Source organism: Thalassobacillus sp. C254 (assembly GCF_001310615.1).
Genome location: NZ_BAXQ01000002.1, coordinates 1 through 230,686, shown reverse-complemented (window position 1 = coordinate 230,686; position 230,686 = coordinate 1). Strand labels below are relative to the sequence as shown.

At 42.1% G+C, this 230,686-nt stretch carries 174 protein-coding genes, 1 tRNA gene and 81 pseudogenes; 47 read left to right on the top strand and 209 right to left on the bottom strand.

Annotated features, from left to right (window positions below):
- Nucleotides 1–532: 532 nt before the first annotated feature.
- The 19 genes and pseudogenes from dprA to smc form a co-directional block, all read right to left on the bottom strand.
- A pseudogene (gene dprA, locus JCM19033_RS03680) lies at nucleotides 533–1,109 on the bottom strand (DNA-processing protein DprA).
- A 450-nt stretch (nucleotides 1,110–1,559) separates the two neighbouring features.
- A pseudogene (gene sucD, locus JCM19033_RS03675) lies at nucleotides 1,560–2,470 on the bottom strand (succinate--CoA ligase subunit alpha).
- A gap of 19 nt (nucleotides 2,471–2,489) precedes the next feature.
- Nucleotides 2,490–3,649 (bottom strand): annotated as a pseudogene (gene sucC / locus JCM19033_RS03670) (ADP-forming succinate--CoA ligase subunit beta).
- Nucleotides 3,650–4,149: 500 nt separating this feature from the next.
- The gene (locus tag JCM19033_RS23105; RefSeq protein ID WP_157049723.1) at nucleotides 4,150–4,326 is read right to left on the bottom strand and encodes a hypothetical protein; all 177 of its coding nucleotides are present in this window, start codon (nucleotides 4,324–4,326) and stop codon (nucleotides 4,150–4,152) included.
- A 52-nt stretch (nucleotides 4,327–4,378) separates the two neighbouring features.
- Nucleotides 4,379–4,651 carry an EscU/YscU/HrcU family type III secretion system export apparatus switch protein gene (locus JCM19033_RS03665; RefSeq protein ID WP_054635301.1) on the bottom strand — a complete coding sequence of 91 codons (273 nt, stop codon included), beginning with the start codon at nucleotides 4,649–4,651 and terminating at the stop codon, nucleotides 4,379–4,381.
- Entirely contained in the window at nucleotides 4,605–6,386 is a 1,782-nt protein-coding gene (locus tag JCM19033_RS03660) for a hypothetical protein (protein WP_054635300.1), read from the bottom strand. The genes JCM19033_RS03665 and JCM19033_RS03660 overlap by 47 nt, the downstream gene beginning before the upstream one ends.
- Nucleotides 6,387–6,404: 18 nt before the next feature.
- On the bottom strand, nucleotides 6,405–7,184 hold the full coding sequence (locus JCM19033_RS03655; RefSeq protein WP_054635299.1) for a ribonuclease HII: 780 nt from the start codon (nucleotides 7,182–7,184) through the stop codon (nucleotides 6,405–6,407).
- Between the two features lie 94 nt (nucleotides 7,185–7,278).
- Nucleotides 7,279–8,154: a ribosome biogenesis GTPase YlqF gene (ylqF, locus tag JCM19033_RS03650; RefSeq protein ID WP_054635298.1), complete on the bottom strand. Its 876-nt coding sequence runs from the start codon at nucleotides 8,152–8,154 to the stop codon at nucleotides 7,279–7,281.
- A gap of 29 nt (nucleotides 8,155–8,183) precedes the next feature.
- Complete coding sequence (gene lepB, locus JCM19033_RS03645; protein WP_157049722.1) at nucleotides 8,184–8,738, bottom strand: signal peptidase I; 555 nt, start codon at nucleotides 8,736–8,738, stop codon at nucleotides 8,184–8,186.
- 140 nt (nucleotides 8,739–8,878) lie between these two features.
- On the bottom strand, nucleotides 8,879–9,223 hold the full coding sequence (rplS, locus tag JCM19033_RS03640; protein WP_054635296.1) for a 50S ribosomal protein L19: 345 nt from the start codon (nucleotides 9,221–9,223) through the stop codon (nucleotides 8,879–8,881).
- 112 nt (nucleotides 9,224–9,335) lie between these two features.
- Nucleotides 9,336–10,076 carry a tRNA (guanosine(37)-N1)-methyltransferase TrmD gene (gene trmD, locus JCM19033_RS03635; protein WP_054635295.1) on the bottom strand — a complete coding sequence of 247 codons (741 nt, stop codon included), beginning with the start codon at nucleotides 10,074–10,076 and terminating at the stop codon, nucleotides 9,336–9,338.
- On the bottom strand, nucleotides 10,073–10,600 hold the full coding sequence (gene rimM, locus JCM19033_RS03630) for a ribosome maturation factor RimM (RefSeq protein WP_054635294.1): 528 nt from the start codon (nucleotides 10,598–10,600) through the stop codon (nucleotides 10,073–10,075). Before rimM ends, trmD begins: the two co-directional genes overlap by 4 nt.
- On the bottom strand, nucleotides 10,581–11,003 hold the full coding sequence (locus JCM19033_RS03625; RefSeq protein ID WP_054635293.1) for a YlqD family protein: 423 nt from the start codon (nucleotides 11,001–11,003) through the stop codon (nucleotides 10,581–10,583). The genes rimM and JCM19033_RS03625 overlap by 20 nt, the downstream gene beginning before the upstream one ends.
- 167 nt (nucleotides 11,004–11,170) lie before the next feature.
- Nucleotides 11,171–11,401: a KH domain-containing protein gene (locus JCM19033_RS03620; protein ID WP_054635292.1), complete on the bottom strand. Its 231-nt coding sequence runs from the start codon at nucleotides 11,399–11,401 to the stop codon at nucleotides 11,171–11,173.
- Nucleotides 11,402–11,433: 32 nt separating this feature from the next.
- Nucleotides 11,434–11,706 (bottom strand): 30S ribosomal protein S16, encoded by a 273-nt coding sequence (rpsP, locus tag JCM19033_RS03615; protein WP_054635291.1) that lies wholly within the window; start codon nucleotides 11,704–11,706, stop codon nucleotides 11,434–11,436.
- A gap of 80 nt (nucleotides 11,707–11,786) precedes the next feature.
- Nucleotides 11,787–13,134: pseudogene (ffh, locus tag JCM19033_RS03610) on the bottom strand (signal recognition particle protein).
- Nucleotides 13,134–13,480, bottom strand: a pseudogene (locus tag JCM19033_RS03605) (putative DNA-binding protein). The pseudogenes ffh and JCM19033_RS03605 overlap by 1 nt, the downstream one beginning before the upstream one ends.
- A 258-nt stretch (nucleotides 13,481–13,738) precedes the next feature.
- Nucleotides 13,739–14,738 (bottom strand): annotated as a pseudogene (gene ftsY / locus JCM19033_RS03600) (signal recognition particle-docking protein FtsY).
- A gap of 87 nt (nucleotides 14,739–14,825) precedes the next feature.
- Nucleotides 14,826–18,401: pseudogene (gene smc / locus JCM19033_RS03595) on the bottom strand (chromosome segregation protein SMC).
- 268 nt (nucleotides 18,402–18,669) lie between these two features.
- On the opposite strand from smc, the gene JCM19033_RS03590 reads away from it, so the two are divergent.
- Nucleotides 18,670–18,894 carry a DUF1128 domain-containing protein gene (locus tag JCM19033_RS03590; protein ID WP_054635290.1) on the top strand — a complete coding sequence of 75 codons (225 nt, stop codon included), beginning with the start codon at nucleotides 18,670–18,672 and terminating at the stop codon, nucleotides 18,892–18,894.
- A 112-nt stretch (nucleotides 18,895–19,006) separates the two neighbouring features.
- Here the strand turns inward: JCM19033_RS03590 and rnc are convergent.
- From rnc to JCM19033_RS03530, 14 genes and pseudogenes are all read right to left on the bottom strand, one after another.
- A pseudogene (gene rnc / locus JCM19033_RS03585) lies at nucleotides 19,007–19,779 on the bottom strand (ribonuclease III).
- Nucleotides 19,780–19,907: 128 nt separating this feature from the next.
- A pseudogene (gene acpP, locus JCM19033_RS03580) lies at nucleotides 19,908–20,146 on the bottom strand (acyl carrier protein).
- Nucleotides 20,147–20,277: 131 nt separating this feature from the next.
- Nucleotides 20,278–21,021 (bottom strand): 3-oxoacyl-[acyl-carrier-protein] reductase, encoded by a 744-nt coding sequence (gene fabG / locus JCM19033_RS03575; RefSeq protein ID WP_054635289.1) that lies wholly within the window; start codon nucleotides 21,019–21,021, stop codon nucleotides 20,278–20,280.
- A gap of 3 nt (nucleotides 21,022–21,024) precedes the next feature.
- Entirely contained in the window at nucleotides 21,025–21,969 is a 945-nt protein-coding gene (gene fabD, locus JCM19033_RS03570; RefSeq protein ID WP_054635288.1) for an ACP S-malonyltransferase, read from the bottom strand.
- Nucleotides 21,969–22,973 carry a phosphate acyltransferase PlsX gene (gene plsX / locus JCM19033_RS03565; RefSeq protein ID WP_054635287.1) on the bottom strand — a complete coding sequence of 335 codons (1,005 nt, stop codon included), beginning with the start codon at nucleotides 22,971–22,973 and terminating at the stop codon, nucleotides 21,969–21,971. The genes fabD and plsX overlap by 1 nt, the downstream gene beginning before the upstream one ends.
- Nucleotides 22,974–23,558 carry a transcription factor FapR gene (gene fapR, locus JCM19033_RS03560; RefSeq protein ID WP_054635286.1) on the bottom strand — a complete coding sequence of 195 codons (585 nt, stop codon included), beginning with the start codon at nucleotides 23,556–23,558 and terminating at the stop codon, nucleotides 22,974–22,976.
- A gap of 80 nt (nucleotides 23,559–23,638) precedes the next feature.
- A pseudogene (gene recG, locus JCM19033_RS03555) lies at nucleotides 23,639–25,682 on the bottom strand (ATP-dependent DNA helicase RecG).
- On the bottom strand, nucleotides 25,679–26,566 hold the full coding sequence (gene sdaAA, locus JCM19033_RS03550; RefSeq protein WP_054635285.1) for an L-serine ammonia-lyase, iron-sulfur-dependent, subunit alpha: 888 nt from the start codon (nucleotides 26,564–26,566) through the stop codon (nucleotides 25,679–25,681). Before sdaAA ends, recG begins: the two are co-directional and overlap by 4 nt.
- A 13-nt stretch (nucleotides 26,567–26,579) precedes the next feature.
- The gene (gene sdaAB / locus JCM19033_RS03545) at nucleotides 26,580–27,242 is read right to left on the bottom strand and encodes an L-serine ammonia-lyase, iron-sulfur-dependent subunit beta (RefSeq protein WP_054635417.1); all 663 of its coding nucleotides are present in this window, start codon (nucleotides 27,240–27,242) and stop codon (nucleotides 26,580–26,582) included.
- A gap of 126 nt (nucleotides 27,243–27,368) precedes the next feature.
- Nucleotides 27,369–27,884 carry a DegV family protein gene (locus JCM19033_RS27065; protein ID WP_306301208.1) on the bottom strand — a complete coding sequence of 172 codons (516 nt, stop codon included), beginning with the start codon at nucleotides 27,882–27,884 and terminating at the stop codon, nucleotides 27,369–27,371.
- A 2-nt stretch (nucleotides 27,885–27,886) separates the two neighbouring features.
- Nucleotides 27,887–28,072 (bottom strand): DegV family protein, encoded by a 186-nt coding sequence (locus JCM19033_RS27060; RefSeq protein WP_306301218.1) that lies wholly within the window; start codon nucleotides 28,070–28,072, stop codon nucleotides 27,887–27,889.
- Complete coding sequence (locus JCM19033_RS27055; protein WP_306301207.1) at nucleotides 27,997–28,230, bottom strand: DegV family protein; 234 nt, start codon at nucleotides 28,228–28,230, stop codon at nucleotides 27,997–27,999. The genes JCM19033_RS27060 and JCM19033_RS27055 overlap by 76 nt, the downstream gene beginning before the upstream one ends.
- A gap of 34 nt (nucleotides 28,231–28,264) precedes the next feature.
- Nucleotides 28,265–29,963: pseudogene (locus tag JCM19033_RS03535) on the bottom strand (DAK2 domain-containing protein).
- A gap of 25 nt (nucleotides 29,964–29,988) precedes the next feature.
- Complete coding sequence (locus tag JCM19033_RS03530) at nucleotides 29,989–30,351, bottom strand: Asp23/Gls24 family envelope stress response protein (protein ID WP_054635284.1); 363 nt, start codon at nucleotides 30,349–30,351, stop codon at nucleotides 29,989–29,991.
- A 224-nt stretch (nucleotides 30,352–30,575) separates the two neighbouring features.
- Between JCM19033_RS03530 and rpmB the strand changes: the two genes are divergently transcribed.
- Entirely contained in the window at nucleotides 30,576–30,764 is a 189-nt protein-coding gene (rpmB, locus tag JCM19033_RS03525; RefSeq protein WP_054635283.1) for a 50S ribosomal protein L28, read from the top strand.
- A gap of 167 nt (nucleotides 30,765–30,931) precedes the next feature.
- Here the strand turns inward: rpmB and spoVM are convergent, their stop codons facing one another.
- From spoVM to JCM19033_RS03445, 15 genes and pseudogenes are all read right to left on the bottom strand, one after another.
- Nucleotides 30,932–31,012: a stage V sporulation protein SpoVM gene (gene spoVM, locus JCM19033_RS03520; RefSeq protein WP_054635282.1), complete on the bottom strand. Its 81-nt coding sequence runs from the start codon at nucleotides 31,010–31,012 to the stop codon at nucleotides 30,932–30,934.
- Between the two features lie 354 nt (nucleotides 31,013–31,366).
- Complete coding sequence (gene rpe, locus JCM19033_RS03510) at nucleotides 31,367–32,011, bottom strand: ribulose-phosphate 3-epimerase (protein ID WP_054635280.1); 645 nt, start codon at nucleotides 32,009–32,011, stop codon at nucleotides 31,367–31,369.
- Nucleotides 32,012–32,014: 3 nt separating this feature from the next.
- Nucleotides 32,015–32,894 (bottom strand): annotated as a pseudogene (rsgA, locus tag JCM19033_RS03505) (ribosome small subunit-dependent GTPase A).
- A 13-nt stretch (nucleotides 32,895–32,907) separates the two neighbouring features.
- The gene (gene pknB / locus JCM19033_RS03500; protein WP_054635279.1) at nucleotides 32,908–34,971 is read right to left on the bottom strand and encodes a Stk1 family PASTA domain-containing Ser/Thr kinase; all 2,064 of its coding nucleotides are present in this window, start codon (nucleotides 34,969–34,971) and stop codon (nucleotides 32,908–32,910) included.
- Between the two features lie 2 nt (nucleotides 34,972–34,973).
- A complete protein-coding gene (locus JCM19033_RS03495) occupies nucleotides 34,974–35,726 on the bottom strand; it encodes a Stp1/IreP family PP2C-type Ser/Thr phosphatase (protein ID WP_054635278.1) in 753 nt (250 codons plus the stop codon).
- 6 nt (nucleotides 35,727–35,732) lie between these two features.
- Nucleotides 35,733–36,818: a 23S rRNA (adenine(2503)-C(2))-methyltransferase RlmN gene (gene rlmN, locus JCM19033_RS03490; RefSeq protein ID WP_054635416.1), complete on the bottom strand. Its 1,086-nt coding sequence runs from the start codon at nucleotides 36,816–36,818 to the stop codon at nucleotides 35,733–35,735.
- A 16-nt stretch (nucleotides 36,819–36,834) separates the two neighbouring features.
- Nucleotides 36,835–38,190 (bottom strand): annotated as a pseudogene (gene rsmB, locus JCM19033_RS03485) (16S rRNA (cytosine(967)-C(5))-methyltransferase RsmB).
- Nucleotides 38,177–39,127 (bottom strand): methionyl-tRNA formyltransferase, encoded by a 951-nt coding sequence (gene fmt / locus JCM19033_RS03480; protein WP_054635277.1) that lies wholly within the window; start codon nucleotides 39,125–39,127, stop codon nucleotides 38,177–38,179. Before fmt ends, rsmB begins: the two are co-directional and overlap by 14 nt.
- A gap of 166 nt (nucleotides 39,128–39,293) precedes the next feature.
- Nucleotides 39,294–41,704 (bottom strand): annotated as a pseudogene (gene priA / locus JCM19033_RS03475) (primosomal protein N').
- Nucleotides 41,701–42,917, bottom strand: a pseudogene (gene coaBC / locus JCM19033_RS03470) (bifunctional phosphopantothenoylcysteine decarboxylase/phosphopantothenate--cysteine ligase CoaBC). Before coaBC ends, priA begins: the two co-directional pseudogenes overlap by 4 nt.
- Before the next feature lie 85 nt (nucleotides 42,918–43,002).
- A complete protein-coding gene (gene rpoZ, locus JCM19033_RS03465) occupies nucleotides 43,003–43,203 on the bottom strand; it encodes a DNA-directed RNA polymerase subunit omega (protein ID WP_054635276.1) in 201 nt (66 codons plus the stop codon).
- A 4-nt stretch (nucleotides 43,204–43,207) separates the two neighbouring features.
- Nucleotides 43,208–43,822, bottom strand: a complete 615-nt coding sequence (gene gmk / locus JCM19033_RS03460; RefSeq protein WP_054635275.1) for a guanylate kinase — start codon at nucleotides 43,820–43,822, stop codon at nucleotides 43,208–43,210.
- Between the two features lie 32 nt (nucleotides 43,823–43,854).
- Nucleotides 43,855–44,112, bottom strand: coding sequence for an extracellular matrix/biofilm regulator RemA (remA, locus tag JCM19033_RS03455; protein WP_054635274.1), 258 nt, complete (start codon nucleotides 44,110–44,112; stop codon nucleotides 43,855–43,857).
- An 88-nt stretch (nucleotides 44,113–44,200) separates the two neighbouring features.
- The gene (locus JCM19033_RS03450; RefSeq protein ID WP_269757946.1) at nucleotides 44,201–45,091 is read right to left on the bottom strand and encodes a YicC/YloC family endoribonuclease; all 891 of its coding nucleotides are present in this window, start codon (nucleotides 45,089–45,091) and stop codon (nucleotides 44,201–44,203) included.
- Nucleotides 45,092–45,218: 127 nt separating this feature from the next.
- Nucleotides 45,219–47,915, bottom strand: coding sequence for a cation-translocating P-type ATPase (locus JCM19033_RS03445; RefSeq protein ID WP_054635273.1), 2,697 nt, complete (start codon nucleotides 47,913–47,915; stop codon nucleotides 45,219–45,221).
- A gap of 97 nt (nucleotides 47,916–48,012) precedes the next feature.
- Between JCM19033_RS03445 and JCM19033_RS03440 the strand changes: the two are divergent.
- Nucleotides 48,013–49,725, top strand: a pseudogene (locus JCM19033_RS03440) (NFACT family protein).
- 318 nt (nucleotides 49,726–50,043) lie between these two features.
- On the opposite strand, the gene JCM19033_RS03435 reads toward JCM19033_RS03440, so the two are convergent.
- The 46 genes and pseudogenes from JCM19033_RS03435 to JCM19033_RS03220 all read right to left on the bottom strand — a co-directional run bounded on the left by JCM19033_RS03435 (nucleotide 50,044) and on the right by JCM19033_RS03220 (nucleotide 96,348).
- Nucleotides 50,044–50,697, bottom strand: coding sequence for a class I SAM-dependent methyltransferase (locus JCM19033_RS03435; RefSeq protein WP_269757963.1), 654 nt, complete (start codon nucleotides 50,695–50,697; stop codon nucleotides 50,044–50,046).
- 298 nt (nucleotides 50,698–50,995) lie between these two features.
- Complete coding sequence (gene pyrE / locus JCM19033_RS03430; RefSeq protein ID WP_054635271.1) at nucleotides 50,996–51,628, bottom strand: orotate phosphoribosyltransferase; 633 nt, start codon at nucleotides 51,626–51,628, stop codon at nucleotides 50,996–50,998.
- Nucleotides 51,625–52,338 (bottom strand): orotidine-5'-phosphate decarboxylase, encoded by a 714-nt coding sequence (pyrF, locus tag JCM19033_RS03425; RefSeq protein ID WP_054635270.1) that lies wholly within the window; start codon nucleotides 52,336–52,338, stop codon nucleotides 51,625–51,627. The genes pyrE and pyrF overlap by 4 nt, the downstream gene beginning before the upstream one ends.
- Nucleotides 52,338–53,249 carry a dihydroorotate dehydrogenase gene (locus JCM19033_RS03420; RefSeq protein WP_054635269.1) on the bottom strand — a complete coding sequence of 304 codons (912 nt, stop codon included), beginning with the start codon at nucleotides 53,247–53,249 and terminating at the stop codon, nucleotides 52,338–52,340. The genes pyrF and JCM19033_RS03420 overlap by 1 nt, the downstream gene beginning before the upstream one ends.
- Nucleotides 53,246–54,025, bottom strand: a complete 780-nt coding sequence (locus tag JCM19033_RS03415; protein ID WP_054635268.1) for a dihydroorotate dehydrogenase electron transfer subunit — start codon at nucleotides 54,023–54,025, stop codon at nucleotides 53,246–53,248. The genes JCM19033_RS03420 and JCM19033_RS03415 overlap by 4 nt, the downstream gene beginning before the upstream one ends.
- Nucleotides 54,022–57,243: pseudogene (gene carB, locus JCM19033_RS03410) on the bottom strand (carbamoyl-phosphate synthase large subunit). Before carB ends, JCM19033_RS03415 begins: the two are co-directional and overlap by 4 nt.
- Nucleotides 57,244–57,288: 45 nt before the next feature.
- Nucleotides 57,289–58,385, bottom strand: a pseudogene (locus tag JCM19033_RS03405) (carbamoyl phosphate synthase small subunit).
- Nucleotides 58,382–59,664: pseudogene (locus JCM19033_RS03400) on the bottom strand (dihydroorotase). Before JCM19033_RS03400 ends, JCM19033_RS03405 begins: the two co-directional pseudogenes overlap by 4 nt.
- Nucleotides 59,661–60,583: pseudogene (locus tag JCM19033_RS03395) on the bottom strand (aspartate carbamoyltransferase catalytic subunit). The pseudogenes JCM19033_RS03400 and JCM19033_RS03395 overlap by 4 nt, the downstream one beginning before the upstream one ends.
- Nucleotides 60,584–60,816: 233 nt before the next feature.
- Complete coding sequence (locus JCM19033_RS03390; RefSeq protein WP_054635267.1) at nucleotides 60,817–62,151, bottom strand: solute carrier family 23 protein; 1,335 nt, start codon at nucleotides 62,149–62,151, stop codon at nucleotides 60,817–60,819.
- A 197-nt stretch (nucleotides 62,152–62,348) separates the two neighbouring features.
- Nucleotides 62,349–62,900 carry a bifunctional pyr operon transcriptional regulator/uracil phosphoribosyltransferase PyrR gene (gene pyrR, locus JCM19033_RS03385; protein ID WP_054635266.1) on the bottom strand — a complete coding sequence of 184 codons (552 nt, stop codon included), beginning with the start codon at nucleotides 62,898–62,900 and terminating at the stop codon, nucleotides 62,349–62,351.
- A 239-nt stretch (nucleotides 62,901–63,139) separates the two neighbouring features.
- The gene (locus JCM19033_RS03380) at nucleotides 63,140–64,054 is read right to left on the bottom strand and encodes an RluA family pseudouridine synthase (RefSeq protein WP_054635414.1); all 915 of its coding nucleotides are present in this window, start codon (nucleotides 64,052–64,054) and stop codon (nucleotides 63,140–63,142) included.
- Between the two features lie 3 nt (nucleotides 64,055–64,057).
- A complete protein-coding gene (gene lspA / locus JCM19033_RS03375) occupies nucleotides 64,058–64,531 on the bottom strand; it encodes a signal peptidase II (protein ID WP_054635265.1) in 474 nt (157 codons plus the stop codon).
- A 199-nt stretch (nucleotides 64,532–64,730) separates the two neighbouring features.
- Nucleotides 64,731–64,952 carry a hypothetical protein gene (locus JCM19033_RS03370; RefSeq protein ID WP_054635264.1) on the bottom strand — a complete coding sequence of 74 codons (222 nt, stop codon included), beginning with the start codon at nucleotides 64,950–64,952 and terminating at the stop codon, nucleotides 64,731–64,733.
- Nucleotides 64,953–65,147: 195 nt separating this feature from the next.
- Nucleotides 65,148–67,919: pseudogene (ileS, locus tag JCM19033_RS03365) on the bottom strand (isoleucine--tRNA ligase).
- A gap of 487 nt (nucleotides 67,920–68,406) precedes the next feature.
- Nucleotides 68,407–68,910, bottom strand: coding sequence for a DivIVA domain-containing protein (locus JCM19033_RS03360; RefSeq protein ID WP_054635263.1), 504 nt, complete (start codon nucleotides 68,908–68,910; stop codon nucleotides 68,407–68,409).
- A gap of 75 nt (nucleotides 68,911–68,985) precedes the next feature.
- Nucleotides 68,986–69,765: pseudogene (locus tag JCM19033_RS03355) on the bottom strand (RNA-binding protein).
- Nucleotides 69,766–69,776: 11 nt separating this feature from the next.
- Nucleotides 69,777–70,031: a YggT family protein gene (locus JCM19033_RS03350; protein ID WP_054635262.1), complete on the bottom strand. Its 255-nt coding sequence runs from the start codon at nucleotides 70,029–70,031 to the stop codon at nucleotides 69,777–69,779.
- A 32-nt stretch (nucleotides 70,032–70,063) separates the two neighbouring features.
- A complete protein-coding gene (locus JCM19033_RS03345; RefSeq protein WP_054635261.1) occupies nucleotides 70,064–70,489 on the bottom strand; it encodes a cell division protein SepF in 426 nt (141 codons plus the stop codon).
- A 27-nt stretch (nucleotides 70,490–70,516) separates the two neighbouring features.
- Nucleotides 70,517–71,196 (bottom strand): annotated as a pseudogene (locus JCM19033_RS03340) (YggS family pyridoxal phosphate-dependent enzyme).
- Between the two features lie 38 nt (nucleotides 71,197–71,234).
- Nucleotides 71,235–72,034: pseudogene (gene pgeF, locus JCM19033_RS03335) on the bottom strand (peptidoglycan editing factor PgeF).
- Between the two features lie 138 nt (nucleotides 72,035–72,172).
- Complete coding sequence (locus JCM19033_RS03330) at nucleotides 72,173–72,418, bottom strand: YlmC/YmxH family sporulation protein (protein WP_054635259.1); 246 nt, start codon at nucleotides 72,416–72,418, stop codon at nucleotides 72,173–72,175.
- Nucleotides 72,419–72,606: 188 nt separating this feature from the next.
- On the bottom strand, nucleotides 72,607–73,407 hold the full coding sequence (sigG, locus tag JCM19033_RS03325; protein WP_100399413.1) for an RNA polymerase sporulation sigma factor SigG: 801 nt from the start codon (nucleotides 73,405–73,407) through the stop codon (nucleotides 72,607–72,609).
- Nucleotides 73,408–73,639: 232 nt separating this feature from the next.
- Nucleotides 73,640–74,352, bottom strand: a pseudogene (sigE, locus tag JCM19033_RS03320) (RNA polymerase sporulation sigma factor SigE).
- A gap of 24 nt (nucleotides 74,353–74,376) precedes the next feature.
- Nucleotides 74,377–75,029: pseudogene (locus JCM19033_RS03315) on the bottom strand (sigma-E processing peptidase SpoIIGA).
- On the bottom strand, nucleotides 74,986–75,264 hold the full coding sequence (locus JCM19033_RS27915) for a sigma-E processing peptidase SpoIIGA (protein ID WP_374701193.1): 279 nt from the start codon (nucleotides 75,262–75,264) through the stop codon (nucleotides 74,986–74,988). Before JCM19033_RS27915 ends, JCM19033_RS03315 begins: the two are co-directional and overlap by 44 nt.
- Before the next feature lie 456 nt (nucleotides 75,265–75,720).
- A pseudogene (ftsZ, locus tag JCM19033_RS27810) lies at nucleotides 75,721–76,897 on the bottom strand (cell division protein FtsZ).
- Nucleotides 76,898–76,951: 54 nt separating this feature from the next.
- A pseudogene (gene ftsA / locus JCM19033_RS03305) lies at nucleotides 76,952–78,241 on the bottom strand (cell division protein FtsA).
- Nucleotides 78,242–78,795: 554 nt separating this feature from the next.
- Entirely contained in the window at nucleotides 78,796–79,503 is a 708-nt protein-coding gene (locus JCM19033_RS03295; protein WP_054635255.1) for a cell division protein FtsQ/DivIB, read from the bottom strand.
- Between the two features lie 261 nt (nucleotides 79,504–79,764).
- Nucleotides 79,765–80,665, bottom strand: a pseudogene (gene murB / locus JCM19033_RS03290) (UDP-N-acetylmuramate dehydrogenase).
- Between the two features lie 43 nt (nucleotides 80,666–80,708).
- Nucleotides 80,709–81,813 (bottom strand): annotated as a pseudogene (gene murG, locus JCM19033_RS03285) (undecaprenyldiphospho-muramoylpentapeptide beta-N-acetylglucosaminyltransferase).
- Nucleotides 81,814–81,847: 34 nt separating this feature from the next.
- A pseudogene (spoVE, locus tag JCM19033_RS03280) lies at nucleotides 81,848–82,927 on the bottom strand (stage V sporulation protein E).
- A 125-nt stretch (nucleotides 82,928–83,052) separates the two neighbouring features.
- Nucleotides 83,053–84,404: pseudogene (murD, locus tag JCM19033_RS03275) on the bottom strand (UDP-N-acetylmuramoyl-L-alanine--D-glutamate ligase).
- Nucleotides 84,401–85,377: pseudogene (gene mraY, locus JCM19033_RS03270) on the bottom strand (phospho-N-acetylmuramoyl-pentapeptide-transferase). The pseudogenes murD and mraY overlap by 4 nt, the downstream one beginning before the upstream one ends.
- 38 nt (nucleotides 85,378–85,415) lie before the next feature.
- Entirely contained in the window at nucleotides 85,416–86,885 is a 1,470-nt protein-coding gene (locus JCM19033_RS03265; RefSeq protein WP_054635413.1) for a UDP-N-acetylmuramoyl-L-alanyl-D-glutamate--2,6-diaminopimelate ligase, read from the bottom strand.
- A 114-nt stretch (nucleotides 86,886–86,999) separates the two neighbouring features.
- Nucleotides 87,000–88,929: pseudogene (locus JCM19033_RS03260) on the bottom strand (stage V sporulation protein D).
- 102 nt (nucleotides 88,930–89,031) lie between these two features.
- Nucleotides 89,032–89,343 carry a PASTA domain-containing protein gene (locus JCM19033_RS24965; protein WP_269757944.1) on the bottom strand — a complete coding sequence of 104 codons (312 nt, stop codon included), beginning with the start codon at nucleotides 89,341–89,343 and terminating at the stop codon, nucleotides 89,032–89,034.
- Nucleotides 89,337–90,728 carry a penicillin-binding transpeptidase domain-containing protein gene (locus JCM19033_RS24960; protein ID WP_269757943.1) on the bottom strand — a complete coding sequence of 464 codons (1,392 nt, stop codon included), beginning with the start codon at nucleotides 90,726–90,728 and terminating at the stop codon, nucleotides 89,337–89,339. The genes JCM19033_RS24965 and JCM19033_RS24960 overlap by 7 nt, the downstream gene beginning before the upstream one ends.
- Entirely contained in the window at nucleotides 90,725–91,246 is a 522-nt protein-coding gene (locus JCM19033_RS24955; protein WP_269757942.1) for a hypothetical protein, read from the bottom strand. Before JCM19033_RS24955 ends, JCM19033_RS24960 begins: the two co-directional genes overlap by 4 nt.
- Before the next feature lie 120 nt (nucleotides 91,247–91,366).
- The gene (gene ftsL, locus JCM19033_RS03250) at nucleotides 91,367–91,723 is read right to left on the bottom strand and encodes a cell division protein FtsL (protein ID WP_054635254.1); all 357 of its coding nucleotides are present in this window, start codon (nucleotides 91,721–91,723) and stop codon (nucleotides 91,367–91,369) included.
- Nucleotides 91,716–92,675 (bottom strand): 16S rRNA (cytosine(1402)-N(4))-methyltransferase RsmH, encoded by a 960-nt coding sequence (gene rsmH, locus JCM19033_RS03245; protein WP_054635253.1) that lies wholly within the window; start codon nucleotides 92,673–92,675, stop codon nucleotides 91,716–91,718. The genes ftsL and rsmH overlap by 8 nt, the downstream gene beginning before the upstream one ends.
- Nucleotides 92,676–92,699: 24 nt before the next feature.
- Nucleotides 92,700–93,130 (bottom strand): annotated as a pseudogene (gene mraZ, locus JCM19033_RS03240) (division/cell wall cluster transcriptional repressor MraZ).
- 154 nt (nucleotides 93,131–93,284) lie between these two features.
- A complete protein-coding gene (bshC, locus tag JCM19033_RS03235) occupies nucleotides 93,285–94,907 on the bottom strand; it encodes a bacillithiol biosynthesis cysteine-adding enzyme BshC (protein ID WP_198153398.1) in 1,623 nt (540 codons plus the stop codon).
- 45 nt (nucleotides 94,908–94,952) lie between these two features.
- Nucleotides 94,953–95,384: a DUF3397 domain-containing protein gene (locus tag JCM19033_RS03230; protein WP_083465249.1), complete on the bottom strand. Its 432-nt coding sequence runs from the start codon at nucleotides 95,382–95,384 to the stop codon at nucleotides 94,953–94,955.
- On the bottom strand, nucleotides 95,369–95,893 hold the full coding sequence (locus tag JCM19033_RS03225; RefSeq protein WP_054635251.1) for a ketopantoate reductase C-terminal domain-containing protein: 525 nt from the start codon (nucleotides 95,891–95,893) through the stop codon (nucleotides 95,369–95,371). Before JCM19033_RS03225 ends, JCM19033_RS03230 begins: the two co-directional genes overlap by 16 nt.
- Nucleotides 95,894–95,913: 20 nt before the next feature.
- Nucleotides 95,914–96,348: a ketopantoate reductase family protein gene (locus tag JCM19033_RS03220; protein ID WP_198153397.1), complete on the bottom strand. Its 435-nt coding sequence runs from the start codon at nucleotides 96,346–96,348 to the stop codon at nucleotides 95,914–95,916.
- Between the two features lie 139 nt (nucleotides 96,349–96,487).
- Here JCM19033_RS03220 and JCM19033_RS03215 point away from each other — a divergent pair, with 139 nt between their 5' ends.
- Entirely contained in the window at nucleotides 96,488–97,000 is a 513-nt protein-coding gene (locus tag JCM19033_RS03215) for an N-acetyltransferase (RefSeq protein WP_054635249.1), read from the top strand.
- A gap of 656 nt (nucleotides 97,001–97,656) precedes the next feature.
- Here the strand turns inward: JCM19033_RS03215 and JCM19033_RS03205 are convergent.
- From JCM19033_RS03205 to JCM19033_RS03190, 4 genes and pseudogenes are all read right to left on the bottom strand, one after another.
- Nucleotides 97,657–97,877 (bottom strand): annotated as a pseudogene (locus tag JCM19033_RS03205) (RsfA family transcriptional regulator); the annotation flags it as partial.
- 132 nt (nucleotides 97,878–98,009) lie between these two features.
- Nucleotides 98,010–98,768, bottom strand: coding sequence for an enoyl-CoA hydratase/isomerase family protein (locus JCM19033_RS03200; protein ID WP_054635246.1), 759 nt, complete (start codon nucleotides 98,766–98,768; stop codon nucleotides 98,010–98,012).
- 193 nt (nucleotides 98,769–98,961) lie between these two features.
- Nucleotides 98,962–99,135: a 50S ribosomal protein L32 gene (rpmF, locus tag JCM19033_RS03195; RefSeq protein ID WP_054635245.1), complete on the bottom strand. Its 174-nt coding sequence runs from the start codon at nucleotides 99,133–99,135 to the stop codon at nucleotides 98,962–98,964.
- Nucleotides 99,136–99,196: 61 nt separating this feature from the next.
- Nucleotides 99,197–99,730, bottom strand: a complete 534-nt coding sequence (locus JCM19033_RS03190; RefSeq protein ID WP_054635244.1) for a DUF177 domain-containing protein — start codon at nucleotides 99,728–99,730, stop codon at nucleotides 99,197–99,199.
- Nucleotides 99,731–99,951: 221 nt separating this feature from the next.
- On the opposite strand from JCM19033_RS03190, the gene JCM19033_RS03185 reads away from it, so the two are divergent.
- On the top strand, nucleotides 99,952–101,199 hold the full coding sequence (locus JCM19033_RS03185) for a nucleotidyltransferase (protein WP_054635243.1): 1,248 nt from the start codon (nucleotides 99,952–99,954) through the stop codon (nucleotides 101,197–101,199).
- A gap of 227 nt (nucleotides 101,200–101,426) precedes the next feature.
- On the opposite strand, the gene JCM19033_RS24950 is transcribed toward JCM19033_RS03185, so the two are convergent.
- The 4 genes and pseudogenes from JCM19033_RS24950 to JCM19033_RS03175 all read right to left on the bottom strand — a co-directional run bounded on the left by JCM19033_RS24950 (nucleotide 101,427) and on the right by JCM19033_RS03175 (nucleotide 103,274).
- Complete coding sequence (locus tag JCM19033_RS24950; RefSeq protein ID WP_269757941.1) at nucleotides 101,427–101,870, bottom strand: S16 family serine protease; 444 nt, start codon at nucleotides 101,868–101,870, stop codon at nucleotides 101,427–101,429.
- Entirely contained in the window at nucleotides 101,825–102,265 is a 441-nt protein-coding gene (locus JCM19033_RS24945; RefSeq protein WP_269757940.1) for a PDZ domain-containing protein, read from the bottom strand. Before JCM19033_RS24945 ends, JCM19033_RS24950 begins: the two co-directional genes overlap by 46 nt.
- Complete coding sequence (locus JCM19033_RS24940) at nucleotides 102,250–102,486, bottom strand: hypothetical protein (protein ID WP_269757939.1); 237 nt, start codon at nucleotides 102,484–102,486, stop codon at nucleotides 102,250–102,252. The genes JCM19033_RS24945 and JCM19033_RS24940 overlap by 16 nt, the downstream gene beginning before the upstream one ends.
- Nucleotides 102,476–103,274 (bottom strand): annotated as a pseudogene (locus JCM19033_RS03175) (patatin-like phospholipase family protein). The gene JCM19033_RS24940 and the pseudogene JCM19033_RS03175 overlap by 11 nt, the downstream one beginning before the upstream one ends.
- Before the next feature lie 143 nt (nucleotides 103,275–103,417).
- Here JCM19033_RS03175 and ylbJ point away from each other — a divergent pair.
- Nucleotides 103,418–104,637: pseudogene (ylbJ, locus tag JCM19033_RS03170) on the top strand (sporulation integral membrane protein YlbJ).
- A 33-nt stretch (nucleotides 104,638–104,670) separates the two neighbouring features.
- Here ylbJ and coaD read toward each other — a convergent pair.
- On the bottom strand, nucleotides 104,671–105,162 hold the full coding sequence (coaD, locus tag JCM19033_RS03165) for a pantetheine-phosphate adenylyltransferase (RefSeq protein ID WP_054635242.1): 492 nt from the start codon (nucleotides 105,160–105,162) through the stop codon (nucleotides 104,671–104,673).
- A 10-nt stretch (nucleotides 105,163–105,172) separates the two neighbouring features.
- A pseudogene (rsmD, locus tag JCM19033_RS03160) lies at nucleotides 105,173–105,750 on the bottom strand (16S rRNA (guanine(966)-N(2))-methyltransferase RsmD).
- Nucleotides 105,751–106,158: 408 nt separating this feature from the next.
- On the opposite strand from rsmD, the pseudogene JCM19033_RS27910 reads away from it, so the two are divergent.
- Nucleotides 106,159–106,546: pseudogene (locus JCM19033_RS27910) on the top strand (methylthioribose kinase).
- A gap of 135 nt (nucleotides 106,547–106,681) precedes the next feature.
- On the opposite strand, the gene JCM19033_RS03150 reads toward JCM19033_RS27910, so the two are convergent.
- Complete coding sequence (locus JCM19033_RS03150; RefSeq protein WP_054635241.1) at nucleotides 106,682–106,957, bottom strand: YlbG family protein; 276 nt, start codon at nucleotides 106,955–106,957, stop codon at nucleotides 106,682–106,684.
- Nucleotides 106,958–107,127: 170 nt separating this feature from the next.
- On the opposite strand from JCM19033_RS03150, the gene JCM19033_RS03145 reads away from it, so the two are divergent.
- Entirely contained in the window at nucleotides 107,128–107,448 is a 321-nt protein-coding gene (locus tag JCM19033_RS03145) for a hypothetical protein (RefSeq protein ID WP_054635240.1), read from the top strand.
- A gap of 47 nt (nucleotides 107,449–107,495) precedes the next feature.
- Here JCM19033_RS03145 and JCM19033_RS03140 read toward each other — a convergent pair whose 3' ends face one another.
- Both JCM19033_RS03140 and JCM19033_RS03135 read right to left on the bottom strand, forming a co-directional pair.
- On the bottom strand, nucleotides 107,496–107,762 hold the full coding sequence (locus JCM19033_RS03140) for a hypothetical protein (RefSeq protein ID WP_054635239.1): 267 nt from the start codon (nucleotides 107,760–107,762) through the stop codon (nucleotides 107,496–107,498).
- A gap of 319 nt (nucleotides 107,763–108,081) precedes the next feature.
- Nucleotides 108,082–108,864, bottom strand: a complete 783-nt coding sequence (locus JCM19033_RS03135; RefSeq protein WP_054635238.1) for an SDR family oxidoreductase — start codon at nucleotides 108,862–108,864, stop codon at nucleotides 108,082–108,084.
- A 462-nt stretch (nucleotides 108,865–109,326) separates the two neighbouring features.
- On the opposite strand from JCM19033_RS03135, the gene proB reads away from it, so the two are divergent.
- The 4 genes and pseudogenes from proB (at nucleotide 109,327) to JCM19033_RS03115 (ending at nucleotide 113,622) form a co-directional block, all read left to right on the top strand.
- The gene (gene proB / locus JCM19033_RS03130; RefSeq protein ID WP_054635237.1) at nucleotides 109,327–110,430 is read left to right on the top strand and encodes a glutamate 5-kinase; all 1,104 of its coding nucleotides are present in this window, start codon (nucleotides 109,327–109,329) and stop codon (nucleotides 110,428–110,430) included.
- 21 nt (nucleotides 110,431–110,451) lie between these two features.
- Nucleotides 110,452–111,719, top strand: a pseudogene (locus JCM19033_RS03125) (glutamate-5-semialdehyde dehydrogenase).
- Nucleotides 111,709–112,547: pseudogene (proC, locus tag JCM19033_RS03120) on the top strand (pyrroline-5-carboxylate reductase). The pseudogenes JCM19033_RS03125 and proC overlap by 11 nt, the downstream one beginning before the upstream one ends.
- Nucleotides 112,548–112,779: 232 nt before the next feature.
- A complete protein-coding gene (locus JCM19033_RS03115; RefSeq protein WP_054635412.1) occupies nucleotides 112,780–113,622 on the top strand; it encodes an ion transporter in 843 nt (280 codons plus the stop codon).
- A gap of 46 nt (nucleotides 113,623–113,668) precedes the next feature.
- Here the strand turns inward: JCM19033_RS03115 and JCM19033_RS03110 are convergent.
- From JCM19033_RS03110 to bioB, 4 genes and pseudogenes are all read right to left on the bottom strand, one after another.
- A pseudogene (locus JCM19033_RS03110) lies at nucleotides 113,669–115,035 on the bottom strand (aspartate kinase).
- Nucleotides 115,036–115,504: 469 nt separating this feature from the next.
- Nucleotides 115,505–115,843, bottom strand: a complete 339-nt coding sequence (locus tag JCM19033_RS03105; RefSeq protein ID WP_054635236.1) for a hypothetical protein — start codon at nucleotides 115,841–115,843, stop codon at nucleotides 115,505–115,507.
- Between the two features lie 254 nt (nucleotides 115,844–116,097).
- Entirely contained in the window at nucleotides 116,098–116,886 is a 789-nt protein-coding gene (locus tag JCM19033_RS03100) for a PRC-barrel domain-containing protein (RefSeq protein ID WP_054635235.1), read from the bottom strand.
- A gap of 77 nt (nucleotides 116,887–116,963) precedes the next feature.
- Nucleotides 116,964–117,979: pseudogene (bioB, locus tag JCM19033_RS03095) on the bottom strand (biotin synthase BioB).
- Nucleotides 117,980–118,200: 221 nt separating this feature from the next.
- On the opposite strand from bioB, the gene JCM19033_RS03090 reads away from it, so the two are divergent.
- The 3 genes and pseudogenes from JCM19033_RS03090 (at nucleotide 118,201) to cbpB (ending at nucleotide 120,225) form a co-directional block, all read left to right on the top strand.
- Entirely contained in the window at nucleotides 118,201–118,506 is a 306-nt protein-coding gene (locus JCM19033_RS03090; protein WP_054635234.1) for a MerR family transcriptional regulator, read from the top strand.
- A gap of 97 nt (nucleotides 118,507–118,603) precedes the next feature.
- A pseudogene (locus tag JCM19033_RS24935) lies at nucleotides 118,604–119,403 on the top strand (divergent polysaccharide deacetylase family protein).
- Between the two features lie 387 nt (nucleotides 119,404–119,790).
- Nucleotides 119,791–120,225, top strand: a complete 435-nt coding sequence (gene cbpB / locus JCM19033_RS03075; RefSeq protein ID WP_054635411.1) for a cyclic-di-AMP-binding protein CbpB — start codon at nucleotides 119,791–119,793, stop codon at nucleotides 120,223–120,225.
- A gap of 231 nt (nucleotides 120,226–120,456) precedes the next feature.
- Here the strand turns inward: cbpB and JCM19033_RS03070 are convergent, their stop codons facing one another.
- Nucleotides 120,457–120,849 carry a hypothetical protein gene (locus JCM19033_RS03070; protein WP_054635231.1) on the bottom strand — a complete coding sequence of 131 codons (393 nt, stop codon included), beginning with the start codon at nucleotides 120,847–120,849 and terminating at the stop codon, nucleotides 120,457–120,459.
- A gap of 82 nt (nucleotides 120,850–120,931) precedes the next feature.
- Between JCM19033_RS03070 and JCM19033_RS27905 the strand changes: the two genes are divergently transcribed.
- From JCM19033_RS27905 to JCM19033_RS03060, 3 genes are read left to right on the top strand one after another with little or no spacing between them, the layout of a single operon-like run.
- Complete coding sequence (locus tag JCM19033_RS27905; protein ID WP_083465246.1) at nucleotides 120,932–121,111, top strand: DUF4236 domain-containing protein; 180 nt, start codon at nucleotides 120,932–120,934, stop codon at nucleotides 121,109–121,111.
- On the top strand, nucleotides 121,086–122,189 hold the full coding sequence (locus tag JCM19033_RS03065; RefSeq protein WP_054635230.1) for a hypothetical protein: 1,104 nt from the start codon (nucleotides 121,086–121,088) through the stop codon (nucleotides 122,187–122,189). The genes JCM19033_RS27905 and JCM19033_RS03065 overlap by 26 nt, the downstream gene beginning before the upstream one ends.
- Nucleotides 122,173–122,787 (top strand): CPBP family intramembrane glutamic endopeptidase, encoded by a 615-nt coding sequence (locus tag JCM19033_RS03060; RefSeq protein ID WP_054635229.1) that lies wholly within the window; start codon nucleotides 122,173–122,175, stop codon nucleotides 122,785–122,787. The genes JCM19033_RS03065 and JCM19033_RS03060 overlap by 17 nt, the downstream gene beginning before the upstream one ends.
- Before the next feature lie 244 nt (nucleotides 122,788–123,031).
- Here the strand turns inward: JCM19033_RS03060 and JCM19033_RS03055 are convergent, their stop codons facing one another.
- Complete coding sequence (locus tag JCM19033_RS03055) at nucleotides 123,032–123,475, bottom strand: YlbF family regulator (protein ID WP_157049717.1); 444 nt, start codon at nucleotides 123,473–123,475, stop codon at nucleotides 123,032–123,034.
- A gap of 191 nt (nucleotides 123,476–123,666) precedes the next feature.
- Here JCM19033_RS03055 and JCM19033_RS03050 point away from each other — a divergent pair, with 191 nt between their 5' ends.
- On the top strand, nucleotides 123,667–124,431 hold the full coding sequence (locus JCM19033_RS03050; protein WP_054635228.1) for a RimK family alpha-L-glutamate ligase: 765 nt from the start codon (nucleotides 123,667–123,669) through the stop codon (nucleotides 124,429–124,431).
- Nucleotides 124,432–124,481: 50 nt separating this feature from the next.
- Here the strand turns inward: JCM19033_RS03050 and JCM19033_RS03045 are convergent, their stop codons facing one another.
- The 3 genes from JCM19033_RS03045 to ylbD are packed head-to-tail and all read right to left on the bottom strand — an operon-like array spanning nucleotide 124,482 to nucleotide 125,592.
- Nucleotides 124,482–124,904 carry a hypothetical protein gene (locus JCM19033_RS03045; RefSeq protein ID WP_054635227.1) on the bottom strand — a complete coding sequence of 141 codons (423 nt, stop codon included), beginning with the start codon at nucleotides 124,902–124,904 and terminating at the stop codon, nucleotides 124,482–124,484.
- Nucleotides 124,905–124,959: 55 nt separating this feature from the next.
- A complete protein-coding gene (locus JCM19033_RS03040) occupies nucleotides 124,960–125,187 on the bottom strand; it encodes a YlbE-like family protein (RefSeq protein WP_054635226.1) in 228 nt (75 codons plus the stop codon).
- A gap of 15 nt (nucleotides 125,188–125,202) precedes the next feature.
- On the bottom strand, nucleotides 125,203–125,592 hold the full coding sequence (gene ylbD / locus JCM19033_RS03035) for a spore coat protein YlbD (protein ID WP_054635225.1): 390 nt from the start codon (nucleotides 125,590–125,592) through the stop codon (nucleotides 125,203–125,205).
- Between the two features lie 161 nt (nucleotides 125,593–125,753).
- Here ylbD and JCM19033_RS03030 point away from each other — a divergent pair, with 161 nt between their 5' ends.
- Nucleotides 125,754–126,254: a PaaI family thioesterase gene (locus JCM19033_RS03030; RefSeq protein ID WP_054635224.1), complete on the top strand. Its 501-nt coding sequence runs from the start codon at nucleotides 125,754–125,756 to the stop codon at nucleotides 126,252–126,254.
- Nucleotides 126,255–126,303: 49 nt separating this feature from the next.
- On the opposite strand, the gene JCM19033_RS03025 is transcribed toward JCM19033_RS03030, so the two are convergent.
- The gene (locus JCM19033_RS03025) at nucleotides 126,304–127,629 is read right to left on the bottom strand and encodes a CAP domain-containing protein (RefSeq protein WP_054635223.1); all 1,326 of its coding nucleotides are present in this window, start codon (nucleotides 127,627–127,629) and stop codon (nucleotides 126,304–126,306) included.
- A 168-nt stretch (nucleotides 127,630–127,797) separates the two neighbouring features.
- Nucleotides 127,798–128,226 carry a CBS domain-containing protein gene (locus JCM19033_RS03020; protein WP_054635222.1) on the bottom strand — a complete coding sequence of 143 codons (429 nt, stop codon included), beginning with the start codon at nucleotides 128,224–128,226 and terminating at the stop codon, nucleotides 127,798–127,800.
- A gap of 206 nt (nucleotides 128,227–128,432) precedes the next feature.
- Between JCM19033_RS03020 and JCM19033_RS03015 the strand changes: the two genes are divergently transcribed.
- The gene (locus tag JCM19033_RS03015; RefSeq protein WP_054635221.1) at nucleotides 128,433–128,786 is read left to right on the top strand and encodes a YugN family protein; all 354 of its coding nucleotides are present in this window, start codon (nucleotides 128,433–128,435) and stop codon (nucleotides 128,784–128,786) included.
- Between the two features lie 243 nt (nucleotides 128,787–129,029).
- A complete protein-coding gene (gene ytvI, locus JCM19033_RS03010) occupies nucleotides 129,030–130,013 on the top strand; it encodes a sporulation integral membrane protein YtvI (protein WP_374701190.1) in 984 nt (327 codons plus the stop codon).
- Nucleotides 130,014–130,416: 403 nt separating this feature from the next.
- Here the strand turns inward: ytvI and JCM19033_RS03005 are convergent, their stop codons facing one another.
- From JCM19033_RS03005 to cyoE, 6 genes and pseudogenes are all read right to left on the bottom strand, one after another.
- Nucleotides 130,417–130,977 (bottom strand): DUF420 domain-containing protein, encoded by a 561-nt coding sequence (locus tag JCM19033_RS03005; protein ID WP_054635219.1) that lies wholly within the window; start codon nucleotides 130,975–130,977, stop codon nucleotides 130,417–130,419.
- Nucleotides 130,978–131,412: 435 nt separating this feature from the next.
- Nucleotides 131,413–131,652, bottom strand: coding sequence for a cytochrome C oxidase subunit IV family protein (locus JCM19033_RS03000; protein WP_269757938.1), 240 nt, complete (start codon nucleotides 131,650–131,652; stop codon nucleotides 131,413–131,415).
- A gap of 110 nt (nucleotides 131,653–131,762) precedes the next feature.
- A complete protein-coding gene (locus JCM19033_RS02995) occupies nucleotides 131,763–132,380 on the bottom strand; it encodes a cytochrome (ubi)quinol oxidase subunit III (protein WP_054635218.1) in 618 nt (205 codons plus the stop codon).
- A 1-nt stretch (nucleotide 132,381) separates the two neighbouring features.
- Nucleotides 132,382–134,255, bottom strand: a pseudogene (gene ctaD / locus JCM19033_RS02990) (cytochrome c oxidase subunit I).
- 26 nt (nucleotides 134,256–134,281) lie between these two features.
- Nucleotides 134,282–135,310 carry a cytochrome c oxidase subunit II gene (coxB, locus tag JCM19033_RS02985; RefSeq protein ID WP_054635217.1) on the bottom strand — a complete coding sequence of 343 codons (1,029 nt, stop codon included), beginning with the start codon at nucleotides 135,308–135,310 and terminating at the stop codon, nucleotides 134,282–134,284.
- A 67-nt stretch (nucleotides 135,311–135,377) separates the two neighbouring features.
- Nucleotides 135,378–136,277, bottom strand: a complete 900-nt coding sequence (cyoE, locus tag JCM19033_RS02980) for a heme o synthase (protein ID WP_054635409.1) — start codon at nucleotides 136,275–136,277, stop codon at nucleotides 135,378–135,380.
- 463 nt (nucleotides 136,278–136,740) lie between these two features.
- Here cyoE and JCM19033_RS02975 point away from each other — a divergent pair.
- Nucleotides 136,741–137,600, top strand: a pseudogene (locus tag JCM19033_RS02975) (heme A synthase).
- 91 nt (nucleotides 137,601–137,691) lie between these two features.
- Here the strand turns inward: JCM19033_RS02975 and eis are convergent.
- From eis to glsA, 5 genes and pseudogenes are all read right to left on the bottom strand, one after another.
- Nucleotides 137,692–138,327 carry an enhanced intracellular survival protein Eis gene (eis, locus tag JCM19033_RS02970; protein ID WP_269757961.1) on the bottom strand — a complete coding sequence of 212 codons (636 nt, stop codon included), beginning with the start codon at nucleotides 138,325–138,327 and terminating at the stop codon, nucleotides 137,692–137,694.
- Nucleotides 138,328–138,401: 74 nt separating this feature from the next.
- A complete protein-coding gene (locus JCM19033_RS02965) occupies nucleotides 138,402–138,854 on the bottom strand; it encodes a GNAT family N-acetyltransferase (protein ID WP_054635215.1) in 453 nt (150 codons plus the stop codon).
- Nucleotides 138,855–138,931: 77 nt separating this feature from the next.
- A pseudogene (gene pyc, locus JCM19033_RS02960) lies at nucleotides 138,932–142,376 on the bottom strand (pyruvate carboxylase).
- A gap of 247 nt (nucleotides 142,377–142,623) precedes the next feature.
- Complete coding sequence (locus JCM19033_RS02955; RefSeq protein ID WP_374701192.1) at nucleotides 142,624–142,890, bottom strand: YlaN family protein; 267 nt, start codon at nucleotides 142,888–142,890, stop codon at nucleotides 142,624–142,626.
- A gap of 199 nt (nucleotides 142,891–143,089) precedes the next feature.
- Nucleotides 143,090–144,025: a glutaminase A gene (gene glsA / locus JCM19033_RS02950; protein WP_198153396.1), complete on the bottom strand. Its 936-nt coding sequence runs from the start codon at nucleotides 144,023–144,025 to the stop codon at nucleotides 143,090–143,092.
- Nucleotides 144,026–144,161: 136 nt separating this feature from the next.
- Here glsA and JCM19033_RS02945 point away from each other — a divergent pair.
- Nucleotides 144,162–144,664: pseudogene (locus JCM19033_RS02945) on the top strand (peptidyl-prolyl cis-trans isomerase).
- Between the two features lie 49 nt (nucleotides 144,665–144,713).
- Here the strand turns inward: JCM19033_RS02945 and JCM19033_RS02940 are convergent.
- Together JCM19033_RS02940 and JCM19033_RS02935 are read right to left on the bottom strand one after the other, a co-directional pair.
- Nucleotides 144,714–146,029: pseudogene (locus JCM19033_RS02940) on the bottom strand (PhoH family protein).
- A gap of 193 nt (nucleotides 146,030–146,222) precedes the next feature.
- Entirely contained in the window at nucleotides 146,223–146,717 is a 495-nt protein-coding gene (locus JCM19033_RS02935) for a pyridoxamine 5'-phosphate oxidase family protein (protein WP_054635213.1), read from the bottom strand.
- A 285-nt stretch (nucleotides 146,718–147,002) separates the two neighbouring features.
- Between JCM19033_RS02935 and JCM19033_RS02930 the strand changes: the two genes are divergently transcribed.
- Entirely contained in the window at nucleotides 147,003–147,206 is a 204-nt protein-coding gene (locus tag JCM19033_RS02930; protein WP_054635212.1) for a YlaI family protein, read from the top strand.
- A gap of 60 nt (nucleotides 147,207–147,266) precedes the next feature.
- Here JCM19033_RS02930 and JCM19033_RS02925 read toward each other — a convergent pair whose 3' ends face one another.
- The 27 genes and pseudogenes from JCM19033_RS02925 to typA form a co-directional block, all read right to left on the bottom strand.
- Complete coding sequence (locus JCM19033_RS02925) at nucleotides 147,267–148,298, bottom strand: phosphotriesterase (protein WP_054635211.1); 1,032 nt, start codon at nucleotides 148,296–148,298, stop codon at nucleotides 147,267–147,269.
- Entirely contained in the window at nucleotides 148,295–149,326 is a 1,032-nt protein-coding gene (locus JCM19033_RS27040; protein ID WP_306301202.1) for an AMP-binding protein, read from the bottom strand. Before JCM19033_RS27040 ends, JCM19033_RS02925 begins: the two co-directional genes overlap by 4 nt.
- Complete coding sequence (locus JCM19033_RS27035; protein WP_306301201.1) at nucleotides 149,283–149,981, bottom strand: AMP-binding protein; 699 nt, start codon at nucleotides 149,979–149,981, stop codon at nucleotides 149,283–149,285. The genes JCM19033_RS27040 and JCM19033_RS27035 overlap by 44 nt, the downstream gene beginning before the upstream one ends.
- 47 nt (nucleotides 149,982–150,028) lie before the next feature.
- Nucleotides 150,029–151,240: an ABC transporter substrate-binding protein gene (locus tag JCM19033_RS02915; RefSeq protein WP_054635210.1), complete on the bottom strand. Its 1,212-nt coding sequence runs from the start codon at nucleotides 151,238–151,240 to the stop codon at nucleotides 150,029–150,031.
- Between the two features lie 30 nt (nucleotides 151,241–151,270).
- A complete protein-coding gene (locus JCM19033_RS02910) occupies nucleotides 151,271–151,978 on the bottom strand; it encodes an ABC transporter ATP-binding protein (RefSeq protein ID WP_054635209.1) in 708 nt (235 codons plus the stop codon).
- A pseudogene (locus JCM19033_RS02905) lies at nucleotides 151,962–152,733 on the bottom strand (ABC transporter ATP-binding protein). Before JCM19033_RS02905 ends, JCM19033_RS02910 begins: the two are co-directional and overlap by 17 nt.
- The gene (locus tag JCM19033_RS02900) at nucleotides 152,730–153,731 is read right to left on the bottom strand and encodes a branched-chain amino acid ABC transporter permease (RefSeq protein ID WP_054635208.1); all 1,002 of its coding nucleotides are present in this window, start codon (nucleotides 153,729–153,731) and stop codon (nucleotides 152,730–152,732) included. The pseudogene JCM19033_RS02905 and the gene JCM19033_RS02900 overlap by 4 nt, the downstream one beginning before the upstream one ends.
- A pseudogene (locus tag JCM19033_RS02895) lies at nucleotides 153,728–154,593 on the bottom strand (branched-chain amino acid ABC transporter permease). Before JCM19033_RS02895 ends, JCM19033_RS02900 begins: the two are co-directional and overlap by 4 nt.
- A gap of 60 nt (nucleotides 154,594–154,653) precedes the next feature.
- Nucleotides 154,654–155,637, bottom strand: coding sequence for a quinone oxidoreductase (locus JCM19033_RS02890; protein WP_054635207.1), 984 nt, complete (start codon nucleotides 155,635–155,637; stop codon nucleotides 154,654–154,656).
- 29 nt (nucleotides 155,638–155,666) lie between these two features.
- Nucleotides 155,667–156,443 (bottom strand): enoyl-CoA hydratase/isomerase family protein, encoded by a 777-nt coding sequence (locus JCM19033_RS02885; protein ID WP_054635206.1) that lies wholly within the window; start codon nucleotides 156,441–156,443, stop codon nucleotides 155,667–155,669.
- 74 nt (nucleotides 156,444–156,517) lie between these two features.
- Nucleotides 156,518–157,290 (bottom strand): annotated as a pseudogene (locus JCM19033_RS02880) (SDR family NAD(P)-dependent oxidoreductase).
- A gap of 14 nt (nucleotides 157,291–157,304) precedes the next feature.
- Nucleotides 157,305–159,051, bottom strand: a pseudogene (locus tag JCM19033_RS02875) (acyl-CoA dehydrogenase family protein).
- Nucleotides 159,052–159,099: 48 nt separating this feature from the next.
- Nucleotides 159,100–159,798 (bottom strand): annotated as a pseudogene (locus tag JCM19033_RS21875) (2-phosphosulfolactate phosphatase); the annotation flags it as partial.
- Nucleotides 159,799–160,014, bottom strand: a complete 216-nt coding sequence (locus JCM19033_RS21870; RefSeq protein ID WP_083465241.1) for a hypothetical protein — start codon at nucleotides 160,012–160,014, stop codon at nucleotides 159,799–159,801.
- Nucleotides 159,975–160,757, bottom strand: coding sequence for a phosphotransferase family protein (locus tag JCM19033_RS02870; protein WP_083465240.1), 783 nt, complete (start codon nucleotides 160,755–160,757; stop codon nucleotides 159,975–159,977). The genes JCM19033_RS21870 and JCM19033_RS02870 overlap by 40 nt, the downstream gene beginning before the upstream one ends.
- 130 nt (nucleotides 160,758–160,887) lie before the next feature.
- On the bottom strand, nucleotides 160,888–161,304 hold the full coding sequence (locus tag JCM19033_RS02865; RefSeq protein WP_054635205.1) for a thioesterase family protein: 417 nt from the start codon (nucleotides 161,302–161,304) through the stop codon (nucleotides 160,888–160,890).
- A 26-nt stretch (nucleotides 161,305–161,330) separates the two neighbouring features.
- Nucleotides 161,331–162,109: pseudogene (locus JCM19033_RS02860) on the bottom strand (enoyl-CoA hydratase).
- Nucleotides 162,110–162,994: a 3-hydroxyacyl-CoA dehydrogenase family protein gene (locus tag JCM19033_RS02855; protein ID WP_054635204.1), complete on the bottom strand. Its 885-nt coding sequence runs from the start codon at nucleotides 162,992–162,994 to the stop codon at nucleotides 162,110–162,112.
- Nucleotides 162,995–163,062: 68 nt separating this feature from the next.
- Nucleotides 163,063–163,626 (bottom strand): TetR/AcrR family transcriptional regulator, encoded by a 564-nt coding sequence (locus JCM19033_RS02850; protein ID WP_054635203.1) that lies wholly within the window; start codon nucleotides 163,624–163,626, stop codon nucleotides 163,063–163,065.
- Nucleotides 163,627–163,682: 56 nt separating this feature from the next.
- A pseudogene (locus tag JCM19033_RS02845) lies at nucleotides 163,683–165,316 on the bottom strand (long-chain fatty acid--CoA ligase).
- Between the two features lie 63 nt (nucleotides 165,317–165,379).
- Nucleotides 165,380–166,158 (bottom strand): annotated as a pseudogene (locus JCM19033_RS02840) (SDR family oxidoreductase).
- Nucleotides 166,159–166,210: 52 nt separating this feature from the next.
- A pseudogene (locus JCM19033_RS02835) lies at nucleotides 166,211–167,444 on the bottom strand (acyl-CoA dehydrogenase).
- A 298-nt stretch (nucleotides 167,445–167,742) separates the two neighbouring features.
- A complete protein-coding gene (locus tag JCM19033_RS02830) occupies nucleotides 167,743–168,594 on the bottom strand; it encodes an alpha/beta fold hydrolase (protein WP_054635202.1) in 852 nt (283 codons plus the stop codon).
- 75 nt (nucleotides 168,595–168,669) lie between these two features.
- Nucleotides 168,670–168,795, bottom strand: a complete 126-nt coding sequence (locus JCM19033_RS24930; RefSeq protein ID WP_269757937.1) for a hypothetical protein — start codon at nucleotides 168,793–168,795, stop codon at nucleotides 168,670–168,672.
- A gap of 68 nt (nucleotides 168,796–168,863) precedes the next feature.
- Nucleotides 168,864–169,184: a hypothetical protein gene (locus JCM19033_RS02825; RefSeq protein WP_054635201.1), complete on the bottom strand. Its 321-nt coding sequence runs from the start codon at nucleotides 169,182–169,184 to the stop codon at nucleotides 168,864–168,866.
- Between the two features lie 346 nt (nucleotides 169,185–169,530).
- Nucleotides 169,531–169,884, bottom strand: a complete 354-nt coding sequence (locus JCM19033_RS02820; RefSeq protein WP_054635200.1) for a YlaH-like family protein — start codon at nucleotides 169,882–169,884, stop codon at nucleotides 169,531–169,533.
- Between the two features lie 43 nt (nucleotides 169,885–169,927).
- A complete protein-coding gene (gene typA / locus JCM19033_RS02815; RefSeq protein WP_054635199.1) occupies nucleotides 169,928–171,775 on the bottom strand; it encodes a translational GTPase TypA in 1,848 nt (615 codons plus the stop codon).
- 353 nt (nucleotides 171,776–172,128) lie between these two features.
- Between typA and JCM19033_RS02810 the strand changes: the two genes are divergently transcribed.
- Nucleotides 172,129–172,341, top strand: a complete 213-nt coding sequence (locus JCM19033_RS02810) for a DUF5325 family protein (RefSeq protein ID WP_054635198.1) — start codon at nucleotides 172,129–172,131, stop codon at nucleotides 172,339–172,341.
- Between the two features lie 24 nt (nucleotides 172,342–172,365).
- On the opposite strand, the pseudogene JCM19033_RS02805 reads toward JCM19033_RS02810, so the two are convergent.
- Together JCM19033_RS02805 and JCM19033_RS02800 are read right to left on the bottom strand one after the other, a co-directional pair.
- Nucleotides 172,366–173,151: pseudogene (locus JCM19033_RS02805) on the bottom strand (inositol monophosphatase).
- A 163-nt stretch (nucleotides 173,152–173,314) separates the two neighbouring features.
- Nucleotides 173,315–173,503: a hypothetical protein gene (locus tag JCM19033_RS02800; protein WP_054635197.1), complete on the bottom strand. Its 189-nt coding sequence runs from the start codon at nucleotides 173,501–173,503 to the stop codon at nucleotides 173,315–173,317.
- 272 nt (nucleotides 173,504–173,775) lie between these two features.
- Between JCM19033_RS02800 and JCM19033_RS02795 the strand changes: the two are divergent.
- Nucleotides 173,776–174,419, top strand: a pseudogene (locus tag JCM19033_RS02795) (YktB family protein).
- A gap of 42 nt (nucleotides 174,420–174,461) precedes the next feature.
- Here JCM19033_RS02795 and JCM19033_RS02790 read toward each other — a convergent pair.
- Nucleotides 174,462–174,740 (bottom strand): UPF0223 family protein, encoded by a 279-nt coding sequence (locus JCM19033_RS02790; protein ID WP_054635196.1) that lies wholly within the window; start codon nucleotides 174,738–174,740, stop codon nucleotides 174,462–174,464.
- A 15-nt stretch (nucleotides 174,741–174,755) separates the two neighbouring features.
- Nucleotides 174,756–175,718, bottom strand: a complete 963-nt coding sequence (locus tag JCM19033_RS02785) for a nitronate monooxygenase family protein (RefSeq protein WP_054635195.1) — start codon at nucleotides 175,716–175,718, stop codon at nucleotides 174,756–174,758.
- A gap of 176 nt (nucleotides 175,719–175,894) precedes the next feature.
- On the opposite strand from JCM19033_RS02785, the pseudogene JCM19033_RS27900 reads away from it, so the two are divergent.
- Nucleotides 175,895–176,942: pseudogene (locus JCM19033_RS27900) on the top strand (aminotransferase class I/II-fold pyridoxal phosphate-dependent enzyme); the annotation flags it as partial.
- A gap of 147 nt (nucleotides 176,943–177,089) precedes the next feature.
- Nucleotides 177,090–177,365 (top strand): annotated as a pseudogene (locus JCM19033_RS27895) (arginine decarboxylase); the annotation flags it as partial.
- A 44-nt stretch (nucleotides 177,366–177,409) separates the two neighbouring features.
- Here the strand turns inward: JCM19033_RS27895 and JCM19033_RS21865 are convergent.
- The 4 genes and pseudogenes from JCM19033_RS21865 to JCM19033_RS02765 form a co-directional block, all read right to left on the bottom strand.
- Complete coding sequence (locus JCM19033_RS21865) at nucleotides 177,410–177,538, bottom strand: GapA-binding peptide SR1P (protein WP_083465239.1); 129 nt, start codon at nucleotides 177,536–177,538, stop codon at nucleotides 177,410–177,412.
- A gap of 334 nt (nucleotides 177,539–177,872) precedes the next feature.
- Nucleotides 177,873–178,166 (bottom strand): DUF3055 domain-containing protein, encoded by a 294-nt coding sequence (locus JCM19033_RS02775; protein ID WP_054635194.1) that lies wholly within the window; start codon nucleotides 178,164–178,166, stop codon nucleotides 177,873–177,875.
- A gap of 71 nt (nucleotides 178,167–178,237) precedes the next feature.
- A complete protein-coding gene (locus JCM19033_RS02770; protein WP_157049715.1) occupies nucleotides 178,238–178,768 on the bottom strand; it encodes a hypothetical protein in 531 nt (176 codons plus the stop codon).
- A 327-nt stretch (nucleotides 178,769–179,095) separates the two neighbouring features.
- Nucleotides 179,096–179,871, bottom strand: a pseudogene (locus JCM19033_RS02765) (polysaccharide deacetylase family protein).
- 480 nt (nucleotides 179,872–180,351) lie between these two features.
- Between JCM19033_RS02765 and JCM19033_RS02760 the strand changes: the two are divergent.
- Nucleotides 180,352–181,844 (top strand): annotated as a pseudogene (locus JCM19033_RS02760) (BCCT family transporter); the annotation flags it as partial.
- On the opposite strand, the pseudogene JCM19033_RS27890 reads toward JCM19033_RS02760, so the two are convergent.
- Nucleotides 181,749–182,442: pseudogene (locus JCM19033_RS27890) on the bottom strand (transposase); the annotation flags it as partial. The pseudogenes JCM19033_RS02760 and JCM19033_RS27890 sit on opposite strands and share 96 nt — an antisense overlap.
- Before the next feature lie 506 nt (nucleotides 182,443–182,948).
- On the opposite strand from JCM19033_RS27890, the gene JCM19033_RS02755 reads away from it, so the two are divergent.
- Nucleotides 182,949–183,338, top strand: a complete 390-nt coding sequence (locus JCM19033_RS02755; protein WP_054635192.1) for a thioredoxin family protein — start codon at nucleotides 182,949–182,951, stop codon at nucleotides 183,336–183,338.
- 196 nt (nucleotides 183,339–183,534) lie between these two features.
- Here the strand turns inward: JCM19033_RS02755 and lpdA are convergent, their stop codons facing one another.
- The 5 genes and pseudogenes from lpdA to JCM19033_RS02730 all read right to left on the bottom strand — a co-directional run bounded on the left by lpdA (nucleotide 183,535) and on the right by JCM19033_RS02730 (nucleotide 189,999).
- Complete coding sequence (lpdA, locus tag JCM19033_RS02750; RefSeq protein ID WP_054635191.1) at nucleotides 183,535–184,947, bottom strand: dihydrolipoyl dehydrogenase; 1,413 nt, start codon at nucleotides 184,945–184,947, stop codon at nucleotides 183,535–183,537.
- A gap of 3 nt (nucleotides 184,948–184,950) precedes the next feature.
- A pseudogene (locus JCM19033_RS02745) lies at nucleotides 184,951–186,257 on the bottom strand (dihydrolipoamide acetyltransferase family protein).
- A 197-nt stretch (nucleotides 186,258–186,454) separates the two neighbouring features.
- Complete coding sequence (locus JCM19033_RS02740) at nucleotides 186,455–187,432, bottom strand: alpha-ketoacid dehydrogenase subunit beta (RefSeq protein ID WP_054635190.1); 978 nt, start codon at nucleotides 187,430–187,432, stop codon at nucleotides 186,455–186,457.
- 3 nt (nucleotides 187,433–187,435) lie between these two features.
- The gene (gene pdhA, locus JCM19033_RS02735) at nucleotides 187,436–188,518 is read right to left on the bottom strand and encodes a pyruvate dehydrogenase (acetyl-transferring) E1 component subunit alpha (RefSeq protein ID WP_054635189.1); all 1,083 of its coding nucleotides are present in this window, start codon (nucleotides 188,516–188,518) and stop codon (nucleotides 187,436–187,438) included.
- A 722-nt stretch (nucleotides 188,519–189,240) separates the two neighbouring features.
- Entirely contained in the window at nucleotides 189,241–189,999 is a 759-nt protein-coding gene (locus JCM19033_RS02730) for a YkyA family protein (protein WP_083465238.1), read from the bottom strand.
- Nucleotides 190,000–190,319: 320 nt separating this feature from the next.
- On the opposite strand from JCM19033_RS02730, the pseudogene JCM19033_RS27885 reads away from it, so the two are divergent.
- Both JCM19033_RS27885 and def read left to right on the top strand, forming a co-directional pair.
- A pseudogene (locus tag JCM19033_RS27885) lies at nucleotides 190,320–190,412 on the top strand (YjcZ family sporulation protein); the annotation flags it as partial.
- A gap of 159 nt (nucleotides 190,413–190,571) precedes the next feature.
- Nucleotides 190,572–191,117 carry a peptide deformylase gene (gene def / locus JCM19033_RS02725; protein ID WP_054635188.1) on the top strand — a complete coding sequence of 182 codons (546 nt, stop codon included), beginning with the start codon at nucleotides 190,572–190,574 and terminating at the stop codon, nucleotides 191,115–191,117.
- Nucleotides 191,118–191,160: 43 nt separating this feature from the next.
- On the opposite strand, the gene JCM19033_RS02720 is transcribed toward def, so the two are convergent.
- Nucleotides 191,161–191,952, bottom strand: coding sequence for a Cof-type HAD-IIB family hydrolase (locus tag JCM19033_RS02720; RefSeq protein ID WP_083465236.1), 792 nt, complete (start codon nucleotides 191,950–191,952; stop codon nucleotides 191,161–191,163).
- Nucleotides 191,953–192,426: 474 nt separating this feature from the next.
- On the opposite strand from JCM19033_RS02720, the gene JCM19033_RS02710 reads away from it, so the two are divergent.
- Complete coding sequence (locus JCM19033_RS02710) at nucleotides 192,427–192,636, top strand: DNA-dependent RNA polymerase subunit epsilon (protein WP_054635186.1); 210 nt, start codon at nucleotides 192,427–192,429, stop codon at nucleotides 192,634–192,636.
- A gap of 4 nt (nucleotides 192,637–192,640) precedes the next feature.
- Nucleotides 192,641–194,307 (top strand): annotated as a pseudogene (gene rnjA, locus JCM19033_RS02705) (ribonuclease J1).
- Between the two features lie 151 nt (nucleotides 194,308–194,458).
- Here rnjA and JCM19033_RS02700 read toward each other — a convergent pair.
- The 5 genes and pseudogenes from JCM19033_RS02700 to JCM19033_RS02685 all read right to left on the bottom strand — a co-directional run bounded on the left by JCM19033_RS02700 (nucleotide 194,459) and on the right by JCM19033_RS02685 (nucleotide 197,239).
- Nucleotides 194,459–195,132, bottom strand: a pseudogene (locus tag JCM19033_RS02700) (TrkA family potassium uptake protein).
- Nucleotides 195,133–195,227: 95 nt separating this feature from the next.
- A complete protein-coding gene (locus JCM19033_RS02695) occupies nucleotides 195,228–195,728 on the bottom strand; it encodes an N-acetylmuramoyl-L-alanine amidase (protein ID WP_054635185.1) in 501 nt (166 codons plus the stop codon).
- A gap of 11 nt (nucleotides 195,729–195,739) precedes the next feature.
- Nucleotides 195,740–195,916 (bottom strand): hypothetical protein, encoded by a 177-nt coding sequence (locus tag JCM19033_RS23095; RefSeq protein ID WP_157049712.1) that lies wholly within the window; start codon nucleotides 195,914–195,916, stop codon nucleotides 195,740–195,742.
- Nucleotides 195,917–196,161: 245 nt separating this feature from the next.
- Nucleotides 196,162–196,615, bottom strand: a pseudogene (locus tag JCM19033_RS02690) (TlpA disulfide reductase family protein).
- An 80-nt stretch (nucleotides 196,616–196,695) separates the two neighbouring features.
- Nucleotides 196,696–197,239 (bottom strand): annotated as a pseudogene (locus JCM19033_RS02685) (peroxiredoxin).
- Between the two features lie 477 nt (nucleotides 197,240–197,716).
- Between JCM19033_RS02685 and JCM19033_RS02680 the strand changes: the two are divergent.
- On the top strand, nucleotides 197,717–198,550 hold the full coding sequence (locus JCM19033_RS02680; protein ID WP_054635184.1) for a mechanosensitive ion channel family protein: 834 nt from the start codon (nucleotides 197,717–197,719) through the stop codon (nucleotides 198,548–198,550).
- Between the two features lie 241 nt (nucleotides 198,551–198,791).
- On the opposite strand, the gene JCM19033_RS02675 is transcribed toward JCM19033_RS02680, so the two are convergent.
- The 4 genes and pseudogenes from JCM19033_RS02675 to dapD form a co-directional block, all read right to left on the bottom strand.
- The gene (locus JCM19033_RS02675; protein ID WP_054635183.1) at nucleotides 198,792–199,040 is read right to left on the bottom strand and encodes a YkuS family protein; all 249 of its coding nucleotides are present in this window, start codon (nucleotides 199,038–199,040) and stop codon (nucleotides 198,792–198,794) included.
- A 179-nt stretch (nucleotides 199,041–199,219) separates the two neighbouring features.
- Nucleotides 199,220–200,307 (bottom strand): annotated as a pseudogene (locus JCM19033_RS02670) (N-acetyldiaminopimelate deacetylase).
- Nucleotides 200,304–201,518 carry an aspartate aminotransferase family protein gene (locus JCM19033_RS02665; protein ID WP_269757934.1) on the bottom strand — a complete coding sequence of 405 codons (1,215 nt, stop codon included), beginning with the start codon at nucleotides 201,516–201,518 and terminating at the stop codon, nucleotides 200,304–200,306. The pseudogene JCM19033_RS02670 and the gene JCM19033_RS02665 overlap by 4 nt, the downstream one beginning before the upstream one ends.
- Nucleotides 201,519–201,592: 74 nt before the next feature.
- Nucleotides 201,593–202,310 (bottom strand): annotated as a pseudogene (gene dapD, locus JCM19033_RS02660) (2,3,4,5-tetrahydropyridine-2,6-dicarboxylate N-acetyltransferase).
- Between the two features lie 240 nt (nucleotides 202,311–202,550).
- Between dapD and rraA the strand changes: the two are divergent.
- Nucleotides 202,551–203,026: pseudogene (rraA, locus tag JCM19033_RS02655) on the top strand (ribonuclease E activity regulator RraA).
- Between the two features lie 56 nt (nucleotides 203,027–203,082).
- Here rraA and JCM19033_RS24050 read toward each other — a convergent pair.
- Both JCM19033_RS24050 and JCM19033_RS24045 read right to left on the bottom strand, forming a co-directional pair.
- Nucleotides 203,083–203,445, bottom strand: a complete 363-nt coding sequence (locus JCM19033_RS24050) for a peptide-methionine (S)-S-oxide reductase (protein WP_054635182.1) — start codon at nucleotides 203,443–203,445, stop codon at nucleotides 203,083–203,085.
- A 23-nt stretch (nucleotides 203,446–203,468) separates the two neighbouring features.
- Nucleotides 203,469–203,630: a peptide-methionine (S)-S-oxide reductase gene (locus JCM19033_RS24045; RefSeq protein ID WP_198153395.1), complete on the bottom strand. Its 162-nt coding sequence runs from the start codon at nucleotides 203,628–203,630 to the stop codon at nucleotides 203,469–203,471.
- Between the two features lie 392 nt (nucleotides 203,631–204,022).
- Here JCM19033_RS24045 and JCM19033_RS02640 point away from each other — a divergent pair, with 392 nt between their 5' ends.
- Nucleotides 204,023–204,490: a hypothetical protein gene (locus JCM19033_RS02640; RefSeq protein WP_054635180.1), complete on the top strand. Its 468-nt coding sequence runs from the start codon at nucleotides 204,023–204,025 to the stop codon at nucleotides 204,488–204,490.
- 318 nt (nucleotides 204,491–204,808) lie between these two features.
- On the opposite strand, the gene JCM19033_RS02635 is transcribed toward JCM19033_RS02640, so the two are convergent.
- The 3 genes from JCM19033_RS02635 to JCM19033_RS27880 all read right to left on the bottom strand — a co-directional run bounded on the left by JCM19033_RS02635 (nucleotide 204,809) and on the right by JCM19033_RS27880 (nucleotide 206,600).
- Nucleotides 204,809–205,654 carry a family 1 encapsulin nanocompartment shell protein gene (locus JCM19033_RS02635; RefSeq protein ID WP_054635179.1) on the bottom strand — a complete coding sequence of 282 codons (846 nt, stop codon included), beginning with the start codon at nucleotides 205,652–205,654 and terminating at the stop codon, nucleotides 204,809–204,811.
- A gap of 13 nt (nucleotides 205,655–205,667) precedes the next feature.
- Complete coding sequence (locus tag JCM19033_RS02630; protein ID WP_269757960.1) at nucleotides 205,668–206,216, bottom strand: IMEF encapsulin system ferritin-like cargo protein; 549 nt, start codon at nucleotides 206,214–206,216, stop codon at nucleotides 205,668–205,670.
- A gap of 135 nt (nucleotides 206,217–206,351) precedes the next feature.
- Entirely contained in the window at nucleotides 206,352–206,600 is a 249-nt protein-coding gene (locus JCM19033_RS27880) for a 2Fe-2S iron-sulfur cluster-binding protein (RefSeq protein WP_083465234.1), read from the bottom strand.
- A gap of 584 nt (nucleotides 206,601–207,184) precedes the next feature.
- On the opposite strand from JCM19033_RS27880, the gene JCM19033_RS02625 reads away from it, so the two are divergent.
- Nucleotides 207,185–207,913 (top strand): hypothetical protein, encoded by a 729-nt coding sequence (locus tag JCM19033_RS02625; protein ID WP_054635178.1) that lies wholly within the window; start codon nucleotides 207,185–207,187, stop codon nucleotides 207,911–207,913.
- A gap of 292 nt (nucleotides 207,914–208,205) precedes the next feature.
- On the opposite strand, the pseudogene aceA reads toward JCM19033_RS02625, so the two are convergent.
- Nucleotides 208,206–209,491 (bottom strand): annotated as a pseudogene (gene aceA, locus JCM19033_RS02620) (isocitrate lyase).
- A gap of 394 nt (nucleotides 209,492–209,885) precedes the next feature.
- A complete protein-coding gene (locus JCM19033_RS02615; RefSeq protein ID WP_054635405.1) occupies nucleotides 209,886–211,106 on the bottom strand; it encodes an MFS transporter in 1,221 nt (406 codons plus the stop codon).
- A gap of 115 nt (nucleotides 211,107–211,221) precedes the next feature.
- Here JCM19033_RS02615 and JCM19033_RS02610 point away from each other — a divergent pair, with 115 nt between their 5' ends.
- The 3 genes from JCM19033_RS02610 to JCM19033_RS23090 all read left to right on the top strand — a co-directional run bounded on the left by JCM19033_RS02610 (nucleotide 211,222) and on the right by JCM19033_RS23090 (nucleotide 212,434).
- Entirely contained in the window at nucleotides 211,222–211,545 is a 324-nt protein-coding gene (locus JCM19033_RS02610) for a LysR family transcriptional regulator (protein ID WP_054635177.1), read from the top strand.
- A complete protein-coding gene (locus tag JCM19033_RS02605; protein ID WP_054635176.1) occupies nucleotides 211,505–212,101 on the top strand; it encodes a LysR family transcriptional regulator substrate-binding protein in 597 nt (198 codons plus the stop codon). The genes JCM19033_RS02610 and JCM19033_RS02605 overlap by 41 nt, the downstream gene beginning before the upstream one ends.
- 129 nt (nucleotides 212,102–212,230) lie before the next feature.
- Nucleotides 212,231–212,434, top strand: coding sequence for a hypothetical protein (locus JCM19033_RS23090; protein WP_157049711.1), 204 nt, complete (start codon nucleotides 212,231–212,233; stop codon nucleotides 212,432–212,434).
- Between the two features lie 15 nt (nucleotides 212,435–212,449).
- Here the strand turns inward: JCM19033_RS23090 and hmpA are convergent, their stop codons facing one another.
- Both hmpA and JCM19033_RS02595 read right to left on the bottom strand, forming a co-directional pair.
- Nucleotides 212,450–213,697: an NO-inducible flavohemoprotein gene (gene hmpA, locus JCM19033_RS02600; RefSeq protein ID WP_054635175.1), complete on the bottom strand. Its 1,248-nt coding sequence runs from the start codon at nucleotides 213,695–213,697 to the stop codon at nucleotides 212,450–212,452.
- Nucleotides 213,698–213,830: 133 nt separating this feature from the next.
- On the bottom strand, nucleotides 213,831–214,205 hold the full coding sequence (locus JCM19033_RS02595) for a hypothetical protein (protein ID WP_054635404.1): 375 nt from the start codon (nucleotides 214,203–214,205) through the stop codon (nucleotides 213,831–213,833).
- Nucleotides 214,206–214,403: 198 nt separating this feature from the next.
- On the opposite strand from JCM19033_RS02595, the gene JCM19033_RS02590 reads away from it, so the two are divergent.
- Nucleotides 214,404–215,195 carry a hypothetical protein gene (locus JCM19033_RS02590; RefSeq protein WP_054635174.1) on the top strand — a complete coding sequence of 264 codons (792 nt, stop codon included), beginning with the start codon at nucleotides 214,404–214,406 and terminating at the stop codon, nucleotides 215,193–215,195.
- A gap of 151 nt (nucleotides 215,196–215,346) precedes the next feature.
- On the opposite strand, the gene JCM19033_RS02585 is transcribed toward JCM19033_RS02590, so the two are convergent.
- Nucleotides 215,347–215,547: a hypothetical protein gene (locus JCM19033_RS02585; RefSeq protein ID WP_054635173.1), complete on the bottom strand. Its 201-nt coding sequence runs from the start codon at nucleotides 215,545–215,547 to the stop codon at nucleotides 215,347–215,349.
- Between the two features lie 302 nt (nucleotides 215,548–215,849).
- Nucleotides 215,850–216,209, bottom strand: coding sequence for an STAS/SEC14 domain-containing protein (locus tag JCM19033_RS02580; protein WP_054635172.1), 360 nt, complete (start codon nucleotides 216,207–216,209; stop codon nucleotides 215,850–215,852).
- 171 nt (nucleotides 216,210–216,380) lie between these two features.
- On the opposite strand from JCM19033_RS02580, the gene JCM19033_RS02575 reads away from it, so the two are divergent.
- Entirely contained in the window at nucleotides 216,381–217,382 is a 1,002-nt protein-coding gene (locus JCM19033_RS02575; RefSeq protein WP_054635171.1) for a DoxX family membrane protein, read from the top strand.
- A gap of 178 nt (nucleotides 217,383–217,560) precedes the next feature.
- On the opposite strand, the pseudogene JCM19033_RS23085 reads toward JCM19033_RS02575, so the two are convergent.
- The 7 genes and pseudogenes from JCM19033_RS23085 to JCM19033_RS02545 all read right to left on the bottom strand — a co-directional run.
- A pseudogene (locus tag JCM19033_RS23085) lies at nucleotides 217,561–218,063 on the bottom strand (MEDS domain-containing protein).
- A gap of 299 nt (nucleotides 218,064–218,362) precedes the next feature.
- Nucleotides 218,363–219,109, bottom strand: coding sequence for a type I methionyl aminopeptidase (map, locus tag JCM19033_RS02565; RefSeq protein WP_054635169.1), 747 nt, complete (start codon nucleotides 219,107–219,109; stop codon nucleotides 218,363–218,365).
- Between the two features lie 83 nt (nucleotides 219,110–219,192).
- Nucleotides 219,193–220,314, bottom strand: a complete 1,122-nt coding sequence (locus tag JCM19033_RS02560) for a cysteine desulfurase family protein (RefSeq protein WP_054635168.1) — start codon at nucleotides 220,312–220,314, stop codon at nucleotides 219,193–219,195.
- A gap of 200 nt (nucleotides 220,315–220,514) precedes the next feature.
- Nucleotides 220,515–220,736, bottom strand: coding sequence for a spore coat protein (locus JCM19033_RS21830; protein ID WP_083465228.1), 222 nt, complete (start codon nucleotides 220,734–220,736; stop codon nucleotides 220,515–220,517).
- A gap of 91 nt (nucleotides 220,737–220,827) precedes the next feature.
- A complete protein-coding gene (locus tag JCM19033_RS02555; protein ID WP_232725490.1) occupies nucleotides 220,828–221,058 on the bottom strand; it encodes a hypothetical protein in 231 nt (76 codons plus the stop codon).
- A gap of 58 nt (nucleotides 221,059–221,116) precedes the next feature.
- A complete protein-coding gene (locus tag JCM19033_RS02550) occupies nucleotides 221,117–221,974 on the bottom strand; it encodes an SDR family NAD(P)-dependent oxidoreductase (protein ID WP_054635167.1) in 858 nt (285 codons plus the stop codon).
- Nucleotides 221,975–222,051: 77 nt separating this feature from the next.
- A pseudogene (locus JCM19033_RS02545) lies at nucleotides 222,052–222,333 on the bottom strand (HPr family phosphocarrier protein); the annotation flags it as partial.
- Between the two features lie 349 nt (nucleotides 222,334–222,682).
- Here JCM19033_RS02545 and JCM19033_RS02540 point away from each other — a divergent pair.
- Nucleotides 222,683–223,604, top strand: a pseudogene (locus JCM19033_RS02540) (LD-carboxypeptidase).
- 14 nt (nucleotides 223,605–223,618) lie between these two features.
- Here the strand turns inward: JCM19033_RS02540 and JCM19033_RS02535 are convergent.
- The 5 genes and pseudogenes from JCM19033_RS02535 to JCM19033_RS02520 form a co-directional block, all read right to left on the bottom strand.
- Nucleotides 223,619–224,044: a manganese efflux pump gene (locus JCM19033_RS02535; protein WP_054635165.1), complete on the bottom strand. Its 426-nt coding sequence runs from the start codon at nucleotides 224,042–224,044 to the stop codon at nucleotides 223,619–223,621.
- On the bottom strand, nucleotides 224,041–224,184 hold the full coding sequence (locus tag JCM19033_RS23080; protein WP_157049710.1) for a hypothetical protein: 144 nt from the start codon (nucleotides 224,182–224,184) through the stop codon (nucleotides 224,041–224,043). The genes JCM19033_RS02535 and JCM19033_RS23080 overlap by 4 nt, the downstream gene beginning before the upstream one ends.
- Before the next feature lie 66 nt (nucleotides 224,185–224,250).
- Nucleotides 224,251–224,556, bottom strand: a complete 306-nt coding sequence (locus JCM19033_RS27875; protein WP_054635164.1) for a mechanosensitive ion channel domain-containing protein — start codon at nucleotides 224,554–224,556, stop codon at nucleotides 224,251–224,253.
- A gap of 135 nt (nucleotides 224,557–224,691) precedes the next feature.
- Nucleotides 224,692–224,796: pseudogene (locus tag JCM19033_RS27870) on the bottom strand (mechanosensitive ion channel domain-containing protein); the annotation flags it as partial.
- 913 nt (nucleotides 224,797–225,709) lie between these two features.
- Nucleotides 225,710–226,857 (bottom strand): annotated as a pseudogene (locus JCM19033_RS02520) (amidohydrolase family protein).
- Nucleotides 226,858–227,005: 148 nt separating this feature from the next.
- Here JCM19033_RS02520 and JCM19033_RS02515 point away from each other — a divergent pair.
- Nucleotides 227,006–227,081: transfer RNA gene (locus JCM19033_RS02515), tRNA-Val, on the top strand.
- A 487-nt stretch (nucleotides 227,082–227,568) separates the two neighbouring features.
- Nucleotides 227,569–227,700: a hypothetical protein gene (locus JCM19033_RS24915; protein WP_269757932.1), complete on the top strand. Its 132-nt coding sequence runs from the start codon at nucleotides 227,569–227,571 to the stop codon at nucleotides 227,698–227,700.
- Between the two features lie 136 nt (nucleotides 227,701–227,836).
- On the opposite strand, the gene JCM19033_RS24910 is transcribed toward JCM19033_RS24915, so the two are convergent.
- The 4 genes from JCM19033_RS24910 to JCM19033_RS02495 form a co-directional block, all read right to left on the bottom strand.
- Nucleotides 227,837–227,956, bottom strand: coding sequence for a phage holin family protein (locus JCM19033_RS24910; RefSeq protein ID WP_269757958.1), 120 nt, complete (start codon nucleotides 227,954–227,956; stop codon nucleotides 227,837–227,839).
- 140 nt (nucleotides 227,957–228,096) lie between these two features.
- Nucleotides 228,097–229,146 (bottom strand): N-acetylmuramoyl-L-alanine amidase, encoded by a 1,050-nt coding sequence (locus JCM19033_RS02505; RefSeq protein WP_054635162.1) that lies wholly within the window; start codon nucleotides 229,144–229,146, stop codon nucleotides 228,097–228,099.
- A 12-nt stretch (nucleotides 229,147–229,158) separates the two neighbouring features.
- Complete coding sequence (locus tag JCM19033_RS02500; RefSeq protein ID WP_054635161.1) at nucleotides 229,159–229,401, bottom strand: hypothetical protein; 243 nt, start codon at nucleotides 229,399–229,401, stop codon at nucleotides 229,159–229,161.
- A gap of 639 nt (nucleotides 229,402–230,040) precedes the next feature.
- Nucleotides 230,041–230,502, bottom strand: a complete 462-nt coding sequence (locus JCM19033_RS02495) for an HNH endonuclease (protein WP_054635160.1) — start codon at nucleotides 230,500–230,502, stop codon at nucleotides 230,041–230,043.
- Between the last annotated feature and the right edge of the window lie 184 nt (nucleotides 230,503–230,686).

Genomic DNA, 230,686 nt, shown 5'->3' with positions numbered 1-230,686 from the left:
CCCCTTTGGAGTTATAAATCTTCATTAGTATCAATCACCGCATTTGTCTTTGTCAAATTCTTATTTCATGTGTTCTGTTTATCCGATACTTATAATAAAATCTGAGTGCCACTATACTGGTCCCTGTCAGCCAGGCGCAAAGAGTGATAAATCACAATCATTTTTTCACAGTTTATGGTTTATGTCTACCCAAAAATTTCTTAAAGCATATTTTTCATTCCTTTCATTGCCAATTTTATTCCTTACTATTCTATTTTTTTCCTTTTAATTTGCTCTTTTTTCTTTTTATAAAAAGTGTTATTACACCTTTTTGATGGTTTTCGTTAATAGACGCTCGCTTCCACAAGTGCGACATCCATTCATATTTCACTCTTTCTCATTCAAGGTGTCCTCTTTGCCTCAGCAGTCCTTCAACTTACTCAGGAAAATCTTGCGGAACCTTTGGCTCATACTATTCCCGAAGGCGTCTCGCCCCTTTTATCCAGCATTATAAGGTTTTAGAAACATCAATATTCACTTTTTACCAGAGCTCTTACAAAAGATCATCCGGATGCAGTATCGGCCGAGCCCCGTCTTGAATTAATCTATTTGTGCCTGCGGACACATTGGAGTCGATTGGTCCTGGCAGGGCGTAAACATCCCTGCCTTGCTCAAGGGCCTGAGATGCAGTGATTAAGGAGCCGCTTTTGGCCCTGCTTCAATAACAAAAACAGCGTCAGACAATGCACTAATTATTCGGTTTCTCATTGGGAACTGCCATTTGGTGGAAGAGTATGAGGTGGATATTCGCTTACAAGTAAATGGGATTGGGAGATGATTCGGGAGAGGGCAAGATTTTCACGAGGATACATATAATTAAATCCACTTCCACAGACAGCAATCGTATACCCATGATGAGACATAGCAAGTTGGTGGGCTCTTGTATCCACACCTTTGGCAAGACCGGAAATGATAACAGTTCGTCTCTTAATAATCGGAGGGAGGAGCATTTGCATAGCCTGCAGACCGTATAAAGTAGGCTGTCTTGTCCCGACAACCGCTAAGAAAGAGGATTTCTTTAAAATATCTGTCTGTCCTTTGATGTAAAGCACCCAGGGAGGATCATGCATATGAAATAAACGCCGGGGATACATGGAATCAAAAGGTGTCATAATCATAATATTTCGATCCAAATAATACTGAACTGTTCTTTTTCCTTTTTCTTTTTGAAGGAAATGAATTAAGGAAGAAGCTTTTTTAAGTGGGATTGCCAATTCTTTTGACAAAGAAGCGGGGGATAAGACGAAAGGAAGAGAAAATGAGGGGTCAATTGTATAAATTTTTTTAAGTGTATTCCACCCTGCTCCTGTGGCTTCATGCAAAAGAAGCAGCCGGTTTTTGCGGTCTGTCATATTCAGCCTCCCTTATTGAGATTATACGAGTCAAGAAGTTTCATAGATTGAAAATAACAGGATTTTGTTTACATAATGTAATTATGGTTAATATGCATGATTTGAGGATTAATCTAAGGAGATAAAGGAAGAGAAAAGCCCCTTATAGAAAGGAGGCTTTTCTTGGTGTTATTCTGCTTTATGTGTAAGACACTTTTCATAAATATTGTTTTCTTTAAGTGAAGAAATAAGTGTCTCGCCGATTTCAGAAGGAGTTGGAGAAACGCTGACTCCGCAATTTTCCAATGTTGAGATCTTTTCGTCTGCGGTCCCTTTGCCGCCAGAGATGATCGCGCCGGCATGACCCATCCGCTTCCCTGGAGGTGCTGTACGGCCGCCGATAAATCCTACGACAGGCTTATTCATATTTTCCTTGATCCATTCTGCCGCTTCTTCTTCAGCGGTACCGCCAATTTCACCAATCATGATGACAGCATACGTATCTTCGTCATCATTAAAAGCTTTTAGTACATCTATAAAATCCGTTCCGTTTACGGGGTCACCGCCGATACCTACAGCTGTAGACTGGCCGATCCCATTTGTGGAAAGCTGGTGTACAGCTTCATACGTAAGGGTTCCGGAACGAGATACAACGCCCACATGTCCTTTTTTATGGATATATCCAGGCATGATACCGATTTTACATTCTTCCGGAGTGATAACACCTGGGCAGTTCGGGCCGACTAGACGAGTCTTTTTCCCTTCCATGAATCGTTTTACCTTAATCATGTCAATAACAGGGATACCTTCTGTAATGCAGATAGCAAGATCAAGTTCTGCATCTACTGCTTCCATAATTGCATCCGCTGCAAACGCTGGAGGTACATAAATAACAGTTGCGTTTGCCCCGGTTTTTTCACAGCTTCTTCCACTGTATCAAATACCGGAATTCCTTCTATTTCAGTGCCGCCTTTTCCAGGTGTAACACCACCAACAATCTGTGTACCATATTCTACGGCCTGCTGAGTGTGAAACAAACCAGTAGAACCAGTAATACCTTGTACGATGACCTTTGTATCTTTATTAATAAAGATGCTCATTGCTCTCAGTCCCGCCTTTCTATTTCACTAGAGATACGATTTTTTGTGCTCCGTCTGACATTGAATCTGCTGCTGTGATGTTAAGCCCAGACTCTTCAAGGATTTTCTTACCGCGATCTACATTTGTACCTTCAAGGCGCACGACGAGAGGGATCTCAAGGCCTACTTGTTTCGTTGCCTCAACTACACCTTCAGCAATGACGTCACATTTCATGATTCCGCCAAAAATATTTACGTAGATGCCTTTTACCTGTTCATCAGACAGGATGATTTTGAAAGCTTCTGTTACCTTTTCTGCTGTAGCACCGCCTCCAACATCAAGGAAGTTGGCCGGTTCGCCGCTAAAGTGCTTAATGATATCCATTGTTGCCATCGCAAGCCCTGCACCATTTACCATGCAGCCGATATTTCCATCAAGTGCAATATAGCTTAGGTCAAATTTAGAAGCTTCGATTTCTTTTGGATCCTCTTCATCAAGGTCGCGGAATTCTGTAATATCCTTTTGACGGTATAAGGCGTTGGAATCGAAATTCAATTTTGCATCAAGAGCCATAACGCTCCCGTCACCAGTTGTAACCAAAGGATTAATTTCTGCAATAGAGCAGTCCTTCTCACTAAAGACCTTATAAAGACCCATCATGAACTTAACAGCCTGCCCTACTAGTTTCTTAGGAATATTAATATTAAACGCCAGACGCGCGCCTGATAGCCTTGAAGGCCTACCGCAGGATCAATGTACTCTTTAAAGATTTTTTCAGGAGTAGCTTCAGCCACTTCCTCGATTTCCGTACCGCCTTCTTCCGAAGCCATCATAACGACACGGTCAGTTTCCCGGTCTACAACAAGACCTACATAGTATTCTTTTTGGATGTCGCATCCTTCTTCGATAAGTAAGCGTTTAACTTCTTTACCTTCCGGGCCTGTCTGGTGGGTGACTAAGGTTTTGCCAAGAATTTCATCGGCATATGTACGCACCTCATCAAGGTTCTTTGCCACCTTAACGCCGCCTGCTTTCCCGCGGCCACCCGCGTGAATTTGTGCTTTTACTACATTTACTTCTGAACCAAGCTCTTTTGCAGCCTCTACTGCTTCATCAACAGAGAAAGCAACTTTTCCATTCGGCACGGCTACGCCGTACTTTCTGAGGAGTTCTTTTCCTTGATACTCATGGATATTCATGTTCTCTCCATCCTCCTAACGATTCAGTACGAATTCATCGAACTGCTTGTCCTCATCCAAGGATCGGGTGGAACAATTGGCGGTGAGTCAGCCAATGTTTCTCACACATCTTTAATCGTATTAAAAAACTCAGGATTTTTCAACAATTCGTCACAAATTTATGAATATAATTTGTAAACGCTGACATATCTAGTGCCAAAAATGGGAAAAATATATAAATTTACCATTTTTTATGACCGATTTCTAAATCCAGCTGTACAAAATCAATTACACTTTAAACAACTGCAATACTCGTAGACTCTCTCAGAAAAACTCAAGGCGAAATAAGCTCCAGCTGAGATGTCCTTCATTGAGCTCTCTGCCCAAGAGGAAGCTGAAGCTTTTCCTGCGAATAGAAGATGCCATCAAGCAAAATGAAAGGCCTTGAATGAATGCTGTCCTTATTCCTTAAGGGGAAACCATGATCTCTGCTGAAAGGACCTCCTTTAGGAGACGCCCCTTTATTTTTCTTTCTTTTGTTCCTTTTCTTTGCTGCACTTCATGGTTTCTTTCATGTCTTTTGCTTTTGCATCCATTTCCTGTACTGAAGGAAAAACTCCAAATTCCTGGGCAAATTCTTCACTGAAACTTTTTACACATTGTTCTGCGCCTTCTACATCGAGCTTATTTTTTGTCATCGGGGCCACCTCTTTCACTTTTTACGTGTAGTATGACCCTTACCGTTTCTTCTTATTTCATTGCTTTATCCACCCTGTACAAAAAAGCGAACACCTCAGCAACGACTTCATACAAATCATCCGGAATGGTTTCATTCATGTTAAGATTGGAAAGAAGCTCTACCAATGAAGGATCTTCCTGAATAGGAATGTGATGCTCTTTTGCCTTAGCAATAATTTCTGCTGCCTCCATTCCTTTTCCTTTCGCCTTTACCACCGGTGCCCGGTCCTTTGAGTCATCATAGCTTAAAGCGACGGCGTTCTTGATTGAGTATAAATCTTTCATATCCGAATATCCATCCTTCCAATATGAACCGGATTTCCTGTGTATAGGAAGAGACCGTATGTAAAAGAGAATGGCCATCTTTCCATTGCAGTGAGGAAAGGATATAGTCGTTTTCTTCTAATTTCTGTTTCAAATAAGGCTGCAGCCCTTTCAGCACAGTTGCAGGAGGCCGATTTTCACTATACAACGTTATGGAAATGACACGATTTTGAATTTGTACATCTGCCAGTGTTTCTTTTAACATTTCAAGTTCAAGAAAAATAAGCAGGCGACAATGGTCTTCGTTCAACGATCCATCTGCTCTTCGCTGTCCTTCCCACTGAATAGTAATGTCCGAATTATGCTTGTCGATAAACAAGGGAAGCTGTATAGCCCCGTTTAAAAAAGGATGCTGGCTTTCTAGTGCAAGGAGCTGCTGGCCGGTTATTCTCTGAAGAAGAAGCTCTGCTCTCTCTTTCAAAGGAGAAGCAAGAAGAGGAGAATAGTGTAAGAGAAGCGCTTTTATATTTTCATTTCTTTTGCTACCCGTTATAAACGAGCTTTGAAGCATGTTTTCGTGCTGCATACCTAACGAGTAAAGGAGACTCTTCACATGGTTTGGAAGCAGGGGAGAAGCTGTGTTGCTGCTTATAAGCGAAAGCAGTGCCTGTCTTTCATCCTTTGTCAGCTCCCCTTGCTCATAAAGAGTAACTAACGTGTAAAAAGGCCTGGCCTCAGGCTGGTTGTTTGCAAAGGAGTGAAAAAGCTGTAATAGCGCTTTCATTCCCTTTGAATGAATCCCTTTTTCTTGAAGTAAAGCTGATTCCATAAGCAGAGGAAAAAGCTGCTGGGGTTGCATTTTTTCAAGCACGGGTAATGGCAGTGATGTTATTTTCCGGGCCATCTCATCAACAGGTTGACGAGATAATCTTTTAAAAAATTGAGCTTGGGCCTCGTAAAAATACTGAAGGTTTTTGTGGGCACCCTGGGGCACAAGGTTCAGCCTTTCTAACAGTTGAAGGGCTCCTGCTTTCTCTTTGCTTCCCTCTTTGACAGCGAGTGTCAGCAAAGAAAGAAGCGGTTCTTTTTCTTTATAAGCTGTCTCTGATACCTGCATGGATGCCTGCAGTCTTTGAAGATGTGCTACAAAATCAGCTGCTGACTTTGTGAGGTTTCCTTTCTCTCTGAGAGCTTCTCCTGTTCGTATCAGCTCCTGAATTTGTGAGGATACAGACGAGCCCTCTTTTAAAGCGCTGATCGCTGAAAACACTTCTTGTGTAAAAGGAAGACGTCGTTCCATCATCTCCCTTACAATCTCTCCCCCTTTTTCATGCAAAGCCCCTGAGCTCTGAAGAAGGTCTCCCCCTTTTGCCAATTGTTCTTCTTGAAAGGGGAGGTTGTTCTTCAAAAAATAATTCAGGAGCCACTGGTTTCCCCTGGTTTGCCGCATACCAAGTTCTATAAGGAGCTTAGACCTTTGCTCGCTGTGTGAGTAGTCAATAGAAGGATGAAGCAGACGCAGCCTGGGAATGCCTTCACTGGGCACTACTTTAAAAAAATAGCTCTCACCTGCCACTAAAGAAGCTTCTAACTTAGCGGTCACAGTGGTATGTCCAATACGTAAAGCAGCCAGATGATTTGGGAACAACTTTAAGACCTGCCCTTTAACCACCTGGCCGGCTGCCAGCCTTAGGGAGTGGGAGCCTTTTTGAGCAGTCGCGGTGGGGAGGAAGGACTTGAAATGGATAGGAGACATTACAATCACCTCTTCCTTTTATTCATCCTTTGCAAACGACGGAACAGGAGAAAAGCTTTTTCGGTGGTAACGAGTGATCCCATATGTACGCATTGCCTCGATATGCTCTCTTGTCCCGTATCCAGCATTCCTGCTAAATCCGTACTGTGGATATTCTTGGTGTATGTCTTGCATCAGGCGGTCTCGTGTCACTTTTGCTATTACCGAAGCAGCCGCAATAGACAGGCTGTTGGCATCACCTTTTACAATGGAGGTTTGCGGTACAGGTAATGGAAGATTCATAGCATCAATTAATAAATGATCAGCTTTTATGGAAAGCTTCTGTACTGCCTCGACCATAGCAATTTTAGTTGCCTGGTATATATTTACTTTATCAATCTTATCAGCAGGAATATGAACCACACCAACGGCTTCTGCTTGATCCATAATCTTTTCATAATAGTATTCCCGCTTAGCTTCTGAAAGGATTTTTGAATCTGTTAATCCTAGGAGTTTCTCTTCCTGATGTCCTAGAATGACCGCAGCCGCTGTCACCGGTCCTGCCAGCGGTCCTCTTCCCACTTCATCGATCCCTGCAACAGCCTGGTACCCCTCTTTTATCAGCTTTTCTTCATATTTATTCATTCGCTCGTATTCTTCCAGCATTTGCTGTTCCTTTTTGCGCTTTTGCTCATACCTTTTTACTACTTGCTGAACCCCTTTTCTTTCATCCTCGGCAAGCTGATCCAGGAATTCAGCAGACGGAGCTCTCTCCTGAAATAATTCCTCCTTGATTTGAGCTATAGATAATCGTTTCATTGCTATACCTACTTTCCTAACCACATTTCACATCAGTCTATATTTCTTGTATCGGTCAGTATTTTCCTTATGTAAAGAACGAAAAAGAGTACAGTTAACTTTCTGTACCCTTTTCCTTCCATTCTTCTGGCGTTTCTAATGTGAAGGAACCTAATTTTCCTCCCCGCAGATCGCGAAGAACAATTTCAGCTGCTTTATCATAGTCAATAAATCCCCCGCTCATGAGGCAGCCTCGCTTCTTTCCAATTTCTTCAAAAAGCTCCACTCCATCTTCAGGGAGAGGCTCTTCTAATTGGTATCTTTCTTTTAACCTTTCAGGATACCTTGATTTGAAGGTATTTAAAGCAAATAAAGCAATATCCTGAAAATCAAGCAATTCATCCTTAATTGCCCCAGTGGCAGCCAATCGGTATCCAATCTGCTGGTCTTCAAATTTAGGCCATAAAATACCGGGGGTGTCCAGCAGCTCCATTTCTTTACCCACTTTCAGCCACTGCTGTGCTTTTGTCACACCTGGTCTGTCTCCAGTTTTCGCTGTCTTTTTTCCATGAAGGCGGTTGATTAACGTTGATTTCCCCACATTAGGAATGCCAACAATCATGGCCCGTATGGGGCGTGGACGGATCCCCTTCTTTCTCATCTTATCAAAGATAGGGGATGTGATCTCTTTTGACTTTTGTATCATTTCTTTTATGCCGGCATCCGTGTGGGCATTTATTGCCATCGCAGCTGCTCCGTCGTTTTTAAACCAATTGATCCACTCTTTTGTCAGTTTTTCATCTGCCAGATCGCTTTTCGTTAAGATGACAAGTCTTTTTTTCTCCCCTATCACGTCATCTAGCATTGGATTTCTGGAGGAAAGAGGGATTCGGGCATCTGTAAGCTCAACCACCATATCTACTCTTTTGAGCTGTTCCGTTACTTCTCGTCTTGCTTTGGCCATGTGGCCGGGAAACCATTGGATTGTCATGCTATCACCTGCTCTTTTCATTCTAGTTCTTAGGGGACAAAGCCTAGCCGTGAGACAGGCCAAAACGTAAAGCTTGCCTTCCCTATAATATCATCAATGGAAACCAGGCCAAAAGCTCTTGAATCCAGGCTGTGGTTCCGGTTATCTCCAAGGACAAATACATAGCCTTCAGGGACAGTTACCTCCCCAGTCACCCCTTCAAGAGTAAAATCAGGAGTCAGCGTGTGTTCTTTGATCTCGTCAAGGTGCTCTCTCAAGAAAGGTTCTTCGATTTTTTTCTCATTTAAATATAATTCGTTATGGGCATAGTTTAATTTGTCCCCTGGGGTGGCGATTATCCTTTTTATGTAATCTTTTTCAGGAGTGGCATGGAAAACGACAACATCAAAAGTAGATGGTTCAGAAAACCAGTAGCCGGCTTTGTTAACAACTACTCTGTCTTCATGGGAAAGAGCGGGCATCATTGACTGGCCTTCTACTACGATGGGCACGACTAACAACCCTCTTGTCACCGCTACAATAATAACCGCAAAAGTCATAAGCAGCAGTCCTTCTCTGATTTCTACTTCATGTCTTTTCATCATTTCTCTTTCTCCTCGCCCCTCAATTCCTAACATCTCTGATTAAGAAAGCACTTACTCACCTATGAGTATGTATCTTTATTTTACCTTATCCTGCAAGTACAAAAAGGAGCTTGGTTGCCAAGCTCCTTTTACACCTAATCCTATCTGAGTTCTTTAATTCTAGCTGCTTTACCTTGCAGACTGCGAAGGTAGTACAATCTAGCTTGACGTACTTTTCCGCGGCGTTTCAACTCGACCTTGTCGATACGCGGAGAATGTACTGGGAACGTTCTTTCAATTCCTACACCGTAGGATACTTTTCGTACAGTAAACGTTTCACTGATTCCGCCTCCGCGGCGCTTGATTACTACGCCTTCGAATACCTGGATACGTTCACGAGTTCCCTCGACAACTTTCACGTGTACACGTACTGTGTCACCGGCGCGAAATGCAGGAAGGTCAGTTTTTAACTGTTCTTGAGTAATTTCACGAATAAGCTGTTCCATCTTAATTTCCCCTCCTTCTCTCGAATGCTCTTGCGGTACTGCTTCCGCAGCGGAACATCGTATTCACGGGCTTTCGCCACAAAGAGTATCATACCATATGACGTAAGTGATATCAACTGTCTCTGCTGTTTTTTATTTCATCAAGCCACTTTTTCTCTTCTGCATGTAATCTTTCAATATCCAGAAGATCAGGTCTCCGCTCATAGGTTCGTTTGAGTGCTTCCTTTCTCCGCCATTCTTCAATGCGCTTATGATGCCCAGAGAGGAGAACGTCGGGTACCTTCATGCCTCGGAAGTCTGCAGGCCTCGTATAATGAGGATGCTCTAAATATCCTGTGGAAAAGGAGTCCGTAACCGCAGAGTCTTTGTTGCCAAGTACTTCCGGAAGCAGCCTGGTCACACTGTCGGCAATAACCATTGAACCAAGCTCGCCTCCCGTAAGAACAAAGTCACCAATAGAAATTTCATCCGTAACCAGCTGCTCCCGAATACGTTCATCATATCCTTCATAGTGACCGCAAATAAAGATAAGATGCTTTTCTTCTGCGAGTTCTTCAGCTGTCTCCTGGGTAAAGCGCCTTCCCTGAGGGCAGAGAAGTATCACTCTTGGTTTTGCATGGATTGCTGCCGATGCATCTTCGACAGCATCAAACAGAGGCTGGGGAGTGAGCACCATGCCGGCTCCGCCGCCATACGGGTAGTCATCTACTTTCTGATGCTTGTTTTCAGAATAAGAGCGAAAGTCTGTCACCTGGTATTCTACCGCCTTTTTATCCTGTGCCTGCTTCAAAATGGAGGTGTTTAAAACTCCATGAAACATCTCTGGAAAAAGAGTTAAAAAATCCATTCTCATTCTGGCAGCAGCCCTTCCATAAGACGGACAGTAATTTTCTCTTTTTCTATGTCTACATCAGTCACTACTTCCTCTATATAGGGAATGAGAATGTCCTTTCCTTTTCCTTTCTGTTTCACGACCCAGACATCATTGGCACCAGGAGAGAGAATTTCCTTAACCGTTCCAAGAATCTCCCCTTCGTCAGTGACAACTTCGCAGCCGATAATGTCATGATGGTAGTATTCATTTTCTTCAAGAGCACCAAGCTGGTCCTCTGCCACTTTCAGTTCCCCGCCCTTTAAAGGTTCTACTTCATTTAACGAATGATATCCTTCAAACTGCAAAAGGTGAAACTGCTTATGGAGACGATGTGTTTTTACCGTTAAAGGGATCACTTCTTCTTGACCCGGATAGGAAAAGTAAAGCAAAGCTCCTTCCTGAAACCTTTCCTCTTCAAAGTCGGTTACAGAAATGACTCTTACTTCCCCTTTCACTCCATGAGTATTAACAATCTTACCTACATTAAACCAGTTCGTTGTCATCTTCTGACCTTCCCTTTCTGATCTCATGTACTTTCCCGTTTTTAATGATGATTTCATCCTCTTGCATGATGTTTTCCCAATCGTCCCCTTCTTCAACAAGACAAAGGGTGTCCACTGTCCCGTCTGGCATTTCAGTTTCGAGGGGGATTTGTTCAAGCTGGGACTTCTGAAAGTCAGCTGCCCTGATCTTTTCTAAACGCTTATGGATTTCCTTTTCAAAGCGTTCTTTTGTTTTGATTCTCCTGGAATCCTGCACAGCCTTCAGCTGTTTTTGCATCTGAAAACGGAGTTGTTCGATTTCTCTTTCATATCGTTCAACTTGTCTATTTAATTCAGAGAGTAAATACTGCTTTCTCTCAGGAGTTAATATTTGCTTTATTTGGGCTTTCTTTATAATTCTCATAACCCACCTCTTATTTGCTGGCATATACAAAAGAAATATTCCGGCAATGAATAACGCTGGGAGGTTCCCTTAGTTGTAACTGGATAACACTTGCCTTCTATCCCCATTTTACATTCTTTTATAGGGTAAAAAAAGGGAGAGGAAGCCTCCTCACCCTTTTTGTTCTCTTATTCAACAATGTCAAGCCGAACACGTTTATTATGATGGGAACCGGCTGCATAAAGCACGGTACGGATCGCATTGGCTATTTTCCCTTGCTTTCCGATCACTTTTCCCATATCTTCCTCGTGGACCGATAGTGTGAGGACGAGGGTGTTATCTTGCTCCTTTTCCTGAACACGTACCGCATCAGGATGATCCACGAGGGCACGGGCCATGTTTTCAACAAGCTGTTTCATGAACCGATCCCTCGCTTATCCGCCATCCAGCGTTATTTTTGATTCTTTGCGTTGTGTAGCTTTTCCATGATTCCTTCTCTTGAGAAAAGGTTGCGCACAGTGTCAGATGGCTTAGCGCCTTCTAGCATCCAGTTTACAGCTTTGTCTTCGTTAAGATTTACCACTGCTGGATCTTCAAGAGGATTGTAAGTTCCAATTTCCTCGATAAATCTACCATCACGTGGAGCACGTGAATCTGCTACAACCACACGGTAGAAAGGTTTCTTTTTACTTCCCATACGTTTAAGACGAATTTTAACTGCCATTTATGGTCACCTCCAAATTTATTTCACAATAGCACATTATAATAGGTTATTGACTCGCTGTAAAGGCTTTTTCCTTTTCACTACATAAAAGGGAAATTAAAGCCGCCTTTACCCTTTTTCTTTCCTTTTTGCATCGAAGACATTTGTTTCATCATTTTCTTCATATCTTCAAATTGCTTTAAGAGACGGTTGACATCCTGGATGGTTGTACCGCTCCCTTTTGCAATCCTCCGTTTTCGGCTTGCATTCATGAGAGACGGATTCTGCTTCTCATCCTTAGTCATAGAGCGGACAATGGCTTCGACACGGCCAATTTGACTTTCATCGACCTGGGCATTTTTCAGCCCTTTCATTTTGTTCATCCCCGGCATCATGTTTAACAGCTCATCGAGCGGCCCCATGCTGCGAACTTGCTCTAATTGTTCCAAAAAGTCATCGAAGGTAAGATCTGCATTTCTCATTTTCTTTTCTAGTTCTTTTGCTCTTTCTTCATCCACGTTGGTCTGGGCTTTTTCAATGAGGACAGCACATCTCCCATTCCGAGGATGCGCGAAGCCATCCGTTCCGGGTGAAAGGGCTCAAGCTGGTCAATCTTTTCACCCATACCCGCAAATTTAATCGGTGTATCGGTGACAGCTTTAACAGATAAAGCAGCACCGCCCCGGGTGTCACCATCAAGCTTGGTAAGAATGACTCCAGTAAGCCCGAGCTGTTCATTAAAGCTTTCCGCAACATTGACCGCATCTTGTCCGGTCATTGCATCCACAACCAATAGAATTTCATCGGGATTTACTTTTTCTTTGATCTGTAAAAGTTCATCCATGAGATCTTCATCAACATGAAGGCGTCCTGCCGTATCAATCAGAACATAATCATTATGCTCTTCTTTTGCCTTGTCAACAGCCTGTGAAGCAATATCAACAGGGCTCACCTGGTCTCCTAAGGAAAATACAGGCATATTCAGCTGTCCGCCAAGAGTTTCAAGCTGTTTAATAGCAGCAGGACGGTAAATGTCGCTGCGGCCATTAACGGCTGCCTGTTATGCTTTTTCCGGAGGTGGTTGGCAAGCTTTGCTGTGCTCGTTGTCTTACCGGCCCCTTGCAGGCCAACCATCATCACTACCGTCGGAGGCTTCTGAGCATGGGCAATTTTGCTTTGCTCTCCTCCCATAAGCTCCTGAAGTTCCTCATTAACTACCTTGATTACCTGCTGGCCCGGCGTAAGACTTTTCATTACTTCCTGACCGACCGCTCTTTCTTTCACCCGATTGATAAACTGCTTTACGACTTTAAAGTTCACATCGGCTTCTAAAAGAGCCAGGCGCACTTCCCGCATCATTTCTTTCACATCTGCTTCAGATACTTTTCCACGTCCCTTAATACGATCGAGGGTACCTTGCAGACGTTCAGCCAGTCCTTCAAATGCCATCAGTTCATCCCCTCCTCTTCAATTTTTTCAAGAGAAGCAATAATCGTTCCGATCTCTTCAGATAAACAGCCACCCGCTACCAATAGAGCTTTCAACTGCTTATACTTACTTGTTCGTTCTTTATATTTTGAGTAAAGGGTTAATTTCTGCTCGTACTCTTCAAGCATTGCCTCCGTTCGTTTGATATTATCATAAACAGCCTGCCTGCTCACATCAAACTCCTCGGCAATCTCACCAAGAGAGTAATCATCCAAAAATATAATTCCATATATTTCTGTTGCTTACTTGTTAACAAGGGTTGATAAAAGTCAAATAAAGCATTCATTCGAACAGTTTTCTCTAACAACTTGTCCACCCCTTGTGTTAAGTGAAATTCCTTTACAAAGGGCATATTACAGGAATAAAAGACTGTTGTCAAGAAAAAATCTTAACGGCCTTTTCCTATTGTTTTTTATAACGAAACGGCACGAGTGATTGCTCACTACTCTAACCAAACAGGCTGCACCTGCCGCCAGACTTTGCCTCTTAAGAATTGACGTTTCCTGCGCGATCAGACCGCCTTCTCTGTGGGTTATCCTCCATCATTTTTATGAAAAACTCTTCCTTAATCCTCTTCCGTTTCTTCAGATGTCTCTTCTACGAGTCTTTAAAGAGTCCATATACGAACTGCTCTGAATCAAACGGCTGAAGGTCATCCATTTTCTCGCCAAGCCCTACATACTTTACAGGAATGTCCAGTTCATTGCGAATCGCAAGAACAATACCCCCTTTAGCAGTCCCGTCGAGTTTCGTTAATATAATACCTGACACATCCGTTGCCTGCCAAAGGTCTTGGCCTGACTCATCGCATTTTGTCCCGTTGTTGCATCAAGCACCAAGAGCACTTCATGGGGAGCATCGGGGATTTCACGGGAAATGACTTTCTTTACTTTTTCAAGCTCTTTCATAAGATTGACTTTGTTTTGCAGGCGGCCAGCCGTATCACAAAGAAGCACGTCCACGTTTTTTGATTTTGCAGACTGAACGGCATCATACATCACAGCAGCCGGATCTGAACCTGCCTGCTGCTTGACCACATCCACGCCTACACGTTCTCCCCAGACCTCAAGCTGCTCAATCGCTCCTGCCCGGAACGTATCCCCTGCTGCCATCATGACTGACTTTCCTTCTTCCTTGAACATATGAGCCATTTTTCCAATGGTCGTCGTTTTTCCTACCCCATTAACCCCGACAAACAAGATGACTGTCATATCATTTTCCTGCATATTGAGAGCAGAGTCTTCACCAGTTTTATCAAGTTTCTCTGCAAGCTTTTCACTAATAACCGGTGCTAAACCGCTTGTATCTTTGATATTTCGAAGACGCACCTCATCTTTGAGCTCGTCAATCAATTCAAGTACAGTTTCCACACCAACATCTGCACCAATCAGCAACTCTTCAAGCTCTTCAAAGAAATCTTCATCAACAGTTCGATAGCGTGCAAATAGTTCATTCATTTTACCTAGAAAGGATTCTCTCGTTTTGCTCATGCCATCCTTGAACTTTTCTGTCACAGTGTCTGATTGGTTTGTAAATTTATCCTTTAGCTTCTTGAAAAAACTCATACGTTTAAACCCGCCTAAAGCGGGCTTTTTCCCTCCTTTTTTTAGCTAATTATCTGATTTTGTTTGGTTTGTTTTTATTAAGAGGAATCAGCTGTGTACTGGCTCGATCAGCTGGTCAGCCTGCTCCAGTTTCACAGATACCATCTTGGAAACACCTGATTCTTCCATGGTAATTCCATAAAGTACATCAGCTTCTTCCATGGTAGCTTTCCGGTGGGTAACAACAATAAACTGAGTTCCCTCACTGAATGTTTTAAGATACTGAGAAAACCTTGCCACGTTTGCCTCGTCAAGGGCTGCTTCTACTTCGTCAAGCACACAAAAAGGCACAGGCTTCACTTTAAGAATCGAAAAGAGAAGGGCAATCGCTGTCAGCGCCTTCTCCCCACCTGACAGCAGTGTCAGGTGCTGGAGCTTCTTTCCCGGAGGTCTGGCGATGATATCTATCCCAGTCTCTAACAAATCCTCTGGCTGTGTAAGCACAAGGTCTGCTTCGCCTCCGCCAAACAATTCACAAAAGGTTTCCTTAAAATTTTTCTGGATCGCCTGAAATGTCTCCTGGAATCTCCTTCTCATCTCCTCGTCCATTTCTTGGATCACACTGCTCAGCGTATCCTTGGCTGACATTAAGTCCTCACGCTGCTCAGTCAAGAATTCAAATCGTTCACTGATTCGTTCGAACTCTTCAATCGCACCAAGGTTTACGTTTCCCAGCTCCTCAATTCCAAGCTTAATTAAATTCACTTGTTCCCTGGCTTTCTCCATTGAAAGTTTCAGTTCATAATCACGGCTTGCTTTCTCGAAGCTGATTTCATATTCTTGCTGCAGCCGGGTAAGACGATGATCAAGCTGAACATCCAAACGATTCATCTCTACTTGCTTTTCATGTCTCACCCCAGAAAGGCGCTTTACCTCACGCTGGTTGACCCGCAAAGATTCCTCCAGTTCCTGAACTTTTTCGTAACTCTCTTTTCTCTCGGCCTGAAGTGCGGAAACATGATTCGTTATCTCTTTTTTTCGCATTTTAGTCTCATCAATATCCTGATTAATATCACCGGAGCCGCTGCTCATGGCTTGAAGCCTTTCATTAATAAAAGCCAGCTCTTCTTGTACCTTTTTTACGGAGGTGTTTGTTTCTTCTTCTTCCTCCCTCAGTTCTTTTATCTTCTGCTTTTGGTAAGTAATCTTTTCCCTATGAGAAGCCAGATTAACTTTCAGCTCTGTCAATCGTTCTTTTAAAAGATCCGCAGACGATTCTTTTTCTTTTTGCTTATGTTCTTTTTTCAGCAATATCTTTTTCGAGACGTGACAAAAGATCAGCTACCTCTATTTCTTTAGTTTGCAAAGTACCTTCTCGTGTTTCAAGAGTTCTTTTTTCCTCTTTAACTGACTTCGACTCCCGATCATAAAGAGACAGTCTAGAATCAAATCGGTGAGCTTCTCCCTCTATTCTAGCTCTTTTGTCTCTTGCCTCCTGAAGAATCGTTCGTTTTTCTTCCATTTCCTTTTGAGTATTAATCAGCTTTTCGTTTTTCTCTTTAAGTTTTTTCTTTATTTCCTTGACAGTCTGCTCAGCCTTTTCCGTTTTTTTCTCCATATCAGAAAGCTTGGAGCGGAGCTCTTCTAATTCTCGCTGCCTTCCTAGCAGCCTGGCGCTGTTCTTGTTCACGCTTCCGCCTGTCATAGAACCTCCAGGATTGACTATATCTCCATCAAGAGTGACGATTCGGACACGGTAGCCGGTTTTCTTAGCCATTTGGTTGGCATCCTCAAGTGTTTCAGCAATCACAACCTGGCCAAGTAGCGACTGAATTACCTTTTTATATTCTGAATTTGTGTCGATCAAATCGCTCCTATGCCAATAAAACCTGCATGCTGTGAAACTTTCCCCAATAGTTCACTGGATAAATATCTCCCTTGGATAGCAGAAAGGGGAAGAAATGTAGCCCGGCCTTGACGAGAGGACTTCAGAAACTCGATCGCTTGTCTGGCATGGCTCTCTTCTTTCACTACGATATGCTGAAGAGACGCTCCCAGCGCAATCTCGACAGCCGTTTCATATGGTTTAGGAACTTGAATGAGTTCGGCGACGGCTCCTTCAATTCCTGAAAGTTTCCTTCCACGCTCTTTTAACACAGATTTTACCCCTTGGTAAAAGCCGGAAAAATCTGTTTCCATTTCCTCAAGGACTTTTTTTCTCGACCTTGTCTCCTGAATATAGCGGTAGGCCTTAAACAATTGTCCTTCTTTTTCCTCAGCTTTTTCTTCAAGTATGGCCTGTTCCTCAGTCAGTTCCCGAAACGTTTCCGTTAACGATTGTACCACTTTTAGTGCCTTTTCTTCTTCAAGCTGCGCTTCTACCTTTACCTTGTTAAAGGAATCTCTTTCTTGCAAAAAGTCTTCGTTTTCTTTGCTCAAGCGAGTTAATCTGCTTTTCAGAAGTTCTTTTTTGTTCAGCTACATAGCGTTTTTCATTACGTAAAGCAGCTTGTTCATTGAGGAGCTCTATATACTCTGCTTTTGACTCTTCAAGTTCTTTTTCTATATCTCGCTCATTGAGCTGAAGCTGTGTTTCTGTTTCCTTCAGGTCAGCGGAAATTTTCTGCGTGGATCTCTGCCTTTTTTCAAGCTCTGTTTCCTCTTCCACGATTCGAGTCCGTAATGTTTCTGCTTTCTCTTGCTGTGACTGAACCGTTCCTCTAATTCTTTTTTCTATCCGTTATGTTTTTTCCTTTTTCTTTTTAAAAGCTCTCTTCTTCCTTCTTCTTTTTCTAAGGCTTTGCTTACTGTTAATAGTTCTTCCTGCAGATGAGAAAGTTTTCCATCAAGCAACTGAATGGTTTCACGAGCCGACTTAACTTTTAATTCTCTATTAGCAGCAAGAGATGCAGCCTTCTCTTCTTTATCTTCTAATTTGGAAGCTTCCTGTTTAGCCTGCTCCCACTCTCTATGAAGCTCTTTAATTTCTTCTACCGTTAACGCTACTTCAACTTTCTCGAGCTCTTCTTTTTTTGCAAGATAATCCTTGGCGATGGAAGCCTGAATTTCCATAGGCTCTCTTTGATATTCAAGCTCATGAAGAATATCTTCTACTCTATTTAAATTTTCTTCCGTTTCAGTCAGTTTCTTTTTAGCCTTTGTTTTTCTTTGTTTGTATTTTAATACTCCAGCTGCCTCTTCAAAGATTGAACGCCTTTCTTCAGGTTTACTTGAAAGAACTTCTTCTACTTTTCCTTGTCCTATAATAGAAAATGCCTCTTTCCCAAGTCCTGAATCCATAAACAAAGTAGTAATATCCTTTAGGCGGCATGGCTGGTTATTAATAAGATACTCACTGTCCCCAGATCTGAAGAGGCGCCGGGTAATGCTCACCTCACTGTAGTCTACATCTAAAAACTCGTCTTCATTATTTAAAACCAGAGTTACTTCCGCCATGTTTAAAGGCTTTCTCGTATCACTCCCGGCAAATATGATATCTTCCATTTTTGAACCACGAAGAGACCGGGCAGACTGTTCACCCAGCACCCAGCGGATTCCATCTGAAATGTTGCTTTTTCCACTTCCATTTGGTCCTACTACTGCAGTAACCCCTGAAACAAATTCAATATTCATTTTTTCTGCAAAGGATTTAAATCCACTTACTTCTAACCGTTTGAGGAACATGAAATTTCCTCCTTTTTCTTTGTCTTAGCAATATTCATTGGTGTATTACATGGTGTCTGTTTCTTTGACAACCTATATATTTTACCATATCGACGCTATTTTCAGAAGAAATGGCAAGAATCTAGAATGTTTTGCGTAATTCCTATGCAGCAATTACAATTAAAGACATGCCGGTTCATAATAAGCATAGCAGATAAGGTACGTAAACAAGCAGGAGTGGGCCGATTACACTGACCCTCCACAAATCCTAAAAAGAAAGGGTGTTTTTATGAATTTAGAAACGAAAAATAAAGAAAACCTTGCTTTCATGATTAATGAAATCAGCAATAAACTCCAAGTGGTAAACACTGGAGCTTTTCAGCCTGAAAGCTTTGACATTAAGCAGTATAACGACATTAAAGACCTGTACGAAATGGTAACTGCCAAGGATAACATTAGTGTAAGTGAAATGGATGCCATAGTTTCCGAGCTTGGAAATTTAAAAAAGAACTAGGTTGCCCTTATCCTTTCAACTGAATGTCTCCATTTTGTATGCTGAAACCAGACATAGGTACTAAACAAAAGAAGGGTGTCCCCAAAATTAGACGTTGGGGACACCCTCCTTCTTACCTCTCGTTTTCTTCAGCCAGTTTCATTATGGCTTGCTGAGCAGCATGCTGCTCTGCTTCTTTCTTAGAGCGCCCTTGCCCTTTGCCAAGAACTCCTTCATTTAAATAAACCTGAGAAACAAATTCCCTGCTGTGTGCCGGTCCTTTCTCTTCAACAATTTCATAATGAAGTGTCCCCAGGCTGTCTCGCTGGACATGCTCTTGAAGCTGGCTTTTAAAATCCATCATATGAGAAAATGCACCTGATTAATCTTAGGGTAGACTGTTTTGCTTAGAAAAGTGTACACCTTATCCATGCCGCTGTCTAAATAAAGAGCGCCGATAAAAGCTTCAAATACATCTGCCAGCAAGGCAGGCCTTCTGCGGCCCCCTGTCATTTCTTCCCCCTTGCCGAGGAGTACCAAATCACCAAATTGCAAGCCTTCTGCCAAATTTGCCAATGAGGCTTCACAAACAATCGCTGCTCGCAGCTTGGTCATCTCCCCCTCACTCATCGTTGGAAACCCTTTAAATAGATGCTGAGAGACCGCTAATTCCAACACCGCGTCACCAAGAAACTCCAGCCGTTCATTATCATTCACTGAGCGGATCCGATGCTCATTTACATAGGAGGAATGTGTAAACGCTTGTATTAAAAGTTTTTCATCTTGAAAAGAGAGGTCTAATTGTTGAAGCATATCTGTAAACTTAGCTTTATGGGCAGGTGATAAAGTAAGCTTTTTCTTGCCTTTTCTCTGTGGGCGCCTTTGCTGATGATTTGACTTTGACATCCTTTTACCTCCACACCATCATCATGTCTTCTTTCACTAAGCTGGCCTTTACGTTACTTAAAGGAACCAAAATAAAATGTAAAGGAAGTCCCATAGAGGGTCCATGGGACTATCCTTTTTCAATTATCCTATTGCTGATTTTCTATGTAGTTTACGACATCAGCAACTGTGGAAATTTTTTCAGCTTCTTCGTCGGAAATTTCAAGATCAAATTCATCTTCCAATTCCATAACAAGCTCCACTACATCAAGGAGTCTGCTCCTAGATCATCTTTAAAGGTAGCTTCAAGCGTTACCTCGGATTCTTCCACTCCAAGACGATCAACCACAATACCGCGGACACGGTCAAGTGTTTCATTTTGAGCCATCTGTTTTCACCTCCTTTAAAGCGTCAGCTTCCATCCCGTCCTGTTTGACAAGGATCAAGAAGGAAAAGAGCTTTACCTCATGCAATTATAGGATATACTTCCTTAAAAAGCTAGGATGATTTGGGTTCCCCTTACGGCATAACCATCCCGCCATCAACATGAATGGTTTGCCCTGTAAGATAATCTGCATCTGAAGAAGATAAAAAGCGAACGACGGCTGCAACTTCTTCAGGCTTACCAAGCTTACCAAGAGGAATTTGGTTTAGCAAATCGTTCTTCACCTCTTCGCCAAGCTCTTCAGTCATTTCCGTTTCAATAAAACCAGGGGCGACGGCGTTCACTTGAATATTGCGGCTGGCAAATTCCCTTGCCAGTGTTTTAGTCAAACCGATCACCCCGGCTTTCGCCGCTACGTAGTTAGCCTGTCCTGCGTTGCCAAGGACACCTACAACAGAAGAAATATTAATGATTTTTCCTGCACGCTGCTTCATCATTTGTCTCGCCACCGCTTTGGAGCATTGGAAAACACCTTTTAAGTTTGTATCCATTACTGCATCCCAGTCATCTTCTTTCAAACGCATGACGAGATTGTCCCTTGTGATTCCTGCATTGTTAACCAGGATGTCCAAACGCCCAAATTGATCAACGGTTTCTTTAATCATTGCTTTGACATCTTGTTCACTGGATACGTCTGCTTGAATGGCAAATGAGCGTACTCCATATTCTTCACATTCTTTCACGACAGCCTCTGCTTTTTCCTTACTGCCGGCATAGTTCACACCGACATTGATTCCGTTTTTGGCCAATTCTAACGCAATTGCCCGGCCAATCCCTCTTGATGCCCCAGTAATAAGAGCAGATCTTTCTTCAGCCATTCTTTATTCCTCCTTCAGCTTTTTTAACGTTTTTTCCAGGGATTCCAAATCATTGACTGCATGCACCTCAAGCCCACGGCGCTGAATTCTGCGGACAAGTCCTGACAATACATTACCAGAACCTATTTCGATGAATGTAGTCACATCACGTTCTATTAAATTTTTTATGGTGTCTTCCCAAAGCACAGGAGAAGTCACCTGATCCACGAGGAGATCCCGAAGAGTCTCCCCGTTTGTTTCGGGCAGAGCCGTTACATTCGTCATTACAGGGACGCCGGCATCCTGAAAAGAAATGTCACTCAGCACATCTCGAAGCTTGTCCTTGGCAGGCTCCATCAGTGTGGAATGGAAAGGTCCGCTTACTTCCAAAGGAATCGCTCGTTTCGCACCAGCCTCCTTCGCAAGATCAGATGCCGTCTCAACTCCTTTTCTCGAGCCTGAGATCACGATTTGACCTGGAGCATTTAAGTTGGCAAGCTCTGCAGTTTCGCCTTCTGCAGAAGCTTCTGCACAAACCCTTTCAAGTTCCGGCCGCTCTAGGCCCATTATGGCAGCCATTGCCCCTACACCGTCGGGAACAGCTTCCTCCATAAATAATCCTCTTTGTCTAACTGCATAAACTGCATCATCAAATGACAATACTCCTGCAGCCACAAGCGCTGAATATTCCCCAAGGCTGTGACCCGCTACAAAATCCGGAGACAGGTCCTTTTCCTTCACTGTTTCTAACAGTGCTGCACTTGCAGTAAGAAGGGCAGGCTGGGCATGCTCTGTTTTCTTCAGGACTTCTTTAGGACCGTTAAACATATATCCTGATAGGGAATACTCCAGCCTCTCGTCAGCTTTTTTAATAACAGAGCTTGCTTTTTCATGCTGTTCAAACACATTTTGAGCCATTCCTACTTCCTGTGAGCCCTGACCTGGAAAAATAAATGCAATCTTAGACATTATTCATTCACCCTCACTGAATTTGTGTCTTTAATTTCCTTTTGGATAACGCTTGCCACGTCTTCTTCAACCATTTGTTTTGCCTGACGGATCGCATGAAATATTGCAGTATGGTCAGAAGATCCATGGGCTTTTATGACAGGAGCTTTCAAACCAAATAACCCGGCCCCTCCGTACTGTGAATAACTCAGCTGTTCTTTGACATTCTTTAAACCAGGTTTTAAAACTCCTGCCGCCATTTTATTTTTTAAGGAGGAAGTAAGCTCTTTTTTCAGCAAGGAAAACAAGGCTCCCGCAGTTCCTTCTATCGTTTTCAAAACCAGGTTACCTGAAAACCCATCACAAACGACCACATCACACACACCGTCCATGACGTCGCGAGCTTCTACATTTCCGATGAAGTTAATTGGAGCATGTTGAAGCAGTGCATACGACTGTTTCGTCAATTCATTTCCTTTTCCAGATTCAGTTCCGATATTTAGTAAACCAACCCTTGGGAGTTTAACTTTTTTGACCATTTCCATGTATGTGCTGCCCATAAGGGCGTTTTGGTACAAATGGTCCGCCTTGGCATCCACATTCGCCCCTACGTCAAGAAGTAAAAAGCCGTTTCCATCTAAGGTGGGAAGCATAGGAGCTAAAGCAGGACGTTCAATGCCCGGGATCCTTCCTACATGAAGCAACCCTGCAGTCATTAAGGCTCCTGTATTTCCTGATGAAATACATGCGTCAGCCCGTCCTTCCTTTACTTCCTTAACAGCAAGGACCATGGAGGAATCTTTTTTCCGACGTACTGCCCTTGTCGGGGAGTCCTCATCTTCAATCTTTTCCACAGTATGTATAATCGAAATTTTTTTATGAGGCTTTAAGTGATCAAGTATTTCTGCTTCATTGCCAACTAAGATAACTTCTAAATCATGGTACGAGGTGACAGCAGCAAGTGCACCTGCGACTTGAGCCTTAGGAGCATGATCGCCGCCCATGACGTCTATAGCAATTTTCATTTATACCTTCTCTCCTTCTCCTGAGGTTTCCTTTCCTGATGAACGAAACATAATAAATTCTCCAGAGAATACCAATTCCTGGTTCACGTTACTGTTTACTTCCACAATTGTCCGTACCTGGTCATTTTTCTTCACCTGGGCTTTAGCAACTACTCTTTCTCCTGCTGAAACCTGCCGTGTGAATTTTACATTTGCTTTGGCTGTTAAGGCTAATTCATCATTAATAATCGCTACCGCAAGGGAATTGGCCTGGGCAAAAAGGTGGTGCCCCCTTGCAATGCCTGTACGTTCAAAAACATGGTCTTTTTTTATATCTAAAATAGAAATAGCATACTCATCAAGCTGCAAATCTACTATTTCGCCTATTACTTCCTCTAATTGAAGGGCGCGTACATCGTCAAGCTGCTTTCTTGCGACGTGTTTTATTCTTTCTCTATGCTCTGGTATAGAAAGCTCTAATCTATCTAAGCGGATCGTTTGTACACTTACATGAAACTTCTTTGCTAATGACTCGTCTGTAATAAATGGATCGTCTTTAATCGTTTGAATGACAAGCTCCTGCCGCTCTTTCTTGGATAATTTCATGGTCTTTACACCATCCACTTCTATGACTAGGTACTAAGAGCAGTATATAACCCTTACGTTTTAATTGCAAACAATTCTATCTAGTCAAGCTTTTCGCCATCCAGCACTCCTTCTTGTTCCAGAAATAAACGCAGAGGAGAAAACTGTTCTTCTTTCCAAAATTCATTGCTATTGACCAGTTTGGCCGCATCATTTCTGGCCACTTCCAATGCCCTGTAATCATGAACACATCAGCCATCTTAAATTCGGGCATGCCGCTTTGTTTCTGGCCAAAGAAATCGCCAGGACCCCGAAGCTTTAAATCTTCTTCCGAGAGAACAAAGCCATCATTAGTTTCAGTCATAATCCTCATTCTTTCTTTGCCTGTCTCAGATTTCGGGTCAGCAATTAGAATACAATAGGACTGATGCTCCCCTCGGCCGACACGGCCACGCAGCTGATGAAGCTGGGCAAGGCCAAACCTTTCGGCATCATAGATAACCATCATCGTCGCATTAGGAACATTCACTCCTACCTCCACAACGGTAGTAGAAACAAGGATTTGAATCTCATTTCTATCAAATCCAGCCATTACTTCTTCTTTTTCATCATTGGAAAGCCTTCCATGAAGGAGCCCAACCTCATATCCCTGGTAAAAGTCTTTAAGCATTCCGTGGACTTCAATGACATTTTGCACATCCAGCTTATCTGATTCTTCAATAAGAGGACAGATAACGTACGCCTGCCTTCCTTGATCTACTTCTTTTTGAACAAACCCGAGAACGCGCTCAAGCATATGAGGCTTAGCCCAGTACGTTTCAATCGGCTTTCTCCCTGCAGGCATTTCATCAATGACAGAGACGTCCATATCCCCGTATACAGAAATAGCCAGAGTTCTCGGGATAGGGGTAGCGGTCATAAAAAGGACATCTGGTGTCTTGCCTTTTTCCTTTAATGCCCGGCGCTGCATGACGCCAAATCTATGCTGTTCGTCTGTTATGACAAGCCCCAGACTGCTAAATTCAACACCTTCTTGTATTAAGGCATGAGTTCCTATTACGATTTGGATTTCCTTGCTTTTTAAAGCCTCATTGATTTCTCTTCTTGATTTAGTTTTCGTTGACCCTGTTAAAAGTGCTATAGACAGCCCAGCAGGCTCCAACAGCTCCTGCAAGGAGCGATAATGCTGTTCGGCCAATATTTCAGTCGGAACCATTAATGCAGACTGGTAACCAGACAAAAAGGCGGTAAACATGGCTATAGCAGCCACCACCGTTTTTCCGGACCCTACGTCTCCTTGAAGAAGGCGATTCATTGAATACGGAGATTGGAGATCCTCAAGTATCTCTGCTGTCACTCGGTTTTGAGCGCCTGTTAACGGAAAGGGAAGCTTATTAATAAACTCGTCTACTTCCTTTTGTTCAAAGGTATGGACAATCCCTTCCCTGGCCATTCGCTGTATTCTCTTGAACATTTGCATTTTCAGTTGAAAGAGGAGAAATTCTTCATAAATAATTCTTCTTCTTGCATGCTTTAACGCTTCTCTGTCTTTAGGATGGTGAATATGAAAAAGTGTATTTTTTTGGACGGCAGTTTATAGCGATCAAGAAATAATGGCGGCAGATTATCTTCGATCAGATCTCCAAACTGGCGGTAGGCTGTGCGAATAAATCCGCGAAGCTGCTTTACTGTAACTTTACCTCCAACAGAATATACAGGCTCAAGGGATGCATCAGATTCCTGAGAGCCCTTTTTATAGTCCTGCACAGTCATTTGCAGGCGGTTTTTGTCAATCTTACCTGTGATCGTGAGCTCATCTCCATTTTTTATTTGCTGTTTCACAAAAGGACGATTGAAAAATACCGCTTTCACTAACACACCATTGGTCAGCACCCTCACAGTGACCCGGGACTTTTTCCTCCCAAAATACTGAACAGAAGGTTCGCTTTGCACTACTCCTTGAATTGTGCCTCTTTCATCATGCTCAAGCTCTGTGACATCTTTTACTTCATAATCTTCGTATCGATACGGGTAATATTCCAAAAGATCGTTGACAGAGTGAATATGGAGAGCGTTTAATTCTTTTTCTTTTTCTTCTCCGATTCCTTTCACCTTAGAAACGGGAAGACTTGGTAAGCCGGTCATTTCTTATCAAGGGCGATACCGAATATTTTTGTTTCCCACTCTCGCCCTGTCGGTGTTGCCGCCAGTCCGCCCTGTGCGGTTTCACGAAGTGCTGAAGGCATGACCTGTCCGATTTTATACATTGCCTCAATCACTTCATCGCAAGGAATACGGCTCTCTATTCCCGCTAAAGCCATATCGGCAGCCATTAATGCAACCGCTGTCCCCGCAGCATTTCTTTTTACGCAAGGAACCTCTACAAGACCAGCGACCGGATCACATACCAGACCTAATAAATTTTTTAACGTCATCGCCATCGCTTCTGCACATTGGGAGGGAGAACCCCCGGCAAGCTCCACGGCTGCGGCCGCTGCCATGCCTGCTGCCGATCCTACCTCAGCCTGACACCCTCCTTCAGCTCCTGATATGGAAGCATTATTTGCTACCACCATTCCAAAAGCGCCTGCCGTTAACAAAAATCTCACTTTATCCTCTTTTGAAGCATTATATTTCCCGCTAAGAGCAAACATTGTCCCAGGAACCACTCCAGCCGAACCTGCTGTCGGTGTTGCACAAATGGTTCCCATTGCGGCGTTTACTTCATTTGTTGCCATCGCTTTACTTACAGCATCAAGTAAAAGGGGGCCTGAGAGTGTCTCATGATCAGCCATATAGGTCTGAAGCTTAACCGCATCTCCACCGGTCAAACCAGATACAGAGGTAACAGACTCCTTAATTCCCCGCTCGACAGCCTTTTCCATAACCTCTACGTTTCTTTCCATGTCTTTAAAAACTTGCTCCTTGGTCACTTTTTTAACCTCACACTCTTGTTCAAGCATCACTTGTGATATTGGTATTTTTTTTGACTCTGCTGCTTCAACAAGCTCAGCTGCATTTCTAAACATCCTCTCACCCCTTTTAGTCATGTATTTTGGATACTTGTGTGACATACGTGATCTTTTCTATTTTACTTAGTAAAGACGGTGTAATATCCTGATCTACCTCCAGCACCATAAGTGCTTGTTCGCCTTTTTCTTTACGGGAGACTTCCATATGCCCAATATTGATCTTTTCTTTTGCCAGCTTTTCAGAAACGTTTGCAATCACTCCAAAATGGTCCTTATGAATGACAAGAATGGCTGGCTGTGTACCAGAAAGGCGAAGCTCAAAGCCATTTAATTCTGTAATTTCCACTTTGCCGCCTCCTATGGAAATGCCCACGAGTTCAATTTCTTTCTCCTTCGCAGCTAAACGAATTCTTACAGTATTGGGATGATCTGTGATGGTTTCTTCCACAAAAAAACGAACAGTAACTCCTTGCTCTTTTGCCAGAGTCAATGATTGGGGAAGCCTTTCATCAAAGGTATCAAAGTCAAGCACGCCGCCTACGACAGCCACATCCGTGCCGTGGCCTTTATAGGTCCTGGCAAACGATCCATAAAAAAATATATCTGCTTGTTCAGGCGTGCTGCCAAACAGGGTTCTAGCCATTCTGCCAATTCTTGCAGCTCCGGCTGTGTGAGAACTCGACGGACCAATCATTACAGGTCCAATAATATCAAAGACGCTTCTATACTTCACTTTATGCCCCCCTTTTCTTTTCCCTGCATTCAGCAATTTACTAATTCCATTACACCCGTTGTTCTTCCTTCTGGTCTGAGCGGGATAAAAATATTCCTACCTGAGATTCAGGTAGGAATATACATATTACTCAGCCTTTGTTACAGCTATAGATACAGTGCCCGGCCCGACGTGAGAACCAATGACGGCTCCAATTTTTGTAATGACTTCACTTTTCACGTCGAATTTTTCCTGAATTTGCACAGCTATTTCTTTTGCTGTTTCTTCAGCTACAGCATGAGAAATTCCGATATGCACAGGCGTATTCTTATACCCTTCTTCTATGGCAGAAAGGATCTTCGCTACAGCTTTCTTTTTTCCTCTGGCTTTATCATATGGGTATACTTGCCCTTCTTCATTCACACTCAAGATCGGCTTCATTTTAAGCAATGAGCCGATTAAGGCAGAAGCTTTTCCAATACGTCCGTTTTTTTGAAGATATTGAAGAGTATCCACCATGAAGTATACGTTCGTATCTTCAAGAAGCTCGTCCAGCTTCTTTTTACACTCCTCGAAACTGTGACCTTCCCTGGCATACTGAGCCAGCATGACTACAATGATCCCGAGGGAATAAGAAGCTTTTTTCGAATCTACTACTTCCACTTCTATCTTCTCGCAACTTCACCTGCTGCAATTGTCGCTGCCTGATAAGTTCCGCTCATCTGGGAAGAAAGGTGGATAGAAAAGACCTGTGTTTCCTCTCCATTTCTTTCTCTCAGACGTTCAAATACGGTTTCAAACTCATAAGGTGTCGGCTGAGAAGTGGTCGGCACTGATTCATACTGCGGCAGCTTCTCATAAAACTGTTCAGGAGATAAATTTTCTCCGTCACGATAGGTTTCTTTTGGTCAAACGTAACTTTTAAAGGAATGACGGTAATACCAAGCTCTTTCGTAATGTGCTCGGGTATATCTGCAGTACTATCGGTTACAATTTGTATTTGTGACATAAAGGACCCCTTTCTGTACCTGTTTTGATGGGGCTTATTCTACTGCAATGATATAAGAATAAAGCGGCTGCTCCCCATTATGGACTTCTACTTCCACTTCATCATAATTTGCTTCGATGAACGTCGTGAGTTGTTCCGTAATTTCCTCATTGGCACCTTCACCTTGAATCAATGTCACAATCTCTGCGTCCTCATCAATAATTTCCTTTAACAGTGACTTCGTTACCTCGCAATAGAAGAGCCAGATGAAACGATTTTCTTTTCAGCGATTCCCATAAAATCTCCTTCGCTGATTTCTTTCCCGTCAATTGTCGTATCCCTTACTGCATACGTAACCTGCCCTGTAGTTACTTCACCAAGCGCCTCAATCATTGCTTCCTTATTTTCTTCTGGTGAAAGCTCGCTGTTAAATACAAACAAGGAACTTAATCCCTGAGGTACTGATTTTGTCGGTATGCAAATGACATTTTTTTCGCTGACTTCAGCAGCCTGCTCTGCAGCCATGACAATATTTCCGTTATTGGGAAGGACGAAAATGTTTTCCGCATTTGTTTGCTCAATGGCTTTTACGATATCTTCTGTACTGGGATTCATCGTCTGCCCCCAGGAATCACTACATCTGCTCCCAATCCTTTGAAAAGGTTTGCAATTCCTTCGCCCATTGAAACCGTGACAACCCCATATTCCGCAGTTTCTGTCTCTTGAGACGGCTCCGCTTTCTTTCCTTCTTCCGCAGCCACGTGAGGTTCTTCCTGTTCATGAAGAAGGGACGTATGCTGCTCTCTCATGTTTTCAATCTTAATGTTTACCAATGAACCATGTTTCTGAGCTAAAGAAAGCACTTCTCCAGGGTGTTCTGCATGAATATGTACTTTTACTAAATCCTCGTCGCTTACTACAAGCAGAGAATCACCGTGACGGCTTAACTCTTCCCGGAAATCTGTCTCATCAAATGGATGCAGCTCTAATTTCTCTTCTTCAAACCTCACCATAACTTCTGTACAATACCCAAACTCTATATCCTCCGTGTTCATATGAGATTGAGCACTCTGATGATGTTCCACTTTAACGAGCTCGTCCATAGCAGGTTGGTTCACTCTTTCGGCTGGAACTGATTTCCCTTCCAGATTGGCGAGCATTCCTTCATAAATATAGACTAATCCCTGTCCACCTGAATCAACCACCCCTACTTCCTTTAACACAGGAAGAAGTTCAGGGGTCCGCTGTAAAGAAGCATTGGCTTCCTTAATCACATCTACAAGCACATCATGGACAGATTGTTTTTTCTTTGCAGACTTCTTTGCAGATTTTGCTGCATCTTTTGCCACAGTAAGAATAGTTCCTTCTACAGGCTTCATTACAGCTTTATATGCTGTTTCAACACCGGTTTCAAACGCCTTTGCCAGCACAGGGCCATCTACTTCCTGCTGGCCCTCCAAACCTTTAGCAAAGCCACGGAAAAGCTGGGATAGTATGACCCCTGAGTTTCCTCTTGCTCCCATTAACAAGCCTTTGGAAAATGCCTTTGCAACTTCACTGGCAGCTTCCCCGGGAGATTGCTTTACCTCCTTTACGCCGGAAGTAATCGTTAAATTCATATTGGTGCCAGTGTCTCCATCTGGAACAGGAAAAACGTTAAGTGCGTCAACTTCTTTAACGTTTTGTCCTAATAAAGAAGCACCATGGATAAACATCTCTCCAAGCTTCTTTCCGTCTATTGATCTTGCTGTCACAACAGTTCCTCCTTACGTTCTCCTGCTATGGATTAGTTACCCGGACTCCTTGAACGTAAACATTTACAGAGTCAACAGTTAATCCAAGCATTTGTTCAAGCTGGTACTTCACTTTTGTTTGTACATTATAGGCTACCTCAGAAATTTTCGTTCCATAGCTGACAATAATATACATGTCTATATGGATATCCTCTTCATCCTCTCGAATAACTACCCCACGGGAAAAATTCTCCTTCTTGATGAGGTCTGAGAACCCATCTTTTAACTGTTTTTGAGATGCCATACCAACGATACCGTAACAATCAATAGCAGCACCTCCTGCAATTGTTGCCACTACCTCTTTGGAAACGTCTATAGAACCTAGCTGTGAATTCATTTCAATAGTCATATCCATCCTCCTAAAGCAGTCTCAGTTTTTCAGCTACGGCTATTTTACTATACTCCACCATTTTTTAAAAGAAAATTCCTGCTGCCAAGGGGTTTTCCAAATAAATGGCTGTCAAGTATATTTCCTTGAAAAAAGAAATCTTCCTTATTGCATAGAAGTCATGCATGTGCTAAGATAATCAAGTATGATTGTTAGACAGTGGTAAGTACAAGGAGGTGCACGTCATGGCTCGTAAATGCTACGTGACGGGCAAGGGACCAAAATCTGGTCACAACCGTTCTCATGCAAACAATGCCACAAAGCGTCGTTGGGGAGCTAACGTTCAAAAAGTACGCATTTTGGTTGATGGTAAACCTAAGCGTGTTTACGTTTCTGCTCGCGCTTTGAAATCCGGCAAAGTAACTCGCGTTTAATGAAAACAAGCTTGTTTTGCAAGCTTTCTCGTTTACAGGATAAACGCAATGGATGAAACATGAATGAAGGAGAGCGTTCTGCTCTCATGTAAAAAAGCACCTCATTTACGCAGGTGCTTTTTTACATGGATTAAAAAGAGTGAATGCTTCTTTTCTCTCTTACTCCTTTACCCCTTTTTTAATGAATTGAGTACGGCCTTCACTACTCCGCCCAAAAACTTTGGCAATTTAATTGTGTAAAACTTCATTATTAGTCACTCCTCCTCTGAACCTGAATGGCCGTCATCATAAAGATGAGAATAAGTCCTCAAGAGAGATTCTTTTATATGTATATTCAGCCCCTTGAAAAAGTACATCTTTTTTCCGACAGACGAGAAGGCATAAGCTCTTCAAACCCTTGGCCCCAATACTTTTTAATCCCTATTTCCCTTGCAAAGGATAAGCCTTTTACAGGCAGCGAAAGCTTTTGATTTGCAAATAATACCGTGAACTCAGCCTCTTTATTGGAGTGATTTACAGGAGACAAATAATAAGAGGGCGTACCAAAAGTCTCGCTCTTGATACACCCTCTTTCATCACTTTCCTGCTTCTTTTCTTTGTCTCTATCCTCGAATAGCTGCGATGGCAGCCTTACGATCTTCCTCCTTATAAATCGCAGAACCGGCTACTAATACGTTCGCTCCTGCTTCTCGACAAAGCCTGGCAGTCTCTTTATTTACCCCGCCGTCTACTTCAATCTCAACAGAATGATCTACCTGCTCTGTCATTTTTCTAACCTCTCTGATTTTCGGGAGGACACTGTGAATAAAAGACTGGCCTCCAAACCCTGGGTTCACTGTCATTAAGAGAACGAGATCTACGTCCTCAATCACATGTTTAATGGCTTCTACTGGTGTGGCAGGGTTCAGGACCACTCCTGCCTTCACTCCTTTTTCTTTTATCGCATGAATGGTCCTGTGAAGGTGCGTGCACGCTTCCGCATGGACAGATAAAATATCTGCTCCTGCTTTTACAAAGTCATCTACATATTTATCAGGGTCGGCAATCATAAGATGGACGTCTAAAGGAAGATCAGTGTGCGGGCGGACAGCTTCCACAATCATTGGACCTATCGTAATGTTTGGAACAAAATGACCATCCATTACATCAATATGAATGTAGTCTGCCCCCCCTTTATCCACCTCAATAATGTCTTCTTTTAAAGAAGCAAAATCTGCTGATAAAATGGATGGAGAAATTTTCGTCATTGGTTAGTACCTCCGTTGTTGTTCGCTTAATTCTTGATAAAACTGCAAGTAATGGTTATATCTTGATTCACTAATTTCCCCTTGCTCCAATGCTTCTTTTACAGCACAGCCAGGTTCCTTGCGATGAGTACATCCACGAAATTTACAATCTGGAAGGCGTTCTCTCATTTCGGGAAAATAAAGGCTCAGCTCGCTTTCATCCATTTCCTGAAAATCGAGGGAGCTAAAGCCGGTGTATCTGCGACCAGCCCCTCATAAAGGGAGATCAGTTCCACATGGCGGGTTGTATGCTTCCCCCTCCAAGATGGGTGGAAATGGCTCCTGTTTCAAGGTTAAGCTCTGGGACCAATGCATTAAGGAAGGAGGATTTACCTACCCCCGATTGGCCTGCTATCACAGTGATTCTATCTTTGAAATGCAAAGCCGCTTCCTCTAGACCCTTGTTTGACGTATTGGAAACAACGTAAAAGGGATAACCGAGTTTTTGATAAATTGCTTTATAACGGGCGACCTCTTTCATCACTTCCTCACTGGCCAAATCTTCTTTGGTCACAACAATTAAAGGATCAATATCACTTTCTTCCACATGTACTAAAAACCTGTCGAGCAGCAGAGGGGAAAAAGCAGGCTCCACCGCTGAAAAAACCAAAAGTGCCTGATCTACATTTGCTATAGGAGGCCTGATTAATTCATTTTTCCTCTTCTTAACCTCGGTAACCGTGCCCTCTTTGTCGTTATCAGCTTTGTAGACAACCTGGTCTCCTACAAGGGGCTTTATTTTTTTATTTCTAAAGACCCCACGGCCTTTACATTGGACTGTACCTTCCGGGCCGCTCACATAGTAAAACCCGCTGAGTGCTTTTATAATCCTGCCTTCCGCCATAACTCCTCCTTTATTAATCACCATAAGTAAATGAGTTTGATTGAATTTCTTCATCGTCTATATATAACGTATAGCTTCCCTCTTCTTCAGGTGTAACTATTAAAGGTATTTGATAGGTTCTGCTTTCTGAAATTGTTTCTTCTACAAAGACAGCGGGCTCACTTGTGGTGGCATCTTCATACGTAAGCCTTACATCAAAGGTCACCCCTTCTTCCATCTCTTCCTCTGACATTTCAATAGGGATGACTGCTTCTACTTCTTCGGTTACCTCATTTTCCTCACTATCTTCTGAATCTTCTTCGTCCACTGCCTCTTCTTCGCGTAATTCTTCCTGTTCCTCTTCATCAATTGCGTCTTCTTGTTCTTCTTCTTCAGGCCCAAGAGACATAATAAAAAGGATTTCATCACCGACTTGTATTCTTTCATAGGGACCTGGATCGTGGTCAATCACACGGCCCTCGTCATATAAGTCAGAATGCTCCTCTTCAAAACGGCCAGCAAGTCCTTCTGACTCTAAATAATTGTTGATTGTCTCCATTGTTTCCCCTCTTAGGTTAGGAATGGAGACTTCTGCCGGCACACTGTAGGTAAGTTGAACATTCGTTTCATCGGCTATTAATTCCTCTCCTGCAACAGGGTCCTGCTCTACAATAACGTTAAGCGGGGTATCTGTTGTTTCCACAGAAGAAAATTCCACATTTTCAAAATCTTCGAGAAGAGTTTCTGCTTCCTCCCGAGCAAGACCTGTAACATCAGGCATCTCAATCATTTCTCTTCCTTGACTGACAAAAACATTTACCTGGCTTTCCACCTTCACGGTAGATCCTGCCTGGGGTCGCTGTCTAATGACAAAGCCTTCTTCCACCTCTTCATCATACACTCTCTCCACATTTCCGGTAAGCCCAGCTTCCTCCAGTTCTTCTTCTGCTTCTTCAAGAGTAAGCCCCTCAAGGTTTGGGACATCGACATCCTGGACCATAAGCCAGCCAGGGATCACTGTGAACGCAGTCGCAAAGGAACCTGCAAGGATGACGAAAAATAAAACAATGGGAAGCACCCATTTTTTCTTTTTCTTCCCTTTCGCTGGTGCAGGTGGAGGGCTGGACGCTGAAGCGGAAGGGGCAGGCCCTTTTTCTGTCCCTGCTACTTTTGTTTCTCCCATATTTTCAGTTGTATCTTTTATCACCGGTACTGCCTTTGTTGCTTCTTCATCGTCAGCAGGAGGTGTATAACGGGATTCACTTTGGCGCTCAGGCCACAGGGCAGTTGAAAGATCTTCGTTCATGTCCTGGACTGACCCATAACGGTGAAAGGGATCCTTCGCTGTTGCCTGAATGATCACATTTTCAATACTCTGGGGCAGATCAGGACGCAGTTCTTTTGCAAATGGCAGCGGCTCCTGCAGCTGTTTAATGGCAATGGAAACAGCTGATTCACCATTAAAAGGAACCTCTCCGGTAACCATCTCAAACAGAACGATACCCAGTGAATAGATGTCAGACTTGGCTGTCACTGTTCCTCCTCTTGCTTGTTCAGGAGACAAATAGTGAACAGAGCCTAAGACAGAATTTGTATGTGTGATTGTTGCTGCCGAAGCAGCCCGTGCAATGCCAAAGTCAGTTACTTTTGCATCTCCATGCTTATCAATAAGTATGTTATGTGGCTTTATGTCACGGTGGATAATCTGATTGGCATGGGCATGTACTATCGCTGATAACACAGACGACATAATATTGATCACTTTGTTAACAGGCAGGGGGCCTTGCTGCTGGATATATTCTTTGAGTGTGGAGCCGTCTATATACTCCATCACAATATAATATAAGTCTTCTTCTTCGCCTACATCGTATATATCTACAATATTCGGATGAAAAAGACTCGTAGCTGCCTGTGCCTCACGGTGAAAGCGCCGGATGAACTCCTCGTCATTTACAAATTGAGGCTGAAGTACTTTAACTGCTACTTCCCGCTCAAGAATCATGTCCGTTGCTTTGTAAACATGAGCCATGCCGCCGCCGCCAATAAGGGCATGTATTTGATAGCGCTCGTTTATTCTTTTTCCAATTAACCCGGCCATGCTCAGCTCCCCCTTGGAGAGGAAGGATGAGTAATGGCTGCAATCGTAATATTGTCCTCTCCGCCGCGCTCATTTGCCATATGTACAAGTCTCTCTCCTTTATCAGAAAGAGACCCTTCTTTGGTCATCATGCGCAGCAAATCGGCGTCAGACACTTTGTTACTTAAGCCGTCAGAGCACAGGAAGACCAATTCTCCCTGTCTCCATGAAAAAGAAGAGACCTCCACGGTAATCCCTGCTTCTGTACCTAAAGCGCGGAGCAATACATTTTTTCTCGGGTGATTCTCTGCCTCTTCTTCACTAATCTGGCCGTTTTTTACCAACTCGTTAACAAGAGAGTGATCATCTGTCTTCAAATGGATGGAGTCATCCGTTATTAAATAGGCACGGCTGTCTCCCACATGGCCTACAGCGACATATTCCTCTGTACATATAGCCGCCACCACAGTAGTGCCCATGCCGTAACAGCTCATATCCTCTTTTGATTTCTTAAATATTTCTTCATTTACTCGAGTAATGGTACTGCTCAGCCATGTAACAGCCTCCCTTTCTGTAAAGGAAGAAGAGGCTGCAAGCCACTCGTCTTCGAGCACCTTACAAGCAATGGCACTTGCCACATCACCTGACTTATGGCCGCCCATTCCATCTGCAACCACTCCCAGAACAGAATCAGAATGACTGTTTACATATACTCCCCCGTTGTCTTCATTATGGTCGCGGACTCGTCCTACGTCAGTTTTAAACAACCAGTCCATTTCTCCTCACCTCGTTTCTTTCTCCCGCTCCTTTGCTCGAAGCTGACCGCAAGCTGCATCAATATCATGCCCTTGCTCTCTTCTTATTGTAACGTTTACTCCTCTTTCTTTGAGGGTTTTCTCAAAAGCAAAGATGTCCTCCCGGCTGGTTCTTACATAGTCCCTCTCAGGAACGTAATTGACCGGAATTAAATTAACATGGCACTTTACATCTTTTATTAACTCCGCTAACTCTTCCGCATGTTCCACCTGATCGTTTACGCCGCCAAACAACCCATATTCGAATGTAACGCGGCGGTTTGTCTTTTTAATGTAATATTGAATGGATTCCATCAGCTTTTCTAAAGGCCAAGCCCGGTTTACCGGCATTAAACGGCTTCTGATTTCAGTGTTTGGAGCATGAAGAGAAATAGCAAAATTAATTTGCATTTGCTCGTCTGCAAAATCATAGATTCGAGGTACCATTCCGCTTGTAGAAACGGTAATATGGCGAGCCCCGATATTCAGTCCTTTATCATGGTTAATTGTCTTCAAGAAAGAGATTAGTTCTTTGTAGTTATCAAATGGTTCACCAATTCCCATTACAACAACTGAACTTACTCTCTCCCCTTTTTCATCCATTGCTCTTTGAGCATCAAGAACTTGAGCAACAATCTCTCCAGCTTCCAGGTTGCGCTTAAGCCCTCCAAGGGTGGAGGCACAGAAGGTACACCCTAACCGGCAGCCGACCTGTGTCGTCACACAGACACTGTTTCCATAATCATGTCTCATGACCACTGTTTCGATAGAATAACCGTCATGAAGCTCAAAGAGAAGCTTAACCGTTCCGTCAGAAGATTCCTGTTTCATAATTTCTTTAAGCGTTGTTAAGGAAAAAGCGCCTTCCAGCTTTTCTCGTATTCCTTTGGAGAGGTTTGTCATTTCTGAAAAAGAGGTAACCCTTTTTTGATACAGCCATTCAAAGATCTGCGTTGCCCGGAAAGCAGGCTCCCCCTCTTCCTTCAGCCATGACTGCAATTGATGAAACTCCATAGAGAAGATCGAAGGTTTCGCTTTTGTCTCTACTCCGACCTCTTTCTTTAATTGTTCCACTCTTTCACTTCCTTCTTCATTTTTTTTTCGTAAGACTGCATATATAAAACCCATCGGTCTCGTAGTGGTGAGGCAGAATAGTAATCTGCCTCCAGTTGCTGCCGTGTTGTTTTTCATACGTTCCGGGAGGCGCTCCATTAGCGTTTCGTCAAACTTAAAAGCCGGATTGGCTTCCAAAAACTCTTTTATCACCTGTTCGTTTTCATTTGCTTCTACGGTACAGGTGCTGTATACCAGACGTCCTCCCGGCTTGAGTACTTTCCCAGCCTCTTGAAGAATCGCTTTTTGAATCTCCGGGAGACGCTGAATATCTTCCGGTGATTTCTCCCATTTTAGCTCAGGCTTTCTTCGAATCACTCCCAGTCCGCTGCAAGGAGCATCAACAAGAACTCTGTCAAAACTTTCTTCAGGAACTTTTCAGTTAACTTTCTGGCATCCAGCGCTTCACTTTGTACAGAAGTAATTCCAAGTCTTTGGACCTGCTGATTGATTAAATTTATTTTTTTCTCATGAAGGTCCAGAGCCGTAATACTGCCGCTGTCCCCCATTCTTTCTGCTGCATGAGTTGTCTTTCCTCCGGGAGCGGCACATGCATCCAGCACTTTCATTCCTTTTTCAGGAGCTAGTGCTCTAGCTACCAGCATGGAGCTTTCATCCTGTATTGTGCACCAGCCCTCCTGAAAAGCCTCTGTCATCATTACCTTTCCCGAAATAATTTCTACCGCATCTTCCGATAATTTTCCCTCTTGGACCTGACACCCTTCTTCTTCAAGCCTCTCCATGAGCTCCATTTTGTTCGTTTTAAGCACATTTACCCTGACAGTCACTGGGGCAGGCTCAAGATTCTTTCTTGCCATGGCCTCAGCTTCTTCTCTGCCATATGCCTTCTCCCACAAGGATAACAGCCATTCAGGATGACTTGTTTCTATACTTATTCTTTCCCTTGGATTACCGATAGAGGAAGGGTCTGGCAGTCCTTTTCGCTGAATGCTGCGAAGCACGCCGTTTACCATTCCGGCAATTCCCCTGTGCCTCTTTTTTTTGCTATATTAACTGCTTCATGAATAATAGCTCTCTCGGGGATTCTTTCTAAATAAACCATTTGGTATAGAGACAGCCTTAAAAGACTCAGCACCCATGGATCAAGTGAATTGGTTCCTTTTTTTATGAAAGGAGATAAATAAAAATCAAGAGTTGCTCTGCGTTTTAACGTTCCATATACTAATTCAGTTAACAAAGCAGTGTCTTTTCCCGGAACACTTTTCTCTTTTAATGCTTGGTTTAAGGCAAGATTACTATACGCCCCTTCTTTTTCAATACGCATCAGCAGATCAAGAGCTACCTCTCTTACGTTTTTGTCAGCCTTGGTCATCTCCGAATCGATCTCCTTCTTTTAAAGCGGTACCGGCTCCACGCAAATAATCGGAAGCCTTTAACCTTTTTTTACCGGATGGCTGCAGCTCTTTAATCTTTATCGCTGTGTCATCCCCTGTACCTACTATGATTCCATTCTCTTCTATTGATAATACTTCTCCAGGTTTTCCCTTTTTTGGAGAAGCTGTCTTTTCAGCCCACCATATTTTAACTGGTTTCTCATTATAAACCGTATAAGCAACCGGCCAAGGGTTCATCCCTCTAATTTGATTGTAAAGCTCCTCTCCCGTTTTGTTCCAATCCAGGAGTTCCTGGCCCCGCTGTATATTCGAAGCAAAGGTCACTTTATTTTCATTTTGAGGTTCAGCCTGTATTGTGCCCTCTTTAATTTTTATTAACGTATCAGACAACAGGTCAGCTCCAGCTTCACTAAGCTTATCATGGAGAGTGCCTACCGTATCTTTCTCGTCTATGGGCACCCGTACCTGAGAAAGGACGTCTCCGGCGTCAAGCTTTTCAACCATATACATAATGGAAATGCCTGATTCTTTTTCCCCATCTATAATGGCTTGATGAATCGGGGCTCCCCCCCGGTATTTTGGCAATAGTGAAGCATGTACATTAATGCATCCATACGAAGGAGCATCCAGAAGCTCATTAGGAAGGAGCTGTCCGTAGGCAGCAGTTACCACGATCTCTGGGTTTGTTTCCAGGATCGGCGAAAGCTGGTCTTTTTCCCTTATTTTCTCTGGTTGAAAAACAGGGAGATCGTGTTTTTCTGCTTCTACTTTTACAGGGGGAGGTGTAAGCGTTTTTTTTCTCCCCTTCGGTCTGTCTGGCTGAGTCACTACACCGACAACTTCGTGCCCCTCCTCCAAAATTCTCTGCAGAACAGGAACGGAGAAGTCCGGTGTGCCCATGAACAAAATTTTCATTGTTTGTCTTTCCTCCTGAAACTAGTCGTGTAATTACATGAGAAAACTTGGCTAAAAGCCAAGTCTCTGCAGGCGATTGATGGTTTGACGAAACTGGGATTTCCCCATGACCTTGCTGCTTCTTCAAAGGTGTAGGCGCTGGCGAAGGGTTATCCCTTTACCCTGGCTACATAAACATATGCGGGTTCATATCTATTGAGATAAACAGCTTATCCTTGGCCATTTCACTTTGAAAATGATCAGCTATTTCTCTTAATGTTTTGGTTAGTTCTGGCTCATTTCTATATTTTATCATGCATTGGTAACGATATCTATCTTTCAGGCGTGCAATGGGTGAGACAGTCGGGCCGAGTACTTTTGTCTGGATCGACAACCGTTCCTTAAATGGGAGGCAATTTTTTCTGAAGTGGTGATGACCTGGGATAAATCTTCGTGAGAAACCGTTATAAGAGCTAAAAAGAAATACGGAGGGTATCCCCCTACTTTCCTCTGCGTCATTTCCTGCCGGCTGAAAGAAAGGAAATCATGTTCCTTGGCATGAACAATGCTGTAATGTTCGGGATTATATGTCTGGATGACCACTTCACCCTTTAATTTATCTCTGCCTGCTCTACCGCTTACTTGTGTTAAAAGCTGAAACGTCCGTTCTGGCGCACGGAAATCAGGCAGGTTTAGGAGTGTATCAGCTGCCAGTACACCTGCGAGAGTGATATTAGGGAAGTCCAGTCCTTTTGCGATCATTTGCGTGCCAAGAAGAATATCTGCCTGCCCGCTGCCAAACTTGGTGAGCAGCTTTCATGGGCGCCTTTTCTCGAGGTTGTATCCACGTCCATGCGGATCACTCTGGCGGTTGGCAGCAAGCGGGTTAATTCTTCCTCTACCTTTTGCGTGCCTGTTCCAAAAAAGCGTATATGCTCGCTGTCACAGGAAGGACACTTATTAACCATAGACTCTTCATGACCGCAGTAATGACATTTCAGCTGCTTATTTACATGATGGTACGTAAGGGATATTTCACAGTGAGGACATTCTGTAACAAATCCGCAGCTTCTGCACATCACAAAGGTCGAATACCCTCTTCGGTTTAAAAAAAGGACGACTTGTTCTCCTTTTTGCAAACGATCCTCTAACTTTTCCAGCAGAATGTTAGAAAAGACAGAGCGGTTTCCGTTCTTTAGTTCTTCCCGCATATCGACCAATTCTACTTCAGGCATTGGAAAGTTATTTACTCTATTATTTAACTCAAGAAGACGGTAGACCCTTTTTGAGCCCTGGCAAAAGATTCTAACGAGGGCGTAGCACTTCCCAGCAAAACGGGGCATTTGTGGTATCTCCCTCTCCAAATCGCCACATCTTTTGCATGATAGCGGGGATGATCTTCCTGCTTATAGCTTCCTTCATGCTCTTCATCTATTATGATTAACCCAAGTTTCTCAAAAGGGGCAAATACAGCTGAACGTGCTCCTACTGCCACTTTTACTTCCTTGCGTTGAATTTTTCTCCACTCATCATATTTTTCCCCGATGGATAACGCGCTATGAAGGACGGCTACCTGGCTGCCAAATCGACTTTTAAAGCGATTAACCATTTGGGGGGTAAGAGAAATTTCGGGCACAAGGACAATCGCTTCTTTCCCCTCTTCGATAACTTTTTGAATTGCCTGGAGGTACACTTCTGTTTTTCCGCTGCCTGTCACCCCGCGAAGAAGAAATGTTTCATGCGTTTGCGTCCCCACTGCCTCTCTGACAGGATGCAAAACCTCAGCCTGGTCATTCGTTAATGATAAAGGAACGGTTTTTTGAAACTCTTTATCTTTGAAAGGGTCTCTGTATTGTTCAATCGTTTTTTCCACAACACACCCCTTTTCAACAAGAGCTTGCAGGACAGCACGTGTAAATCCTCCTTCAGTTTCCACTTGTTTGAGAGGGACAGGGGTTTCAGGATAATGTTCTAAAAGCCAGCGGAGGGCTTCCAGTTGTTTTTTAGCACGATTCCCCGCCATATCCTCAACCTCTTCACGGCTTTTTTCGGGAGTTACTTGAATCGTTTTATAAGACTGCTTCCTTGCTTGATCTTTCACTTCATATTCAAGAAGTATTCTCCCATCCCGGACTTCCTTTCTAATTAGGGAAAGAAGGTCTTTATCCATAGGAACTTTGTTCCATTCAATTGAACTTCGTTTGCCAAAAAGAGTTTGAATGAAGACAGGGAAGTGAACAATATCTTCTTGAAGATACAGGACTTTTTTCGCTTTTGCCCTCATTGCTGCCGGAATCATCGACTGATAGGCTGTGATCTGGTAGCAGATCGTCTCCTCCGAAAGCCATGATCCAAGGTCCAGTAATTCAGGAGTCAAAACAGGAGTGACATCAAGCAGTTCATCAATGTTCCTTACTTTCTTGACAGTTGTGTTCTCTGTTAATCGAATAATAAACCTTGAAGTTTTCGTGGACCAAAAGGCACCACAACTCTCATACCCGGGGACACAGCACCTTGGAGACTCTCAGGCACTTTGTAGTCAAACAGCCTGTCTGTTTGGCCGGCTGGTACATCAACCACAATTTGAGCAAACATCACTGCCTTTCCCCTCCCATGCACCGCACAGCTGTCTTAAGGATTTCCGAGGCTACTTCTCGTTTTGAAAGAAGAGGCAGTCTTTTTATTTGGTCCTCATGCTTACTGATAAGAGAAACGATATTTGTATCATGTCCAAAGCCGGCATTGTCTGAGGTAATATTATTAGCGACCACCATATCAAGGTTTTTATTTTCCAGCTTCATTCTTCCATAATCCTCGACATGCTCTGATTCCGCTGCAAAACCTACTAAGAACTGATCTGTCTTTTGTTTTCCAAGCTCCGCCAATATATCCTTGGTTCTTTTCATTTCAATTATTAAATTACCTGGCTGCTTTTTAACCTTTTGGTCTGACGTTTCTACCGGGGTGTAGTCAGCCACGGCTGCAGTTTTCACAACTACATCAGCCTTATCAAAGTGTTCCATCACTGCATCATACATCTCTTCAGCGGTAGTGACATCAATTCGTGCCGCTCCCCGGGGAGTTTTCAACTGAACCGGACCGGAAATAAGTGTAACTTCACCCCCCATTTCCACTGCTTCCTCTGCGAGGCATACCCCATTTTTCCAGTGGAGTGGTTTGTAAACACTCTGACAGGGTCAATGGATTCATGGGTTGGCCCCGCTGTAATTAACACATGTTTTCCCTGAAGGATTTTTTTGTTCCCCTTTTGAGAACCAGCCTCTTCCAGGAAAGAGACGATCCCCTCCGGCTCTGCCATTCTTCCTTTGCCTATCCAGCCGCACGCCAAATAGCCTTCTCCCGGCTCGATAAAAGTACATCCATCATTGTGCAGCCTTTCCATGTTTCGCTGGACAGCAGGATGCTCGTACATATTAACGTTCATTGCCGGAGCAATAAATACTTTCGCTTTCGTCGCAAGCGCTGAGGTGGTAACCATGTCATCGGCAATGCCATTTGCAATTTTGCCGATGACATTAGCAGTCGCCGGAGCAATCAGAAAAATATCCGCCCAGTCTGCTATATCTATATGGGCTACTTTTTCCGGTTCTTCCTCCGCAAAGGTATCATCATAGACTCTATGACGAGTTAAGGCTTGAAATGTAAGAGGCTTAATAAATTCCTTTGCCCCTTCTGTCATCATTACTCGTACGTCTGCACCAGCCTGAGACAGCTTGCTGGCAAGCGCTGCCGCTTTAAAAGCTGCGATTCCCCCTGTCACAGCCAAAACTATATTCTTTCCTTTGATCATGGTCTCCTCCTCTTTTCTCGTATACTTCCTGGCTGAAAAAATAACAACCTATGAGTGGATAGGTTGTTATTAGTCTAAGTTTTAATCATTCTTTTTTTAAGCCAAGTTCTCCATGCTTAATTTCTTCCAAAGCAATACCCACGTATTTTGAAGATTCATAATCTTCTACTAACGGGGTCATTTCGTCCATTTCAAGCAAATCTCTTGCCCTTCTGGCTGATAATGTTACAAGCGTATACTTAGAATCAATCTGCTTTAACAAGGAATCTATCGAAGGATACAACATAAAGCTATTCAACCTCCACAAGTTGTTTATATTTTTCAATCAAACGTTCTTGTTTACAATGCTCTGCTGTCACAATAGCCTGGATACGTTCAACTGCTTTTTCGACTTCATCATTTTCCACAACATAGTCATAATTTTTCATCATATCCAATTCTTCTCTTGCAACAGTCATTCTTTTGTTAATGAGCTCTGCGTTCTCTGTTCCCCGTCCTTCAATGCGTTTTCTTAATTCAGCAAGGCTTGGAGGCATAAGGAAAATAAAAACCCCTTCAGGGTAGCGTTCCTTCACTTTTCTGGCTCCTTGAACCTCGATTTCAAGGATGATGTCCTGGCCCTCATTCAGTGTTTTCTTAACATTTTCCAGTGGTGTGCCATAATAATTATCCACATATTTTGCCCATTCCAGGAACTCGTCTTTTTCGATCATTTCCTCAAACTCTTCTTTTTTCTTAAAGAAGTAATTCACCCCATCCACTTCTCCTGTCCGCGGTGCGCGGGTGGTGGCTGAAACAGAGTAAGAGATGTCTGTATCCTTTGTTCGAAGAGCTCCGCAAACTGTTCCTTTCCCTACACCAGCCGGGCCGGAAAGAACAATCAATAAGCCTTTCTCTTTTTTCATAAAACATACAACGCCTTTCAAAGAAATTTCACTTATTCATCTATGTCGTCTTTCGTATTTAACCGTTGAGCGACTGTTTCTGGCTGTACAGCAGACAAAATGACGTGATCGCTGTCCGCAATAATAACAGCACGAGTTCTCCGCCCGTATGTAGCATCTATTAACATATTGCGGTCTCTTGCTTCCTGGATAATACGCTTGATCGGCGCAGACTCCGGACTTACAATAGATATAATCCTGTTTGCGGAAACAATATTTCCAAAGCCGATATTTATTAGTTTGATATTCATCATTATCCCCGCTTTTTGTGCTGAGAGTCTCGAATACTCTCTATTTTTACCGCTTATGTACTAATATATACGAAAATTCGTTCGCTGGCTACTCAATATTCTGCACTTGCTCTTTTACCTTCTCCAGCTCACTTTTCAAATTGACGACCTGGCGGCTGATTTCGATGTCATTTCCTTTTGACCCTATCGTATTGATTTCCCGGTTCATTTCCTGGACAAGAAAATCAAGTTTTCTGCCTATGGAACCTTTTTCCTCTATAATGCTAAGAAACTGTTTAACGTGGGAGGTCAAACGGGTAATTTCTTCATCTATATTGGCTTTATCTGCAAACAGAGCAACTTCAGTCAAAATCCTGCCTTCTTCAAGCTGATAGTCTCCCCCGAGGAAGTCCTTCATTCGCTTTATCAGCTTTTCCCGGTAATTTTCAACCACCTGGCCTGTTCTTGCGTGAATGATATCCGTCATTCTTGAAATGGAATCAATTCTTTTATTTATATCCTTTTCAAGGGCCGCGCCTTCAGTTTGTCTCATTCTATATAACATAGCTGCACTTTCCTCGACACATTGTACAAGTGCCCCCTCCCATTCCTCTGGGATGTCTCCTTCTTCCTCCACAGTCGTAATATCCGGATGCAGAAGAAAGGACTCAAGGGACAAAGAAGTATCCTTAAACCATGTTTGTTTTTTCATATCTTCGGCACTTTTCATAAATCCCTGCAGCAGTTCCCAGTCTACCTTTACATGGCGTCCCAATGCACCTTGCCCATCAACTGATACAAACACATCAACTTTCCCGCGCTGAACAAAGCGTTTGACAATTTTATGAATGCGCTCTTCCATATACGAGAAATTCTTTGGAAGACGTACACTGACTTCATTATACCTATGGTTAACAGACTTCATTTCTACTTGAACTTTCCCGCTGTCCACGTTTACAGCAAAGCGACCAAAACCAGTCATACTCAATACCAATGTCATCACACCCGCTCTACTTTTCTAATTAATTCTAACATTACATGGGAGGAGAAGAAAAGAAAGAACGGCTATAAAGAGGTGAAAAATTGAATAAAGTAACCCATCAGTTAAGAAACTGACAGGTTACTCGTTATTTTTTCCGTTTACTTCTTCTTGCGTGACTTCTCTGGAAGACGTGGTTTCCCGCTAAAGCCACAGTTGGAATAGCAGCAAGCCCTAACACCAATGCCCACTCTCTAACGTTCAGGTCCGTTGTATGGAAGACCGGCTGAAGAACAGGGGCGTAAATGACAACAGCCATAAGAATGATAGATGAAAGAACCGCGAAAACAAGGTACACATTTTCAAAAGGATTGCGATGAAACACAGAATGTTCGCTCCGACAGTCAAACACATGGATCAGCTGGGCCATCACTAACGTGGCAAATGCGATAGTCTGCGCTTTTGTCAGGTCATCGGGAGCGAAATGCAGGCTTGTCATAAAAGCGGCCAGCGTCACAAGCCCAATCAATATTCCTCTGCTGACAATCTTCCACCCCAGTCCTCTGGCAAATATACCTTCTCCAGGATGCCTTGGGCTGCGCTTCATCACATCACCTTCTGCTTTATCAAGGCCAAGAGCCATGGCAGGAAGCCCATCTGTGACCAGATTTATCCAGAGAATCTGGATGGCTACAAGAGGAAGAGGAAGGCCAAGCATCATCGCAAAAAGCATAACTAAGATTTCCCCTACGTTAGAGGCAAGCATGTAACGGATAAACTTTCTGATGTTATCGTAGATGTTTCGCCCTTCTTTTATCGCTGCTTTAATGGTAGCAAAGTTATCATCAGCTAATATCAGGGAAGAGGCTTCTTTCGCTACATCAGTGCCTGTCTTTCCCATAGCCACACCTATATCAGATGCCTTCAAAGCAGGAGCATCATTTACCCCGTCACCTGTCATTGCCACGATATGCCCTTGATTTTGCAAAGCCTTAACAATTCTCAGCTTATGCTCAGGGGTTACCCGGGCGTATACATACACCCGGTTTACTTCTTTTTCAAGCTGTCCGTCATCCATTTTTGAGAGTGTTTTTCCTTCCATTACTTTTCCGTGGCTTGGCAGCAGGCGGAGGTCTTTTGCGATAGCTGTTGCTGTTGCGGCATGATCTCCAGTAATCATAATAGTTTTAATGCCTGCCTCCCGGCATTCTTCTATAGCTTTCTTTGCTTCGGGGCGGGGAGGATCAATCATTCCTTGAATGCCTACCAGAACTAAATTCTTTTCAGCCTCCTCGGCCTCATGAGGAAGGATTGGCCCTTTTAGTTCTTTATATCCTATGGCTATAGTCCTGAGCGCTGAATTTGCCATAGCTCCCAGTGCTTTTTCAATCTCCTGCTTCCTAAAGGAAGTGAGCGCCTCTACTTTCCCGTTATATTCGCAGCTGTTTGCTCTATCTAAAAGCACATCCGGTGCTCCTTTTGTTACTAGAAGCTTTCTTCCTTCCTTGCTTTCCACAATGACTGACATTCTCTTTCTCTCTGAATCAAAAGGAAACTCTTTTAAGATTTTAAAATGTTCCCGGACATTTCCCGGATGGATATCCCCTTGTATGGCAGCCTTTACCATGGCAGCTTCCGTAGGATCTCCGGTTACTTTCTGCTTGTTCCCTTGTCGTCCTCCTTTTATTTCGATTTCCGCATGGTTACAAAGCACTCCGTAACTTAATAGCTTTGTAAGAGGAATAGACTGTGAGACCTTTACCTTTTGGTTCTGTTTATAAATCCCGTTTTCCTGGACACTCCAGTGATTTCCCCAGCTCCATAACGCAGTAACTGTCATCTGATTTTGTGTCAATGTACCTGTCTTATCTGAACAAATGACAGAAGCACAGCCTAGAGTCTCTACCGCCGGGAGCTTTCTTACGATCGCCTTTCGCTTGATCATTCTTTGAACACCAAGAGCAAGAACGACTGTCACAATTGCTGGCAGCCCTTCTGGTATCGCAGCTACAGCAAGTGAGACACCAGACAAAAACATAATATAAGGAGGCTGTCCCTGCATCACACCTAGAATCACTACAAGAGCTGTAAGCAAAAGAGCCGCAGCAATTAATACTTTTCCTAATTGCTCTAGTTTCCTTTGAAGAGGGGTAGCAAGAGTGATCGTTTCCTGGAGCAAATGTGCGATTTTCCCCATTTCGGTTTTCATGCCGGTGGAGATAATGACTCCTATGCCGCTTCCACGAGTGACCATTGTTCCAGTGAAAGCCATGTTGGATTGATCGGCAAGCTCTATGTCTTCCCCTTTTAACATATCGGCTTGTTTTTCAGAAGGAACTGATTCCCCTGTTAAGGCTGACTCTTCAATATAAAGTCCATTTGCTTCAATTAATCTGATATCTGCACTGATCCGGTCCCCGCTTTGGATTTTAACAATATCACCGGGGACAGCTTGTACCGAAGGAATTGATTTCCACTCACCATTCCTTTTTACTGTCATTTGCGGGGCGGCCAGATCTTTTAAAGCATCCAATGACTTCTCTGCTTTTATTTCTTGAATAAAGCCCAGGACTCCATTAATCATGACTATGATCATGATCGTAATAGCGTCAACAAACTCACCAAGGAGCCCGGAAATAATGGTAGCAGCTAACAATACGAGAACCATAAAATCCTTGAACTGCTGAATAAATAAAATCCACCAAGGCCGCTTTTTCTTATCTGAAAGCTTGTTATATCCGACTTTTTCAAGTCTCTTCTTTACTTCCTTGTCCCCAAGTCCCCCATGTATAGAGGTGGACAATCCTTTTTCCACTTCTGAAGGACTAAGTTTATACCATTTCATTTTTCCACCCCTTACCCCACTAGACTTATCGTCACATCTTATTCAGACAAGCCGCAAAACATGCTATACTGTTTGTGAAATGAAAGGGTGATATGTAATGTCGTTCGATGGCCTTATGACACGAGCAATAACAAATGAACTAGCAAAAGAGCTGGTGACAGGCAGAATTGCAAAGGTTCACCAGCCTTATCAAACAGATCTTCTCATAACAGTCAGAGCAAACCGGAAGAATCACCAGTTATTACTCTCTGCAAACCCCAGTTTTGCAAGAATGCATATAACAAAAGAAAAATATGAAAATCCTACTGAGCCGCCGATGTTTTGTATGCTTCTTCGCAAGCATATAGAAGGCGGCTTTATCCAGGCAATTGAGCAAAAAGGAATGGAACGGGTCGTCATCATTACAATAGAAAGCAAGGATGAGCTTGGCGATACTTCGATCAAAAAGCTCGTTATTGAAATAATGGGAAGACATAGTAATGTCATGCTTACAGACGAAAAAACAAATATGATTCTCGACAGCATGAAACACCTCCCTCCATCCGTAAACAGCTACCGTACAATTTTGCCTGGTAGAGAATATATAGAACCCCCGGCACAGGATAAAATATCCCCTCTTTCGGTAAATGAAGAGGAAGTTCTCACGAAATTAGACTTTAACCAGGGAAAAATTGACCAGCAACTCGTACAGCAGTTCAGCGGCCTTTCTCCTCAGGTCTCAAAAGAAATAACCTACCGGGCGGGAATAGGAAATTACAGAAAGATTGCTGAGGTTTTTACCGATCTAATGACCGAGGTAAAAAACCATCTTTATACACCCGAAATTACGTTTACAGATAAAAAGGAATATTTTTCTGTTATTGAACTGACCGGAGTAAAAGGAAAAAAGATAACCTTCACCAATGTCAGTGAAATGCTGGATAGATTTTATTTTGGCAAAGCTGAAAGAGACAGAGTAAAACAACAGGCTCATGACCTGGACCGTTTTCTCCGCAACGAATGGCAAAAAAACAAGAAAAAAATCAAAAAGCTGGAAAAAACACTGACAGATGCAGAAAAAGCACAACGTTTTCAAAAGTTCGGGGAACTGCTTACAGCAAACCTCCATCTGCTAAAAGGCGGAGAAAAAGAAATAGAAGTTCTTGATTACTATGACGAAAATGGAGGAACCATTACGATTCCCCTTCAGCCTGAGAAGTCACCATCGGAAAATGCACAAATTTATTTCCGAAAATACAATAAAGCCAAAAATTCAGTCGAAATTGTCAAAGAACAAATTACAAAAGCAACGGAAGAAATGGACTACCTCGAGCAGCTGATTCAGCAGCTCCAGTCTGCTGCGCCAAAAGATGTAGAAGAAATAAGAGAAGAGTTAGAAGAGGAAGGCTATGTAAAAAGAAAAAAATCGAAGAAAAAATAAAAAAAAGAAAAATCAAAAGCCTGAATTGGCCTCTTTTCGTTCAAGTGAAGGCATCCCTATTCTTGTAGGAAAAAATAATAAGCAAAATGAGTACCTTACTAATAAACTGGCGCAACAGCGAGAAACATGGCTCCACACTAAGGATATCCCCGGGTCACATGTAGTGATTCGAAGTACAGACTTTGGTGAGGAAACATTAAAAGAAGCAGCAAACATCGCCGCTTACTTTTCAAAAGCAAAGGATTCAAGCTCTGTTCCGGTAGACTATACCTTGATTAAGCATGTAAAAAAGCCAAATGGTGCAAAGCTGGGTACGTTATCTATGATGAGCAGACAACCATTTTTGTCACGCCGGATGAAGATTTAATTCACTCTCTTCAACAAAAATAAAAGGCAAGACCTTGTGTGGTTAATAAAGACAACTTCTTGTGGGCAAATGTTCAGAGCTCGAGACCTTCAAGGGTATCGAGGTTTATTTTTTGTAAAATACGAATCAGATTAACCTCCGACCTAGAGAAGCCTTGACAGGGTTGCGACATAGTCGTCCTCGCCTTCACCCTTATGAGCCTTTAGCATTTCATATGGCAAATGCTAAAGGCCTGGGTCAGGCAGAAACTTCGCATGAAAAAGAGCCAGGACATCCTATTCCTGGCTCTTTTTTCTTTCAGCCTCAGGGTCTTATAAGAAGTCCCCTGTGTCTATAAACCGTTATGCTTTCCATTCCACTCTAGTGATCAAGCCCAGCCCATCTAACACAGGAGTATGCTGTGTATGACGCGCACCTAATGAAGAAAGAATCTCAGAAAAATCTTCTTCTTGCCAACGATGGCGCCTTGTACTCACGTTAGCCCAAGTTAACAAGGATTCTTTTTCAAAACCTTCCATCCCATGTTTTTCAGCGTAGGCACGTGCCCTTTCCTCATTCATATCCGGGCCTGGGTTTAACATAACAGTGGCTCCTTCAGGTAAGGTTACTCTTTTTAATTCCTTTAACGCTGTTTCTGGTTCCGGCAGTAAAAAGATAACTAATGTCGCAAAGCTGTAATCAAACGAACGTTCCGGGAAGGGCAAATGGTATGCGTCCCCTACTAGAAATTGAGAATCAGCTTTCCCGGTAGAAGTTTCAAACAACGAACGAGCAAATTTAATCATGCCTACTGAAAGATCAATGCCTGATAATTTATTTGCTTCATTTTTTCCCTTTAGCAATAAACGGCCTGTACCGCATCCTACATCCAAAATATGTTTACCTTGCCATGACCCTGCTATATCTTTTAGCTGCTGATGGATGGAACCAAGCCATTCAGTCTGTGCCATGTGATCAAAAAAAGTAACTCGTTCATTAAACTCCTCGCCGGTCATTTTACGCAACCCTAGTCATCTCCCATTTTTTTGTTTTGAGTATAGCATATCCATAACCCAGGATAAAGTTGATATTTTTTATTCATTGCCCTGGTCAAAAAGCTAATTACTGCGCCTTCGCTGTTGGCTTTTTTCCTCGTACGTACACTGCTGCCAAACTGTCCTGCTCACAAAGCAAAGCTACTGGCAGATCATGTTCTAAATACCCTTACTTCATAGAGCTTAAAAAAAGGACGGCTCATTGGCCGCCCTTGATAGGTTGTATTGTAGAATGGCATGTGCGGACTCCTTCTTCTTTTCAGGAGTGCATCCAGGAAGTATCAGCAGGATCTTTTTTCCAAATACGAAGCTTACTTCTATCTTCCGGCTTAATTAACTCTTGTTCAGCGGCTATTTCAATTAACGTATCATAATCAGTGAGCGTGACAAAAGGCAGGTCAGCTTCTTCCAGCTGCCTGAAGCCCTTTTCAAGCTCATATGTAAATATGGCCGCTGCCCCTGTTACTTCCACCCCGTCTTCCCGGAGTGCTTCTGCAACCTGGATCATGCTGCCGCCGGTAGAAATAAGATCCTCAATAATAACTGCTTTCTGGCCTTTTTTTACCACACCTTCAATTTGATTTCCTTTTCCGTGTGATTTTGATTTCCCTCTCACATATATCATTGGAAGACCCATTCTTTCAGCGACCAGAGCGGCATGGGGAATCCCGGCAGTAGCTGTGCCAGCAATCACTTCTGCTTCCGGGTAATGGTCTTTTACAAGCTGGGTCAACCCATCAGCCACCTGTTTTCGGACTTCCGGAAACGAAAGGGTAAGGCGGTTGTCACAATAAATCGGTGACTTTATTCCTGAAGACCATGTAAATGGTTCATTGGGCTGCAGACTGACCGCATCGATAGATAATAAAGACTGAGCTATCTCTCTTTTCATATTTGACCCCTCCATAATTTGTTCATATCGTAGTATGCTGCCAACGGATCTTGTGCTTGTGTGATGCTTCGCCCTACCACGATTGCTGTGCTTCCAAGCTCTCGTGCTCTTTCAGGAGTGGCGACACGGTGCTGATCTCCTTTATCCTCTGAAGCCATCCGAATACCTGGCGTGACTTTCAAAAAATCCCCGCCGCATTCTCTAGAAATCACCGGAACTTCTAAGGCAGAGCATACCACACCATCCAACCCTGAAGCCTTAGTATTTCTCGCATAATGAGAAACTACAGCTTCCATGTGTTCACTGATTAAGAGGTCATCTGTGAGCATCTTTTCAGTGGTGCTTGTCAGCTGAGTCACTGCGATGCATGCGGGACGCTTATTCCCTGAAATCGTACCCTTATCAAGCCCCTCTATTGCTGCTTCCATCATCTGTTTTCCACCGGCCGCATGGACATTGACTATGTCAACATTTAATCGGGCAAGCCTCTCCATGGCTGATTTCACAGTATTCGGGATATCATGGAGTTTTAAATCAAGAAATACTCCGTGGCCCCTGCTTTTTATTTCTTCCACAAAACGGGGCCCTTCACTGTAGAAAAGCTCCATCCCAACCTTTACATACAAGGATTCCTTGCTAAAGAGAGATAAAAAATCCAATGCTTTTTCTTTTTCCGGAAAGTCCAGTGCAATAATCAAGGGGTGCTCCATTACCGGGCCACCGCCCTTCTTTGCAGTTCAGCTAACGAATGTATCCCATGCTCTTCAAGCTTTTGAGGCAGTTCTTCGATAATGGACGGGCATACAAATGGATCGGTAAAGTTAGCCGTGCCGACAGCTACTGCATCCGCTCCTGCGATAAGAAATTCAATCACGTCTTCTGCAGATTGAATGCCGCCCATACCAATAATAGGAAGATCCGTCACCTGCCGGACTTGATACACCATTCGGATTGCTACAGGCTTTACTGCAGGCCCTGACAATCCACCCATTGTATTAGCAAGTATCGGCTTTTTGGTTTTCAGGTCAATTCTCATTCCCAAAAGGGTGTTAATCATTGTTAAGCCGTCGGCCCCTGCTTTTTCTACAGCTTTAGCGATTGCTGTAATATCAGCAACGTTTGGAGAAAGCTTTACATAAACGGGTACTGTCGCTGCTTTTTTCACACGTGCAGTTAACTCTGCTGCAAGCTCCGGATCCGTGCCAAAAGCAATTCCCCCTACTTTTACATTTGGGCAGGAAACATTCAGCTCCAACGCACCAACATTCGGGGAAGCCGAAAGCTCTTTGGCTGCCGTTTCATAATCTTCCATTGTGGATCCAGCTACATTTGCCAAAATAGGGACATCAAATTGCTCAAGCCATGGAAGCTCTTCTTCCTTTACCTTATCCAGTCCTGGATTCTGCAGTCCGATCGCATTTAGCATGCCAGCTGTGGTTTCAGCAACACGAGGGGTTGGATTCCCGAATCTTGCTTCTACGGTCGTTGCTTTAATGGCTACGGCTCCTAATTGACTTAAATCATAAAATTTAGCAAATTCTTTTCCAAACCCAAAACAGCCAGAAGCCGGCATGACAGGGTTTTTCATAGGCAGCCCCGGAAGGTTTACGGATAAGTTCATGAAAGTACCACCTTTCTTAGCGGAAATACTGGTCCATCGCTGCAAATTTTCTTGTAAGAAGTCCCTTCAGGATCGTCCTGTAAATGACAGACACAGGCAAAGCATGCGCCAATTCCGCAGCCCATTCTTTCTTCAAGTGATACATATCCCCTGGCTTCTGGATAAGAAGCTTCTAACGCTTTAAGCATAGGGGTAGGTCCACAGCTGTACATCCAGTCAAAGGAAAGGCCCTTTTCTTGAATGGCATCAGTCACAAAACCTGAAATTCCATAACTGCCATCAGCCGTAGCAACTACTACGTCTCCAATTTCCTTGAATTCCTCTTCATAAAAAACAGTCTCCTTGTCTTGAAACCCAAGAACCGACGTGATATGAAGCCCTTTTTCTTTTAACTTTTTTCCCAGGTAGTAAAGTGGAGGGACACCTATTCCGCCTCCTACCAGAACAACAGACTCTCCAGCTTCTGCTTCCTCAATAGGAAAGCCGTTGCCAAGGGGACCAAGTACATCAACTTGTTCCCCTTTCTTCTTGGCTGCAAGCTCTGTTGTCCCTTTCCCTTCTGCTCTAAAAAGAATGGTAAAGCAATTGTTTGTATGGTCAATATCACAAATGCTGATCGGACGGCGAAGCAGGGGGTCAGTCCCTGCGCTGGTCTTTATGTGAACAAACTGACCCGGGCTTTCCATATCCTCTGTCATCGTGCCTTGAAGAACCATTTTATAAATTCCTTTGGCAAGAGGCGTGCAATCTATCACCGTCAACCATTCTTTTTTCATATTTGCACCTCTTCTTTTACAGCAGTCTTCTCTTCAGCCATGGCAGGCATCGGTTCAGAAGCAAACGTGATCATCTCAAGTACTCCAAGCAGGGCGCCTGCAGTATCCATGGAAGTTAAGCAAACGACACCGTTTTCCACGGACTCCCTGCGAATACGGAACCCGTCTCTTACTGGCTGCTTTCCTTTGGTTAATGTATTGATGACAAATTGAGCTTCTCCTTCCCGAATCACATCTAAAAGATTCGGTTTTGCATCACCAATTTTATTAACTACTGTGACAGGTATTTGTTCATCCCGAATCAGCTTAGCCGTGCCCTCCGTTGCCATAATATTATAGCCAATCCGGTGAAAGCGACGGACAAGAGCCATGGCTTCTTCTTTGTTTTTGTCAGCAATCGTAAACAGCACTGAGCCATGCTGAGGAATTTTCATTCCAGAAGCAATTAGCCTTTATAGAGTGCTTTTTCCAACGTATAGTCTCTTCCCATTACTTCTCCGGTTGATTTCATTTCAGGCCCAAGTGTAATATCGACCCGGCGGAGCTTTGCAAAGGAAAACACAGGAACCTTCACAGAGACTTCATCTTTTTCAGGATGATAGCCCGTTTTGTAGCCAAGGTCAGCGAGTGACTCTCCAAGGATGGCGCGGGTGGCAAGCTTAGCATCGGCACACCAGTGATTTTGCTTAGAAATGGAACCGTACGGCTTGATCTTGGATTCACTTCAAGGACATAAACCTCATTGTCATGAAGGACAAACTGAATGTTAAGAAGGCCGACAATGTTTAGTCCTCTTCCAAGGGCAATAGTCCTATCTATTACTTTTTGTTTTACTTCGTCAGACAGCGTCTGCGGAGGATACACTGCGATAGAGTCTCCTGAATGCACTCCTGCCCGTTCAATGTGTTCCATAATCCCGGGAACAAATACCGTGTTTCCATCTGAAATCGCGTCGACTTCAATCTCTTTTCCGATCAAGTACCGATCCACCAATACAGGGTGCTTTGGATTTACTTTCGCTGCTTGTTCCATGTACCGGAGAAGTTCGGTCTCATTATCTACGATTTCCATCGCACGTCCGCCTAGTACGTATGAAGGACGCACAAGCACAGGATACCCGATAGAAGTGGCAATCTTTACAGCCTCGTCTACAGAAGTAGCCGTTTTCCCTAGAGGCTGAGGAATATTTAACTGGTTTAACGTTTGTTCAAATTTGTCACGGTTTTCCGCACGATCCATATCTTCAAGGCTGGTGCCAAGAATGTTTACTCCATGAGCAGCCAGGTCTTCCGCCAGATTAATTGCAGTCTGGCCCCCAAATTGTACAACTACACCTTCCGGCTTCTCTTGGTCAATGACATGCATGACATCTTCTACAGTTAATGGTTCAAAGTAGAGTTTGTCGGATGTGCTAAAGTCTGTGGAAACTGTTTCAGGATTGTTGTTAATAATGATAGCTTCATAGCCCGCTTCTTTGATTGCCCATACCGTGTGAACAGTCGCATAATCAAATTCAATTCCCTGCCCTATTCTAATCGGCCCGGATCCCAGCACAAGAATAGATGGCTTGTCAGTGTTCTCTGCTTCATTTTCCTCTTCATACGTGCCGTAATAGTATGGGGTAGCCGAAGCGAATTCAGCTGCACATGTATCGACCATTTTATAGACGGGGATGATTCCATGCTTTTTGCGGAAATCACTAATTTCTTTCTCTGTGCAATTCCATAATTCTGAAATCATTACATCAGCAAAGCCGTATTCTTTTACTTCCTGCAAAAGCTCTTTGTCAAAAGGATGTGCTTTCAATTTTTCTTCATAGGATACTAATCCTTCCATTTTATACAGGAAGAATAGATCAATAGCTGTAATATCATGAATCTGATCTCTCGTCCATCCTCTGCGAAATGCTTCCCCAATGTAAAACAGTCTTTCGTCATCTGCTTTTGCAAGCTTTTTCGTTAATTCGTCATTGGACACATCTTTTGTTTTTTCCAGCTTCAGATGGTAAACGTTTGTCTCCAGAGAACGAATTCCTTTGAGAAGGGATTCTTCAAAGTTTCTTCCAATAGCCATGATTTCACCTGTCGCCTTCATCTGGGTGCCAAGTGTCCGTTTTGCTGAATCAAACTTATCAAAAGGCCAGCGTGGAATCTTTGTGACTACATAATCAAGAGCTGGTTCAAAGCTTGCATAAGTTGTCTGGGTAATAGGGTTAATAATTTCATCCAATGTATAGCCGACAGCTATTTTCGCTGCGATTTTCGCGATAGGATATCCAGTAGCTTTGGAAGCAAGTGCCGACGAACGGCTCACCCGCGGTTTACTTCGATAATATAGTAATCATAGCTGTATGGATCAAGGGCAATCTGAACGTTACAGCCCCCCTCAATTTCCAGTGCTCTAATAATTTTTAAGGAAGAATTTCTCAGCATATGATATTCTCTGTCAGCCAGCGTCTGACTCGGTGCCACTACAATAGAGTCTCCCGTATGAATTCCTACAGGATCAATGTTTTCCATATTACACACTACGATAGCTTGATCATTGCTGTCTCTCATTACTTCATACTCAATTTCTTTATAGCCTGCTATGCTTTTCTCAAGGAGACATTGGGTTACCGGGCTGTACTTTAATCCAGAGGCCACAATTTCTTTCAAATCGTCTTCATTATAGACAAGTCCGCCGCCTGTCCCTCCCAGAGTATAGGCTGGACGTACTATGATGGGGTATCCTATTTTTTCAACAAATTGATACGCTTCTTCAAGCGTGTGGACAATTTCGCTTTCAGGCACCGGTTCATTAAGTTCATTCATTAAAGAACGGAAAGCATCTCTGTCTTCGGCTCGTCGAATGGACTCAAGCTCGGTTCCCAGAAGGGTCACATTGTATTCTTCGAGGATGCCATTATCATATAATTCCATCGCCATATTCAGTCCAGTCTGCCCCCCTAATGTAGGCAGCAGTCCGTCCGGTCGCTCCTGACGAATAATACGACTCACAAATTCAAAGGTAATAGGTTCAATGTATACCTTATCTGCCATGTTGGAGTCAGTCATTATTGTGGCTGGATTGGAGTTGATTAAAATGACTTCATACCCTTCTTCTTTCAATGCCTGGCATGCCTGCGTGCCAGCATAATCAAATTCAGCCGCCTGGCCAATCACAATAGGTCCTGAACCAATCACTAGTATTTTTTTAATATCCTCACGTTTTCCCATGTTGTCTCTCCCCTTTTCTTATCCAATAATGAAAACTAAGCAGCTTTAAGCGTTGACAGTCTTTACGCTTTCTTTTTTACTCTCTTCTATTAATGTTACAAACCGGTCAAATAAATGATTGGCATCTGCTGGCCCTGGACAAGCTTCCGGGTGATACTGAACACTGAAAGCCGGATATTTGGAGTGAGAGACTCCTTCTACTGAACCGTCATTTACATTAACGTGGGTGAGCACAAGATCCGTTTCATTCAATGACTCACGGTCCACCGTATAGCCGTGATTCTGGGAAGTAATGTCTACTTTCCCTGTTTCAATATCCTTTACTGGATGGTTGGAGCCGCGGTGGCCAAATTTCATTTTTGAAGACGTGGCCCCAGCAGCCAGACATAGAAGCTGATGACCAAGGCAAATTCCAAAGATCGGTACTTTTCCAAGAAGACCTTGAATGGTTTCAATGCCTTCCTTTACATCTTCTGGATCCCCAGGACCGTTGCTAAGCATAATGCCGTCTGGTTGAAGCTGCATAATTTCTTCAACAGGTGTGTTATAGGGAACTACAAATACATCGCAGCGCCTTTGGATAAGATTTCTTACAATTCCGTGCTTGGCACCAAAATCAATCAATACGACACGGTGGCCGAAACCGGGTGCGTGATAAGGATCTTTAGTGGATACTTGCTGAACCTGGTTTTTCACTAAAGCTGTATTTCTCAATTCCTCCGCTACCTGGGTTACATCAGCATCCATGGAGCAGATTCTTCCTCTTAATGTCCCATGCTCTCTAATTAAACGGGTCAATTTTCTCGTATCAATTCCTTCGAGCCCAGGAATTTCTTTTTCCTTTAACATTTGATCAATCGATTTTTCATTTCTCCAGTTATTTGGAAAAGAGGAAGCTTCTTTAACAATAAGGGCTCCTACTGATGGAGCAATCGATTCAAAATCATCCCGGTTAATGCCGTAGTTTCCAATTAAAGGATACGTAAGGACGACAAGCTGCTGACAGTAAGAGGGGTCTGAAAGAATCTCCTGGTATCCCGTCATTCCAGTGTTAAACACCACTTCCCCTGTCATTTCTTTTTCACTGCCAAATCCTTTTCCGATAAAACTTCGCCGTCTTCTAATATCAATTGTCTTTTCATTGGAAAACCTCCTCTTTCTCATACACGACTACACCATCCACCAAGGTTAAAACAGGCCATCCTTGGCACACCCATTGTTCAAATGGTGTATTCTTTCCTTTGGATTCAAATGCTGAGACATCTATCTTTTCTTCTTTTTCAAGGTCTATTAATGTAAGGTCTGCTGATGCCCCGATTTGAAGCGTCCCTTGCGTAAGGCCAAATACTTCAGCCGGCTTCTTTGTTAAAGAGGAGACAAGATCAGCTAATGAAAGATGGCCTTCTTTAACAAGGTGGGTATAAAGCAGAGGAAAGGCTGTTTCTAGACCTACAATTCCAAACGGTGCTTTCTCAATTCCCGCCTCTTTTTCCTCTTTTGCGTGGGGGGCGTGATCTGTTGCGATAAAGTCTATTGTACCGTCTTGAAGTCCTTCCAGGAGAGCGTCTCTATCTTCTTTTGCTCTAAGTGGCGGATTCATTTTAAAATTAGGGTCAAGACCTTGGATATCTTCATCGCATAATAGCAGATGATGAGGCTTACTTCTGCTGTCACGTGAATTCCCGCGCGTTTGGCATCTCGAATGACACGTACAGATTCCTTAGTACTCACATGACACACATGATAATGAGCGCCAGCTGCTTCAGCGAGCAGAACATCCCGGGCAATATGTACCGATTCACATACTGACGGAATACCATTTAATCCGTGCTTCTCTGAGAACGTCCCCTCGTGTACTGACCCCTTATTGATCAATGTGTTTTCTTCACAGTGGGCAACAATGGCCACCTCTGCCCTTGCTGCAGCTTTCATGGCGGCAAGCATCATAGAAGCATCCTGTATACCGACTCCATCATCCGTAAACGCAAAAGCACCCATTTCTTTAAGTCTGGCAAAATCAACTAGTTCTTTTCCCAGCTGTCTGGTAGTAATAGACGCATAAGGGAGTACCTTTACGAGAGCCTTTTCTTTAATTTTGTCTTGAATCAGCTGAAGATTACCTTCTGAATCAGGTACCGGCCTTGTATTTGGCATTGGGCAGATCGTCGTAAACCCGCCGCGCGCTGCTGCTTTCGTTCCTGTTTCAATGGTTTCTTTATGTTCTCCACCAGGCTCTCTCAAATGCACATGAACATCGACCAGTCCAGGAGTAAGGAGTCTTCCGTTCCCTTCAATCACTTTTTCAGCACCCGGAGACACAGAGCCGATTTCTGCAATTTTACCTTCTGTTACTTTTATATCCCCTTGTTTTATGTTTCCATCTTCCCCTATGAATTTCACATTATTAATTACGATACTCATTTTTTGTATCCCCCTTTGGTTAATTGAAGTACATGATCGAGTACAGCCATTCGCACGGCTACTCCATTTTTCATCTGTTTAAAGATGCGTGACCTTTTGCATTCTACCAATTCGTCTGCTATCTCTACATTTCTGTTGACCGGCGCAGGGTGCATGATTATGCTGCCTGGTTTCATCAGCCTCTCTCTTTTAACAGTCAGGCCATATTTCTGATGAAATTCCTCCACCCCTGCTACCATTTGGACCGCGTGCCTTTCATGCTGGATTCTCAGCATCATCATTACATCAGCCATTTCTGCCGCTTCATCCATTGGGATATATCTGCTGCGCAACTCACCTTCCATCCACTCTTCCGGACCGCTGACAAAAACGTTGGCTCCCAGTCTTTCCAAGGCTTCTATGTTCGAACGGGCCACACGGCTGTGACGTACATCGCCAGCAACTACTATGTTTAAATTTATAAAACTCTGAAACTCTTGCTTAATCGTAAGCAGATCTAGCAAAGATTGGGTAGGATGATGACCGCAGCCGTCTCCTCCGTTAATCATTGGAATATTTATTTTGCCGGCCAGCTCATCAAAGTAACGATCGGTCTCATGTCGTATCACTACTACATCTGCTCCAAGACTTTCAATGGTTTTAACCGTGTCATAAAGAGTCTCGCCTTTTTTACACTGGACGTATCTGCTTCAAAATTTAATACTTCAAGCCCCAGTTTTTTCTCTGCTGCTTCAAAGCTTAATTTTGTTCTTGTGCTTGGTTCAAAGAATAGATTAGCGGCGAAAACGTTTTTTTTCTCGAACCAATAAGGAGTATGTGCAAACTCTTGAGCGTTTGTAAGAATTTTATCGATTGTCCCTAACGGAAGGTCTGTCATTGTCAAAATATTTTCCGTAGCAGGTTCTGTTACTCTCCCCATCTCTTTTTGCAATTCAGTTTCAAGCATCATCTTTCATTCCTCCTTATTTTTGAACTCGCTTTTTTTCTATAAAAAACCCTGAAGAGATTATCTTCAGGGTGAACAGAAGCAGGCGAAAGAAGAGAGGCAGCTTGCCTCGCATAACTTTATCCAGGCAGACCGTGGGCAACCACAGTCTCTTTCCTGGTGCCTGTTTCACCCTTATGAGTCTCTCTGTACTCGATTAAAGGATGTTAAGCAGCATTGTCATCATCTTTTAGTTTTTCATCCAGGGAGGCAAACATTGAGTTATTTCCCAGACCATGTTCTTTTCCTGGAAGAATCAAGTTCAACAAGATGCCGATTATTGTCGCGAGAGCCATTCCGGCGATCTGCACATCATCGGAAACCTGTATAAAGGCGCCTCCGATACCGATAACCAGGATCACAGAAGAAATAATTAAGTTTCTTTTGATTCCAAAATCAATCTGGTTATCAATCAGCATTCTAAGTCCTGAGGAAGCGATGATCCCAAACAACAGGATTGAAATTCCTCCCATTACCGCTGTAGGGATGCTTGCAATCAGCGCTTCAATTTTTCCTATAAAGCCGAAGATCAGTGCAAATACTGCTGCCCCACCGACCACAAAAACGCTGAACACTCGAGTGATCGCGAGAACTCCGATGTTCTCTCCGTACGTCGTATTAGGAGGCCCCCCAACAAAGGAAGCAATCAACGTTGCAACTCCATCCCCCATAATAGAGCGGTGAAGGCCGGGTTTTTTCACCAGGTTCTTTGAAACCACTTTGCTCAGAACCATTTGGTCTCCTATGTGCTCAGAAAGGGTTACAAGGGCAATCGGAACCATAAGGAAGATAATCGTCCAGGACCAGTCTGGTGTAAAGGTGACAAAGGGTACGACAAAATCGGGAGTTCTGATCCACGGTGCTTCCATAACTGGTGTAAAGTTAACCAGTCCCATAAATACTGCTACCACATACCCGCCGACAATACCGAACAAAATTGGGATCAGGTTAAAAAATCCTTTAAAGAAAACTGCAGCTACGATCGTTATGGCGAGGGTTATGAGAGCTACACTGAAGTGAGTCATTGGCTCTACAAACTGTCCAGCCTCACTGTCATAGTTCATCGCCATTTCAATCGCCGTGCCTGCAAGCCCAAGTCCTATGACCATAATAACGGGCCCCACCACAATCGGCGGAAGAAGTTTGATGAGCCAGTTGACACCAGTCGCTTTGATTAAGAGGGCAGTCAGTCCGTAAACAATACCTGCCATAAACGTTCCAATCATCACACCTTCCGGCCCTCCGATAGCCATCGCTGAGATGATCGGCATGATAAAGGCAAAGGAAGACCCCAGGTAAGCAGGTACCTGACCTTTCGTGACCACAAGATAAGCAAGGGTACCCAGACCGCTGGATACTAATGCGACGGCCGGACTAAGACCAGTTAATATCGGCACGAGAATGGTGGCTCCGAACATTGCAAATAAGTGCTGCATGCTTAAAATGATCCAGTAATTCCATTTTGGGATTTCTCTGATGCCTATCTCTCTTTTGTTTCCCATGTAAGTCTCCTCCACTCCTGATTTGATCTCTTTCTTATACGATGGTATTTTGGACGATTAGATATTCTGGAGAACTGTTTCCATAAAAAACTCTTTGCAGAGAGCAAAGAGGGCACAGGGGGCCATCACCACAACAGGGATGGCTGCATCATGCCTCTTTTCAGACTCTCTGGACTGTATTTAAAGAGGTTCTTTATTTATCTTTCATGACTTGTAATACTTACTTGGTCTATCTGGTCGGTTTCTTTCATCTTAGCAGTGATGACTTCCGCTTTAGAGGTAGGAATATTTTTACCAATATAATCAGGGCGGATCGGCAATTCCCGGTGACCTCTGTCCACAAGTACTGCAAGCTGAATCTGGGCCGGCCTGCCCTGATCCATTGTGGCGTCCATGGCAGCTCTTACGGTTCGTCCTGTATATAACACATCGTCAACTAGAATGACTTTTTTGTCATTAATGTCATAAGGAATATCGGTCCCCTTTAATTCAGGTTCCTCAGAAGTGTTCTTTAGAGAAAGATCATCCCGATACATCGTAATATCTATTTCCCCTACTGGAATTTTTGTTCCCTCGATTCGTTCGATACTTTCGGCTAATCGATCAGCAATATATATCCCTCTTGTTTTGATTCCTACGAGAACGCAGTCATCGATTCCTTTGTTTCTTTCAATAATTTCATGTGATATACGGGTAAGTGCTCGTCGTATCGCCTGCTCATCTAATAAAACTGTTTCATCTTTAACCATTTGATTTGCCTCCCACTGTCTAGTTTCTGCAAGGAATGGCCATTAAAAATCCTCCCGTCCGATTGGACGAGAGGATGGTTAATAACATCGCATTGATCCCTGGTAGTTCCGGGACGTTTCCCCCTGATCATTACAGGCAGGGAATACATGCACCATTTCCTTCTCAGCCTCACGGGACTGTAATTAAAGGTGGTTCGTATTTGATTCTTTCGTTAGTATGACAAAAGTATACATGAAAGTCAAGATTTTTTTCTCAGATCGTCCAGCAGGCCATCCATGTCTTCAGGCATAGGAGCTTCCCACTCCATGTATTCCTCTTTTGAGGGATGTACAAAGCCAAGGCGGGCTGCATGTAGAGCCTGACCGTTTATCGGCAGCGTATTACGATGCCCATACTTAGGGTCCCCTGCAACAGCATGCCCAATGTATTGCAAATGAACTCTAATCTGGTGTGTCCGCCCTGTTTCGAGCCTGCATTCAAGAAACGTATAGTTCCCAAAACGTTCTATTACGTTAAAGTGAGTCACTGCATCCTTTGCATTTTTATCAGTGACCGTCATTTTCTGTCTGTCCATTGGATCTCTTCCAATAGGGGCGTCAATCGTTCCATGCTCATGAGGAATATTGCCATGAACAATTGTTTTGTAAATTCTTTCTGTTTTTTTATCTTTCAGTTGACGGCTAAGGTGTTCATGGGCTTTGTCGTTTTTTGCGGCCACCAGCACTCCCGATGTGTCCTTATCGATGCGGTGGACAATACCAGGCCTGATTTCCCCATTAATGCCTGAGAGATCTTTACAGTGGAACATTAACGCGTTCACCAGCGTCCCCCCGGGATGCCCAGGTGCTGGGTGGACAACCATCCCCCGAGGCTTATTGACAACAATCACATCATCATCTTCATACAGGATACCAAGAGGGATGTTTTCAGGAACGATATCTATTTCTTCTGGTTCCTTAGGATACACGACGACTTCATCACCTGACTGTACTTTATGGTTACTTTTGGCCGCTTTGCCATTTACTTCAATGCGTCCTTCTTTAGCCCACTCCTGGATGATCGTACGTGACCATTCTCCGTGCAGCTTAACAATTGCCTTATCTAATCGCTCCTTATTGTGCTCTTCAGAAATCACCCATTTTGTTTCTTCCATCATTTATGCTTGCTCCTTTTTCTCTTTTCGTTCATCTGCCATCATTTTAATAATCAAAGCGATTACACCTACGACGAGAGCCGAATCCGCTACATTAAAAATCGGGAAGTTATAAGCAAAGATATAAACATCCATAAAATCAATAACTTCTCCTCTGAAGAGACGATCGATGAAATTCCCGATCGCACCGCCTAGCACTAAACCTAATGGTAGTCCGATCCATATGCTTTCTTTTCCATACTTTTGCATGTAATAAAAGATAGCGATGACGACCCCGACAGTTATAATAAAGAATAACCACATTTGCCCTTGAAGTATACCAAAAGCAGCTCCTTGATTCCGGTGGGAAGTTAAATATGCTAACCCTTCAATTAACGGAATGCTTTCCCCTATTTCCATATGTACGTCCACTAAGTACTTTGTCCATTGATCAAGGCCGATAATTACCAGCGCCAGGACATAATAAAAGAGTATCATTGTCTGCTTCTCCTCATTTCCCGGTCTATGTATGTATGGGAAAGGCCGAGACAATCCCGACCTTGTGGTACATGCTCAAAACAGCCTACTTTAAGCATTTTAGCATAAAAGAAATGAAACGGTAAATGTAACCTTATTTTATTTTGCTCTTGTACGAGAAAAGAATGAAATCTTGTGCGAAAAAAGTCGTTTTAGTTTTTTACTGTAACTGGTTTAGCTTTTCAATTACGCTTGTAACTTTTTCCCATTCTTGCTGGCGCCCTACCTGCAAAAGGGATGCTTTATGCTTTTCAAATTCCCTCATTGTGCTAATTTTTGCTTCTTCTTCCCCGCTGACTGTTTTGTTTCCTTCGCCAGCGCCCTGCCGTTCCAGTTCTTTTCTTCTTGCTTCAAGCATCAGAGAATACCATTCAGTGTTCATTTGCTTCACCTTTCTCTTCGCTCTCTTTTTTAAGGTAAGCTGAACACCGTATTTTACACAGCGTAATTTTTCCCTGCCTCCTCACTTTTTTGAATTTCTTTTATAAGAAAAGAAAAGCCCCTGTTCTTATGAGAAACAGGGGCTTTCACTGGCAGGTAAAACGAAGGCAAGTTATCCTTTGATGCCTTTCATGGGTTATTCAGCTTCTGCATAATTTTCTTTAACAATCGTAGCGCAGGAATCACAGAGCTCAGGATATTTTTCCTGTGCACCTACCGTTTTAGTAACAGTCCAGCAGCGCTCACAAGTCTCTCCGTCAGCTGGTCTGACTGCGATTGCCAAATGCTCATGAATTTCTGCATCCTCTGGTGCTTCATCTTTCGTTCCGTCAATGACAGCTTCTGAAACGATAAACAAACGAGTCAGTTCCCCAGCACCTTCAAGCACCGTTTTCGCGTCTTCAGTAGGGTAAAGAGAAATGGAAGCAGTTAAAGACTTTCCGATTACTTTTTGGTTTCTGGCATTTTCAAGAGCCTTTAACACTTGATCGCGGATGCTCATGATTGTGCCCCATTTTTCCTTTAACTGTTCACTTTCAGGTAAGACCTCTGCGTCTGGAAGATCAGCAAGCTGGACACTTTCCTCTTCTACCCCTGGAATGAACTCCCATACTTCATCTGCTGTATGAGCGAGGATTGGGGAAGAGAGTTTTACAAGACTCACGAGCACATCATACATTACAGTCTGAATCGCTCTTCTGGATAAAGCATCTTCTGCTTCAATATATAACGTATCTTTTGCAATATCCATGTAAAAGGAGCTTAAATCAATGGTGCAGAAGTTATGCAGGGCATGGTATACCGTAGAAAACTGGTACTCATCAAACCCTTTTTTCACCTGGCCGATAAGATCGTTTAATTTCACAAGAATATAGCGGTCCATTTCAGGAAGCTTCTCATAAGAGACCCGATCTTTCGCTGGATCAAAATCGTGAAGGTTTCCAAGCAAAAATCGGAATGTATTGCGGATTTTACGGTAGGTTTCAGCAACCTGCTTTAAAATCTTATCTGATATCCGAACATCTGCCTGATAATCTACTGAAGCTACCCACAGCCGAAGAATATCTGCTCCAAGCTGGTTCATTACTTTGTTTGGAATCACAACGTTACCGAGTGACTTACTCATTTTTTTACCGTCCCCATCCAACGCAAAGCCGTGGCTGAGAACACCTTTATAAGGCGCTTCTCCAGACACTGCCACACTTGTGGACAATGAGGAGTTAAACCACCCTCTGTATTGGTCAGAACCCTCTAAATAAAGATCTGCCGGACGCTGAAGTTCTTCGTTTTCCACCAAAACAGCCTGGTGGGATGAACCACTGTCAAACCAGACGTCCATAATATCCATCTCACGAGTAAAGTTTCCATTTGGACTTTTAGAAGAGGTGAAGCCTTCTGGCAGGAGATCTTTTGTTTCCCACTCAAACCAAATGTTAGAGCCATGTTCCCGGAAAAGCTGGGATACATGATTGATTGTCTCATCAGTTACAATTTCTTCTCCATTTTCCTCATAAAAAATTGGAATTGGAACTCCCCACGCTCTCTGGCGGGAAATACACCAGTCGCCCCGGTCCCTGACCATATTATGAAGCCTTGTTTCTCCCCATTCTGGAACCCATTTCACCTTTTTCACTGCCGAAATCAAGTCTTCTCGGAAATCTTTAATGGAGGCAAACCATTGAGCCGTGGCTCTGAAAATAACAGGTTTCTTTGTGCGCCAGTCATGTGGATAAGAGTGAGTGATAAAGGTCAGCTTTAATAAAGCCCCAAGCTCTTCAAGTTTTTGGGTAATCGGTTTGTTCGCTTCATCATAAAAAAGACCTTCAAACCCAGGAGCTTCCTCAGTGAAAATCCCTTTATCATCCACAGGACAAAGCGTCTCCAGCCCATACTGCTGGCCTACAATGTAGTCATCTTCCCGTGACCAGGGGCAGTGTGGACGCATCCTGTTCCAGCATCAAGGGTTACATGTTCTCCAAGGATTACAAGTGAATTTCTGCCGTAAATAGGGTGTGTTGTCATCACATGTTCCAATTCTCTTCCTTGGACTGTCTTTACCACTTCAGTATCTTCCCAGCCAATTTCTTTCTCAATGGTCTCTAGAAGCCCAGAAGCTACGACGTATTTTTCTTCTCCTACTTTGACAACACTGTATTCAAGTTCAGGATGAACTGTAATGGCTAGATTCGCAGGAATGGTCCACGGAGTAGTGGTCCAAATAACGAACTTTTCATCACCTTCAAGGACTCCTTTTCCATCTGTTACTGCAAAGGACACATAAATGGATGGTGAACGTTTATCATGGTATTCAATCTCCGCTTCTGCCAGTGCAGACTCCGAGGAAGGTGACCAGTAGACTGGTTTTTTCCCCTTGTAGATGTACCCTTTTTTGGCCATATCACCAAATACTTTGATTTGCTGGGCTTCGTATTCCTTTGTGAGAGTGACATAAGGATTTTCCCAGTCTCCTCTTACTCCAAGCCGCTTAAATTGTTCCCGTTGACGATCGATCTGTTCCATCGCATAGTCAGCGCAAGCTTTACGAAATTCAGCGACAGACATTTTTTTTCTGTTGACCTTTTTTGTTTTTCGTTAAAGCAGTTTCAATAGGAAGACCGTGAGTGTCCCAGCCAGGTACATACGGTGCATGAAACCCGCTTACAGACTTATAGCGGACAATAATGTCTTTTAATACTTTATTTAATGCATGACCCATATGAATGTCACCATTGGCATAAGGCGGGCCATCATGCAGAACAAAAAGAGGACGGCCTTTCGTGCGTTCCTGCACCTTTTCGTATATGTTCTGCTCTTCCCATTTTAGTTGTCGTTCTGGTTCCCGATTTGGAAGGTTTCCCCTCATCGGAAATTCAGTTTTTGGCATTCGTAATGTATCTTTATAACTCATTACTTTTTCCTCCTCATTTAAAATAAACAAGCGATCATTAAGAGACGAAAGCAAATACCCAGGAAACAAATTCTTTGCGAAAGCTGTTCTAAAAATAATTATAGTTGAGTGATCTTTTATCCATAAAAAAGACCTCCTTCGTCCCGGGTATAGGGACGAGAAGGTCTCGCGGTACCACCCTAATGATCTGCTATATGCAGTCACTTCATTGTAATATCGGCTTTCACCGCTGGAACCTAACCAAAGTTCGGCACCAGAACTCCAGGGTGATGTCCGCAGCTGCTCCTGTCACCAGGCTTCCACCATCCCCGGCTCGCTATCGAAGGAAGACAGAACGGCACGTCCCTTTCAACGTCTTGTTACCTGCTATGATACTTAGTCTCTGCTTTACAGAACATAAGCATGATAGAGGGATATTCATTTATCATTCTCATGGTTTTGTCAAATTATAGAACAATCATAATCGAGAAGTCAAGTGGGGTATTCTTTACTCTTCCCCCGGAGAAGAAGACTCAAGCTCTTCTTCCATTGATCTCGCTAATTCATCCCAATCGTCATTATGTAACATTTCAAGCTGGGCTTCAATAAGCATCTTAAATCTCATGCGGTATACTGATGCCTGCTTTTTCAGTTCTTCGATTTCCAATGAAATCTTTCTTGATTTGGAGAGAGCATCATTAATAATTCGGTCTGCATTTTTCTCCGCTTCTTTCACAATCAGCTGAGCTTCTTTTTTAGAATTTCTACGTACTTCTTCAGCTGATTCCTGTGCTACAAGAATGGATTTATTTAACGTTTCTTCAATGTTAGAAAAATGTTCTAGTCGTTCTTCCAGTTCATCCACCTTTTCAAACAGTTCATTTTTCTCCCGAATAACAGTTTCATAATCTTTAATAACTTGATCCAGAAATTCATTTACCTCGTCTTCATCATATCCGCGAAAACCTCTTGTAAACTCTTTATTGTGAATATCTAAGGGAGTTAACGGCAAAAGAAGCACCTCCGTGACTTAATTGATTAACTGATGTTACTTTTTTCGACAATTACATGTAAAAACCCTTCTTTTCTATGAAGGATCCTGTTTTTTTCCATAGCTAACTCGCCATTTATCTTTTTTTGACTTCCCTTCCACTGTAAGCAGTTTCCTGCGGCCAAGTCCTCTTACTGATAGATAATCTCCTTCATTTACTAGGAATGAAGCTGATCTGCAATTCTCCAGTTGACCTTGACTCTTTTTCCATCAATGTAGGGTAAGACTTTACTTCGAGATAAGCGGAACATTTCCGCTAAAAGGACATCAAGACGCAAAGAAGAGACCGTAGTGGATACTTCTTCCCATTCCTCTCTGACAGGAATTGCTTCTTCTAACGAAACAGAGTGGAGTTGAATGGATGCAGATGCAACTTTTGTAAAATTCATTTCTACAAAAGAAGCAATTTCTTCTGCAACTGCTATCTGAATTCTTTGTGCCTGTAAAATGATGTCCCCAAATTTTTCCCGCTTTACCCCCAGGCCCAGCATGGAACCCAGGACATCTCTATGGCCGACAGAAACAAATTTAACAGGATAATCCAGCTCATAAACTCTAATGTGAAATTGATCCTGTTCCGGGGCTTCATAAAAGGGAAACAGCAAGGCTCTTTTCCTTTCAGAACCTTGGGCCCCCGAAAAACTCAAGTTTGACTACTTCATCATTGCCAATTATAGATCTCAAAATATCCTGTTCTCTTGGATCTAAAAAATCAGTCAGCTTCGATTCATAACGCGTTTCCACTTGTTCTTTCCATTCACTGGCCTGTTCCACAAACGGCCGCTCTTCTTTTCGAAAATGTTCGTATAGTGCCATAAAGAACCTCCTTAAAAGAAGAGAGCCTGTACTCCAAAGCGAGCAAAGTGAAGAGCAACAAGGGCCACAATTGGAGAAATATCTATCATACCCAGCGGAGGGATTATCTTTCGGAAAGGTTCCAAATAAGGTTCTACTAAAGATCCTATAGTCTGGCCAAATGACGACTCCCGAGCGTTTGGAAACCAGGACATAAAAATATAGATGATTACCATAAATGAATATATCTGCATTCCTACAAGAAGCAGCGTACCTATTGTCTGCATATCTTTCTCATCACCCCAACCTCTTACTTGTCTTACTTATTGTATTTTTCATACATCAATTCTGATATTGCACCTGAAACATCCACGTTATCAGGAGTACATAGGAAAATATTCTGCCCCACCTTCTGAATATCCCCTCCTATAGCATACACGGTACCGCTTAAAAAATCGACAATCCTTTTTGCCTGATCCTGTGAGATTAACTGCAAATTAATAATTACGGCCTTCCTGCTTTTTAAATGATCTGCCACCTCTTGAGCCTCTTCATAAGCCCGGGGCTCTACTAGTATCATTTTTGACGACTGCTGAATGCTTTGAAGACTGACTACATTTTGGGTATTTCCCTTTTTCTTTGCAGCTGTAAATTCGTTTTCTTGCTCTGGAAAATGTTCTATTTCCTCTTCGACTACCTCATCATCCAATTCAAAAAAACGTTTAAATTTAGATTTGAACCCCATGAGCTTTCCACTCCTTCACCTAAATCTTCATTCTTTTCCTACGAGACTGCTTCCAATGCGAACAAACGTGGCTCCTTCTTCAACCGCAATGACATAATCATTAGACATTCCCATCGATAAATGAAGGCAGGGTGCGTGACTCAAATTTAAATCCTTAATTGAATCTCTTAACAATCTAAGATTTCTAAATACCGGACGTGTCTCTTCTAGATTTTCTGTATACGGGGCCATCGTCATTAGTCCAACCACTTCAATAGCCGGGAATTCTTCTAAAGACTTTATAAACGACAAAGTATCCTCTGGAGAAAGCCTGATTTTGAATCTTCTCCTGAAACGTTAACCTGGACAAAGCACTTCATTTTCCTGCCTTCAGGCATGCGTTTTTGAATCTCTTTGGCGAGTGATATTCTGTCTAGTGAATGGATGTAGTCAAACTTGTCAATCATGTGCTTTACTTTTTTGGATTGAAGAGAACCAATAAAGTGCCAGGTAGCAGGCTTGTCCAGTTTTTCTATTTTGGCAGTTCCCTCCTCTGCCCTATTTTCACCGATATGTCTGATTCCAGCATCCAGAGCTTTAGAGGCGGTCTCAACACTGACGTATTTTGTGACTGCGATAATAGCTATGTCGTCCTCGCTGCGGCTACCACGCTGGCAGGCAAGTTTAATTTCTGATTCAATGTGTGTTAAATTTTGTTTTATATCCAAGTGCCTCTGCTCCTTTCTTTCATTATGAAAGTTTCAAATTATTGTGTTTTTACTATAAAGCTCATCATTCTCCCAGTGGTTCCCTGGTCACGGCGATGGGAAAAAAACAGTGTGTCCTCCTCGTATGTACAGTAGTTTGAGATGACTATATGGTCCTCATCTACTCCTGCTTCCAGGAGGAGTTGTTTATTAACTTCTTTTAAATCCAGCTGTACTTGCCTTGTGTGGTTTCCTGCCAGCCCGATTGTCTATCTGGAGAAAGCACTTTCTTTAATTCATTGACCACATGGTCATCAACCTCATAAGCTCTGGGACCAATAGAAGGTCCGATCGCCACATAAATGTCCTCTGCCTTTACTTGTTCTTCTTTGCTCCACAGGGTAACCATTTCTGCAGCGATGTTAGCGGCTGTGCCGCGCCAGCCTGCATGAGCCAAACCGATGACTCCCTGCTTTGGAGCCGTAAAGTACAAAGGTACACAATCCGCATAAAAGCTTACTAAAAAGAGATTCTGCTCCGTTGTATATAACCCGTCAGCATCCCCTGCCGAATCTTCAAGAGATACAGATCCTTTCCCTGCATCCTTATGGCTGACTTTCTTAATGTCACTGCCATGGACCTGGTTAGATGCAACCCAGCTGTTTACAGGAAAACCTGTTATATCACCAATGATCTTACGATTGACAGCTACCTTTTCTGGATCTTCTCCTACGTGAAGAGCTAAATTAAGACTATCGTACGGCCCGGATCCTGACCCGCCTGCTCTGGAGGTAAACCCGGCCTCTATATGAGTGAACTTTCTTTTCCACGGTTCTATTGTGAGTATTTGAGAAGTCATGGGTTGAAACGGTTCATGCTTCATTTGACTATCATCCTTTTTGCTAAGAATTGGACATAGTGATTCGCTTTATTGTAACACATTTTGCACTTGTCCCATAGAGAAGGAAGAAAAAGAAGGAAAAAGGAGGAATGCCCTTTATCCTTCCTGATCATAAAGGTTGACCAGTATGACATCGGATCCAATTTTAACAATATTAGGCCACGGGATGATATAATCATCTTCTTTGTTAAAAAAACCCATCATTTTTGCTGACCCACCAACGATGATTGCTTCAACCTGACCAGTCTCAATGTTAATATCTATATCGCCAACATTTCCCAGACGCTTTCCTGTATGCATGTTCACTATGTCTTTCGCCTGTAAATCAGATATTCTCATCATAGACTTTATCCTCTCTTCTTTCGGGTGTTGTCACTTCCACCATCAGGATATGATGTAAAGCAGGCATTGTTTCGAGATCTGACTCCACATATTTTTTCTCATTACTGACTTATACAAATGTATGTACGAAGATAGAACACCATGCGTTAAACGAAGAAGTGCATAAAAAAGCAGCCACTTTGGCTGCTTTAGCTTTTAGAGTGTTTATTCATTTGTTGAATGGCTGCTTTTTCAAGCCGAGAAACTTGAGCCTGGGAAATCCCAATCTCATCTGCTACTTCCATTTGTGTTTTCCCTTCAAAAAAACGCATGTTCAAGATCATTTTTTCTCTTTCGTTCAGCTTAATCATTGCCTCTTTCAACGCAAGATGCTCCAGCCATTGACTGTCTTTTTCTTTGTCGTCACTAATCTGGTCCATGACATAAATGGGATCCCCGCCGTCATTGTATATCGGTTCAAACAAAGATACCGGGTCCTGGATTGCATCTAATGCAAAAACAACTTCTTCTTTAGGAACGTCAAGCACCTTGGATATTTCCTGTACGGTTGGTTCTCTTTCCCTCGTTTTATCAGCCATAAGCTGATCTTTTACCTGCAGTGCCTTATAGGCAATATCCCTCAGTGAGCGAGACACCCTTATCGGATTGTTATCTCGTAAGTATCTTCTGATCTCACCAATAATCATTGGCACAGCATATGTCGAAAATTTAACATTCTGACCCAGGTCAAAGTTATCAATGGACTTCATTAAACCGATACATCCAACTTGGAACAAATCATCCACATACTCTCCCCGGTTATTAAACCGTTGAATAACACTTAACACTAACCGCAAATTTCCATTTACAAGGGTTTCTCTTGCATTTTCATCTCCACTTTGCATTTCTGCGAACAATTTTCTCATTTCCTTGTTCTTTAATACGGGCAGTTTTGATGTGTCTACACCGCAAATCTCCACTTTGTTTCGTGACACGGCGTTCCCTCCCATACAGCGATGATGTGCAAAAAACAACTTTCCTGGATAAGAAAGTTTGTTTTTTGGAATCTTGCAGCTTTGTATGAGTTCAGTATGTCCCTGGTCAGGAAAAATATGCACATTCTTACCTATTGGGTTTTTGCATAAAAGTAAAAATTGAGAAGCGGAAATTGATTACTCCTCGTATAAACAAGGCTTATTATGAAACAAGGCAAAAAAAAACTCCTTTACGGAGTGAAGGACATTACACCATTTTATTAAATTCTTTTTGCAGTCTTTTTATAATTCTTTTCTCAAGCCGGGAAATATAAGACTGGGAAATTCCAAGAAAGTCTGCAACATCTTTTTGCGTCTTCTCTTTCTCCCCGGCAAGGCCAAACCTCAGTTCCATAATCTGCTTTTCTCTGTCATTTAACGTCTCAAGAGCTTTCCTCAACAGCTTTTTATCAACTTTTTCTTCAATCCCTCTAGTGATGATATCCTCATCTGTGCCTAGGATGTCAGATAATAAAAGTTCGTTGCCGTCCCAGTCCACATTAAGAGGCTCATCAAAAGAAACCTCAGACCTGATTTTGTTGGTCCTTCTAAGATGCATGAGTATTTCGTTTTCTATACACCTGGAAGCATAAGTAGCTAACTTAATTTTCTTCTCAGGATTAAAAGTATTCACTGCTTTAATTAACCCAATCGTACCGATGCTTATTAAGTCCTCTATGTTGATCCCGGTGTTTTCAAATTTTCTCGCAATGTAAACAACAAGCCGGAGGTTTCTTTCAATCAGCATAGACCTGACTACTTTATCTCCTGTAGAAAGCTTGCTGATTAAGTGAGCTTCTTCCTCTTTTGATAAAGGCGGCGGAAGGGCTTCGCTTCCCCTATATAATATATTTCGTCTGGTTTGACACCTAAAAAACGAAGGACCTTATACCACATAATTTTTATCTTTAATTTTATCATACCAGTTGTTCTCCCCCTTCTTCCCTATGATGCAGATTCCCCTGAAAACTCCTCCACTTGCTCAGATGGGACAATCATTTGAAAATCACTGGTCGCTGATAAAGCACCTTCTTCAAGGCCAATAAAAATACGGGGCAGGATATGCTCCTTCTCGCCAATATTTATTTTCACCTCATCCGGCTTGAGAGCAATGAGCAATCCTGCTGTTTGCCTACTGCCCTGAAAGGAATGATTCGGATACGTTCCTGCCAGAACACCGATATTGTTTCTTCATTCATATTTTCAGTAAGTGATAGTAAGCGAGAGAATTTCTCAAACTGGCTCTCGCTCATCCGTTCCTTAAATAAATCTGTCTGCACAATCATTACTGGGGTCTTAGTGATCGGGTCTTTTAACTGGTTGCCGGTGTCCACTAATCCTCTTCCTTCAATCACCAGACTGTCAATTTTAATTTCAACATCAACACATTTTGCTTCTTGTTTTCCCCTCGTTCTATGGGACTGAATAGCTTTGACAGTTATCAGCCATATTAGAGGCAGTGAAAGGATAATTGTAAGCCAATGCAAGGAGGCATAAGAGGCAAAAGAAGCCTGTTCAGCCCATGTCTTCAATACAGGAGAAGTATGGAAAAAATTATGAAAAGCAAGCACTCCTCCGCCGGCTACAAAACTGACCATATAAAACATAAATAAACCTTGGAAAAAGAAAAGAAAAATTATAAAATCCAAAAGTACCAATAACCACACCTACTGATAAAAGAAATTTTCCTAGTGGGTGCAGGAAAAATCCTTCTAAAGGAGTGAGAATGAGAAAAACAGTTGAAGAGCTGACGGCAGCGACGATCAGCAGCCGTTTCATACTGATTTTTCTTTTTAAAAATCTGGCTGTTAACAATAATAATATTATGTTAATAACAAAGTTGCTATCCAGATTAAATCTAAATATAGAATCACCCCTATCATCCTTCTTCGTAGTCTAAGTAAGGTAAGTATATTCCCATTCTATATAAAAGTCTGTCAATTTATGACAGCTTGGCTTCACTTCTTTTGCTTGATTTTGTCAGCCTTTTCACTCCTTTTTACAATAAATTTCGCAATGAAAAGCTATGTGATTCTGTACCAGGGGACACTCCCCCTTTCCGCGGAGGGAATCGGCAAGCCTATCAGGCTTATGCCAGCGGGGTCTCGTCTGATCCCTCCTACCGCTTGAGTGTGGGGAAAAGCTTTTACATGTAGTGAGCAATCAAGCTTAGTAGATGGAAAAGGATTGAACTAAATGATAAGAGTGCTTAGTGCTTTTTAGAATAAAAAAATAGAGGACCCCTCTAAAACGGGGGTCCTCTATTATAAGAATGACCTTTTTAGTTCTTTATCTTCTCTTCCGACGGTTTCGCAGGAAGGTTGGTATGTCGAGTGCATCGGACTCTTCCTGTTGAGGCTGCTGTCTCTGTTGAGGTTCAGGAGTCTCTTCTTGCGGACGCTGCTGCTGTGGTGCAGGTCTGCTGTTATTTGCCGGAGAGTAGCTTGCTGATTGCTGTGGTCTGTTATTTAACCCTGTGCCTCGAGATGGGGACTTAGAAGGCTGGCTTTCATCAGCTTCTTCAAATCCTGTCGCAATCACAGTAACCACGATCTCATCTTTTAGGTTCTCATTAATGACAGATCCAAAATCATGTTAACTTCCGGATCTGAGGCATCCGAGACAATCTCAGCCGCTTCATGAACTTCAAACAAGCTTAAATTTGTTCCGCCTGTGATATTCATCAGCACACCTTGAGCTCCATCTACAGATGTCTCAAGAAGAGGCTGGAAATCGCTTTTTTCGCAGCTTCTGCTGCCCGGTTTTCGCCGGTGGCGATTCCGATACCCATTAAAGCTGAGCCTCGTTCATTCATAATGGTTTTTACGTCTGCAAAATCCAGGTTGATAAGACCAGGTACAGCAATTAAATCTGAGATACCTTGTACACCTTGACGGAGAACGTTATCCGCTTCCCGGAAAGCTTCAAGCATCGGAGTATTTTTATCAACAATTTCCAGAAGTCTATCATTTGGAATGACAATCAATGTATCTACTTTTTCTTTTAAGGCACCGATTCCTCCGGCAGCCTGGCCTGAACGTTTTCGGCCTTCAAAAGTAAATGGACGGGTTACCACGCCAACTGTCAAGGCACCAATTTCTTTAGCAACCTCAGCAATGACTGGAGCAGCACCTGTACCCGTTCCTCCTCCCATGCCTGCAGTGATAAAGACCATATCGGCACCGGTTAAGGCTTCTTCTAATTGTTCCTTGCTTTCTTCAGCAGCTTTTTTTCCGATCTCTGGATTTGCTCCAGCTCCCAGACCACGGGTAAGCTTCCCGCCTAACTGAAGCTTCGTTTCAGCTTTTGACAACTGCAATGCCTGAGCATCTGTATTAACAGCAATAAACTCAACACCTTGCAGGCCGTTTTCGATCATTCGATTTACAGCGTTTGAACCGCCGCCGCCGACACCAATTACTTTAATCTGCGCCAGCTGATCCATATCCATTTCAAATTCTAACATCTCAGGTCCCCCTAATCCGTCAAATCTGGCGAGTTTACATGAGTTTGCATATATTTACTCAAAAAACACTTTAAAAAAGTTTCTCACTTTTTGTTTTACACCAGGCTTGTCCGTTTCTTCTTCCTGCTGTTTTGGTGCCTTCTTTCTTCTCGCCGAACGTTCTTGTAATTCATGTTCTTCTTTTACTGTAACTGATGCTGCAACTTCTTTACCCTGAATTTTAACATTTCGATAAGCAAATTCAATAAGTCCGATTCCTGTTGTAAAACGTGGCTCTCGTACACCAATATAATCTGGAACGGCTATACGGACATTATGCTTGAGACTTCACGTGCAAGTTCTAGAGCTCCAGGAATCATTACACTTCCTCCTGTGAGTACGTAGCCTCCCGGAAGATCTGAAAAGCCCAGTTTGCGTACTTCGTCTTCGACCAGCTCATAAATTTCTTCCATACGCGGCTCAATGACATGAGCTATATCGAATTGAGAATACTCTTCCTCAACATCACTTCCAATGGTCTTCATTTGGAAGGTCACTTCATCGGAAGCTCCATCGATATAGGCATGTCCATGCTCAACCTTCACCCGTTCTGCTTCTTCAGCAGTTGTCCTCAATCCTACAGAGATATCATGGGTGATATGTTCTCCTCCAACTGGAAGAACTGAGGTTGCCTGGAGACTGCCATGCTGGAAAACAGAAACGGTGGTGGAGCCGCCACCGATATCCACCAGCGCTACTCCTAAGGATTTTTCATCTTTGGAGATAGCTACGGCCCCTGCAGCCAGGGGCTGAAGGCAGATGTCGGCCACTTCAAGCCCTGCTCGTTCTACACACCGCAGCAGGTTATGTAAAGCTGTCTTGGATCCTGTAATAATATATCCTTCCATTTCCAGCCTGACTCCAAGCATACTGCGTGGGTCATTGATTCCTTCTTGTCCGTCTACAATAAACTGATTCGGTATGACATCGATAATCTCCCGGTCCGGCGGAATGGCTACAACCTGGGCAGCATCGATTACTCGCTCTATATCTTCATCGCCTATTTCGCGATCAGGCTGGATACAGCTACGACATCACTGCATGGCTGTAATTGTATGTGATTGCCATTTACGCCGACGATGACTTGTTCAACCGTCAGGCCGACCATTCTTTCCGCTTGTTCGACTGCGCGACGGATTGATTTCACCGTTTCATCAATATCAACGATAGCCCCCTTTTAATTCCTTCAGAGGAGGCATTTCCTACTCCCATTACTTTAAGGGAGCCATCTGACATTTCTCCGATGATGACCCGGACACCGGATGTACCGATATCTAAGCTGACATAAATGTCCTGGTTGTTCATGTACTGGCACCTCCCGTTGGCATCTGCATCTATTACTGCTTTTCCACCTGCATTCGTTCCCATCTTTCATCTATAATAGCATGATCAACCTTTGCTTTTGTGAAAAAATCATAAAAAGAATAAGGGAAATTGTTTGTTTACCACTAACATTTCCACAACTTCTTGCAATACCCTTTTTTTATTGGTAAAAATAAAATTTCATGCAAACTATATGTAGCACACAGTAAAAAGAACAGAATGTTTTCTTTTCATAGTCAAAGGGATTTGTTTTTTAATAATAAAAAAAAAGAAATATCCAAAAGCAAAAAATTGCCGCTACTTATAAGTCTACACCAAGATGAAGACCTAGAAAAGGCAAAGTTGCAGGCTACCGCAGAAAAATGAAGAAAATAGGAAAAACAGAGGCTAAATTCAGGTTTCTCGGAAAAGTCATAGCACTATATAAAGTTTCTTATTCCAAAAAACAGGAGAAAGGTTCTATCTTTGTATTCAGATTAAGAACCTCTCTCCTTTGCTTTTACATTCACTTTGTGGAAATTCGCCCCAGCTCTGGACTACTCTTCCTCTGCATTTCCTTCCTCTACTTCACCAGCCCCCTCTTCTACTGTTTCCTCTAGTCCTTCATCTGACATTTCAGCTTCTTCCTCAAATGCTTCAAAATAAGGAGTCATTTTCATATGAAGAACTCCTGCAGCTTCAGGGTCAATTTCTTTAGCTACTACGGGATAAGGAGTCATATGGTCTGAGAAGTTTCTTATCGTAGACTCTACCTGCAAACCATCATTCATATACATCAGCAGCCGGAGAGGATCTTCGTCATCGGGCACATGATGGATTTCGGAGATGCGGTTTAAGATTCCCTCCCCTACTTCTCCAAGTTCTGCAGAAAACTCCTCTAAAATTTCTATGGAAGAAAATCCTGAGAGCACCGGCGCGTCACCTGGAACCGAAGCTCTGGCAGCATTCTGTAAAGTCTTTCCGTTTCTTAATACAGGCAGGTATTCATCACCATTCTTAACATAGGCAATCCGAGGATATTCTTCTACTTCAATGGCTATCGTTGCGGGAAGTGACCGCTGAATGTTCACATTCTCTATTTCAGAAAACTCTCTTACTCTTTCCTCTGCCTGCGTCATATCGACATTCCATATGCTTGTCCCTTTTTTTACATTGCTGGCTTTTTCTATTTCTTCTGCCTGGACATATTGCTCGCCTGCTACTTGGATATTCCTTACGTGACTTAACGGGGATTGGAAATACACAACCAATAGTATAAGGAAAAAAAGATGGACAGGTATGTAATAAGGCGGCGGTTGGCTCTCTTCTTTCGCTGTTCGTGCAAGGCTGTGTTCGCATTATCCAAGGTAACGACTTTTTTGTCTGACATCTTTTTTTCTCCCCCAATCCTTCCCGCTCGTTTCCTCCTGTACAGAGGCATATTTTGGGGAAATGCTCATATGGTTTGTAAGGAAGGACAGAGCACCATTTCAAAAATAATCTTGTCTGTCCCTCTTTGATACTCTTTACCTTTCGACAATTTCTACTTCAGTGTGCATCTCAACGTTATTTTTTCCTTGATGGTTGTCTTCACGTGATCAATGAGTGCTAACACATCTGCTGCCTGGGCATTATCGATATTGACAATGAAATTCCCATGCATTTCAGAGATTTGAGCTCCGCCAATACGGTAGCCCTTTAAGCCAGCTTCTTCAATGAGCTTTCCTGCATGATCTGGAAGAGGGTTGCGAAACACACTGCCAGCACACGGTCCTTCCATGGCTGAGTGTTTCTTCGGTAATCTTTATTTTTCTGCATTTCTGATACAATCTCATCCTTGTTTCCCTCTTTAATTTCAAGAACAGCTTCCAGGCAGATGCCTTTTTCCTTTTGCAGCCTGGATGTCCGGTAAGAAAATCCCATGTCTTCTTTTGCAATCCATTTCATTGTCCCGTCGGGGTATAACACATGAGCTTTGATCAATATTTTATTCATGTCAGAGCCGTGAGCCCCCGCGTTCATAAATACTGCTCCGCCTACCGTTCCAGGAATGCCTCCGGCAAACTCAAGACCAGAGAGACCTTTTTTACTGATAATCGTAGCCAGCTTAATAATGGAATATCCACCGCCTACTCTGATCTCCCCGTCTCCAATTTCCAGATGACTTATATTTTCTCCGAGCTTGATCACAACTCCTTCAATTCCTTTGTCATCTACTAATAAATTTGACCCTCTGCCGATTGCCCGCCAAGGAACATTATGCTTTTGAATGATTTCCATGGTCTTTTTCATTTCCTCTATACCGGCAGGCTCTACTAACACATCAGCAGGTCCGCCTATTTTCCAGGTTGTATGTTTAGATAAAGGCTCACTTTCTTTTACTTTCCCAATTTGCGCATCTTGAAGTTCCTCAATAATCTCTTTCATATAAAAGGCACCTCTCTTTTTTCATTCTCTGCCCTCTGAGTAACTATTTGCCGACCGGCTTCACAAGGCTTTGGATAAGATTATAAATTTGTTTTGCTGAATCCGGCATAGCCAGCTCTTTTGCCGACCTATTCATTCTCTCCCAGGTCGCTTCCGTCCCTAAAATATCTTCCACATCTTTTAAAAGCATATTACCGTTCATTTCTTTTTCCAGACGAATAACCGCTGCACCATTATCGCTGAGGCTGCGGGCATTTTTTTCCTGATGGTTATTGGTTACATAAGGGCTTGGAATTAAAATGGAAGGCAGCCCTAAAGCTGTGATTTCCGCTAGTGTGGTCGCTCCTGCTCTTGTTACAATCACATCAACGTTTGACAACACCGCAGGCATATTGTGAATGAATGGTTTAATGACTACATTACTTGGGTTTCCCGCCTTATCCACTTCTTCCATCACTTTATCATAGTGGACAGCACCAGTAACATACAAAAACTGCCATTTTTGTTTTCCCGCTTCGGGCAGCGCTTCTAAAAACGCCTCATTGATCGGCCGGGCTCCCCGGCTTCCTCCAACCACTAGCACGACCTTTTTATGTGGATCAAGACCCATTTCCGGAAGAGGATTAGAGCCTGCTGCCCGAACTGCTTCCGAAGCGCGGGGATTTCCGGTAAATACTACTTTCTCCTTTGGAAAAAAAGAGGAAGACTCCTTAAAAGAAATGGCTACCTTATCTACATATCTGCTTAAAAACTTATTTGTTAAACCTGGAACACTGTTTTGTTCATGTACAAGAGTTGGAATCCCAAGCTTTGCTGCTGCAAAGACAACCGGTCCCGCTACATACCCTCCGGTTCCTATCACAGCGTCAGCTTTAAAGTCCTTAATCAGCTTTTTTTGCACGTCTGGTTCCTTTGACGAATCTCATTACTGTTTTCACATTTTCCAAAGACAGCTTCCTTTTAAAACCAGTAATTTCCACTGTTTCAAAAGGAATGCCCTCACGAGGCACAATGTCGCTTTCTAATCCCTTTTTCGTACCAATATACAAAAATTCACTTGCTGGATCGATTTCTTTTATTTCTTTAATCAAGGCAAGAGCAGGGTAAATATGGCCCCCTGTTCCTCCCCCGGTTACAACAATTTTCATTTGTAAACTCTCCTTAACTAGGCTTCTAATGATGCTAGTGCTTTGCCTGTATGCTTATATTAAGCAAAATCCCTATGGCAAGCAGCATTAATGTTAAAGAAGATCCTCCATAGCTGAGAAAAGGCAAGGTGATGCCTGTGACCGGAAATAAACCTGTCACCACTCCTACGTTAATCATAACCTGTATGAGCAGCATCCCTACTATCCCAACTGCAAGAAGGGCACCGTACATGTCTGGAGCTCCGAGTGAGATGCGTATCCCCCTCCACATGACGATGGTGAATAAAAGAATAATAACTACTCCGGCTATATAACCGCCTTCTTCTGCAATAATAGCAAAAATAAAATCTGTCTGAGGCTCCGGCAGGTAAAAGTATTTCTGCCTGCTTTCCCCAAAGCCCATCCCAAACAACCCGCCGGGGCCGATAGCATACAAGGATTGAATGATTTGAAATCCGCTCCCTAAAGGATCTGACCATGGATCTAAAAAAGAGGTAATTCTCTTAATACGATAAGGAGCTGACGCAATCAAAGCTACAAAACCGGCGGCTCCAACTACTCCTAACCAGGCAAAATGGCTGATTCTAGCGCCTGATACAAAGATCATAACCACACAAGTAGCGACCATGACAGCTCCGGTTCCTAAATCAGGCTGGAGCATTATGAGTCCAAAGGCTGTAAATATCAGCAATAAAGTAGGAAGGAGACCTTCTTTGAATTTTGTAATTTTCTTTTGGTGCCTGGATAAGTACCTGGCCAGGAAAATAATCATGGCCAGTTTCATAAATTCAGAGGGCTGAATAGAAAAAGCACCAATCCCCAGCCAGCTTCTTGCTCCTCCCCGCATAAGCCCACACCAGGATCAGTACAATCAGCAGGAGAATAAAGCATATAATTAAAAGCAGCTTCGACCAGCTCTGCCACGTCCAATAATCTACCTTTGCTGTAACGTACATGGCCGCCAGTCCAGCTCCGGCAAATAAAAGCTGGCGCTTTGCGAAATAGAAGGATCATCAAATTTATATACACCCCATGCTGAGCTGGCACTGTACACCATTAATATTCCTATAATCAGTAAAAGCAGTGTTGCGCCAAGTAAAAGAAAGTCGGGCATCCGAGTAGTTTTTGACAAGGCCGTCACCTCTTGCAAAGTAGAGTAGGAAGACAAGGTCTGCCTCTCTAAAATGTATGCAAGACATGCCCGAACATGCTCTTAGATAGCCGGGTAAATAAGTTACTTTACTGGAGATGCTGTACAGCTTTAATAAACGTCTCTCCCCGCTCCTCAAAAGTTTTAAATTGATCCCAGGAAGCGCAGGCTGGAGAGAGAAGAAGCACATCACCCTCTTCAGTCAATTTATATGCTGTTTTCACTGCTTCTTCCAGTGTATTTTGCTTCTCAACATGGCTTACATCTGCCTCATAGGCAGCTTCTGCAATCTTCCCTTTAGTCTCCCCGTATGTGACGACTCCCTTAACTTTGGCCAGATACGGAATTAAATCATCAAATGAATTCCCTCTGTCCAGCCTCCGGCCAAAAGGACAACAGGCTGTGTAAAAGAAGAGAGTGCTTTTTGAGTAGCAAGAATATTAGTCGCTTTAGAATCATTATATATTTTTCTTCCATTGAGGTTCCCGACAAATTGCAGACGATGTTTTACACCGTTGAACGTTTTCAGAACATCTATAATTTGGGTGGTAGAGCCCCCGAGAATTTTAGCCGCAGCTACGGCAGCAAGCATGTTTTCTACATTATGAGCTCCAGGAAGCGACGCTTCTTTAAGAGAAAGGATGGACTCTTCTTTAAAGGTAATCCATCCATTTTCCACATAAGCACCTTCAGACTGCTTGGAGGAAGCAGAGAAAGGAACGAGCTGCGCTTTTGAATGTTTCGCCAATGTTTCAACCACTGGGTCATCACTATTGTAAATAATGACATCCTCGGAGGTCATGTTACTAAACATTTTCCCCTTTGACTGTTCATAATCCAGGCGGTCTCCGTGATAATCAAGATGAGCATCAAAAATATTAAGTAAAACAGCCACGTGAGGGTGAAAATCCTTTGTTCCTTTTAGCTGAAAGCTTGATACTTCCGTGACCATGATATCCTGTGCTTTTACCTCCTGGGCAACTTCACAGGCTACCGTTCCAATGTTACCTGCAATCCAAGGCTTTTTATTCTCGTTTCCTTTTAACATCTCATATAAAAGTGTAGTTGTAGTTGTTTTTCCATTGGATCCCGAGATAGACACTATGTCTCCTTCACAAACAAGGGAAGCCAATTCAATTTCAGTAACTACAGGCAGGTTTCTGTTTACAGCTTCACTGACTAGAGGGTTGTGATAAGGGATACCCGGATTTTTAACCACATAATCTGCTTCGTCAAGCAGAGAAGCAGGATGCCCTCCTGACACGAGTGTAATTCCCTCCTTGCGGAGAGCCTTTTCTTCTTCGGTTCCCGCCAGATCCTTTGCATCGTTTACGGTTACGTCGGCCCCCAATTTTTTTAAGAGCCGGGCTGCAGCCATTCCGCTTTTTGCCAGGCCAAGGACAAGAACCGCCTTATTTTCAAAATCTTTTATTTGTTTCATGTTATCCACACCTCAATATAAATGCCTAATACTGCAAAAATGAGTCCCGCCAGCCAAAAGGTCATGACAACTCTCCACTCGGACCAGCCGCTTAACTCGTAATGGTGATGAAGTGGGCTCATTTTAAAAATTCTTTTTCCCCTAAGCTTAAAAGAGAGGACTTGAATAATGACAGAAAGAGTTTCTATCACAAATACTCCTCCGATGATAATAAGGAGAATTTCCATCTTTGTAATGATCGCTATAGCTGCAATAGCTCCTCCTAATGCAAGGGATCCTGTGTCTCCCATAAACACCTTTGCCGGGTGAGCATTGAAAACTAAAAACCCTAGAACAGCTCCGACGACCGCTGCACTAAATACAGCCACTTCTCCCATGCCAGCATTCCAAGCAAGGACCGCGAAGGCTCCAAAGGCAATAGCCCCGGTACCAGCAAGGAGACCATCTAACCCATCAGTAAGGTTCACCGCGTTAGAAGCTCCCACGAGCATAAGAATCACAAGAATCAAATACGCAATTCCAAAGTCGATTCCCATGCCTGTGCCTGGAATTGTAACTTCTGTAGAAAATCCTGATTGGGCAAGAACTACATAGAAGATAACTGAAATAACCAGCTGTCCAGCGAGCTTTTGCTTTGATGTTAACCCTAGATTCCGTTTCATCACTACTTTTATAAAATCATCGAGAAACCCAAGTACTCCAAAACCAATCGTTACAAGGAGAAGAAGCCAGACTTCAACGGTGACTTCCAGAAATATAGAAGTCATCAATAGAGTAGTAATAAGGACTGACAGGAGGATCATACTCCTCCCATAGTAGGAGTCCCGCTCTTTTTCTGGTGAGATTTAGGCCCTTCATCTCTAATCGCCTGGCCAAATTTTAACCTTCTCAGCATAGGAATCATGATAGGCGATAATAAAACCGCTATAAGAAACCCTGCTATTAACGTAATAAGTATTGACTGTGCAACCACGGTTGCTCTCTCCTTCCATGACTAAAAACATCCATAATCTATCTATCAGCTTTTATCTTTTTAATTGCTTTTCTTGCTTCTTCCCGGTCATCAAACGTAAGCACTTCACTGCCTATGATCTGGTAGGTTTCGTGTCCTTTTCCGGCAATGACAATGATATCTTTGGCGGCAGCTGAATGCACAGCATGTTCAATGGCTTCCTTTCTGCTTTCAATCACAGTGTAATTTGACTTCTCGACGCCCTTCACCATATCCTCAAGGATCGCTTTGGGATCTTCGCTTCTAGGGTTATCAGAAGTAAAGATGGCAGTATCGGCAAACTCAGAGGCAATAGCTGCCATCTCCGGCCGTTTGGTCTTATCTCTGTCCCCTCCGCATCCTACGATCACATAAATGTTTTTTTCTGCCATCTCTTTGACTGTCTTTAAGACATTTTCTAATGAATCCGGGGTATGAGCGTAGTCAACAACGACAGTGAAATCCTGTCCGGCATCTACTGTTTCAAAACGTCCGTCTACTCCTTCAATAGCTTCAAGACTTCTCTTAATATCCGCGAGTGAGATATTTGAAAGAAGAGAGGCTGTAATTGCTGCTAAGGCATTATACACACTGAACATACCAATTAACTTCAAGGAAAATGTTTCTTTCCCCCAAGGGGTCACTGCTTCAAACGATGTGCCCCATGGCCTTATGGCAATGTTTTCTGCTTTAATATCACTTTCGTTTTTAATTCCGTATGTAAGAACCTGCGCTGAAGTCATTCTTTCATATAAGCTTGAAGCTGGATCATCGGCATTTAAGACAGCTGTCTTCCTTCTTCCTTCATAATGATTTCCAAGCTGTGCAAACAGTAATCCTTTTGCCTGCTTATATGCTTCCATCGTTTCATGATAATCTAAGTGGTCTTTTGTCAGGTTTGTGAATACAGCAATATCAAAATCACATCCCCGCACTCTCCCTAAATCAAGGGCGTGGGAAGAGACTTCCATGGTGCATGTTTCTATGTTTTGAGAAACCATCTTGCCAAACGTTTGTTGAAGCACTAAGGATTCTGGTGTTGTGTTTTTGTTCTCAATGGTTTCTTCACCTATTTTTGTGTAGAGAGTTCCTACCATTCCTGTGTGTTGGCCGCTGTCTTTTAACACTTGATCAATCAGATGAGTGGTTGTGGTTTTTCCATTTGTCCCTGTAATCCCTATTAATCGCATTTTTCTTGTAGGATGATTGTAAAAAACACTGGACAAAACAGCCATCGCCCGTTTTACATCGCGTACTACGATGACCGGAACGTTAACATCGAGCTCTCGTTCGGCCAGCAGGGCAGCTGCTCCTTTCTTTACTGCCTCGCCTGCATACTCGTGGCCATCTACCGTGTACCCTTTGATGCACACGAATAAACTCCCGGGCGTTACCTTGCGGGAATCCATTTCCATGGATGTAATGTCAGGGTTTTCCCGGGCTGTTTTTGTATAACTGATCAAAGAGCTGCAAAGATCATTTAATAACATATTCACTGTCCTTTCCTCTTTTATCGTTACTGTCACTGATTACCATTTTATAATTCTCTCCATAACAGAAGCAGCCAAGGTCGACTCCCTTGGCTGAATGACACAACTTTCATTTTAATCGGAAGAGGCCGTTTTGTCATCAAGATAAATACGGATCGTAGACCCTTCTTCTACTTTTTCCCCCGGTCCGGGAGACTGGGCAACAATTCTATCTCCGCTTCCGCTTTTCTCTATTCCCAAAGGATAGTAGGCTTCGTTTACCTCCCGCAGTGTCAGATCCACCAGGTCCGGAACTTCTATTAATGGCGTATCATTCCAGGCAAGTTCTTTTTCCACTTGATCCTTTCTTTTCTCCACCCGAGTGCACGCAGGCTGTCTTCCATAATATTACCAACGATCGGAGCCGCTACGATGCCTCCAAACTGAAGTGTATCTTTAGGATTATCAATCGCCACATAAACAACAATTTCAGGGTCATCTGCGGGGCCAGGCCAATAAAGGATACGATATGGTTATTTTCCAGGTACCGCCCGTCTTTAGCCTTTTGTGCCGTCCCTGTTTTCCCACCAACCCTGTACCCGTCCACGAATGCTCCCTTCCCTGTTCCCTGGGCAACGACGTGCTCAAGAGCCTCTCTTACTTCCTTTGATGTCTCTTCTGAAATAATCTGCCTTTTCATTACAGGGGTATTTGTTTTCACGACTTCTCCCGTTTTAGGATCAAGCCATTCCTTAGCCAGAAACGCTGGTATAAATAACCGCCATTTACTGCTGCTGACACGGCAGTGACCTGCTGAAGAGGGGTGACAGATACTCCCTGCCCAAAAGCAGTCGTAGCTTGCTCTAAAGGTCCTACCCTTTCTCGGTTAAAGAGTATTCCTTTCCCTTCTCCTTGAAGGTCAATCCCTGTTTTCTCCCCAAACCCAAACGCTTCAATGTAATCAAAAAGCCTGTCTTTTCCCAGTCTTTCCCCCAGTACGACAAACCCGGGGTTGCAGGAATTTTGCACCACTTCTAAAAATGTCTGTTGTCCATGCCCGCCTTTTTCCAGCATCGCAGCTTTCTTCCAGACACTTCGATATAGCCTGGATCATGAAAATTATCTTTGTGCAAATCCACTTCATTTTCTTCAAGAGCTGCCGCAAGAGTGATGATTTTAAAGGTAGAACCAGGTTCGTACTGGGACCAGACCGGTTTATTCTGGTTAAATATTTCAGGGGGAACATCCTGGAATTCTTCAGGATGAAAATCCGGCCGGCTTGACATAGCAAGCACCTCACCTGTATTAGGATTCATTGCTATGGCAATAGCACCATCCGGATTGTAGGTTGCTTCAGCAATGTCCAGTTCCCGCTCGACAATTGTCTGCACCCTGGAGTCAATCGTAAGCTTAACATCCAATCCATCTTCCGGCTCCTGATATCTATCTGCCATATCAGGCATTCTCTTCCCCTTTGCATCAGAAAAAACGATACATGTCCACTTTTTCCTTTCAGCTCTTCTTCGTAATAGAGCTCAAGCCCCGTCAATCCCTGATTATCGATCCCGGCAAACCCCAAAACGTGGGAGAGATATCGGCCCTGAGGATAATGGCGTTTGTTGTCCTCTGCGATGTAGACCCCTGGCAGCTGCAATTTCCTCACTTCAGCTGCTTTTTCCTTATTAACCTTACGTCCTTCTGGATTAATTCTTACAATGGACTCTTGTTTTGTGATTAATTCATAGGCTTTTTTTTCATCCATATTTAATGCAGCCGCCAGCTGCCTGGCTGTATCCGCCGGCTCCTTCACCTGCCTGGGAACTACAAGAATGGAGGGTGCGCTCACGTTAGTTGCAAGAATTTCACCATTGCGGTCAAGTATTTCCCCTCGCTCTCCTTCAAAGGGCACATTTCGACTCCAGGAATCTTCTGCTTCTTCGGTCAGCCATCCTCCTAAAGCAAACTGTACATATCCAAGTCTCATTGCAAGAATAACTGACACACATAAACCTGCGATAAACACCCAAATCAAACGTTTCCTAACGGTAACATACGAGACTCGCATTCTTCCACCACCGTCTGTTCTACTAAAAGGCCATTGCACCTTTGCTTATGCCTATGCTTGTATCCCTCTTAGTAGAACGACCAGCAGATCGGGGAAGGAAGATTATTCTCTTCTGATTCTTTCCTCTTCATCTTCAGAATCTTCTTCTCCGGAAGATTCCTCAGCTTCTGCTTCTTCCTGTGCCGCTGCCTCTTCCTCTCTTAAATCCCTGATTTCTTGAGGACTCATCATTTCTACCGTTAGATAGCCTTTTCCTTCAAGTCCTGTACCGGCGGGGATGCTTTGGTCTGTTACATAGCCCGAGCCTATATGGTGAAGTTCCATCCCCGCTAGATCACTCAGCTTTGTGGCATCTCTCATGGACCATCCTGTAATATCAGGCATCACTGAAGCTTCCTCGGTCCTGATCAGCACTCTCTCCCCAAAAATAACGTGACTTTCCGAACCAGGCTCATTTCCTCTACGGTTTCCCCATCTCCAAGAAATACAGGCTGAAGGCCTAGTGAATGAAGAATGCTTTCAGCCTCTTCCACGCTTTCACCTTCAAGCTCAGGGATTTCTATTCCGTCTTCTTCGTATACGGCTTCCTCGGAAACAGCAGGCTCTATATTAAGGTATTGGAGACTTTGCTTCATAACTGAGTTGAAAATCATGGACACAGGCGCCGAACCTGATTCGTCACCAGCAAGGTTTGGTCTGTCAACTGCCACATACACAATGATACTTGGGTCATCCTTTGGCGCCATACCAATAAAGGAGAAAATATTCTGGTTATTTCCGCTTAAATATCCTCCTCCATCAGGATTAGGTATTTGCGCTGTTCCTGTCTTCCCTACTACATTAAACCCTTCAATAAAATAGGGGCGTCCTGTTCCGCTTGAAGAAACCACGACCTGCTCCATTAAGCCAAGTACTTCTTCTGAGGTTTCCGGGCTAATAGGTTCACCCTTCACTTCTGGCTTGCCTTCATAAACCACTTCTTCAGTCGCAGAGTTACTGATGCTGTCAACAATATATGGCTTCATCATTTTGCCCTCATTCGCTATTGCAGTTGCAGCTTGGATAATTTGAATGGGAGTAACCGCGGTCCCTTGCCCGATGGCGGTGGTAGCAGCATCAATTTCATATTGCTCTGCTATCAGGCTGCTTGCTTCCCCAGGCAAATCCACCCCTGTGGTTTCCCGAAATCCAAAATCAGTAATGTAATCATACAGCCGCTCAGGACGCAGCTTTTCCATTGCAAGCTTTGCGAAGGCCACGTTAGAGGAACGGTAAAATCCCTCATTAAAGGTGATTTTTCCCCATCCTTGTCCGTTATTGTGATCATGGAGTCGGTGAGAACCTACCTCATAACTGCCAGATTCAAATTCTTCCTCTCCGTCATAAACCCCTTCTTCAATGGCTGCTGCCAATGTAAAGATTTTCATCGTCGAGCCAGGCTCAAATCTGTCTGCCACTGCAAAGTTTGTAAAGTTTGTAATCTCTTCATACTCGTTTGGATTAAAGCTCGGGCGGTTGCTCATTGCCAGGATTTGCCCCGTTTTGGCGTTGGCTGCGACAGCTGTTATTTTTTCAGGGTCATACTCTTCCTCCACCTGATTCATCGCTTGTTCCATAGTTGTTTGAATATTAGAATCAATAGTCAGGGTGACGTCGTCTCCATTTTGGGGTTCTTCAAAGCTTTCATTGCTATCGAGCAAAGGAACGCCTCTTTGATCCCGCTGGTAGGAAAGAAAGCCGTCTTCAGGTGTAAGGTATTCATTCAATCCTGACTCAAGGCCCATCCTTGCTTCACTCATATCCCGTTCTGTATACCTAAGACATGGGAAGCGAACACTTGATTTGGATAAAACCTTCTAGACTCTGTTCGAAAACGGATACCCAGAAGCTCAAGTTCTTCAATTTCAGCCCTTGTGCTATGGCTTAAGTGCCTGGCACCTGACCCAAGTTCTACTTGATATCTTCCTTCGGTCTCTCCCAGGCTTAACAGCTCTTTAAGCCTTTCCTCGTCCATGTCTATATAAGGAGCCAGCGTTTCCGCTGTCATTTCCGGATCTTCCACATGCTCTTCATGAGTGGCATCAAGAACAGCATAAACCGAGTAGGATTGCACTTCTTCAGCAAGGGGATTTCCCTGCCTGTCGAAGATGGTTCCTCTTTCTCCTTGCAACTCGTGACTTGTCGTCCACCTGGACTGAGCTAATTCTTCTAAATTCTGGCCGTCCACCTCTTTTACTGCCTGAACATAAAGCATACGACCGGTAAAAACAATAAAGCACACAAGAATAATTCCAAGAAGCCAAATTGTCCGATACATAATTTTATTTCTCTTATTTCCTTCCACTTTCCGCCATCACCTGTCCTTTATGGCATCAGGAGTACCACACTCCTGTTTCATCACGATTCACATGGAAAAAACTAGCTCTTATTGAAAGAACTAGTTTTGTACTACTCTCACCTTTTCCTCTTTTAACTGCATTCCCAGCTCTTCTTTCGCATAATACATAATCCGGTCCGGTGAGCTTAGCTCTGCCACTTGCAAATGCAAGCCATCATTTATCTCTTGCTGCTGACTCACAGTGTTTTGCAGGGCGGAAATCTCTCTTTCCTGGGAATATATATTAGCATAATTAGTGACAATCAAAGAAGAAACAGCGATGACCCCGGCAATCATTCCGCTCATGATGACCTTTTCACCTTTCGTCACCTTCCCACGCAGGCGGTGCTTAACTTTTGTATGTACAACCTGCTGCTGTTCTTTTTGTCTTTGAACTTGCTGAGCCAGATTATTCACGATTCACATCCCCCTTTTTTTCAGCGATTCTTAATTTGGCAGATCTTGCCCGGCGGTTGTTGTCCAATTCTTCTGTAGACGCTGTTATGGGCTTTCTTGTAATCAACTCAAGGATTGGTTCAGCTTCTGACGGTACAATAGGAAGTCCCCTTGGAAGCTCTGGACGCTTGCCAGCCTCTCTCATTACTTGTTTACAAATGCGGTCCTCCAGCGAATGGAAGGTGATAACACACAGGCGACCGCTTGGGGAAAGAAGATTAATCGCATCCTTCACCGCTTCTTCAAAGGCAGCCAGCTCATCATTCACTGCTATACGGATCGCCTGAAATGTCCGTTTAGACGGATGCCCGCCTTTTCTCCGTGCAGGAGCCGGAATCGCTTCTTTAATAATTTCTGTTAATTCGTCAGTGGTCTGAATCTCTTTTGTTTTTCTGCGAGATTCAATAGCTCTTGCAATCTGCTTTGCAAACCGTTCTTCACCGTATCGAAAGATTACCTTTACCAGCTCTTCATAAGGCCATTGATTAACAATATCTTTTGCTGTAACTTCCATTGACTGATCCATTCTCATATCAAGAGGAGCGTCATGCTGGTAGCTGAATCCTCTCTCTCCTTCATCAAGCTGTGGAGAAGATACTCCTAAGTCAAAAAGAATACCGTCCACATTGGAAATCCCCCTATGTCCAAGCTCCTCTTTCAGATACCGAAAGTTGGCAGGGATGATGGTCAATTGCTCTTGATATGCGGCAAGGCGTTCATTTGCAAAAGACCTGGCTCTTTCATCCTGCTCGAAAGCAAACAAATGGCCGTCGCCTTGAAGCCTGTGTAATATTGCTTCGCTGTGTCCCCCTCCGCCAAGAGTACAGTCTACATAGACACCATTTTCTTTAACATTTAGTCCTTCTATTGCTTCTTCTAGTAACACTGTTTCATGCTGAAATTCTGCTGCCAACTTGTTTGTTCACCTGCCTTCACTTTACATGTCAAAATCTATAATGTTTTCTGCGATTTCACTAAAGGATTCCTGGAATCTTCAAAATAAGCTTCCCATTCACTTTTACTCCAGATCTCTACCCTGCTCGATACTCCGATAATGACACATTCCTTTGTTAGCTGAGCGTATTCCCGCAGTGTCGATGGAATGTTTATTCTGCCCTGCTTGTCCACATCACATTCGGCAGCGCCTGAAAAAAAGAAACGAGTAAATGCACGAGCATCTTTTTTAGTGAAAGGGAGAGTTTTTAACTTTTCTTCTAATCTTTTCCATTCATCCGGGGGATAAACAAATAAACAGCGATCCATTCCTCTTGTAATGACAAAGGAGCTTCCTAGTCCCTCTCTAAACTTTGAAGGGACAATCATTCTTCCTTTGTCATCAATGTTGTGGTGATGTTCCCCCATAAACATCGCTGTACCATCCTCTCCACTTTCTACCTTTAAGGTACCACATTCCCCCACTACGTACCACGATTTCTTTTATTTTTTTTGCGACAAAAAAGATCTCCCGTATTCGGGAGATCTTTTAGTAAACAGCCAAAAGGCTCTGAAAATATCTTGTTTTTTACAAATAAATCAGTTTATGGTTCTTATTTCTTGTAATACCACTTTGACAAATGTCACGAATGAAGCTTTCTCCGTACTCATTCAGCACCGGGTATATGCTCCATACCCGCTCCTGGGGATTCGCGGCCGGGAACAGTGTTTGTTCAATAAAATCAAGGCGATGCAGTGACGTTTGTACCTTTTTCTCTTGGAGATCAGTAATCTTCTCCCCAAGCTTTTTTACTTCATTTACTATGATATGATAGTTCTTTTCTCCATAAGAGGTATGAGAAGGGTTCACCTTGGAAAGAGCCTCCTGTAAGGGAGCATGGATCTCCTTTATTTTCATGACGGCCTCTTCGGCCATGGAAATACCATCAACCTCGATTGCATTTTTTTTGACCTCTTCTCTCTTTTTGCCTGTTCCATGCTGAATAACCTTCCACGGATCAAGGTTTTCTTCCTTTAGAATTCTGGCTCCCTTTCTGTCAACCACGGAAAAATGCATCCTGGGCAATACGGGTGGCATGTGATACCCAAGGTGGTGAAACAACGGCTGCAGCAAGCCCCAATACTTAATTTCTCCGGGACCAGCAACAAAAGACAGCACTGGAAGAACTGCTTCCTGCACTAATGGCCTCGTAGCTACATTACTGCTCAGTTTTCCAGGAGAGTGGTGGATCTTTTGGATAATATCCTCTTTTGTGAACTGTACTTGTCCCTTTTTCCCTTCAAAAAGACCACTACCCTTTCTAAACAAAAGCTCACGGCCAAATTTCGTATGATAAAAAAAGTGAGCTGAATCAGATTGGGCCTTCACAGGTGAATCATAGCCCCTGGTATTATAAAGAGAAATTCTTTTCATAAGCCGACTGGAAAGCTCCGCGTTCTCTTCAACTATTTTTTTAAAAATTTCTCGTTCCAGCTTTCTCATTTCTATGTGGTTGGCATCCAGTAATACCAGTCCCTCTTCCTTAAAGAGCCACTGCATCAGCTCACCAAAAAAATGAGTCATTGAGGAGGAGCGGGATGCCAGTTTTGTTATCGTCCCGGTAATTTTTCTTGTAAAGGGAGTTTCCCGGTAGGATTTCACCGCTTCCTCCATCCATGTAACAAAAGCCTCATCATTCAGGCGCTGCTCTGAAACAGGTTGCCCGGGATTGTATGACCCCTTATAGGTATGCTTGCGGGGACCTTTCATTCCAGGAAGGAAAATATGGTTCACTTCATGCCAATCGTGATCCTCACCGGCAATCCAAAAAAGCGGGATCACCGGAATCCCCAGCTTTTCTTCCTGTTCTCTTGCTTCAAGCACAAGGGTGACTGCTTTTGAAATAGTATAAAAAGGACCGGTGAGAATCCCAGCCTGCTGTCCTCCGACCACAAAGACTGAGCGATGGTCCTTAAGTTTATCAATTTGTTCCAGAGCAAGCTCATTATGTGTAAACGTCTGCTGGTAATTGACCAGGTGTGTATGTAGTGCCTTTCGGTCAAAGGACCTTTTTGTTAATTCCATAAAACGCTGCTTCATGTCTTCATCTTTATAATGATAATCAAAAAGAGAGGAAACAAAGGGATCTCTGTTTCTGTATTTTTGGACGAACAAAGATGAAGAAGGAAGGTTTTGTTCTTCAATTTTCATAAAGGTCAAACCTTTCTTCCTAGTGGTGATTTATCTTGATTTCAATTACAGTGTATCAAATCCAGAGAAAAAACCGCTATCTTTCTGGCTTATAAGATAGCGGTAGTAATTCGAAAAGACAACCCGTAAAGATAAGCCGAAATATGCAATAAAAAATAACATAAAACTAAACCGCCAAATCCCTCTTGCAAGCCGTGGAATTTCAATGTCCGCCCGTGCTTTCCAATGAATGAAGGTAAAAAAACAAGCAATGCTCAGCACTATGATGATCATTAACCAAAGAAATGATCTTCCCCAGATTTCAATTGCAAGAAAGTAAACGGCAGCCATAAAGAACAGCGTGGAAACATCAGCTGCCAGCCTTACCGCCCGTCCCTTTTTCTTTGTGATTTTCACCGTGAAAATGTAAACCAAGTAAAAGCCTAACAGGGGCAGTGTGATGACTGTCGCCAAAATCCAGGCTAATACATCCCCCATTTTCCTCCCCTCCTTTTCTCCAGTCCTTTAATACTTTGATACACAAAGTTATGGCAGGGCATAGGGATTCTCTGGCTTTCCCCTTTTTTAACCAAGTAACCAGTGATGGCGTCAAGTTCTGTAGGGCGATGATGCAAGACATCTCTTAACATAGAGGATTGATTTTCAGCGGTGTTTTCACAAAGACTGCAAAGATCGTGCCAAAGATTTGGACTATGCGGCAAAGAAAGAACTGAGGAGGCTTCCATGAATAACTGATTCATCACTTTTTTAAAATAAGGATTATCGATTAATTCACCGTTTTCACTTGAAAGAGAGCCGTTAAAGTTGATGACACTGTTAAATAAAAGCTTCTCTTCCATCTTTTCCTTCCAATGTGCGATTTTCTTAGCCGCTAACCCTGCTTCATCAAAAATATGTAACATTTGCTGTAAAAGGGGGCTCTCTTTTGTCACTGCCCCTATGTGCAGAATCCCTTGTCCTGTATGTTTTACTGTATTATCATTCACTTTTAGAGCTCCATGCTCGACTATGCCGCAAATGTGTGATAGACATTCTGTTTTTGACTCTGTTCTAGCAAGGGAGTATGAGCCATACCATTCTGCAGAAACAAGACTCCTGCTCCCGGCTTTATTTCAGGCAGGCTTTTCCAGATTTTCTCAAGATCGTATGACTTTACGGCAATTATTATGAGATCAGCATGTTCTACTGCCTTTTTCTTTTCTCCCCATGTAACTGCCTCAGCTTCTGCAGTAAACTGTCCTTGAACATGAATTCCGTGTCTCTCTATCATTTCTTTTTGGGAGTGACGCCTGCAAACAAGAACTGTTTCAGCTATCCTGGCTGTATATCCAGCGAGGAGCAGACCGACTGAACCTCCTCCCACAATGGCAACCTTCGCTTTCATCTTCATTCCAACTTTCTTCTTTATTACCAGTTGAATATAGCATTTAAATTTTAGCACAAAGGAAAACAACTTCCCATTGCTTTCTTGCGATAAATTTTTTGATAATTATGCATATTTATAATTTTCATGTCTAAAGCCGACAAATGTGAAAAACTATAGTAAAATGAACTTATTAGCTGCAAAGGAGGATGAACTTATGAGTACAGCAGAAGTTAAGCGCTTACTTGTTAACTTCAAAACACTTGAAGAATTCCAAAATTTCAAAGAAGTTGGCGTGCAAGAACTGTCAATGAAAGAAGAATTAGAAGAAAACATCATTGAAAATGACAGTGAATCTCCTTTTTATGGTATTTATTTTGGCGATAAGCTTGTAGCTAGAATGTGTTTGTATAAAATTGAAAAAAGGTTCGATTTGTATTTTGAGCCTCCTCAGGATTATTTAGAATTGTGGAAGCTTGAAGTTTTAGAACCTTACAGGAATAGAGGTTTTGGTGAGGCCCTGGTCGCTTATGCCAAAAACATGGGACTCCCTGTGAAAACAAATGCTCGACAGCAGTCTCATGGCTTTTGGGAAAAAATGGGCTTCGAGCCGGTTACCTATCAGGAAGGACGTGACCGGGGGCAAAATCCTTACGTGTGGTACCCAAAAGGAGTAAAAGAGCAGCAGCCGGAGAATACTCCCTCAGCGGATGTCCAGTCTGTAGAATAATGTATAACGGCAAGGGGCCGGGCTCAAAAGTTAACCTTTGAGCCCGGCCCCTTTTTCACATAAATCTTTACTGCTGTACGACACTGGATAGAGGCGTATGCTTTTACCCAGGAAACTTTCCCTTTCGCTCCTGGGGAAGAAAAAATCAGGTAGATCCCAGCAGACACAACTCTTGAACAATTAGAACCAAAAAAGAGCCCTAAGAATAAATATCGTAACACCCTGCTATGGTTCTTACCCTTCACGTTCTGCATAAGGAAAGTTTTTGACGGCATGATCACTTGTCAGTTCTTTGGCCCGGTCCATGATATCCATAAAAATCTCATAATCACTTCTTAACTTATCATATTTTTCCTGCAAAGAAAGCAATTGTCGTTGATATGCCTTCTTTTCTCTCTCTAGTTCTACTGCCTTCTCTTCTATTGCTGAATATTTTTCTTTCCAACTCTCATTGCTTTGCTCCTCCTGATGAAGAGAATGCAAGAATTCAATAATCTGAGGCATATCAAGAGCCTTCTTTTCGGTCTCTTCCATACTTTTTTCGCCGAACCCTTGATTGGTTATACTATTCCTTTCCTCAAAAGCCACATGGCTTTCTGTTGCCATCTCCAATTCAGCAGGTATATAGCTCTTGTCCTGTATCTCGGAAGCAGGTTCTTGTCTATGTTTCTTTGCCAGCGCGATCGCACTTTTCATATTTTTTCCGAATAGCAGCATTCCACCTAAAGCCGCATGCTGCAGCGGTTCGTTTTAATTTCTCTCCCACTTCTTCAAAAGCAGCAAGCTGGGTACTTCCTTCTCTTATATGCCTTAAAACCACTTCGGCCAAGATTAAATCTTCATCTTCATTCCAAGCATCCTGCCTTGCAGCCTCCATAATCATCCCTCCATTTACTAGCTTTTCTTTTCATAGCTATGAAAAGAGGCTTACAGATAGAATAATGTCTACCAAAGATTATCTCCTTATTCTTCTGTTATTATTCCAATGGAAAAAAGATGGGAGAAAGCACTATTTACGGATAAATTTGTCCACAGCATCATGATGAGCATCTTTTGCCCACAGAGTTGAGCAATCATCTATTTCTCGTTCTATTCTTTGCTGAAGCTTCTCTCTATCTATTCTATCGGTGAAACGGGCCTTGTAGGCAGCAAGAACATCCGAGTTCAGATTCACATAGGAAGATAGATAACGTTCACTCTCTTTTTTAAAGTCTCCTTCAATCAAAGAGGAAATGAAACCCAGGTTCTTCCCTTCCTTTGCACTATACATTCTGGCTGTCATTACTATCTCCAAGGCTTTAGCAGGCTCGATCCTTTCGAGGAGCATGGAAGTACCACCCCATCCTGTCGTTATCGCAAGCTTCCCTTGCACAAAGCCAAACTTCGCATGAGGAGCTGACACTCTGATGTCACAAGCCGACGCTATTTCACAGCCGCCTCCAACCGCTGTTCCATTTAAAAGAGCAACCGTTGGCTTAGGGAATAAAAACAAACGAAAGAGAACCTGAGACATTTTCTGAAGCATGGCATGGGCTTCTTCTTTTGTCCTTAAGTGATGAAAAACGGATAAATCTCCCCCTGAACAAAACGCTTCATTTCCTGCACCAGTAATGGCCACTACTTTATCAGCCTGGTTGTTTTCTATTTCGTCCAGCTTTTTCTCTAGTAAATCCATGCTTTCCATATCCATTGCATTACGCTTTTCTGGTCTGTTTATTGTAATGTATGCTACATTCTCTAAACGTTTTATATGTACTTTTTCTTTCACATTCTGCTCCCCCTTTTATCTTCTTACCTTTCATTCGACAGCGGTCCTTCACTTTCCCTCTTTTTTCACCTTTTTAAAAAACTTTGGAAGAGACCTTCATTGATAGTATATTCAAATAAAAAGAACGGGTAAGTGTGATGGGACCCCTCACCAAAAATCCCCTGCCATATCGGCAAGGGATTGGGGACACCTATTATTTGTTAATAACATTTTGTCCTTTGTAAGATCCGCAATTCTTACATACGCGGTGAGATCGCTTCATTTCTCCACAGTCCGAGCATTCAACCATACCTGGAACCTCTAGTTTGAAATGAGTACGACGCTTGTTCTTACGAGTTTTTGATGTACGTCTAAAAGGTACTGCCATCATTCCCACCTCCTTTAAGGTGCGTAAAGTGTTTCATAAAGAAACGAGGTTTCTTTATCTCTTATTTGTCAAAATACTTGGCTAAATCAGCCAGTCTTGGATCTACTTTCTTTTCCTTTTCTTCTTCCCTGGCTTCCTTAAGTTCATCCTCTGTTACTACTTCCCAATCCTGGCCTTCTTGAGGAGCCTGGGGTTCCTCTCCATTTTCAGCAAAGATTTGAATAGGGATTTGCAAAAGAATATGCTCTTTGACGTACGGGAGAAGATCGACAAACCCATTCACTGGTTCATGGGTATCTTCGTCTTTTTCCTCCAGAGCACTATCTGTAAGAATAAACCGTTCCTGAGCTTCCACATCAAATGGGAGCTCTACGTCAGCCAGAGTACGTGAACAAGGAAGAACCATAGATCCTTGTATGCGAAGAGTAAAGTTAACTGTTTGTCCAGTAAACTCTCCACGGCCAGTGACATTGACAGGAGTAATGCGGCGGATTTCCTTATCTCTATCCACTAATTCACTCACATCTACCTGCTCTTCTTGAATCTCAAGGCCTGAATGCCTTTTCGCTAATAATTCTTGTATACTCCATTTCATTGGATATCACCTCAAGGCAACAAGGGTAATTATAGCTGTCCATAGATTGTTTGTCAACATTTTTTCTTTACATTATAATGTAGAGAAAACATGCTTATTTATCATAACATGAGACAACAATCTTACAAAGAAACAGCTACTGATACTTACTTTTTCTAATAACCTAAATAAAGCTGATAAAACACCTTTTTTACAGCACATCTTAAAGGAGGCATCTCTATTTGAAAGTTACAGGGTTAATTGTTGAATATAATCCTTTTCATAATGGTCATTTATATCACTTGCAAGAATCAAGGTCAAGCACAAATGCAGACATCATTATCTGCGTCATGAGCGGCTACTTTTTGCAAAGAGGAGAGCCAGCCCTTGTTTCAAGGCGCACACGGACGAAAATGGCTCTTGCCGGAGGTGCTGACATTGTTGTAGAACTTCCTTATGCTTATTCCGTGCAGCATGCATCTTTGTTTTCCCGCGGGGCCGTAGCTGTGCTGGAAGCTATGGGAGCAGATACTGTGGTTTTCGGAAGCGAACATGGGAAGATTACTCCTTTCCTTGAGCTGGATTCTTTTCTTATGGACCACCAGGCTCAATATGAAAGTCATATACAATCTTTTGTCAAGCAGGGCATGAGCTATCCACGAGCATCTTCTGCAGCCTTTTCTCAGCTGAATCCCGGTCATGACCTTCCTGACATTTCGCAGCCAAACAACATTTTAGGGTATAACTACGTAAAAGCAATACGAGAGCTGAAAGCAAAGATTAAGCCTGCCACGATAAAGAGAATAGGTGCAGGTTATCATGAAAAAGAGAAGAATTCTCAATCGATTGCCAGCGCTACAGGGATACGCCATGAGCTGATTGAGAAGCAAAATCATTTGGAAGCTGTTGCCGATACGATGCCTTCTTCTTCCTTTGACCAATTAAAAGAGGATCAGGACCACCAGCCTGATTTCTTTCATTGGAATCTTTATTATCCCTTTTTACAGGCAAATTTACTCACAGCTTCTCCTTCCCGCCTCCGGGGCATATATGAAGCGGAAGAAGGTCTTGAAAATCGTTTTATATCCCAGGCAAAACAGCACTCTTCTTTCACTGCCTTTATAGAAGCTGTGAAAACAAAGCGGTACACATGGACAAGGCTGCAGCGCTTAGCAACCCATATCTTGACTGACAGTGACAAAGAATTGATGCTGAAAGTGCTGCAAGCACATAAGCTGGAATCTATTCGCCTGCTTGGCATGAATGAAAATGGGCAAAAATACCTGAGTCTCGCAAGAAAAGAAATGGAGATTCCTCTTGCTACAAAGATGAACCGAAAAAAAGGGCCTCAGGCGGTACTCGATGAAAAAGCAGCTCTTGCTTATTTTCTTCCCCTACCCCCTTCCAAGCGAATACAGCGTTATAAAGAAGAGTACTCCCTGCCTCCTGTCCGATTTGCTTCAAAGGAAGACCGCTTTTTAAGTAATTGAAAAAAGAGTCTGGGACAAACCAAGCTAATAAGAATGACCTTACCCTGCAAAGTTCAGGAGCGTGCCGTTGCTTTTGCTGTCAACGATCTCGTGAAATCCATGCCGGATGAAACATTCAGTGACTTCCTGGGTTCAGCCGGATAACGAACTATGTTGAAGGTAAAAATAAGGCTCCAATTATCAAAGACGATAATTGGAGCCTTATATATTATCCCATCCTCTTTCCTTTATAAAAGGCTGATCAACCTAGGCTCGTAGCTTTCTAAAAAGGTGATGGCATCGTCAAAAGTCTTAACCGCTACCACTTCCATTTCTGCATTGATATCCTCGGCAGCTTCCATTGCTTCCTCATAATTAGAGATTTCTCCTAAATCATCGTCAGGGGCAAAGAAAACATCTATACCGGAATTCTCAGCAGCCACTACCTTTTGCTTGATACCGCCAATCCTTCCTATGTTCCCATCTTCATCAATGCTTCCTGAGCCTGCTATGTTCAAGCCCTTGGTTATGTCTCCCTCAGTCAATTGATTATAAATTTCTAAAGAAAACATCAGTCCTGCTGAAGGCCCTCCAATAGCACCGGCTTCAATATTTGTCTCCGGCTCGAAGGTGACTTCTCTATCGGTTACTGGATACATAATCCCAAGGCCTGCTCGCTCTGTATCATCCATGTCAGATGGAAAAGTATCCATTTTACAGTAACCTCTATTTCCTCATTTTCCCGGACAACAAGAAGGTCCACTTCATCTCCCGCTTCTTTTCCATCCAGGTTCCCATGAAGGTCGTCTAGTGTGTTTATACGCTGGCCGTTAATTTGCTGAATCAGGTCGCCTCCCTCTAAATGATTGGCAGCATCCATTTCATCGATCACTTCGGTGACTCTAACCCCTTGATAATCAATATTGACTTCATGACCAGCTTCCCGGTAGGCGACTATTTTTGCAGCTTCCTGAGAGTCTGTCATCAGCATCGTCTGCCTATGAAAGTATTCCTCATCTGTTTCCCCGCTCCGCAGAAACAGCTCTTCATGGAGCAGCTCCCGGTAGTCACTCATTTGTGCCCACATATACAAGGAAGATTGGCCCTTCTCTGCCTGACGGTTGTTAAATAAAACTGACCTTCTTCTCCATACCCTTCTGTCACTTCTATCATGTCAGCTAATGCAACAGCTTCTCCCGGCTGTGAATAATAATAAGGCAGAGGAATTTGATAGACAGCCAGCAAAGCAATAATTAGAATAACAGCAATCCAGCTTCTGGAAATCCCCCTTTTTTTCTTAGATTCCATTGTTTTTCTCCCTCCACTTCGTCAGCATTTCTTTGATGTGGTGAATCTGCCCTTCAGCTGCTTTTTCGCCAAGGGCGATTAATTCATTAACTTCTTCAAAGACAATCGAATTATAATACTTAGTAATGGGACGAATCATGATATCTGCTTCTATTTCTCTGTATTGTAGCAGTTGTCTGCCCATAATTTCCATGCTTTGCATAATAACGTCATAAATAGAAGAAATTTCAGTTTCCCTCTCATAAAAAGAAACGTCAACTGCTATCGTTAGATCCGCTCCCATTTCTTTTACAACGCTGGCAGGAACCTGTCTATCACCCTCCGTCTACGAGAAGTCTTCCATCTATTTTCTCAGGAATGAATATACCGGGGATAGAGATGCTTGCCCTGACTGCATCAGCCACTGGTCCTTCCTTAAACACGACACGCTCCCCGCTTTTCAAGTCGGTCGCTACAATATGGACTGGCACTTTTAAATCTTCAATATTTTTCTGCTTAGAAAGCATATAAATAAGTTCTTTTAACCGTTTACCAGTAATCAATCCCATTTTAGGAACAGTGAAATCAATATAAAACTTCCTTCTAAACATCACTGCCATCTTTTCCATATTTTCAATGCTGTGACCTGCTCCGTACATCGCTCCGACCAAAGCTCCCATACTGCTTCCGGCCACAAAATGAATAGGAATCTCATGTTTAAGAAGTGTTTTTATGACACCAATATGGGCGAAACCTCTCACTCCTCCTGAGCCTAGAGCAAGTCCGATCAAAGGTTGTTGTTTTTCCAAAAGGCCAGCACTCCTTTTACAAAAAGGATATGGTTCTACTTTACGCCAGTCCGCGTATATTGATTACAAAACATGTCCAATTTTTGGTTGAAATAAGCTGGGATTTTTAATCTTACTTATTTTCCAGCGAAGGAGGCAAGCATTTGCAAAGAGCAAAAGCTCAGTCACTTTTACTCGCAGCAGGGGCCGTCTCTGTCGCGGTTTCTTTGATGGTGTTTCCAAAACAATCTTTTGAAGCTTCCCTTAGAGGCCTTACAATGTGGTGGGAAGTGGTGTTCCCTTCCCTGCTTCCATTTTTTATCCTTTCTGAACTGTTGATCGCCTTTGGAGTAGTCAGCTTCCTTGGAGCCATGCTTGAGCCATTAATGAGACCTTTGTTCAGAGTGCCTGGAACGGGTGGGTTTGTCTGGGCCATGGGCCTAGCGTCAGGGTACCCGGCCGGAGCGAAGCTGACAGTAAGGCTGCGGCAGGAAAATATAATTTCAAAAACAGAGGCTGAACGCTTGTATCCTTTACTAACTCCTCAAATCCATTATTCATTATGGGGGCAATAGCTGTCGGTTTTTTCCATGACCCCCAATTAGGGTTAGTGTTAGCCGCTGCCCATTACCTGGGCAATCTTTGCGTAGGACTTGTCATGCGTTTCCACGGAAGTAGTGAGACGTCAGGATCATCTTCTACCCCACCAAGCACAAAAATTTCCCTTAGTTATGCTGCAGACCTTCTGCATAAAGAAAGAATGAAGGATACGAGACCTTTTGGGAAAAAGCTTGGGGATGCTGTCCGCTCATCCATCGATACGTTATTAATGATCGGCGGGTTTATTATTTTATTTTCTGTATTCAATGAGCTTTTGCACCTCGTAAATATTGCATCACTTCTTGCTTCTGCATTGGCTGCTTTCTTTCTCATTTTAAAGCTTCCCCCTGACTTAAGCCTCCCTTTTATATCAGGATTATTTGAAATCACTTTAGGGGGTCGGCTGGCAAGTGAAACAACAGGCGCCAGTCTGAAAGAGCAGGCTGTCGTTACAAGCTTTATCCTTGCTTTCAGTGGGTTTTCCGTACAGGCGCAAGTGGCCAGTCTCTTAGCTGAAACTGATATTCGTTTTAAACCTTTTTTTATTGCCAGAATATTTCACGGATTCTTCGCTGCAGCTTTGGCTCTTTTATTATGGGAGCCTCTTTATGAGAGCAAGGAAGCTGCTGTTGAGCAGTTCATTCCTGTCTTTTCACCTGCAGATTCCACTGCCTTATACTCATACTGGGAAACTTTCCTGGCGTGGGGAGGCTTATTTACTTTTATCATGCTGGTCGTCTATGTTTTTCTTCGGGCCAGGAAGCTTTTTCTGTACGCTCGCTGAGTATAAAAACGGCACTCCTTGCAGAGTGCCTTTTCACCTGTTCTCATTAGCAAATTTCTTAAGCAGCTCCTTTTCCACCACGGTAGGAACCAATCCGGAAACATTCGCTTCGTATTTAGCCACTTCTTTTACAATACTTGAGCTTAAGTAAGAGTATTGGTTGTTTGTCATCATGAAGAAAGTCTCTATATCGGGGTTAAGCTTTCTATTAATGGAAGCAGCCTGCATCTCGTATTCAAAATCAGAGACTGCTCGCAACCCCCTTACAATTGTCCTTGCCTCTTTTTCTTTCATATAATCAACGAGCAAGCCATGAAAGGAATCGATTTCTACATTCCCCATTGTATTTGTAGCTTCTTCAAGCATTGCCACTCGTTCATCTACAGAAAAAAAGGGTGTTTTGCTTCGATTGTGAAGCACAGCTACGACCACGTGGTCAAAAACTTTTCCACTTCTTTCTATAATGTCTAAATGGCCATTGGTCACAGGATCAAAACTCCCTGGATACACCGCAATACTTGCCATTGTGCCACCTCTATTCCTCTTCGTTATTTTGCTGTAATCCAAGATAAGAGAAAATACTTACCTTTGTATCTCCGTATTTATCTTCATGCTCCATTACTACGTTTTTTATTTTAGCTGGCAATTGTACGTTTGCATCATGCTCACAGACAATAAGGCAGCCGGGGTTTAATAATTCATATTCTAAAAACAGCTCTATTTCCTGTGCCAGCTTTTGACTCGCATAAGGAGGATCTAAAATATGACGTCAAATGCTGCGTGCCTCTTTGCTAAGGCTTTTAGGGCTCTGTGCGAATCATTTTTATATACTTCGGATTGATCCTCAAACCTGCAGGCCTTTAGGTTTGAACGGAGTGTTTGCAGAGCCTGTCTGGATGAATCTATAAAAATCATATGCTCCAGCCCTCTGCTGATCGCTTCAATTCCAAGGCCGCCGCTTCCTGCATACAGGTCCAGACCTCGCCCGCTTGCAAAATATGGACCGATCCTGTTAAAAATAGATTCTTTAACCTTATCAGTCGTTGGGCGTGTATTTGTGCCTGGTACAGCTTTTAAGGGCTGTCCTTTTCGTGTTCCTGATATTACTCTCATAGCATGCCCGCCTTTATCTGCTGTCATTATTATCCTATATAATCCTAACATAAAAAGGGAAAAACCTTAATTCATTCAACTAAGGACCTGTTACCGTCAAATTTTCTTGTTTTCTTTAAATCGTGTATAAAAAATTCCGCCCCGGTTTATAATGTGGATAGCAGCATGACCCCATGTTGCTGACAACCGCGGAGAAGACTTACGTTTCCCCATAAGTTCTTCCTCCGGTTTCTCCTCTCCCATTGCTTGCTTAATATGGCAGGCGCCCCCCACGCTTCGGCGCAGGGGGTTTTTTTATGGCTGCGGACCCATCCATGTAATCTAATCCCTTTCTTTCTGAAGTGAGAAAGCAGTGGTATGCTTAGTTATGTAGAACTAGATAAGCAAATAAAAAGGAGAGACAAGGATATGATACAGCGATTTATCGAGCTTGGAGAAGGCTACGCGGATATTTATGAATGGCTTTCGCTCGTTGAAGCGAATAGCATCGTGTAAAATACATATTAAGATTAGATACGGAAATTAACAACCGAAATGTGTCTTCCATTGCCGCTGTGTTCACTCCTTCAGGGGAGAACCACTTTCAGCCGGTATATATATGCAGGGAAGGTCTTTTAAATCCTGAACATAAATCTACCAGCGTTTTGACATGGTCTATAAAGCAGCCAGCTCCCTTAACAAGAACATTATTCCTTTATCGGTCAAACCATCCAGTATGTTTCCAGAAAAAGAGTTATATTATCAATATTTAATAGGCATCTTACGAATGAATAAGTATCTTACTCCTCTTTCTTAGCAGTCAAAACTGATTGCATACAGGTCCATGTTGTGCAAAAGAGGAACATAGAAAATAGTAAGCTCTTTTCTCACTCACCACCCCATGACGACCCGCCTCCCACGCATTAAAAAACCCCCGGAACAATTCCGGGGGCTACAATCCCATGTTATAGTCATAGGATTTAACCTTATCTGGTACTTTGCTTTGATATTCAGTACTCACATAAGGACGCATCGATGGTTCTACTTTTTTAACATAGTGAAGTGATTCTATTTTCTTCGCTGTTTCATCTGTATCTTCTTTATTACAATAGACGATTGCGTATTTCATCTTTTTCGAAACATAATGAACGTTGCCAAATTTTCGCAGCTGCCGGACATGTTTCAATGAACGCAGCCAGACGGCCAACCCTTGACGTTCTGTGATCATGGCATGCCCGCTCCTTTGTACGTATGTTTGCTCCTAGTCTAGCATGACTTTTACAAAACGGCAATATCATACAGTAATTTCCATAGTTGTTCTTTCTTTTATTATTGAAGTACGTCTTCTACTATGTGTATTAGATCTCTTTACCTATCCAAGGAAAGGAGCAAAAGGTAATGGAAGAAGCATGGAAACGTTTTTTTATCTATCTTCATGAAAACCATCCTTCTATACATATTCAACGAAAAAAGATAGCTGGCACCAATTTCCTTTATGTTGAAGCTATACACCGGCAAAGTCTAGTTGAGGAAAGCCTAAGAAAAGCAGCTGCGTATGCAGCCAAAGGAAAGCTGCTGACTACTTTTTTAACTTTCGTACGCATGGATGAGCCTTCAAACGAATATGTCTATTCCCTTCGCTTTCAGGTTCCAATGCAGAAAAGATTTTGCTGTGGAAAAGGGTGTGTAGACTGTGTTCGTTTTCAAAACGGCCCTTAAACATGAAACAGCTGCTTTCCTGCCACCAGGCAGAAAAACAGCTACTCTTAAAAGGCCAGGACAACAGCCGTGACTAATGAGCCTGTTCCAATGAGAAACAATACACCATTAATAATTTTTAGATGCTTATTTCCTTTTTCATGAAGATAATATAAGGTAAGAAACACTGCCACACAAACAACGATGAATAAGGAACCTATCACTGCATCCCCAATAGCATATTGTGTAAATTGAAGCATAATCGCCACGCACCATAAAATGGCTAAGCCAATTCCTACCCATGTAAATAATTTCCTTGGTTGAATTTTCGGCACCTCCTACGTTTCCTCGCTCTTTATTTTAACAAACACACCTGCACCTATGCATTCTTTTCCCTCGTAATGTCCTCTTTTTGTTAAAATAATGTGTAGTTCTAACAAAGAAGGGTGAAAAATGAATGATATCTTCCCCATAAAAAATTAAAAAACATCCTATACCCAAGGATCCGGCGATGACTTCCTTCCTTTTACCAATGAAGAACTAAAGCATATGGCCTCTGTTATTAAAGAGCAGCAGCTGGTCCTTGACCTAAGCCTCCATGAATTTGCCTATGATGTTGTTTACCGGAGAGTCGGCGGCAAATCCTGACTGATTTTATTTTTGTTTAAACTGCTTTCCGGCAGCTCTTTCCAATAACCTCGGTGCTACTCCATAAATCTTTGCCCCTGCGTTCATCCACAAAGGGAGATTCATTTCTCTCTTTGGCTTCTTAATAAGCTTTAGGGTTTTTCTTGCCACCTTATCAGGAGACAACATAAATTTCTCAACATTTTTTTCATAGGTGCCTTGTTTATCTGCTTTCTCAAAAAATGGGGTTTTTATCGGGCCGGGATTAACGGCGCTTACAATGATTCCATCGTCCTCCACTTCCATGCGAAGACTGTTTGTAAAGCCAAGAACAGCATGCTTCGTTGCAGAATATACTGCTGATTTTGGGGTCGCAATTTTGCCGGCCTGAGAAGAAATGTTTATAATGTGACCTTGTTTTCTGGCTGTCATAGAAGGAAGTACAGCCCGAGTCATTTGAATAAGACCGACTGCATTAACAGCAAACATCCCTTGTATATCTTCAATTGGCGTATCGATAACTTTTTCAAACAACCCATAACCTGCATTATTGATAAGAACATCGATATGCCCTTTTTCCCTCAGGATCTTTTCTATCCCTTTAATCACCTGCTCCGTTTCTGTAATATCTCCAGGAAGCACCATCGCATTGCCACCAAGCTTTATGATTTCCTCCTTTAAAGCAAGCAATTTATCTTCTGACCTTGCGATAAGGACTAGCTCCTTTGCTCCCTTTCTGGCAGCCGCACGTGCGATCCACGCTCCTAGTCCGCTTGACGCGCCTGTAATTACAATGACTTTATTTTTCATTACGATTCCTCTCTTTGCTATAGATCATTTTCTTTGCCATTTATTTTTTTATTCTATCATTTACATACCCTGAGCCCCATGTTAGTAAAGTTGAGTTTCAATTTTTTTAGGGAGATCTTGACATTTCTTCTGTTTACAACACATAATGTAATATAAAATGATCGATCAGGTGTTGAAAGGGAATAGTAGATTATCATTCAAGCGTCAGAGAATGGAACCCATAGGCTGAAAGGTTTCATCGCTGTGAAGTTTTCGAACCTGCCCTGGAGCCGTCGGGGATAAACCCGACCGTTTCCCGCGATAAGGGTAAGCGAGTGGACGTTTAGATTGCGTCAACAAAAGGTGGTACCGCGGAAAGAAGCCCTTCCGTCCTTTACTGGACAGAAGGGCTTTTTTTATTGAAAAGCATTTCAGAAGATGTCTCTTTACGAGCTGTGAAATAAAAAGAACCAGGTGATAAATGTGGCCAAGGAAAGAATTGTCATTAAAATCGGAAGCAGTTCTCTCACAAATGCAAAGGGTGGATTAAGCCGCGAAAAGCTTCAAAGGTATGTGAAAGAAATCGCTGACCTAAAACATGCAGGGCATGAGGTCATCCTCATCTCCTCAGGAGCAGTGGCAGCCGGATTTACAGAAATCGGTTATCCTTCAAGACCTGTAACCATTGGCGGAAAACAAGCAGCAGCTGCAGTAGGCCAAGGGATATTAATGCAGGCTTATACCGAAGAATTAAAAAAACATAACATCTCGGCTGGTCAAATCCTCTTGACACGCGATAACTTTTCAAGCAGGTCCCAGCACAAAAATGCCTATACAACTTTAACTGAACTCCTTCACCGAAAAGTCCTTCCTATTATAAACGAAAATGATTCCATCGCAGTCGATGAGTTAACATTCGGTGATAATGACCTGCTATCTGCTCTTGTCAGCGGACTGGTTCATGCCCAGACATTAATTATCCTGACAGATATTAATGGGATTTATGATGCTAACCCTAATGACACCCCTTCAGCCAAACGTTACCATTTCTTACCGGAAATTACCGGGGAACTCCTTTCCCAGGCAGGCTCCTCTGGGAGCAAGGTGGGAACAGGGGGCATGCGTTCTAAGCTGGAAGCTGCAAAAACCGCTCTTTCTTTAGGAGTAAGCTGCTTTATCGGCTCTGGTGAAAACGAGGGAGCGCTGATGGATATCTTATCTGGCAAAGGGGACGGTACGTATATTGGTTTTCCCGGTGCATTTATTTTAAAAAACAAAAAGCAATGGATCTCTCTCCACTCACAAGTCTCAGGCCAGGTTATTATTGATGATGGAGCAAGGGATGCTATCCTTTATAAAGGGAAAAGCCTGCTTCCGGCAGGAGTGGTAGATTTTTACGGCTCCTTTTCTAAAGGAGCTGTGGTAGAAGTTATTGATGAAAAAGGAAATGTTCTAGGTAAAGGGCAGATCAATGTCTCTTCTACTGAGCTTAAACAAATAAAAGGGAAACCGTCACAGGAAGCCCTTTATTACACAAAAACCGCGCGTGCCGAAGTCATCCACAGAGATGACTGGGTGCACAGCTAAAAAGGAAAGGATGTTTCATACATGGATGCGATTTATCAACAAGGAAAACTGGCGAAAGAAGCTGCTGCTGTGTTGGCTCCTCTTTCTACATCAATAAAAAATGAAGCCATTCAAAAGATGGCAGAACAGCTTGAATTAGATAGTGATAAGATCCTGTCTGCCAATAAAAAAGACCTGGAAGAAGGAGAAAAGAAAGGCTTCTCTTCCACTCTTTTAGATCGACTTCGCTTATCAGAAGAACGAATAAAGGATATGGCTGAAGGCATGAGACAAATTGTCGAGCTGCCTGACCCGGTGGGTGAAGAGATTGAATCCTGGACACAGCCAAATGGACTGGATATTCAAAATGTCCGTGTGCCAATCGGTGTCATTGGCATGATCTATGAAGCAAGGCCAAATGTTACAGTTGATGCCTCTGCTTTATCACTGAAAACCGGAAATGCTGTTCTTCTTAGAGGCAGTTCCTCTGCTTTTGCGTCCAATCAAGCAATTGTGTCCTCCCTCCACTCTGCTTTGGAGAAAAGCGGGCTGCCAAAGGAAGCTGTTCAGCTCGTTCAAGACACTTCCAGGGAAGCTGCATCTACCATGTTTACAATGAATGAGTATTTGGATGTATTGATCCCCCGTGGAGGAGCAAACCTGATCCAAACAGTGGTCAAACAGGCATCTGTTCCAGTGCTTGAAACGGGAGTAGGAAACTGCCATATATACATTGATGAAACTGCTGAAGAAGACATGGCATTATCCATTGCAATTAATGCCAAAACCCAGCGTCCTTCTGTCTGCAATGCAGCCGAAACCATACTTGTGCATGATAAATGGGCTGAAGACCATTTGTCTCGACTTCTTCATGCTTTACAAGATAAAGATGTCACTATCCGCGGCGATGCTAACGTACGTAAGTATGATTCAGCTGTTGCAGAAGCTACTGAAAAAGACTGGGATACAGAGTATTTAGATTTGACAGTGTCTATGAAAATCGTGGACAGTGCCGAGGAAGCGATTGCGCACATAAAAAAGCATGGCACCAGCCACTCAGAAGCGATCATCAGTGAAACCAGAGAGAATGTAGAGAGCTTTTTTTCCAATGTGGATGCTGCAGCCCTATATCATAACGCATCGACCCGCTTTACTGATGGATTCGAATTTGGCTTTGGAGCAGAAATCGGTATCAGCACACAAAAGCTTCATGCAAGAGGCCAATGGGCCTGAAAGCATTAACTTCCACGAAATATCTTATTAAAGCAATGGCCAAATCAAAGGCTAGGAGGAATAAAAATGCTGCGTAATTATCATGTGACGTTTGTGGGTGCAGGGTCTATGGCAGAATCCATTATTGGCGGCCTGCTCAGTAAAGAGCTTTTGGCTCCTGAACAAATCACTGCAACGAATAACTCAGAAAAAGAACGGTTAACGTATCTTTCAGACCAGTACGGGATTAATACAACTTCAGATAAAGAAGCAGCTGTCGGAAAAGCAAATATTGTAGTATTAGCCGTAAAACCAAAGCATGTAGAGGAAGCCATATCTGATATCCAAAGCGTTTTAGGTGAAAATCAGCTTCTCATATCTGTCTTGGCCGGCATTTCCACAGCATACATTCAAAAGCTTTGTCAAAAAGAAATCCCTATTATCCGCACCATGCCAAATACTTCAGCAAAGGTGGGAGCATCAGCAACGGCTATGACTCCAGGCAGTTTTGCTTCCAAGCAGGACCTTGCTGTCAGCCAGAGCTTGTTTCAGGCCATTGGCACTGTAACTACCCTGGAAGAAGGCAAGTTAGATGCTGTCACTGGTTTATCAGGAAGTGGTCCTGCCTATGTTTATTATATCGTCGAAGCCATGGAACAAGCAGCAAGGGAAACAGGACTTGAAGAGCAAGAAGCCAAAGAACTAATTATCCAGACCCTTTACGGAGCTTCCAAAAGACTGCAGAACACAGACAAGTCCTCCAGAGAATTATATAAAGAGGTCATGAGCCGGGGGGCACTACTGAAGCTGCCTTTGAGGTCCTTGAAAGTCATGGCGTCCAGCATGGTTTACAAAAGGCAATTGAACGCGCAGTCAAGCGTTCAGAGGAACTTGGGGTCTCCAGCAAAACACCGACCTCCTCTTGACTTCCTTCATGAAAGGCTTTGGGACATCCAAAGCCTTTTTTTACGGGACTAGTCTCTTCAGAGAAGCTTCACAAAATAGTTGAATCTTAAACTCTTCCCTCTAGAGATAAAGTTTAGTAGAATCATAACGACTGGGTTTTGTCGTGATTTCAGCCTAAGTTGCAGCTCTTTATTTATTTAAATAGGAAAGTGGAGGCAAACCTTGTATGTCAACAGAAAAAAGCCCAGGACGATGCGCGAAAAAGCCGCTGTATTGGTGAACCATCCTGCGTTCACTTACACCGTCCTCACTATTATTATCATTAATGCCATTATTGTCGGTATTGAAACTTATCCAGGTGTTTACGAAGCCAACAGAGATACTTTCTTTTTAGCCGACCGGATTCTCATCTGGATTTTCACTATAGAAATTGCCCTTCGTATGTACGCGGCTAAACCTTTCACATCTTTCTTTAAAGGTGCGTGGAACTGGTTTGACTTTTTAATTGTTGCAGCGAGCCATGTTTTTGTTGGAGCGCATTTTGTCACAGTGCTAAGGGTACTACGTGTCCTTCGTGTTCTTCGGATGATTTCTGTCATTCCCTCTTTGCGTAGATTAGTAGATGCACTGCTCATGACAATACCAGCTTTAGGAAATATTCTTATTCTGATGAGTATCATTTTTTACATTTTTGCTGTGATCGGTACGATGCTGTACGCTGATATAGCACCTGAATACTTTGGGAATCTTGAACTTTCCTTACTGACTCTCTTCCAGGTTGTTACCTTGGAATCATGGGCAAGCGGCGTTATGCGCCCGATTTTTGCGGAAGATCCATGGTCCTGGATATACTTTGTAGCGTTTGTCCTTGTTGGAACGTTCGTTGTCTTTAACCTCTTTATCGGGGTTATTGTAAATAATGTGGAAAAAGCCAATGAAATGGAGCTTCCGGATGTGAAAGCTGACCTAAAGGAAGATCATAAAGAACTGGCAAAAGGACATGAGGAACAAGAAACAGATATAAAAGAGCTGCGAAAGGAAGTTGCAGAGCTTAAAGAACTTTTGATCGAGCAGAATAAAAATATAAAAAACTAGGAAATTCATAAAAAAAGCAGCCTTTTATAGGCTGCTTTTTTATGAATTATTGAAGCACTGTTTTTGCACTGAAAAATTCTTCGTAAAGCCCACTGATGGCTTTATCAACATTTTCCTCCTTAATACCGAAGGCCAGTGAGACCTCGGAGGAACCCTGGTTGATCATTTCAATGTTTACTCCATTATCAGATAAAGCTTTGCTCGCTCTAGCAGCAATGCCTACTGTTTCATGCATGCCTTCTCCAACAAGCATGATCATAGCAAATCCTCTTTCAATATACGCATCATCTGCACCTAATTCATCCATAATTCTGCGTATAATGCGCTCTTCTTTTTCCGGGGTCATCTGGCTGTCTTCGAGAATGACAGAAGTATCATCAATACCTGATGGAATATGCTCGTAAGAAATCTCCTCGTCCTCAATGATTTCTAATAAACGACGTCCAAAACCAACTTCACGGTTCATTAAATACTTACGCACATAAATAGTGCTAAAGCCTTTATCTGCTGCAATTCCTATAATTGGATTTAATGCATATTCTCTTTCTGCGATAATCATTGTGCCGCTGCCTTGAGGATTATTCGTATTTTTGATGCACACAGGATGGATTTTCTAAACGCAGGGATTAATGCCTCATCATGAAAGACCGCAAACCCCGCGTAAGAAAGCTCCCTCATTTCTCTGTATGTCATTCTTTTAATCGCTACAGGCTCTTCTACTACCTTAGGGTTTGCAGCAAATACTGAATCTACATCAGTAAAGTTTTCATAAAGTTCTGCCTGTACCCCTGCCGCAACGATAGAGCCGGTAATATCAGACCCTCCACGTGAAAACGTAACTAACCGGCCTTCTTTGGAATAACCGAAAAATCCAGGGAAGACTAATACCCCATTTTTTTCACGCAATTTATAAAGGTGATCGTACGCTTCAGGAAGTACTTGAGCATTTCCTGGCTCATCACTTACATATAAACCTGCTTCTTGAGGGTTTACATACTCAGCAACCACACCAATGCTTTGAAGATAACGAGCTACCACTTTAGCATTGTTATCTTCCCCTGCTGCTTTGATCTGGTCCATAAACTGCTCAGGGTTTGCGGTATCATATGAAAGACGGCTTCTAAGGTCATCTTCAATTGTTTTTACTATATCTTCATCTAAATTCAAGCCAGCTGCGATATCGCTAAAACGCTCAACTACATCCTGAAGTTCCTTCTCCGCTTCTTTTTTCTCTAAGTATGTTTCCCCTAAGCGAATAAGTAAATCAGTGACTTTCGTATCTTCATCCGTTCTTTTTCCTGGTGCTGAGACAACCACTAGTCTTCGGTCATTATCAGAAGTGATAATATCTGCGACTTTCTTAATTTGTTCTGCACTAGCTAAGGATGTACCACCAAATTTGGCTACTTTCATCTCCTATTTACAACTCCCATACTGTTTTTTTTCTCTTCATTTTCTAAATATTCTCCAAAGATAAGGCTATCACAATGAATAGTCACACTCAAAAGGTGTTTGCTGGCATTATATCGTAATTATCCGGAAATAGGAGTGTGAGATTCATTGACTGGTCAATCTCATTCAATCGATAGCAGATAGTGTCAATCACACTCATTCTTCCTTCATTTAGCAAATATTCAATAAACTTACTTCTTGATGAGGTGATGTTTTATCTTTTTCGTTGTGCTTTGCTGCAAAAGCCAGTATCCCTTTATCCGTATTACCCTGTATATAACTCTTTTAAGCTTCTTTTTTCTTCTAAGATACTTCTTTTTGAGCTATCATCAAAAAACTCTAATATTATATTTTTACCATAGAAATGGAGCTTAGGCTATGGGGTATGTAAAAAATATGAATGAAAACACCTTCCAATTAAGGAAGGTGTTTAGTTCGCCATATGATCGGGCCACTCAGCCCATTTTGTAGGAACAATTCCCATTTCTTTAAGTAAAGCTAGATTTAATGGGACATCCTCTTCAACCAGGCTGTCCGACGTGCATTCTGCTTCTGCTTCATAACCCAGCGTAACAGCATGCTCTAAAGCCACCTCCTGAAGATTATTCGTGAGCTCAGCTTCCTCAAAACATGGAGGCGATACATATGTCTGGTTGGTGTGATCAATAATCACCCTTACACTCGGTGCATACAGACTTGTAGAGACAAAGAATCCTAGAATAATCAGGATGCCAAGTAAGGCAGCCATTGTAGATACAACGATTTTCATTAATTTAAATCCTTTCTTTTCTCTTTCTTTTTTCTAAATATGCTTTCAAAGATTTTCAATCCTATGTAAACAGAAACCAAGTTTATTATACACGCTGCCGGCTCGCATGAGTAAAAAGAAGTTTTATCTTCACTAAATAATCAAAATGCCTATTTTTCCTCACTTGTTATGGACGAGACTCTATTTTTAGTTACTACCAAAAAATGGCTGTTGAGAACATTTTCTCAACAGCCTGATTCATTCATACAAAGCAATTACAACTCCCGATCCCAATAATTTTCTTTTTTGAAGTGACTATAAAGATCTTCTTCAAAGGATCTTTCTACAGGATTCCCAGTTTCATAATCAGGAGCCTGCTCTATTTCTTCCTTGTTCACATTCATGTGAATATCACCGTTTACCCAGTCTACTTCGTTTACCCAATCTGTAGATAAGAGAACTTCTTTAGAGGAAAACATTTTAGATGAGCTGACGACCATATACCTTACCTTCCAGGTTTTATCTTCAATCAGAAGGTTGGAAACATTGCCTGCAGCTTCTTCATAAGCAACAATATTATACCCGGTCCAGTCTCCTGTTAATTCCTTTGCGCTTCTAAGCTTCGGTCCTTCCTGCTCATTTTCTTCAGTATCCTGCTCTTTAACTTTATTAGCAAGATCATCACTTCCAAGGCTTGCTAAATCTCTTGCGTAAGCATGATGCCCCCAGTAGCCTGCAAAGGGCCAGTAATACGAAAAACCATAATATTGATGATACTCTTCTTCTTTTTGTCGGGATATTGCTTCACTTGAGTCAATATCAGGTGCATCTTTAATCTGGTCTTTGGTTAGATCAACCCTCACTACTCCTTCTGATAAGTCAACGCTCTCAATAGAAATTGGGGAAATAAGAACCTTACCTCCGGGAAGCCACGGGTTTGTGTTAACGACCATATACCTTACCGTCCAATTATCTTCTTCAAAGAATAAATCGTCCACTTTTCCAATATCACCGTCGGTTGCTTCTATAGAAAAGCGGACAAGATCTTTTGCTGGAAATAACATAACCCTTCCTCCTTAAACAATCTTTGGTTATGTACATTCCTCAGTTGTAAAAAGTTCAAACTTTCCTGCAGCTCTTTCTATGGCAGAATGGCATCTTCTAAAGCATTTTCTTCAATATCAAAACCAAGATCTTTAATCATTTGATGGTCTGATTCAGCAATTTGTCCGCCCGTTGTAAGATAATCTCCTACAAAAATGGAGTTTGCAGCATACAAAGCTAACGGTTGAAGGGATCGGAGGTTCACTTCTCTTCCTCCGGAAACTCTGATTTCTTTATGCGGAAGTATAAAACGACTTAAAGCCAGGATTTTTAAAGAGCGCATTGGTCCTACCCCATTTTGGTTTTCAAGTTTGGTCCCTGGGATAGGATGCAAAAGATTAATGGGGATGGAATCTGCATCTAGCTCTCGTAGAGCAAATAAGGCTTCAATTAACTGCTCGTCCGTTTCTCCCATTCCGGCAATTAACCCTGAACAAGGAGAAAGACCTGCTTCCTTTGCATGGTTGACTGTCCCAACCCTGTCCTCGTACGTATGAGTAGTTGTTATTTCTCCATGGTGATCTTTATGAGTATTTAAGTTATGGTTATATCGATGAACCCTGCTTCTTTAAGCCTGACAGCCTGATGCTCCTTTAAGATTCCGAGACATGCACAGATTTTAAGTGGATAAGCAGCAGTAATTTCTTCTACAGCAGAAGCCACGTGTTCTACTTCTTTGTCGGTAGGTCCTCTTCCGCTCGCAACGATACAGTACGTTCCTGCTTTCCGACGCATCGCTTCCTCCGCACCCTTGACAAGGGCCTCTTTCTCCAGAAGTGGATATCTGTCTATTTCATTTTGTGCTTGGGAGGACTGAGAACAGTATCCGCAGTCCTCTGGACAAAGTCCGCTTTTGGCGTTCACTATCATATTAAGTTTTACCTTTTTTCCATAAAAATGCTTCCTGACCTTAAACGCAGCATCCAGAATGGAAAGCACTTCGTCTTCATCAGCTCGTAAGACAGCCAGCGCCTCATCTTTTGATAAGGTTTCTTTTCTAATCCCCTTTTCTGCTAAAATCCCCCACTCGTTCCATCCATTTTTTAATGTCAAGTTAAACCCCTCCCATTAATGTTAATCAATTATAATTAAAGGTTAACATTAATAGGAAGGGAAAACTACATAATTGCATAATTGTTTCGATTTTTTTACATTTTTAAATACTCTCACTTTTTAATGTTAGATTTTCTTACATAAGGGGAGCCGGTAATCCATATCTGTGTTAACATTTTATTAAAAGAAAAGCAATTGTGAGTAAAAGGAGTGGAATCCGGGTGGCTTCTTACAAGGATAAGAAAGTGATAACTATTGGGGTTGTAAGTGAGTTGACAGGCCTATCAGAAAGAAAAATTCGTTACTACGAAGAAAGAAAGCTGTTAGCCCCGGAAAGGTCAAAGGGTGGAACAAGAAAATACTCATTTCAGGATGTTGAAAGGCTTGTTGATATTGCCAATAAAATGGAAGACGGAATGCAAACTTTTGAAATACGTAAGATGGAGCAACGTGAACTAAAGAACAAACAGCTTCGTGAACGGATGCTCAGAGGACAAATTAACGCAGCCTTTAACATGAGAAAATAATGAAAGAAGCTTCTGTACATAGAAGCTTCTTTCTTTGTTAATGGATAGCGAATGTATGAAAGGGAATCCTATTTTAAGATAATTAAGAAAAGAAAGGATGACTCACGTGAAATACTGGATGGCACTTTGTCTTCTCCCGCTTTTTTTCTCCTATTATGTCACTTCAGTAAATGCTGCTTCCCCCCCTCCTCAAGTATCACTTATTATTGATGACTTTGGCGGCAAAGTGAAGGGCGTAGAAGAAATGCTTGATTTAGATCTTCCTCTCACGATTGCGATTATGCCTTTTATGGAAGACAGCCATAAGCAGGCAGTCCTGGCTGAGGAAAAAGGTCACGAAGTAATGCTTCATTTGCCGATGGAACCTCTCAAAGGAAAAGCATCCTGGCTCGGACCTGGTGCTATCCGCGCAGAGATGACAAAAGAAGAAGCAAAACAGGCCACTCAAAAAGCTATAGACAGCCTTCCTCATGTAAAAGGACTTAACAACCATATGGGCTCAAAAGTAGTAGAAACTTCTGAAGCCATTGCCGGTGTTCTTGAAGCAGCAAAGGAAAATCAGCTTTACGTTATCGACAGTGGTACGAATCCTCGTTCACTGATCCTGAGCTTTGTGAAAGTATGGGTATCCCTTACGAAGTGAGAGATGTGTTCTTAGATGACACTTTGTCTTCAGCTGCAGAGGTTAGACAACAAATGAAACACATGGCACAAAGGACAGAGTCGGATGCTAAGACAATCGCAATCGGTCATGTTGGCATTAAAGGCGAGGAAACGGTAACAGGAATCAAAGAGGGTCTTTCTTTTTTGAAATCAACAGGAACAGAAATCGTTCCCGCTTCCAGGCTGACTCTTTCAAACCTATCACGTAACCCTTTTTCTTTCTGGGAATATTAACAGCGCCCTTCAAAAGAAGAAGGGCTTTTTGCAGGCAACCGCTTTTTCGTTACAGTTTAGTTCTATTACGAATCAGCACTCTGATATTCATACCAGCCACATTTTCCAGAAAAAGGTTATTTTATTGGTTTAATCCATCTTCAAAGCGGGTATCTTCATATGTGGATAAGAGCCTGCAAAACAAATATTTTTGTACCTGAATATATTGTACCCTCCATTTGCAATATCTCTGCTCAGATCGGTGAATAGAGTGGGATTAAGACAAGAATACGCTTACATGTACTTATTGACATTAGAAACCATTCTTCCTATGATAGAATTGGGATCGATGGAACCCACTTTCTTTTACCCTTCCTAACTACACAAAGAAAGAAAGTGATAAAAATGATGCAAACTTTAAAAAACAGCCAGATTATGGATAACGAAATAAAAGAACTAATGATACCAGAAGAGAAAGTAGCTCACGTCCAATTAAACAACCCTCTGGACCACGCCCTGCTTGTTCTCATTAAATCTGGCTATACCGCTATTCCTGTACTGGATAAAGATTACAAGGTATGCGGACAAATTAGTAAAGCACAAATTCTGGATTCAATATTGGGTATCGAGCGAATTGAAATGGAACGTCTACACGAAATAAAAGTTAAGGATGTCATGTCCGAGAAGATACCAAGAATGAACAAGGATGAAACCTTTGGAAAAGCCTTGACTCTCTCTATCAATCACCCATTTGTCTGTATTGAAGATGACATGGGATCTTTTATTGGTATTTTAACGAGAAGGTCTATTCTGGCTCTGATTAACCGGTACCTTCGAAAGTAAGACCTTCCCTGCTGCCAGGGGCTGGGTCAAAACTCAGCTAAGTAAGGGCCTTCACCGTTGGTGAGGGCCCTTACTTATATTATAATTCTGTTGGTTGATTGTTCAAAAATACACTCGCTTGCACCTAAGGTACAAGTACGACATCCATTCAGGCTTCATCTCATTCGCTTTCACGATGTCTTTTTACCATTTTTTCACGAAAATATAGTTTTTATTTTTTTTTCTCTGTCCTTAAACATTTCGTTTAAGTCCTGTTTTCACAACTGCGGGAGGAAGCCATGAAGTATAAGCGACCTCATCTTTCATAATTGTCATATTATCCTCTTCTATAAATCTGTGAATGTGCTGCCAGGTAATAAAAGGAAAGGGAAGCTTTTCTCCTTTATCGATAAAATAATTCCCTTCGTTTACCTCCGTAATACGGGCTTCCCAGACTGGAGAAACAAGCCCTCCCTTTATCTGAAGCTGGATCGTTTCCCCTTCCTCCGTTCTTTCACCATCAACTACTTTCACCTTTGGAAAACCACTTAGCTTTTCGAGGTTCCTTGTGTATAAGAAAAATTCCCAAACGTTTTCTTTCTTATCATGTATCGTAGTTTCATAAGTGAATTCTCCTGAAAACATGCCCTTCCCCCCCTTTTGTTTTTTATATTCCTTCTTTTTCTTGTACAATAAACATTAACAGGTCGAAAGGAGCGATAGTCATATGAGTTTTCGTTTTCAAAAACGTGTCAGCGTAGCACCTGGTGTAAGGTTAAACTTCAGTAAACGGGGAATCAGCACAACTGTGGGCCGTCAGGGGCATCTGTCTCCCTTGGAAAAAAGGTCTCTATGGGAACATTGGTATCCCTGGAAGCGGATTGTCATACCGATCACGGCTGGATAAAGGGGCTGCCGGGCAAAGGCACTATGAATCTACTGAGAAGCTTCCCTATGATGCAAACCTTGTCTACGATGATTCTTCTCATTCATTTACCTTTGTGGACAGGATGGGTGATGAACTGCCTGCTAATCATTTGCGGGAATTAAAAAAACAAAATGCCTCTAAATTAAAAGAATTGTATAAAGAAAAAGAACGGGAAATCAATGAACAGACAACAAAACTGCTGGAAATTCATCATGAGCTTTCACCTCCAAAGACAGTAAGTGAAATTGAAAATGAAATTAGGGAAGAAACTACAGTGACGGCTTCTCCTCCACAGCGAGAAGAGATCTACCTGCGGGAAAAAGCAAAGCTTGAAAATGAAACGTCTTCTTTTTTAAAGGTACTTCGTTTCCTTTCTCCCAAGCAAAAAGACGAGTTTAACGAGCGTGTTAAACAACAAACCATTGAAACCTTTAATAATGAACAAGCTTCCTATGATGAGCTTATAGAACTTGCCAAACAAGAAAGAACATATCGCATAGATTTACTTCACCGCATGATGGCAGGGAGCCTTGAGGCCATGGATGAATGGCTCACGATGATGCTTGAAAAGCTGGACTTCCCGATAGATACAGACATTGACTTTCAAGTACTCGGCCCTAAAACCGTCTATGTCGATGTAAAGCTTCCTCCTCTTCAAGTTGTTCCAGTGTCGAAGGCTTCGATCTTAAAATCCGGCAAACTAAAAATTGAAAGGAAGTCTAAGAAACAACAACGAAACCATTATGCAAAGATGGTTGGAGGAGCAGCTTTATATTTATCTTCCTATATCTTCTCCTTGCTGCCAAATTGTGATCGTATCGTCCTGTCTGGCTATACGATCGAACCTGATCCAGTTACAGGTCATGATAACGAATGGTACTTGTATAGCATAGATGTTGATCGAGAAACCTTATACACCTTAAAAATGAGACAAGTTCATCCGATACAATCATTTAAGCAGTTTCACCCAAGGATGGACGCAACAAAAACGTATATTTTCAAACCCATTACTCCATATGAGCCAGAGGAAATTACTGTTTATGAAAAGCAAGCATAGGTACAAGAACATTCCATTGTGGGCAGGACTCCTTCTTGCCCACATTTTATTGTGGGGAGTTTTTGCGCTCCCCTCCCATCTTTTTTGGTATTGCTTTCCGCCTGCTATCGCTGTTTTAGGGGTTACTGCCTTTCTAGGAACCCATATGAAACAAAAAAGCCGGCTGACTGTTATAGCTGCCTTCGGCCTTATAACGGCTGTCATTTTTTATCTAGCTGTCTACCTTGCAAGCATAATAATTAACCGGTTTCTGCCGGATCTCAATGTTGAAATTACAAGTCTTTACGAAACAATTATGCCTGTCCATTGGTGGCATCATCTTTTTCTTGTCCTTTTAATTATTCCTGTTGAAGAATTATTCTGGCGCGGCTATGTACAGGAAAATTTACCTTTATCCCCTCCGTTGAAGGTTGCCGTTGCCACTTTGTTATACGCCTCTGCTCACATAACAAGCGGCTCTTTTTTGTTGGTCACCGCAGCCATCGCCGGAGGATTGTTATGGGGATGTCTATACTTGCGATTTCAGGATATCCGCTTGTGCATCCTTTCCCACCTCCTTTTTAACATCTTACTTCTTTACCTCTTTCCACTTGCATAATAACCCCATAAAGGAAGTACCTTTTCCTTGTTAGAAAACCAAGGGGATTCTTCCCTATGTGTTTACACCCGTACCTTTCTTGCGATAAAAAATTTATCGAGTTTGATAAAATGTGTATAATAAAAAAGGTTCCAATTACCATGTATGATGATAATTGGAACCTTTTTTCTTTTTCCTTAAGACTGTTTTGTCCAAATTTCCTCAATCTGCCTGGCTTTCGCCATAGCTCTTACAACCAGCCAGCTTACCCGCAGCCACAGCTTCCCCCGGAGCCACAGCCCCCTCCACAAGAAAGGTTATCGAAATAAGGGTTTCCCGTTGGCACCTTTATATTTGGTGACACTGCATAGCCAATTTCAGCGCTGATTTCATTTAATAATGACTCGAGCTCCTTTTCAGCTTTTTTAAAGGCGCTGATCGAGTCATTTACATCAAGCTTGCGCTTTAACTGTCGAACGTTGGAAGAAACAGTCTTATAATCTGGATGATACTTACCAAAGCGCTGAACTTCCTCATATTGTTCTTTTATATTTGTAAAACGATAAATGAGCTCCTGAGCTTCAGTATCCTCATCCATTCGTTCTTTGCAAGTAAGATAAGCTTGAAACACTTCTGATCGAATGACTAAATCTCCAAGAGCTGCCGAAGCAGCAAGGACATCAGCCGGCGTTGAAACCATTGTAGTCATAGATCCACCTCCGAATAGAGATAGTATAACACGTACCAGGTTGTTGGTGAAAGGTAGCTTCTATTGAAAGGCTGCTCTATTATTTAGTTTTGTAAAATCATAGAAGAAGATTGACCGGAAGTTCATTAGCTTCGTATAATATTCTTCGTAATGTAAGGTTACGCAAGCATACTATCTCAGGAGGAACATTCATGAAAATAGTAACGTTTAATCCTTTCCGAACCATTGGAATTCCAAATATTCAATATATTAAGCCTGAAAAAATGTTTCATCCTCTCGAAAAAGATAAGATCTTACAAGCTGATATATGTCTTTTTCCTGAAAAATGGCAGGTAAATGCCCTTGTATATGGAATGAAAAAGAAAATCTTCCCTTCTATAGAAACGATTCATCTTGGCTATGACAAAATCGAAATGACAAGGGCATTGCTTAGTGTCTGCCCTTCACATGTTCCCTACACTGAAATACATGGGCGTTCAAAGGAAAGCCTTGAAAATATCCTTCTTACGTTTCCCTTTCCTTTTGTAGGCAAAGAAAGTCGTAACTCTATGGGAAAAGGTGTGTTTCTCATTAACAACCAGGATGAATTTAAAGATTACGCACAAAGTAACAGCACCCTGTATGTTCAAGAATATCTTCCAATCAACAAAGATTTACGCGTTTGTGTCATTGGAAATAAAGTGGTAAATGCTTATTGGCGGATTAATGATGAGAGCAGTTTTTATAATAACATCGCCCAGGGCGGCACTATCTCCTTTGATAATATACCTCAGGAAGCGTTGGATTTAGCACTGGAAACTGCCTTGCATTTAGGAATCAATCATGCGGGATTCGACCTTGTGTTTGCTAACAATCAATACTACTTTTTAGAATTTAATGTTTTATTTGGGAATCAAGGATTTCAGGAGAAAGGTATCCGAGCAGAAGATTATATAATAGAAGCGATATCACACTAAAAAACGATGCCTCCTGAAAAGGCACCGTTTTTTTTGTTTCCCCTTCCAGCCTAGGCAATGGTGATCTCAAAACTCATTTCTTTAGCATGAGCTTTTCCTTCATGATCAACTGGCTGTATGGTGATTTCATGATCACCTGCCGGCAATCCTTTTATCACAAAAGCGGCTTGGTCCATCCTTCCGATCTCTGAGCCGTCAAGCTTTAATAGTAAGTAACCGTCTCCTTTCTGCTCGTTCATGGACAGAGAGAAGTCTGGAAGAATACATTCAACATAAATGTTGGCTTCTTTCACTTTATATTGCAGGCTCCATCCATCTTCTTGCATGGATTCTTTTGTGACTTCACTGGTCACTTTATTCACGGGAACTATTTGTAATGGTTCAATTTCTATCATTTCCTGGCTATAGGCTGCCGAAGCATAAAAAATAGTGCAAACCAACGCAAGCAGGAATGACGTTTTTATTTTTGACAATTCGTAAACCCCCTTTGCCTGTATGTTGTGACAAAGAAGGCTTACTTATCCACATTTATTGTGCCCTTAGCATATTTAGAAGCATCATGACCATATTTAATCCATGATTCATTTTTTCCACTCTTTGGGGGAAAGTCTTTCCGTGATAAATGTTGGCTTCTTTTTCAAATTCCATGATCCTTTGAGGATTTCTATTTAACCTTCTATACCAATGAGGATGAAAACGGATGAAAGCTTTTAAGTCAGGCCGTGAGCTCACGTAGGAATATACATCTTGACGCAAGTTTTTCCACCTCTTTTAAAACCATCTAAATGAAAAGGGATCTTCCGGGCCTCTTTGAGGGGGCTGTGGCGGCTGCCGCTGGAACTGCTGAAATAATTTCTGTACATTCCCCATTACACCGCTAAACTGGGAAAGATTTTGCTGTAAATCATGCATATTGATCCCATTTAAGCTTTTAAACAGCCCACTAATCATATCAGACTGACCGCCAGAAGTACTTTCTTGCGGGTCGCTTTCTTTTTTGTAAGGCGACCACTCTGCAGCATCAGATCCTAATACAACCCAGTCCTGGTATAAATGGTTCCACGTTTTTCTTCCTTCTCTTACTTCTTTTATAAGCAATGGATGGCTTTGAACAAATTTTTTGAACTCCTCTACCGATGGATGAAGTGACTCTTTTTCCATAACAATTCCACCTCCCGTAAAACATATCTCATGCTCTTTGACTTCTTCTCTTCTATAATTTACGCCCTCCTGTTTTAAGAAGTGCGCCCAATTTTTGTTTTGCTTTGAAATTACATGCTACAATATCGATAATCGGTAAAAGCATAGAAAGGAAAAGTCGAATGGAAAATAATCTTTCTCACGTTTTACGTAATGAATTTGAAGACTTTTTAGCGCAAAGCAGCAAAGAAGACCAGGAGGTTCTTTCCAGCTTTTTAAGAGGCCTTAGGGAAAAACAAAAGGGTAATTACGTGTCTTATATCGGAAGCTGGCTTGAAACTGAAAGAAGGTTTCTCGATGACGGCACGTACGAGGTATCGATCCCTATAAAGCCATCCATTATGAACGCGTTAAATATCGTGCATGGGGGAGTAACCGCGACTCTTTTGGATACAACAATGGGAAGCATGGTAAATCTAAGCCTTCCTGAGGGACAAGTTGCCGTGACACTGGACATGAAAGTAAACTACATAAAGGGTGGCACAGGTAACAAACTCCGCTGCCAAGGGGAAATCATTTCTCGGGGGAACAAAGTGTGCGTGACAGAGGCGAAAGTTTTTAATGACGAAAATAAAGTGATCGCTTTGGCAACAGGGACTTTTTATGTGTTGCCTGCAAAATAACAAAAAGGGTGCCAAGTATGCTATGAAAGCTTCCTGGCACCCTCCTTTTTTACCAAGGAGTAAGGAAATTCTGGGTATAATGTCTTTCGTACACTCCTACACCAAGATGGGAGAAATCTTCGCTTAATAAATTTACTCTGTGGCCTTCACTATTTAACCAGCCTATTACGGCTGAGGTTGCATCAACATACTGTGCAGCTATGTTTTCTCCGGCTCTCATAAAAGAAACATCTCCTGCTGTCATACGGTCCTGAAGAGCTCCAGAAGTTGGAGAGTCGTGGGCAAAGTAATTATTTTGAGCCATATCCTCACTATGCAAATAGGCGACTTGTGCAACCTCCTCATCCCACTCCAGAGGGTCTTTTCCGAAGGATTGCCTGATAACATTTGTAGCTTCAAGAACTTGCTGCTCTGCTGCCTCTTCCACCGGCCTCCACTCTTCTCGACCCCAATTAGGTCTTTCTTCTAAAGAGCCCCGGTACGTAATAGAATAAGGCCTATGGTTAACGATTGTTTCACTATTTAAATATCTAACACCAATAAGTCCGTCATCTATCGTATCAAAATATAGCTGTGCCCATATCCCATCTTCGAGCTCTACAAGCGGCCTGTCTGCTGCCTCTTGTTCATCTGGATGAAAGGTAAAAGAACCGTCATCCGTTTCTACAGTCGGCTCTTCTTCCACCTGAAGATGATTTTCAACTTCACTTCGGCTCATGCCTGCCTGAAGGGGAGCAACTGAAGCTTCTTCACCAAGAGCAAGAACAGTTTGAACGACGTTATCCATAATCCCGACAAGAATATATTCTTGATGCTCCTGATTCAAATAAACATGAACGTTATAGCCATAAAGAGAAGGATCCACCCTTTGAGCTTCGCCAAGTAAGTTTTGCACTGCCTCTTCACTTTCACCTATAAGACTTTGCAAACTGTCTTCAGCAATTGTTTCTTCTTCTTCAAGGTGTTCAGACTCAGACTGTTGCTCCTCGTTCCCGGTTTCTTCTTCGGAAATTTCTTCTTCATTGGAAGCTTCTTCTTCAGAAGCTTCATCTTCCTCTGTTTGTTCGGTTTGAGTTTCTTCCTCCAGCACAGGCAGTATTTCCTGCAAATTAAGTTCATCTATAGTAAGCCCCTCTAAATCTATGGACTCCAGATCAATCTCATCTAAGTTTATATTATCTCTGGTTTCACCCAGGTTACTTAATAAATCTTGAAGGGAATCTTCCATCGTCATTGATTCCTCAGGTATTTCTGTTGAAGTGTCCTCTTGGCCTTCCTCGGCAGGCATAACCCATTCCGGCCAGCCTAGCTGCCAAACAAGCACCCCAAACGTGATTCCAAATACAATAAAGATAAATCCAAGTTGTCTGAACATCCTTTGACTCCTCTCTTCCACTGCACTACTAAGGAGAACAGCTTCCCCGCTTAATTCCTTTTCTATTCTCTATTAAAACATTTTTATCGGTGTCTGCGCCACCCGTTATACATACCAAAAAACCGCCCATAAATATAAAGGCGGCTCTCCTGGTAATAATACTAAGTTTTAATGATGCACTTCCGGTCTTTCTGAAATCTCGCTTAATGCAAAGGAAGCTTCATCCGCAGTAGTCCTTCCAACTGCCAAATCACCCAGTGCTACAATCCCTACAAGCTTTTGATTCTCCACCACAGGAAGTCGTCTTATTTGTTTCTCTGCCATCATCCTCGCAGCTTCATCTACTGACATTGACGGTTCAGCTGTGATTAAATTCTCACTCATTATGTCTGATACTGGGGCGGAGTTCGCTTGTTTTTCAGCAATACAACGGACAACAATGTCTCTGTCCGTTATCATTCCCATTAGATTTTGATCTTGAACAATAGGTATAGCTCCCACATGAGTGTTTTTCATTTTAACAGCAGCGTCGTATACCGTGTCCTCCGGTTTACAAGTTTCTACCCCGGTGGTCATGATATCTTTTAAAGTATCCAAATTTCTTTCCTCCTTTATCGATAAAAATGATACGTCACTTATAATCCCTCGAAAGTAAAAAATCATACACCTATAGTGAAGGTTAACTTCAAACGGCAGACAGTACAGGTGTCATAAAGTTTCCATACTAATGCGTTGCATCTTCTCGGTAAACATACTATGATAAAGAAGGATAACAGGTTATTTAGACATAGGAGGGACAGAAAATGAAGATCGAAGGCTTTGATATTCAGGAGCAGGAAGTCTCCTTTGGAAAGCTACACATGGTTATTGAAGAAAATGGTTTCGTTCATTCTGAACAATGGGATTATGAAAGAGTGACGTTTGATTACAGATTTTTAGACAAAGCTGAAGATGCTACGTACTATCTTCGTATACCAGCCTACAGTGTAAGTGGAGAAATTGGAAAAGAAGATACAAGAGTGAAACTGATGACTCCTTATTTGGGCCGTCACTACTACCCCCACGGTGTAGAATATGATGAGGAATTCCCGGAGAAAATCGTAAACAAATGCAAACAAAAGCTTGCAGCAATCGAAAAAGAACTTAAGGAAGACTAATTTTTGAATAGTCATGCTACATAATGTAAGCCAAAACTTCAGGAAAGTAAAACCGGATGAAGCATTTTTCACCCGGTTTTTTTGAAATATTTTCCTTTCTTTTTTGTCCTCAGTTTTTGTCACACAACACTGAGACAATGATCTATATGTGTCAAGAAAGGGGACTACCATTGTCTGCGCTGCTTAATAAAAAATACTGCTTACCATATTAACAATAATTATTGTGGGGTTGCAGCATACTTTGTGCTGCCTGTCTCCCTTCCTATTATCTTAGCTTTATTAACTGCTCTTGCACTTTCACCGGTAGTCCGCTTTATGACCGACCGGTTGAGAGTCAGGCGCAACCTCGCAGTCATGCTTGTCTTTACAATTTTTGTCTGTTCTATTGGTATCGGAGGGTACATCCTCGTTACACAGGCTGTCACGCAAATCGTTGATTTTGTAGAGAATCTTCCAGCTTACATCAATGATTTAAACCGGGCATGGCTAAATTTCCAAGCCAATTTAGAAAACACATATGAAGATCTGCCTCCAGAGTTTGTTTATGAAATTAACAGCCAGGTAACACAAACATTGAACAATCTTCGTCTCGAATTTACTGACCGTAACATTATTACTGACCTTACATCCATTGTTGCATCCATACCAGGGTATCTTGTCACATTTATTGTTTATCTTATCGCTTTGTTCTTATTTATGCTTGAGCTTCCTCGTTTAAGCAAACAGGTATATTCCTTTATGAGCGACAAGACAGAAGAAAAGGTTAAATTTATGACTTCCCGCCTTTCTTATGTGGTAATTGGATTTTTTAAAGCGCAGTTTTTGGTTAGTATTATTATTTTCGTTGTGACATTTATTGGTCTGTTGATTATCGCGCCTGACGTTGCTTTAGTTATGTCATTAATCATATGGCTGATCGATTTTGTTCCAATCATTGGTTCCATTGCTATCTTGGGACCATGGGCACTCTTTCACTTGATCGCCGGAAATATCGGCCTTGGTTCACAGTTATTAATCCTTGCTGCCGTCCTTTTAATTATCAGGAGGACTGTAGAACCTAAGGTGATGGGGCACCACATCGGACTCTCCCCTCTTGCCACGCTCATTTCATTGTATATTGGCCTTATGCTGTTTGGGGTCATTGGCTTTATTGTTGGTCCTCTCATTGTGATTGCCTTTACTTCTGCAAGAGAGGCAGGGCTTATTAAACTAAATTTTAAAATTTAAGCTTCTCCGCTGCTTCTCCAGGGGTGTTTCTATTCTTTTACTGAACGTTGGGTGATAGAATCTAAAGGAAGTATTAGGTAAGAATACAATCATTTAAATCCAATAGAAGGATCACGTTTTTTCTGAAAAAAGAAACAGGCTGTTGAGTATACATTTCTCAACAGCCTGTTTTTAGGATTACCTGAATTTTTTCAATGGCAGCAGCTCTTCTCCTCAACTAATGATGTAATCATTCTCCTCTCATTAATAAATGTGACACCCTGTTCAATCTTCACTTCAATCGTCTGGCAGAGGAAACACTTCTTTATTTAATAATGATCAGCAAAAAAACCCCCGCCTTTTCATAAGCGGAGGCTTCTCGACACTATGCGCCTCTCATTGGGAATGGCGTTATATTAATCATTTAGTAGTAAGGTGAAATCATTAAATAAACCAATACACCTGTAATACTTACATACAGCCATAAAGGCATTGTCCAGCGGGCAATCTTCCTGTGCTTATCTACTTTGTTGCTGATCCCTCTGAAAAAAGAAAGCAAAGCCATAGGTACAATGATAATTGCTAAAATAATATGGGAGATAAGGATAAAATAATAAAAGCCCGCATACAATCCACTGCCCCCAAAAGCAGTTGACTCAGCCAGAAAATGATAGGTTACATAGGTTACTAAAAACAAGGAAGTAGAACCAAATGCAGCATAGATAAATCTTTTATGCATTGTAATATTCTTTTTCAAAATAAAATAGAGAGCAGTAAATAAAAAGACAGTGGTAAAGCTATTAAAGATGGCATTCATCATTGGTAAAATCGTAATATCGAAACCAACATCACCGCTATACCCTTCCATAAAAAACAACACAGCAACCAAACCATTAATGGCGACTGTTAAAAACACAATAAGAGGAGTATAATTGCGTTCTTTAGCAAGGGCACCTTCTGCTCCTTTATTTTCAAACTGATTCATCGACTATCCCTCACTTTTTCATATTTCCACATCCTATTATACACTAAGAAGGAAACCTCCACCTAGGGTATTCTATAACAAATAAGTGAACATCAAAACAAAGACATTACTCTGCTGCTGCCTTTGTGCCTAATCCTTTTTGACATGACTTTAGCACGTTTATTGTTGGTTTATGTAAAAAACGCTCACTTGCACGTAAAGCTACACGTCAACATCCATTCATGCTTCCTTTCCTTCGCATACACGATATCTTCTATGCCTGGGTCATTGCAGCCGCTTTCTCGGTGCGCGGTCTTCATCACCTGCTATTCCCCAATAGTCTAGGGCCATTATCTACCATCAAATGACTTATCCATTAACTTACTCCTTTAACAGATCCCTATGGTAGAAAAAACCCCCTTCTGCTTCAGCAGAAAGGGGTTTCTCCATCTTAACTTAATATTTCACGACACCAAGCAATAGGGATAAGGCAATTAATGTAGGAGTAGCTACAAAAATCCCTGCCACCATAAAGGCATTTGGCCATGCATGGTTTTTATCCTTCAAATGCATGAAGTAGAATAGCTGCAAGAAAAACTGAACTGCAGCCAGCAACAGAATAAAAGGAATAACAAAGTTCTGAGGGAATACATCACTTCCTACTGCAAGAAACGCAAGCAATGTGATAAAAATCATGAAAGCAAAAGCTGTAATTTGAATGTTTCTTTCGCGATCAATCTTTTTTCTTTTCCTGTTTTGTCATTGCACTTTTTTCAAAAGACTGAGATAAGTGTTCTGCCATCGCATTAACCTCCTATTCCCATAAGATAAACTACTGTAAAGATAAATACCCACACTACATCAATAAAGTGCCAGTATAAACTAAACAAGTAAAACTTAGGTGCATTTGTCAATGTAATGCCAGCCTTGCGGTAGCGGATCAACAACGTAATAATCCAGAGGAGACCGAAGGCAACGTGAGCTCCGTGCAAACCTACCAATGAGTAGAAAGCAGAAGCGAAGGCACTCGTTGAGAAACCAAGTCCGTAATGATAATATTCCACAAATTCGTAGATTTCTAAACCAATGAACCCTAGACCAAGAAGAACAGTTATCCATAGCCAAATCATCATGGCTTTGAAGTTATTCTTCTTCATTGCAAACATAGCAAGCACACTCGTTAAAGAACTTGTTAAAAGGAGCATGGTCATAATAAAGACCAGGGGAAGATGAAACAGGTCTGCAGAAGCTGGCCCGTCACCTACGCCGCCCCGAAGTCCGAGATAAGCACCAAAAAATGTTGCAAACATTGCTGTTTCTCCGCCCAGGAATACCCAGAAGCCTAGAAACTTATTCTTTCCCTCGAGAGTCGCTTTCTCAGGGTTGGAGGGTAGACCTTTTGACACATCAATTGCATCGGCCATATTAGCTTACCTCCTTTTCTATCTCTTTCACGCGCTCGACTGGGATATGGTAACCATGATCCTCTTTGATGGAACGGACAAACATAGCACCAAAGGTGACTACACCGCCAGCTACAGTAACAGCGATGGCTGCTACATCTGGAACGTCCATATTAAACATGATAAAGCCGAATCCCATGATAAAGAGACCTAAACTTATGATAAATGGAAGGATTGAGCCGTTTGGCATATGAATATCCTGCAGAGGTTCTGCTGGTTTCATCTTTCCATCACCATGGATTTTCTCATAAAACAACGGATCTAAAGAACGCACTTGCGGAGTTTGTGCAAAGTTATACTCAGGTACCGGAGTGTTAGTTGCCCACTCAAGAGACCTGGCATCCCATGGATCTGCCACAGTAACACGCTCAGATTTAAATGCTGAGTAAATCACATTAATAACAAGGATAATTACACCGGCACCCATCATGAAAGCTCCAATGGAAGAGATCAGGTTATAAAAATCCATTCCTTGTCCTTCTAAGAATGTATAAACACGACGCGGCATACCAATAAGACCGAGAATGTCTGAACAAAGAATGTTAAATGGAAACCAACATAGAATACCCAGAAAAAGAGCTTTCCTAACGTTTCATTCAGCATATGTCCAAACATTTTTGGATACCAGTAGAACAAACCAGCAAATATACCAAGAACGATACCACCTACAACAATGTAGTGAAAGTGAGCTACAACAAAGTAAGTATCATGATACAAATGGTCAACAGGCGCCATGGCAAGCATAATTCCTGTTACACCGCCAAGAACAAATGTCGGTACAAAGGAAGCCGCACAAAGCATGGCTGTTGTAAAACGAATCTTCCCGCCCCACATCGTAAAGAGCCAGTTAAAGATTTTGATACCTGTAGGTACGGCAATCGCCATTGTTGCAATCGCGAAAATAGAGTTTGCAATTGGTCCAAGACCAACGGTAAACATGTGGTGAGCCCAAACCATGAAACCGTAGAACGCAATGATTAATGTTGCAAATACCATTGCTGTGTAACCAAACAGTCGTTTCCCAGAAAATGCTGGAATAACTTCTGAAATGATACCGAAAGCCGGCAAAACAAGAATATATACTTCCGGATGACCGAAAATCCAGAAGATATGCTGCCAGATCAGTACGTTACCACCCATGTCAGGTGCAAAGAACTGGCCGCCAAACAAGCGTTCAAGCATCAGCATGGCCAATCCAGCTGCAAGCGGTGTAAATGCAAATACAATTAAGATAGATGTAATAAGAGACGTCCAGCAGAACAATGGCATTCTCATCATTGTCATACCAGGTGCTCTCATATTAATGATTGTAACTACAAAGTTAATACCGGATACTAATGTACCGATACCACTTACTTGCAGTCCGAGTACGTAGAAATCAAGACCTAAATGGCCGTATTCATTTGTCGACAGGGGAACATATGCAGTCCATCCTGCATCAGGAGCTCCTCCAAAGAACCATGACAAGCTTAAAAGCAAGCCACCAAAGAAGAAGATCCAGAAACCGAGGGCATTTACAAATGGAAATGCCACATCCCGAGCACCAATTTGCAGCGGAATGACAAAGTTCATAAACGCAAATAGTAATGGTGTTGCTGCTAAAAACAGCATGATGGTACCATGCATCGTTATAAATTCGTTAAAGGTTTGACCACTAATAAACTGCATTTCCGGATACATAAGCTGAATACGCATAAATAGCGCCATGACACCAGCTTGTACAAAAAACAATGTACCGGCAATCAGGTATAAAACACCTAATTTCTTATGGTCAACCGTGGTCAGCCAGTCCCAAAGAACGCTTTTGGACTGAGTGTCAGCAGTTGTACTAGCCACTGGGTTTACCTCCTTTATATATTATTTTATTCTTCTTCATCCATTACGCTTAGTTCCATAAGGTAATCTACAAGCGCATCCATTTCTTCCTGTGGCATATCTGGATATTCAGGCATATTGTTGCCTTGTTTTAACGCTTGAGGTTCACGAATCCATGCCTCAAGGTTTTCCTCATTCATTTCAAGGTAGTTGGCAATCGTTTCACGGTCGCCAAAGTTCGTTAATGTCGGACCTGCTGCAGAACCGGAACCGCCGATCGCGTGACATCCAATACATCCTTGGTCTTCAAAAACTTCTCTTCCCTGGTTAGCAACTGTTTCTTCAAGTTCCTCTTCAGGATCTTCCTGCATGCTCTCTACCCAAGCATCATAATCATCTCTTTCAAGAGCAATAAGTTTAAAGTCCATCAGAGCATGAGAAGGACCACAAAGCTCAGCACATTTCCCCATGTATACTCCTGGTTCATCTGCTTCAAGCCATAAGGCGTTCTCTACTCCTGGAAGGTTGTCCACCTTACCGCCGAGTGCCGGCACCCAGAATGAGTGAATTACATCACTGGCATGAAGATTAAACGTTACTTTTTCACCAACTGGTATGTACACATCATTAGAAGCAGTAAAGCCTTCCTCATAGTCAAACTGCCACCAGTACTGATGACCAGTCACATCAATGACTACCGCATCTTCATCTCCTTCTTCCGGCTCAGTATCTGCCAAAAGAAACGTACCTGTTAATGTAGGAATAGCCAAAACAACTAGTAATAAAATAGGGATAACTGTCCAAGTAATCTCCAGTTTATGGCTTCCTTCTACCTGCTCAGGTATTTCATTATCTCCAGGTTTTTTTCTGAATTTCACTACAGCTATGAAGAACAAGGCAAATACAACAATAATAACAAGAGCCATTACATACAAGCTCAAAATCATGTTGTCAAAAATCCATTGAGACTGGGGTCCCATTGGATCCAAGGCAGTCATTCTCTGCTCACCACAGCCTGCCAGGAACAAAAGCAGTGCCGTTAAAGGCAGAAACCTTGAAAAGTATTTCCACATCATGGAATCATCAGACCTCGCTTTCTTTTTTAGTTTTCATACATTTATCTTTGTATTATGGTCACCATCCTTAGATATGAACAATGACCATAAGCACAAACAAAATTGTTAGATAGTTTAAAGAATATACAAACATCAGACGTGCCCATTTAATGTCATCTTTCATCTTAAACCCATAAATGCCTAACGCGAACCACCCAATGCTTAGTATAGCAGCAACGGTAGTATACACCCAGCCAAAAGGATAAAGAAGCAAAGAGATTGGAATGAGGGCTGCTACATAAACTACCATTTGTCTTTTTGTTACTTTAAACCCGGCTACCACTGGAAGCATAGGAATACCTGCATTTCTGTATTCTTCCACCCTCTTCATAGCCAATGCTAAGAAGTGAGGCGGCTGCCAGATAAACATAATGGCAAAGAGAACCCACGCGTAATGATGAAGGCTTGGATCTACAGCGGCCCACCCAATTAAAGGAGGCACAGCTCCTGAGACACTACCCACAATCGTGTTAATAGAATGAGTTCGCTTTGTCCACATTGTATAAAGGACAACATAAACAAAAAGACCAATCATACCAATAATGGCAGCTACAGGTTCTACCAATAACAGAAATAATATACCAAGACTCGACTGGGTAATACCGGCCCATAGAACATTCCTTGCGGGCATACCGTTCACAGTTGGACGATCTTTGGTACGTTCCATTAAATGGTCAATATCTCTGTCAATATAGTTATTAAGAGTACAACCTCCTGCCATAACAAGTCCTGCCCCTAGTAACGTAAGTATCAGAATATGTAGATTCTGAGTCAAACTGAACCCTGTATACACTGAAGCTAGGAAAATACCTGCGAAAGCAGTTATTAAATTAGAAGAGACAATTCCCATTTTGGCAAGGGTAACATAATTTTTCCACGATTTCACTGATGCATCTTCAGTCACTATCTCCTTCGGGTGCTCCAGCACCTTTGTTGACTCAAGTACCGTGTTTGTCTTACTCAAATCCGTTCACCCCCCTTAAAAATTACGATCAGTTCCTTATAACCTGCAGTTGTAGTTAACTAAATGAAGCAGGAAGTAAGCCCTTACCTAGTTTATCAGTAACTAAGATGCAGGAAAATGAAAATTTTATTTCACCTAAGGAAACCAGCATTATTGTGAACAACAGCTGCCTTGCATAAAAAGGCACATTGACTGTGCACTACAGACATTATAGCTTAAAATCTTTTTTGTTTCATTACTTTCCTAAGTTTCACAGTTTCTTCACATTTCTTAAATTCCAAACAAAGTTCATTTTTAGGAAATTGACTTTTCCCTGCAATATTCATACCATTAGAATGGTAGTTTTCGTGTTGTTATAAATACAGATTTAGGGGTGAATACCTTGAATAAAGGGTTAAAAATTTACGGGGTCATTACATCAATCGGGATGTTAATTGTCCTTTTACAAGGTGCCCTGGTGACAAAAACAGAATCAGGCGATGGGTGCGGGTCAACCTGGCCCCTTTGCTTTGGGGAAGTTGTGCCGACCTCTCCTGCTGTTGAAACCATCATAGAATACAGCCACCGGCTTGTATCGGGCCTTTTAGGAATCATGGTTATTATATTAGCCTTCTGGGCATGGAAAAAATCCCGCACATTAGGGAAACAAAATTCATGGCAATTATGGCTGTTTTATTTATTATTTTCCAGGGTCTTATGGGCGCTGCTGCAGTAGTATGGGGACATTCTGACATCGTTCTGGCCCTTCATTTCGGAATTTCTGCCATTTCCTTTGCTACTGTTGTCTTGTTAACCGTACTTGCCTTTGAAGACGGACGCCGTTCACCTGCTCCCCAGGTCACAAAAGGATTCCGTAATTATTTAATTTTCGTATTGGCGTATTGTTATGCAGCCATTTACACCGGAGCCTACGTTAAGCATTCCGAAGCTACATATGCTTGTCAGGGGTTTCCGCTGTGTAATGGCCAGGTCATACCGGATATGAGCGGTTCGATCGGGTATGAGATCGGCATTCATTTTGCTCATAGAATTTTTGGGATGCTTCTATTTGTCTTCCTGCTTATATTAATGATTCTTGCCATCAAGCACTACAGCGGCTCAAAAGCTATTTTATGGTCAAGTATTCTGGCATTTATTCTGGTGATCGGGCAAATAACCGCAGGTGTTTCCATTTTATTTGCAGACAGTTATTTGACACCCGCTCTTTTCCACGCTATGATCATTTCACTTTTATTTACAGTACTAAGCTATATGGTTATGATTTCAACCAGAAAGCCGAGTATATGACTTAAATGTCTCCTAAATAAGTTGAACCCCCTCCTTGAGGGGGTTTTTTGTAAGAATACCATGCCTAGTGACATTATTTCCAAATACTTCATTATTTAAAAGAAATCATATAAAAAGGTGTAAGAGGAGGAAGCATGGCTTTGAATCCTCTGATTTCTGCTTCGTCTCCTGTTAGTAAACCGGCATTTACTGCATCTTCCACAGATGTATAGCCCATCAGAACGGAAGAGAGGGTATTAATCGTGCATGCTACCCCCTTGCCTTGTTCCACTCTCCTTACGAGGTTTTCTCCCGGATCATGCACCTCAACCTTAAAAGAACCGTCATTCCAAGAGCAGAAGTTATCCGTTACATGGATAACAGCTGCCCCTTTCTTTATAAACGGGTACGTTTGAAGCAACGAAAACACATCCACAATTCTTCCCATAAAATAGGATTCCCGCTCCTCCTTTATGTGAGGGTTTACAAGAAGAAGACGGGACGGATCATCTATGGCAGCCTTCATTACCATTTCATCAATCATGGAATCATGGTTTGCAAGAAAATTCCATAATCCTTCCCTGGACTCATTCGTAGTATGCACAAACTCATGTACGGTAAGGGTTCTTTCTTTAACCTGATAGATAAGATACCCTTCATCTTTCCCCTCTGAGTTTGTAAAGACTGCTATCTGTCCTTTTTTTCTTTTGAACACAAATTGTTTACACCAATCTTCTGTCCTCTCAATAGCCCCTGCATAGTGTTGGGCAAAAGATTGGTAGATGGTGTTCAGCTCCTTCCAGTCTTCTTTTGCTAATCTCTTTATTGTACCTGTTGATTTCCCATCAGGAATTGGCAGTTTATCTTTGGGAATTGTCCATTTTTTTGTGTCAGCAGAGAGCTCCCAGCCATACTTTCTATAGAAAGGAATAGAAAAAGGGTACAAAAAAGACAAAATATGCCTCTGTCCTTCATGTCTTTTAATGAAGCTGCAAGAAGCTGACTGACAAGCCCGTTTCTTCTTTTTTCAGGCCAGGTCGCCACCCCGGAGACTCCACCGGCAGAAAGTTTATGTGGCCCGATATATACTTCCATAGGAAGAATGGTTAGTTTACTGTAGATTTCATCTTCTCCTGCTGCCACCCATACGTTTTCTGGGTTAATAAATTTTTTGCGTTCTTCCAGCTCTTCACTGTTCATTTCTAATTGAAAGGCAAATTGGCCAAGCTCCATTACTTGATCTATTTCACTTGTTTTCATTTTTCGTATTTCCACACTCAGTCACACTCCTGAATCTTCTCGTTCACTGTAAGCAAAAAGGCAGCAATCATCTGCTGCCTTTCTCACAGTGTTTAATTTTTTAACTCAATTAACAGGTCTCCAGATTCTATGGCATCTCCATTTTCAACATAGATTTCCTTTACTTCACCATCAAACGGAGCCTGGATTGTTGTTTCCATTTTCATTGCTTCTGTAATCATTAAATGGTCGCCTTTTTTTACCTTTTCTCCCTTTGCTACGAGAGCCTTAATCACAGTGCCAGGCATGGAAGCTCCGATTTGATTTTCACTGCTCTTATCTGCTTTTGGGCGTACTGAAGCCGCCGTTTTTACATTTTGGTCTTTTATCACCACTTCTCGCGGCTGACCATTTAATTCAAAATAAACGATCCGGTTTCCATTGTCCTGGGGTTTTGAGATGGAGACAAGTTTTACAATTAATGTTTTTCCTTGTTCAATTTCCACTTCTATCTCTTCACCAAGACGAAGACCGTAAAAGAAAGTAGGAGTATCAAGGACTGTTACATCGCCAAATTGCTGGCGGAACCGCTCAAAATCCATAAACACTTTCGGATATAAAGCATAAGACAGCATGTCATGGCTTGTTACCTGTCGTTCTAGTTTATGGTACAGCTCTTCCTTCATTTCATGGAAGCTGACCGGGTCCATGTTTTCACCTGGACGGTTGATAATAGCTGTTCTGCCTTTAAGGATAATATTTTGCAATTCTTTTGGAAAACCCTGATAAGGCTGTCCCAAAAATCCCTGGAAAAATTCAATTACCGAGTCAGGAAAGTCCAGTGATTCACCTTTTTCATATATATCATCTACGGTCAAATCGTTTTGGACCATATAAAGAGCCATATCACCTACTACTTTGGATGAAGGGGTCACCTTCACAACGTCCCCAAACATATCATTTACTTGGCGATACATCTTTTTCACTTCATTCCAGCGGTTCTTTAACCCTACGGCCTTTGCTGCTGCTGAAGGTTGCTGTACTGTCCCCCAGGCATTTCATGTTCGTATACTTCCGTGTGAGGTGAATTCATTCCACTTTCAAAGCCTTGATAATATTTCCGAGTATAATCCCAGAACTCACTCAATTCTTCTACGGCTTTTACGTCAATGTTCGGTTGTCGTTCATTTCCCGCTAACGCATAGTACAAGCTGTTTCCACTTGGCTGTGACGTCAGTCCTGCATGGAGCTTACCGCTACATCTACAATATCGACTCCAGCTTCAATCGCTTTGGAGTACGTAAAAATACCGTTTCCACTCGTATCATGTGTATGAAGGTGAATAGGGATATCAATGGTTTCCTTAAGCTCGCTGATAAGCTGGTAGGCTGCTTCCGGTTTAAGAAGGCCAGCCATATCTTTAATACCAAGGATATGAGCACCTGATTTTTCAAGCTCTCCAGCAAGGTTTTTGTAATAACCAAGATCGTATTTTGTTCTTGAAGAATCAAGAATATCCCCTGTATAACAAATTGAAGCTTCTGCGATTTTGTTGCTTTCCCGTACAGCATCTATGGTCAGCTGCATTCCTTCAATCCAGTTTAAGGAATCAAATATCCGGAAGACATCTATTCCGGCACTTGCTGATTTATCAACAAATTCTTTAATGACGTTATCGGGATAGTTCTTGTAACCGACAGCATTGGATGCTCGCAGGAGCATTTGCATCAGTACATTAGGCATTTTCTCCCGCAGCATAATGAGTCTTTCCCATGGATCTTCGTGAAGAAAACGCATGGCCACATCAAAAGTAGCTCCCCCCACATTTCTGAGGAAAAAAGATTCGGAAGCATACGTACTGTAGGCTCTGCAATTTGTTTTAAATCCTGGGTCCTGATTCTTGTGGCAAGCAACGACTGGTGAGCGTCTCTAAACGTTGTATCTGTTAACAGAACTTCTTTTTGCTCTTTGACCCAGTCCGCCAGCCCCTCCGGCCCGCGCTCATCCAGAATCTGCTTTGTTCCCGGTGGAACAGGTTCACTGTACTTCACCTTAGGAACCTGGGGCTTATCAAAGATTGGCTTCTTTTCTTTTTCCAGCCCTGGATAGCCATTTACAATGGTTTCGCCAATAAAGGTAAGCATTTTCGTTCCCCGGTCTTTTCTTTTCGGAAAGACAAATAGTTCCGGAGTAGTATCAATAAAGGAAGTATCATACTCTCCAGTTAAAAAAGCTTCATGCTGGACAACATTTTCAAGAAATTCAATGTTGGTCTTTATGCCCCGAATTCGAAATTCTCTTAGATTCCGGAGCATCTTCACTGCTGCCCCGTCAAAGGAAAGAGCCCATGTAGAGACTTTAACCAGCAGGGAATCATAGTGTGGCGTAATGATCGACCCTTGAAAACCGTTCCCGGCATCCAGACGGACTCCAAAGCCTCCACCAGAACGGTACGCCATAATCTTCCCTGTATCAGGGAAGAAGTTATTGCTTGGGTCTTCAGTTGTTACCCGAGATTGAATGGCATAACCATGGTATATATATCCTCCTGCTTAGGGATTCCCAGCTCTTTTCCATGAAGAGATTTCCCATCCGCAATGTGGAGCTGGCTCTGGACGATATCAATTCCGGTGATCATTTCTGTAATCGTATGCTCCACCTGGATTCTTGGGTTCACTTCAATAAAGAAGAACTCACCATCTGGATTAACCAGGAATTCTACAGTCCCTGCATTGACATAGTTAATGTCTTTGGACAGTTTAACAGCAGCTTCACAAATTTTTTCACGTACATTTTCAGACAAAGAAACACTTGGCGCCACTTCCACTACCTTTTGATGCCGCCTTTGAACAGAACAGTCTCGTTCATACAAATGAACGATATTGCCGTCTTTGTCTCCTAAAATCTGAACTTCTATATGTTTAGGGTTTTCAATAAACTTTTCTACGTATACCTCATCATTTCCAAAGGAGGATTTCGCTTCAGATTTTGCTCTTTCAAAAGCGTCTTTAAGGGCCTCAGGACTGCGGACAATACGCATGCCCCGTCCGCCTCCGCCAAGGGAAGCTTTGATAATAAAAGGAAATCCGTGCTCATCAGAAAATTTCTTTACTTCCTCAAAGCTTTCCACAGGGCCGTCACTGCCTGGAATAACAGGAATCTCTGCCTTTATAGCAGTTTCTCTTGCTTTCACTTTATCTCCAAACATTTCCAGATGTTCCGTTTCCGGCCCTATAAAAATAAGCCTTCTTCCTTGCATCGTTTAGCAAACTCCAGGTTTTCAGACAAAAACCCGTAGCCTGGATGAATGGCATCGACGCCGTTTGCCTTGGCAATTTCAATAATCCCTTCAATGTCTAAATAAGCATCGATGGGTTTCTTTCCTTCTCCTACTAAGTATGCTTCATCAGCTTTGTAGCGGTGATATGCCCCTGTGTCTTCTTTAGAATAGACCGCTACTGTGCGAATATGTAATTCTGTGCAAGCACGGAATATACGTATTGCAATTTCGCCCCTGTTTGCTACCAATACCTTTTTGATGTTTTGTAACCTGCTCATGAACATCCTCCTTGTTATGTTTTCTCTCCATCTGCCTTGCCTGCAAACCTTTTTCTTTTTATAGTTCGCTTAGGTGTCTGATTATTCTAAATATACTTATCAACTTATCATACCATCTCAAAATGATCTGTCAAAAAAACCTAACATTACTATGTGTTTTTATTTTCTTTTTTACTATATTTTTCTTAGCTCTGCGTCTCTTTGCACATAAAAAATCCAAGCTATCATCTGTGGATAGCTTGGATTTTTATTTGCCTACGGTAGCTTCATGAAGAGCCGCTAATTTTCTTTCCAGCTCTGCAAGAATATGTTTTCCCGTTTCTTCATCAATCAGGCTTAAACGGATAGCAAAATCAATTTCCCGAGAAAGGCCAAACATCTGAGTATCTAGGACCTCTTCATAAAGAGGACATTGGGGCATTGTTAAATTGTCCATTTGAACTTCAATGAGTTTGCGGATTTTTTCTGCATCGGCTTTCAGAAGGGCATAAGCTTTCTCGCTATGTTCAGTCATTGCCTTTATGCTCAAGGGTGATCCCTCCTACTATGAACTCGTTGTAGTGCTATCATATAAGGTAAAGACAAAAAAAGCAAGATGCCGCAGCTAATTGTCCCAATTTCTTTCCTTTCGTTATATGACCCAAAACCACCCTGCAAGGAGATAATCTTGCCTGCAGAGATCAGTGCCTCACTTTCCTGGACACCCTCCATGGTTAAAAAATACTTAAATCAAATCGCTTGGAAATTGTTTCAAGAAGCTTCATCCCTGCCATACTATTTCCTTTTTCATCAAGGGAAGGACTATATATTCCTATCCCTACTCCAAAAGGGACCGCTCCAAGCACAGCACCGGAAACCCCGCTTTTAGCTGGTATCCCTACTCTAATTGCAAACTCTCCAGAGGCATTATACATTCCGCATGTGACCATAAAGGTTTTGACTATCCTTGCAATATGAAGGGGGACAATTTGTCTTCCGGTACATGGGTCCTTTCCCTGATTCCCAATAACGTAGCCAATTTTCGCCAAATCAAGGCAGTTTACCTCAATGGCGCACTGCTTTGTGTATAAATCCAGCAGCTCCTCAACATCTCCTTTAATAACGCCGTGCTGTTTCATAAAATAACATAGAGACCGATTAAGATCTGCTGTTTCGTACTCTGATTTTGCTACTTCTTCTGAGTAAGTGATGTCTGTGTTATCTGTTAAGTCATGTATAAATGCCAAAAGCCTGCCTAATTTTTCTTGACTCGTATTTCCATGAAGCATATTGGTTACCGCCAGTGCTCCAGCGTTAATCATTGGATTCAAGGGTTTTGAAGGAATCATTGTTTCGAGCTTACTTATAGAGTTAAAAGGATCTCCTGTCGGCTCCATCCCTACTCTCGAAAAAACTTCCTCCTCTCCTCTGTCCATTAACGCAAGAGCCAAGGTTATAATTTTGGATACACTCTGCAGCGTAAATCTTTGTTCTTTATCCCCTGCTGTCAGCACATTGCCGTCTTCAAAAAACAGAGAACATGCGACTGCTCCAGGATCTGCTTTTCCCAGGGCAGGGATATAATCTGCAACCTTTCCATCCTTAGTATATAGTCTGACATCGTCAATCATTCTTTCTAAATCTTCCTTGCTGCAAATGGATGTGGCCATACTCTCCTCCTCCGTTTTCCTTTTCCTTATGTTTTGTATAAAATAATGTATTCATTCCTTTACCCTGCTTCAGAAATGAACAATCTATGATAGGATAGAATTATTGCAGTTTTTAGATTCGAAAGGAAGGATATGTATGGACTTTATAGTAATGATTGAAGGACGAATAAAACATACGATCACCATCGATCCTACAGTTTGGATTTTTGATGATAGAAAGGTTGACCTTACTACGTACTTCGATGAGCTTCATGATGAAAACGATCACCTTGAAGATTATAAGAAAGCCGTGTCAAAACAATGGGACAAAGAAATTTCTGAAGGAGCCCAGGTTCCAAAGAGATCTTCTACAAATACGATCCGCACAAAAAAGAAGCTCTCATTAATGGAACATTTGGTATCCCTTTCGCTCCATTTTTAGAGAACGCAGAGCCGGCAGCTGATGCTTCCCAGGTTGTTGTGGAAACAAAATCCGGTGAGCAGTTTCCATACTCCCTTCAAGAAGGAAAAAACTTTATTATCGGTTTTTCTCATGAAGGAAAGCCTTTAAAAGAAACCGGGCCAATCCACGTTTATGAGAAAAACGGCAGCAACAAAGACAACCCCATCAAACATGTTGAAAAGTTTATTGTCAAATAAGAAAAGGGAGATAGAGCTTCCTCTTTCTCCCTTCTTTTAGCTCAGTGATTTATAACAAGTCAGCTGCCAGCTGGGCGAGCCCGGAACGCTCCCCTTTTTCAAGCTTCACATGTCCGCTTTCCCTTTGTGACTTAAAGGTTTCCACGACGTAGGCAAGACCATTGTTCAATTCATCAAGGTACGGGTGGTCAATTTGGGCGGGATCGCCCATTAGTACAATTTTACTTCCTTCTCCAACCCTCGTAAGAATGGTTTTCACTTCGTGCTTGGTCAAATTTTGAGCTTCATCTATGATGATAAATTGATCAGGAATGCTTCGACCTGATGTACGTCAACGCCTCAACCTGTATTGAACCCATACCGGCTAGAATCTGGTCAATTTCCCCGGGCTTTTTGTGTTAAACAAAATTCCAGATTATCGTAAACGGGCTGCATCCAAGGCCTGAGTTTTTCCTCTTTTTCTCCAGGAAGAAAGCCGATGTCTTTTCCTACCGGTACAACCGGTCTAGCCACTAACAGCTTGTTATAGCGGCCTAGATCTTCCGTCTGCAGCAAGCCTGCCGCAAGAGATAATAGTGTCTTTCCTGTTCCTGCTTTTCCCGTTAAAGTGACAAGTGGTATATCTTGTCTTAACAAAAGCTCTAAAGCCATTTTTTGTTCAACATTTCTTGGTTTAATTCCCCAGACTTGATCAAGCTCTGTTAAAAAAGGCCTGATCACTTTTCCGGTTTCATCTGCTTTTCCGACAGCTGAAGCAGAACCACCGAGAATATCCTTCAGTACAACAAATTCATGAGGACGCAGTATATCTTTTCCTATTTCTGAAACCGCCAAAGATTGATCTTTATAATACTTATTCAGGACTTCAGCGGGTACTTTCGTGCGTAAATGACCGCTGTAAATATTATCGTATTCTACAACCCTGTCACTTAGAAAATCCTCAGCTATAATACCCAGTGCGTCAGCTTTCACTCTTACTAACGCATCTTTGCTTACAATCACTACAGTTTTTTGCCCTTGTACTTCGTTTTGCAGATTTTTAGCTACAGCTAAAATGCGATTATCATTCGTCATTTCTGCGAACGTTTCTTTCAAGCATTTAAAAGAGCGGTGATTAAGTTCTACCCTGACTCTGCCTCCGCCTTGCGTTCCTACTCCTTCATGTAGTTTCCCTTTGCCTCGCAAACCATCTAATATTTTCGAAACATGACGAGCATTACGGCCAATCTCATCCATATACCGTTTTTTTGAATCTACTTCTTCTAACACGACAGCTGGAATCACTACTTCATGCTCTTCAAATTGAAAAATAGCACGTGGGTCCTGCAACAGGACATTTGTGTCTAATACATAGATTTTTTTCAATAGGCTTCCTCCCGACTAACGAGTCTCATACCTAAACCTTTCTGTTATCATCTAACTCTAGGAGTGAGTGGTTAAAAAAGATTCTTATTACTTACTATGCATGAATGGGGATAATATTGACGGCGTTTGAGGATTTGTCCATAAAACTTTCCATCATGTATTCTTTAACAAATGATCCTGCTTCTTCTTCCCATTAAAAGAACAAAAAAAGCCAAACCAGGAGACCTCCCGGCTTAAGCTTTTTAATCGCATCCATTACTTGTTTGTCAAGCTTAGCTGCTGCTTCTGCATCATATGTTTTTTCATAGCTTGGTTCTGTAGAAATACGTGCGCCATAAAACATCACATCTCGAATTTCATCAATGGACAATTCAATTAAAGCAAGCTTAAGAGGGACACCTTCCAGTTTCTCTGCTTTAATGCTTGCCTTTCCGGAAATTGAATACGTAGAGCCGCTGCCAATGACAGTCATTGTCATACCATGGTTCTTTTTAATATTTTCCACAATTCGGGAGCGGTTATCAATAGCGAAACAAACACGTTTGCTGTCCGGGGCAAACACCCAGGAAATAGCATTTACGTTAGGTACGTTCGTTTCGTAATCTACCGTAGCTATCGTTACATATCTTTCTTTTTGTAAGAGTGGTAATAAATCCTCAGTCAATTGTTGTTCAACTTTATTTGCCATTAGAACAAACCTCCAATCAATAGTCGCCCTTACTTAAAAACTTACTACATCCTTGTATGCATCTACTTTATCTTTACCTTGATCACACTACCCTAAAACTACCTTATATAAGTTATACGACGCAACACCTGTAAAATCCTTGTACTCTGTATTATTTCTCTTCTTTATAATAAAAGGCAAATCACACGCTTTTCTACGTCATTGGCAAGTAGTCGGCTGTTCTTTCCCATGTTATACTGAGAAAAGGCAGTACAATTAATGATTGAGATGAACTGAGGTGGAATCATGAAAGTGAAATGTGTCATTTGTGATACAATCAACGACTTAAAAGATGATTCCCCTTTAGCCAAACGACTTAGAAACAGGCCGATCCATACCTATATGTGTGATCCCTGTCATGAACGTATAAGTGAAAAAACTAATGAACGTTGGGCTAGCGGGAATTTTACTATGTATCAAAGCAAAACAAAAGAGGATAACTGGAAATAAGTAAGAGTGTCTTTGTGGTCTATGCTCACCTAGACACTCTTTTTTTATTTTTTGACCAATTTATGATAAGCCTGCTTTTCCCGCCTGATTGTTTTTTTCTGCTTCCTCCTTTCTGCCTGTAAAGATGTGCATCGGATTCTCGTTTAAAATCTTATTCAGCTTTTCTTCCGGACAGCCTTTTTCCTTCATCATCGGAATTATTCTTTCAAATAAGTGAACAGGAGTCCAATTCCTCAACAAATGGGCGATTGATTCAGGAAGAATCGGCTCTTTTCCAAGCCAGATATTAACCGTGTCGTGAGATAAGAGAAGCTGTTTTTCATATCCCAGGGCAGCCAGCCCTAAAAAAACGGCCATCCTTTCTTCATCAGCAGGAGCCCCCACTATTCCTTGCAGGCCAAAACGATCAAACGCTACGTACACTCCCTGCTTTAATACTTCAAAATGTTGATGAATATCTGTTGTACCGCACATATGCCCAATCACTAATTTTGATGGATCAGCTCCATGCTCAAGTAAGAGCTTCACTTGTTCAAGTCCCATAGTACCTTCCTGTGTATGAGTGAGAATGGGAATTCCTGTCTGCGCCTGAACTTTTGCTCCAGCCCGAAAAAACATCTTCTCATATGGAGTGATTTCACCTTTGCTGGATGCTAGCTTAATTATGCCTGGTTTAATACCTGTTCCCTCAATTCCTTCCGTCACCTCTGTGAGAAATAATTCGTGTATTTCATCTTCTGCCGTTCCAAGGCTTTGACGAAATGTAAAGTAAGGTGTGGCTCCCTCCCCTTCGTAATAGTAACCAGTCGAGCATATAATCTGAAGGCCTGTGGCTTCAGAAATTTCTCGCAGCAATAAGGGATTCCTGCCACAATCATTTGGAGTTGGATCAATTACTGTTTCAACTCCATGCTGCATTATCCGCTCTGCTACTTCAATACCTTGGTTACGTTTTTCATTCCAGTCAAACCTTCCTCTTGTAAAGTCTCCGTGAAACCCTGGATAGCCAAAAAAGAAATGTTCATGGACGAGCGTTTTTCCAAGCTTACTTGCATCAACCGGACCTGTCACTGTTTCTACAGGTTGATTCAAGCCTTCTCCTCCTCTCGCGCCCGGTTCCATTCCCTGTCCTGAAGAGTACGCCAAAGTATTTTACCGCTTGCAGTCTTGGGAAGCTCTTCGAGAAAATGGATTTCCTTTGGCGTTTTATAAACAGCCATTTGGTTCCGGCTCCAATCTATTACATTTTGTGCCAGTTTTTCACTAGGTTCGTATCCCTTTTGAAGGACCACATAGGCTTTAACCACTTCCCCTGTCCTTGGATCAGGAGCCCCTACCACACATGCCTGCTGGACAGCCTCATGCTGATAAAGAACCGATTCTATTTCTGAAGGCCATACTTTAAAACCTGCTGTGTTAATCATGCGTTTTTTTCGATCGACCATAAAAAAGTAGCCTTCAGCATCCATATATCCTATATCTCCGGTACGAAAATAAGCAGTTCCGTCCTTTTGAATAAATGATTCAGCAGTTTCTTCAGGCCGGCGCCAGTATCCTTTAAAAACCTGGGGACCTGATACGGCAATCTCTCCCTGCTGGCCAAGGGGAATCTCTTCACCAGCTGATGGATCGAGCATGATAACATTTACATCAAATGAAGGAATCCCTAAGCATTGAAGCTTAGGACGATCTGGTGGATTGAAATGAGTTTGTGACATCGTTTCACTTAGCCCGTACCCTTCACAGTAAGTGATCTCTGTAAGCAGCTGCAGCTTTTTCCCTACCGCTTCTGGCAAAGGAGCACCTCCGCCGCCTATGACTTGTAATGACGATAAATTCTTCTTTTCGATCTCTGGGTGTGAAAGAAAATCTACTACCATGGTGCTGATATTGATCCAATTTGTGCACCCATAATCCTCAATCAATCTTACAGCTGTTTCTCGGTTCCAGCGCGTCATAATCACGATGGCCCCTCCTGCAAAAAGAGGCGCATTCATACTGTGCTGCATTCCGGTCACATGGAACCAGGGCAAAGAAGCAAGGGAGACACTATTTGGGGTCATGCTCATCCAGTCCTTAGCTGCTGCAAGATTGGCCTGTATGGAATAATGAGTATGCATGCACTTTCGGCCTTCCGGTTGTCCCTGATGTATAGGGCAGACAGGCAAGATCTTCACTATTAACAAAGACAGGAGATAATTCATACTTGCTCTTCCTCATGTCCTCCCAAGTATGAATTCCTTCATTTGATTGACTATCCCCAGACTGAAGCATTGCTTCTTCCGGGAGATCCTTCCGATACTTTGGACTTGATACAAAATCGCCATAAGATGCAGCTAATATATTTTTCAATGTTGTTTGGCCCAGGTGCCCTTGGATGTTTCCAAGGAGCTCCTGCCCTGCGATCGCGATTTCAGCTTCACTGTCTTCAATATAAAACGCGACTTCCTGTTCCTTGTTCATAGGATTTACCGGGACCACTACGCCACCTGCTTGTAAGATCCCGTAATATGAAATAAGAAAGGAAGGAGAGTTTTGCATGTATAAAATAACACGGTCGCCTTTTTTCATATGCCATTCCTTTTGCAAAAACGCTGCAAGCCTGTTTACTTCCTTAAATATAGTTTCATAGGTAAAAGCTGAACCGTAATAATATACAGCAACCTTATCCGGGTAACGCTTTGCAGATACTTCCAGATTATCAACAATGGTGGTTTTAGGAACGCTTAACGATGATGGAAGCCTTTTGGGCCAGTATTTTAACCACTCTTTCATCCAGATCCTCCTCTACATTGTTACTGTAAAGAAACTACTAAAAGGTTTTATTCTTCTAAAATAACAATTTCACCATTTTCTACAGCTGCTGCTCCTCCCAGCCAATCAAAGCCCTGATTTTCTACTCCTTCTAAATACCACACGATGTCCTCTTCATCCAGTGCTTTTACCCCTTCGTCCATGGCCGCCATAATAGCCTGGGCATCATCTACTGAACCAGATGCTTTCATCGCCTCTACGAGCACATACATCGCCTGGTAGTTAAAAGCACTTTCAGAGGTTGGGATTCTGTCATACTGTTCCTGGTAACCAGTGTTAAATGCTTCTGCGCCGGCAGCATCACTTTTGAGCTGAGGCAATACACCCACGGCTCCTTCTAATCTTTCATAGCCTCCGAGAACCGCTTCCATTTCTTCAAGCTTCGCTTGGTCCATTACCATAAATCCTCCCTCAAAGCCAAGCTCTTTTGCTTGATCAATAACTAACGCTGTAGGTTCTGAGGCACCGCCGACAAATAAAACATCAGGGTCAGAATTTAAGGCATTGGATACAATGTTATAAAAATCAGTGTCCTGACTAAAATCAATTTCGCCATCAAACACTATTTCTCCGCCAGCTTCCTCCCACTCTGGTACAATGGTTTCCGTCCAGTCCTTCCCGTATTGCGTGGCTGTTGGAAGCAAGGCAAGGCGCTCTCCAAAGTTCTCCATCTGGTAATCAATAAAGAAATCAGGGTACATGGTGTAAGCCGGCGGGATTCTAAGTGTTAGTTCATTCCCCTGCTCTAACACATCCGGTTCACTTGTATATGCTGCAATTAAAAACTCTTCCTCTTCATTAAATACTTGCGTGGCAAACACTCCTCCGCTGTGAGGAACAAAAACGACAGATGTATCATTTTCCTGAACGAGGCGTCTTGCGTTTGTACCTGCTTCATTAGGAAGATACATATCATCATAGGCAATAACGTTTACTTTATAAGTCACACCATCTATTTCAAATCCTTCTTCATTAATTTCCTCTGCTGCCATTCTCATGCCATTTAATGTATTTTCACCGTAGTAAGCAGCCGGGCCGCTTAACGGGCCAGTATATCCGATATTAACTACCTCTTCATCTCCTTCCACATCCACTTCTGTTTCTACTTCTGCCTCCCCGCCGTTTTGCCCGTCTGCATCCGTTCCTGTTTCCTCCGCGCACCCAGCTGAAACCATAAGCATTCCACCTAAACCAATGAACCACCAAGCCGAATTTTTCATAGTTATCCCCCTTTTTATAAATAAAGAAAGCTATGCTCCAATGTACGCCTTGCGAATATCTTCATTGTTCATCAGTTCTTTCTGTGTGCCCTCCATGACCACACTGCCATTTTCAAGTACATAACCTCTGTTTGAAATTTTCAATGCAGCATGTGCATTTTGCTCAGCTAACAACACAGTGACCCCAGTCTTGTTAATCTCACTTATTGTCTCAAACATCTGCTCAACAATAAGAGGAGCAAGCCCTAAAGAAGGCTCATCGAGGAGTAACAAAGAGGGCTTGGCCATGAGAGCCCGTCCAATGGCAACCATTTGCTGCTGCCCACCGCTTAAAGACCCGGCAGGATCCTTCCTTTTTTCTTGTAAAATAGGAAACAAATCATAAACATTTCGAAGCTGTTCCTCCTGGACTTTCTTATCTCTCCGGTGAACATAGCTTCCCATTTTCAGATTTTCAAGGACGGTCATGGCAGGAAAGAGCATCCTTCCTTCTGCACACTGGACAATCCCTTTTTTCACCATAAAGCTGGGGGGTTTCCCAAGGATAGAAGTCCCTGCGGCCTCCATGCTGCCTTCCTGAACCTTGACCAGACCGCTGACTGCCTTAAATAAAGTTGACTTGCCGGCTCCATTGGAGCCTAGAAGAACGACTAACTCTCCTTGCTCAGCGTATAAAGATACATTTTCCAACGCTTTAAAACTTCCATAGGAAACAGAGACATTATCCAGTTTCAACATTTTCCTCACCTCCAAGATACGCTTTGATCACTTCAGGGTTATTTTTTATTTCCTCGGGTGTCCCTTCTGCTATCTTGCTTCCGTGATTTAAGACGATGATATGGTCAGCTAACGACATAATCATCGGCATTTTGTGCTCAATTAAACAGACAGTGACTCCATTTCTAACGATTTTTTTGATTAAGGAGGCAAGTTCTACTGTTTCATCAGGATTAATACCAGCAGCCGGTTCATCCAGAAGGAGCAGCTCAGGGTCGGTTGCAAGAGCAAGTGCAATCGCAGTTCTTTTTTGTTCCTCCTGAGTAATGGAGTGAACAGGGTTATTTTCCAAATGCGACAAGCCTACAAAATCGAGCATCTCTCTCGCTTTTTCATAACACTTTTTTTCTTCATTTTTTTCACGTTTCGTCCGAAAAATAGCATCAATGATAGTTGCTTTCGTACGAACCCGATGGCCGATTAACACGTTATCAATAACTGTGGACTGCTCAAATAAATGAGTTGTTTGAAAGGTACGGCTGATTCCCAGGGCAGCTGTCTTATGTGGCGGTGTTTTGGTAATATCTCTGCCGTTATATTGAATGGACCCTTTTGTGCTGATGAAAACCGCTTATTAAATGAAAGAACGTGGATTTGCCGGCACCATTCGGTCCGATGACAGCTGTAATGGTCCCTTTTTCAATTACAGCATCCACTTCATTTACTGCCGTAAGCCCGCCGAAGGATTTTGTTAAGCCATTAATCGTAAGCATCAGGACCGGGCCTCCTTTACGCTGTTCTCTTTCCCTGTATGAATAGACGGCTTTTTCTTAAAATTCCTTTTCATTTTCCACATATAATACTGCCCAACAATTCCTTGAGGATAGAAAAGAATTAACAGGACTACGATAGGTCCGAAAATGAGCATGCGATATTCCTCTAAAAATTGAAGGGACTGGGTAAGGGTCACAACAATAATCGTGCCCACAAGAGGTCCTGCCAACGTCCCGATTCCACCTACCAGCAAGTACAACAAAATTTCAAACGCAACTTCAATATAAGCGATTTCAGGTCCCAGAAACCTTATATACGAGGCGTAAAGAATCCCGGCAAGCCCTGCAAATACGGAAGAGAGCACAAAAGCAAGGAGTTTGTTTTTCATCACTGAAATCCCGATTGTTTTTGCAAGGTCCTCACTGTTTCGAATAGCGGTAAAGGTTCTTCCCAGGAGTGAATGAACGATCCTTCTCATAAGAAAAATCGTTACAAGAAGAAAAAAGATCACAAAATAATACTGGCTGGTGATTGACTGAAACGTCACGGGACCGATGCCATCGGGTGCGGAAATTCCTATCAATCCCCTGACACCTCCCGTCAATTCATCCCATTTATAAATGACAAGATAAATTAAGAACCCTACAGACATGGTGTAAATCGCAAAGAAATGTGATTTAGTCCGCAAAGCGACAAGCCCAATCAAAAGGCCAAACACAGCCGTTATAGCAAGTGATAGAAAAAAAGCTGCCCAAAAAGGAATTCCTGCATTTAACGTAAGCAGGCCCAGCGAGTAGGCACCAATTGCGAAGAATCCTGCGTGAGCCAGTGACAGCTGGCCAATATAGCCGGTGATCAAATTAAGACCGTACACCGCAATTGACCAAATCCCTATCAATATACCAATTTGGATAAAATACTGGTTCGGCAGGATGAGGGGAAACAATAAAGCAATGACAGCCAAAGTAATGAGCCATCCATTTTTTTTAAAAAAGGTCATCCTTGCACCCCCCTGACAAACAGCCCCGTAGGTTTAACGGTCAAAATAAGAACAAGCAGAACAAAAGCAATTAAATCACTGTACTCGGCTGAAATATAAGTTGCTCCCAGGCTCTCTGAAATTCCCAGGATATAGCCTCCTACAATTGCCCCGGGTATACTTCCCATCCCCCCAGAATGATAATGACAAAAGCTTTCATTATTACGAGATTTCCCATACTCGGATATACCAGGTTGATGGGAGCTGCCAGTGAAGCAGCAGCAGCAGCCAGTCCGCCGGCAATAGCAAAGGTCAGCATAGCCACTTTGTTTGCATTGATCCCAACCAGAAAGGCTCCTTCTCTGTTTTGAGCCATCGCGACTATAGAAGAACCTGTCATCGTTCTTGTTAAAAAAAGATGAAGGATAAGCATCAAAAACAAGGCCGCTCCAATGATAATCAATCGCTGCAAAGTAACGGTCATCCCAAGGAAATTAATGGATTCTCCATACGGAGTAACCATGCGTTGGTACTGACTTCCCCAGACCAAGTGAGCAAAGGCTTCCAGAAAAAAGAGAATACCAATGGCTGCAATCATCATGGGAAGAGGGTTATTTTGATCAAGACGGCTGAACACCAGACGTTCAGTTATTATCGCAAGCAGGGCTACCATTAAAATTGATATACCTACAGCAAGCCAGTAATGTACCCCCATTGCTGTCATGACAGTCAAAGTAAGATAAGCTCCAATCATGTACATTGCTCCATGGGCAAAATTAGGAACATGCAAAATCCCAAATATAAGAGTTAACCCTAAAGCAACCAGACTGTAAACGCTTCCAATCGTAACACCGTTAAATACTTGCTGAAAGAGAAATTCCATTGTATTCCTCCTTACAGAATTTTTTGCAGAAAATTCTGATATTAAAGTGGCTGCTTACAGTTATGGGACAAGAATAAGTTTCCCTGACGTTTCTCTTCCTTGAAGCTTTCGGTGAACATCAGCTGCTTCTTCCAGGGGGAAGACACCGCCGATTTTGAGCTTAATCTCTCCTTTTTGAATGTAGGTAAAGATATCTTTTAAGCTGCTTTCCAGCAAGTGAGGCTTACTCATGATCTGGGGAAGGAAAAAACCGATGACACTTTGATTTTTTTCCATTAATGAAGAAGGGTAAAATCTGCTTTGTTCCCCGCTTGCTACTCCATAAATGACCAGCCTCCCAAAGGGAGCTAAACAATTCAGAGTCTGGTTAAAGACTCTTCCGCCAGCCATTTCCAAAGCCACATCCACGCCTTTTCCTTTTGTTATTTCCATGATCTCTTCTTCCCATAGCTCGTTTGTATAATCTATGGTGTGATCGGCTCCAAGCTCTTTGGCAAATTGTCTCTTTTGTTCCGTACTGGCTGTGCCGATAATCTTTCCAGCTCCAAAAATTCTGGCAAGCTGAACCGCAAATATTCCAACTCCCCCGGCAGCCGCATGGACCAGAACGGTTTCCCCCTTCTCCATTCTTCCCATTGTTTTTAAAACATGGTAAGCACTTAACCCTTGCAGTGGGATGGAAGCTGCCGTCTGTTCATCAAGATTTTCTGGAAGGGGGATAAGTGCTCTTTCGTCAGCTACTGTGTACTCCGCATAGCCTGTCGCTCGTCTGCCCCCCAATAAGGTCACAACCCTGTCTCCAGCTTGAAATCTTTTCACACCTGTCCCTGTTTCAACAATAATCCCGGCTACCTCAGAACCAGGGACATACGGCAGAGGAGTGTCAACAACGTACTGTCCTTCTCTTCTTGCCGTATCTGCATAATTCACCCCTATTGCCTTAATTTCGATGAGTACTTCATTTTCTTTTGGGCTCGGTCTTTCTAAATCTACAAGACGTAGTACGTCAGGACCGCCAAATTTCTCTAACTGTACTGCTTTCATCCTAATTTCCTCCTTGCATACGAATAGTTTTAGCTTCCTGAAAAGGATGGTGCTCTCTTTTCCACAAAGGCTTGTACGCCTTCTTTATGATCTTCACTTGCCACCATTAATGTTTGTGAAATTCGCTCCTCCTGAAGTATTTCTTCAAGGGAAGCATTCAATGAATGATCCATTACCTTTTTCATCATGCCGTAAGCCCCTATTGGTCCTCTGGCTATCCGGGCGGCGTAGGACTCTGTCTTTTCTTTCATTTCATCAGGATCAAACAGCTGATTTACTATGCCTATCTCATAGGCCCGCTCAGCTTCAATCGCTTCTCCGCTAAACATAATTTCTTTCGCACGGTGAATTCCCACTAGTTTGGGAAGGAAGTATGAGCCGCCTCCATCAGAAATTAATCCCACTTGTCCAAAACTCATCGCAAACTTACTGTCTTTGGATGACACGATCAGGTCACACGCTAACGCCAGATTGAAGCCCGCTCCGGCGGCAAAACCGTGAACCGCAGCAATGATAGGCTTTTCAACCCTTTTAATTTTTTTAATAACTTCATTTAAGCGTTCAATATGGCTATACACCTTTGCCGGTGTGGCCTCTCCCATGCTTTTCACGTCTCCTCCGGCACTAAAGGAACGACCGGCACCGGAAAGGACAATCGCTTTCACTTCACTCTTTTCTTCTGCCTCGGACAAGGCTTGAAGTAATCCTTCCATCATATCGGGACTGAAAGCATTTAGACGTTCAGGCCTGTTTAAGGTTACATACATAACTCCTTGTCTCTCTTCAACCAATAAGTGATTACTCATCGTTTCTCCTCCTTTTTTAGATCCCGTCTTGCGTTTGCAAGAAAGAAGTCACCTTGATCGATCTTTAAAGCCTATTATTTTGCCAGCCATCCCCCATCTGCGAGAAGATCGCTTCCAGTCATATAAGACGCTTCCTCTGAGGCAGCAAAGGCAATCACATTGGCTATCTCTTCAGCCTTCCTGTTCGTTCAAGAAGCGTGTGGCGCCTGACGGCCTTTTGAAATTTTTCATTTTCCAGACTTTTTTCTGTGAGCGGTGTATCAATAAAACCAGGAGACACAGAATTAACCCGGATTCCAAAAGGAGCACATTCACTAGCCATTGTTTTTGTAAGATTTAGAACTCCTGCTTTCGCAGCACTATAGTGAGGAATATTATTTCCTGGCTTATGGCCGGATAAAGATGATACATTCACGATGGACGGTCTTACGTGAGGCGGTCTGTCAGTATCTTTCTTTAATAAAGGGAGCACTTCTTTAGCGACAAGAAAGACACTGTTTAGATTTAAACGCTGGACACTTTCCCATTCATCCAGGGAAAGAGAGAATAAGCTGCCCTTCATTCCTGATCCACCTGCATTATTGATAAGAATATCCAGATGGCCGTACTTGTCTTCAATAAAGCCGGCCAGTTCATGCACATCCCTTTCCACAGTAACATCTGCTTGAAAGATGTCAGCTTTGCCCCCTTCCTCTTGTATTTCACTCTGTACCTTCTTCAGCTTTTCTTTCGTACGTCCAGTGAGGATGACTTCCCCTCCCTCTCTGGCAAATTTCTTTGCCGTGGAAGCTCCAATGCCGCTTCCTCCTCCGGTAACAAGTACAATATAATCATTGAATTTTCCCATTGCTTTCCTCCCTGCTAGACAGAATAAGAAGATTGACTGTACATCCAATCAGCGATTTCTCTTTTCCCTTGTAAACTACCAGGGAAATGAAAGGATAAGAGTCGGTTGTATATGGCTTCTCTTACCTGCCTGAGCTTTCTTTCAGCAGCAAGGAAGGCTCCAACTGGCGGATAAGGGAAATAATAGAGCAAGCCGTGTCCTCTAAAATCGTTTCTGTAAGGAGATGCTTGATCTTTTCTTGTTGTTCAGAATTGGCAGCTGCAGCCTTTTTAGTACGAAGGACAGCTGATTCTGCAGCATATAGAAGAATGGCTATCTCTGAAAGCTTCATCACGACCTCTTGTTTATCTTCTAACTTCTCCCCATATACATCCTGGGCCTTGGCGGTGAGAATGAGAAAGGAAGCTCTCACAGTCTTGAGAAAATCCTCCCAGCTTTGACCTTTTTGTGATAATATTTCTTTGGCTTCACTGTGAGCTGCCTGAAATGGCAGTTCCCCTTTTAGCGATTTTTTCATAAACTGCCCAGATACAAGCAGACGATTAATTTCATTCGTTCCTTCAAAGATCCGATTAATTCTCGAATCCCTGTACATTTGTTCGATTCTGTATTCTTTTATAAAACCTGCTCCTCCATGAAGCTGCACAGCCTCGTCCGTGACCTGATCGAGCGTTTCAGATCCATATACTTTACAGATCGCGCATTCAAGAGAGAATTCAGCTAATTTCTTTGTAACGACAGATGAGTCCTTTTCTTCATATAGCTCACCTAAAGCTTCTTCAAGTAAAAAAGCTGTCCGGTATTGAAGAGATTCAGAAGCATATAGTCTTGAAGCCATCAAAGCTATTTTTTCTTTCGTCGCTCCAAAATCAGCGAGCTTTCTTCTGAATTGCTGCCTTTCCCCAGTATGAGTTAATGCAAGCTCAAATGCCTGTTTGGCTGCACCAGTACAGGCTGCCCCCAAATTAAAACGTCCTAGGTTTAAAACGTTAAACGCGATGAGATGACCTTTCCCTGTTTCCCCGAGAAGATTTTCCATAGGAACCTCGCAATTTTCCATGATTACTGACCTCGTTGATGAACCGCTGATTCCCATTTTTTTCTCCTCGGGTCCAAGCTTAAGCCAGGAAAATCTTTCTCTACAATAAAGGCAGAAAACTGACCATCAATTTTGGCGTAAACAATAAAAGTATCGGAAAAAACCGCATTCGTGATATAAATCTTTGTTCCGTTTAATAAATAATGAGTTTTCTCGTCATTAAGGACTGCTGTGGTTTTACCAGACATGGCATCCGAGCCGGCAGAGGGTTCTGTTAAGCAGTAAGCTCCGAGATATTCACCACTTGCAAGCTTTGGAAGATACTTTTCTTTTTGATGTGCTGTTCCGTAGTAAGTAATGGGAAGCGTTGCAATGCACGTATGATTGGAATGAGCAACCCCGTAGCTGCCTGTTCCTCCAATCGTCTCTCCAACCAGTGCTTTGCTGATTTTATCAAGCCCCAGTCCCCCGTAAGATTCTGAGACACTGTGAGCTAGTAAACCCAGGTTTCCAGCTTCTTTTAATAGGCGGACGGTCAAATCAAAATCTTGATTTTCTATTTCCTCTCTGTGAGGCTCCACTTCTTTTTCAACAAACTGCCGAGCAGTTTTCGCAATCATTTTCTGTTCTTCGGTGAAATCCTCCGGGGTAAATATTTCTTCATGGCCTTGTTGATGGACGAGGTAAGAGCCTCCCTTGGTCTGTGTGCTCACTTCCTTCACGTGATTGTCCTCCTTCATCAATAATCGACCGTCTGCCTGCATACAAGGGACGATATTCATTGTATTTTTGTTAGCGATAAACTCCAGATCCTCCTGAAGACCAAAGCTTTCAAGCATGATGCCGACAGAGGAGCCTCCGAGAATAGGGAGAGCTTCATCCTTGTGACCTTCGTAAAAAAGGTGAGCAGAGCGGGCAGCATCTGTCAATGTCAGCTTAGGATCTGCCTGTAACAGGCAGTGCAGGTAATGCCCGGCACCGTAGAAATCCTCTATACAAAACTCCCCTGCTGAACCGGCACAAATAATAACGATGCCCGAACCCATCTCTTTTACTGTCTCATCAGCCACAGCCTGGTTGTTTAATAGAGAGGAGGCGAACACCCTCCTGGCTGAACTTGACTTCCTGATCGCCACTGTCCCGTTGGTCGTACAAAGAATAACCGATTTTCCTCGTACCTTATTTTTAAGAGAAAGAGGGGCCGGCAGATGAAAACCTTCTATTGTAATGCCATTATTTTCCCCGGCCACTGAGCACGCATTTTCTTCGAAGACTTTTTTTCGAGTAAGGGCTTCCTCTCCCGTTAACACAGGAATGACTTCTGCTGCGCCGCACTCCAATACTGACGTTATCGTTGAGGTGGCAAGCAGGATGTCAAACACCACTACCGTTTTTCCTTCCAGCTTTCTTTCATCAATGTCTTCTTTTTTAAAAAGAAGGTGTACTTTCTTTTGCTCTTTGTTACTCATTTACATTATCCCTTTACGTGAAATGTAGTCTGCGTGCTGAATTAAGGCTGCTGTCGTCTGGTGAAACTTTGAAAAGCGCTGATCGTTTGTCTGCCCTTTTTTATACCGGTAATAAATCTGCTGGGCGATAACAGCCAGTTTGAAATAAGCAAAGGTTAGATAAAAATCAATATTTTCTACATCTCTGCCCGTCTCTTTGGCATACTGTTCAACCACATCACGCCTTGTATAAAACCCAGGCTGAACAGTGACAGGAGGCTTTCCAAAGCCCTTTTGCAAAAGCTCAGGTCACCGCTTTCAATCCAATAGCTAAGGGTCACACCCAAATCAGCTAAAGGATCCCCAACCGTGGCCATTTCCCAATCAAATAATCCAATGATCTTAGAAGGATCAGCAGCATCAAACATCGCGTTGTTGAATTTAAAATCGTAATGTATAACGGAAGCTTCCTTCGTTTCCGGTATTTTTTCAACCAGCTGCTTTTTCAGTTTCATTTTCGCCTGGTACCTCATGAGTCTTCGCACGCTCATACCGTTTAATCCAGCCTGAACTTGCCTCTGCATAAACCCATCTGGCTTTGTCATTTGCATAAGGGGGGTATCTTTGTAGTCCAGGCTGTGAAGTTCTGCCAGCGTCTTAACCATGACCGAAGACAGCATTTTTCCTGCTTCCGGAGTAGACTTCAGGCTTTCTGGAAGGTCTGTATCTATCACCACTCCTCTTCGCCTTTCCATGACGAAAAAGGGGCTTCCTATAATTCCATGATCATCAGAGAACACATAGGGACGAGGAGCAAGTGGGAAAGAAGGATGAAGCGCTTTCAAAACCTGATACTCTCTTTCCATATCATGAGCTTTAGGTGCGACAGGTCCTAAAGGCGGCCTCCTCAGCACCCCCTCCCAGTCCCCGGCTTTTACCTCATAGGTTAAATTCGAATGACCTGAGGGAAACTGATTCATTTGCAGGGGTTCGTCAGGAAAATCATCAATTGTCTTGCGCAGAAATTCCTCTAGACGCTCTATGTTTACCTCTTCCCCTTCCCTGACAGATGGTATCTTGAAAAGTAAAAGAACTCATGTACATCACTCCTTACTCCTGGGGAGTTACAGCTGATCCACCTCTGTAGCTTTTTAAGGTTTCAATCATATCCGGTGTCAGCGGCTTTGTTTTTTGTTCGTCAAAATCAAAGTGAACAACGACTGCTTTTCCTTTAGCTGTCAGTCCCTGCTCACCATATATTTCATGATCGATGTGAAAGCTTGAATTTCCGATGCGGCTGACTGAGGATTCCACCTCAAGATGCTGCCCAAAATACGACTGCTGGATGTAATCACAGGTGGTAGAGGCTAAAATAAACGGCCAGCGGCCTATTTCCTCCATTATTCCTAGATTTCGAAAAAGCTCCACCCTGGCTTCTTCTAAATAAATGAAATAGCTAATATTACTTACATGACCAAGAGCATCTGTTTCACTGACTCTGATTTTTACAGGGAGTCTGTGGACCATCTTCGAGAGCCTCCTTTTGTTTTCTATTATCGATGCTCAAATACCGGCTTTCTTTTTTCAATAAAGGCCTGTACTCCTTCTTTAATGTCTTCTGTCTGGAACACTTCTTCAAACAGTTCTGCTTCCTTTTCTAATCCATTGTATAACCCTGTTTCCACTCCTCTGTCCACCGCTTCTTTAATCCGTGAAAGCGATTCAAGGAATAGCCGGCGATCTTTGAAGCCATTTCTGTTGCTTTCTTTATTCCCTCTCCTTCTGGTACCACATGGTTTACGAGTCCAAGCTTTACCCCTTCCTCAGCTGTTACCGGCTCCCCTGTGAACATGAGTTCCTTTGCTTTAGCTTCTCCAATCAGTCTTGGAAGGCGCTGGGTGCCTCCACCTCCTGGAAACAGCCCAAGCTTCACTTCAGGAAGGCCGATTTGCGCATGAGACTCTGCAATTCTTATATCGCAGGTCAAAGCTAATTCGCAGCCGCCCCCAAAAGTCAGGCCGTTTAAAACGGCTATGGTAGGCTTAGGAAGGAAATCGATCTGGTTCAGCATTTGGTGGGTTTTCATTACGTCTTCCTTCATGCCTTGTTTACCGATGGATTCAGGAAACTCCTTAATATCAGCTCCTGCCATAAAGGCTTTCTGTCCTGCGCCTGTAAGAATCACAGCAATGATCTCCTTGTCACGTTCCACATCAGTAAATACTTCCCCAAGCTCTTTGGTGACCTGCTGATTCATAACATTTAATGGAGGGTTGTCAATTGTGACAATGCCTATTCCTTGTTCTTTTCTAAGACTTACAGTTTCACCCATTTATTGCTTCACCTCGGTTTTTGAATAATCATACCAGCCTTTTCCAGTCTTTCTTCCCAGCTCTCCAGCTTTTACTTTTTCCTCAACTGTTTTTGCCGGTTTATCTTTTGGGTCTCCCGTTTCTTCGAAAAGCTGCAAGTTTGCGTAGTAACCTACGTCTATTCCTGACAGATCTGCAATCTCAAAGGGCCCTAATGGATGACTTAACGCCTTCTTACAAATAAGATCAATATCCTTGTAATCAGCGTAGCCTTCCTCATACAGAGTTATGGCTTCCTTAGATAAAGCAAATAACAGGCGGTTTGCAATAAATCCATAAATCTCTTTGTGAAGCAAAACTCCTGTCCGTCCGATTTTCTCGCAAAGCTCCATTGCAAGCGCCGCTGTTTCCTCGGATGTTTGTTCACTTTTGACCACTTCCACACAGTCCATCACAAGAGGAGGAAAGAAAAAATGCATATTGCAGACCTTGTCAGGCCTTGCAGTTACCACAGCCACCTTGGAATTAACGATTGTTGAACTATTTGTCGCAAGGATGGCATGGGAAGGGGCAATCCGATCCACGTCCGCAAACACCTCACGCTTAACATCCAGCTTCTCAACCACTGCTTCTATTACCACGTCAGCTTGTCCGGCTGCTGTTTCCAGACTGGTAGTAAAATGAAGATTCGAAAACGCCCGGTTCTTCCCTTCTTCGGTTATCTTTCCTTTCGTCACCCACTTAGCCATAATGCGCTGTAATTCAGCTTCAGCTTTGACAAGAGCTTCTTCTTTTACATCCTGCAAGTGAGTTTTGTACCCCGCTAAGGCAAACAACATGGAAATTTGATGCCCCATTGACCCAGCACCCAGTACAGCAATGTTCTTTACATCCTCTGCTTTCATTTCCTCCACACCTTCCCTTCGTATACTGACCAGTTAGTATGTTTGTGGCAGAAAAGGACTAATGTCCTTTACGTTTCGATTCCATGAAGAATCATATCAATGTAGATACGTGCTACTTCTTGATCTGAAAACTCCCCTTCAGGATTAAACCAGTTATAGCTCCAATTGCACGCTCCCAATATACCAAGAGCGACTATTTCGGGATTGAGGTCTTTACGGAACTCACCTTCTTTAATACCGGCTTTAATAACATCGGTCATTCCTGTTCTGATTTGGTCACGTTTTCCTTTAATGAATTCTAGGTTTTCTTTGTTCAAATGACGCATTTCCCGAAAAAAGACTCTAGCGTTCGTTCCTTGCGTTTCTATGTTTCGTAAAAGCATATATACAAGCTCATAGACCTTGGCCCGGTTATCCAGTGTCTCATTGCGAAGGATTTCATGCTGCTGGGTTAAGAGCCTTTCCATGTAATCCAAATGAATGTTCATGAGGAGCTGTTCTTTGCTTTGGAAATAATAATAAAATGTCCCTTTTGTCACTCCGAGACAGTTTACAATATCCTGAATCGACGTATTGGAAAAGCCAGCTTTTTCAAAGAGAGCAATGCTTGTTTCATAGATTTTCTGCTTCATAAAGAACCCCTGCCTCTTATTCTTTTTTACACGTAGTATAGCACACTCATCAGGCACTACAGGGGGCTTTGTTTTTCTGCTGCTTGTTTTCTCGCTTCTTCTTTAATCGCTCGGCGCAGTATCTTTCCTACATTGGTTTTTGGCAGCTGCTGTCTGCTCTCAATGTAGCTTGGCACCTTATAGGCCGCCATATTCTGTCTGCAAAATGAGATCAGTTCTTCTTCTGTGGCGCTTTTGCCATCTTTAAAAACAACCACGGCTTTCACGGCTTCTCCCTTATATTTGTCCGGAATCCCAACGGCCACAGCCTCCTGTACCGCTTCATGCTCATACAGGACTTCTTCGATGTCTCTCGGGTAGATATTGTATCCGCTTGCAATAATTAAATCCTTTTTCCGATCAACAATATAAAGATAACCATCTTCATCCATCTTCCCAATATCTCCCGTATACAGCCAGCCGTTCCGAAGAGCTATGGTGGTTTCTTCAGGCATGTTCCAGTACCCTTTCATCACCTGGGGACCCTTAATGATGACTTCCCCTGTCTCACCAGCCTTCAATTCCTTTGTCCCTTCTCCTAAATCTACAATTTTACATTCAGTAGAAGGAAGAGGAATTCCTACACTTCCTGGTTTTCTTTCGCCAAAGGACGGATTAACATGGGTTGTGGGAGAGGTTTCTGACAGACCATACCCTTCAAGTATGGTGGAGCTTGTTTTATTTTCAAAGGACCTCATCAATTCTAAAGGCATCGGAGCGCTCCCGCTGTTGCATACTTTAATGCTGTCGATTCCATAGCTCTCTGCCTCAGGATGACTGTTAAGGGCTACGTACATCGTTGGAACTCCCGGAAATGAAGTGGGCTGCTCTCGTTTAATCGTCTCAAGGACTTCTTCCAGTTCAAAACGAGGGAGCATAACGCTGAGTGAACCGGAATAGACTGATAGATTCATGCATGCCGTCATTCCGAATACGTGAAACAAAGGAATTACAGTTAAATACCTTTCTTCTCCCTTCTTTAGATCATGCTTAAAGACTCATAGGTTTGTGTCAGATTCGCGATAAGATTCCTGTGAGTAAGCATCGCTCCTTTTGAGCGCCCTGTTGTGCCTCCAGTATATTGTAAAACTGCTGTATCTTCTTCAGGGTTGATCTTTGGCGGCTCAACCTTATCTGTTCCAGAAGCCAGAAAGTGGGAAAATGGAATATAATCCTCTTCTTCTGATCCTTCCTTCCCCTTCAGGTCCACAGTTACAACCTTCTCTAATGATAGACTGTCTTGAACCTTTTCAAGTACAGGAAGAAGATCCTTATATATGACAAGTACTCTTGCACCAGAATCATTTAAAATGTGGGTCAGCTCCCGGCCTACCAGCATTGGATTAACCTGCGTGACCACAGCACCGGCGGTAAGGATGCCATAATAGCTGATAACATATTGAGGGCAGTTAGGAAGCATAATCGCCACTCGGTCCCCTTTTTTTATTCCTTTTTCCTGAAGGGCGGAAGCAAAGGCAGAGGTTCTGTACTGAAGCTCTTTATAAGTCATTGTCTGTCCATAAAACGACAACGCTTCCTTTTCCCCATATTTTCTTACAGTGTCCTGCAGCATGTCTGGAAGTGAAATCTCAGGTATATCAACTTCATGCGGGATATCTTCAGCATAATGCTTCAGCCATACGTTTGGCATATCAACCACCTCCATGAGATTCTAACCACTGTCTGGTTTAAAGGCGCCTTTCCCGTGATTTGATTAAAGGGCATTCATTCCCCCGTCTACAGCTATCGTTTCCCCTGTCACGTAATCTGAGGCTCTGGAAGCCAAAAACAATGCTGCTCCCATTAAGTCCTCGTCTCCTCCTAACCGTTTCAAAGGTGTTCGTTCAATAATCATTTCTTCCCCTTGTTCAAGAAGACCTTTTGACATTTTTGTTGGAAAAAACCAGGAGCAATGGCATTCACATTAATATTATCCGGACCTAACTTGGCAGCCAGGTCTTTCGTGAAAGTAATCACTGCACCTTTGCTTGCATTGTAGCCGATCGTGTCCATAAACCTGGGATCAGATCCGTTTAACCCTGCCACAGAAGCAATATTAATGATTTTCCCTCTTTTGCGCTCAATCATATGTCCAGCTGCAGCCTTTGACATAAGGAATGCACCTGTGACATTTACATTCATTACTTTTTGAAAGGCTTCGAGTGGCATCTCAAGGAAAGGAGCTCCCCAGGTTGCGCCACTATTATTCACCAGAATATCAATCGAGCCAAATTCCTTCATCGTTTCTTCCACCACATGGTTGACTTGCTCTTCATTTGTGACATCACAAGCTAATGCAAGAGTTTTCACCCCTTTCTCTTTGCAAAGTTCAGCCACTTCTTCGCACGCGTCTACCTTTCTGGAACAAACGACAATATTAGCTCCGGCATCCGCAAAGGCAAGAGCCATTTGTCTGCCAAGACCTCGTCCTCCCCCGGTGACAATGGCTGTCTGGCCCTGTAATCCAAATAAGCTTTCTATTCTGCTATCCATAATCAACCACCCTTAGGATGAAATTTTTAAAAGTAAACGGTTACATTTCCCTTCACAAAACCTCCTGCTTTCGTTTCGTGCGTTGTTCTTTTAACTCCAGCCTGGCGATTGACCTTCTATGGACCTCATCGGGGCCATCAGCCAACCGTAATGTTCTAATGCCTGCAAAAGAATTAGCTAATGGAAAATCTTCGCTGACCCCTGCTGCGCCTAATGCTTGAATTGCCCGGTCAAGAACCTTCAAAGCAATGTTTGGAGCTACAACCTTGATCATGGCGATTTCTTTTTTGGCTACTTTATTTCCAACTTTGTCCATCATGTCAGCAGCTTTCAGCACAAGAAGCCTTGCCTGTTCAATTTCTATCCTGGAATCTGCAATCCATTCTTGAATGACCCCTTGCTCAGCAAGTGTCTTTCCAAAGGTAACTCTGCTGTCCACTCTCTCGCAAAGTATTTCTAATGCTCTTTCTGCAGCCCCGATTGTTCTCATGCAATGGTGAATCCTGCCAGGACCCAGTCTGCCTTGAGCTATGGCAAACCCTTTCCCTTCCCCAAGCAGAATGTTTTCCTTAGGTACCCGGACATTTTCAAAGGTGATTTCTGCATGACCATGAGGAGCATCGTCATACCCAAATACCGGGAGCATTCGTTCTACTTGAATTCCTGGTGTATTCATAGGCACCAGAATCATGGATTGCTGTTCATGCTTCGGTGCATCCGGATTGGTTTTCCCCATAAATATGAGGATCTCGCAACGTGGATCTCCCGCTCCGGAAGACCACCATTTTCTCCCGTTTATTATATATTCATTTCCGTCTTCCCGGATATCAGCTTGGATATTGGTAGCGTCTGATGAAGCGATATCAGGTTCTGTCATGCAAAATGCAGATCTGATTTCCCCCTCCAGTAGCGGCTTCAGCCACCTTTTTTTGTGTTCTTCACTCCCATACCTGACCAGCACTTCCATATTACCGGTATCCGGCGCATTGCAATTAAAGACTTCAGGAGCGATAGCTGATCTTCCCATGATTTCACATAAAGGAGCGTATTCAAGGTTTGTGAGCCCAGACCCAAGGTCACTTTCAGGTAAAAATAAATTCCAAAGCCCTTTTTCTCTTGCTTTTTTTCTTTAATTCTTCCATAATTGGGGGTATCGAAGAAAAACGGCCTCCTTGATTATTTAACTGTTCTTTGTAGGTTTGTTCATTTGGATAAACATAACGTTCCATAAAATCCTGGATTTCTTTTTGAAGATATTCTACTTTTTCGCTATAGGTAAAGTTCATTTTCTTCCTCCCTTCATACTAACCGGTCAGTATGTTTAAGCCATAAAAAATAAACCTATGAAATTAAGTTTTCAAATTTTAACAATTAGGTTCTCTTTAAATATAATGTCTGGTTGTAAAAAAATCAATATATTATTTAAATTTTCTAACTATTAAATTTTTCATCAGCTTGCTTGCTCTTGTTATTAAACAGCAAAACTCTCTACTTCTTCATGTTATAACCTAATAAAAAAGGCTGTTGAGAAGTCTTTCTCAACAGCCTTTCTGCCTCCATGCCAAAGGTAATTGTTTTCCACTATTAAAACTCTGTTATCAGTTTATTAATAAGCTCCGGCTGTTCATGAAGGATCCAGTGAGTAGAATCTCCCACTAGAATTAACTCACCATCCAAGCAGTAATTCATGCTTTTCTTTGCTGATTTCACAGTCAAAAAGTGATCTTCGATGCCCCAAATCATTCTCGTAGGGACTGTAACATCCGGAGATGTGATAGTCATCCCCTTACTAAATATTGCCCGATACCAGTTTAGCATGGAAGAAATCGCTCCTGGAGGCGACCATGCATCTTTGTAGTAGTCCATATCCCCAGAGGAAAACGTGCCAGGTTTACTTGAGGAATACATTGTTTTCTCCAGTGTTTTATAATCGTTTGCCTGAAGTAATTTTTCCGGCCATGAAGGAAGCTGAAAAAACAGCATGTAACTGCTTTTTGCCAGTTGGGAAGGGTGGCAGGCCATCACAGCTGGCATAACACTTGGGTGAGGGATGTTAATAGGTATAAATTTTTCCACGTATTCTGGTTTCGTTGCAGCAAGATACCACCCTACAGCTCCTCCCCAATCATGACCAATTATGACCGCTTTTGTTTTTCCGAAATAGTTTATGAGACCAATAATATCATCTCTTAATAGATCTATAGAATAATCCTCTACTTCAGGTGGCTTGTCGCTTAAATTATAACCACGCTGATCAGGTACTACTACCCGGTAGCCTTGCTTGGCCAAAGGCTCAATCTGATTTCTCCACCCATACCAAAATTCCGGAAAACCATGGAGAAGGATAACGAGAGGGCCATCTGCCGGACCCGCCAAAGCTACATGGAGAGTAATTCCGTTCACCTTCACAAACTTAAACTCTACATCTGCCGCCATACTCCACACACCTTTACTGCATAATGAAAAGGGCGGCTGTTACGCCGTCCCTTTTTTGCTTTCTGTCGGCCGTGCTTACGCTATCGTTTTGACCTTCACCCATTTTTGATCATAAGAGCTAATATTTAAAGCTTCACAAATAAGATCTATAGAAATACCGAGATCTGAAGCGAGCATTACTTTTGCTAAATCTATTGCCACCTTTTCATCATCAAAAGGGGTAACCTCTACTTCGACACTAAGATTATAAGAGCCTCCCAGGAAAAAGGTTACTTCTTTTTTTCACAACCCTTGTTTTCTTCGGTAATTTCCTTCTCATCTGTTTTTCTGTGTCTATCTGCTTCCACCCACTGTGACTTAATCATTCTCTGTAAGGTATTTTCGGTAAACTCTCCGACAATTTCACATCTGCCATCCTTTTTATCTTCAACAATAATGCGCAGTGAACCGTTAGTCCATATCCAGCAGCAAGATCCTTCGTGAGCTTTATTGTCCTCTTTATCAAAATGGGTTAAACAGCTGAATCCATTTTCTTTGAGCTCGGAAAACGTCTTAATTTCCGCAAGCATGGGCTTTATTTGATTATGCATCGGAAAACACCTCGCACTCTTTAACCAACGTACTTATTAATTACCCTTTTTTCTGCTAAACTATTCCTTACATCATTATGCCTTGTTTTACCTTTTTTTCTGGTCGATAAGTTGACACTAAAATTCCATTCCCATCTTATGAGTTGACAAACCTGTTTTCTTCTTAAATTAAAAAAGACTTCATTGAAAATGCTTCAAAAGCACAAAAAGATACTCAGTCAAGGGTCCGCCCACCAGAAAACGTACGCCATCGCTAAATTTATTGCATTTACTCCCCCATCATTTTGTTCTGGCCGGTGGAAGCTGGCTGCAGAAAAACAAAAAACTGTCTTCTGCAACGTATACGTTACAAGAAGACAGTTTCTCTAGTCTTATCCTTCAGTTTCTTGTTCTTTCTTGTGGCTCGAAGCCTGATCTTATATGTTCCCAAAACAGCTGCTGCAATTAAGAGTGATTCTACAATCGGCATACCAATTGCAAAGATCGTTAAAGGTAAGGCACCTGCTAATAAAGCAGCATAAACAATCACATTTTTCAGGATAGGAAGTTTGCGTGCAAATCCCAAATTAAACACAAGGATACAAGTAATCACTACGGCTGCATATAAGGCCCAGAAACCAAACACAGGATTTTCGTGCACTTGTAATAACCCGGCAAACCAAGAGAGGTCATCTCTGGTCACATTAACCTCTTCATTCATCTTCCATTCACCTCACAGCGACACAATACGGCTGCAAACATTCTTAGGTTAAGAATTTTTCTTTTGCAAGCTTTTTTCTTTTTTCTTCACGTTCTCTCATGCTTTTATCTAATATTTTTTTACGAAGACGGATGGATTCTGGTGTAACCTCACAATACTCATCTTCATTTAAATATTCAAGAGCTTCTTCTAATGTCAGAATTCTTGGGCGCTTCATTGTAACGGTGCTTTCTTTAGTAGCAGAGCGAATGTTGGTCTGCTGCTTTAATTTCGTAATGTTTACCGTTAAATCATTATCCCGGTTATGCTCCCCTACAATCATGCCTTCGTAGATTTCTGTTCCGGGCTCTAAAAACAGAGTTCCACGGTCTTCTACTTGGAGCATGCCATACGGAGTAGCTTTTCCTGTTTCCATAGAAACAAGAACGCCCTGGCGCCGTCCTCCGACTTGCCCCTGGGCAACCGGCTGATAACCATCGAAGGCATGATTTAGTATTCCATATCCTTTTGTCTGTGCCATAAACTCAGTAGTGTAGCCAATCAATCCACGAGATGGAATAATAAAGTCCATGCGTACTTGTCCATCACCTTTGTTGACCATATCAATCATTTCACCTTTACGCTCACCTAATGACTCCATGACTGCTCCGGTATAATCTTCAGGAACATCAACTTGAGCTCTTTCTACAGGTTCACAAAGTACTCCATCCACTTCTTTGATAATTACTTCAGGCTTTGAAACTTGCAGCTCATAGCCTTCCCGTCTCATATTTTCAATAAGGATGGATAAGTGCAGCTCACCTCTCCCGGAAACTTTCCAGACTTCAGGTGATTCTGTATTTTCCACACGAAGGCTGACATCAGTTTCAAGCTGAGTTTTTAATCTCTCCTCAAGCTTTCGGCTTGTTACATAGCTACCCTCACGCCCGGCAAATGGGCTGTTGTTTACAAGGAAGGTCATTTGCAGGGTCGGCTCGTCAATTCTCACCGGCTCTAATGGTTCCTGGTGCTCTACAGGTGTAATTGTTTCACCAACATTAATATCTTCCACACCTGCAATTGCAATTAAGTCTCCAGCTTTAGCTTCATCAATTTCCATACGCTTTAGACCCATAAAGCCAAACAGCTTGGTGACACGGAAATTTTTCGTGCTGCCGTCACGCTTAATAAGTGTTGCCTGATCTCCTGTTTTGATTGTTCCGCGAAAAACTCTTCCTACCCCGATTCTTCCAAGGTAGTCATTATAATCAAGCATCGTGACCTGGAACTGAAACGGCTCACTGCTGTTATCTTCTGGAGCAGGAACGTTTTCGACAATGGTCTCAAACAAAACCGTCATATCATCATCCTGCTTTGCCGGATCAGCACTCGCTGTTCCGTTTATCGCAGAGGCATATACTACTGGAAAATCAAGCTGCTCTTCATCCGCACCAAGCTCAATAAATAAGTCCAGTACTTCATCTACTACTTCTTCTGGTCGAGCCGCATCTCTGTCGATTTTGTTTAGAACTACCAGGGGAGTCAGCTTTTGCTCCAGAGCTTTTTTCAATACAAAACGTGTCTGAGGCATACAGCCCTCATAAGCATCAACAACAAGGAGAACGCCATCAACCATTTTTAATATGCGTTCTACTTCCCCGCCAAAATCAGCGTGTCCAGGTGTATCCATAATATTGATTCTTGTATCCTGGTACCGGACTGCTGTATTTTTTGCCAGAATTGTAATACCCCGTTCTCTTTCTATATCATTGTTGTCCATGGCCCGTTCGTCTACCTGCTCATTTTCTCTGAACGTGCCGGACTGTTTCAACAATTCATCAACAAGTGTAGTTTTCCCATGGTCTACATGGGCAATAATCGCTATATTGCGTAAATCTGTTCGTACATCCATTAGTTATTAATCGCTCCTCATTCGTACAAAATTCCTCAACTGTATCATTATAGCACACGGTGGAAATGTATTCAGCAAATGATGAATGTTTTTCCTTATCTGCTGCCGGGCCTTTTATAAGATTCACCCAAAAAGCCTGCACAGGACCTCCCTCTCCCCGGTACATGCATGACCTCTTATTTCTTCACACCGCTTTTATTTTCTTTCAAAACACGTTACACTAAACACATAAACATTCTTCTATGGTCTGACTGTTATGCAACCCGGGTACATATTTTACTCCCCATTGGCCGGGCACCTTTTTTACCAGACCTTTGAATTAATGAATAAAAAAATTCAAAGCAGGTGAAAAAATGACAAAGTCAAAATGGATTTTCTTATCCTTAGCTGTTCTTGCTACTATAGCCATTATGGGTTTTGGAGTAGCAGTGGCAGAAAGAAGTTTTCTTATTGCTCTTGTTTCCTTTGTCGGTCTTTATTTTTCTTTTAAATACGCTCGTGTGGTCAGAAACAGCTTGGAAGACGATAACTCTATGGAAGAAGAAGCTGCAAAAAAAGTGGAGTAGCCGTGAGGCTCTCCACTTTTTATATTATTGTGCCGACACATAGGAAATCAGGTCTTCATGTATACCAGGGCGTGCAGCAATGAGTGAACTTATACCTAAAAGAGGAAGCTCTTCTCCGTCGAAGGAAGTAAGCAGGGCTCCCACTTCTTTTAATATGACTGCTCCCCCTGCATAATCCCAAGGAGATAAACGGAAACTGACATAGGCATCAAGCCTGCCGGCTGCCACATAAGCGAGTTCTATCGCCGCAGATCCGTACGAACGAATTCCCCGTACATCTTTTACCAACCTGTGAAGGATCCATCTTCAACGCTCGTTTCCTTTAACAGCCACCTTGCGTTTAAGCCCACAATCGATTCATTTATGTTGCCTTTTGTTAACGATTGAAGAGGGGAATCATTCAGGTAAGCTCCCTCACCGTTTACAGCAGTGAAGCATTCATCATCCATCACATTATAAATAATGCCAACACGTTCCTGTCCATTTTCAAAAATCCCCAGGGAAATTGAAAAATTATACTTTTGGTGGACAAAATTTGTTGTTCCGTCAATCGGATCAATAATCCATATTATTCCTTCCGTGGACGTTAGCTCATCACCTCTTCCCTCTTCCCCAAGAACAAGGTGAGCAGGGTAATGATTTTTATTTTATCAGTCAAAAACTGTTCAATTTCATGGTCCATCTGTGTGACTAATCATTGGGGTTGGATTTAGCCTGTACATCAAGAGGGTTGTTTAAAGAGCTCCTTAATATGTCTCCGCTTTCTTTAATCCACATTTCAGCTTCTATTTTTACCTTATTCCACTCCATAGATTTCATGGTCTCCCCTCTATTCTCTTTCTAGTATGTATTGTTCCTTATTATGCCATAAATTTATGTAACGTAATAGAGAAAGGCTTACTTGTCCTGTCAGAAACCTTTAAACCAAAAAAAAGCAGGCTCTCTGCCCGCTTTGTATCTTTTAATTCTATTTTCACACTTCTAGTCTGATTAGTTCTTTGCGAAGAATCTCAAGCCGGTTCTTGCACTCTTTCATCGCGTCAAGATCTTCTTCGAGCATGGCATCATGTAAAGTTGCGAGTTCATAATCAATTTCTAGACGCAGAACAGGAATACGTTCTTCAGCATCAGTTCTTTTGAATGTTTGAATCACTTGTTCCATGGTCATCCACACCCCTTTTTTCGTAATATAATCTCTAGAAAACTGAAAAAATTATATTACTGATTCATTTAACTAAATATTCTGAAATATTTATTGTTATCATTGTATCATACTTTTCGAAAAATTCAAACGAATCTCTCAATAAATATTTTCTCTCTTTCCTTTTAGAAGCGGACTCCAGCTCCTTCATTTCGACTCCTGTCCCTATTTATTTGCTTTAGCTGCTGCTAAAAAGCTATTATAAAAAAGAATAGAATACTTGTAAGGAGGTTTTGAATGATGACTATTCAAGGCTTTACAAAAAAGACTTCGATGTTTTTACCATTGACGGGCTGGATGAAAGAATGGAAGCAATCAAAAGCACGGTGCGCCCTAAACTTGAAGCTGCAGGAGAATATTTTGCTCCGGCTATTTCTTCCATGACTGGCGACGAAATGTTCTTCCATGTGGCAAAGCACGCCAGAAGAAAAGTTAATCCTCCTGATGACACATGGGTTGCTTTTGCTGATAATAAAAGAGGCTATAAAAAGCTTCCTCATTTTCAAATAGGGTTATTTGAAAGTCATCTTTTTGTGTGGTTCGCTGTAATTTATGAATCTCCAATTAAAGGTGCTTTGGCAGACCAGTTGTTTCAAAAGGAAGAGATACTACATAATATTCCAGACCATTATGTGTGGTCAATGGATCATACAAAACCAGACGCGGAACTTCAAAAAAATCTTTCCGTCCAAGACAGACTAACCATGATTGACAGGCTGAAAAGTGTAAAAAAATCTGAGCTTTTGTGTGGTATTCATTTAAATCGAGATGATGAAAGAGTGCAGGACGGGGAAAACTCACGCAAGTGATCGAGGAGACATTCGAAACCGTTCTGCCTCTTTACAGAACCGCTAAGGAAGTACATGCAAATAGCTGACAAACCTAAGGCAAGGGAGAAGTACGATCCCTTGCCTTTCTCTTATCTTACTTTCACTTTCGTACCTGGCTCAGTCTTTCTCGCAGTCTGAACCGCTTTCCAGCAGGAAACTCCTGCCTCCTGGTCAAATTGACGAAAAAGCTGTTTTTCCTCACTTTTAGAAGGCACAATCTCTTTAAATCGATTGTATAACGCTAAAATATCTTCTCTGTAAACGGCATTGAAGTGAGCTTTTTCAATAATATGAAAAAAATTAACTACATCAGCTACCTCTTCCTTTGACCAGTCCATTGAGACCGGCATGGGGATGTTTGTTTCCATATCCAAAAAACCTCCTTAGTCCTTCCCCCATTTCAGCCTTATATCGGATGCTTCATTTATGATGCGGTCAAAGAGCTCCTTTACACTGGGACAGTCATTTATTCTTCCCATAACCTGGCCTGCCCAGCCAAAGCCTTCTTTTTCCTTCCCCTCATAAATAAAATGCTTATTTGCTTCTCCGCTTATAAGATCTTTTAAGGCTTCATAGGAAGGCGATACCTTTTCGGTTTCTAGTATTTTATCCGTCCATACGCTTTTTAATGCCCGGGCTGGCGCACCTATTGAGCGCTTAATCACCACGGTATCACTTTCCGTTCCGGTCATCAAGGCTTGTTTATAGGCTGGGTGGGCATGAACACATTCTTTCGTAGCTATAAACCTGGTCCCCATTTCAATGCCTTCCGCTCCAAGCGCTAAAGAGGCCATTAATCCCCTGCCATCGCCAATGCCACCTGAAGCAATAACTGGAATGGACACACTGTCAACGAGTTGAGGAATAAGTACCATCGTTCCTGTATCGTGCTTTCCTAAGTGGCCCCCTCCTTCCTGCCCTACAACCATAACGGCATCTGCACCAAGTTCTTCTGCTTTTTCCGCCTGTCTTCTGGCTGCCACAAGCACCAGTTTGTTTACCTTCACACCTTCCAGGAAAGAAAAAATAGGAGCCGGGTTTCCCCCTGTCATTGTAATAGTCTCTACTCCCTCCTCAACGGCGGCTTCAAGCATATGTTCAAATGGGCGGCCATGCTGGCCAATGGCAAAGTTGACACCAAAAGAACCGTCCGTTTTTTCTCGTACTTTCTTGATCTCCTCTCGAAGTTCCTTGGGAGATGAAAGAGACATTGCCGTAATTTGTCCCAGTCCTCCCGCATTTGACACTGCTGCCGCTAGATCAGAATAAGCTAAGTAAGCCAGTCCTCCTTGTACAATAGGATACTTAATATTAAGAAGTTCAGACACTCTCGTTTTCCATTCCATTTTATCTTACTCCTTTCTCCCTCAAGTTCCGTTGTTTTTGTTGAGTCTAGAGCATACAATATGTCTTTTTTCGATTCATACCTTCTTATATCCTTTTTTAATTTTCAATACCTGACGTTTTTTGATATAATCTCATTGTTTTAAGTCATGTTTTTACTATTTTCAGGGGGTTAACGATGAGTTCGCAATGGAAAACACCTTTATTTACTGCACTGAAAGACCATGCCGAAAAAGAACCCGTTCAATTTCACATCCCGGGTCACAAAAAAGGGAAAGGAATGGACGAAGAGTTCAGTTCTTATATAGGGAAAAATGCTTTATCTTTAGATTTAATTAATATTGAGCCGCTTGATGACCTGCACCATCCCATGGATCATTGATGATGCACAGCAGCTTGCCGCTGAAGCCTTTGGTGCCGATTACACTTTTTTTCTATACAAGGGACAAGCGGCGCCATTATGACTATGATCTTGTCCGTGTGTACTCCAGGCGATAAAATCATCATTCCTCGAAATGTTCATAAATCAATTATGTCTGCAATCATTTTTTCCGGAGCCGTGCCAATTTTTATCCATCCAGAGCTTGACGATCAGCTAGGTATTTCTCATGGAATTACAACCGAGGCAGTGGAAAAGGCTCTGAGCCATCATCCCGATGCGAAAGCTCTTAGTCATTAATCCCACTTATTTTGGGGTAGCAGCAGATTTGGCATCTATTGTTGAGATTGCCCATTCCTACGACGTTCCTGTTCTCGTAGATGAAGCTCACGGTGTTCATATCCACTTCCATGAATCCCTCCCTTTATCCGCCATGCAGGCAGGAGCTGATATGGCGGCAACGAGTGTGCATAAACTGGGAGGTTCCATGACCCAAAGCTCCGTCCTTAACGTGAGAAAAGGCCTTGTCTCTCCTCAAAGAGTGCAATCCATTATGAGCATGCTGACAACTACCTCAACATCTTATCTTCTCCTTGCTTCTCTTGATGCAGCAAGAAAGCATTTAGCCACTCAAGGAAGAGATCTGCTTGAAAAGACGATGAGACTGGCGAATCAAACTCGCAGCTCGTTAAATGAGATTAAAGGGATTTCCTGTACTGATTTTTCCAATAACAATAGCAAAGCTGTCCATTCATTTGATCCAACAAAGCTGTTAATCTCTGTTTATGATCTAGGAATAACCGGATACGAAGCAGAATTATGGCTGCGTACTCATTATAATATCGAGGTTGAACTTTCGGATCTGTATAACATTTTATGTATTGTGTCTTTTGGTGACAGCGAGAAAGAGACATCTTTGCTCGTTAAAGCAATACAGCGTATGTCCCTTGAAAAGGAAGCAGTCCATAAAGAAACAGAAGTAACTTCTCTTTCTCTCCCTGATATCCCAACGCTGTCCATGCTTCCTAGGGATGCTTTTTACACAGATACAGAATTGATCCCTTTTTATGAAACCGCAGGAAGAATTATTGCTGAGTTTATTATGGTTTATCCGCCTGGGATTCCAATTCTTCTGCCCGGCGAAATTATTACAGAAGAAAACCTAATCTACATTGAAAAAAACATGAAAGCAGGCCTCCCTGTCCAAGGACCCGAGGATCCAAGCCTGCAAAAAATTAAAGTTATTAAAGAGCACAAACCAATCATATAAATAAAAAAAGAAGGCTATGTAAAAGCCTTCTTTTTATATATGTGTTATTTTTTTGTGACTTTCTTTGTTTCACATTTCTCACAGTCACTGCTCACCGCGTAGAGAGTGGCCACCTTTTCTCCATCAAAGTGCTCAATTGTACGATTACAAGTTTGGCAAACGATGATTCCCATTGAACCCATCTCCTTTTTGAAAGCGTTTAATGTTTTGTTACTATTATATTATTATGTCACATTAAAAATGTCAACAATAAATTGTATAACACATTTATAGTAAAATACCTAATTAATAAATTTATTATTAGCAATAGGTTTAAAAAAGAGGGACTCCTTTTGGAAGTCCCTCTTTTCTGGTATTAAATTCTTGATATCTTTAGGTCACTTACATACGCACCGGTTTACTTATATAATTACCACTAGACTCGTTATCATGTTATTAGAAAAGCCCCTCAGCTCTTTTCACTCCTCATACGACCGTAAGATGACCTCTTTGGCTGCCATGTCTGAATTACTTGGGCTGAAGTCTAGTGGATGGCAGAGATTCCTTTAAATACGCAGCCACTTCTTCTCCTGCCTTCCTGCTTGATAGTTGAAAAGCGAGCTGTATATTGCCTGAGCTCAAAAGATCTTCATCACCGAGCAATGCGGAACGCCCCGTTTGCATACAAACGACGAGAGGCTTTCCAAAAAACATATTTGTGTAGATAACTCCAAAGTCATAACGTCCTTCTGAGGTGGCCAGCCCCACATAAGTGACATTAGCTTGTTCTTGTTCCTCATACAAATAGTTTGGAAAATTCATGTAAGCCCCTCCTTTGAATGTATAATTTTTCTTCATTATAAAAGGAGACAGGAACAGCAACTACAAGTTTGTCACTTTATATACCACCTTTTGTTTATTTTCTTCATAAATAAAATAAAACAGAGCAGACCTGCTCTGTTTTTGTAGCGCTCAGGAAGCGTTTCGTCCTTGAAAACGAGGTACCCTGGATGATAAAATCTGCTGACTTCTTCCATGAACAGTAAGTCTTCTTCTTCTATCCTGTATTTTCCGTGGGGAACTCCAACGATAAAGATACCAAGAAGCTGGCAGCCTTTATAAAAGGGTGATAATAAGTAATGCTTATCTATCTCATAATAAACGGTAATGGATCCCCTGATAGCACAAAGGCTTAATGGTTTGTGGCCAAAAGGCACAGAAGCTGGCATATGCCACGCTTTACCGCTGCAATTCTTCACAAACTCATTCCAATGATTCTCATATATTGCACAGCAGAAATCCTCCGGCAAGCTGTCAAAGTTGTAGACAATACGGCTGAAAAAATCATCCAGGGATTCAGCATAATCAAAGGAAAGACCGATTTCCATCCTTAACTCATCTAATATTTCAGGCTTGTTCATCATTCCCCTCCCCCGCTTACGTTAGCTTATATCTATGCTTCTCCTTGATTTCTACCGATAGAATAGCACAAAAGAAAACCCTTGAGGAGGGAAATTTTCACTTTCGTCAATACTATAAAAAAGTTCTTTTTATTCGACGTTCTTTGATATATTTTTCTATCAGCTATATACCTTTTCGCAAAAAAAAAGAACTGCCTCATTACTTCATTTTTTAGAAGGCAATCCTTTTTCCTTTATATGTTTCATTCCGCACGGAAGGAATAAAACTACCGGCGCGTTATCCATTTTTGCTGTAATCACTTCTGCATTGTCACGCACATTTTATTTTCATTACTCTTCAATTTGGTCAGGATGGACAAAACCATAGCCTTTTTCTTCAAGGCCAAGAACAATATCCTCTAACGCTTCCATAGTCCACTCTCTGTCATGCATCAACAAGTTTGCACCGTCTCTTAACAGTTCGGTTTCTACCATTATTTCTGCTAAAGGTTCTGGTTCTGTATAATCAGCTTCCCAATCATAACCATACGTCCAGTTCATTAGAATCATGTTCTCTTCTTCCACAACTTCTCTGGCATGGTCTGTATTCACACCATGAGGAGCACGGAAGTACTCTGGCCGTTCTCCAATGATATCTTCAATGAGATCGTTTAATTCCACGATTTCCTCTGTCTGTTCTTCTTCACTCACATCGTCAAGCTTTTGATGATTCATTGTATGATTGCCAATGGCAAAGCCATATCGTAGATAGCTTCCAACTGCTCCTCTCCTTCTCCGCTTTGAAGAAAGTGGCCATTTACAAAAAAGATAGCAGGAGCATCAAGTTCATAAAGGATCTCAGCCATTTCCACCCCATGATTATCAGGAGCATCGTCTATTGTTAGTAGTACGACTTGTTCATCGGCATCATTCACAGGTTCAAGAGACCAGTCATTTTGGTTTACTGTATAGCTTCCTTCATGCTCAGCAGCCTCTGCATCCCCCTGATCCTCTTCTTCGTTCAGAGCCTCACTTCCCGGATCTTCATCCACGCCCCCGCCTTCTTCCGTCTCCTCAATATCAGCCGTCTCATCATCCGTTTCCTCGATATTGTTTTCTTCCGGCATTTCTTCCTCAACTTCCTCCACATCGGTTTCAGTCTCCGTACATGCCGTAACTGTTAACGCTAAAGCAAATATTCCTATGTATTTTTTCAAATAATTCCCCTCCAGATCCGATTTATGTTATGTCCTAAGTTTACCAAAATTTGTGGAAATTGTGGAAAGAGAAACCTTCTTTTTATGACATGAAATTCATTAATATAACAAAGACTAAAGGAAATGTTTATTTCCAGCAATGGAAGGGTATGGCTCAGATAGTCAAAAAGTAGGAGCCATATTACTGTTGCATACAGTTTTGTTCATGTTATAATGTGTACCGGCGCTTATGTGCGGTAAGGTTTTTTTAAAGATTTCCAATTCAATTTCACTTATCATGTTCCATGGAAAAAAGGATGCTTTCTAGGTCTTGAGTAATAGAAATTATTTCCATTTTTAACACTAGATGTATCCCTCTAAATTTGACTTGAAAGGTGGTTTTTCTTTTTTATGAAGAAGCTGACACCCGTGTTTCTTATTTCCCTGGTGATTGCTCTCGCATTTATCCTTTGGGGAGTCATTGCACCAGATAACGTAGAAATGATCACTGGGGAAATCCAAGGATTTATTTCTACACAGTTAGGCTGGTTTTACTTACTGGCGGCCTCAGGCTTTTTGCTTTTTGCCCTGTTTCTTATCGTCAGTCCTTACGGCAAAATTAAACTAGGTAAGCCTGATGAGGAACCAGAGTACAATTACTTAACTTGGTTTTCTTTTTTATTTACAGCGGGTATGGGAATCGGACTTGTATTCTGGGGAGTGGCAGAGCCTCTTTACCACTTTTATGGACCCCCAACTCAAGAGCCGGAATCAAATGAAGCAGCCGCTGCCGCATTACGCTATTCATTTTTCCACTGGGGGCTTCACCCGTGGGCAATTTATACTGTCGTAGCATTAGCCCTTGCATACTTTAAGTTCCGTCACGATGCTCCTGGGGTATTGAGCGCAGCGTTTAAACCTTTATTAGGAGATCGCATTAACGGCGGTATCGGTACAACAATCAATGTTATTGTGGTATTTGCCACGATCTTTGGTGTTGCTACTTCCCTTGGGTTTGGTGCAGCTCAAATGACAGCTGGGCTTGCCCACTTATTCGAGCCTATTGTTAATGACACGTTTACTCAATTAATGGTGATCTTAGGTGTTACAGTGCTTTACATGGCTTCTTCCATGACAGGCATCAACAAAGGGATTCGAATCCTAAGTAAGACGAATATTATTCTTGCGATAGGTTTAATGCTCTTCCTCCTCATTGTAGGGCCGACTGTATTTATCATGAATGTATTTACACAAACGCTTGGAAGCTACATTCAAAACTTGCCAAGTATGAGCTTTAGCTTAAACACATTCACTGGTGATTCGGCCTGGGTAGAAGATTGGACAGTTTTCTATTGGGCATGGTGGATTGCATGGTCACCTTTTGTAGGTACATTTATTGCCCGTGTCTCCAGAGGAAGGACCATCCGTGAGTTTGTTGTAGGGGTACTTGCAGTTCCTACGTTATTTGGCGGCTTATGGTTCTCTGTTTTTGGAGGAACGGCTATTGATCTGGACATTAACCAAAATGGACTTGTTTATGACATTATGGGCGAGCAAGGAATGGAAGTCGCCTTGTTCTCTGTATTGGAGCAATTCCCGTTAGGACGGCTATGTCTGTACTTGCTGTGCTGCTGATTATGTCGTTCTTTATCACATCTGCAGACTCTGCGACATTTGTGCTCGGCATGCAGACAACAAACGGCAGCATGAATCCGCCTATATCTGTTAAAGCTGTATGGGGTATTATTCAATCCTCTGCTGCTGCAGTGCTGCTTTTATCAGGCGGATTGGCAGGCCTGGAGACTGCACTAATTATCGCGGCCCTGCCCTTCACCATCATTATGATCTTTATGGTTATATCGATGCTGAAAGCTTTGAAAGCTGAAAAAGCCGCCCTTCAACAACAAGCAGCTGAAGGAGATCGGACGCCAAGGCTTAAAGAAGAGCGCAAAAAGTTCAGGGAAGAAAAAGAACGCCTGCTCCGTGATATTGAGGAAATGAAAAAAGAAAGAGTAGAAATGAGAAAAGAAAGAGAAGAATTTAAAAAAGAACGAAACGCTTATAAAAGAGAAAGAGAAAGAGAAAGAGACAAAGATAAATAAGAAAAGAGGCTGGGACAAAACAGTCTCTGAAATTAATAAAAGGTGCCAGTTATCGATTTTCGATAACTGGCACCTTTTTGTTGATCAGAAATGGGATGATGGGGCTTACGGGCAGTATACTTTCTCAAGTTCACCGCCATTAATGCAAATCCTATTTCGTTTTTCACCTGTTTTTTTCTCTCACCAACATTTGGGCGAAACGCAAATTAGCCTTCAGAAATCCGAAGGTTGCCTCAACATCGAACTTACGCTTTCCTTAGATCTCACCGGTTTCTTCCTCTGAAAGCATTTCTTGAATATAGACTTTTTGATTTTCCCACTTCTCATTATAATGAACCTTGAGGTTATTTCCTTCCTTGGCTTTCGTACACTGAGAACAAAGTGGACATTCAAAACAATCTAAACCTTAAAATTACCTTCAAACCTTACCTGTTCTTGTAGAACAATCCTGGTCAAAGATCCAATTACTTACGTTGATTGTTCACACATCACGAGACGCCTGCGGGAAAAGCAAGAGCTGAAGATCCGCCGGGGCGATTTTCCACGGCTAGCTGAAGCCTTGCCCGCGGCATAGAAGACACCGTGAAAGCGAATGAAATGAAGCTGAACGGCTGTCGCACTTGTGCCTTTAGGTGCAAGCGAGTGTATTTTTGAACAATCAACTGTTTAAAATATCCCCTATAGTAAAAAGCCCTCACCGACGGTGAAGGCCCTTCTATTTAGCTGAGTTCTGTCCCAGCCTCCTTTGACATTCTAATCCTATAGGTGAGAAAAGCCTCGTAACATGTAACATGAGACACCTTAATATTTCTTTTTGGTTACAAGTTATGGTTTAACGTTTTAATCCACCAGCTTCTGGTAATACAATAGTAGAAATACAGCATGTTACTAATGGGGGTGGAGAGATTGAGGGTCTTATGCCGTTTTTTCATTATTGTTATATTGTTAGGATTATCCGCATGCGTGTCTTTTTCTGAAGCCGAAACCTCTCCCCCCTATTCATTAAATAAAAATGAGAAAATCACACTTTTCTTTTCCGACGAGAACAACCTTGAAAAAGAATCTCCCTACTACGATGCCTTACTTACCTTACAAAATAACTTTGATGACCAGAAAGTCATTATTATAAATTCCTCTGAAGAAAAGCTAGTTAACTCTTTTGATATTCAAGAGTTCCCTACTCTGTTAATAATAAAAGGTGAAGAAGTAAAAGGAAGCCTTTCTGGATTTCAAAACTATGAAAAGATTGAAGCCTTCCTTCAGGAAGTCATTTTACCTTCTAATGAAAGATTCTAGAATAAGCTGGATACTCACCTAAGTAAACTAGGTTCCAAATATTGTCTGAAGCTGAACCGATGTCGTACTTGTGCGTTTAGGTGCAAGCAAGTTTATTTTTAACAGGCAACTATTAAAACTGGAAACAAAAAAGGCTCTCACCGGATGGTGAGGGCCCTTCTTATTAGCTGGGTTTTGTCCCAGTCTTTGCGTACTATTACTTAATGTGAATTGGTGTTCCAAGAGCTACTTCAGCTGTTTCCATAGTAATCTCACCAAGAGTCGGGTGAGCATGAATGGTCATAGCCAGGTCTTCAGCTGTCATACCTGCTTCAATGGCAAGGCCAGCTTCAGCAATCATATCGGATGCATTTTGACCTGCAATTTGTGCTCCAATGACCAGCCCGTCTTCCTTACGAGTAACCAGCTTTAAGAAACCATCTGTTTCATTAAGTGAGAGGGCACGACCATTTGCCTGGAATGGGAATTTAGAAGCTACTGCATCGTAACCAGCTTCTTTTGCCTCCGCTTCTGTATAACCAACACTTGCAAGCTCTGGCTCTGCGAACACAACCATCGGAATTCCAAGATAATCGATTTCAGATGCTTCACCTGAAATGGCTTCAGCAGCGATTTTCCCTTCGTAAGATGCTTTATGAGCAAGTGGAGGACCGGCAATAACGTCACCGATTGCATAGATGTTAGAAGAGCTGGTACGGCACTGCTTATCTACTTTAATCAAGCCTTTTTCGTCCAGCTCGACTCCGATTTGCTCTAATCCAAGCTCATCAGAATTTGGACGGCGTCCTACCGCTACAAGAACATAGTCTGCATCAAACGTCTTTTCCTCACCTTTTACTTCAGCTGTTACTTTCACGCCATCTTTTGTTTCCTCGGCAGACTTAGCAAAAGCTTGTGTTTCAAACGTAACGCCTTTTTTCTTAAGGTTACGCTGTACAAGCTGTGCCATTTGCTTTTCAAACCCGCCTAAGATGCGCTTTTCACCTTCAAGAACCGTTACTTCGCTTCCTAGATTAGCATAAGCACCAGCAAGCTCAATTCCGATATAGCCTCCGCCGATAACGACCAGCTTATCAGGAACTTCATTTAAATTAATAGCGCCTGTGGAGTTAATAATACGGTCGCTGAATTTAAAATTAGGAATTTCAATTGGGCGGGAACCCGTAGCAATAATACAATTCTTAAACTTATAGGTCTGTGAGCCATAGCCATCCTCTGAAGAAACTTTTACTTGGTCACTATCAGAGAAATATGCCTCTCCTTTTACAAGGTTAACTTTGTTCCCTTTTAAAAGGCCTTCCACTCCGCCTGTAAGCTTATTAACAATCCCGCTTTTCCATTCTTGTACTTTGGAAAAGTCTAAGCTTACATTTTCAGCAGTGATACCCATGTCATCGCTGCCTTTTGCATTATGGTAGCGGTGGCCGGCTTCGATTAGTGCTTTTGATGGAATACATCCAACGTTTAAGCACACACCGCCTGTGCTTCCCTTTTCAACTACTGTTACCTTTTGTCCAAGCTGAGCTGCTCGGATTGCTGCTACATAGCCTCCTGGTCCGGAACCTATTATCAGCGTGTCTACTTCTTCTGCGAAATCACCTACAACCATGTTTTACCCCTCCATTACGATTAGTTCAGGATCATTAAGTAAGCGCTTCACGTGGTTTAATGCGTTTTGCGCTGTGACGCCATCGATGAGACGGTGGTCATAACTTAATGATAAAGCAAGTACAGGTGCGATGACAACTTCTCCATCACGAACTACTGCTTTTTCTTCAATGCGTCCAATTCCAAGGATTGCTACTTCTGGATGGTTGATAACTGGAGTAAACCATTGTCCCTGAGCAGAACCCACGTTTGAAATGGTTACAGTGCCGCCTTTCATTTCTTCAGCTGAAAGTTTTCCGTCACGGGCCTTCAATGCAAGCTCATTGATTTCTTTAGCAAGCATAAAGATGGATTTGCGGTCTGCGTCTTTGACTACTGGAACGACCAGCCCTTGTTTTGTATCAGCTGCGATACCAATATTAAAGTAGTTTTTATAAACGATTTCCTGGTTCTCATCATCAATAGAAGCATTTAGTGCCGGGAATTCACGCACGGCAGAAGTTAAAGCTTTCACTACATACGGCAGATACGTAAGCTTAATATCTTTTTCGGCAGCAACAGGCTTGAACTTCTTACGGTTTGCAACGAGATTTGTTACGTCTACTTCATCCATGTGCGTAACATGAGGAGCTGTCTGCTTGGAATTAACCATAGCATTTGCGATCGCTTTGCGGATCCCTTTTAGTGTACGCGCTCTTCAAGCTGCTCTGTAGCTTGTGCGGATGCAGCAGCAGGTTTCTCTTGCTTTTGTTCTTGCTGTTCTTGTTCGCTGGCTGCAACTTTTTCATCAGTGCCGGCTGTTTCCTGTCCGCCATCAAGGAAGGACTCAACGTCTTCTTTCAGCACCCGGCCATTTTTTCCGCTGCCGCTGACTTTACGGATATCGACACCTTTGTCTCTGGCAAATTTTCGTACAGATGGCATAGCGATGACACGACGGTCGTCATCAACATCCGTATCTGTTTCAGCTGCTGGAGCAGACGCTTCAGAAGCTTCTTCTTTCTTTTCTTCCTTTGGTGCTTCTGTTTCAGCTTCTTTTTCGCTGCTGTCGTCCCCGGAAGGAGCATCTTCACTTCCGTCATCAATAATTAATACTGTCGTCCCCACAGTTGTGGTAACCCCTTCGTCCACTTTTACTTCTTTAACGGTGCCATCAACAGGAGAAGGAATCTCTACAACGGCTTTGTCATTCTGCACTTCACAAAGAACGTCGTCTTCCTTAATTGTATCGCCTTCTTTTACAAACCACTTAACAATTTCACCTTCATGAATACCTTCACCGATATCCGGTAGTTTAAATTCAAATGCCACAGATAGTGCCTCCTTTTTAACTAACTAAAAATGATAGAAAAATCCCTTGTACTTTCACCTTTTACGGACAGGAGAAGTCTCTATTTTTCTTTACTTTCCCTAAACAAGCTGGGTGCATGCATTGGTAAAAAAGAGACTGAAAAAGGTAATCAGGATTACCCTGACTCCTTTTCCAGTCAGGAATCTATGAGCTTCAATTAAAAGTTCATTACTTCTTTTGCTTTTTCCACTACATCATTGTAATGCGGAAGCCAGATATCTTCAGCTACTGCAAACGGGTACGTAGTATCAGGAGCCGTTACTCGCATAACAGGAGCCTCAAGATGCAAGATGGCACGCTCAGTAATGTCAGCCACTACCTGTGCTGCGATACCAGCTTGTTTTTGCGCTTCTTGAACGACAATCACGCGGTTTGTTTTTTCTACAGACGCAAGGATTGTATCCAAGTCGATTGGGCTGACTGTCCGAAGATCTACAACCTCCAGTTCAATCCCTTCCTCTGCAAGCTCTTCGGCAGCTTTCAAGCATGTATGGACCATTGCTCCATAAGTAACTACCGTGATGTCTTTTCCTTCACGCTTTACATCTGCTTTTCCAAGCTCAATGGTGTACTCTTCCTCAGGTACTTCTTCACGGAACGAACGGTAGAGCTTCATGTGCTCAAGATAAACAACTGGGTCGTTATCTCTAATAGAAGAAATTAAAAGGCCTTTCGCATCGTACGGTGTAGATGGAATAACCACTTTCAATCCTGGAGTCTGAGCCATAAGGCCTTCCAGGCTGTCCGCATGCATTTCAGGTGTCTTAACCCCTCCTCCAAAAGGAGAACGAACAGTGATTGGAGAGTGGTAGTGCCCGCCGGAACGGTAACGCATACGTGTCATTTGACCTGCAATGGAGTCCATTACCTCAAATACAAATCCAAAGAACTGAATTTCCATAACAGGACGGAATCCTGTCACACCAAGTCCGATGGCAAGTCCACCGATACCTGATTCGGCAAGGGGTGTATCAAACACACGCTCTTCGCCAAATTCTTTTTGAAGCCCTTCTGTTGCACGGAATACTCCGCCATTTTGTCCTACGTCTTCACCGAAAACGAGCACGTTCTCGTCGTTGTTCAGCTCAGTACGCATGGCATCTGTAATTGCTTGAATCATGGTCATTTGCGCCATAGCTTACTTCGACTCCTTCGCTCTATATTCTTCTAATTGCTCTTGAAGGTTAGCTGGCAATGTTTCGAACATAAATCCGATAAGGTCAGTGACCTTCTGCTTTGGTGTTTCATCTGCTTGTTTAATCGCAGCTTTAATGTCTTCTTTTGCTTGTTCTACAATTTCATTTTCTCTTTCCTCAGTCCATAGATCTTTGCTTTCAAGATACTTCCGGAAGCGAATAAGAGGATCCTTCTTTTCCCATTCGTTATCAAGGTCAGATGTACGATAGCGCGTTGGGTCATCCCCTGCCATCGTATGGGGACCATAACGGTAGGTTAGCGTTTCAATAAGGGTAGGCTCACCTTTTAACGCGTTTTCGCGGGCTGTTTTTGTCGCTGCGTAGACCGCCAGTACATCCATGCCATCAACTTGTACACCATGAATTCCTGCCGCTACTGCTTTTTGGGCAATCGTGCTTGCAGCAGACTGCTTTTCAACCGGAACAGAGATCGCAAATCGGTTGTTTTGGACAATAAAGATAGCTGGTGCATCATAAGCTCCGGCAAAGTTCATGCCCTCGTAGAAGTCACCTTGGGAAGCACCGCCATCTCCCGTGTAAGTAATTGCAACGTTTTCTTTTCCTTTTCGTTTTAAACCAAGGGCAACCCCTGCTGTTTGAACGATTTGAGCACCAATAATGATCTGCGGCATGATTACATTTAGATCCTCAGGGTACTGACCTCCATGAAAGTGTCCTCGGGACCATAGGAAGGCCTGATACAAAGGTAGACCGTGCCAAACAATCTGTGGAATATCACGGTAACCAGGAAGAATCCAGTCCTCCTTATCCAGTGCAAATTGCGAACCTAAAGCAGAAGCCTCCTGCCCAGCTACTGGTGCATAAAAGCCAAGACGACCTTGACGATTTAAAGAAATGGCACGCTGGTCCCAAATTCTTGTATAGACCATACGCTTCATTAATTCCTGGAGCTCCTCATCTGAAAGATCAGGCATAGCGTCTTTGTTCACTACTTCTCCATCTTCATTTAAAATCTGAAATGTTTCAAAGTGACCTTCGACTTGCTCAATTGTATTAGTAGCCACTATGTTCACCTCTTCCTTTCCTCTAAATAAGAAATCATTGTTTCCATTGTAAAGGGTGACAAACTATATATAAGAGAAGAGGAGTGCCCTCGCCTCTTACTATCTAGCTGGATAAAAACACCTAAACGTAGGGTAACCATAATTGATCAAACTCATTAAGAATAAGCCTAAAAATCCTTATTCCCTTTTCTAATCCTCTATAATCACTGTCCACCCATTTTTTTCATATTTCTTTCTGTATCACGATTTTTCTTAAAAAAGTAATACAACCTTTATCCAACACTTAGTCTATACTAATCGAAAAAGGTTCGTCAATCCTTTTGTAATTACTATTTCACTGCTTTGTTAAAAATTTGCACATAGGGAAAATCCACTAAACTGTTATATATCATTTTAAAGTTTATACTAAACAGCTTTACATCAAACCCTTCTAATAAGGCTCAGGAAAAATGTAACACTTTATATAACATAAAAAAATGGCCAAATGAGAAAGATCAAAAGATAAACAACTAACATATCGGATGTCTTTTAGAAAACAGTCCCGCCTTTAAGGTTGGTATACCGTTCAACAGGTGGTTGAGCCATTACCTAGTTAGATGTGTCACTCCCTAAAAAACATTTATTCCGTTTTATACACAACAAAAAAAGGTAACAATTATCAATCTGATAATCGGTACCTTCTTTATCTATAAGACGCAATGTCCCCTTGGGAAATTCAACTTTTACCCGTTATCGACCACATCGCCAGGTTCTTCTGCTTCTGGTTCTTCCTCTTCTTCACCATTGTCTTCCTCTTCATCATCTTCATCTGGACCTTCTGCTTCAGGGGCTTCTGTTTCTTCTACATTAAGCCCTGCTGCTTGATAAAAAGAAGATTTAGCTTCATTGTATCTGTCTGTATATTCATTAAATCGCTCTTTACTGTCTACCACAGAGCGGTACCTTTCATTTATCGTATCAATATGATCCTGAAGTTCATCGATTTCAAGTTCTTCATCCTGAAACATATGGTAAAGTTCACGATCTAACTCAATGGCTTCCGAATAATTTGTATAGAGCTCCTCATATGAGGCATACCTCTCGTTCATTGTGTCTCTAATATCCTCGGCAGCAGCAATTTCATCTTCTTCCTCAAGGTTCTCCATTTCCTCTTCTGCTTGCTGGTACTCTTCATAGCTGGCTTCAATACTTTCTCTTTCCATTTCCAACCGCTCTTCTCTTTCATCTACCAGCTCAAGGGCTTCATTTGAAAGAGCCTGTATTTCCTCTAATTCAGTCAGACCCAGGGATAAAATTTCTTCATAAATTTCATATTCCTGTTGTTCAGCCTCCATCAATGGCTCCTGTTGCTGCTGAAATCCCTCTTCAAGCTCCACTGCTTCTTCCAAATGATTATAAATTGCTTCGGAACTACTTTCCCCACAGGCTGAAATGACTAAAAGGCTGGATGCAGCTATGCTGCTAAGTATTATTTTTTTCATATGTCTCGTCCCCCAGATTCAATCATAAAAAGGTTTATTTCTACACAAAACCACAAATAACCAAAAAATGTTATTCACTTCCCCAATGATATAGCAATATTTCTCTTAAATCAATTAATCTTCCATATTAATCCTGGAATAAAAAGCTGATAATTACTGGGCATATGACCATCCGTTATGGTTTCTTTTACATACAGTGATATAGAAACGCTCAAGAGAGCGGATTTTTGAAGGAGGAATGAATAATGTGGGGTCACGGTGGATGTTATGATCCTTGCGGATATGGATATCCTACTCAAGTAGCTGGTGTAGGACACGGACCAGGAAGAGGCTTTGCTTTGATTGTAGTTCTTTTCATTTTGTTAATCATTGTTGGAGCTTCTCGTTTCCATCATCACACACCAAGCAAATAATTGGTGTAGTAAAGGCTCCGTGCCAATTCCGGCAGGGGCTTTTACTTTTACATACTGCAGTTTTTTGCTTATAATATATTTTGGACCTTAGTATTGAATTTACCGGGATTGTTATATGAATTAATATGAACTACCACGAGTAAGAAAGGAGTGAATTCAATGATTACAATGAATGATATTGTTAGAGAAGGAGATCCAGTACTGCGACAGGTAGCGAAAGAAGTTGCTCTTCCTCCCTCGGAAGAAGATAAAGCAACAGTGCAAAAAATGCTTGAATTCTTAAAAAACAGCCAGGATCCAGAGATCGCTGAAAAATACGGCCTTCGCTCCGGTGTAGGTATCGCAGCCCCTCAACTTGGAATCAGCAAACGATTCTTTGCTGTTCATCTTATAGATGAAAAGGAAAGGGAATACAGCTATGGACTATTTAACCCACGTATCGTAAGTCATTCAGTTGAAACAACGCACCTTGATAACGGTGAAGGATGTTTATCCGTTGACAGAGATGTACCTGGGCTTGTACCCAGGTATTCCCGGATTACTGTTAAGGCTGCCACAGAAGACGGAGAAGAGGTTCAGCTTCGACTCCGCGGTCTTGCTGCTATCGTGTTCCAGCATGAAATTGATCATCTAGACGGCATAATGTTTTATGACCGAATCGAAGATTATGATGACAAAATGAAAAGGTCACTGCCCGACCTGTAAATTATTTCCTTGCAAAAGGCTCCGGAAACGGAGCCTTTTTTCATTATACTTTATTACCTTCAAGGAGACCGAGTGTCTCCAGGCCTGCCCGTATGCCCCCTTCATCAACGGACGCCGTTACAAAATCAGCTGCAGCTTTTGTCTTGTCTAATGCATTTCCCATCGCCACTCCAGCACCAACCATTTCCAGCATTTGAATGTCATTTAACGCATCTCCAAAGGCAGCAGCTTCATCAATGGTAAATCCGAGATGACGAGCAACTGTTTTGATACCTTCTGCCTTCGACCCTCCCTGAGGAAGCACATCCACAGCAAGATTATGCCAGCGAACAAAATCAAACTTCGGATGGGAGTGTAAATATACATGTTCCTCGTGTCCGCTGCAAAAAAGCAATGCCTGATAAATTTCTCTTTCCTTAAAATAGTCTGGATCCTCAGAAGGATACGGTAATTTGAGCCCGCCTACACTTTCAACAATATGAGGGTGGTTGCTTACCGTAGAACGAAAATCTTCATGATCGACAAAAACCATGGGATGATTCTGCGATTCTGCATGCTCCTTCAGACGGGTTAGATAGTTAAAATTCAAAGGCTTCTTTTCAATAACTTCTCCTTCTGCCACTACGTATGAACCGTTAAAGCTGACAAACGTTTCGATACCTAATTCTTCTCTAAGCTCTTCAAACATGAAAGGGGCGCGTCCTGTAGCAATAGCCACATAGACTCCTTTATTTTTCAGCTCAGCAATTGCCTCCTTAGTCGAAGGGGGTACAATCATTTCCTTTGTGTAAAGCGTACCGTCAATATCAAAAAATACAATGCCTGGCTTCTTCAATTTCTCCACTCCTTTTTTCTCTTACCACAGCTTACTTCTATGTAAAGTATCTGCTTCTATAAGGAAAATTTCCACTGTTGCCTGATTTCCTACCATTATGAAGCAAACAGATAAGAATGAAAAGAAAAAGACAGCTTCTTTTCTTCCAAGTTTTTCAGGGCAAGAATTCCGGCAGGCCGCACATAATAAGGGCAAACCAATTACAAGGAGGGATAGTCAATGATGCGGAAATGGAGAAAAAGATTACTGAAGGGATGCCGGAATCTTTTACCAAAACAACGCTTATTGAATGCCTGAATTTAACATTCGGCCTCTTTCTCTATTGAAAAATAATGAAAAATACCTTACAATTTCTAGACTGGCATGTACGGAATGAAAGGCTTTACCTTTCATGCATACCAAAAGCATGAAAAACACAGTCCAATGTTTTATAATAGGATAAGCATTATTTAACAGAACAAGGAGAGGTCGAAGATGATTTTTAAAGTATTTTATCAGGAGAATATTGAAGAAGCTCCTGTCCGGGAAAATACTCATTCACTTTTCGTTGAAGCAGAAAGTGAAAGAGAAGTACGGCATAAACTGGCAGACAGAAACTACAATATTGAATTAGTCCAGGAAGTTTCAGGAGATTTCTTGGAATACGAAAAACAAAGAGAAGATTTCAAAGTGGAGAACATCTAGAGAAATGAAACAAATTAAAGAGAATCAAGTTGCCGTTTTCGCCCTTGGAGGCCTTGGGGAAATCGGCAAAAACACGTATGCCATTGAATACAAAGATGAAATTATTCTTATTGATGCCGGAATTATGTTTCCTGAAGACGAGCTTCTAGGTATCGACTACGTCATACCTGACTATACGTATATTATTAGAAACAAGGAAAAGATTAAAGGTCTTTTCGTTACACACGGACATGAGGATCATATTGGAGGAATTCCTTACCTTTTGCGGGAGGTCAACGTTCCTATTTATGGCGGAAAATTAGCATTGGGCCTGATCAAAGGAAAACTTGAAGAGCATGGGCTTTTGCGCCGGGCCAAGATGATTCCTATTGAAGAAGACCATGTGATTAAATTTGCCCATACACAGGTTTCTTTTTTCCGTACAACACACAGTATTCCAGATTCCTTGGGGATTGTCGTACACACCCCTGAAGGAAATATTGTTCATACCGGTGATTTCAAGTTTGATTTCACACCAGTAGGTGCCCCCGCCAATTTAACTAAAATGGCTCAAATTGGTGAAGAAGGTGTGCTTTGTCTTCTTTCTGACAGCACAAATGCCGAAATTCCAGGATTTACGATGTCTGAAAAAAAGTCGGCAAAAGCATCGAAAATATTTTTACCCAAGTAGATGGCCGAATTATTTTTGCAACTTTTGCTTCTAATATTTATCGTCTTCAGCAAGCTGTAAATGCAGCGGTTAAGCACGGAAGAAAGATTGCAATTTTTGGGCGCAGCATGGAAAATGCGATGACCATCGGCCAAGAACTAGGATATATTCAGGCGCCAAAAGGAACATTTATTGATCATTCACAGTTAAATCGAATTCCTGATAATCAAGTGGCTATTATATGTACGGGAAGCCAAGGAGAACCTATGGCTGCTCTTTCCAGAATTGCTTTTGGTACACATCGCCAAATTCAAGTGATTCCTGGAGATACAGTCGTTTTCTCAAGTTCTCCAATTCCAGGGAATACGCTATCTGTAAATAAGATCATTAACCAGCTTTACCGCGCAGGAGCAAATGTCATCCATGGTTCATTAAATGACATTCATACATCCGGCCACGGCGGCCAGGAAGAACAAAAGCTAATGCTCAGGTTGATGAAACCGAAATTTTTCATGCCTATTCATGGAGAATACCGCATGCTGAAGATGCACACAGTTCTTGCCAGTGACTGCGGCATCGAAAAAGAGAATTCTTTTGTCATGGATAATGGAGAAGTTTTAGCTTTAACAAGAGATGAAGCTTCCGTTGTCGGTAAAGTACCATCTGGAGCCGTTTACGTAGATGGGCATGGGATCGGAGATATTGGAAATATTGTCCTGCGCGACCGACGTATCCTATCCGAAGAGGGATTAGTTGTTGTGGTTGTCAGCCTTGATATGAAAAACTTTAAGGTTTCCGCTGGACCAGATATAATTTCCCGCGGGTTTGTTTACATGCGTGAATCCAGTGATTTGATTAATGACGCTCAAAGTATGCTCGCAAAACATTTACAAGAAGTGATGAATAAGAAAACGACCCAGTGGTCTGAAATAAAAAATGAAATCATTGACTTATTGTCCCCGTACCTTTATGAAAAAACAAAGAGAAAGCCAATGATCCTTCCAATAATTATGGAAGTATAATAAAAAGCTGCCAGCAGGCAGCTTTTTATTATAGGCACATCGTTTTCAAAGCAGAATCAGGATTCAATGAAGAAAGAAATAGTATAGGAACTGATCACACCAGGCTTCTCTCTACCTTTGTCTCTCTCCGTTTCTACGGAGGCGTGTCTCCTTAAGCGTTTCCTTCTTCATCAATCCACCTGTTTTCCAGACGATTAATGTCTTTGTCAGCCCAATAACAATCAACACGTCCTGTGTAAGGATCTTTTCTTCAGGATACGGAGACACTTTGATCTCCTCTCCCCTTTTGATTGCAAGAATGTTACAACCGTACCGTGTTCGCAAATCCAGGTCGACAATGCTCTTATTATTGATGGTGGGTCCCGCTACAAGCTCAACGATGCTGTATTCATCAGAAAGCTCCAAGTAATCCAATACGTTCTCCGATACGACGTTATGTGCGATTCGGACGCCTATGTCTCGTTCAGGATGCACAATTTCATCAGCTCCGATCTTGGCAAGCACTTTTGCGTGGTAATCATTTTGTGCTTTAGCGATGATATTTTTGACCCCCATATCATCCAATATTAAGGTAGTTAAAATGCTTGCTTGAATGTCATCTCCTATTGCAACCACCACTTGATCGAAATTACGTATCCCAAGACTTTTCAACGCTTTTTCATCTGTTCCATCAGCAATTACCGCCTGAGTGACAATGGGAGCAAGCTCGTTTACTTTATGTTCATCCATATCAATGGCTAATACGTCCATCCCTTCAGCAGACAACGCTTTACAAATACTTCCCCCAAAACGTCCGAGGCCGATTACAGCAAATTGTTTTTTCACTCGTTCTTCCTCCAAATACAATCCAAATAATTAATTGGGCAATAGACCTTTGCTAGTTTATTTTAACTTATGCTAAATTGCTTGGCAAAATATTATTACAGTCCCAAAGAGAACCAAGTATATGGACCGACAATCCCATCAATAAACAGGTTGTTTGCCCTTTGAAAATCCACAACTGCTTTTTCTGTAAGAGGACCAAACATTCCGTCTATACCTTTTGGATCAAATCCCTTTTTAACTAATGCTTGCTGAAGAAACTTCACTTCCTCCCCTCTTGCCCCTCTTTTTAATAAGGGAAGGAGATGTTTCTCCCTTAATTGTCCACGAAATCCTTTCATAGATATACCTGGGCATAAGGACGATCCGTGCCCTTTATATTCGTTATGTCCCCGGACATTTGCAATGGGGATTTCTCTTTCTTTTGCAAGAAAGCGAATGAAAGCAAGGGCAGCTTTTTTCTGAAAATCTGTGAGAGACTCTTTTGTGAAGTCGCCAATCAGACAGACCCCAATGGATTGTTGATTATGGTTGGCTGTATGATACGTGATCTCTTCCTGAGACTGACAATGAAATACCCTCCCCTTTTTGTCAATCACATAATGGTACCCTATGCCCGGCCAGCATGGTGATTCACATGATACCTTGCAAAGCTCTCAGGTGAGCCTTCCTTGGTGCCGCTATGGTGTATGACAATTTGCGTGATGGCTTCCCTTGATCTTCTTCTGTATTTTTTATTGTGATGCCGTGGCAATTGCCTTCGCTTATCAATAATGTGTATCTTCATAAAAAACACCTCCTTCTTTGACATAGCTTTTTAGTCAAAAAAAGGAGGAAATAAAGAATCCTGCCGTATCCCATCCTGCTAAAAAAAGGATTCATTCATTTTGCTCAGAGTCCAGTCAGGTCTTTTACAATCTCTTCATTCTATGTAGATAAAATAAAACCAATCAATCTCGTGCGGTAACATGCGATAAAAAGGTGTCTCCACCGGTTACTGTTAATGCAACCTTCAGAGACACCTTTTTATATTTATTTATCTTTAATGCCCAGTACGCGGTTAACACGCTTAGTAAGCATCTTCATTCCGCCTCCGCCAGCTTGAAAGTGACGAAGCGTTCCATCTTTATCAAATACGTAATAAGAAGGAACATATTCATTTTCAAAGGCATCAGTAAGCTTATGCTCATTATCGACAAAGATAGGCTGCGTGATGTCATGCTCATCCGCTACTTCTTTAATTTGATCCAGGTCCAGATCTTTTTCAGAACGTGGCATGTGAACAGCAATCACATTTAAATCATCTTATAATTATCACGGAACTCATTCACGTTTGGCATAGCTTCTTTACAAAGTCCGCAGCTGACTGACCAAAAATGGATTAATGTCGCTTGTCTCCAATTAGATCTTCCTTTGTGACCTCTCCATTATACCAAGTCGTAGCTCCTTCAATTTCAGGCATCTCCGAGCGTAGTTTAAGTGCCATATTTATTTCCTCCTTTTTATATGAGTAAGAAAAAGGCCTAACATTGCTGCTAGACCTTTTCCACTATGGTTGTTAGTGAATTACAAAGTAGCTTGGCCTGGCTTCCAGTTAGCTGGGCAAAGACCGCCAGTTTGTAGAGCTTGAAGCACACGTAGTGTTTCATCTACATCACGGCCAATGTTGTTATGGTTAACAACAGAGTACATCAGTTCACCTTCAGCTGATGATGAATAGACCGCGAAGAGCAACCCCTTCTTCTTCAATGAGTACGCCGTACTCGCGAGATACTTCATGGTTTGTATCAGCAGCTAATGGATAGTTCAAGTCACCAAGACCGTTATCATCACGGTGTGTATTAATCCATGCTTTATGAGTGTGGATTGTATCAGTAGATACACCGATTACTTCTGCATCAAGGTCTTCAAACTCGTCGTAACGATCGCTAAGAGCTGTGATCTCAGTAGGACATACGAACGTAAAGTCCATTGGATACCAGAAAAGTACAGTCCACTTATCTTCTTTCATGTTTTGCTCAAGGCTTACTTTACCAAACTCTTTGTTCGGCATTACCGCATCCATTTCAAATCGTGGTGCTTGCTTGGCTACCATACGCTTATCAGTCATTAATAATTACCTCCTAAATGAATTGAAATGATCTCTGATTACAAAATATATTATAAATGGCTTGTTATTTAAAGTCAATATTAAATTGTAATTAATTTAAATTGATTGCTAAAACGCCATTTATCCCTTATGTAACATTCCCTATCGAAGAAAAAACAAACACAATTTTATCAATGACAATGAGAAAAGATGATGAAATTGAGAATGCAATGAAAAAGAAATGTAAAAGCCTGTCTCACATTTACTCTACCCAACAAGTGGAAGCTTGTAAAATAAAATGCTCATAAAACATCCTTTTATATTTTTGCTTTAGTTTCTGTTTTTTATTCAGTCGGCTTCCTGTTATCTAGAAAGTCCATCGGGAAAGGTTAATTTTTTACAGGTTGTCATAATGTGTTATACTTCGACACGTACCCTTTGCCTTTAAAGGCCGGGTATCCTTTTATTGAGTAGATACATCAGAAAGGAGCCTTATTGATGGAAGAGCTTTTAAATGATACGTTTTTAGGCGTGTTAGTAGGCGGGGCGGTTATGATCCTCCTGCAGATTATCCTCGTGATTATCGGCTATCTTATTGCACGCAGCATAGGAAAAAAAATTATCAGCCGAAGTTTTGAAAGAATGGCTGAACAGCGAAACATGCATCCGGGAAGAGTGAAAACCTTAAAGAACCTTTCTCTTAACGTGTTTGCCTATGCTCTAATTTTCGTTTTGATCACAATTATTGTGGGTATTTTTGATTTAAATATCGCTCCAATTATAGCTGGAGCCGGGATTATAGGGCTTGCTGTCGGTTTTGGTGCCCAGGGTCTTGTAAGTGATGTAGTCACCGGTTTTTTCCTTCTTTTAGAAAAGCAGATTGATGTGGATGATTATGTGACAATTGCCGGGCTGGATGGCGTAGTAGAAGAAGTCGGACTGCGAACCACTCAAATCCGCGCCTTTGACGGCACACTCCACTATATTCCTAACCGGGAAATCAGCTCCGTCAGCAATCATTCAAAAGGAAACATGCAGGCAATGATTGATATAAGCATTTCCTATGATGACGACATTGACCGCGCCATGAAAGTTCTTCAGGATGCTTGTGACCAAGTAGCAGCTGAAGAAGAAGTGATTAAAGACGGCCCTCACGTCTTAGGTGTAGCAAGCTTCGGAGATTCTGATGTAATTATTCGTATTATTGGACAAACGGAAAACATGGAACAATGGGGGATTGAGCGCAAACTTAGAAAAGCCTGCAAAGAAGCACTAGACGCTAATGGAATTGAAATTCCGTTCCCTCACCAAGTTAATATCCAAAAAAAGTAATGACCTTAAAAACCGGCTGCCTGTAAAGAGACAGCCGGTCTTTTTATTACAGATCTTGATGTGGATAAAAAAGAAGCACCTAACACCTGCCATAGTAGTTTAAGGGTGATGATATACCAACCTTTATTAGCCTGGCTTATTTCCCTCGCCCAAAACAACAAGCCGTTGAGAACAATAATCATCTCAACGGCCGAAGAGACCTCAGAAAGGTCACTATTTCATGTATATGTGTATGACGAGACTATTTTTGATTAAGCTTTTCCTCAACCTGACTGCACACTTCGTTTGAACTAAAGCCATGAGCATTAATCACAGACCCTTCCATTGCAGTCTGCTGAATGTTCATCATATTCTCATCCTGACCGGTAATGACACAGCAATCACAGCCCTCAGCGTCCTGCTGTTGTCTCAAAGTAACCACTTCATGTCCAAATTCCTGAAGCTGCTGTTGCACATCTGTTAATGATTCTTCTACACCAATTCGAGCCATTTTACTACCTCCTTCACGTGTTTTCTCTGTTAATATGTACGTTGATAGGTGATTCATGCAAAAGAAACAGAAAAAACTTGGCTTCCCATTTACAGGGCAAGCCAAGCTTTTGCCTACGTCAAAAAACACCAAGTGACGGTGGCTTTATGAAAAACTATTATAGTAATCAATCATGTGCTTCACAGCCACTTCGACAGCTCTATTTGAGGTTCGATTCTGGCATCATGAAGCCCGTATGGTGTATCCACTCCCAGCCAGAACATAAACCCGGGGATATCATCAAGAAAATAGCCAAAATCCTCTCCTGTCATAGCTTCACTGCACTCGACAAGATGGATATCTTCTTTTAAGCGGGTAAAATCCATGAATCGCTTGGTCGTTTCTGATTCATTATATACCTGCCTGTAGTTTGCACCCCAATCGATAGACCCTTCACATTCAAAGCTAGCTTCAATCCCACTGACCAATGCTTGAATCCTGTCTTTTACTTTGTGCATGCTTTCAATCGATAACGTTCGGATTGTTCCTTCCAGCCTGGAGGTCTCAGCAATAATATTTTGCTTTGTCCCTCCTGTTATTTTCCCAATCGTCACCACCGCTGAATCCAAAGGATCTACATTTCTTGCTACTATGCTTTGAAGCTGTGTCACCAAGTGACTGCCTGCCACAACCATGTCATTGGCTAAATGAGGTCGTGCTGCATGTCCTCCTCTTCCTTTTAAATCAATAAAAAGCTCAGAAGTGTTGGCAAACAGAAGCCCTTCACGGGTGGCAATGGTGCCGACCGGGTATTCTGGAGCAATATGCAGGGCAGCCATTTCATCTGGCTTCCACTTTTTGAAAGTCTCTGTGTTCATCATCGGTTCTGCTCCACCAGGACCTTCTTCTGCAGGCTGGAAAATGAAAAGGAGATTATGCTTGGGCTGATTTTCAGAAAAATAACTGAGGATTCCCAGGGCAATTGTCATATGAAGGTCGTGACCGCAAGCATGCATACAGCTTCATGCTCTGACTTAAAGTCATAAGTCGTTTGCTCATTCATTGGAAGGCCATCTATATCCGTTCGGTAACCAAAGGTTTTCTCCGGACTGCTGCCCGTAACAAATACAAAAATTCCAGTCTTCCATGTTTCAATGGTTAAATGGTTTTGTGGAAATTCGCTGATACGGTCAAGTAAATATTGCTGAGTTTTGTACTCCTGAAATCCAAGCTCCGGTATTCTATGAAGGTCTTTTCTTATGGTCTGATACCTATTCATTAGACTCATGAGGAGACGCCCTTTCTAATTACAGCAAATTCATCTTCGAAGGCAGTAACAAAACGATCAGTATCTTCTTTTCGCAAGGTCAACGGCGGCAGCAGACGGACAATATTTCCTTGTGTGACATTTACCATAAAGCCTTTGGAAAGCAAGTTTTTTTGTAGAGCTTTTATTGTAGAAGCATTCTCTTTCATGACTACCCCAAGCATCATACCGATCCCTCGAATCCCTTCCACATGTTCAGGATATTTCCCTTGAAGTCCTTCAAGACGCTGCCATAAGTAGGCTGCATTTTCTTTTCCATATTCAAGGCCTTTTTCCTCGTAAAGAACATCTATTACAGCGTTCCCTAACGCTGAACTCAAAGGTGACGGGGCAAAGGTGGTGCCATGATCTCCAGGCTCAAACAATGACTCCAGTTTTTCTCCCGCAATGATACCGCCTAAAGGAAGACCTCCTCCAATACCTTTGGCAAATAAAACAAGGTCAGGGGTTACGTTTGAGTGCTGGTATGCAAAAAACTCGCCGGTTCTTCCAACACCTGTTTGAATTTCATCTATACAAAAAAGGACATTGTATTTTTCACATAACGATGCCGCCCCTTCCATAAACTCCTTGCTTAATGGAAGAATTCCTCCTGAACCAAGGACCGGCTCCATTAATAGAGCTGCAGGCTTTTTCGTTTTCAGTACGTCTTCAAGATCCTTAAGATTTTCAGGTTCAGCTTCATATACGGGATAATCAGCTGCAGGAAAATCCTGATAAATGCCAGGCTGCCTTGTTAATTTTATCGCTCCTAACGTCCTTCCATGGAAACTCTTTTCAAGCACTACCACGCCAGAACGGTCTTCCTCCTGTCTTGTTCTCCACTTATGGATCAGCTTTACTGCTGCTTCTGTTGCCTCGGCTCCAGAATTAACAAAAAACACTTTTCCAGGGATAGAAAGCTCAATTAGTCTCTTCCCAAGCTTAATTGCCTGTTGGTTTAAAAACACGTTAGAAATATGCAGATACTTCTCACTTTGATCCTTTAAAGCCTGGATGATAGTAGGGTGGGAATGACCGAGAACATTTACAGCCAGTCCTGTAAATAAATCCATGTATTCCTTTCCCTCGTTATCATATAAGTAATTTCCTTCGCCTCTTTCTATCACGATAGGCAGCCGTTGATAGGTATTCATTAAATATTTCTCGTCTAGCTCCTGCCAGTTTGCCACCTTCTGTTCCCCCTTTATGCTTTTAAGACTCCCGCAAGAGAGCACGGGAGTCTTAACATGGTACCTACTATTTATTAGTCTTCTTTTAACTGACGAAGCTCTTGTTTAATTTCTGTTTTTCCTTTTGTCTGCTCGTCGATTTCTTTAATTACTCGTGCTGGAGTTCCGGCAACCACAGTGTTTGGAGGGACATCTTCCGTTACAATGGCTCCTGCTGCTACTACAGCCCCTTCTCCAACAGTAACACCTTCAAGTATTACAGCATTGGCTCCAACAACTACGCCGTCTTCTACAACAACCGGCTTAGCAGATGGAGGCTCAATAACTCCCGCAAGAACAGCACCCGCTCCAATATGGCAGTTGTTTCCGACCGTTGCCCGGCCGCCCATGACAACGTTCATGTCGATCATTGTTCCTTCACCGACTACAGAGCCAATGTTGATGGACGCTCCCATCATAATGACAGCATTTTTACCGATTTCGACTTGGTCGCGGATAATAGCTCCTGGCTCAATTCGCGCTTGAATGCCTTTAAGATCAAGAAGAGGGATAGCAGAATTTCTGCGGTCATTTTCCACAACATAGTCTTCTACTTCTCTTCATTTTCTTTTAGAGCCTTCTCAATTTGTTTCCACTCTCCAAAAAGAACTCCTGTATCACCGGTGATAAATGATTTGGTTTCTTCACCAAAATCAATACCGTCCAGCTGGCCTTTAATATGTACTTTAACCGGGGTTGATTTTTCACTTTCTGATATAACTTAATAATTTCGTTTGCATCCATTTGTTTCATGTCACGTTTCCTCCTTAAAAGTCTTTTACGCCAATAGGTTATCATAGGATTTGCTATATCAAAAGGGAAATGGTTCCCTGCTGTTCTATTATTGGCATACTTAATCATTTTATCATGTTTTTCTATCTTCCTCGACAAGAAAGCTGTAAAGAGTATAAAAAACAAACAATTTATGAGAAGGAAGAGGATTTCTCTTCTAAAAAAGAATACAAAAAGAGACTTAAAAAAGGAGGAATAAATATGATACCAACGACTGATTTATGTGATGAATTTAGAGACCAACTAACACTGGCCAAACCTATCTTTCGACAGTTCGGACTAAAGCGAACGTTTGCCGGTCCAATTAAAACAGTAAAAGTTTTTGAAGACAATGTTCTCGTTAAGAAAGCTCTTGAAACCATACCGGAAGGCTCTGTCCTGGTGGTAGACGGCGGTGGTTCCATGCGCTGTGCTTTAATGGGAGACATGCTTGCAGAAATTGCTGTAAATAGAAACCTTGCAGGAATTATTATCCACGGAATGATCCGTGACTCCCAAGAGATCAATGAAATGAACATAGGTATTTTCTCCCTTGGCACCAACCCATTTAAATCCATTAAAGAAGGAAAAGGAGAAACCGATGTACCTGTAGAATTTGGAGGAGTGGAATGGAAGCCCGGTGAATGGTTTATGCGGATGAAGACGGAATTGTCCTGGCAAAGGAAAAATTAAAATAAACGCCGCAAAGAGGCTGTTTACTTGTCGTACCGAGCAAACAGCCTCTCACTATTTATTACCAGCGTATTGTATTTATACATTCAATTACCTTATTTTCTTCTTCTTCTGTCAGACCCCAATTCGTAAGGTCCCTTTTTATCTCTTCCATGGTCCCATATCCTTTAACCAATCCATTTAATCTCGCAGCAAGTGTAGAGTTGACCATTTCCTGATGGTCAGTAAAGAGACTTGACAGATGAGCGATCGCATGCGGGAACCTTTTCAAATAATATTTCTGATGGTAATCCTCCGCTTTTGTAAATCCTTGAAAAGATGCGATTTCTGTCCGTATCGATATCCCTTCCGCATTTTCTATTTCTTGTTTTACAGCATCGGCAGTCTGATACTGCTCTTCATTGTAATAAAGGAGCAACGACATATATTGCCTTGAACTCCCATAAACTAGAGAAGTATTATGATGGGCCAGAATAAACGAACTAAATGCTGATAAGAAACTTGTTCAGGATCATATTCAATACGAAGGGTTTCTGTATGGTCCCCCATTCTCCTGTAAGTCGGATCTTTGGTTGTGCCCCCTGCATATCCGACCGTTGTGCTGCGCACTCCAGGTATATGCCCGAACCGGGCATCAGGTCCCCAAAATCACCCCATACCAAACACAGCGTATCCCGTTGACTGGGTACTGTTTTTTCCGTTCTCGTTTATCATGTCATTCCTCCTTCCCTTGCTAGTATTTCCTAAAAGCTTTCCTCATGTTTCTTTCATTCTGAATGGGTGTGATCCGTTTTTCAACCTTTTTAGATATTGACCACTGTTAGGGCAATACATTACTCATAGTGATAACAAGTGTGCAAGGACACTTTTACAATATTCAAAATAATTCCAAAATCTTTCGAATTCTTATTGACTTGATAATGGTTCTCAGGTAAACTGAACTTAATAACATTGATAATGACTTTCAATTTCAGAGATATTGCCTGACAGGAGGGTTTTTTATGGGGTACAGTGTAGATGGGTTCGCAGACATTCATACAATTCTTTCTAATGAAAGAAAAGTGGGAGGGGCAATTGAAGCAAAGCGAATCCGCTTAAGAACCGGAGAAGAATTTACCAACCCTGTTATTACAAACATTGATTTCTCTGGATCGACTTTTTATTCAGTCTCCTTTGTTACAGACCAAGGAGAAAGCTATGTAGTAAATGTTCAGGATATCAGCATGATGCAATCTTTAACTCATTGCAGAGTCCATGAAATGAAAAATACTTATTATAAACCAATTAAAACAGAACAGCGTATTCGTTATTTAAAAAAGCTTTGTGAAATTAATGAAGGGTCCTATACAAAGATTTTCCGGGAAGAAGCGGCAGCTCTTATTAAAGATATTGGGAAAGAGGCTTTGCGTTCCACACCAATTGCTGCCCATATTGACTATACAGAAAATAATGTAATTCAAATCGCATAATCCTAAGCTGTTGAATGTTTCAACAGCTTTTTTGTTGGTCTCACCTCTTCTATTCTTTCTAGGCAGACTTGGCATAAGTCTCGGAAGGCAGTGTTGATTGCTGCTTACCTCTACTTCTTGTACAAGCATTGCATGCCGCTAACCATTACAATCAATTTGAATGGTGGGACGCGTGTACAGCACGATTACCCAGCAACTCCTAATAAAATTTCTTATCTGCCTTTTTGGGCCACTTCAATGAACTGATGCCAAAAAATGAGCCAGGATTTTAATCCTGGCTCATTTTTGATAAAAGGATGTACGTAATCCCTTGTTTGTCTACTCCATAGATTCCAGAGTGCAAATTGCGCTTGGCCTTTTGATTCGGAGTACTGTGCTTTCATATACCCTGAAAAGGTAATTCATATTTTCTGTATCCATATATGCTGTATCAATATCCTCTGCAATAACTAAATCAAGATTCTCTCTTCCGGTTGCAACAAGAACTCCTGTTTCTCCTTTAATAACTGGAGATTGATAGATGCCATCAGTTACCAATTCTCTAATATGGTCAATTTCCAATACATTTGTTCCTTCATGTACCCTGTGTGCGAGAGCATAGAGTTCCGGAGATAAAATAAGTGAATAAGGGCCACTGTGTCCCATTCTCAAAAGCTTATTTCGCGCTTCCACGACATCAGAAAAGGCATTCCCTGATTTCTTCCAATCCTCTCTAATGTGTGTAACTCTTCCTTTTACGTTCAAAAGACCTTCCAGCTCAAACTGTTCTGCTCCGTTAAAAATCATATCGTCTTCAAGGAGAGCACACTGCGCTGCTGCATTTGCTGCCGCAGAAAAATCAACAGGAACATCCAAAGACTTTGCCTGCTGCAAGTCTCTCCAATAGAGCATAAAATCTTTGTAAAGAAGAGGAATTGTTAAATTAACTCGTTTTGTCGGTTCGGACATTTGGAGGCTTTCCCCATGATAACCGAGCGTCCCTAGTCCAGGATCGCCGTACACATCATTTGTAACGGTTTGAATCCCTTCACCAAGCGGGCCGTATATATCAATAAATCGGCGTCCGATCAATTGACGTTTAGCGCTTTCTATAACTGTATCGTCCAGGTTTTCCCAATCTTTCCCTGCCAATGGGGAATCAGAAAATTTATTAAGTTTATTCATCCACATCCACTCCTTATTTCTTTAGGCTTCCAACAGTAAGTCTTTTTTTGTAGCTTGTTTTTTCTTGAGTCTCCTCAGGAGAGCTTTCCACCTCTACGCTACCCTTCTCTGCACTTCCTCCATTGTCTGAAGGCTGCTGTGTGTACATCTCAATTTTCAGGTTATCTTTTCCATTTTCTTTTTCATCTGTGGGGACAGATGCTGCAAGGCTCGGACTTCCCCCGGCCTGTTCATTCAACTCAGTCATCAGTTCTTTGATTGTTTGATAATCACTGGCCGTTACGTTTCTCATTTCCTGAAGCTTTTCTTCATACTCTGTTCCTTTAAATGAAAACAAAGCCAGGTCCAGATGCTCTAAAAAGTTATGAAGACCAAATTTCTCCAGGCTTATATCCTGAAGAAGGTGGATAGCATCATTGTTATTTGGAACATATGCTTCTGGATTTTCAATGTAGTGCTCAAGTTTTGGCATTAAATATTCTAATCGGTCGAACCTATGCTCTTCCTCTTCATAAATATGATGATAGTAAAGGCGCTCGTGATCATCTTTCGCGTTCTCAATAACCGGCTCTAAAATGCCATAAAATCAGTCAAAGCGGCTTTTGTTCGCTTAAACATCTCTAAAAGCTGTGGAAAATATGTAGTCATAACATCCTCCTTTGCAGATTACCTGAAATAAAGTTTGAAGTAAAAGTTATCATCTGGTTACTGCCTGACACGCAAGGCGAACGCCTTTGTTCACTTGTTCTTTAAGCCTGGACTGCTCTCTTTCAGAAGGCGGCATAAGCCAATCCTTTCCGCTTTCTACCGTAACAGCACACTTACCGCAAGTTCCCTTTCGGCATTTGTAATCAACATCCTGGCTTTGCTTAAGGGCAGCGTCGAGAAGAACTTTCCCTTTTTCGGGTTGAACATAGTATTTATTCCCTTTTTGGGATAAAACTATTCTTTGATTTTTAACATCAGCCTGACAGACTTCATCGGCCTTTTTTGAGGCTTTTTCTTTTCAATAGGGGCTGACGGGAAGCTGTCTTTTCTTGCGGAAGCATCTTTCTTCAAGGAGCCAACCGTTAATTTTTTGATAGTAACCCCTCCTTCTTATTAGATAACCTATCATTGTTGTGCCAATATTACAAATAAAAACAGTATATTAGCACGTTATCTCTTCGCTCGGGCTGTCGCCCTGCTCTTTTTTTCTTTAAGGACTTTCTCACATTTTTTTGTTTTTTGTTAAAAGAGCTCACTGCATCAAATGACACAAGTGTGACAGTCATTCATATTTCGCTACACCCGCACTCACAGTTTGTTCTATGCCAAGGGCAATACCACAGTTTCTTTTTTGTGAAAACCATTATGTGAAGCTTTTCCCGAAGGCTTCTTGCTCGTTTTTGTACAAGCAATTATTCATAAAAATCAGCTTTGGCAGAGCCTTCTTTCTAATTATTTTCCATATGCCGCCTATTTTTTCCTTCTTGTTTTTGCTTTTAAATTCACTTCCTTTTGGGTAGGGAAGTTGTAATTGAGGTGGAAATGATGATTGTACTACTAAGCTTTCTTTGCGCCCTTGGTTTTGTGGCCGTTCACATAGCTTCTAAGTATCTAACCTTTTTACATGTCATTCCCAGGAGTAAGCTTTTATCCGGAATGGGCGGCGTTTCAGTTGCATATATCTTTATTCATATCCTTCCAGAGCTGAATGCCTACCAATATGAACTCAATTCCGGGGACACTTCCGGGCTTTTTATGGACAACCCTGTTTATTTTGTCGCAATGATTGGCCTTGCTGTTTTTTACGGATTAGAAAAAATGGGAAAAGTCGTTAGAAATACACCTTCAAAAGCTAAGAAACACCCTTTCCCATGGCTATTTTGGATTCATATGTTTTCTTTTTTCACTTATAACTTTTTAATAGGTTATTTGTTAATTCAAGAGGAATCCAATAATGTTACTGAGTTGACCCTGTACTTTTTCGCCCTTTCTCTTCATTTTTTATCTAATGATCAAGGATTAAGACAGGACCACCAAAGGATGTATGATCATTATGGCCGCTGGCTGTTAGCTGCTGCTGTTCTCATTGGATGGACGATGGGATTTATTTTTTCAATGGGTGAAAACATTGTGACATTGCTCTTTTCATTTTTAGCTGGGGGCATCATTTTAAATGTGTTAAAAGAAGAGCTGCCAGAGGAAAAAGAAAGTAACTTCTGGGCATTTGCCGTTGGTCTGATCTTTTACGCTGCTTTACTTTCTTTCATCTAACTGCCACTTTTCCCTTAAGGCAGTTAGAAAAATTTTCATAGACAATAATTCACGCAGATGTAGGGGCAATATTCAGCATATACAGGCAAACGAACAAGTATGAGAACATGACTTTTCGTAATAACGCAGAAGGGAAACCACAAACCACTTTTATCACAACAGGCAAAAGTTACTGACCTTTTATGTAAATTTGTGATTACAAAAGAAATAAGAAAATCCCTTGTTTTTCAACACGGGACTCCTTAAAAGTTGAGGCTCCTTTCCATGAAAGGAGCCTCTTCTAAGCATATAATTAGTTCTTTTGGAATTGTGCTTCTTCAGTTGAACCTTTTAAAGCAGTTGTAGAAGAAGTACCGCCTGAGATTACTTGAGAAACTTCATCAAAGTAACCTGTACCTACTTCACGCTGATGGCGAGTAGCAGTGTATCCTTTCTCTTCGCTCGCAAACTCTGCTTGCTGAAGCTCTGAGTAAGCACCCATACCGCGCTCTTTGTAGCCTCTAGCAAGTTCGAACATGCTGTGGTTAAGAGCATGGAAGCCGGCAAGAGTAACAAATTGGAATTTGTATCCCATTTTACCAAGTTCAACCTGATACTTCTCGATTGTTTCTTTATCAAGGTTAGCTTCCCAGTTGAATGATGGAGAGCAGTTATATGCAAGCATTTTTCCAGGGAATTTCTCATGGATCGCATCCGCGAACTTTTGAGCTTCTTCAAGACTTGGCTTGGATGTCTCGCACCAGATTAAGTCAGCATACGGGGCATAAGCTAGACCACGAGCGATCGCTTGGTCAATTCCTGCATTCGTGCGGTAGAATCCTTCTGGAGTACGTTCTCCAGTAATGAATTCTTTGTCTGCAGGGTCGATATCACTTGTAATAAGGTCGGCTGCATCCGCATCTGTACGGGCGATTAGTACAGTTGGTACACCGCTTACATCTGCAGCAAGACGAGCAGAGATTAAGTTTCTCACAGCATTTTGAGTAGGAAGAAGAACCTTACCGCCTAAGTGGCCGCATTTCTTCTCAGATGCAAGCTGATCTTCAAAGTGTACACCAGATGCCCCAGCCTCAATCATACCTTTCATTAGTTCAAATACGTTAAGCTGTCCGCCGAATCCTGCTTCTGCATCTGCCACGATCGGAGCGAAGTAATCGATGTCACCTTCGCCTTCCATGTGCTGGATTTGGTCTGCACGCTGAAGGGATTGGTTAATTCGCTTCACTACGTTTGGCACACTGTTTGCAGGTATAAGCTTTGATCCGGGTACATTTGTCCTGCAAGGTTAGCATCCGCTGCTACTTGCCATCCGCTTAAGTAGATTGCTTTTAAGCCTGCTTTTACCTGCTGAACTGCCTGCCCGCCAGTAAGAGCTCCTAAAGCGTTTACATATGGCTCATTATGCATAAGATCCCAAAGCTTTTCAGAACCTTTTTTTGCTAATGTATGTTCAATTTGCAATGAACCTCTTAATTTGACTACTTCTTCAGCAGAATAAGGACGCTCAATCCCTTTCCATCTCTCTTCATTCTCCCACTGTTGCTGCAGCTGCTGTGCTTGCTCTTTTAAGTTCCCCATAACTCTCATCTCCCTTAATTAGTAAGATTTTATAGAAAGAGAATGATCTTTGCAGTGATGACCAATCCCTGTCTTAACACAAATAACAAAGCTGAAAAGCTGGTAAATCCTGTGTGCCAATCTGTTTTAATACAGTTATTATTTGATGTCTTTATGTTATAACAGACCGTAAAATTTGGCAACCTTTATTTTCTAATTTTTAGCGATTTACTAAAAGTTTAAATTTTCTGTTTTTTTAACCCCTTATTTAAAGGCATTTACAAGACATTTCCATATCACACAACCATTTTATAATACCTTCTGTTTTAATACAGTGATTATCCTCACACTATAAAAAAAGCCAAAAAAAGAGGGCTCGCCAAAAGTTAAACTTTTGCGACCCCTCTTCTGTTATTTACCCATGATTCACTGCGTGTTCAGCAGAATCAATGGACCTTTCCTTTTTTTCAATTTGCTTTAACCTTCTTGTGTAAAAGCTTGTAATGCACAAAATCACGAGTGACCCTGCTATGACACCGTTCCATGCAAACTGGCTCCATAACCATCCATAATAAAAACTGCCAATTCCTCCTCCTAAATAATAAGAGGTAAGATATAATCCCGATGCACTGGCTTTAGCGAAGTCCGCATGCTTTGTCACCCAGGAACTGGAGGTTGAATGAACAAAGAAAAACCCGAAGCTTAAGATTAAGAGTGCAACTACAATCATTGGAAAGCTCGGTACTAAAGTAACAAGTAAGCTTATTACCATCAAGGAAATGCCAATGAGCATAATGGTTGTCTGCTCCAGCCGCTCTGCTGCTTTTCCTGCTAGTGTTGAACTGACCGTCCCGGCAATATAGGTTAAATATAAAATGCCCAAAACAGATGTTGATACGTAAAAAGGCGGTCCGCTTAATAAGTAGGTCACAAAGTTAAAGATCCCCATAAAAACAAAGAAATGTAACCCGCCAATAATATATGCATATCGCATCGGCTTATTTTTCAGATGCTCCCAATTGTTTAGAAAGAGTCCCTTCAGCTCTAACGGCTTCGACTGAAAGTTCCTGGAGGAGGGCAAGGTTACAGCAACAATGGATAGGATGAGGACGCTGAGTACACCCATTACGGCAAAGGCTGTGCGCCAATCGGTGAAATCTGTTACTACACCACTGAGAAGCCTTCCTCCCATTCCCCCAATGCTGTTTGCGCTTATAAATATACCAATTGCAACTGCTACACCCTTTGTGGAATACTCTTCACTTATATACGCCATACATGCTGTAGGTATCCCGGCCAATGCTATCGCCTGGATAACTCTTATGAAAAGGAGCACTTCAAAGCTTGGAGCAATAGCTATAGCAAAGGTAGCAAGCGTGCCAAGCGTCATGGCAGCCATAATAATGATTTTTCTCCCGTACGCATCCGATAATGCACTGTATAGAAAAAAACTTACTCCAAGGCCAAGTAGCGCCAGGGAGATGGCTAAACTTGAGACAACAGGTGTTACTTGAAACTCCTCGGAAAACAATGGGAGAAGAGGCTGAGGATAATAGATATTAGCAAATATCAGAATAGAAGACAGACCTAAAGCAAGTGTTGCCTGCCAAAATGCTTTTGTTTTTAATTCAATCATTTGATTCCCTTCCTTCATATCTCTCTTCTTATGCTAGCATGGTATTTTCCATAAATAAAATATATAATATTTATAGTTTCTATAACTTTTAAGAATGAAAAGAAAGAGGGATAACATGGAATCAAGGCAGCTGCGTCATTTTGTCGAAGTCGCTGTGCAAAAAAGCTTTACGAAAGCTGCTAAGCAATTACATATTGCCCAGCCAGCAGTGAGTAAATCTGTAAAAAACCTGGAAGATGAAATTGGGATTCCCCTTTTTGCGAGAGAGGAACGAACGATTCAGCTGACCGAAGAAGGGAAGAGATTATTTGCCCATGCTACTTCCATTCTGAATCAAATGGAACAGGCTGTATTGGAAATGGAAGAATTGAAGGGGCTTAAAACTGGAAGAGTGAGGATTGGCCTTCCTTCCATGGTGGGTTCTTTTTTATTTTCCTGAACAATTTGTTGCCTTTAAGAAAAAATATCCTCAATTAGAATTGTCGATTTATGAGGCTGGAACTACTCGCATCCGTGATGATATCAGAGAAGGAAATATCGATTTGGGGACAATTGTTATGGATGATGCGACCGAAGATTTAATCACACACCCCTTTCTAAGAGAGGAAATGATGGTTGTCGTACCTGATTCTCATCCCTTTGCTTCGTTATCTTCCATTTCATATGATCAACTGCTTACAGAGCCCCTTGTTTTGTTTAAAGAAGGGTATTATCAGCGAAACATCATCCATAAAATTGAGCAGGCAACAGGCAGATCCCCTCATATCGCTTTTGAAACCAATCAAATTTCAATGGCTAAATCATTAACCCGTAAAGGGTTAGGAATAACGATTTTTTTAAAAATGGTTATTAGTGAAGACAGCGACCTTGTTGGAATTCCGTTTGAAACCCCTTTTTCTCTTACCCTTGCACTCTCACACAGGAAAGGGACATACCTTTCTAAAGCAAATAAAGCTTTTTTATCGTTCTTGGTCAATCAGCATGTAAATCATTGAAAAAAGAGACAGCAACACAGTCTAAAGAGAAGAGCCCTCACCTAAGTGAGAGCCCTTTTTGGTTTCAGTATTCTAATGGGTGGTTGTTCAAAGGTACACTTGCACGCCCCTAAAGGCTTCAGCTAACCGGTGATGATCATCGGTCGATTCTCAGCTCTTCCTTTCCCCAGGCGTCTCGTAATTTTTGTACAAGCAAAGACAAATCTATTACCAGAATCAAGTCGTTTTGCCGGTGGTCCAGCCTGTAAACTTCAAGAGAATGATGTTGCTTTTACCGCTATCGATCTAGTGGAAGACATGCGGAATGAAGCATTCAGTGGTTTTCTGCTTTAATAGTCTGTATTCTACCTAGTGTTTGTTATCTTCCCGTTCCAAGTTGTCTGAAGGTCCGAAAAATTCAAAGTGGATTCTTTCATCCGGTACTCCCCATTCTTTCAGTATAGAATACATGGCTTTCATAAAAGGCAAAGGTCCGCAAAAGTAGAACTCTGAGTCTCTGCTTACGGCAAGAGAATTCAACCATTCTTCGTCAATAAAGCCTTCTTTATCGTATACCTTCTTCTGTTTGTCAGATTCATTTGGTAATTCATAGCAGAGGTAATATGAAATCTTCTCGTTTCTATCTGCTGTGTCTCTGATCTCCTGATCAAAAGCATGCACGCTGCTGTTTAGAGCAGCATGGATATAGGTAATGTCTTTTGTTGGTGAATCTTCTGCTGCAGTCTTGAACATGCTTACTAATGGCGTCTGCCCTACACCACCACTTAAGAAAACAGCTGGCCGACTGCTTGCTTTGTCGAAAAAAAAGTCTCCAGCCGGGGCGGTAAGCTCTACCTTATCACCAGGCTCAATCGAATGGTGCAGGTAATTGGAAACAATGCCAGCAGGTGTTTCCCTTCCATCCTCTCTTTTCACGCTGATACGATAATAATCCCTGCCAGGCACCTCAGATAAACTGTACTGACGAATATGATTATATTCTTCTTCCTCTATTATTGCCTTAACGGAAACATATTGGCCAGGCCTGTAGGAAGCAAGACGTTCTCCATCGGCCGGCTGAAGATAGAAAGAGGTAATGACTTCGCTCTCTTTAACCTTATCGATAACCAGAAAACTTCTAAAGCCTTCCCAGCCCCCTGCCTGATTTTCAGCCTCTTCATACATTTCTTTCTCGACTGCTATAAAAACGTCAGCAATCACACTGTACGCCTCTCCCCAGGCATCAAGAATTTCGTCGGTAGCTGCCTCTTGCAGCACATCTTTCATTGCAATAAGTAAATACTTCCCCACAATCGGGTAATGTTCTGCCTTTACTTGCAGGCTTCGGTGCTTATGGGCGATTTGTTTCACAACTGGAAGAATTTCATCTAATTTGTCTATATGGGCAGCCGCCGCATAAATCGATTGGGCCAGCGCTCTCTGCTGCTTGCCCTCTGATTGGTTCACGTGATTAAACATATGTAACAGTTCAGGATGATTGGTAAAAAGAAGATGATAGAACTGTTTCGTTATAGCCTCCCCATGTTCTGCCAGTACAGGAACTGTGCTTTTAATAATTGCTATGGTTTCCTCATTTAATTTGTTTTTTGCAGTCATAGAATCCCCCTCCATTTAAATATGTATTTGAAATGCATATTTAAACCTTTATATTTTTATTACAACATTAAAACTGTTTTTTAACAATGAATATTCTCTTTATTATGTTAAAAAGCAGGTGAACAGATGATGCTTATTTCCTGATAATTCCTGAAAATCCACCTTTCAAGACTACTTCATTTCTCTGATTCCTGCATGAAAACGTGGAAGAAATAACATACTTCTTCTCTTCCTCTGATAATTGTTCTATTTTCACTTTACATTCGATTACATCATTTGTGTAAACCGGCCTGATAAATTCAAAGTTCATATTCCGGGCCAGCACGTTATGTTCTCCTCCTACTTTTGTTGGCAGTGTAGCAGTTAACAAACCCTGGACAATTAAGCGTCCCTCTTCATCGGGATGAATATGGTGGCTTCCTTCATCACCTGAAATTTCCGAAAATAAACGTACATCTTCCGTTGTAAAAAATTTTTGAAACGTAATCACATCACCGACCTGTACCATCTTCCATATCCCCTTCCTTTCCTTGTTCCCTCCCTTTACAAATACGCTGTAATCTCTTATTTTCCTGCTCGCACAGGACTGGAAATCCGGATAAGCTCTTGAATCCTCTACTTGTTCTACTTCTATTTTATGACCTTGCACGCAAGGTTTTCTTCAGTTTACAATAAATGAAAATACTCATACGTACGGAGGACAGAAGTGAAATCTTTATATGTAGCACTATTTATTGCATTATACCTTCTCCTTATCCCTGAACAGACCCATGCCAGCACTGCTCAAGATCAGGATATTACGTTAGAAGATATACTTACCCTTGAAGAACCGTTTGCCGATAACGACTACAATGGAAACGTGGATCACTCTCTGCCTTTTGAATACCGGCCAGGCTCCACTCCAATACTTATCACAGCTCCCCATTCAGTTGTTCACCTCCGTGAAGGAGAGGAAAAAGCAGCTGAAATTTATACAGGGGCCTTAGGCTTTCTTCTTCATGAGAAAACAGATGTTCATTACTTGTACTCTACAAAAAGGGCTGAGGATGCTAATTATGCTGAAGGCGGCTTATTTAAAGAAGCAATGACACGCATCATTTCCCAATATGATATCCAGTTGGTAATAGACCTCCACGGAGCAGGACGGGATCATGATTTTGATATTGATCTTGGAACGGTGTATGGAAAATCTCTTCATTCCGGGAGAGTAGAGGAGTTTATGAATCTTTTTTCAAGGCATGGCATTACTGATGTCAGAGAAAATGACACTTTCCCTGCAGAAAACCCTGATACAATTACCCACTTTTCCTGGGCACAGTTGGCGACTCCTGCTGTTCAGGTAGAGATCAATCAGAAGTATCGTGATCCAAGAGATAATTTAGGCGCCTTCTTGCAAGTGTACAACGGTCTTGCCGATATTATAAATTCTCATTCAGTTGCTGCTGCGTTATTGTCGAATCAGTCCGGATCCATACCCTTTTGTGGAGGCCACAGGTAGAAACGGCTTTGTGGAAAGCTGCTCCTAAAGAAGGATTTCTTTCTCCTCCACCGCCAATCTGTAGACGCCTGCTGTAAGCCTAATCACCTCATCTGTCATTAACTCTTTATTATTCAATTTATCTAAAATACTTGCCATTATAACACCCTCCTTACTTTACCTCTTCTAAAATACCTTTTAACTCACTAATTGCATCCTGGGAGATTTTTGCATCTTCTTCTAATAGTTGTTTAAGCTTTTTATCAGAAGCAAGCCCTTGCATCAGGGAAGACTTCGCTGCACAAGCAGACTTAACAGTTAATATTTCATGCACTTCCAAAATTTCATGTTTAGCATAGGATGACTTTGCCACATTTCCACCTCCTAAGTTTAACTACAATAATGGAATTACCCGATCCTCGTTTGCTTAAACCTTAACGGTGATCGGGGCCAGTAGTTTCTCTCGTTACTGGCTCAGTTTCGTGCAATCACTTCTTTCTTTTGCTTTCTTTCAAATTAAATTAGAAAAAACGGATGCTTTTCGCCTGGATGCCATTTACGATCTTAAGGTTCAAGTTTGAAATGGTCGTTGCCGTTTATCTGTCACTTCTCTTTTATTAAATTTAAATAAGCGTGGAACGATTCCTCGTACCACGCTTATATTACTTTTTTCTCCTAGGAAACAACCCAGTTCTTTGCTTCTTGTTCCTCTTCCAAATCAAAGGAACGGACATTGGCTCCTGTGAGCTTATCCATACCTTTTGCCGCTGCCTTTAGTGTCTTCTGATCTCCGACAAGAGCATATTTTTCAATTTGTTTTAACTCATTATCTTTCAAAAACTTAACGCGGTCATTTAAGGTTGAAACGTCTGCCCCTTCCAAATCAGGCACTCTGACAAATATCCTGATACTCTCATATTCATCCATTTTCCTTTCAACCTCGTCTACAAGCTCTTTATACTCATCTTCTGTAACCTTACTGTCAATTTCATAGGCAAGAATATTTTCAGTACTCCATTCGAGTTTCTGGTTCACGGCTCTCACCTCTTTTAAAATATTAATAGTACTTCTATTTCACGATGACAGAGGATGTAATCATGAAAAATATAGATTTTTGAACTATTTGTGAAGAAGATCACAAACATGGATTCGTATGTTATGCTGGAAAAGCAGTTCAATAATAAAACAATTTCATTGAGGTGAATTATGATCAATAAATACTGGATCACAGCAATCGTGCTGTTAGGTCTTTTTTTTACACCGTTTTTTGCTGACGCACATGTGAAATGGTTCACAAATGAAGAACCAGTAAAAGAATCGATCGAAAACATCATTACTCCATTTTTTATGTTTATGACGATTTTTACTGCCTTTGTCCTTGCTATTCTCCCCCAAATCGTCCCAAAAATGATGAAATGGGATATTGTTCAGAAGATAGATAATAAGATGGATGATTACAGAAAGTACAACATGAGTATTTTGCGGTACGGAACAGCGATTGTTCTAATTATTCAAGTCCTTTCAGGGTCATTGTTTGCTCCTGAATTGCATCACCAGCCGAATTGGTTCCCGGTCCTTGCCTGGATTGCAATTATCCTCCTATTTGTCCCAAACTTCCTGGCAACAAAAACAGCCGCTGTGATCCTTTTAGGAATGTTCAGTATCGTAGTATATGACTTTGGAATCTTCCACATGCTGGACTATGCTTTCTACCTGCCTATATTCATTATATTTCTTATTGCAGGCACAAATTACGAAAAGTGGAGTTTTCCGTTTCTTTATTTAGCCACAGGATTGTCTCTATGCTGGGTAGCTGTGGAAAAGCTTGTATACCCATCTATGACGATTGATATTATTGTTAACCATAATGTACCGACCTTTGGGTTTCCGCCGGAAATCTTCATTGTCATGGCTGCGTTTATAGAATTTATTGTGGGGTATCTTCTTGTAGTCGGGATCTTAAACAGGCTTCTTGCCATAGTCCTTACTGGAATTTTCATGTCCACAACGATGCTGTTTGGCGCTCTTGAATTAGTTGGACATGCGATGATCCACATTATCCTCGTTCTCTTTATTATTGAAGGGACCTCTTTTTACCGGCCGCCTGTTAAGATTCACAAAACCGTTATTGAACAAATGATCTTTGTTTTCTTAAACTTCATCTTTGTGCTGGCGACCATTCTGCTCATTTATTATCGTTTTGCTTAAAAAAACTCTGTAAAAGGCTGCAGTTGATCTGCTGGCGCTTTCCCTTGCTTTACTCCTCCCTTTCCATCTGAAAAGGGAGGAATAAAATGAGGCCTAACCGTCTTACACCAACACCTGCCTTTCACAGAGTTATACAAAATTAATGATTAGGTGGTATCTATTGATCTGGCATTCATGATTATTTTCTTAGGTAAATCGGGGAACGTTTCATTTCATCATCTGTCATTTTAAACTGATGGCTTGTACATAATTTTTCCTCGAGTCTTTCACAAATGTCACGTTCATTATAAGCACAGACAGAGACTACTTTCATCTCCCTAACCCCTTCATCTGCCAAATGTTCAAAGGAAGTGACCTTAGAAGCAATGTCATCTCTTGCGCCCCATTCCACATGAGCCCAGGTTCGCACTGTCCGATTTTGGTCCAAATGAGGAGACAACTTCCTGGCAAATGTAGAGATAATAGAGGCACGTGGAAATCCTCACTTATATAGTAAAACTCAAAGTTGCTGACAAAACTTACATCTTTCCAGTCCTCAGGAGACAAACAGGCTTTCAACCTCTCATTCAGCTTCACAGTAATTCTCTCATTTTCGATGACAAGGATGTAATCCCCCATTTTAATCCCTGTCTTAATAAATGCAAGAGCATTGTTAATATACTTCTCAGTATCTTGAAACACGTACAAAATATGACCGTCGCCCTGCTGCAAGTCTAACTCTGCTTCCTGCAATTTCCGCACTTTTCTCCATCCCCTCTTATGCCATTTTTTTCACCAGGTCCTAAACCACTTCTATATTTATATTTTACACAATATTCCAAAAGTTATAAATAATTAATTTAAACTATTTTTTATTTTAGACTGAATTATATCTGGCTGTTGGTTCTCTTAAATAGACATTTTAAAACTTACCTCAAGCTCCTACTATGCAATCCAAGTAAAGGTGCCTTCTTTCTTCATAAAAAAAAGAAGGCACCTATTCATTGCTCCGTCAGTATTCGAGGACCATTCGCCGTGATGGCAAGAGTGTGCTCATACTGGGCTGAAAGAGACCCATCAGTCGTTCTTGCCGTCCAGCCGTTTTTATCGAGCTTGCTCATCCACTTTCCCATATTAACCATCGGTTCAATCGTTATAACCATGCCTTCCTTCAATCTCTGACCTTTGCCCGGAGAACCAAAATGGGGAATTTGTGGTCCTTCATGGATGGTAGGCCCTATACCATGGCCGGTAAAATCCCTCACAACAGAAAACCCCTGTTCCTCTACGTATGATTGAATGGCATGCCCAATATCACCAATCCGATTACCTGATACAGCCTTTTCAATCCCTTTGTATAAAGAAGTTTTTGTCACTTCTAATAGGTGCTTCACTTCTTCAGAAACCTCACCCACTTCATATGTCCACGCTGAATCAGCCAGTCCCCCATTCAGGTTCACAACCATGTCTATTGTCACAATATCCCCATTTTGAAGAGGCTTCTTCCGGGGAAACCCATGGCAGATTTCATCATTAATGGAGGCACACGTAGCATACTTATATCCCTGGTACCCTTTTTGTTCTGGAGTGGCCCCGTGCTTTTTTAAATACTTTTCTACAAACTTGTCAATCTCATGTGTAGTAATCCCCGGCTTGATGAGCTTTGCAAGCTCTCTGTGGCAGGAGGCTAACAGCTTACCTGCCTCTTCCATTTGCTTAATTTCTCTTTCTGACTTTAAGGTAACCATCTTCCTGTCTCCTTGTTTTCAACATGTTCTTATAGTATATGCTTCCTTACATTACGTTGCTTCTTTTGTTTGAACTAAGGATATTACTGAATTCGTGTTTTCAATAAGGATAGGGCCTGATCAATCTCTTCTTTTGTTGTAAACCTTCCCAGGCTGAAGCGCACCGCTCCCATCCCCCTTTCTTCTTCTACTCCCATGGCCCGGAGTACAGGGGAAAGGTCGACACTTCCAGCGTGGCATGCTGAACCTGTGGAAGCTGCAATTTCAGGCACAGCCTGAAGAACATCCTGGCCTGCACGATGGTGAAAGTTTACATTCAATGTATTGGGAAGAAGGTGATTGAGCTTTCCATTTAACGATATGTCTTCTCCAAACGAGGTTTTTAATTCTACCCAAAAGTAATCCCGAAGCTTCTTGATACGCTCCTGTTCTCCCTCACTGCGTTTGGCCAGTTCACATGCCTTACCAAGTCCAGCAGCAAGAATTACATTCTCCGTGCCAGCTCGTTTGCCCATTTCATGGCCCGCTCCATGAACCAAAGACTCAATCTCAATGCCTTCCCTGATATATAACGCTCCAATACCTTTTGGAGCATACAGTTTATGACCTGCCAGACTGAGGAAATCCACTTGAGCATCCTGGACATCGATAGGGACCTTGCCTGCCGACTGAGCTGCGTCAGTATGAAAATACACTTGACTGCGTTTGCAGATCTCACTGATTTCTTTGATAGGCTGAATCATGCCAGTTTCATTATTAGCGTGCATCACTGTCACAAGTATCGTATTCTCCGTTATTGCTTCCTCAATGGCAAGCGGGTCTACTCTGCCCGTTTCATCCACAGGAACATAGGTTACATCCGCCCCTTCACCCTCAAGAAACTTGCACGTATTTCCGATAGCCGGGTGTTCAATGTTTGTTGTAACAATATGATTGCCTTTATCTTTACTAGACTGGAGAACCCCTTTTAATACATGGTTATTAGATTCCGTCCCGCCGCTTGTAAAAATAATTTCGCCTGCTGTACTGTTGATCAGCCCTGCCACTTGCTTTCTTGCTGTTTCAACTGCCTTTTTTGCTCCCATGGCTGCATAATGGGAAGCGGACGGATTTCCGAAATGAGCGTCCATCAAGGGCAGCATCGCTTCTTTGACTCCGGGGTCAAGAGGAGTGCTGGCATTATAATCTAAATAAATGTTTTCCATATCTACTCACCTTTTAATTAAATTCTTCCTTAGCTGGGAAATTACCAAATATGTATGTTTCTTTATTTTAATCATATCAAAGTGTAGAAAAGAATTCACAGCAAGCAGCTTTTTTCCTCCCCTTCCAGCAAGGAAAACTGTTTTTTCGTGTTTCCTTAACGAACAAAAAAGAGACTGCTCATTGGCAGCCCCCTGGCAGCTTATGCATCAAAATGATCATCAGGATGGAGGTTGTTCTGCATAAATTCCTGCACTTCTTCTATCTGTGCAGGGGTAGCCGCCGCTGTCTTGTACCATCCTTTTCCTTCCATTTGCTCAAACAATTTATACTGATTCACGCTGCACGTATCAAACCATTGATGGTAAATTTCCCGAAGCTCCCCGTGGCTTGTCTCTAATAGGTATTGCTGATGCTTCGGCACCGGCCTTTTTCAAGTTCTAAACAAAGCTGCACTAATTCACGATCCGTAAGCCCGCGGCCCTCAATATTATTAGGCATAACGAACGCCTCCTTTATTGAACCATTCTGGATTTATTAAAATACTGAGACAAATCGGCAATATTGAACTGATGCACTTCAGCAAGGTCTTCGAGCATGGAGCGAAGATCATGATCGCTGCATTGAGCAGCACACCAGTTCATTGTCTTTGCAATAATCTCCTCTGCGCGAATTTCATCTTCAATAAATGCAAGCTCTTTGGTTGTCAGTTCATGTTTCATCACTCTTACCCCTCTCTTGCTCATAATATCTCCTGGGTAGTATTTGTCTTTCTTTCCTCCTTATCCATGGAAACATTTGTTGTCAGTTTTTTACGCCCGTTCGCTGTCTCAGCTGCCTGAGGACAAGCTTTTTCCAAAGAGAAAAAGGAAGAAACCTTCGAAGAAGAATCATGCCTTGAATCCCTTTACCAACCTGTACCCGGAAAGGAACTTTCTTTCTTGTTGCTGCTTTATAGACTGCCTCTGCCACCATGTGAGGGTCTTGAAAGGAATTTTTTCTTGCCAGGATATCTGAAACCAGGGCCTCTTCCTTTCTGTTCTGCCTGCTCTTTTCTTTTCTCTTAGACCATTGTACTGATCCTTTTTCCCAAATATCGGTTTGAAAGGAGCCGGGCTCAAGTAAAAAGGCTTCAATACCAGTACCTTCCAGCTCGTAGCTTAACGACTCTGTCATGGCCTCTAATGCATGCTTAGAGGCCGCATAAGGGCCAATTACAGGAAAAGGAATGATACCGCTTACGCTGCTTATGTTGATGATCCGTCCTCCTTCACTTTCTCGCATAGAAGGAAGAACACCCTGCGTAACTGCTGCCACGCCAAATACGTTGGTTTCAAATTGCTGTCTTAACTCCTCTACTGGAAAATTCTCCAAATAACCTGCTGCAGCATACCCTGCATTATTAACAAGGACATCGATCCTTCCTGCTTCCTTAATCACAGCCTTGACTTCTTCTTGAATGTCAGTGCTTGTAACATCAAGTTTTTTAAAATGTATGTATTCAAGCATCTTCAAGTCCTTTGCCCGAACATACAGTGATGAATTTGCTTTCTCATTTCTTATGCCGGCAATGACTTTCCATCCCTTGCTCGCAAACAGCAGGGCCGTTTCCATTCCAATCCCTCTCCCACTACCTGTAATAAGCACTACCCTCTCTGTCATAAATATCCTCTTCTCTTTATTATTTTATGCCTGTAAAGAAAAAGACGTCCTTTTCAGGACGCCGTTACGCTCTATAATTAATGTCTTGTCGTTTTTAAATATGATTTCGCAAGATTTCTCACGTCAGGAGACCAGCATGTCAACGAAGACGTCATCGCTTTTTCAACGGTTTCCACGCCTTCTTCTTCATAGTAATCGAGAAGCTCCTCACCAAGGTCGGCCTGCTCTACAAACGTAACGATGGCATTCACCAATTGGTCAGCATCATCGCCCTTTGCTTTTACGTTCACAATCTCTCCTACACGCACAGTGGTTAAAAGAGACATCATCCCTAGAATACTTTTTCCGTTAGCCATCTTTTCCTTCTTTTCAAAAACAAATCACTGTCATACTGCTCATTTAAATGTACAAATTCAACTACCTTATGAACGCTCAAGCCTCTAAATAACGACAAACTTTCCTGCCGCTCCATTGAGATCATTCTCCCTTCCATGAAATCCATACCCATTATAAGCCTAAATTCTGGGTAATTCTACCCTTTCGTAAGGAATGTTCACAGAAGAAAAACATTCTAATTATTACGAATTGACCAATAATTATTATAGTTCTTTACTATAGCTGAAGAAGCTTTTGATGAATGATTTCTATATTTACAAAATAGGATGAAAAGGGTACGTTTCATCACGGGTCATGGGAAGGAGTATTCAAATGGCAATCAGACCTCCCCTTCTACAAGCGGGTGACACAATCGGCCTTGTCACCTAGGCAGCCCTCAGGATGCTGCTTTAACGAATGAAAGGGCACAGTTTCTCACAGATATGGGATTTAACGTTCTCTTTGGACAATATGTCTATAGCTTTGAAGGGATCACCGCTGCTCCTGCTGAAGCACGAGCCGAAGACCTCATGAACATGTTTGCTAACCCAGAAGTGGATATGATCCTCCTACAAGAGGGACGACTGGCGTACAGACAATTCTTCCTCTTCTCGACTATAACTTTATAGCAAATAACCCTAAAATTATAAGCGGCTATAGTGATATAACGGTGTTGCTGAATGCCTTGTATCAATTCAGCAATCTCGTTACCTTCCATAGCCTGCTCCTTATTGATTTTCGCCCCGGCACTCCAGCCTATAATTATGATCAATTTTTTGAGGCCGTTTCTACTCTTACAGCTCCTAGACCCATCCTAAATCCTCCGGGCATGCCGCTGATCAGCCTTATATCCGGGAATGTCACAGGACCAATGGTTGGTGGAAATTTAACCTCGATTGTCAACACTCTTGGTACTCCTTATGAAATTGATACCAGCAACAAAATTTTATTTCTGGAAGAAATAAATTCTCCTACCACTATCGTTTTTCGGCACCTCATTCAACTTGCGATGGCAGGTAAATTTAACGACTGTTTAGGAATCGTAATGGGAGAATGCACAAACTGCCCGGTTTCCTATGGAGAGACGTACAATGATTTAATTACCAGCATCATCGCTCCGTACGGAAAACCATTAATGACCAACCTCGCTACAGCTCATGGTACGTATAAAGCGGCCATACCAGTTGGAGCCACAGTAAATCTTAATACCATAAATAACACTCTAACCGTTACCGAGCCCTCGGTTTCTATCTAGGAAGGCCGAACTTCCTATGAGACAAATTGGTACACTCCGAGACCGATTAGAAGTATTCCTGGCAAAAAGCTCAGCCGCTTCATCCATTTGATTCGAATGAGGAAAAAACCAGCTTTTTCACCTAGTACAAAAAACAATACACTGCATACCGCCACAACTGCTGAAGTCAGCAGCAATGAATACTCGAAAATAGCCGCCGTAATTCCAGCTCCCAATGCATCAAGAGATAATGCAAAGGCCAGAAAAAGTCCTTCCTTCCAATCAGATAATTGGTGTTCTGGTGCTTCACTTTCACCCTTTGTATGCTCCGTAGCATGACTCCTGTATATGTCACGAAGGCTAAATAGACCAATCACTATAAATAAAAGGCCGCTCAGCATGGAAACTCCTCTATCGGGAAGCAGCATACGAAGCCCTTCACCAAATATGCCAGCTGTCAAACAGGCTCCAAAAGCCATAAGCCGATGGCCCCGAGAAAATACGGCGGGATATGCAGTTTCCTTATGCCATAAGCTGTGCCAACGGTAAGGTTGTCCAAAGAGACAGCTATCGCCAGCATGATAATTGAAAGTAAAGCCATGGGAAACGTTCGACTCCTATCCGTAAATGATGATCGCAGAAAAAACCCGGTGCTGTCACCGGGTTTTTACCTATCTGATGTGTAAATTTCAGTGTTATTTTTATTGTGTAAAAGGAGTTTCTCTTCTTCCTCACTGCTAATATAAAGATTTTGGCTGGGCAGTGCAATTTCTACTCCTTCTTCTTTTAGTATATCCATAATCTTATAGTTGACTTCTTCTTTAATATTATACCAGTCTACCCATCCGGTAGGAATGGTATAGAAATAGATAAAGATATTTAAAGAAGACTGTCCGAAGTCACTAAAGCGGACCAGAATTAGTTCTTTATCTATCTGTGGGTGAGACTGAAGGTAATTGTCAATTCTTGCCACACAATTTTGCAGTCTTCCTTTTGGAGTAGAATACTTTACTCCAATTGTGAAATCAATACGCCGAACCTCCATCTCGTTCCAGTTGGTAATGGGTTCATGGGCAAGAGTGGAGTTCGGAACAGTAACAAGAGAATCTTCAAAGGTTCGTACCTTGGTACTTCGAAACGATATATCCTCGATAAAACCTTCGACGGTTGGTGTTTGAATCCAATCACCCTTTTTAAATGGACGCTCGGTAATAATAATGATACCGCCAAAAAAGTTTCCAATGGTATCCTGAGCAGCAAGAGCAAAGGCAAGCCCTCCAAGACCAAGACCGGCAATAAAGCGTTAATATCGTAATCCAGCTCAAAGGCCACGACAGTAAGTGTCAAGGCAATAATGATAAAACGAAAGAGCTTGGACAGGAAGGGCACCATCATACTGTCTTCGCCCACATCAATTTTCTTTGCCATATTCGTAAACAAATACGACTTGGTTGAAAAATAATTATACAGTCCCCATCCGATCGTGATGATCACTAAACAACGGTAGATGGTAGTTACGGTTTCCATTAAGCCTGGTGATAGAGGAAGATATATCAAAGCCACATATATCCCTAGCACAGAAAAGAAAAAGCGCAGCGGTTTTTCATAGGATAATAGTAAATTTGTAAATAAAGGTGTCGGCGTTTTGCTGAAGAGCTTGATAATCAAACGAAATAAGTATTTAGTAAATAAATCCCTAAATAAATAGATAAGAACAAAGATTAACACAGCAATCCCAATATCTACCATGGGAGATTTATTAAAAACGATTGTATATCATTCCATACATTCACTGGTGTGCCTCCTATTTCCATTCAGTGATTCCTGTAAGCATAGTATATCGTATCATGCTTATTTAAGCTTTGCTAACCCACAATTTTACTATTTCTGATATATCATGAGCCCTTCTTCCTTTCCCGGTATTTATTGCAAGTAATCTCTGGCCAGGAGCAGTGGTTTCAGATTGTTACCTCAGACTGATACCTACTTCAATTTTTCTATAATCCAATGTGACTACATATAACTAGCAATATGTAATAAAAACAGCGAATCCAGAAGAGGATCGCTGTTTTTGTTATGCGGAACATCATATATTTTTTGAATTTAAAATAAGGAAGTATCCTTTTCTAGGTTCGCTCATACACTTTCTCTCCATTAATGAAGGTCGCTTCCACCTGGCTCATGTAATGAAAAGGATGATTGCTCCAAATAACAAAGTCTGCATCCTTTCCAGCTTCCAGTGAACCTACCCGATCTTCAATTCCAAGGTGTCTTGCCGCATTCGTTGTGATGCTCTGAAACACTTTTTCTTCTGAAAGGCCTGTTCCTGCTGCTTTGGCCGCTGAAGTAATTAAATATTCGATGTTTACAACTGGATGGTCCGTTGTAATAGAATAGCAGATCCCATGTTTATCAAGCTCAGATAACGTATGCCAGCCTTTATCTGCAAGTTCTACTTTCGATTTTGAAGACATTGTTGGTCCGACAGATACCATTACTTCATGCTCAGCAATATATTCAGCAATCTTGTGGCCATCAGTACAGTGCTCAAGTGTAAGGCTAATATCAAATTCCTTTGCTAAACGGAGTACTGTGACAATATCATCTGCCTATGAGCATGAATCCGAAGAGGGATTTCTTTCTTAAGGACTTTTGCCAGCTGCTCCATCCCAAGGCTGCGCTCCCTTACTTCACTATTATCCTGTTTGCGAATATAATTATCCGCCTGAATAAATGCTTCCCTGAAGGCTGCAGCGATTCCCATTCGTGTTACAGGCTTTTTTCCATGGGAACCATAGACAGTTTTTGGGTTTTCCCCAAACGCAGCTTTCATTCCGGAAGGACTTTGGATGACCATTTTATCTACAATCGTTCCTGCCGTCTTTAACGTACACATCTCACCGCCAATGACATTGGCACTTCCTGGCATCACCTGCACAGTGGTCACACCGCTTTGTCTTGCCTGCTCAAATCCTTCTTCTAACGGATTAATCCCATCGATAGCACGCACAGCCGGTGTCACGGGATCGCTTGTTTCATTAAAGTCCGCTCCCGGCTTTCCTACTCCTTCTTCATGCACTCCCAGGTGTGTATGGACATCTATTAAGCCTGGCGTTATGTAACGTCCGTTCAGATCAACTCTTTCATAGTCAGCAGGAATTTCCGCTGATGAAATTATACCCTGGACCATTTCCCCGTTAACAATTAGTGTATCTTTTCCATCCACTGTTCCTTCACCATTTATAATGACAGCATTGGTATACGCCGTTTTCACCAAACCACGCCTTTCTTTTCGGAATGTGTTTCGTTCTCCTAAATAGATATTATACACACCTCTTCTTTTTTCTTATGAAAAAGTTATTACATATTGACAACAATTAAGGAACATTGTAAATTATAATAGTCGCAGATATTCCTAACACGTTCCGTTAGCTCAGTTGGGAGAGCGCCACCTTGACAGGGTGGAGGTCACTGGTTCGAGACCAGTACGGGACACCATACTTAAAATACTCAAACCCTTGATACTTAAGGGTTTTTTCTTTTCGTCTTTTTTAATTTCTTGTCTGGCTATAATGTCACCTACTCAAATTGACCACTTTTTGACCACATTGCTTTTAAAAAGTTATTTTCTGGTTTTTGTTCCTTAGGAAAAAGAGAGGTATTTGGTAACCTCTCTTTTTCTAATTTTCCATTTCAGGAAGTGAGATACCGCGTTTTTTTATTTCAGCTTTTTAAAATTTTTATAAAATCCTCCTCCACCCTTTTTCTTTTGCTTCCTCATAAAGTTTTAACAATGTCACAGAAGAAATTTCTTGGATAGTCAAACTCTCACCTCCCATTAGTTTTGTTTCCCATGTAACCGTAAGAAAATCTTACAAAACTAAGATAAGTTTATTTTTAAATTCTTTTAATATGTAAATAACTTACATCAATTGTTAACCCTATAGTTTAAGGGTGATAATGAGTGAAAAAATTAAATTCTTTTATGCCAGTGCTACTAGCTCTAATTCTCATTACCTTGGGTAGTTATTCTCTTTATTTAGACTTAACTAGTAAAACAGAAGAGATAGAGAAAGAAGAGGATGAGGATGAGGATGAGGCCGATGAGAAAGTATAAAATAAAAAATAGGAGCCCAAAGGCTCCCATATTAGTGAGTGTGGAACCCAGGAGGTGATTGGCAAGTACTGGCATGTAATCCCGGGTCCTCCTTTTTGTTTTATACACTTTCTCCCTAATTAATACTAGGTATTTCTCAGTGCTTTTCTTTTCCTTGCTTAAACAGCTCGTACCCTAAAACGGATGCACCAGTTACTAATACGCCTTGAATAAATGCTTCTACGTTTAATCCCATTAAAAAACCCGATGTGGCAATACCAACTCCTAACAGGATATAAGGTATTAACCAATCGGTACATTCGGTGTCTTCTTGATGATCTTGCCTAAGATGAGTAGCACCGGTATTAAGATAAGCGCTTCTTCAACGATATATTCCAGAAAATCCATAGTAACCTCCTAAATTGAGTCATTTGCATGCTGCACTCTGACGTTCCAACCAAGGTTTTCTCTTATATCTTCTGCCCAGAATTCTGCTACGTTCTTTCCTCTAAAGGTTCCAGTCACAATTCGGTAATAAGGATTGGTGCCTTCTTTTGTTGAAAACTCATGAATGAGCCATGGGTGGCGGTTTTCAATCCTTCTTATCGCCCGGGCATAGGTGTCAGCGTCACTGAACGTTCCAGTAACTAGTCTCCATCTTTCTTCATCTGCTGGAGCAGGAGCTTTGCTTTTTTCCTCTTCCGCCTTTTCCTGTTTCTTTTCTAGAGCGTCTTTAAGCGCTCCCAGAGTTTGTGGACCAACAATCCCGTCTACGGTGATTTTCGCGTTCTTCTGGAATGCTCGCACAGCTGCATCTGTTTTAGGTCCGAAAATGCCGTCTACTTCTCCGAGATCATAACCCAGTTTGGTTAAATCGGCCTGAATATCCTTTACATCATTGCCGCGCATAAACGGAGAAATCAATTGAGGAAGAGTAACAGAGGTTGATGTACCTTTTACAATACCTCCAGATGATTTCTTATTCCTTACATCTCTTCTAACCTTGTTCATATCAATAGCAGGACAGTTTTTCCAAGCATAGGTTGGAACTTCTTGATGACCGACTACTTCAATATCATTTCGTGGCAGCTGATCTAGAAGCCAGTTCGTTAACTCTACTGCTGCCTTATATTGGGCACTGGTAGGATCCTCATAACGGAAATCACCAGGCAGAACAATTCCTAAGGAATGACGGTTGTAATTTCCGACATGGTAAGTGATGATATCCAAGTCATACCCTTGCAGGATTTCGCCGTTTGGTTCCACCCCAAAGGTGTACCCTCCTAACCTCCATCCATTGTCATTAACATGGAAGCGTAAATAAGCTAGATAATTGGTACCCCCTAATCCTCGTCTTGTCATGCCATGGTGCCAAACAATACGACGGATGTCATTTAAATTCCGTTTTTGGGGAGCCCTATTCCTTGGATCTCTTGGGACCTGACTTCTTACATTTTTAATCTTCATTTATTATTCCTCCTAAAAATAAAATGAAAAGAAAATAGGGACCATTGCTGCCGTTAATGTAACAATGAACCCTATAATGGTAAGACCCGTTTTGATTGTCCACTTTTTCTCTGCATCTTGTCGCTTTTGGTAGCGTTCAAAGTCTTTTTTGTTCTGCTGGGCTAATTGAAGGGCAGCATTAGCCGCATCTTCTGCATCATCCGCTTTAATTGAGGCGTGGTGAGCTGTACTTTTTATTTCTTTCAGCAGTTCCATTTGATTTTTTGGTTTGTATCTATCTTAATGAGCCATTCCCTGACTTCCCCTATGGCTTTTGCCAATTCATTTTCAGGCATTTCAATCCCCCTTCCTCCATCCCCTCAATTGACAAAATAAAAGACGCCCATTATAAGGCGTCAGTTTATCTATTCTTCAGTTATAGGAGTTCTACGACGAAATATTATTTGACTGCAAAATTAAATCCTCAATTACTACTGGCGCATGGGGATTCTCCTTCATCTCTTCACTGATTTCCTTGGGGAAGATATTCTTCTACTACCGTACTTAAAGTCTTTCCGCCTGTAGTGTGAATTTCAATTTTATCATTAGTCTTCCCTCTACCAATAATGTTTTGCGTAATTTTCTCCTCAGATTTGGAGGCTTTTATTTAGAGCAGCTTTGTACCAATATTTTTTTCTTTATTTGTAACTATGCAATCAGTTTACCTGTTTGTTATATCATCAATTTTGATAAAGCACACTGCTATTACAATAATTGACAACCATAACCACCAGTATTAAATTGCATTACCTCATCCTTTCAGCAATTAAAAACACCCGACTGAATTTACAGTCGGGATTATTTTTTATCCGCGAATTTCTTTTTTTAATTTCTCTTTTTCTTCTTGATCTTTTACTAATACGCCAGGGTAAACTCATCGGCAGCTTCCAAGTATACCAATCTTGCTTCCTTTGCATTTTCATAGAATCCAAGTTTTTTTGTTTTTCCTTCAACTCTAATACTCGCTTCCCATTTATTCATAACTTTATTCCAAGAGACACCTACATAACCAGAGGTGTTAGATTTTTGTTTAGGCCTATTTAACATGTTTGCCGCCTTAGTTAAATATCTTAAGTTTTCTTTAGTTATGTTTCTCTTATCCCTATCAATATAATCTACTGTAACTCCTTGTTTAGTCGGTAAAATAAGATGGTGTAAAAAAGTGGTTTTACCATCTACCCATCCATTCAAATAACTACGCTTCCAAACATTCCAGCGTATCCCTGTAATCTTTTTTAAAAGTTCTTCATCATAATTAGTGAAATAAATTTCTTCACTATCAGCTGGCTTAATATAAATTAATTCTTCTTCAACCAAATTTTCGATGCTTCTTTCCTATGGGCCATAAACTCACTCTCCTAAAAGGTAATTTATAACATTATACCTTAAATAAGAAAGTGTTTCTTATTCCGCTAACACTCAAGTGTGAAACAAGAAATTTACCTATTCCGTAACTAAATATGTTCTCTATACATAGCTTATATATCACCATTCTCTTTAA

What these genes read in the sequence shown, in the direction of transcription:
- rpmB (WP_054635283.1), top strand. Translation starts at nt 30,576, where the DNA reads ATGGCTCGTAAATGCTACGTGACGGGCAAGGGACCAAAATCTGGTCAC.
- JCM19033_RS03370 (WP_054635264.1), bottom strand. Translation starts at nt 64,952, where the DNA reads ATGAACACTGAATGGTATTCTCTGATGCTTGAAGCAAGAAGAAAAGAA.
- JCM19033_RS02915 (WP_054635210.1), bottom strand. Translation starts at nt 151,240, where the DNA reads ATGAAAAATTCGGCTTGGTGGTTCATTGGTTTAGGTGGAATGCTTATG.
- JCM19033_RS02635 (WP_054635179.1), bottom strand. Translation starts at nt 205,654, where the DNA reads ATGAATAAACTTAATAAATTTTCTGATTCCCCATTGGCAGGGAAAGAT.
- remA (WP_054635274.1), bottom strand. Translation starts at nt 44,112, where the DNA reads ATGAATATCAAACTAATAAATATCGGCTTTGGAAATATTGTTTCCGCA.
- JCM19033_RS24050 (WP_054635182.1), bottom strand. Translation starts at nt 203,445, where the DNA reads ATGTCGTTGCTCCTTTATTACAATGAAGAGCAGTATCAGACTGCCGAT.
- JCM19033_RS02555 (WP_232725490.1), bottom strand. Translation starts at nt 221,058, where the DNA reads ATGAGCAAGAGAGGGGTAAGAGTGATGAAACATGAACTGACAACCAAA.
- fabG (WP_054635289.1), bottom strand. Translation starts at nt 21,021, where the DNA reads ATGGCTGAAGAAAGATCTGCTCTTATTACTGGGGCATCAAGAGGGATT.
- JCM19033_RS03590 (WP_054635290.1), top strand. Translation starts at nt 18,670, where the DNA reads ATGAATTTAGAAACGAAAAATAAAGAAAACCTTGCTTTCATGATTAAT.
- JCM19033_RS03030 (WP_054635224.1), top strand. Translation starts at nt 125,754, where the DNA reads ATGGAAAATAATCTTTCTCACGTTTTACGTAATGAATTTGAAGACTTT.
- bshC (WP_198153398.1), bottom strand. Translation starts at nt 94,907, where the DNA reads ATGAAAATTGAAGAACAAAACCTTCCTTCTTCATCTTTGTTCGTCCAA.
- JCM19033_RS02730 (WP_083465238.1), bottom strand. Translation starts at nt 189,999, where the DNA reads ATGAAAAAAATAATACTTAGCAGCATAGCTGCATCCAGCCTTTTAGTC.
- JCM19033_RS03345 (WP_054635261.1), bottom strand. Translation starts at nt 70,489, where the DNA reads ATGGGGTTCAAATCTAAATTTAAACGTTTTTTTGAATTGGATGATGAG.
- JCM19033_RS23105 (WP_157049723.1), bottom strand. Translation starts at nt 4,326, where the DNA reads ATGACAAAAAATAAGCTCGATGTAGAAGGCGCAGAACAATGTGTAAAA.
- coxB (WP_054635217.1), bottom strand. Translation starts at nt 135,310, where the DNA reads ATGATGTGGAAATACTTTTCAAGGTTTCTGCCTTTAACGGCACTGCTT.
- JCM19033_RS23080 (WP_157049710.1), bottom strand. Translation starts at nt 224,184, where the DNA reads ATGGCTTTACTTTCAATTATCATGCTGGCGATAGCTGTCTCTTTGGAC.
- lpdA (WP_054635191.1), bottom strand. Translation starts at nt 184,947, where the DNA reads ATGGTTGTAGGTGATTTCGCAGAAGAAGTAGACACGCTGATAATAGGT.
- JCM19033_RS02995 (WP_054635218.1), bottom strand. Translation starts at nt 132,380, where the DNA reads ATGGCCGATGCAATTGATGTGTCAAAAGGTCTACCCTCCAACCCTGAG.
- JCM19033_RS03415 (WP_054635268.1), bottom strand. Translation starts at nt 54,025, where the DNA reads ATGAAAAAAGAATGGTTGACGGTGATAGATTGCACGCCTCTTGCCAAA.
- JCM19033_RS03050 (WP_054635228.1), top strand. Translation starts at nt 123,667, where the DNA reads ATGAAAATAGTAACGTTTAATCCTTTCCGAACCATTGGAATTCCAAAT.
- JCM19033_RS02680 (WP_054635184.1), top strand. Translation starts at nt 197,717, where the DNA reads ATGGAAGAGCTTTTAAATGATACGTTTTTAGGCGTGTTAGTAGGCGGG.
- JCM19033_RS02595 (WP_054635404.1), bottom strand. Translation starts at nt 214,205, where the DNA reads ATGGTACAGGTCGGTGATGTGATTACGTTTCAAAAATTTTTTACAACG.
- JCM19033_RS03060 (WP_054635229.1), top strand. Translation starts at nt 122,173, where the DNA reads ATGAAAAGCAAGCATAGGTACAAGAACATTCCATTGTGGGCAGGACTC.
- JCM19033_RS02955 (WP_374701192.1), bottom strand. Translation starts at nt 142,890, where the DNA reads ATGACTGAACATAGCGAGAAAGCTTATGCCCTTCTGAAAGCCGATGCA.
- JCM19033_RS03445 (WP_054635273.1), bottom strand. Translation starts at nt 47,915, where the DNA reads ATGAAATGGTATAAACTTAGTCCTTCAGAAGTGGAAAAAGGATTGTCC.
- def (WP_054635188.1), top strand. Translation starts at nt 190,572, where the DNA reads ATGATTACAATGAATGATATTGTTAGAGAAGGAGATCCAGTACTGCGA.
- rpoZ (WP_054635276.1), bottom strand. Translation starts at nt 43,203, where the DNA reads ATGTTGTATCCTTCGATAGATTCCTTGTTAAAGCAGATTGATTCTAAG.
- glsA (WP_198153396.1), bottom strand. Translation starts at nt 144,025, where the DNA reads ATGGCCACATCCATTTGCAGCAAGGAAGATTTAGAAAGAATGATTGAC.
- JCM19033_RS02930 (WP_054635212.1), top strand. Translation starts at nt 147,003, where the DNA reads ATGAAAGTGAAATGTGTCATTTGTGATACAATCAACGACTTAAAAGAT.
- JCM19033_RS02740 (WP_054635190.1), bottom strand. Translation starts at nt 187,432, where the DNA reads ATGGCGCAAATGACCATGATTCAAGCAATTACAGATGCCATGCGTACT.
- ylbD (WP_054635225.1), bottom strand. Translation starts at nt 125,592, where the DNA reads ATGGAAAAAGAGTCACTTCATCCATCGGTAGAGGAGTTCAAAAAATTT.
- rimM (WP_054635294.1), bottom strand. Translation starts at nt 10,600, where the DNA reads ATGACAACGAACTGGTTTAATGTAGGTAAGATTGTTAATACTCATGGA.
- JCM19033_RS24955 (WP_269757942.1), bottom strand. Translation starts at nt 91,246, where the DNA reads ATGTATCGGACAATTTGGCTTCTTGGAATTATTCTTGTGTGCTTTATT.
- JCM19033_RS03625 (WP_054635293.1), bottom strand. Translation starts at nt 11,003, where the DNA reads ATGAGAATTATAAAGAAAGCCCAAATAAAGCAAATATTAACTCCTGAG.
- pyrE (WP_054635271.1), bottom strand. Translation starts at nt 51,628, where the DNA reads ATGAAAAGAGAGATAGCTCAGTCTTTATTATCTATCGATGCGGTCAGT.
- JCM19033_RS02785 (WP_054635195.1), bottom strand. Translation starts at nt 175,718, where the DNA reads ATGGAATGGAAAACGAGAGTGTCTGAACTTCTTAATATTAAGTATCCT.
- spoVM (WP_054635282.1), bottom strand. Translation starts at nt 31,012, where the DNA reads ATGAAGTTTTACACAATTAAATTGCCAAAGTTTTTGGGCGGAGTAGTG.
- coaD (WP_054635242.1), bottom strand. Translation starts at nt 105,162, where the DNA reads ATGGCAAGTATTGCGGTGTATCCAGGGAGTTTTGATCCTGTGACCAAT.
- JCM19033_RS03135 (WP_054635238.1), bottom strand. Translation starts at nt 108,864, where the DNA reads ATGAAAAATAAAGTCATTGTAATTACAGGCGCGTCAAGCGGACTAGGA.
- plsX (WP_054635287.1), bottom strand. Translation starts at nt 22,973, where the DNA reads ATGAAAATTGCTATAGACGTCATGGGCGGCGATCATGCTCCTAAGGCT.
- JCM19033_RS03055 (WP_157049717.1), bottom strand. Translation starts at nt 123,475, where the DNA reads ATGACTACAATGGTTTCAACGCCGGCTGATGTCCTTGCTGCTTCGGCA.
- pyrR (WP_054635266.1), bottom strand. Translation starts at nt 62,900, where the DNA reads ATGGTTAAAGATGAAACAGTTTTATTAGATGAGCAGGCGATACGACGA.
- JCM19033_RS24950 (WP_269757941.1), bottom strand. Translation starts at nt 101,870, where the DNA reads ATGGATGATACAGAGCGAGCAGGCCTTGGGATTATGTATCCAGTAACC.
- rplS (WP_054635296.1), bottom strand. Translation starts at nt 9,223, where the DNA reads ATGGAACAGCTTATTCGTGAAATTACTCAAGAACAGTTAAAAACTGAC.
- JCM19033_RS03265 (WP_054635413.1), bottom strand. Translation starts at nt 86,885, where the DNA reads ATGTTATTAAATGATCTTTGCAGCTCTTTGATCAGTTATACAAAAACA.
- JCM19033_RS02935 (WP_054635213.1), bottom strand. Translation starts at nt 146,717, where the DNA reads ATGGCAAATAAAGTTGAACAACAATTGACTGAGGATTTATTACCACTC.
- JCM19033_RS03015 (WP_054635221.1), top strand. Translation starts at nt 128,433, where the DNA reads ATGAAGATCGAAGGCTTTGATATTCAGGAGCAGGAAGTCTCCTTTGGA.
- JCM19033_RS03000 (WP_269757938.1), bottom strand. Translation starts at nt 131,652, where the DNA reads ATGATTTTTATCACATTGCTTGCGTTTCTTGCAGTAGGAAGTGATGTA.
- JCM19033_RS27055 (WP_306301207.1), bottom strand. Translation starts at nt 28,230, where the DNA reads ATGTCACAAATACAAATTGTAACCGATAGTACTGCAGATATACCCGAG.
- JCM19033_RS02615 (WP_054635405.1), bottom strand. Translation starts at nt 211,106, where the DNA reads ATGATTGAATTAAAAACAAAAGCATTTTGGCAGGCAACACTTGCTTTA.
- JCM19033_RS03660 (WP_054635300.1), bottom strand. Translation starts at nt 6,386, where the DNA reads ATGTCTCCTATCCATTTCAAGTCCTTCCTCCCCACCGCGACTGCTCAA.
- rpmF (WP_054635245.1), bottom strand. Translation starts at nt 99,135, where the DNA reads ATGGCAGTACCTTTTAGACGTACATCAAAAACTCGTAAGAACAAGCGT.
- JCM19033_RS02640 (WP_054635180.1), top strand. Translation starts at nt 204,023, where the DNA reads ATGGGGTACAGTGTAGATGGGTTCGCAGACATTCATACAATTCTTTCT.
- JCM19033_RS27040 (WP_306301202.1), bottom strand. Translation starts at nt 149,326, where the DNA reads ATGCATACTCATTATTCCATACAGGCCAATCTTGCAGCAGCTAAGGAC.
- JCM19033_RS02900 (WP_054635208.1), bottom strand. Translation starts at nt 153,731, where the DNA reads ATGACCTTTTTTAAAAAAAATGGATGGCTCATTACTTTGGCTGTCATT.
- JCM19033_RS02865 (WP_054635205.1), bottom strand. Translation starts at nt 161,304, where the DNA reads ATGGTCCACAGACTCCCTGTAAAAATCAGAGTCAGTGAAACAGATGCT.
- JCM19033_RS02890 (WP_054635207.1), bottom strand. Translation starts at nt 155,637, where the DNA reads ATGAAAGCAGTACAGTTAGAGAAATTTGGCGGTCCTGACGTACTACGT.
- JCM19033_RS03655 (WP_054635299.1), bottom strand. Translation starts at nt 7,184, where the DNA reads ATGAAACGATTATCTATAGCTCAAATCAAGGAGGAATTATTTCAGGAG.
- JCM19033_RS24940 (WP_269757939.1), bottom strand. Translation starts at nt 102,486, where the DNA reads ATGGAATCTAAGAAAAAAAGGGGGATTTCCAGAAGCTGGATTGCTGTT.
- JCM19033_RS02770 (WP_157049715.1), bottom strand. Translation starts at nt 178,768, where the DNA reads ATGATGAACAAGCCTGAAATATTAGATGAGTTAAGGATGGAAATCGGT.
- JCM19033_RS03025 (WP_054635223.1), bottom strand. Translation starts at nt 127,629, where the DNA reads ATGTTCAGACAACTTGGATTTATCTTTATTGTATTTGGAATCACGTTT.
- JCM19033_RS03070 (WP_054635231.1), bottom strand. Translation starts at nt 120,849, where the DNA reads ATGTTTTCAGGAGAATTCACTTATGAAACTACGATACATGATAAGAAA.
- JCM19033_RS03150 (WP_054635241.1), bottom strand. Translation starts at nt 106,957, where the DNA reads ATGATCACAGAACGTCAAGGGTTGGCCGTCTGGCTGCGTTCATTGAAA.
- JCM19033_RS24960 (WP_269757943.1), bottom strand. Translation starts at nt 90,728, where the DNA reads ATGAGTGAAGCAAGGATGGGCCTTGAGTCAGGATTGAATGAATACCTT.
- JCM19033_RS02505 (WP_054635162.1), bottom strand. Translation starts at nt 229,146, where the DNA reads ATGAAGATTAAAAATGTAAGAAGTCAGGTCCCAAGAGATCCAAGGAAT.
- JCM19033_RS03420 (WP_054635269.1), bottom strand. Translation starts at nt 53,249, where the DNA reads ATGAACTTATCCGTAAACCTTCCGGGGCTGCCTATGAAAAACCCTGTC.
- JCM19033_RS03390 (WP_054635267.1), bottom strand. Translation starts at nt 62,151, where the DNA reads ATGGGAAACAAAAGAGAGATAGGCATCAGAGAAATCCCAAAATGGAAT.
- JCM19033_RS03005 (WP_054635219.1), bottom strand. Translation starts at nt 130,977, where the DNA reads ATGAATCAGTTTGAAAATAAAGGAGCAGAAGGTGCCCTTGCTAAAGAA.
- JCM19033_RS03100 (WP_054635235.1), bottom strand. Translation starts at nt 116,886, where the DNA reads ATGTTATTTCCAGCAAAAGATCTTGTCCGCTTTTCTATAGAAGCAACC.
- JCM19033_RS03620 (WP_054635292.1), bottom strand. Translation starts at nt 11,401, where the DNA reads ATGAAACAGCTTGTTGAAAACATGGCCCGTGCCCTCGTGGATCATCCT.
- JCM19033_RS27905 (WP_083465246.1), top strand. Translation starts at nt 120,932, where the DNA reads ATGAGTTTTCGTTTTCAAAAACGTGTCAGCGTAGCACCTGGTGTAAGG.
- fapR (WP_054635286.1), bottom strand. Translation starts at nt 23,558, where the DNA reads ATGAAATTATCCAAGAAAGAGCGGCAGGAGCTTGTCATTCAAACGATT.
- JCM19033_RS02910 (WP_054635209.1), bottom strand. Translation starts at nt 151,978, where the DNA reads ATGTTGAAACTGGATAATGTCTCTGTTTCCTATGGAAGTTTTAAAGCG.
- JCM19033_RS03115 (WP_054635412.1), top strand. Translation starts at nt 112,780, where the DNA reads ATGCGCGAAAAAGCCGCTGTATTGGTGAACCATCCTGCGTTCACTTAC.
- JCM19033_RS03495 (WP_054635278.1), bottom strand. Translation starts at nt 35,726, where the DNA reads ATGGACTGGTTGTTTAAAACTGACGTAGGACGAGTCCGCGACCATAAT.
- JCM19033_RS03435 (WP_269757963.1), bottom strand. Translation starts at nt 50,697, where the DNA reads ATGACCGGCGAGGAGTTTAATGAACGAGTTACTTTTTTTGATCACATG.
- JCM19033_RS02575 (WP_054635171.1), top strand. Translation starts at nt 216,381, where the DNA reads ATGATCAATAAATACTGGATCACAGCAATCGTGCTGTTAGGTCTTTTT.
- sigG (WP_100399413.1), bottom strand. Translation starts at nt 73,407, where the DNA reads ATGGGAGGGAACGCCGTGTCACGAAACAAAGTGGAGATTTGCGGTGTA.
- JCM19033_RS03665 (WP_054635301.1), bottom strand. Translation starts at nt 4,651, where the DNA reads ATGAAAGATTTATACTCAATCAAGAACGCCGTCGCTTTAAGCTATGAT.
- JCM19033_RS21865 (WP_083465239.1), bottom strand. Translation starts at nt 177,538, where the DNA reads ATGGGAATCATCGTTTGCCAAACTTGTAATCGTACAATTGAGCACTTT.
- fabD (WP_054635288.1), bottom strand. Translation starts at nt 21,969, where the DNA reads ATGTCTAAGATTGCATTTATTTTTCCAGGTCAGGGCTCACAGGAAGTA.
- JCM19033_RS02710 (WP_054635186.1), top strand. Translation starts at nt 192,427, where the DNA reads ATGATTTTTAAAGTATTTTATCAGGAGAATATTGAAGAAGCTCCTGTC.
- JCM19033_RS02560 (WP_054635168.1), bottom strand. Translation starts at nt 220,314, where the DNA reads ATGGAAAACATTTATTTAGATTATAATGCCAGCACTCCTCTTGACCCC.
- rpe (WP_054635280.1), bottom strand. Translation starts at nt 32,011, where the DNA reads ATGACGAAAATTTCTCCATCCATTTTATCAGCAGATTTTGCTTCTTTA.
- ylqF (WP_054635298.1), bottom strand. Translation starts at nt 8,154, where the DNA reads ATGACAATCCAATGGTTTCCCGGCCACATGGCCAAAGCAAGACGAGAA.
- JCM19033_RS02830 (WP_054635202.1), bottom strand. Translation starts at nt 168,594, where the DNA reads ATGGCGGCAGATGTAGAGTTTAAGTTTGTGAAGGTGAACGGAATTACT.
- lepB (WP_157049722.1), bottom strand. Translation starts at nt 8,738, where the DNA reads ATGATGAAAAGACATGAAGTAGAAATCAGAGAAGGACTGCTGCTTATG.
- JCM19033_RS03350 (WP_054635262.1), bottom strand. Translation starts at nt 70,031, where the DNA reads ATGCAGACAATAGGTACGCTGCTTCTTGTAGGAATGCAGATATATTCA.
- JCM19033_RS02870 (WP_083465240.1), bottom strand. Translation starts at nt 160,757, where the DNA reads ATGAATCAGTTTCCCTCAGGTCATTCGAATTTAACCTATGAGGTAAAA.
- JCM19033_RS02675 (WP_054635183.1), bottom strand. Translation starts at nt 199,040, where the DNA reads ATGGCTCGAATTGGTGTAGAAGAATCATTAACAGATGTGCAACAGCAG.
- JCM19033_RS02790 (WP_054635196.1), bottom strand. Translation starts at nt 174,740, where the DNA reads ATGGAAACAAACATCCCCATGCCGGTCTCAATGGACTGGTCAAAGGAA.
- JCM19033_RS03450 (WP_269757946.1), bottom strand. Translation starts at nt 45,091, where the DNA reads ATGACATTGGTATTGAGTATGACTGGTTTTGGTCGCTTTGCTGTAAAC.
- JCM19033_RS24945 (WP_269757940.1), bottom strand. Translation starts at nt 102,265, where the DNA reads ATGTGGGCACAAATGAGTGACTACCGGGAGCTGCTCCATGAAGAGCTG.
- JCM19033_RS03380 (WP_054635414.1), bottom strand. Translation starts at nt 64,054, where the DNA reads ATGGAAGAAACAAAATGGGTGATTTCTGAAGAGCACAATAAGGAGCGA.
- JCM19033_RS02500 (WP_054635161.1), bottom strand. Translation starts at nt 229,401, where the DNA reads ATGGAACTGCTGAAAGAAATAAAAAGTACAGCTCACCACGCCTCAATT.
- JCM19033_RS27035 (WP_306301201.1), bottom strand. Translation starts at nt 149,981, where the DNA reads ATGAAAGAGTGGTTAAAATACTGGCCCAAAAGGCTTCCATCATCGTTA.
- JCM19033_RS02825 (WP_054635201.1), bottom strand. Translation starts at nt 169,184, where the DNA reads ATGCATAATCAAATAAAGCCCATGCTTGCGGAAATTAAGACGTTTTCC.
- trmD (WP_054635295.1), bottom strand. Translation starts at nt 10,076, where the DNA reads ATGAGAATGGATTTTTTAACTCTTTTTCCAGAGATGTTTCATGGAGTT.
- map (WP_054635169.1), bottom strand. Translation starts at nt 219,109, where the DNA reads ATGGTTACCTTAAAGTCAGAAAGAGAAATTAAGCAAATGGAAGAGGCA.
- gmk (WP_054635275.1), bottom strand. Translation starts at nt 43,822, where the DNA reads ATGAAAAAAGAGAAAGGCTTATTGATTGTTCTTTCCGGCCCGGCTGGT.
- JCM19033_RS02810 (WP_054635198.1), top strand. Translation starts at nt 172,129, where the DNA reads ATGACAAAGTCAAAATGGATTTTCTTATCCTTAGCTGTTCTTGCTACT.
- pknB (WP_054635279.1), bottom strand. Translation starts at nt 34,971, where the DNA reads ATGGCCGGGTTAATTGGAAAAAGAATAAACGAGCGCTATCAAATACAT.
- JCM19033_RS03190 (WP_054635244.1), bottom strand. Translation starts at nt 99,730, where the DNA reads ATGAAATGGAGTATACAAGAATTATTAGCGAAAAGGCATTCAGGCCTT.
- JCM19033_RS02855 (WP_054635204.1), bottom strand. Translation starts at nt 162,994, where the DNA reads ATGAAAGCAGAGGATGTAAAGAACATTGCTGTACTGGGTGCTGGGTCA.
- rpsP (WP_054635291.1), bottom strand. Translation starts at nt 11,706, where the DNA reads ATGGCAGTTAAAATTCGTCTTAAACGTATGGGAAGTAAAAAGAAACCT.
- JCM19033_RS02800 (WP_054635197.1), bottom strand. Translation starts at nt 173,503, where the DNA reads ATGGAACAAGTGATTCAAACATTCAAAAGAACTGATGCTGAAGAACGT.
- JCM19033_RS24915 (WP_269757932.1), top strand. Translation starts at nt 227,569, where the DNA reads ATGCCAGTGCTACTAGCTCTAATTCTCATTACCTTGGGTAGTTATTCT.
- JCM19033_RS02625 (WP_054635178.1), top strand. Translation starts at nt 207,185, where the DNA reads ATGATGATTGTACTACTAAGCTTTCTTTGCGCCCTTGGTTTTGTGGCC.
- JCM19033_RS03105 (WP_054635236.1), bottom strand. Translation starts at nt 115,843, where the DNA reads ATGAAAATCGTTGTATCTACAATGGCTGCCTTACTTGGCATCCTGATT.
- JCM19033_RS03330 (WP_054635259.1), bottom strand. Translation starts at nt 72,418, where the DNA reads ATGATGAGAATATCTGATTTACAGGCGAAAGACATAGTGAACATGCAT.
- JCM19033_RS02775 (WP_054635194.1), bottom strand. Translation starts at nt 178,166, where the DNA reads ATGAATTTTCCAAACTATTTGTATGAGGAACAAGAACAAGCTAATGTC.
- cbpB (WP_054635411.1), top strand. Translation starts at nt 119,791, where the DNA reads ATGCAAACTTTAAAAAACAGCCAGATTATGGATAACGAAATAAAAGAA.
- JCM19033_RS02850 (WP_054635203.1), bottom strand. Translation starts at nt 163,626, where the DNA reads ATGAAGCAGAAAATCTATGAAACAAGCATTGCTCTCTTTGAAAAAGCT.
- JCM19033_RS03230 (WP_083465249.1), bottom strand. Translation starts at nt 95,384, where the DNA reads ATGGGGGATGTATTAGCCTGGATTTTGGCGACAGTCATCACACTGCCC.
- JCM19033_RS23095 (WP_157049712.1), bottom strand. Translation starts at nt 195,916, where the DNA reads ATGAAGATACACATTATTGATAAGCGAAGGCAATTGCCACGGCATCAC.
- JCM19033_RS03530 (WP_054635284.1), bottom strand. Translation starts at nt 30,351, where the DNA reads ATGACTATTGAAATGAATTCACAGCTAGGTTCTATAGACGTTTCCAAA.
- hmpA (WP_054635175.1), bottom strand. Translation starts at nt 213,697, where the DNA reads ATGACTGCAAAAAACAAATTAAATGAGGAAACCATAGCAATTATTAAA.
- typA (WP_054635199.1), bottom strand. Translation starts at nt 171,775, where the DNA reads ATGGATGTACGAACAGATTTACGCAATATAGCGATTATTGCCCATGTA.
- JCM19033_RS02550 (WP_054635167.1), bottom strand. Translation starts at nt 221,974, where the DNA reads ATGACAGAGAGGGTAGTGCTTATTACAGGTAGTGGGAGAGGGATTGGA.
- pyrF (WP_054635270.1), bottom strand. Translation starts at nt 52,338, where the DNA reads ATGGAGCACCCCTTGATTATTGCACTGGACTTTCCGGAAAAAGAAAAA.
- JCM19033_RS02610 (WP_054635177.1), top strand. Translation starts at nt 211,222, where the DNA reads ATGGAATCAAGGCAGCTGCGTCATTTTGTCGAAGTCGCTGTGCAAAAA.
- JCM19033_RS03215 (WP_054635249.1), top strand. Translation starts at nt 96,488, where the DNA reads ATGAGTACAGCAGAAGTTAAGCGCTTACTTGTTAACTTCAAAACACTT.
- JCM19033_RS02820 (WP_054635200.1), bottom strand. Translation starts at nt 169,884, where the DNA reads ATGAATGAAGAGGTTAATGTGACCAGAGATGACCTCTCTTGGTTTGCC.
- fmt (WP_054635277.1), bottom strand. Translation starts at nt 39,127, where the DNA reads ATGAAAATTTTGTTCATGGGCACACCGGACTTCTCCGTTCCTGTTCTG.
- JCM19033_RS02885 (WP_054635206.1), bottom strand. Translation starts at nt 156,443, where the DNA reads ATGAGTAATCACTTATTGGTTGAAGAGAGACAAGGAGTTATGTATGTA.
- JCM19033_RS03145 (WP_054635240.1), top strand. Translation starts at nt 107,128, where the DNA reads ATGGAAGAAGCATGGAAACGTTTTTTTATCTATCTTCATGAAAACCAT.
- lspA (WP_054635265.1), bottom strand. Translation starts at nt 64,531, where the DNA reads ATGATACTCTTTTATTATGTCCTGGCGCTGGTAATTATCGGCCTTGAT.
- sdaAA (WP_054635285.1), bottom strand. Translation starts at nt 26,566, where the DNA reads ATGTTTAGAAATGCAGCTGAGCTTGTTGAAGCAGCAGAGTCAAAAAAA.